The organism is Clostridium intestinale DSM 6191 (assembly GCF_900130055.1).
GTDB classification, from domain to species: Bacteria; Bacillota; Clostridia; order Clostridiales; family Clostridiaceae; genus Clostridium_T; species Clostridium_T intestinale.
The window spans coordinates 115,343-346,028 of sequence record NZ_FQXU01000004.1 but is presented as its reverse complement, the minus strand read 5'-3'; the positions used below and the strand labels follow the sequence as shown (position 1 = coordinate 346,028).

The following is a 230,686-nucleotide window of genomic DNA, read 5'->3' as shown; positions in this document are numbered from 1 at the left end:
ATGCTATAGGACAAGTGATTGATACACAGACATATAGAGTTTCAAAAGAAAATAAATTCGAACTTTTGAGATTGTAACCCTTATTGCTGTAGAAGCTTGGTTCTCAAAGCTTCATTAGAGTCATTTAATATAAATGATTAGACTGACGCTGAGAACAACGTCTACCGAATAGAAGTGTAGAAGCATTCCTCAGCTTCATTAGATTCATTTTTAGCCCCATCAAACTCTTTTAAGATTTTGATGGGGCTAATTCTTTATAAAAATGACAGTGGTTGTCAGGGTTTTGTTGATATACTAATAATAAGAAAACAAAAGGAGTGAGTTAATCATAAATATTGAAGGTTTACTTAATGTAAGGACAAGGGAAGAACTAAGAATTTGGTTGCAAGATAATAGTTCAATTGAAACAAGTTGTTGGGTAGTGATTAGTATTGTGCCTAAAGCAGATACATTATTATATCTGGACGTGGTTGAAGAGGCTTTATGTTTTGGATGGATTGATGGAATTAAAAAGAAAAATTCAGAAAATAAGCTTGTTCAACGATTATCTCCTAGAAGTAAAAAAAGTTCATGGACAGAATTAAATAAAGAACGTGTAAGGCGTCTTGAGAAACTTGGACTTATGACTGATGAAGGAAGAAAGGTCTTACCTGATATGAGTAGTAATTCTTTTATTATTGATAAGTTTATAGAGAAAAAGTTGAAAGAAGATGAGTTAGTATATGAAAATTTTATGAATTTCCCTGAGCTTTATAGAAGAGTACGAATAGATACAATACAACAGGTGAAAAACCAACAGGAATTATTTATGAAGAGATTGGATAAGTTTATAGAAAATACTAAACAAGATAAGATGTATGGTTCATGGAATGATAATGGACGCCTTATTGACTAAAAGAGGCAAGTGAAAAACGAATCACAGGAATAAACCCTAACATAGCTCGACCAGTTTTATATAATGAATGTAGTAATATGGAAATACTTACTGTAAAATAGAAATAAGTGTAAGTAATTAATAAAAGTATTTTGGTTCACTTAGGAGGGAGTTATTTTGTTCTTTATTTTCTTTGAAAAAATATATACTAATCCATTTGTAGAAAAAGCATTTTATTTAGTGTGTGGAGAAAAACTTATTACTGATGGATACTGTGATATGAATCGTTATATATCTGGCAAGATTAGCAAAGATTCAATGCTGCAAATATTAAAGAATATAGATTCTCCATTTACTGAACTATATAGGAGTAAATTCGTTGAAGCAAAGGATATTGAGAAAGCTCTTGATGAATTTATTAATTCCAAAGCTATGAAGAATTATGGAAATGTTGACTTTATGAAATTTGAGGAAGCACAGGCTTTAATTAATTGGATTTACAAGTCAATAAACACAATGGAAGAGCGTTTAGTAGCTACTAAGGAAATGATGAAGTCATTGAAAGAAAAGTACAAGCTATCAAGTGAAGTAAATATTTCTCAAGGAATAGTATATCTAAATTCAACAGTTGATTTAAACTTTTTGTCTTCCATTGAAGAGTTTTTTAAATATATTAGAGAAATGTCACTACCAGGGAAAACATTATTTTATAGGGGACATGCAGAAGCTAATTATATACTAATTCCTTCATTAATGCGTAGGCATAACTGGAGGATTAACGAAAGAAAAATGTACAACGAATTAATAATTAAGTGTCCAAGTAGTTTTGAAAAAATGAAATCTCATCTTGAATATCTTGTGGAAATGCAACATTATGGATTGCCTACGAGGCTATTAGATATAACAACTAATCCCTTGGTTGCCTTGTATTTTGCTTGTGAAAACTATCAAGATTCATTTGGAGAGATTGTAGTTTTTTCTGTTGATGATAATTCTATAAAATATCCTCAAAGCGATACTGTTTCTATATTGGCAAGTTTACCTATGTTTGACTATGAAAAACAACAAGAGATGTATGAGTGTGCAAGTGATAAAAATATGTCTCAAGAGCAGTTTAATATAAAAGTACATCGTTTACTACAGGAAGTGAAATCTGAAAAGCCTGCATTTAGAGATGAGATTGAAAAAAATGATTTACTTAGCAGTGTAGTGGTATTGCCACTTAAAAACAATAATAGAGTACTTAAGCAGGATGGAGCATTTATATTATGTGGTTTATCTAAAAATTATAAAGATTTAGATTTAAATGAGTTACGATATAAAGATTCTAATAAAAAAAGACAAGTATTTATAATTAAAGAGAAGAAAAGTTTTATAGATATGTTGAATGCTTTTTCCATAAACAAATCAACTCTTTTTCCTGAAATTGATGATGTTGCTGATTTTATTAAAGGAAGATACTAATATGCGGAAGACAATTTGTCTTCCGCAAAATAATTGATTATTTAAGTTTAATATACCTTAATTACCACTAATTGAAATCCCATTTTTAAGATTGAATTTCAATTTATTAATAATACTGTTTTTCTTATTAACAACTTTTGAGTAGTTAAGATTGCTATGCAAGGAATATTGCTTTAAGGTATGTTTTTTAAGAAAAACATAGTCTACAAGCTTCTTTTCAGTGTGACTAAGCTCACTAATTGCTTTTTTTAAGTTATCAATATCAATTTTTTTGATAACTTCATCTTCTATAAATTCCTTATCATTTGAAACTACATGTTCAAGATTATCAGTAAGAATTAATGTAGCCGCTCCATCAGTTTCATTTCTTTTATTAGCCAATCTTATCAATAAACCCACTGAGTTTTTTATTGAGATAGTAGCATAGGCAACGAACCTGTGTTTATCAGGATTATATCGACTTAAGCAATTAAATAAACTGTTATAACATTCATTAACGATGTCTTCAAATTCAAAACCATGAATATAAGATCTTTTTGCAAGATTCAATATAAATGGTTTAAAATTTTCTGCTAATTCTTCCTTTGCTCTCATATCTCCTTTTATCGATAGTAACGCTAATCTTTCCACTTCATCAAAATTCAAATTTATCACCTCTTACTCATTTTTTAATAGGAGGTTGATAGGGTGAGTAATGAATTAAAATAGTCATTGATATTAGTCATAATTGCAGTTATGACAGGGTTGGAATTGAAAGGATTCTCAAGTATTTTACCTATAGGAAAATTATACCATGAATCAGTACTGAGAGGAATAGATGTTCTTTTTATAATGTAATTTATATAATGATTTGGTAGATAGTTGGAAATGATTATTGTAAAATTAATCTTAGGATAAGTATTTAAATAAAAATTTACTTAGGGGTAATATTATGGATGAATTAATCTCTGAATTAAATTCTCGTAGCGTTAATTTGATAAAAACAGTTGATATAACTATGCTTTCACTAAAGGAAAATAGGGGTTATAGTTTTGCTATCTTAATAGGAATAGCTTTAAGTCCAAGTTATATAATGCGTCTATCAAAAGAAAATATACCAGATCACTCTGAGTTTGGTGAGACGGAACGACTTGTTGGTGAGATAGCAGAATGGACAGCAGATTTTATTATTAAGAAAGGATATAAAGCTTTTGCACAATCCGATAGAAATTTAATACATGAATTTTATGATAAGACTACTAAAACTACTCAACTTCCTCATAAAAAAATTGCTGTATTATCTGGATTAGGATGGATAGGAAAAAGTAATTTATTTATTACTCAAGAATATGGAAGTGCTGTATGTTTGAGTACCATTTTAACAAATGCGCCATTATCTATTGAAAGTAGACCAGTAATAATGCCTAAGTGTGGGGAGTGTACTGTATGTAAGGATATATGCCCTACAGGTGCTATCTATGGAACTACATGGAGACCTGGTATAGATAGAGATGATATAGTAGATGTGTATCGCTGCGATGGATGCCTAAAGTGTATGGTGAATTGCCCTTGGACTCAAAAATATATGAATATCAACTAGATATTTCATTAAATTTATTAGTTATAAGGAATAAAAGTATATCTTAATACAAATATTAATTTAGTGGAATAATTAAATTGGAGTTGATACAAATGATGGAAAAAGCTATGTTTACACAAACTGAATTATTAAATATATGTAGGGCTCAAGAGTATATCAATAATATGAAGAGAAATGGCTATAATGTTGAGATTAGTGAGCTTGTAGATAAGGAAATAAGTAATAATATTGATAGGTTAAGCACTAGAGATAGAGAAGTTCTATTTAGTGAGATAGACAAGATAGTTAATGAAATTAAAGATTATAGCTTTGTTAATCCAGAAGCATATAAAGATTATGTTCAGGATATAACTTCTGTTAAAAATGATATACAAGCGAGCTATATTAATGATATGCAGGAATTAGTAAAGCAGCATTTAAGTGATTATATAGGTTCATAATTATATAAAACAATATAATATAAAAATAGGATGTACTTAGTTATAGTTTTAAACTATAAGGTAACTTAGTACATCCTTTATTGTTTTTAGTTTAATATTCTTCTTGCGCCAATGAATGTCCATATTGGAGATATCTTAACTACGCTACCAGTTCTAGGTGCGTGAATAATTTGTCCATCGCTTACATAGATACCAACATGTCCAGAGTTAGTAAATACTAGATCACCTGCCTGTAAATCAGCTCTAGCTACAGATGTTCCTTCTTTGATTTGAGTATAGGTTGTCCTAGATAAATTTATGCCTAATTGACCGTATACATATTTTGTGAATCCAGAACAATCAAAAGATGAAGGACCAGTAGCGCCATAAACATAAGGTTTTCCTAAGTGTTTTTTTGCTTCATTAACTATATCTTGTCCACTAACAGTAGCTGCATTTGCTTTAACTATAGCGATTGAGGTAGATGATACTATGAATATTAGAAACAGCATTAAAAACTTTTTAATAAATTTCATATTAATTCCCCCTCTTATAATATATTTATAAAGCATTATACTAACGTTTTCAATGAAGAATATATACAAGATAAGGAATAATCTTCTTATATATAAAGAATTAACCTAAGATATTAGGGGGAGGAGAGATAGGCAATAAAGTTTAAATAAATTTTTTATATTGTAAGGATTAATGCATTGATATAAGAATGTATTATGGTATAGAATTAGATTATTGTGTTAATTTTAGAGGAGATGATATATTGAACTTTATTGAAAGAAATTTGACAAGTAACTCGTTTAAAAAAGCATTGGCATTAGTTTTATTAATAGCTGCACTATTTTTGTTAAAAGATTTTATGTCATTGATACTTCTTACTCTAATCGAGGTGATACTGATACTGGATCTTTCAAAAACCTTGTATAAAAAAGCTAGGTTTAAAAGGATATTTACCAAAAGAATAGTTGATATAATATCATATTTTTTAGTAGTATTAGGTCTAATTGGTTTTTTAGTAGTTTTTATTCCTAATATAGCTAATCAAGTAAACTTGTTAATAAATGGAATTAAAAATTATGATTTTAGTGAGTTTATCTCAAAGTTTGATAAGTATAATTTGGATATAAAAGAAGACACTTTGATGAAGGGATTATCCAGTATTAATGTACTTACTATGAAAGCTGTGGGATACATTAAAAATACAGGCTTTAATATAGGTCTTTCAATATTATTATCATTTATGTACATATTAGAACAACATAAACTTAAAGCATTTTTCCAAAGATTTGAGACTGGAAAAGGAAATTTTCTTTATACATATTATAAATCTTTAGCTAAAATTTTTATGAAATCATTTGTTGTTGTTATAGAAATGCAGCTAGTAATTTCTTTAATAAATGCCATAATATCAAGCATAATATTAACTTTACTTGGTTTTGAAAATGTCTTTATACTTGGGCCAATGATGTTTATATTAGGACTTATGCCTGTAGTAGGAGTAATAGTTTCTTTTATTCCTTTAAGTATATGTGCATTACAGATTGGAGGAATATCTAAGCTGATATCTGTTGTGGTAATGATTATAGTGCTGCATGCTTTTGAGAGTTATGTTTTAAATCCAAAGATAATGTCTTCGGCTATACATTTACCTATATTCATAACATTCACTGTTCTTATACTATCAGAGCACTTTTTAGGGGCATGGGGTATGATAATAGGAATACCACTCTTTGTATTTATTTTAGAACTTGTAAATGGGGAAAGAGAAGAAATAGCATAAATGATATAAACTACTTAAAGTTGTATAATTATACTTCTTTAAGTAGTTTGTTTTTTTATAAAAATTAGTGTAGCATCTTTTCAATTATTTAACTTTAATTTAAAGTTTAAATGTATTGTATAAAACTATAAAAATATATATAATTATGTCATAATATACATAATTTTCTGAAAAGACTTATGGGGGTGCTAAGAATGAAAATATCAAAAGAAAGTGTAATAAGTGTTATTAAAAATACAGACAAGCTACCAACAATTAAAGCAGAAATATCCGATTTAATAATAATGATAAACAAAGAAGAGGACATAAATATTACTGAACTTTCATTGAAAATAAATGAATGCGGAAATTTAAGAGAAGCTTTGCTTACTAATATTAATTCTGGATATTTTAAGCTTCAAAGAAAAATTGAATCAATTAAAGATGCAGTTGTTTATTTAGGGATGAGAGCAGTAGAAAAATTAATAGTAGCCTATTTAATAAAATCTCTTTTACCTACTAATTTAGGTAATTCTAAAGAGTTAAATAGTGAAATGTATTGGAAACATTGTTTGGGTACATCAATAGCTGCAAATTTAATAGCTGAAAAGCTTGGAATTGAAGATAAATATAGATATTTTGCCTATGGGCTAATTCATGATATTGGATACACTGCATTAGATGTGTGTTTTCCTGAGATAGTTGATGAGGTATATGAGATTCAGAAAAAAGGAGTAAGTCAGGTTGTTGCTGAAAGAATGATAATGGGAGGATGTACTCACAGCGATATAGGGGAAGTGCTCTGTGAGAAATGGAATCTTCATGAGGATATAAAAACAGTAGTTAAACATCATCACACTCCTTTGGCAGCTGAGAATTATAAATTAGAAGTAATGATATTGAGTGTTGCTGACGCTATAAGCACACTATATTATGAGAAATTGGTAAAAGTAAGTACTAACTTTTCATTAAGCCATAAAATAATTGATGAATTAGGATTAGATATGGAGTTTATAGAAGAGATTAGCAAGGTACTCCCTAATAAGGTTGAAATGGTTAATAAACAATTAAACTTTGCAATTCTAAGTCTTTAGATTATTGATAATAATTATCAATAAGATGATTTTAAACATAAATACATAAAGTAATGGTTTAAATCAGTTTTAAACTCATTATATTAGGATATTTGAGATGTGATATTTTAAATCAGTAGTGATAAAATTAATATATAGAAAAGAGATAGTACATATTTAATAACTGGTTTAAAGAGAGGGATTAAGAATGAAAAAGATAGTATTATTAAGACATGGAGAAAGTGTTTGGAATAGAGAAAATAGATTTACTGGATGGTCTGATGTTGACTTATCAGATAAAGGTGTACAAGAAGCAATAAAAGCTGGACAAGTGCTTAAAGAAGAAGGATATACATTTGATGTAGCTTTTTCTTCAGTATTAAAAAGATCAATAAAGACTTTGTGGTATGCATTAGATGAGTTAGATCTTTTATGGATTCCAGTTCAAAGATCATGGAGATTAAATGAAAGACATTATGGGGCCTTACAAGGACTTAATAAAGCAGAAACAGCTAAAAAGTATGGAGATGAGCAGGTTCATAAGTGGAGAAGAGATTCAGCTGTCTATCCACCAGCTTTAGATAAAAATGACGAAAGATATGCTGGACTAGACAATAAGTACAAGGATCTTAAAGAAGATGAAATACCATTAACAGAAAACTTAAATGATACAATAGATAGAGTAATACCATATTGGAATGACGTTATAGCACCAACTATTAGGTTGAATAAAAAGGTTATAATAGCAGCTCATGGAAATAGTTTAAGGGCTTTAGTTAAATATCTAGATAACTTATCTAATGAAGAAGTTACTAACTTAAACATTCCAACAGGAACTCCGCTAGTTTATGAACTAGATGATGATTTAAAACCAATTAGACATTATTACCTAGGAAATACTGAAGAGATAGAAAAGTCAAAACTAGAAGTTGAGAATCAAGGCAAAGCACAATAATATATTAAGCCAGTAGAAGTAAATTATTATTTCTACTGGCTTTTTCCATTTATTATGAAAACAAATTTTGACTACGGTACATATATTAATAAAGAACGATACTTGCCCATGAAGTTACAAAGGAGGAAATATTAATGAGAATTGCCGTAAGAAGAGGATATCAAAGAACTGGAGAAGATTTAGGTGCCATAGGGCTTTTAAGAGAGGTTGATATTGCAGAAGATTATCATATAGAACTAATGAAGCAGTTAAGAGCTTTAGGGCATGAGGTTTTAGATGTAACTCCGCCAGAAGCTCATAGAAGTTTAACTGATAGTATTGATTATGGTGTAGATAAAGCTAACGCTTGGGGGGCAGATTTATATATATCTTGCCAAACTAATAACTACTATCATAGATTTAATGGAGCATTAGGATCAGAGGTTCTTTATTATAAGTGGAGCAATAAAGGAAAAATATATGCAGAAAATATTGAGAAGCATTTGGTTAAAATTGGATTCAGGTCAAGAGGGGCTAAAGGTGATGCTAAATATTTAATAGAATTAGCTAAAACAGAAATGCCTGCAATTATTATCAAAGCATTTTTTGTAGAAGCCTCAGAAGATGTAGCGCTTTGGAGAAGTGTTGGTGCTAAAGGTGTAGCAGAAGCCATTGCAAGAGGGTTAAAATAAATATAATACAGGTAGCAGATTTTGCTACCTGTATTTTTTATTGCATAGGAAAGTGCATTCTTCCTATGCAATAAAAAATGCAAGGGGTGCAGGGGCGGTTGTGCTCCCCGCCGCTTAAGGAGGGTGCTCAGACACGCAGTGTCGTCGGAGGGAACCATAGGGTTCCCTAGCGAAGTGGCGTAGCCGCTTTTTTAGTACATAGAATCTAAATATGTTTTGAAGGTCTTTGTTTGTCCATATTTTTCCTTAAATACTTTTATGGACTCAGGTTTTATGTTATCTTCGTATGCATTAACCAAAAAATCTGCCTCAACCAATATTTGTAAGTCAATGCCATCTATATTGTTATAACTATGATGATTTCCTATTAAATAACTAATCCTCTTAAGAATATCATCATCTAAATTTAAATCCTTAAGTAACTCTTGAGCAACAGGAGGCCCTTCTATTTCTTGATAGTTTCCAGCAGAACTATTATATTTTCTTTCGCTTTCTTTAATGCCTATATCATGCAAAATTGAAGATATATCAAGTATTAACTGAGTTTTATCATCTAATCCTTCCATCTCCCCAATAGTTTTACTAAAAGTATAAACTTTTAACGCATGATTTATCCTTCTAACATCTTTCTCAAAGTAAGCTATCATCTTTTGAACAACAATACTAGTTATATTTTTCATTCATATTACCTCACTTTCAAATTATTACTATTTTATCACTAACATATATCGGGTTCAAGCTATAAAGATAGTATTATACACACTTTTCAGTACTTCCGAAGGAAAGGATATATAAGAAAATTTATGCATTATTATAAGATTACAGGAGGAATTTTTAAATTTTGAAAAATTTATATTGTTTGAGTCATATTCATTTGATAGAATATATGTAGGTAATTAATAACCCGGCGGGACTAAAAAGTTCCCGTGTGAAGAATAGCCCTTTCGAGTAACCTTTAATTATAGGCTATAAATTCGTTTGTTAGGGAGGAGTAAAAAAATGATGTATTCAAAAGAAGTTGAAGAAATGTGTGTAGTTGCCAAAGGCCCAAATCATGGCGCAGCACCAATTCCTGTAGAAGGAAGATGGGTACAAGCTAAAGAAGTAACAGATATATCGGCATTAACTCACGGAGTAGGCTGGTGTGCACCACAACAAGGAGCTTGTAAATTAACATTAAACGTTAAGGATGGAATTATTCAAGAAGCTTTAGTTGAAACAATAGGATGTTCAGGTATGACTCACTCAGCTGCAATGGCATCTGAAATATTACCTGGAAAAACTATATTAGAAGCATTAAACACAGACTTAGTTTGTGATGCTATTAATACAGCTATGAGAGAACTATTCCTTCAAATCGTATACGGAAGATCACAAAGCGCTTTCTCAGAAGGTGGACTTCCTATAGGAGCAGGTCTTGAAGATTTAGGAAAAGGATTAAGAAGCCAAGTTGGTACAATGTATGGTACTTTAGCAAAAGGACCAAGATACTTAGAAATGGCTGAAGGATACGTAACTAACGTTGCTTTAGATGCAGATGATCAAATCATAGGATACAAGTTTGTTAACTTAGGAAAAATGATGGAATCTATCGCTAAAGGAGCAGATGCTCAAGAAGCTTTAGAAAAAGCAACAGGTCAATATGGTAGATTCGATGAAGCTGCTAAAGTAATAGACCCAAGACATGCATAATAAAGTGGTTGAAGGAGGATTTTAAAATGGCATTATTTGAAAGTTATGAAAGAAGAATAGGACAAATAACTCCAGTTCTTGAAAAGTACGGTATTGCATCTTTAGAAGAAGCAAGAAAGATTTGTCAAGATCTTGGATTTGACCCATATACAATAGCAAAAGAAACTCAACCAATAGCATTTGAAAATGCTGGCTGGGCATATGTTTTAGGAGCAGCAATCGCTGTTAAAAAAGGAACTAAAAAAGCTGCTGATGCTTCTACTTGTATAGGAGAAGGTCTTCAAGCATTCTGTATCCCTGGTTCAGTTGCAGATGATAGAAAAGTTGGTTTAGGACATGGTAACTTAGGAGCTATGCTTTTAAGTGAAGAAACTAAATGTTTCGCTTTCCTAGCTGGACATGAATCATTCGCAGCAGCAGAAGGTGCTATAAAAATAGCTGAAAAAGCTAACAAAGTTAGAAAAGAGCCATTAAGAGTTATATTAAACGGTCTTGGAAAAGATGCAGCTCAAATAATCTCAAGAATTAATGGATTTACTTATGTTCAAACTAAGTTTGACTATTACACTGGAGAATTAGCAATAGTTAACGAAATTGCTTACTCAAACGGACCAAGAGCTAAAGTTAGATGCTTTGGTGCAGATGATGTAAGAGAAGGTGTTGCTATAATGCACAATGAGGGAGTTGACGTATCTATAACTGGTAACTCAACTAACCCAACAAGATTCCAACATCCAGTTGCAGGAACATATAAGAAAGAAATGATAGATTTAGGAAAGAAATACTTCTCAGTTGCATCAGGTGGTGGTACTGGAAGAACTCTTCACCCAGATAACATGGCAGCTGGTCCAGCTTCTTATGGTATGACTGATACTATGGGAAGAATGCACTCAGATGCTCAATTTGCAGGATCTTCATCAGTTCCAGCTCACGTTGAAATGATGGGTCTTATAGGAATGGGTAACAACCCAATGGTAGGAGCTACTGTTGCAGTTGCTGTTGCTATAGAAGAAGCTTTAAATAAATAATTTAAGCTTACTTTAATCGTAAATAAATCTAGAAATTGGCCCTGTGCTTAGGAATTGACCTAGGTATGGGGCTTTTTTAATACGATACAGGAATTGGGGAAAGGTGTAAAATTATAATTAAGTAAATTTTTGAAAAGATAAATAAAGGTGAATGTAAAAACATAGATTAGAAAAAGAATATACTACAATTGATGTACAATGCAATTTCGATGACTGAGAGAAACAAAATGGAACAATAATATTTTGGGTGATTTTAATTTGAAAAGTATTTAAGGGGGATTGACATGATAAAGAAAGTTGAAACTGATGTGGAAATTATGAAATGCCAAGAAATAATTAGAAATTCATTTATAACTGTAGCAGATGACTTTGGATTAACAATAAAAAACGCATCTACAAACCCTGCATTTATAACATATGAAAATTTACTGAAATCAATAGAAAAGGGAATGGAATTATATATAAAATATGAAAATAATGAAGCTGTTGGATGTGTAGGGATTCAGAGGTCAAGCAGTAGTAAAGATATCTATTATATTGAGAGGTTAGCTGTATTACCTGAAAAAAGACATCGTGGTGTAGGGAAAAGTTTATTGGATTTTGCCCTTTATAAAGTAAATAAAAGAGAGGGAAAGGAGATATCAATAGGAATAATAGATGAAAACAAAGTTTTAAAAGAATGGTATATAGAATATGGTTTTATCGAAAAAGAAACAAAAATATATGAACACTTACCTTTTACGGTATGTTTGATGATAAAGAAGGTATAGAGTGTTAACTTTTAACGACCTCCTTTTGATGCTTTTATTATATGTTCCATAGTTGTAAGCTTTTCTGAAGCCATGGTCTAACTAGGGGGGCTAAAACGATAAAAAGCCCCAACTTAATGGGGCTAGTTTTCTGTTTAAAGGAAGCTTTAAATGACAGTTGAAAAAAGTTTCAAATCCTTAATCATTTGTTATTGAGTGTTAATATATTATATGTAGAAATTTGTATAAATGATACTAATTATAATCAAATTGTAAAAAAGAAGACAGAAAATATCTTTCTGCCTTCAATGGGGAAATTGGTGTTTCTTATAAAAAAATTTCAACTTAAGTATATTAAATAATCATAGCTTAATCAATAATTAGGACACTAAAATAGTTTTTAAGAACATTGAAATTTAAAATATTATGTTTTGCTATTAAAACTATTAAAATTTCTTAAGTAATAAAATAAAAAGCTCCAAATTAATGGAGCTAATTTACCAATGAAAGGAGTTAACTTCTATGACTGAATTAAAACTATAATAGTTAATATATTATATGTATGCAATTAGCCATATTGTTACAAAAAAGTACATCTAGAAAGTCAAAAATATTCGTTAGTTATAGTTAATTTTATTAAAGTACAATAAATCAAAGTATATTCCGTCAATAAGGTTTGCATCTTTTTGTATTTTTTCTAATTCATATCCATTTTTTCTCAGTATCTTACTAGATGCAATGTTAGCATCAGTTACTCTGGCATTAAGTTTATTAAGCTTAAGAGATTTAAAAGCAAAATCTGTAATTAAAGAAACAGTTTCATTCCCATAACCTCTGCCCCAGTGGTTTCTACTAAGAACATATCCTAGTTCTGCACTTTTTGTTGCTTTATTAAAATCAAATAACATAGCTGTCCCTATAATCTCTTTAGTTGTATTTAAAACAATAGAGGCATACAAATAGTCGCCAGATAATTCTTCTTTCATCATTTCTTTAATATGTTCTCTGGTGTCATCTAAGTTCTTCATTAAATTCCAACCTATAAATTTTTTAACTTCCTTATCTGATAAAAAGTTATGGATATCTTGAATATCATCTAAACTTATTGGTTTAAATGATATGTTAAGACCTTTTAGTGTATGAAATAAAATTGAATTCATTGTTGGGCCTCCTTTAGCATAATATGATAATTAATATCATAATTATAACAGGTTTTTATAAGAAGTAATTTGCAGCATAATAATATTTATATAATTTATGTGAAAAATATGTTGCAAATTTCACAAAAAAGGTCTATTATAGGAAAAGTGAGGAAAAGATTGACTTGTTAATTATAAGGTCCCATGCTTTGCAAAGGTGCTTGGTGTGAGGACTTTTTTTATTAAGAAAAATGAGGAATGATGATAATGGAGTCACAAGGATTTAAAATTATTAAGTTAGCTACATATAACAAAAGACTAAATGATGAAGATAAATACGGAAGAATTATGACAGAAAAAGGTGAACTTGCAATTTTACCTGCAGATGATATAAATTTTTTAGCTTACTGTGATTTTATAAAAGGTAAAGAGCCGAGAGGCAATCATTATCACAAAGAAAAGATTGAGTATCTATATGTCTGTAAAGGAAGACTAAAGGTTTATATAAAGAAAGCAGAAGATTCAGAAGCAGAAGTGCATACTTTTGAAATACAGGGGGGAGATATAGTCTGTATTGAAACTGGATATACTCATGCTGTTGAGACTATAGAAGAGGGATATGGAATAGAATTCTCAAAAACAAAACAAGAAATAATAAAACAAGATTCATTTTATGAAAAAATTACAGAGATTTAGAAACATTTAATAGGAATTAAATATAATAATAAAAAGAGCCTTGTATTTAGGATTAGCCTAGGTACTTGGCTTTTTGTTTTGTAATTTATTGAAAAGCTCTGATTTAGTGATAATATTAATGTATAGAAATATTTAGAAAAAACTTGTTATTGATAGGGGGAGAAAAATGAAGGTAATATTGAAGCAACCACAATTATATAGGTTTTTAAGTTATTGTAATGAAAGTGATCTAGATAAAGAGGTATTGGACTGCGGAGCAGGAGGAGACTTACCACCACTTTCATTATTTTTGCAACATGGTTATAAAACTTATGGATTAGAAATAAGCGATGATCAATTACATAAGTCTAATGAGTTTTCTAAGCAACATGGAATTAATTTAAATATCTCAAAAGGAGATATGAGAAGCCTGCCTTTTGAGGATGAATCCTTAAGCTTTATCTATTCTTATAATTCTATTTTTCATATGACAAAAAAGGATATAGAAACATCCATAAATGAAATTAAGAGAGTTCTAAAGCCTGGTGGGTTATGTTGTTTAAATTTTCTCTCTATAAATGATGAATGGTATGGAGATGGGAAAGAACTTGGGAAAAATGAATTTCTTCAGATAGAAAGAGGAGAAGAGGTTATTCATACCTATTATGAAGTTAATGAAGGTGAAAGCCATTTTAAAGACATGACAATCCTTTATAAAGAAGATAGAGTTATTGAAAGGTTATATGAAGGAGAAATGATAAAACAAGCTTATATAGATTATATAGTAAAGAAAGAAGTGATTGAATGAGTACTGTTATAAACCTTTTTCCAGGTGGAAAGAGAAAAGCATTAACTCTTAGCTACGATGATGGGGTAATTCAAGATAAAAAACTTGTAAGTATTTTCAATAAATATTACTTGAAGGCAACTTTTAATCTTAATTCTGCTATACAAAGTGAGGATAATTATTGGACCCAAAATGGAAAGACTATAAGTAGAATAAATATTGATGAAATTGAGAGGCTGTACAAAGGCCATGAGATTGCTGTTCATAGTTTAACTCATCCTCATTTAGAAGAACTTCCAAAAGAAATGATCTTAAATGAAGTATTTGAAGATAGAAAAAACTTAGAAAAAATAACTCAGTATCCTGTAAGGGGTATGGCATATCCATTTGGCACTTACAATAAAAAAGTCCTCGATGTAATAGATAGCTGTGGAATTGAATATTCAAGAACTGTAAAGCAACATGAAAAATTTACTTTGCCAGATACTTTTCTAGAATGGCATCCAACTTGTCATCATACAAATCCTAGATTTTTAGAAATTACCAAAAACTTTTTGGAGTCAGAAGATAAGTCTATGGAATTATTATATGTATGGGGACATAGTTATGAGTTTGACTTAAATGAGAATTGGAATTTAATTGAGGAATTCAGTAAACTAGTTAGTAATAATAACTCTATATGGTATGCTACTAATATTGAAATCATAGATTATTTAAAAGCTTTAGATGCTTTGAAGTATTCAGCAGATTGCTCAATAGTGTATAATCCTACAGCTATATCAGTTTGGATAGGTGCTTATGGGATAGATATTGAGATTAAGCCAGGAGAAAAACTGTCTATATTACCAAATAAGCAATAGTTAAATAATAAATAAAAAAACTATAAAAAACCTGTTGACTTTAACGCAACGTCAAGGTGTATAGTTAAATTGTCAGGAGGGAGCTTATGGAGTACACAGTGAATAAATTAGCTAAACTAGCAGGTGTTAGCACCAGAACATTAAGATATTATGATGAATTAGGAATTCTTAAGCCGGCAAGAATTAATTCTTCAGGATATCGTATATATGGTGAAGCTGAAGTAGATATGTTGCAACAAATATTGTTTTTTAGAGAATTGGATGTAAGTTTAGATAATATAAAGTTAATCATTACATCTAAAGACTTTGATAAAACCAAGGCACTGAAAGAACATCATGAGAAACTCCTAGAAAAAAGAAAACAGTTAGAAACACTTATCAAAAATGTTGAAAAAACTATTGATAAGGATGAAAGGAGAATCATTATGTCAGATAAAGAAAAATTTGAAGGCTTTAAGCAAAAGCTAGTTGATGATAACGAAAAGAAATATGGTAAGGAAATAAGAGAAAAATACGGTGAGGATGCAATTAATGAATCTAATAAGAGATTCAAAAATATGTCTAAAGAGCAGTATACAGAGTTTGAAGAATTAGGTCAGACTATATTAGATAAGCTTGAAGAGGCTTTTGAAACTGGAGATCCAGCGGGAGAGGCAGCTCAAGAGGTAGCTAAACTACATCGTAAATGGATTACCTTTGCATGGAATAGATATTCAAAAGAAGCTCATGCAGGTGTAGCTCAAATGTATGTAGATGATGAGCGTTTTACAGCTTATTATGATAAAAATAAACCAGGTCTTGCAAAATTCTTAAGAGATGCAGTCGTAATTTATACAGATGCATTAGAAGAATAAAATAGAGCCATTGCAGAGATGCAATGGCTTTAAAGCATTTAAAGAGAAACTATTTTTGTGATTTCACTAGGATGATCTATAACATATTTTGGTGAATAACTTTCAAGCTCTTCACGTGTTCTAAATCCCCAAGTAACCCCAATAGTATCCATGCCTGCTTTTATTCCAGTTTCCATATCAGTACTGGTATCACCTATGTATAAGCATTCTTTAGGGGATATACCTAAAGATTCAGCTGTAATAATGGCACCAATTGGATCGGGTTTTCTTCTAACCCCTTCTTTTTCACCAGATACCATATCAAAGTAATCCTCACCAAAAACCCCATATATATTATCGAGAGTTCTTTCATGTGGTTTGTTTGATAGTACAGCTATCTTTACCCCTTTTTCTTTTAAGGCATGAAGCATGTCCTTGATTCCATCATAGGGTTTAACCTCATGCATACAATGAATTTCAAAATACTCTGTATAAGTTTTAAGAGCATCTTCATAGTTAATTAACTCTTTATCTCCAGAATAGATAAGTGCTCTTTCAATCAACTTTTTATAACCATCTCCAACAAAAATCTTATATTTTTCCTCAGAGATTGGAGCAAGTCCGTATTTAGATAAAGTTAAATTAGAAGTATAGGAGATTGCCTTTATAGAATCAACTAAAGTACCATCTAAATCAAAAATACAACATTTATACATATCAAACCTCCTGCTAGCAAAAAAATTAAAGTGATTATCATAAGTTTAGTATAGCATATAAAGAGAATGCAGTAGAAGTCATATAAAAGATTATAAAAATAATGGGAATATAAAGTTTTAAAATGTAACAAATTTCGCTTTTATTGTATATATTAGTATTATAAGTAGCTAGCAATTCTATAAAATGTATAGAATCTAGAATAAAGTAATGATTAGGTTCGCTGCCGGTATTGCCGGACGGATAATAGGTCTCGCAATCGTAAAAGCTTTTTTAAAGATCTAGGGAAAGTTCGAAAGAACTTTCCTTTTTACCATCTGTAAAATAGAGGGAATGTCAATAAAGTTAAATAATACAACAGTTTTAAAGCATAATAAATAATGAAAAGAAAATAAAAGACAAGGAGGGGGAAATGGAAAATATATTTAGACAAAAGAAAAAGAATAGAATTGTAGTTAAGGGATTGATTTATGGAATAATTATTTTAGCTGTAGCATTTTTTATTTATAATTATACTAACCTTAAAGAAAGGATCATAACTAATTTTTCTAAAGAATTGTACACCGATGGTATTAGTGAAAGTATAGAATCGGCATATCAAGATATGGGTATATTATCAGACAGTATGGCTGTAATGAACATGCTAAAGTCTGGAAACTTTAAAAGTTTGGAAAAAAAGGTTGCATATCTTACCTTTGATGACGGCCCATCAATAACTGTAACTCCTAAAATTTTAGACATACTTAAGGAAAATAAAGTTAATGGTACTTTTTTTATAGTTGGAAATGAGTTGAACAAATCAGATAAGTCAAAAGAGATATTAAAAAGGATAGTAATAGAAGGGAATGCAATAGGGGCTCATACATATTCTCATAACTATAAAAAATTATATCCTGGTGGTAAAATTGATATCAATACATTTATAGGTGAAATAGAAAAAACTAATAATCTAATAACAGGGGAATTAGGAGAAAAATATAGAACCAGAGTAATTCGTTTTCCAGGAGGAAGCTACTCATGGAAGGGAATGGGTGAAGCAGAAAAAATTCTAGCTCAAAAAGGTTATTCCTACATAGATTGGAATTGTATCGTGGGAGATGCAGAAGGAAAACCAAAAAATAAAGACGGACTCATAGATGTTTTTAATGAAACAAAAACAAAGGTTGCTAGAAATGGTAATCTAGTTGTTTTAATGCATGATACATATGGAAAAGAAGCTACAGCAGAGGCACTACCAGAAATCATAAATAAGTTAAAAAGAGAAGGATATGAATTTCATACATTAATTTGAAAGTATATAAGAAGGCAGTAAAATCTAGAGTGATTTTGCTGCTTTTTTAATAATGAAGATTAAAATGGAGATTTCATTAAAATAAATAAAACCTTTTTGAAAAATTACTTGTCTAATAGTTGTAGCTACGATATAAAGGTAGAAGGAGTTTTGAGTTTAAGGAGCATAATAATGAATTTAGATGATAGAGTTAAACGAGCAATTAAGGGAGATGAAGAGTCCTTTGAGTATTTAATAAATACTTTTAAAGAGAATCTTTATAGGACAGCCTATAGTTACGTGAAAAATGAAGAGGATGCATTAGATGTTCTTCAAGAAACTATTTATAAAGCGTATATATCTATAGAAAAATTGAAGGAGCCCAAATATTTTAAAACTTGGATAACAAGAATTTTGATAAATAATGCTTTGGATCTAATAAAAAAAGAGAAAAGAATTATTGAGATAGAAAAGATAGTAAAAAAAGATGCAAATTATCATGAAAATCAAAAATTAGAAGAACGATTAGACATTATAAACTATGTAGACAAGCTTGAAGATAAATATAAGAATGTAATAATACTAAAGTATTTTCAAGACTTAACTATATTAGAAATATCAGAAGTCCTTGAATATCCAGTAGGAACTGTAAAGACACATCTTAATGCCGCACTTAAGAAATTAAGAGTGTTTATGAGTAAGGAGGGTGCTTAAAATGGATGATTTAAATAATATAAAAGAAATGATTAAGATACCAGAAGGAATAGATTTAGCAGTAAAAAAAGGATTTGAAAGAGGAAAAAAAGAGAAAAAAAGAAGAAAACATAAGAAGATATATAAGAGGATAGGAGCAATAGCTGCAACTTTAGCATTAGTAGTTATAGTTGGAATCAATAACCCCGAGATTGTTCAAGCTATACCAGGGGTAGGGTCAATATTTAAACTTATAGATTATGATAGAATGGGAAGAAATCTATCGGCATATGAAAAATTTGCAACATCAATTAATAAGTCCGTTGGAAAAAATGGGATAAAGGTTACAATAGATGAAATTGCCATTGATGATAATAGTATGGTTATAACTTCAACAATTGAAGGAGACGGCCTTGAGGAAGACAAAGGAAATATGGGAGGAATTGAGTTAAATGGAGAGATGGTAAAAAGTTATGGTGCTAAAGATAAGAAGATTTCTGACAATAAGCTAGTAAGTATAGTAACGGCCAATATATCTGATTTAACTTTAGATAATAGTATTGATGTTTACTTCAATATGATTTGGATTGGAGATGTAATGGGGCCCTGGGAATTCAAATTTAATGTAAGTAAAATGAACAATGTTTTTAATTCTAAAGTTATAAACCTAGATAAAAACATAAAAATACCAAATAGTACATTGACTCTTGATAAAATGGTCATAAGTCCATTAGGCAACACAATAAATTATTCTGGAAAATATGATAGTATAAATGAAGGAAAGAAAAATGGGATTTTTAGTTTTATTGTTAAGGATGAGAATGGGAAAATACTAGATGCAAATGAAACAGGTGGAAGTTCTAATAATCAAAAATATGAAGGAAAGATAGAGATATTCGATGATTTATCAACTGTTAAATCCTTAATTGTTGTTCCATCGTTTAAGAGATGGGGAGAAAAGAGGCAAGATGTTAAGGGATTTTCATATCCAATACTACAAACTACAACAAATAATAAAAGTGATGATTGTGAAGTTATAAGTAAAAGCAGACCTGTAACAAAAGAGGAGAAGAGAAAAGGATATTCACTAGATGAGGTAATTAGTGTATATAATATTGATAAAAATAGAGCGTTTGTATCTATGGATAGTCTGATAAATCATACAATAAATGTTAGTGATAATAACTCAGTTACAATAAAAAATATTGAAGCTACAAATGAATATACTAAATTGACTTTTAAGTTAGAGGGAAATGGAGCCTATAGATACAGAAACATTAATGAGGTAATAATTTTAGATGAAGATTATAAGGATACTAGAAGAGCAGAAGATGGAGATAGAGCTGTTATGGAGAATCAAGCAGAAAAGATTGTTTCAATAAAGCTACCAGCTGTTGATAAAAATAAAAAATATAAGATTGCAATACCTATGATTACAGAACCTGAAATTGATGATAGATATAAAATAGAGATTGATTTAAATAAATAGAAAGAAAGACCGTATACTCAAAACAGTACACGGTCTTCTTCTTATATAAATAGTAATAAACTTACTGCCATAACTACCATACCAGCTACTAAGCCGTATATTGATAGATGATGTTCACCGTATTTTTGTGCTGAAGGAAGTAGTTCATCTAAAGATATAAATACCATTATTCCAGCAACTCCAGCGAAAATTATTCCAAATACAAAGTCATTTATAAATGGCATTAATACTAAATATCCAATCAATGCGCCTATAGGTTCAGAAAGTCCAGATAGGAAAGAGTAAAAGAAAGCTTTTTTTCTGTCCCCTGTTGCATAATATACTGGAACAGATACAGCTATTCCTTCTGGAATATTATGAATTGCTATGGCTACAGCTATTGGTATAGCTATAGATGGCTGCTGAAGAGCGGATATAAAAGTAGCAAGTCCTTCCGGAAAATTGTGAATACCTACAGCTAGAGCTGTGAATATTCCCATCCTTAGTAATTTTGGGTCTGAGGTTTTGTTGTTTATATCCTCAACTGAATGAACTTCGTGAGGATTCTCTCCACTTGGGATAAGTTTGTCAATAAGTGCTATTATAAACATTCCTCCGAAAAATGCACCAACAGTAGCCCAAGAACCAGACTTTAATCCTAGTTCAGCTACAAGAGCATCTTTGGCCTTAAAAAATATTTCAATCATAGAAACATAAATCATAACTCCAGCTGAAAAACCAAGACTTATAGATAAAAATTTCGTGTTTGTTTTTTTAGTAAAGAAAGCTAATGCACTACCTATACCAGTACATAAACCAGCAAAAAGTGTTAGTCCAAAAGCAAATAAAACGTTATTCATGTATTTCCCCCTTTATAGTGTATATAATTATTATAAATCCATCAAAGGATAATTATTATTATTTAAGAATATAACTATAGTATAGTATATGTTTATGATATGGTAAAGACTTATATTAAAAATTGCAAGGGATAATGAAAGACATGAAGCGATACCTATATTTTAATTTCTATTAATCCTCTTCGTAAAACCTTAGGGTTTTAATTCCAAATGTCGAAAACACTGCTCCAAAAAGTAGTAAAATTAAAATGTTTATATAAACTTCTTTGAAGGAAGAACCATTACTTAGTTTATCGTAAGATTCCATAAGCCATTTGTTTGGTATGAAGTTTGATATTGTCTGAAGGGCAGGAGACATGCTACTTACGGGAATAAATGTACCTCCTACTGCACAAAAACATCCTGCCAATACAAAATTGATAATACTTAAAGCTTGTGTTGTTTTTATTAAACTTGTTAGAGCGATATTTATACCAAGGGAGGCGATAAAAAAAGCTATTAAATTAATAAAAAACACAGGAGATGTGATTCTGTAATCCATATGAAGTACATATTTAGACAAAACTAAAAATAAAAAAATTTGTATAGAGCTTAGTAAAATGCTTGCTAAAATATGACCGAAAATTATATTATGAGATTTTACTCTAGCGCTGAAAATTCTCATAAAGGTTTTAGAATTAATATCATCTATGAGAATGTTTGTACAAGCTCCTGAAAACATAAATAAGGACATAAGTAGGAAACCAACTGAAGCAGAAAGTTTATAATTATCTTTACTATTTTCTTTAACAGTTGAATTTGTATCTATATTTTTAAATTCCATAGGGTCATCTAAAGCTTTAAAGTATGAATCTAGCAATAAATTAAGCTCATTTACATTTCCATTTTGTCTTTTACACAGTATCTTAGTCTTTTCATAGGGATAAGACATTATTATACCTATTTCTATACTTTTATTATTGATGAATTTCTCTATATCTTCTTCATTAAGTATTTCGACTTTATATCTATTAGTGTCCTCTAATAAATTTATGATAGATGAAGTGTAGTCGCTATCAGTTATAGCTATTTTTATTAAAGTATCTTTGTTAAACATAAATGAAGAGAGAACTCCTCCTAGTAGAGGAACTATTAGGATTAAGGATAGCGCTACTGGGTCTTTAAATAATCTTTTCATTATATTTAAGCATATTCTAATACTATTCATATGTTTTCTCCCTTTTGTATAATAGAATTCCAAGAACGTTAAATAACGTACCTAGTAACATAAGGACGATTAAATTTTGAACTATGGAACTAAGGGGGTTTTCTTGCATTAAACTATAATAACTTTCATAAATCCACTTGTTTAAGGTGAATTTTGAAGTTGCATCAAAGTCTCCGCTTAGTGAAAAGCTATCACTAAAAAGAGCCAAGAAAAATAAAATAAAAGCACAGGTGCTAACTCCAGCAGTTGAATTTTTAAATAATCCAGACATGAAAAAGCCAAAAGATGCTGAAATATATACTGCAAAGATTGTTACTATAAAAATTTCAATTAAGCTGTGTCCATAGTTAATTTTAAATAAGATAGAAGAAAAAAGCATATAAAAAACTGCTACAATAAAGGTTATTAAAAATTGGCCAATAATGTTTCCTAAAATAACGGTGCTCTTTTTTACAGGGCAGGAATACATCCTCATAAAGGTTTTGTTTTTTCTGTCAGAGATATTAAGCCCAACCATAATAATAGCAGTTATGAGAAGAAAGTACGCTAAGGTAGAGGAACATATGAGTTGGATCATATTAGCATTCTTATTTACACCTACAATCATTACCACTGTATATTTTTGAGATATAGAGTCAGTTATGCTACTAGAAGCACTATTTATATTTGAACTTACCAAAAAAGTTTCAAGTAAAGAGCCTGCGAGTATGAGGATTATAAGAAAAGGGTTTGTAAAAATTCGTTTTAAGTAATTGATTGATATATTAAAAACCTTCATGTTATCCTCCTAATCCCTTAAGTTTCTTCCAGTAAGAGAAAGAAATACACTTTCCAAATCAGGTTCTTTTAGTGTTATGCTTTTTACTCTTACATCACTTCTTGATAGAATGAAAAGAGCATCTTGAAGTATACTTTGTCCTCTTGTTGATATTACTTTTATAGTATTTTCATTAATGGAGACATTTTTAACTCCAGGTAAATTTTTAAGTTCTTTAATAGGATTATATCTTATATCAGTTGCTTCTATGTTTAAAATTTCATCTGTTTTTGAAAGTTTTTTTATTTCATTTTTCTCGCCACAAGCTATGAGTTTTCCATGATCCATTATTCCAATCTTGTTACATAAAGCATCAACCTCATCCATATAATGACTAGTGTAGATTATAGTTGAACCTTGTCTATTTAATTCTTTTACTGCTTCTAATATATGATTTCTTGATTGAGGATCTATGCCTACAGTAGCTTCATCCATTATTACTATTTTAGGTTGATGTATAATGGCACAGGCTATGTTAAGCCTTCTTTTCATACCACCTGAAAATGTTTTTGGTTTATCTTTAGCTTTATCTAAAAGACCAACAAATTCAAGAGATTTTTTAGCTTTTAGGTTTAAATCCGCTCCTTTTAAATCATAAAGGCTTCCGAAGAATTTTACATTATCCTGTGCTGATAAGGATTCATAAATTGCTATATCTTGAGGAACAAGACCCATAAGTTGTTTTGCTTCTAAAGAGTTTTTACTAATATCCAATCCATTTATTAAAACATTTCCCCCATTAGCTTTAATAAGACCCATTAAAATATTTATTGTAGTGCTCTTGCCAGCTCCATTTGGACCGAGAAGTCCAAAGATTTCGCCTTCGTTTATATCTAGAGTTAAACTATCCACAGCAAGTTTATTTTTATAACGTTTAATTAAAGAGTGTATTTCTATTAGTGACACATTCTCTCCCCCTTATTTTTAAAATCTTTATAATAATAGTTTAAAAAATATAGCCACCTATTTCCACAACATAAAGTCATGAAAATGGGTGACTTAGGTCATTTTTAACTAAAGTTTTTTAAATAAAAAATTGCTATTTGAGTTCTATCCCTTAATTTAAGTTTGCTTAGGATATCTGTTATCTTATTTTTAACAGTTCCTTCAGTCAAAAATATCTTTTTTGCTATCTCTCTATTGCTTAAACCATCTGATATTAGTTTTATTATTTCTATTTCATTTTCAGATAAGTTCAAGTTATAAATAAGTTTTTTCTTGTCAGCTTTAAGCATAGATGAAAGTTTTGTAGCTACTTCTGGATGTACTAGAAGATTTCCTTCATGAACTATTCTTATTGCTTTTATTATTTCATCAGCTTTGATGTTTTTAAGTAGATAACCTTTAGCACCATTTTTTAGAGCTTCAAAAATATATTCGTCATCGTTAAAAGTTGTAAGTATGATGATTTTTATATCAGGTCTTACTTTAAGGATTTTTTTAGTTGATAGTACACCGTCACACACAGGCATTCTTATATCCATTAAAACAACATGAATATTATTATTTTGGAGAACTTTTTCGTAGGCCTCGTCTCCATTTTGGCATACAAACAAAACATTTATATCAGCCTCATAATTGAGAATCATTTTGAGGCTGTTGGTTATTAGCTCTTCATCATCAGCAATAAGTACATTTATAGACATAGTACAGTTACCTTCCTTTAACTTTTAATTGGAATTATAGTAGTAATTTCAAAACCTTTTTCAGTAGAAATGAAAAGTTCTCCATCTATGATTTTAACACGTTCTTCCATTCCCTTAATTCCCATACCTCTAACAAGAGTTTTACAGCTAATTCCATCATCTATTACTGTAAGTATAACCTGTTTTTCTTCGTACTTTAAAGTGATCCATATTTTTTTAGATTTACCGTGTCTAGCAGAATTAGTTATAGCTTCTTTAGCATTTTTATAAAGGGCAACCTCCATACTTGGATAGAGCTTTACAGGAGTTCCTTTAATATCAAAACTTATATCAATATTAGATGAATATATAAAGTCATCAATCATCTGTTTTATAGAAAGTACTCTATTTGAATATTCCCCAGGATTAATATTTTTTAAAGTATCACTTAGCATATCTACAGTGGAACTTAAAGTAGCTCTAGAGGATTCTATTATATCTAAGCCTTTTTCTAAATCTTTTTTAGAAACTCTCATTCCAGCTTCGAGCTGAAAAAGCACGCCAGTTAGTTTATGACCAAGATTATCGTGAATTTCACTTGTTATTCTAGCTCTCTCTTGAAGCGTTGATAAGGATTCAATCTTGGAGGAATAGTCTTCTAAAATCTTCTTAGTATTTTCAAGTTCATAACTATATCTTCTATTTTCATCAAATAGAATTTCTGTTTCCTTAAAATCCTTATTAAGATTCTTTTTGTTTATAGAAAAAATAGATAATGAAAGAATGATAAAAAGATTAAGTATAAAAATATCAGGACCTTTTTCTTTGATATAAAATAGTATAAAGGCAGAGGCAATAATAGATAAAATATAACCTTCACTTTTTAATAATGATAGTGAGTCTAATATTGTTATATAAAGCAAAAAATAAGTCATATAAGGATATTTAGAAGATAATAAAAACACTAGAGCTAAATCTGAAATAATTGAGACTAACAAGAGATTATTTCTATTTTTGGGTGTTAAAAATAGTAACCTGATTCTAGAATTAAGTATAAATATGAAGAACATCATTATAAAATAAGGAGCATTTTGAATTTCATAAGATAATGCAGTGCCTATAGCTGTCAATGTATAAATTGATAATCTTGTAATGTTTTCAGCTTTCATAAACTTACCTCAATCTTATCATTTGTTTAAATATACCATATATCCCAAAATAAAAACAATATTAAGAAAATTTTAAGATGCAAGGTTGATTTTAGGGCATATAATCAATTTATAATAACTTAAATAAGGTTATATAAGGGGAGAATAAAAATGAGTAGGGAATTCAGTTTATCGGATTATGTTAGTAATGGGATAGAGAATATAGTTAAGGGAATAGTTAAAGCTTCTCTTAAAAATCCAAAGGAAACTGCTTTTGTAGTTAAATATGCTTTAGCAAGTAAAGAAGCTAAAAAGAGAAGGGAAGCTTTTATAGAAAAAGGAGAGAATGTTCCAGCTTTCTTAATTTCAAGTATATCAAGTAACTGTAATTTATTTTGTAAGGGTTGTTATGCGAGAGAAAATAAATCTTGTGGTGAAGGCTTAGAAAATAAACAAATGAGTACAGAAAGATGGGCAGAATTATTTAAAGAAGCAAAAGAGATGGGAGTTTCATTTATATTACTTGCTGGTGGGGAGCCTTTAATGAGAAGAGAAGTTATAGAAAAGGCAGCTGAGATTAAGGAAATAATTTTCCCTGTGTTTACAAATGGAACTTTGTTTAGAGAAGATAATTTAAAGTTGTTTGATAAAAATAGAAATCTTGTACCTATCATAAGTATTGAAGGGGATAGGGAGCAGACAGATAATAGAAGAGGGTTTGGAACTTACAATACTATAATGAAAGCAATGGATACCTTAAAAGATGCTGGTCTTTTGTATGGAGCATCCGTTACAGTAACTACAGAGAATGTAAATACAGTAACTAGCAAGGAATTCTTTCAAAAATTATATGACAAAGGTTGTAGAGCTGTAGTTTTTGTTGAGTATGTTCCTGTAATAGAGGAAACCAAGTATCTTGCTCCAACTGATTTAGAACGTAAAACATTAGAAATTAAACAGCAGGAACTAAGAGAAAGTTATGAGGATACAGTATTTATATCCTTCCCAGGAGATGAGAAATATTCAGGTGGATGTTTAGCTGCAGGAAGAGGTTTCTTTCATATAAATGTTAATGGCTCAGCAGAACCATGTCCATTTTCACCTTATTCAGATATAAACCTTAAGGAACATTCATTGAGGGCAGCATTAAAATCACCCTTGTTTAGAAAGCTTAATGAAACAGGAATGCTTATGGGAGAACATGATGGAGGATGTCTATTATTTCAGAAAGAAAGCGAAGTTAAAGAGATGCTTGGTTAATGTATTTGTTTTTTTAGGAGGAAACATTAAATTTTTCATATATTGGTGGTTTAAGATAGTTAAAATATAAGAAAATATAAAAGGCCCATGAAGAGGCCCATCATAAAAATATAGGCCCAAGTTACATGAACTTGGGTCTATAATATTTAGATATAATTATCTTTCAGGATTAAACACCTTAACATCTGAAAAGTCTGCTTTATTGAATTTATATACGCATAGTGAGAAGAAGATAAGGCCCATGATGATTATGATTAATATTCCTGTGAAGGGCCCAACTATGAAACCATGAATATCAAAAGAAACTCCTTCTTTTACAAGTTCAGCTGTTGATAGATCATTCATTTTTAAAGCTATATATCTGAATATAGATGTTGTGTAGGTTAATGGATTTATGTATACAAAAGGTCTAAGGATTTTTGGCATAATGGTTGTTGGTATATAAGCGCCTGACAAAAAGGTTAATGGTAAAGTAAATGCAGTAATCATAACTTGGAAAGTAGTTGATTTCTTAGCAACAGTTGCTAAGAATAGGCCCATGGAACTGAAGGTTATACCTACTAGGGTCATCACAGCTATCATTTGAATAAATTGAGGTGCATCAAGTGTGAGGCCCATGAATAATGCAATTATGATAATCAAAAGACCTTGAATAACAGCTATGATAGTTGATGATAGTACTTGTCCTATGGAAATTTTCCATCTTTCTATAGGTGAGACTATGATTTCCTTCATGAACCCCATTGATATATCTTCTAATATATTAGTAGAGTTACTTAAAGAAGATTGAAAAACTGACATTATTATTATGCCTGATATCAAATAGTTGATAGGCTGACTGATATCAGCTGTTGTTGGTTTCATAACAAATGAGAAAACAAAAAGCATAAATAAAGGCATAACTATTGAGAATATAAGTTGAGTTTTGTTCCTTGTAAAGTTTATTAGATTTCTTTTTAAAATAGCAGTCATTCCACGCATTATGCTCTTATCTCCTTTCCTGTTATAGCTAAAAATACATCGTTAAGTGTACCTTTAGTAGTTTCTAAATCTGTGATTATATCTTTAAAGTTAGATGTTAGTTCTAATATTTTCTTTAAGTTGTTTGAGTATAGGGTAAACATGGTTTCTTCCTGTTTATACTTTATATGGTTCATTTTTAGATATTCAACAAAATCATATACCTTTGATACACCTATTTTAGTTACAAGTCCTGTATGTTCTTTTTTTAGATTGTTAGGTGTATCAAAAGCAACTATTTTACCATGATCCATGATAGCTACCTTGTCACATATCTCAGCTTCATCCATGTAGTGAGTTGTTAGGAAGATGGTGATGTTTTTTTGTTTTTGAAGCTTGTATATGTATTCCCAGATGTTTGCTCTTGTTTGAGGGTCAAGACCTGTAGTAGGTTCATCTAGAAATAAAACTTTAGGATAGTGAACTAGTCCTCTTGCTATTTCTACTCTTCTTTTCATACCTCCAGAAAGGCTATTTATAGGAGCTTTTCTCCAAGCTTTAAGATCTACTAAGTTTAATACAAAGTTTATTCTGTTTTGAATGTCTTCCTTTGGTACATTGTAAAATTCACAATGAAATTTTAAGTTCTCTTCTACAGTTAGTTTATTATCTAAAGTTGAATCTTGAAATACTATTCCAATATCACGTCTAACCTTTCCTTTTTCCTTAGATACCTCATTTCCATTTATGGTTAAGGTACCATCAGTTTTATCTATGATGGTACATAGTGTATTAATGGTTGTACTTTTTCCAGCACCGTTTGGTCCTAAGAATGCAAATATACTTCCTTCTTCAACCTCAAAAGATATATTGTCTACAGCTTTAAATTCTCCAAATTGTTTTGTGAAATTTTTTACTTCAATAATATTTGCCATTTGATTTTCCTCCTAGAATTTTTCTTACAGGTTTATATTAATAGAAAGGTTTAAACTTCATTTAAAAGAGATATAAAAAATTTATAAACAAATATAAATAATTTTTAAATAGAAATTCACTTTATACTTTCTTTATAAATACGTTAAAATATGTTTAAGAGTTAGATGTAAAATAAGGTTAATACTATTAAATCTAGGAGCATATATAATGAAGAAAAAATTGAAAAACTTGAAAAAATCTCTTGAGATAAAGGTCAATAGGCATATACAGTATCATGCTGAAGAGGATATTAGACAAGTAAAAACTAATTTAGACTCTTTTGAGTTGTTTAGAGAATATCAAAAAGATGTTGAGGAACTTACTAAAAAAGATTATCTAACTAAAAGGGAACGGCATGAGGAGAAGCATAGACTAGAGAAGAATTTTAAGAAGAGCCTTGAAAGGATACATAGAAACAATAGGGGATTTCAGTGGTATTATTCTAAAGTTAAGTACACCAGATTTTTATTTTTAATAATTAACTTAGTTATATGTTATTTGCTATTTAGATATATAGGATTTAGTGCTATAGGAGTCATCTATATGTCATTAATGTTACTTGGAGGAATTGGTCAGATATTATTTTTAGCTAGTATAGAGAAAAGAATTTTAGTTCCACTTCAACATTTAAATGAGGGGGTTGTGGAGATAGCTAAAGGAAATTATAGGGTTAATGTTGATTGTGAGGAAAATAGTGAAGTTGATATGGTTATAAAATCCTTTAATGAAATGGCAAAGAGGCTTAAAGAAGGTGAAGAATTAAAAAAAGAGTATGAGGAAAACAGAAAACTTCTTATAGCCAATATTTCACATGATTTAAAAACTCCAATAACCTCTATTCAAGGATATATTGAAACTATGGCCTATACTGAAGATTTACCTAAAGAAACCATAAAGAAATATAATCAGATAATATATAATAATGCTGGTTATATGAATAAGCTTATAGATGACTTATTTTTGTTTTCAAAGCTTGATATGCAGAAGTTAGAGTTTAATTTTGAATTAATAAATATAGAAAACTTCATGGGGGATTTAATGGAAGAATTTCAGTTTGAACTGGAAGATAAGAATATAAACTTTAATTATGAAAGTAAAATAAGAGAAGAGTTAATAGTTAAAATAGATAGAAAAAGAATACATCAGGTTTTTAGAAATATTATAGGAAATGCAGTGAAATATGCGCCTACAGATGGAGTTAACGATAATTCCAATAAAGAAACTAAGATAGATGTTGAGCTATATGTTAATAATGGTTTTATAAATATTGATATAAAGGATAATGGAGAGGGAATCCCAGAGGAAAAACTTCCTTATATATTTGATAGATTTTATAGAATAGATTATGCTAGAACTAAAGACTTAATGAGCACTGGTTTAGGTTTAGCTATATCTAAGGAATTGGTTGATGCTCATGGAGGAAGTATAAAGGCTGAAAGTAAAATAAATGAAGGAACTTGTTTTACTATAACACTTCCTATAGAAGAATAGACAAAAGGAGAAGAGGGTATGAAAGAGATTTTAATTATTGAAGATGATATAAATATAGCTGAGATGGAAAGAGATTATCTTCAGCTTAATGGTTATAAATCAGAGATTATTACTGATGGAGCAAAGGGACTTAAACTAGCTTTAGAAGGTAGATATGACTTAATAATAGTGGATTTAATGCTTCCCAATGTAGATGGATATGAAATAATAAAAGAGGTTAGAAAAAAGTATGAGATTCCTATAATAGTTGTATCTGCAAGAAGTGAGGATATAGATAAAATAAGAGGGCTTGACTTTGGTGCTGATGATTATTTAACGAAACCTTTTAGCCCAGCTGAACTTACAGCTAGAGTGAAATCTCACATAAACAGATATGAAAGACTTAAGGGAAATGATAAAAGTTCTTCTGAAATAATTAGTCATGGAGGACTAGAGATAAATACTTCATCTCATAGAGTTTTGGTTTATGGAAAAGAAATTCAGATGACTTCAAAGGAATATTCAGTTTTATTACTTTTAGCTTCAAATCCTAATATTGTTTTTACCAAGGAGCATATCTTTGATAAAATCTGGGGAGATGAGTTTTATGGCGATACTGCAACTATACCAGTACATATTCAAAGAATAAGAAAAAAGATTGAAAAAGACCCTTCTAATCCAGAATTTATTGAGACCCTATGGGGAACAGGATATAGATTTAAGTTATAGAAGAGAGAAGAATGTTGTGAGTAATCACAACGTTCTTTTTTATTTTTCAAAAATTATCCATAAAAAGTTAAAAAATATTTGATAAAGTAGCTATCCTTATATATAATATAAGAACTACAGTTCACTTCTAAATTTTAAATGATTGGAGCGAATAATTAATATGAATAGAAACTGGAAAAAAGACATAGTACTTTTTTTATCTAGCCAAACAATATCGCTTTTTGGTTCATCATTAGTTCAATATGCTATCATGTGGTATGTTACCATGAATACTCAATCTGGAGTAATGATGACTGTATACATTATATGTGGATTTTTGCCTACATTTTTTCTATCTCCTTTCGCAGGAGTATGGGCAGATAGATATGATCGTAAAAAACTGATTATAGTAGCAGATTCCGCTATTGCACTTGCAACACTTATTTTAGCTATAGTATTTATGTCAGGATATAGAGAGATGTGGCTTCTTTTTGTTGTAGCAGCTATTAGAGCATTAGGAGCTGGGGTTCAAACACCTGCAGTTGGTGCATTTTTACCTCAAATAGTACCAGAAGATAAATTAACAAAAGCAAACGCAGCAAATGGAAGTATACAATCAATAATTATGCTTGTATCTCCAATGATAAGTGGAGCTCTTTTAACTAAAACTTCAATAGTAACTATTTTCTTTATTGATATAGTTACAGCTTTTATAGGAATATCTATCTTAGTTATATTCTTAAGAGTTGAGGCTCATAAAAAAGCATTAGAAAATTCTAATTTAAGCTATTTTGAAGACATGCAAAAGGGGATTAATTATATAAGGGGTCATCATTATGTAAGAAATTTCTTTATATTTTGTGCAGCTTTTTTCTTTCTATTTACACCAGCTGCCTTTTTAACGCCACTTCAAGTTACTAGGGCTTTTGGAAATGATGTATGGAGATTAACAGCCATAGAAATAACCTTCTCAACAGGTATGATTTTAGGTGGCATTATTATGGCTTCATGGGGTGGATTTAAAAACAGGGTATACTCTATGGCGTTTTCAAGCTTTATTTCAGCATTCTGTATTATAGCTCTTGGAATAGTTCCAAACTTTTATATATATTTAACCTTTATGGGGTTCATTGGAATAGCTATGCCAATCTTCAATACACCTTCTACAGTTTTACTACAAGAGAAAGTTGAACCAGATTATTTAGGAAGAGTTTTTGGAGTTTTTGGAATGATATCTAGTTCTATGATGCCTTTAGGGATGCTTGTCTTTGGGCCTATAGCAGATATGATTAGGATAGAATATTTACTTATAGGAACAGGTTCCTTGTTATTTGTATTAAGCTTTTTCCTTATAAAAAATAAGTCTTTAGTTAGCAATGGGGTTTAATTTGTTCAAACTGCACTAAAATCTTGTTTAGAGGATTTATAGAATAACTTAGAGTGATATGCTATTATTGTGTAAACAAAGGTGTCTTTATTTTATTAATAAAGGCACTTTTTTATATTATGGATGAAGTTTGGGAGGTCTTATGATGAATTTTAATTATAATTTACCTGTAAATTTACTGTTTGGAAGAGGAAGAAGCTCAGAGATTGGAATAGAGGTAGGCAAGTATGGAAAGAAAGCGCTTATTGTTACAGGAAGAAGTAGTACTAAGAAAAGTGGATTACTTGATAAAGCTATATCTTTATTAAAGGAAGAAAAAGTAGAATATGAGATTTTTGATAAGGTGGAACAAAATCCTTTAACTACAACAGTATATGAAGGTGTAGATATAATAAAGGAAACTTGTTGTGATGTTATTTTAGCTCTTGGTGGTGGAAGTATTATGGATGCAGCTAAGAGTATAGCTTTTTCCGCGAAAAATCCTGGGGATATATCTGAATATATATTTGGAATAAAGCAAGGAACAGAAGCTTTGCCTACAGTTTTAGTACCAACTACATGTGGTACAGGCAGTGAGGGAAATAGTTTTTCAGTACTTACAAATCCAGAAACCAAGGATAAAAAATCACTTAGAACTAATGCAATTATTGCAAAAGCTTCAATTATAGATCCAGAACTTATGATGACTATGCCGAAAGCAATACTTGCATCAGTAGGATTTGATGCTCTTTGCCATAACATGGAGGCTTATGTTTCTAAGATTGGTCAACCACTAACCAGTATGCAAGCCTTTTATGGAATGAAGCTGCTTTCCGAAAATTTAGTGAAGGCGTATAATGATCCTAGTGATTTAGAGGCATTAGAAAAGGTTACCTTGGCAAGTACTTTAGGTGGCATGGTAATTGGTATAGCAGGAGTTACAGCACCTCATGGACTTGAACACCCAGTAAGTGGCCTTTATGATGTTGTACATGGAAAAGGACTTGCGGCTTTAACGCCTGTAATAGCCCAAAAGTCATGGGAAAGTGATGTAGAGAAGTATGGTGATATAGCAAAGTTATTAGGGGGAAGCCATGCCAGTGAATGTTCTAAGCTTATAAATAAGCTTTTAGAAGATCTTAATCTTAAGGTTACCTTAGGTGAGCTTGGAGTTAAAAAGGAAGATGTTGCGTGGATGGCGGATAATTGCATGAAGGTTTCAAAACCAAGTATACTAAATCACCCTAAGGAATTTACTCTAGAAGAAATTAAAGATATTTATTATAGTGCACTGTAAACAAATTTTTTAAATATATTGTTCATACTGCACTAAAATATTGTCAGTAAAGTAAATAGACTTAGAGATTATAAATGTGATAATATACTTTTATCCGATAGATAAGATATTTAATTAAAGAAATATAAATAAATTTTAAATGCAAAGGTGCACTGAAATTAATTGGTCAGTGTGCCTTTTTTATTTTTCTATGGAAGGAGAGATAAGTATGTATAAAATTTTGGGACTATCTAAAAAGTTTGGTGAGTTAGAAGTTTTGAAAGATATAAGTTTGGATATACAAGAAGGGGAAGTGGTATGCATAATAGGACCATCTGGATCAGGTAAAAGCACACTACTAAGATGTCTTAATCTACTTGAGATACCTACTAGCGGAAAGTTATATTATGATGGAAACAATGTGCTTGATAGTGGCATAGACAGCAGAGACCTTAGAGAAGAGGTTGGGATGGTGTTTCAGAGATTTAATCTATTTCCTTTATACACAGTTTTAGAAAATGTTATGCTTGCGCCAGTTCTTACAAAAAGAAAAAATAAGAAAGAAGCAAGAGCCTATGCCCTTGAACTTTTAGATAGAGTAGGTTTAAAGGATAAAGCAGAATCATATCCCAAGACTTTATCAGGAGGACAGCAACAGAGAGTTGCAATAGCTAGAGCACTTGCCATGGAGCCTAAAATGCTTTTATTTGATGAACCAACTTCTGCTTTAGATCCAGAACTTGTTGGGGATGTATTGGATGTTATGAAAAGATTAGCTAAAGATGGAATGACAATGGTAGTTGTAACTCATGAAATGGGTTTTGCAAGAGATGTATCAGATAGGGTTATTTTTATGGAAAAAGGATATATAGTTGAGGAAGGAAAACCAAAAGACATGTTTACAGAACCAAAACACAAAAGAACCAAAGAGTTTTTATCAAGAGTATTAAGTGATTTTGCTTTAGAAGCTTAGGCTTTAAAAATAAACATAAAAAGGGGAATGTATATGAAAAGGGGATATAAAAAATTATTAGTTATTCTTGCGTTAATAAGTTCAGTTTCAGTAATGACAGGATGTGGTGGAAAGTCCACGGAAGCAAGTGGTGGAAAAAAGGACACTCTAGCAACAATAAAAGAAAAAGGGGTTCTTACAGTAGCATCTTCAAATGATGCACCATTTGCTTTTATAGATGCAAAGACAAATGAATTTAGCGGTATTGATGCTGAAATAATTAAAGAAATTGCAAAAAGACTTGGAATTAATAAAGTAGAAATGAAACAGATACCATTTGAAAATCTTTTAGTTGAGTTAAATAATAACTCTGTTGATATGGTAACTGACGGCATGTATGTTAAAGAAGAACGTAAGAAATTAGCCTTGTTTACAAACATATGGTACAAAGAAGGTGAAGCTGTAGTTATACCTAAAGATTCTAAGGTTAGCAGTAAAGCAGATTTGAAAAACTTAGTTTTGGGTGGACAAAAGGGAACTGCTTTCCTAGAAACAGCTCAAAAATGGCAACAAGCAGGTCAAGTAAAAGAAGTTAAGGTATTTGGCAGTCAATCTGAACTTATGTTAGCTGTTAACACTGGAAAAATTGATGCATGTATAACAGATGGTATGGTTGCAGGATACACATTATCACAAGATAGCAGTCTTAGTTTAAAAATCTTATCTCCATATGAACCAGAAGCTTCAGGAATGGTAGCAGCTGCTGTTAGAAAAGATGATACAAGTTTAGCAGATGCAGTTAATGAAAAACTTGATGAAATGAAAAAAGATGGAACAGTACTTAAATTACTTGAGAAGTATGGAATGAACAAAGATTATTTTGTTTCAATAGAAGATGGTAAGAGTAAATAGTAAAAAAGAATCCTTATGGATTCTTTTTTAGAAAGAGGAGGTAACTTATATGGATATTTTAGCTAACTTAGATTTTTATACTGCATTTAAGTATTTAGTGCCTTCATTAATTGATGGTTTATGGATTGTTTTGCAGGCGACTATATTTGGTTTTTTACTGGCAATGATATTAGGTTTATTTATTGCAATTGGGCGTATAAGTAAGTTTAAGATATTAAGAGGAATTTTAACTGTGGTTTTGGAGTTTATAAGAGGAACACCGCTTTTAGTACAACTAGTATATATGTATTATGTTGTACCTTTATTGATATCGATGATTGTACAGCTTTGGAATCCTGGGTATCAGTTTAGGATAAGCTCATTAACAGCAGGAATTTTGGGACTTGGAATAAACTATGGCTGTTATATATCAGAAGTAATAAGATCTTCAATACTTGCTATAGAGATTGGACAAACTGAGGCAGCTTTAGCACTTGGGCTTACTAACACACAACTATTAGTTAGAATAATAATTCCTCAAGCCCTTAGAAATGTGGTTCCTGTATTCGGTAATTATTTGGTTATGATGTTAAAGGATACATCACTTTTAGCTTATGTTGCAGTTAGTGAACTACTTCTGCGAACTCAAAGTTATGCGTCACAATCCTTCTTAACTATTGAGTCTTATACTCTTTTAGCAATAGCATACCTTATATTAAGTTTACCTCTTTCTCAATTAGTTAAACTATTAGAAAAAAAGATGCAAAAATTCAACTAAATTTATTAAAGAAATTACATAAAAGGGTATTTTTATATAAAGATATATGATAAAAATAATATAAGTAAATGGTGATTTCTTAAAATAAATTATGAAATAGGGTGGATGTTGTGTCAATTTCTGTGAGAGATATACTTAAATTAGATTCATTAAAAACTCTTCAGCTTGTTGGAGGGGAGACTGGACTTGAGAAATGTGTAGAATGGATATATGTAGCGGAATGTTTTGAAAACCCATTAGAAGGAATTAAGTGGCTTCAAGGGGGAGAGATTATCTTTATAACTGGGGTTGGTATTAAGGATAATACTGAGATGTTATTAGAATTTATAAAAGGTATTGATGAAAGAAATGGAGCAGGACTTGTAGTAAATGTTGGCCCTTATATAAAAACTGTGCCAAGTGAAGCTATTGAACTTGCAAATAAACTAGGAATGCCTTTATTTGAACTTCCTTGGGAGGTAAAGCTAGTTGAGGTTTCAAGAGAAATAAGTAACGCAATAGTTCTATCTCGTATAGAAGAAAATTCTCTTACTCACTTTTTAAGCAATATACTTTTTGGGGATGGAGAATTAGAAGGGGATGCTATACAAAAGGCTGCCTATTTTGGGTACAATTTATCAGGGGAATGTTGTATATGCGTCATAGATATAGATGGATTTGAAAAGTATTTGAAGTTAAAAGATTTAGATGATGAAGTTAGTATATCTAAACTTAAAGTAACTTTTAGAAAATTAGTACAAGATGTATTAGAGAAACACGCACTAAAGGTTCCAATAATAGATAAGGATGATTCTGTTATCTTTTTTGCAAAGTCAGAAGAAAACTTTATGAAAAGAGTTGAGAAAGCTTTAATAGAAATTCAGCAGTTAATTCACAAACGTATTGATGGAATTACTGTAAGTGTAGGTATTGGGAATCCATATAAGGATTTAAAAATGATGAAGCAGTCATTAAATGAAGCCGAGATAGCTATTGATAGCTTAAAATGTGAAGGACTTAATAATACTATAATAAAATATAAAGATGCAGGAGTTTATTCTCTTTTATTTAATATTAAAAACAAACATGTTTTAGAAAATTACTTTAGAGATACTTTAGGAGCAATCAGCAGTAAGGATAACAAAGACAAAGATTTAATTGAGATATTAGATACTTATTTAAATGAAAACTGTAATATAACAGTTACTGCAGAGAAGTTATTTTTGCATAGAAATACTCTTAAGTATAAGATTAAAAAAATAGAAGAATTATTAAATTGTGATTTGCACAACTTTAATGATTGTATGAAAGTGAGAATAGCACTAAACATACAGAAAATGCTTTAGTCAATATAGACAAAAAGCTTATGGAACTTGGACATAGAAATGTTAAAGTGAAAGTATTAGTATATAAATATAAGTTAAATTGAACCATTAGGGACAAGGGAGTCTTCATGTTAGCTAACATGGGCTCTCATTTTTTTTGATTATCATTGTTAGGAGGACTTATTTATGATAGAGGAATTAAACGTAAAATTAGTAACCGAGATACCAGGACCTAAATCAAAGGAGATCTTGGAGGAGAGAAAAAAGTATGTAGCTGATGGGGTATCTGTATCCACGGATATAGCTATTGAAGAAGCAAAAGGAGCCTTAATTAAAGATGTTGATGGAAATGTATTTTTAGATTTTGCAGCAGCTATTGGGGTTCAAAATGTTGGACATTGTGATGAAGAAGTAGTTGATGCTTTAAAAGAGCAAATAGAGAAATATATACACCCAGGCTACAATGTAGTGACTTATGAATCTTATGGAGCTTTGGCAAAGAAGTTAACCGAAATAACAGTTGGTGATTATGAGAAGAAGGTTATGTTTGCAAATAGTGGAGCAGAAGCAGTAGAAAATGCAATAAAACTTGCTAGAACCTACACCAAGAAAACTGGAATATTATCAGCTACAGGTTCTTTCCATGGGCGTACCAATATGACTATGTCTATAACAAGTAAATACAAGCCATACAAAAATGGATTTGGTCCATTTGCACCAGAAACTTATAAGTTTGAGTTTCCTTATGCTTATAGAGCACCGTTTGGAGTTTCAGAAGAAGCTTATGTTGATGGATGTATAGATAGCTTAAAAAGTATGCTGAAAACAACACTTTCTCCAGATATGATAGCTTGCCTTATAGTTGAACCACTACAAGGGGAAGGTGGTTTCGTAGTTCCACAAGCAAGGTATATGAAGGAACTTCAAAAAATCTGTAATGAAAATAATATAGTTTTTATAGTAGATGAAATTCAAGCTGGTTTTGGAAGAACAGGAAAAATGTTTGCCTATGAGCATTATGGAATAGAACCAGATTTAATTACTTTATCTAAATCAATTGCAGCAGGAATTCCTTTAAGTGCAGTAGTAGGAAAGAAGGATATAATGGATTCTGCATGTGTTGGCGGTATAGGAGGAACTTATTCTGGAAGTCCTCTTGGATGTATAGCTGCTCTTAAAGTTATAGAAAAAATAGAAAAAGAAAACTTATGTGAAAAGTCACAAAAACTTGGAGAATATATGCACAAAAGACTAAGTGACATGAGAGAGAAGTACGATATAATTGGTGATGTTAGAGGCCTAGGTTCCATGATGGCAATAGAAATTGTAAAAGATAGAGAAACTAAAGAGCCAGCCTCAGCTTTAGTAAAAGAAATAATCGGAAAGTGTTATAAAAAAGGAGTTATATTTTTAAATGCAGGGATTTTAGGAAATGTAATTCGATTTTTACCGCCATTAGTTATGACAGATGAACAGGTTAAATATGGGATGGATGTTTTAGAAGAGTCAATTTATGAATGTCTATAGTTTCATTGACCTCATTTTATGTTGATAATTAAGAGAGTTAATAGTGAAGGAATTTCAATAATCACTATTAACTCTTTTATGTTAACTATCTAGCCATTTTATAGATTTCTATCATGTCTTCAGTATTTAAGGCTTTAACACCGCCAACAGTTCTAGTGTTTTGGAAACTGCATTTATAAGCAAGTTCTTTAATTTGCTCATCATTAAGTTCAACACCAAGTTCTTTTATAGAAATAGGCATGTCTATTGATTTATAGTAAGCTTCCATAGCCTCAATACCAACTAAAGCAGTTTTTTCTTGGTCAGAAAAATCATTAGGAACTCCAAGAACATTTACAGCAAATTGTGCAAAACGAGCTATATTATATTTATAAACATATCTTGCCCAGCTTCCCCAAACAGCAGCTAGTCCAGCGCCATGAGCTACGTCAAACATTCCACCAAGTTCATGTTCTAATTGATGGCAAGCCCAATCACCTATAGAGCCGCAGCCTGTTAATCCATTATGAGAAAGGCTTCCAGCCCACATAACTTCAGCACGTGCTTCATAGTTAGTTGGATCTTTAATAAGCATTTTAGAATTATTAATTACTGTTCTCATAAGAGCTTCACTTATACCATCAGTAAGTTCCATAGTTCCACCTTGAGTAAAGTAACGCTCCATGGTATGCATAAGAATATCTGTAGAACCACTAGCAGTTTGATATGGTGGAAGAGTATATGTTAACTCAGGATTCATTATTGCAAATTTTGGGCGACAGTAGTCTGAGTTGCAGCCTCTCTTAAGCCATCCTTCTTCATTAGTTATTACAGAAGAATTACTCATTTCACTACCTGCAGCAGACAAAGTAAGTATAGTTCCTATAGGTAGGCAGCCTGTTGGAATAGATTTTTTCATATAGAAATCCCATACATCACAATCATTTGCCATACCATAACCGATTGCTTTAGCAGAGTCTATAACACTTCCTCCGCCAATAGCTAGAATAAAATCAACATTTTCTTTTTTACATAAATCTATACCTTCATAAACTTTAGAAAGTCTAGGATTTGGAACTACTCCTCCAAGACTTACGTAATCGATTCCTGATTGGGTTAAAGAATCAAAAACTCTATCTAATAAACCAGATTTCTTGGCACTATTTCCTCCAAAGTGAACTAATACCTTTTTACAGTTTAGGGCGTTAATTAGTTCTCCTACTTTATCTTCGCCTTTTTTACCAAAAACAACTTGGGTAGGTGTGTAAAAATTAAAATCTTGCATATTCAACAACTCCTTTTAATATCTAATAAGTATAATACTATTTTAACATATAAAGTAAAGTTTGATTAAGATGGTTCATGAAAATAAACAACGTGGTAAATAAAAAGTTACAATTTCCAGTAAATGTTGTTTTTAAAATGTGAACGTAGTAAGATATTGTTATCAAACTTTAATAATATAGCATAAATGTATATGTGATATACTAATTGCGAATTAGGAGTGATTTTGTGAATAAGGAATTGCAGATAAATAAAGAAGATGTAATAAAAAATATAAGATATCTGAACTTATTAGCAGAACAATACCCAACAATAAACTCAGCAAGCACCGAAATAATTAACTTAAAGGCTATTTTAAACTTACCTAAAGGAACAGAACATTTTATTACAGATGTTCATGGAGAAAATGAGGCACTAAAGCATATATTAAAAAACGCTTCAGGGGTAATAAAGAGAAAATTAGATGATATTTTTGGAGAAACCTTAAGGGAAAGTGATAAAAGAAGCTTGGCAACTTTAATATACTATCCTGAGCAGAAACTAGATATTATATTAGAGCAAGAAGAAAATGTTGATGATTGGTACAGAATAACTCTATATAGATTAATTGAACTATGTAGAACAGTATCTTTAAAGTATACCCGTTCTAAAGTTAGAAAAGCACTTCCTAAAGAGTTTTCATATATAATAGAAGAGCTTTTACATGAACATCAAAATAAAGAAGATAAAGATGCTTATTATAAAGAAATCATAAAAACTATAATAGATATAGATAAGGCTAGGGATTTTATCATAGCACTTTCTAATCTAATACAAAGGCTTGTTATAGACAGGCTACATATAATAGGAGATATTTTTGATAGAGGACCAGGAGCTGATATCATATTAGATACCTTAGAGAAATATCATTCTGTTGATATTCAATGGGGAAACCATGATATTTTATGGATGGGGGCAGCTTCAGGCTCTAGGGCATGTGTTGCAAATGTACTTAGAGTATCAGCGAAATATGCGAATCTAGGTACTTTAGAAGATGGTTATGGAATTAACCTACTGCCACTTGCTACCTTTGCAATTGAGTATTACAAAGATGATCCATGCGAAAGATTTATACCAACCTTTGAATGCAGCAGGGAATATAGTAATAAAGAAGCAGTACTTATCTCAAAGATGCATAAAGCTATAAGTGTAATCCAGTTTAAACTAGAAGGAGAAATAATAGAAAGAAGAAAAGAATTTAAGATGGAAGATAGGCTTATTCTTAATAATATTAATTTTTCTAATGGTAAACTTGAACTTGAAGGGGAAGAATATGAGCTTATAGATAGCTTTTTTCCAACTATAGATAAGGACAACCCTTATAAACTTACTCTTGAAGAAGAGGAACTTATAAATAAACTTACACATTCTTTTATAAATAGTGAAAAACTAAATAGACATATAAGATTTTTGTTTGCAAAAGGGAGCATGTATTTAAAATTCAACTGTAATCTATTGTATCATGGATGTATACCTTTAGATGAAGAAGGAGATTTTAAGTCTGTTGAAATAGATGGTGGAGTATATAAGGGAAAAGATCTATTAGATAAGTTTGATACCTTAGCTAGAGAAGGGTATTTTAATAAAGATGATAACGAAAGAAAATCCTATGGAATGGATATAATGTGGTACCTTTGGATTGGACAAAATTCTCCTTTGTTTGGGAAAAATAAAATGACAACCTTTGAAAGATATTTTCTTAAGGATAAAAAAACTCATAAAGAAGAAAAAAACTATTATTATAAATATAGAGATGAAGAATTTCTATGTGATAATATTGCAGCTGAGTTTGGTATTAAAGGAGAAAATTATCACATTATAAATGGACATGTACCAGTTGAAGGAATAAAAGGGGAAAGTCCCATTAAGGCAAATGGAAAACTTCTTGTCATTGATGGAGGTTTTTCTAAAAGTTATCAAGAAAAGACAGGAATAGCAGGATACACATTGATATATAACTCCTTTGGACTTTTATTAGTTTCTCATGAACCTTTTGAATCTACTGAAAAAGCTATCAAAGAAGAAACGGATATATTATCCTCTAGAGTTATTTTAGAAACTGCTAAACTAAGGCAAAGAGTAAGAGATACAGATATAGGAGTCGAACTTAATGAACAGATAAGTGATTTAAACATGCTTTTATATGCATATAAAAATGGACTTATAAAAGAGAAAAGTAAATAAATAATTGGGCCCATCACAGAATTTATTAAATAAGTTAGTGTGATGGGCCTAATAACTTAAAAAAAGGCCTATCAAAATTATGATATCAAATCTTTTACCTTAAGTGCTGTTTCTAAGGAAATTATAGCTTCATCTATATTTAGCTTACTTGGTACATCTTTTTCTATACATTCAAGGACATGTTTGATTGCACATTCATAACAATCAACTTCAGAAAGTTCTATTTCTTGCTGACATTCATCAGTGAATAGCTTTAAAGATTTTTCTGTTCTATTAGAATATCCGTTTTCTAGATATTCTAAAGTTCCATTTTCAAATACAGCTTCATAAGAGGTTGTAAAAGGATGATATTCTGGCATCATGGAAGAACATTGAATTTCAACAAATGAGTTTTCATAGTTCATGATAGTTTCTACATGGGCCTTATCTTTATCTTTTTGGGTTGAGGTTGATATTATATCATCTGATGGGCCTAATAACCAAGTAACAAAATCAAATTCATGTAACATCAATTTTGTTGTAATTTCATCTAAACCTAAAGAACCCCATAAGGGAGGTGTTTTTCTCTTAAGATGAAGAGCTTTTAAATTTCCATACTTATTTTCTTTTACAAACTTATAAAGAGTGTCATAAGGCCCATCAAATTTTATAAACATGTCTACAAAGATATTCTTGTTATACTTTTTAGAAGCTTGTTCCATCAAAATAGCATCTTCAAGAGTTAATGCGACAGGTGTCTCGCAAAATACATGTTTTCCATTTTTTAAAGCTTCTATAGCATATTCTTTGTGTAATGAACTTGGAAGACATATATCTATTAATGAGATATCAGGGTCATCAAGAATATCATGTATATCTGTTGTTGTCTCGATATTTATATCATTTTTTATATTTCTAAGTTTTACCTCATCTCTTCCCCATATTATAATTGAATCTATATTTTTTAGTTTACTGTAAATTTGAGCGTGATAAGCTCCAAAACCTGTTCCTAGAATACCTATTTTCATAAATAGTTCCCCTTTCAATTTTTGATAGGATAAGTATAACAAGATATTGTTGACAACTTATTGTCATAAATCTATAATTTACCTTAAAATATGAGGTGATGTTCATGAGATTACATAGAATGATTTCAATACTGCTTTTGGTGGAATCAAAAGGAAAGATAAAAGCTAAAGAACTTGCAGATAAGTTAGAAACATCAGTTAGAACCATATATAGAGATATTGATGCTCTATGTGAAGCTGGAATCCCATTAACAACTGATACTGGGCCTAATGGAGGAATTCATTTTGTGGAAGGTTATACTGTTGGCATAAAAAACTTTGAGGGCTCTGAACTTATTAACCTATATCTAAATGGAATGGGAATAAAACCAGATAAAAAAAGTGATATGGCTATGAAGGTTAATAATGCGCTTTTAAAAATGAAAAAAGGTCTATCAGCTGAAATCAATAAAGACATAAACAACATATCTAAAAGATTTTATGTTGATGATACTCCATGGTGGGGAATTTTTAACAAGATAAACGCCCTTGATGTCCTCATGGAAGCTATATGGAAGCTTAAGAAAATTAACATTAGCTATGAAAATAAAAAAGGAGGTTCATCAAAGAGAGATATAAGACCTTATGGAATAGTTGTGAAGCAGATGGATTGGTACACCATAGGTTATTGTGAAAAGAGTAATGAGATAAGAACTTTTAAATGTGATAGGATACTTGAATGTAGTCTTTTGGAAGAAGATTTTGTTTTGCCAGGAAACTTTTCTTTAGAAGAGTATTGGAATAAAAGTAATAAAGAGTTTGTAAAAAGCCGCTCTGAAGTTGAAAAATATCCAGTTGTTATTAAGATAAAAAAAATCAATGATGATGTTTTAAAGAACTTTGAAGTTTATAAAGTTGAAGAAGAGGAAGAGTATATAAAAGCTACCATAAATCTTTATAAATATGATTATGCCAAGGACTATATATTAGGACTTATAGGTTATGGAGAAGTGATTTCACCTTTAGAACTAAGGGCTTATGCGAAAGAAGAATTAGAAAAACTTATCCAAAACTATAGATAGAGAAAATTTTGTAAATTAAAGTTAAAAATATTATTAGGTTTATGTTGTATTTTTTAATTTGGTTATAACAATAGAACAAATAATGTACTATGGTTGAGCTATAAGGATATAATTAAGATTTTATAAGCATTTTTAGACAAAAATACATTAGATAAAGGATTTTTTGATTTAAAATAGGAATGTTATAATATAATTAGTTTAATTTTGTAAGTTATAATAGCAATTCAGGGGGATAATATGGATATATTTTTAATTATAGGTGTTATTACAGGACTTTTAGCAATAGTTGTAGGAATGATTGTAAAAGGAGCCGATGTTGCAGTATTATTAAATCCAGCGGCAGCAATAATAATTCTTGTTGGTACATTTGCAGCGGTAATGAACTCTTTTCCTAAAAAGGATTTTCTTAAAATACCTAAAATATTTGGAGCCTTATTTAGTGATAAACAAGGAGAAGATCCAATAGAAATAGTTAGTCAAATAGTTACCATGGCTCAGGCTACTAGAAAAAATGGATTATTATCATTAGAACAAGAAATAGAAAAGATGGACAATAAGTTTTTGAAAAAAGGATTAGGAATGGTAGTTGATGGTATAGACCCTGACTACATAAAAGAAGTTTTGGAAATTGAAATTGATTCTTTAGAAGAAAGACATCGTGTAGGTGCTTCTGTTTTTACAACTGCGGGAGGTTCTGCACCAACACTTGGAGTTTTGGGAGCAGTTATTGGACTTATAGGTGCTCTTGCAAACTTAAATGATACAGAGAAGCTTGCGCATATGATTGCAGCAGCTTTCGTTGCAACACTTTATGGTATTTTCTTTGGATATGTAATTTTCCACCCATTTGCAACTAGACTTAAAAGAAAATCAGCTGATGAAGTTAAGAAAATGTACATAATACTTGAAGGAATTTTATCTATTCAATCAGGGGACAACCCTAAGAGCATTGAAACAAAGCTTTCTGGTATGCTTGAACCTAAGGATAGAGAGAGATACGAAAATCAAAGTAAAGGAGAATAGGGATGGCTAAGAAAAAACATCATGAAGAAGACCACGTGGATGAAACATGGCTTATTCCTTATTCAGACATGCTAACACTTTTACTTGCTTTATTTATAGTTATGTTTGCTATGAGCAAGATAGATCAAGATAAATTAAAGAGTGTAAGCCAAGGATTTAATTCAGTTCTTGGTGGTGGAAATGGAGTAATGGAAGGTAGCGGAGATAAGGTTTCTGTAGAAGAGGTGGTTACTAATGAAACCAAGGAAGAAAACCAAATGAATGATGTTAAGGCAATGATAGAAAAAGAAATATCCTCAAGTGGATATGGAGATAAGGTTAAGGTTGACCTCAATAGTGAGGGATTAAATATAATAATACAAGATGCTGTATTGTTTAATTCAGGAGATGCTGGAATACTTAAAGATGTGGAACCCTTGCTTAATCAAGTTGCAAAGTCTCTTAAGACACTTAATAATGAAATTGAGATTGTGGGTCATACTGATAATGTTCCTATAAAAAATAGTAAATATGATTCCAATTTAGACTTAAGTTCTTCACGTGCTATAAACGTACTTAATTATATGGTAGGTGTAGGTGGTTTAGATCCATCACATATGTCTACAAGAGCTTATGGCGAATATAAGCCTAAGTATGATAATTCAACTGAAGATGGAAGAACTAAAAATAGAAGAGTAGAGATTTTTGTAGTTCGTAATTATCCTGTAGATAATGATAAAGGTACAACTACTAAAAATTAATAAGAAATATTTAAATCCCTCAGAGAAGAACTCAGAGGGATTTTTTTATTATTTGATTATATTAGTTTTTATATGATGTTTATTAGCTTTTTCTTCAAGAGGTTTAGTTGGATATCCTACTGCTAAAGCACAAACAGGAAGAAAACCTTCAGGTAAAGCTAGTTCTTTTAAAAGTTCTTCATTGGTGTTTACAGCCATTACAGCTCCCATTAAGTATACGCTTCCCAGTCCTAAATCTGTACCAGCTAAACTCATGTTTTCAACTATACATGATCCATTTGCAAGTCCTATGCTTGGTGCTTTTTCATTAACTGTTGAGGATACAATAATTAATGTTGGAGCGCCATATAGTGGGTTAGCCTTTGGATTACCATAAAATGTAGCTGCAGCTTCAGTAACCTTAGCTAATAAATCTGGTTTTTGAACAACTGTTAAGTTAAGAGAGTCATAAGCTCCCATCCCAACTGGTGCAGCATATCCAGCAGTAAGTATAGTTTGTAATTCGTCCTCACTGATTTGTTCTGGTTTATAACTTCTAGTGGATTGACGAAGGGCAATTGCTTCAATAGTTTTCATAAATAAAATCTCCAATCAATATAATATATTTGCTCAAGTAAAAACTTGATATAGATTATTATAATCATGTGGATTTCTATAAACAAGTACTAGTATTTCTAATGGTAAGTATCCTAAAAGATACTATATAGATTTTAAGCTTAATGTGATATTATAAATGTATAATAAAATGAAGAGGAGATAAGAGAATGTTTAGACCGATTTAATGTACCAAAGAATTACAATTATTTTTTAAGCCTTTTTAATAGAAGGTCTTTTTGTCGTGTAATTTTGGAGGTGCATTAAAATTGAATAAAAGATTAAACATTTATCTTATGTACGGGATTATATTTCTACAAGGATTTGTTTTCTATGGACCTGTGGCTGTGCTTTACAGGGAAAATAGGAATTTGTCCTTGTCTAATATATTTTTAATAGAATCCATATCATGGATTTTAGTTATTATTTTTGAGATTCCTTGGGGTTGGTTTGGAGATAGGTTTGGTTATAAAAAGACCTTAATCATATCAAATCTAGTCTATCTTTTAAGTAAAGTAGTTTTTTATAATGCCTATTCTTTTGAAATGTTTTTATTTGAAAGAGTACTTTTGGCTTTAGCCTTGTCTGGTGTTTCTGGATGTGATTCCGCACTTATTTATTCTTCCATAAAGGAAGAAGAGGGGGAAAAAGTATTTGGAAGATATAACGCTTCATCAACAGCAGGGTATTTAATTGCTTCACTTTTATCACCATTTCTTATAAGGAAATCTATTGATAGTACAGCTTTTTGGACCATGATACCTTATGGATTAGCATTTCTTTTAACTTTATTTATAAAAGATGTTGAAGTTAAACATGAAACTAAGCCAAAATTTAAAGAAAGTTTATTAAAAGCTTTAAAAAAGAAAAACATCATAATGTTAGTGGTTTCTGCCGCCTTAATAGGGGAAGTAGTTCAAGCTGTAAGTGTATTTTTAAATCAATCTCAGTACTTAAAAAGTGGAATTGATATTAAATACTTTGGGTTAATCGGAGTGATAGTTCAGCTTGTGAGATTGAGTTCTGCTAGAGGGTATAAGCTAAGCAAAAGATTCGGAAAAAATCAAAGCATTAAACTTTTATATATGCTTATAACAGCTGGTTGCGTGGTGCTTCTTTTTACATCTAACGGAATATTAACTGTTGGATCTATAATTTTAATATGCGGGAGTTATGCCATCCTATCACCACTAATATTGGATATTGAAAATAAAAATATAGATAATATTGATAGAGCCACCTTGTTATCCATATTTTCCATGTTTGGAGATTTAGTAGGAGCAGGTGGAAATGTATTTCTTGGAAAAGCAGCAGATATATCTATAGAGGCAGCCCTTGGGGTTTGCATTTTTATGTGTTTCTGTGGATATATATTGTTTATATTTAACCTTAAAAAATTGAATTAATACTTTTAAAATAAAGAAAGCTAAGTTTTTAGCTTTCTTTATTTAATGTACATTAAGATATTCCCAGCAAATCTACTTTTTCAATTTTCCATTTATTATCTATAAATTTTAGATATATTTTATATTGATATGCAGCAATTGGACCAGTCCACTTGTAACCTTCAATAATCATGCCATCTGTGTAGGGTTGTGCGCAGGTTATCATTAATAGATCTGCACTTATTTTATTAATCTCACCACGTTTATCCGCTAATCCAATTTCTTGTAATTTGAATAGAGAGGCACTTAAAACTGGTTTATTAAATTTTTTAAAGTACTCAATGGCTTGCTGTCTTTGTTCATAAGTAGTATCAGTAAAATATACAGATTCTAAGTCAAGTATAATATAGTCTCTACGTTTTTCATTATCGCCTGTATACATTGCCTCATAAGCTAAAACATATGCATTTATAATATCATCAGAGCCTGTTTGTCTTGGCGAGTTTGCAGGAACAGGGGTTACTGATAAATTTAAGACAATAAGTAGGGGAATAAAGAATTTCAATTGCATTACCTCACTTTATTTCAATATATATTTATAATTAGCTTGAGCAATTAAAATATACTTTAAATATTTAAAATAGGGTATATTTCAAAAAAAGAAAAGAATTACTATGATTATGTGGTAAATTAGTAGTATAGAAGAAAGTAAAGTGTTTAAGGAGAATTTATATGTATAAAATGATAGTTAGTGATTTAGATGAAACTTTACTAAATGACAACCATGAAATTTGTGAAAGAAATAAAGAAGCTATAAAAAAGGCTACTGAAATGGGTGTAAAGTTTGTACCAGCTACAGGAAGAGGATACTGGGCTATCCAAAATGTATTAAGAGACTTAGATTTACTTCAAAAGAAAGATGAGTATGTTATTTCTTTTAATGGGTGTGCTTTAATTGAAAATTTTAGTAATGAAACTTTATTTTTTAATGGGCTTTCCTTTGAAAAAGCTGATGAATTATTTAAATATGGACTTGATAAAGATGTATGTATTCACATATATACCCCAGATACCGTTTATTTATATAACCTAAATGAAGATGAAAAAAATAGATTCATAAATCAAAATAACGAATTTGTTGAATTAAAGGAAGCCTCAATTGACTTCTTAAAGGATACTCCTATTGCTAAGATAATATATCAAAGTTTAGATATTCCATATCTTATGAGTATTGGCGAAGGGATGAAAGCTATAACAGATGGAGTTATAAGTGTAAGTTATTCTTCAAATAGATATTTAGAATTGAATAAGTATGGGGTTAATAAGGGGGATGCTCTTATTCATTTGGCAGAAATGGTAGGAGTTAAAATAGAAGAAACTATAGCTGTTGGAGATAACTACAATGACATGTCTATGCTTAAGGTTGCAGGGTTAAGTGTTGCAGCTGGAAATGCAGTAGATGGAGTGAAAGAAGCTTGTGATTATGTATGTGAAAATGATAATAACCAAGGGGTGTTAGCTGAGGTTATAGAGAAGTTTATACTTAAGTAAGTTGATAGTTTATGTGAAAACTCAGTATATCTGAGTTTTTTACATCATTGTATATAATATGAAAAGTATATATAATAAAATTAAAAGTAATAGTTTTTTTGAGTTAAGGGGGTATTTGGATGAATGAATTATTAGAATTAAAAAGAAAGATTTTACTTTTAGAAAGTAAAAAGGATAAATTAAAATATTATGAAGAAGATTATATAAAACTTAAAGAAAAAGAGGGATTTCAAAAAGAGGCTTGGATTAAAGAGCAGAGAGATGTTGAAAAATTGGAAAAAGGATCTTCAGTTAGTTTTTTCCTAAAACTATTTGGAAAGTTAGAGGAGAAAATTGAAAAGGAAGAACTTGAAGCTTTAGATGCAAAACATAAATATGAGAGTACTCAATATGAGCTTAATAATGTAAAAGTTAGTATTTTTAACTTAAAAGATGAAATAAAAGATTATGATAAATTAGTAAAGGAATATGAAGCTTTATGGAAGCAAAAAGAAAGAGAACTTTTAAATTCTTCTTCCTTTAAAAAACAAGAATACGTAAACAGTACAGAAAAACTAGCGTCGCTTAAAGTTTTAGATAAAGAATTAAAGGAAGCTATAAATGCAGGGGAGTCTCTTACAGAAGTACTTGAAGAAGCAAAAAAAGAATTTGAATCAGCTAAAGGCTGGGGAACTATGGATATGCTTGGGGGAGGATTTATGACCTCAATGATAAAACGTGGACATATAGAAAACGCAAATAGAGTTTTAAATGAGGTACAATATCTAGTAAAATCCTTCAAAAAAGAATTAAATGATGTAAATGTATCTTTAGATATGAAATATGTATCTGGAGATTTTAGTGATATGACTGATATCTTTTTTGATAATTTCTTTTCAGATATCATGGTACAAGATAAAATAAACAATGCACTTAACAATGTTAATAGGACCTTAAGAGTGGTTGAAAGAAATACAAAAGAATTAAAAAAGTCTATTGAAGTAAATAATACAGAAATGGATTTGTTAAATGATAGAATTAAAAGTATAGTGGAAGATTTTAAAGGTGATATTTAAACCGTACATTTAAGTTTGGGGTGTATAAAAGTGAAATATGTACATGTTATAAGAAGCATCATATATATTCTTTTGTTATTTGCTGTTGTCCAATTAGTTATAACTAAAAACTTTATGCCATGTAGTCTGACTAATAATAGTTCAATAAAAATAATCTTGTTTTTAGTTTCATTATTCTATTTACTTAGTGGACTTATTCTAATTAAAATAGATAGAAGCTATGAAAAAAAATTTGGATATATCTATGTTTTTTTATCTACGTGTATCATAGTGTCCATTGCTCTACTAAATGATGTTTCTATACTATTATTATTAGCAATTATATTGGTGGCATTAATAGAAGCCGTAATGAATAGAATCTACAAAGTTTAATAGTAGGTTATCTCTAGATGATTTTCATATCATTTTATGAGATAACCTACTTTTATGTTAGCAAAGCAGGAAATCAAATCAATAAAATATCTGTTATCATAATATTAGTAAAAAAAGCTTGCAAGTGACTTTTGCTTAAAGGAGGCCCATATGAACTATTTAGATATTCTTCAAGATAGCATTGATTATATTGAAGATAATTTGAAGTCTGAGATATCAGCAGAGGAATTATCTAAAAAATCAGGATTTTCAATATTTCATTACTATCACTTATTTCAAAAGGGGATAGGTATACCTGTAAATAAGTATATCTTAAAAAGAAAACTTCATAGTGCAATATATGAAATAAGTTTGGGAGAGAAGATTATAGATGTTGCATTAAGTTATGGATTTGATACTTATGCAGGATTTTTTAAAGCTTTTAAACGTGAGTATCGATGTTCTCCTAAGGAATATATGAAAAAATATAAGATTAACAAACCTTATAGAATCAATTTAAAGCAGGAGGAACATGTTATGATAACAGAAAAACAAATAAAAAAGATTTTATTAAACTGGGATTTAAGAGAAAATGCAGACATTAAAAATTTATATGGATTTAATGGCAATAAACTTGAAAATGTTTGGGGTGTAGATGATAAGTTTATATTAAAAGCAAGCATAAATCTAGCAGGATTAAAACAACATATCTTGATATCAAAGGACTTACATGAAGCTGGGTTTGATGGGCCTATACCAATAGAAACAACAAACAACAAGGAGTATGTGGAATATCAAAACATATATTTCATGTTATCAAGAAAAATTGAAGGAAAATCTTTAACAAGCAAAGAAGTTTATGAGGATTTAAATAAAGCAAGATATCTAGGTGAAATAATAGGACAACTTCATTTGATATTAGAGAGGTATGACAAGGATTTAATATGTAATGAACCTGATATCAAAAATATAACATCAGGGGCCCATGAAGATATCAAAAATCTCATGAACATACATATAGATTTCTATAAGAAATATGATGAGGAGTTTGGAAAACTATACCCTTATTTAAATAAGCACATCATTCATAGAGATCCTAATCCAAGTAATATAATTATGAGAGATGATAAACTAGTAAGTTTCATAGACTTTGAATTATCAGAGAGAAACTTAAGAATTTTTGACCCATGTTATGCAGCAACCTCAATATTATCAGAAACTTTCTCCGAAAAAACAGCAAAAGAATTAGAAGTTTGGTTTATCATATTCAAAGAAATAATAGAAGGATATGATAGTGTGTGTAACTTAACCAAGGAAGAGAAACAAGCAACTCCTTATGTTATTTACTCAATCCAAATTGTCTGTATTGCTTACTTTAGTAAATTCAATAAATATAAAAACTTGGCTGATATTAATATAAAGATGCTAAAGTTTTTGTATGAGAATGAGGATAAACTAATTATAAAATAGTTTATAAATTATACATTAAAGGTAAAAAGGTATAAAGTTAAACTAAGTAAAGAAGTTAGGAGCTCAAGAATATGGAAACTACTATATATTATTTTACTGGAACAGGTAATGGGTTAAAAATAGCTAAAGATATAAAAGAAGAACTTCCTAAAGCTAAGCTTATAAGGATATGTAAGAACAACATGAAGATTAGAGAAGATATAAGTTCTGATATTATTGGTTTTATATTTCCAGTATATTATAGGGGTCTTCCTCATATGGTCAGAGATTTTATTGAAAATCTAATAGTAAATGATAGTGCATATATTTTTGGGGTAGCAAGCTATGGAAGTTATGAGGCTATATCTTTTCATCAAATAGATGAGATGTTAAAAAATAAAGGAACTAAACTTTCAGCAAGTTTTGGAATAGATATGCCAGGAAATATGTGGTTTATGTATTATCCACATCCTAAAAGTGATTTTATAGAGAGAATTGAGAATCAAAAAGATAAAACTATTAAGATAGTAGAAAAAATTAAAAATTTTGTTTAGCCTGCATACATTGGTGTCCAAAGGAAGCGATAGAATTTAAAAAAGATTCTATTAATAAAGAAAGATATCATAATACTTATATAAAGATAAAAGAAGTTATGAGTTGAAAAAAGGTTTAAAGATAGAAAGCGTACATTATTATCCATGTAGCTTTCTATTTTTTTGCAAATAATTAAAATAACTATATTTTTTGCAGAAATAATGATGAAATGCATTGCATAAATTCATAAATTGCGACATTATTGTGGAAACGATATGTTATATATGTGACAATAAAACCATGATAATATAGAAACATAAAGAGAAGCGCTTTTTTTCTATATAGAGGGAGGGAAAAAACATGGATAACTTAACTGCTAGAAATAAAGATCTTATAAAGATAATGTTAAACGAAGAGGAATATAAACCAATGAGTTATTATTCTAGTATTCTAAATGTTTCTCCAAGAACTTTATATAGTGATATTAATGCAATTAATTGCTATATAAATGAATTCAAAATGGAAGTTGATAGAAGACCTGGTCAAGGAATTAAGTTAATAGGGGATTTAAGTGAAAAGATTGAATTAATACATTCCCTTAATTCAGGAAATGAGAAAGAACAAAGTTTTTCTACTAAAGAAAGACAATTAGAAATTGTAAAACTTCTTTTGCTAGAAGAGAAAACGATATCTTATCAAAAGTTATCTGATTATTTTTTAGTAAGTAAAACTTCCATAGCAAAAGATATGGAGTTAATAAGCTCATATGTAAGTGAAGAGACTGTTATTATACAGTCCAATAAAAAAGGGACAAAAATAATAGGAAGTGAAGTCCAAAAGCAATATTCATTAAAAAAATATACAAATATATTAATGGAAGAAAACAATTGTTTTGGAGAAGAGGACTTTTTCAAGTCTGCACCAGCAGTATTAAAAAAAGTTTATCCAACTAAAATTGTAGACATTTCATTTAAATTAGGGAATGAAATTGAAACAAAGCTTAACATATCTTTATCAGACTATTATCTTAAGTCCTTAATTATAACACTTATAATTTTGATATTTAGAATCTCTAAAAGAAATCACATATATTCAGAAAGAAATTTTGTTTTTGAAGAAATAAAAACCTTGGAAACTTATATAGTTGCAAAAAACATACTAGAAGTCATAGCTAAAGAACTAAATATCAGCTTTTCAGAAACAGATATAGATTATTTAAATAGACAGCTTATGGCTCATGGATTAAAACCTAAATTAAAAAACGAAACTGAAACTAAACGGTATAAAAAAATTGTTAAAGACATGGTTAAAGAAATGAGTGAAGTAATGCATGTGGATTTAACTAGGGATGAGAAACTATTAGATGGAGTCATGTTTCATCTAATTCCTATGGAGTACAGATTAAAGATGGGGATAAGGATTCAAAATCCATTACTAAGTGAGATAAAGAGCCAGTATTCAGTTACTTTTAGTGCTACATGGTACGTGATGGCCAAGGTTGAAAGTGAATTAAATATAACTCTTACAGAAGATGAAGTAGCTTTTATCATGGTACATTTTCAAGCGGCGATAGATAGGAATACAAGAGTGAAAAAGATACTCATAGTATGTCCAACAGGAATAGGTTCATCAGAACTTATTGCAAACAAGATAAAAAGATTTCTACCAGCTCAGGATATAGTTGAAGTAGTACCCATGAGAAAAATATATGAAAATGATATTGAAAATGTAGATCTCATAATTTCATCTGTTCATTTGGATATAACTAAGAAACCTATTATATATGTTTCACCCCTAGTAACAAACATTGATTTGAAAAATATATCTAATTTTTATGCAGATATTTTCTACAAAGAGAATGATTTAGGTGAAAAGATAGAGCAATATAATTTCAAATACATTCCTCAGATATTGGATAAGGAAATGATTTTTGTTGATAAAGACTACAACTCAAAGGAAGAATGTTTATTTGCGATGATAAAGGCGATGGAAGAGAAGGACATAGTATATGAAGGTTTTAAGGAATCTATTTTAGAAAGAGAGAGGCTTGGAACGACTTCATTAGAATCAGGGGCAGCCATTCCTCATGCATCTCCTGAAACAGTGAAAGAAAGCAGAATAGCTATTATGACGCTAAGAAAGTTTATTCGCTGGGATAATAAGTATGTAAATACAATCATCTTAATTTGTATAGCTAATAAAGACATGCACAAGGTTAAGAGCATATTATCAGAGATATACCAAATTGTAGAAACTAAAGACACCATTAGTCATTTATTAGTAGGAAAAAAAGAAAAAGAAATAATCGAACTTTTAGGAGGTGCTGCAAGTGATTAATAAAGATTTAATAATATTAGACTCATATTTAGAAACAAAAGAAGAGATAATACAATTTTTAAGTGAAAAGGCCTATAACTTAGAATACACTAACAGCTTAGATAGTTTTATTGAAGCAGTAAGAAAGAGAGAAGAGGAATTTTCTACGGCTGTTGGATATGGAGTTAGTATCCCTCATGGAAAATCTGAGGCTGTTAATGAAGCGTTTATTGCTTTTCTTAGATTAAAGAATCCTATATTGTGGGATGATGAGGGGCATGGACCAGTTAAACTTGTATTTTTACTTGGGGTTCCAGAAAGTAAAAAAGAAACCCTTCATTTAAAGATATTAGCTCAAATTAGCAGAAAGCTTATGGATGAAGAATTTAGAAATAATCTTGTGGAAGAGAATGAAAAGAAGGTTTATGAATTATTAATGCAAATTGAAGAAAATATAAAATAACTTTAAGGGAGGATTTAAAATGAAAATAGTAGGAGTTACAGCATGCCCAACAGGAGTTGCACATACTTATATGGCGCAAGAGGCATTAGAAAAGGAATGTAGAAGAAGAGGATATGAAGTTAAGGTAGAAACTCAAGGAAGTATAGGAATAGAAAATGAATTATCTCAGGAAGAAGTTGACGCAGCCGATGTTGTAATACTAGCGGTAGCTGTATTTATAGAAGGTGAAGAAAGATTTGAAGATAAATTAATCTTAAATGCAGATGTTAACGATTCTATTTCTTATCCAGGTAAGGTTATAGATGAAGCAGAAAAACTATTCAGAAATAATCAATAATAAAGGAGTAAGAGAAAATGAAATTTAAAGCAGTTTTAAAAGAAATTCAGAAATCTTTTTTAAGTGGTGTATCCTTCATGATGCCAGCTGTTGTAGCAGGCGGAATCATGCTTGCAATATCATTAGCTACTGGTGATAAGACGGAAACAGGGGTTGTTGTAACAAATCAACTGATGAAACAAATAAATGTTTTAGGTAAAGGCGCTTTTGCTATGATGATTCCTATTTTAGGAGGGTATATATCTTATACAATTGCAGGTAAACCTGGACTCGCTCCTGGTATGATACTTGGATATATAGCTAATAATCCAGTAAACGTAAACGGGGTTGATGTAAAATCAGGATTCTTAGGTGCTATGCTTCTTGGAGTTGGTGCTGGATATTTAGTTAAATGGATGAAAGGTTGGAAGGTAAGTAAAACTGTTAAGACTATTTTACCAATTTTAATTATACCGACAATATCCATCTTTGTACTTGGACTAATATATATTTATGTAATAGCAGGTCCTTTATCTATATTTATGAATGGACTTACAAGCATTATGAGTAGCTTAAATGGAAGCAGTGCTATATTACTAGCTATATTTATTGGGTTGTTTGGTGAAGTTGATATGGGTGGTCCTATAACAAAATCTGTATCCATGTTTACTTTAGCATTAATGAATGAAGGAATATATGAACCAAATGGAATGTTTAGAATAGCAGTTGCAGTACCACCTTTAGGAATATTTTTAGCAACTCGTTTCTTTAAACATAAGTTTAATCAAGGAGATAAGGACACTGCTGTAGCAGCTGGTATCATGGGATTAATCGGAATTACTGAAGGAGCTATACCTTTTGCTGTAGCTGATATGAAACGTGTACTTCCATCAACAATGATAGGGACAGCGGTTGGATGTGTAGTAGGCGCTATAGGAAAGGTAAAATGTTATGTGCCACATGGTGGGTTTGTTGTTTTACCTGTAGTAGAAAATAAGCTTTGGTTTGTAGCTGCAATCATTATAGGATCTTGTGTTACTGCAGTATTACTTGGAATACTAAAACCTACTATAGAAGAGCCAGCAAAATAAAATAAGAATTTGGGAAGGTGAAGATATGAAAGCAAGTATAGTTAAATTTATAGAAGAAAATAAAATAATAGCTATTTGCAGAGGAATTTATGCACAAGACTTAGTTAATTTAGTTTCTGCATTAAGTGAAGGTGGAGTAAAATTAGTTGAAGTTACCTTCGACCAAGGAGATAAAGACTGCATTAATAAAACCTCTGAGGCTATTAAGTTATTAACTTCAACTTTTAAGGGACAGGTTAAAATTGGGGCTGGAACAGTAGTTACTCTTGAACAAGTTTTTGCAGCAAAAAATGCAGGTGCTGAATATATATTATCACCTAATGTGAATAAAGAAGTTGTACAAGCTGCCAATCAATTAGGAATGGTTACTATACCAGGAGCTATGACACCAACTGAAATATTAGAAGCCCATTTTGCAGGAGCAGATTTCGTTAAGTTATTCCCTGCAGGAACATTAGGATTAACTTATGCTAAAGACTTACTTGGACCTATTAACAATGTTAAGTTTATTGCAACTGCAGGTGTAACTCCAGATAATCTAGGAGAGTTTTTAAAATTAGGTTTTGCAGGAGCAGGAATAAGTAGTTACCTTACAAATAAGAAGTTAGTAAATGAAAATAAATTTGACATATTAAAGGAACACGCTAAGGAATTAGTAGCTATTTCAAAAGAAGTATAAAAGGAAGGTGAAGATATTATGAAATTTTTCTTAGATACAGCAAATGTAGATGAAATTAAAAGAATTAATGAATTAGGATTAGTGGATGGAGTTACAACAAATCCTACCATAATATCAAAAGAAGGTAGAGATTTTGAAGAGGTTATTAAAGAAATTTGTAGTATCGTAGATGGACCAGTTAGTGCGGAGGTAATATCCTTAGAAGCAGAAGGTATGGTAAAGGAAGCTAGAGTTTTAGCTAAATGGGCATCTAATGTAGTAGTAAAGGTTCCTATGACAGAAGAAGGTTTAAAAGCAGTAAATATATTATCTAAAGAAGGAATCAAAACAAATGTCACATTAGTATTTACAGTAGCTCAAGGATTAATGGCAGCAAAAGCTGGAGCAACTTTTGTAAGTCCTTTTTTAGGCAGATTAGAAGATATAGGCACAGATAGTTTGGCATTAATAAAAAAATTAAGAAAAGTATTAGACTTTTATGGATACAAATCAGAAATAATAGCTGCAAGTGTAAGAGGATTAAAACATGTAGAGGATGTTGCTGAAGTTGGAGCACATATAGCAACTATTCCAGGTAGTTTGTTCCCTAAATTGTGGTCTCATCCACTAACTAATAGTGGAATAGAGCAGTTTTTAAGTGATTGGGAAAGCTTCAAGAATAAAAAATAAAGTATCTATCAAAACAGAAGATCTATAAACATTAGTAAGAAAAATATGCCAAAATATTTATTTTCCATAACTTAAAGTATATAATTAAGTTAAGTACAGGAATACTAATGTTGAGTTTCAAAATGAAGAAGGAGGAATGAAAGTGTTCGATAATGTAGATCAATTAGCAGTAAATACAATACGTACTTTAAGTATGGATGCTATTCAAAAAGCAAATTCAGGTCATCCAGGATTACCAATGGGAGCAGCTCCTATGGCATATGCTCTTTGGAGCAAACATCTAAAGGTGAGTCCAAAATCTTCAAAGTGGGTAGATAGAGATCGCTTTATTTTATCAGCAGGACATGGATCAGCTATGCTTTATAGCTTGTTACATTTAGCTGGATTTGATGTAACTATAGAGGACTTAAAAGAATTTAGACAATGGGGAAGTAAAACACCAGGACATCCAGAGGTGCATCACACTCATGGAGTTGAAGCTACTACAGGACCACTTGGTCAAGGAATAGCTATGGCTGTAGGTTTTGCTATGGCAGAAGCTCATTTATCAGCAGTTTATAATAAACCTGAATATGAGGTGATAAATCATTACACATATGCTATTTGTGGTGATGGAGACTTGATGGAAGGTGTATCACAAGAAGCAACTAGTATGGCTGGACATATGAAGCTTGGAAAACTTATTTTGCTTTATGATTCAAATGATATATCACTTGATGGGCCTACATCAAAGGCATTTACAGAAAATGTTGGAAAACGCTTTGAGGCACAAGGCTGGCAATATATACTTGTTAAAGATGGAAATGATTTAGCTGCAATATCTAAAGCTATAGAAGAAGCTAAGTTAGAAAAAGATAAACCTACTATAATAGAAGTGAAAACTGTAATAGGTTTTGGGGCACCTAATCAAGGTACATCAAAAGTTCATGGTGCACCACTTGGAGCAGAAGGGGTACTTCATGCTAAGAAGAGCTATGAATGGGCCCATCAAGATTTTGAGGTTCCAGAGGAAGTAGCTAAGAGGTTTAAAGAAACTATTGTGGCTTCAGGAGAAAACGAAGTAGAGAAGTGGAAAAATCTATTTGATGGATATAAAAAAGCTCATCCAGAACTTGCAGCTCAGTTTGAAGAGGCATTTTCAGAAGAACTTCCTAAAGGATGGGATAAAGATTTACCAGTATTCGAAGAAGGTTCAAGTGCAGCTTCTCGTGTAACTAGTAATGAAACTATTCAAGCACTCGCAAAGAATATTCCTAACTTCTGGGGTGGTTCAGCAGATTTATCATCTTCTAATAATACTATGATAGCTGGACAAAAAGATTTTGAACCAGGTCAATATGAGGGCCGTAATATATGGTTTGGAGTTAGAGAATTTGCTATGGCAGCAGTTATGAATGGAATTGCGTTACATGGTGGAACAAGAGTTTATGGTGGTACATTCTTTGTATTTGTAGACTATATAAAAGCAGCTATTAGACTAGCAGCGCTACAAAATCTTCCTGTAACTTATGTCTTAACTCATGACTCAATTGCAGTTGGAGAAGATGGACCTACTCATGAACCTATAGAACAATTATCAAGCTTACGTGGATTACCAAATTTAAATATAATTCGTCCAGCAGATGGTAATGAAGTAGTTGAGGCTTGGAAACTTGCAATAACTTCAAAAGATCATCCAACATTATTGGTACTTACTCGTCAAAACTTACCAGTAATTCATGGAACAAAGGAATTGGCTCCTGAAAACCTTAAAAAGGGTGCATATGTACTATCACCTCAAAAAGGAGCAAAACCTGAAGGTATATTAATAGCAACTGGATCAGAAGTTAACCTAGCTATAAATGCACAAAAGGCTTTATTAGAACAAGGTAAAGATGTTTCTGTAGTATCTATGCCTAGTATGGATTTATTTGAAAAGCAAGATAAAGCCTATAAAGAATCTGTACTGCCTAATGATGTTCGCAAACGTCTAGCTATAGAGATGGGAGCAAGCTTTGGTTGGGAAAGATATGTAGGACTTGATGGAGCAACACTTGCTATTGACCATTTTGGAGCAAGTGCACCAGGACCAAAGGTAATAGAAGAGTTTGGATTCACTGTAGAAAATGTAGTTAAAAAGTATTTAGAATTATAATTTTTAGAAGGATGTTGTGTAAAGCAACATCCTTTTATTTTTTTGCCTAAATTTATGAAAAAACTCTTGCTCATGACGTAACGTCGTATATTATAATTAATCTAAGGGGTGGTAGAAAATGGAGAATATCAAAATGATGACTGTTGGAGAACTTGCAAAGGAAGCTAATGTTTCTGTGAGAACTCTTCAGTATTACGATAAAATAGATATTTTAAAGCCTTCAAGCTTTAGTGAAGGGGGGAGAAGGTTATACAACAGTAAGGATATGGCTGTACTTCATCAGATAATTACCTTAAAATCTTTAGGGTTTTCCTTAAATGATATAAAGGATAGAATAATGCCTGTTAATAAGCCAAGTGATGCTACTAAAATACTAAATACTCAAGCAGAAATAATTAGGGAAAAGATAGCTAAGCTTCAAAAATTAGAAGAGTCTATAAACATGTTAAGTGATGAAATAAAAGAAACCAATAATATTGATTGGTCTAAATATGCTAAGATGATGAATTTAGTAAATGAAAATAATGAATTTTATTGGGTGGTTAAACATTTAGATGAAAATACGCTAAATACTTTGGCTGAGGGTTATGAAAATAATAAAGCTGATACTTCTATAGATTGGTGGAGATCAGGTTGTGAAAAGGCTATTGAACTTGAGAGTAAAGGGATGTCTCCAGAAAGTTTTGAAGGACAGGAATTTGCAAAGGAGTGGTGGGGGAACATAATTAAGTTTACCAGTGGTGATAGTCAGGTGTTTGGAAAGCTCATGGATTTTCGTGAAGATGTAGATAACTGGCCAGAAGATTTTAAGTTGCTTTATAAAAAAGCAGATAATTATATTAATAAAGCCTTAGGAACTTATATTATAAAAAACAATGTAAAAATTCCAAAAGGAATAGGAGGGGAGTAAGATGTGTGTAGCCTTAAAGGTTAACAATTTAAAGAAAAGCTATGGAAATTTTGAAGTTTTGAAGGGGATTGATTTTGAAGTAAATAAGGGGGAGATATTTGGTATACTTGGACCTAATGGAGCAGGAAAAACAACAACCTTAGAATGTATTGAAGGAATAAAGTCTTTTGATAGTGGGGTTATTGAGGTTTTTGGTAAGGACATAAGGAAAGATAGTTCTGGTGAAAATCTAATAGGAGTTCAGCTACAATCCACTTCACTACAAGAAGATATAACTGTACTAGAAGCTATGAAGTTTTTTTGTAAGTGGAGGAAGTTAGAAACTAGAGTTGATCTTTTAGATAAGTTCGGGCTTAAAGAACAATATAAAAAACGTTATAGAAACTTATCTACTGGTCAAAAAAGAAGACTTCATTTGGCTTTGGCGATAGCTAATAATCCAAAACTTTTAATATTAGATGAACCTACAGCAGGACTAGATGTTGAAGGAAGAGTAGCTCTTCATGAAGAGATAAGAAAGCTTAAGGATGAAGGGGTAACTATAATATTAGCAAGTCATGATATGGCTGAGGTTGAAGCCTTATGTGATAGGCTTGTGATAATAGTTAAAGGTGAAGTTAGAGCCTTGGGTAATTCTAGAGATATAGTAACAGAAGGAAAAAAAGAAAAGAAGATAGTGGTTAGAAGCATAAATAATTCACTTCTAAAGTATACTGGATTCAAAAATTCTAGTATTGTAGATAAAACAAAAGATAGCGTAACTTTATTATCAGAAAATTTAACTGAAGCAATTTCGGAAGTTGTAGATATTGTTAAAGAAGAAAAAGATTTTCTAGTAGATTTAAAGGTTGAAAGTTTATCTTTAGAAGAACGGTTTATAGAGCTCGTAAATACAAAGAAAGAGGTGGTTTAATATGAGTGAAATATTATATAGTGTTTGGCTACAGTGTAAGTTAGATATTAGAAATAAAAACGTTCTGATTGTATATTATATTTTACCCCTAATATTCTTTTTAGTTATGGGGTCAGTGTTTACTACAATAGATCCAAATGCTAAAACGAGAATAATACAATCTATGAGTATAGTAGCAATTTCAATGGCGGCTTATCTTGGGACACCAGTACCAATAGTAGAAATATTCTCATCAGATATCAAGAAAACTTATAAGGTAGGAAACATTCCTTTATGGGTAATATTATTAACCTCTTTTCTATCGGCATTAGTTCATATACTAATAGTTTCAGCAATAATCTTTATAATTTCCCCTATAATTTTTAAAGCAGATATGCCAAGTAATATATTGATGTATTTTTTGTTTTTGATTTTAGTTATCTCAGTTAGTTCTATAATAGGAATTTTAATAGGGCTAATATCAAAAAGTAATACTGTTATGACCATGTTTTCGCAATTTATATTTCTTCCATCAATGATTTTAAGTGGAACTATGTTTCCAAGAGAAATGCTTCCAAGTGTTATAGGAAAGGTTTCAAATATACTTCCTGCAACTCATGGAATGAATATTTTAACTTCGCTAGGTGATGTGAATCTTAAATTAATATCCCCACTATTTTTAATAGGAGTTGTATCATTAGGAGCTTTAGCTATTGTTTATAGGAAAATACAGATAGATTAAGCCTTTAGAAATAATGCCGTCATGTCGATTTTTGGCTGAGACCTTTTGGAGAACTATCCCAAACCCATACAACATTGTTGGAATAAAAAGTTGCTCTGATATTCTGTAGTACACCACGAAGTGGTTACATTAAGATCCTTTTATCATCTATCTGTAGTATATAACTAAGTGGTTGCAACAAAGTCTCCAGCTAGATTAAAATGTTTTAAAAGATAATTATAAGAAAAAGAAAATTAATGATTTAAAATATACTTAAAAGGTAATAATTCAAAGGATTAATTTTTTAGGAGATGAATCCTTTGAACTATGATAACATTGCAAATTTAATTATAGAAAATAAACCTAGGGAAATAGCTGAAAAAGATTTATTTTTAAAAGAGTATGCTAAGAGTGTAGGAGAACTGTTTAAACCCAATAATCATAAATCATGTCCAATATGTAAAAGTGCAGATAATGTGATTAAATATGGAAAAAGTAATAGGGGAATACAAAGATATAGATGCAAAAAGTGTAGAAAAGTTTTTTCTGACATAACAGGATCACCTTTAAGTTACAGCAAAAAACCTATTGATTTATGGATTAAATATATGTTTTTTATAGAGGAAAGGGCAACTCTTAGACAGATAGCTAAATCCTTAAAAATAGATTTAAAAACAGCTTTTCATTGGAGGCATAAAATATTAAGTGTTGCCGGAACTAAGATAATGAATAAAAAACTCCTTAATATAGAAGTGGATGAGGTTAAAATCAAGGAAAGTTTTAAGGGAAATCATACTTTTAATAAGAACTTTCTATTTAGAAGGATAGATAAAGAAGAATATATGCTAAATGGACAAAGGCTTAAAAGAAAAAATATTATAATCTTAAATTGTAAAGATAAATATGATAATAAATTCATAAAGCCATCTAGCAAATCAACTATTAATAGAGAGATATTAAATAAAATTTTAAAACCAATAATTAATGAGACAAGCGATTATATATCATCTCCAAGGAATTGGGCCTATTTTTATTTTGCAAAAGACAATAATATTAAAGCTAAAATAGATGGATCAATGGGTTTTAATTTAAAATATTTTAAAAAGATTGTTATTTTAAATAAAGATGGTAAGCATAATTTGAAAATTAGGAAAAGAGGGAGAGAGTTCAAACAGTTTCTGAAGGACTTTCATAACGTAGCGAGCAAATATTTAAGTTTTTATATAAATTGGTTTGTTCTAGTTTTAGAGGAATCTAATAAGTGTTTTGTATTATTCAAAAATTTTATCACAGGTAAGAAGCAACTGAAGGTATCGGATTTTAGCAATGTAAATTATAAGGGTGAAATTTTAAGGAATGAAAATATCCATAAAGAGAGTGCTTGTGGGATTTAATATAAGTCCTAATACCACCAACTTTTATTTCCAACAATGTTGTAAGAAGTTTAGGTAAGTGTATAAGATAAAGCAGACATAAAGCGACAAATTTAGAAAGAGAAGCAATAGTTATAGAAACTTTATTTCTAATTAGAAAAGACTGCGCAATAAGATTTTTAATCTTTATTGAAGCAGTCTTTTTGAACGAAAAAAACCATTGACTATAGATAGAGCCAGTGGTAAAATTGTTACTTGAAACAATGAAAGTACATATAATTTAATAATAACATATTTAAAACAAAAAGTCAATAATAAAATATAAAATTTTAGGAGAGGATTTTTATGGAAGAAAATAAACTTATGAAAATTTCTGATTCTGTAGTAACTAAACAGACTTTTATGGAGATTAAAGCCTTTAATGAAGAAACCCTAGAATATGGATTAAAACTTTCTGATGAGGACATAAAAACCATATTAAGAACAAGAAGCGAATCTTTAAGGAATAATGGTAGAGTTGAGTTTGGTGGAGCAATAATTAAAAATATCATAGAAGTATTTTGTGATTCACCATACATTTCTCAATATAACTATTTAGAGACTTTAGATGAACTTATAGAAATTTTTTATTATTACAAAAACGAAACTTTAGATTTTGTAGGTGATGATGAATTAATAGAAATCATGAAAAGTTATTTTGACAATGAGTGTCAAGGTTCGCTAGAACAGCTAAGAGATAAGTATTTAGATTCCATAGCCCACAATATTAAATATGGAGTAAAAGATTACTTGAAGATTGATGATAAAGAGGAGGACCAAGAGGAAGATGAACAACAAGATTATTAATAAAGAAGATCTACTTGAAAATCAATTAAATGATGAGCATTATCTTCAATCTCTGCTACAAGTTTTGCACTTAAACAGATTTTTAACCATAGAAGAGGTAGAGAATATCCAACTCCAGATTTTAAATATTTTAACTGAAACCCTAGGTTATTACACTAGAAACGAAAGTTCATCAGTAAGAGTTGAGGTTGCAGATAAAATCATGTTATCTATTTATTACACAATAGGCCTATCACTAAAAAAAGAGGCCCATGTTAATGCTAAGCTAAGAGCCATGAAACAAGTTGAAATTAAGAAACTATTTAAAGATGGAGAAGAGATAATCAAAGAAAAAGTAAAAGAATGTGAAAATCTATTAAAACAGGTACATGAAACAAGGCTTGAAACTATAAATTATGCCTATGTAGATACTTTGGAGTATGGAATTCCCTTGTTTTTTAAGGAGTATGATGTTAGGTTTGGGGCCCATGAAACTCAAGGATCTATAGATTACCCTCTTGGATATGATGAAATGAAACTTGTTGGAGTTGAATATATAGAAGATTACTTAAAAAAAATTGATATGGAAAATAAGTTTTGTTCTTATTTTAAACAAGAAGATATAGAAGCTTTACTAAAAGGGTTTAATGTTCAATCACATCATCTGCTTATTAATATCTTCACCCTTGTACTCACGAATTCACTCGGGTGTTCATTAGCTGGAAAAGAAATAACAAAATTAGATATCAGCGAAGGTGATAGAATATATCTAAAGGATAAATTAGAAATATCTGATGATTTTAATAAAAGTATTTATGATGGAACAGAAAAGATAATCAAGAGTTTATCTATTAAAAATCAAAACATGATTGAATATATAAAAATAGTTGTAGAAAAGCTCATACCATATATAAAAATCAGTCTAGAGAATGATAGGTTAGAAATGATATTTCTTAGTTTAGATAAATCATCTGAAGACATTATTGAATATGAAGATGGGGAAAGCCTAGATAACAGTATATTCAAAGAAATAACAGAAGAAATCAGAGATTGTGAAGATGTGAAAGAAAAAATAGAGATAATTAGGGAAGAATTTCATAGCCTAAAGGATTTAGTTGATGTATTAGGTGCTGATTGTATTTTTGAAGACGAGTTTATAGAGCTCTTCAAGGTATTAGATGATTTTGAAATAGCTTTACTTTTAAAAGAAATATCTAATGAGTATGATGAATATGATTATAGTACAGAAAGTGAAAAAGAGTGGCATGAAAAGCTACATCAATATCTAGATATTATTGATTCAAAAAGAAAAGAAGAAATAATGAAGTTATCTAAAGGGGTTAATGTCTAATAAGGTGGATTCATTTCTAGAGTTTTTTCATATAATACATGGAACTTTTAAATAGGGAGCTGATATGTATGAAGAAATATGAAAGCCTTGAGGCTGCAGTGAAGGCTAGTGAAAATGATGAATTAGAAGATACATTTTTAGTTGATGTCAATCTCAGTGAAGAAACAACACATAAAATATTAGAAATAATAAAGGTTCATAAAGATCCGGATATTGGTATGAGCAGTGTATTAAATGAGGCTATATGTAGCTACTATGATAATGAAATCAATAAGGAGAAAACTAAGAAAAATAAAAAAGATAAGGAAGTTAAGAAAGTCAAAAAAATAGATCCTATAAATATTGATAATGATGATGAAGTAAACTTAAATGCAAATTTTGAAGATATGAGACTGTCTTTAATTAAGGAATATCTTTATGATACAGGAAATGAACTATATGATGAGACATCAAAACTTTCAAAAGAAGAGTTATTAAAAAATCTTGATATGATTGATGATGAACTAAGACCTAAGAATATAGGCCTTTTGATGTTTTCTGATAGACCAGAAAAATTCATTCCAGGTTGTCAACTTGAATTAGTTCATTTTCTTGGAACAACTTGTGATGACTTCATAGAAAAGACTTTTCATGGGCCTATATATGAGCAAATAAAAGCTGTTTTGAGGTATATAGAGAATAACCTAATAAAATCAAAAAATATAGATGGAGAGATATTTTTTAACTATCCATTAAAAGCAATAAAAGAAGCCATAATAAATGCTTTTTATCATAGAAATTACGCACAAAACACCCCTATAGAAGTGAGAATAGATAAGGAAAAGATTGTAGTTGTAAGTTATCCTGGTCCAGATAAGTTTATAGAAAAGGAAGATATAGATAAAGGAGAAGTCACAGCTAGGATTTATAGAAATAGAAGAATAGGTGAGTATTTAGAAAGTTTGGGACTTGCAAATGGAAATGCTGTTGGATTAGCCAAAATGATAAAAGTCATGAAAGATAATAATTCACCAGAGCCTGTATTTGAAACTGATGATAGTAGAGCTTATTTTATAGTTAAGTTATATGAAAACACTTGTTATTTTGATGGTGAATATGAAGACTTATACGTTGATGAAAAACAACAAAAAGATATTTTCATAAGCAAAGTTGAAGATCAGATATTAGAACTTTTATCTGATGGGCCTTTATCAAAAAAAGAAATATCAGAATATCTAGGATATGAAAATGTACCAGGAAATATAAAAAGATCATTATGTAAGTTGTTAGAAAAGAAGCTTATAACTTATACTATACCTGAGAATGTAAGAAGCAAAGGGCAGAAGTATAGGATTTTATAGCTGAATATTAATAATTAATTATTGAAAGTTAAAAGTGAAGGTTAAACTCAATAAATCTGAGCTACCTTCACTTTAAGTACTACAGTAAATTTCCTAAGTTTTCCACCAATTCTTCAATAGCGGATACATATTTAGTAACTATTCTATCTGCGATTTCATCAGCCATGTTTTCGTTATAAATATGAGAAGTTAAATTCCTATCTTCCAATAAGTTAATCCAAACTTTATCATCAGAAATCAAGTTGTTTACGAAAGCCTTTTTAAATATAGTACGAGGAAATGAGTTTTCTAATGTTACACCTAAGTATTTCATGAATTCTTTTAGGGTTTTATGAGTAAGTTCATAGGTGAATTCAAATCTTTGTATTAAACTATCTCTTATAATATCATTTTTTCCATCATAGATATCACTTACTTCTTTTAACCTAGAATAGGCCTTTTTTAAATTTATAAATTTAAAATCAACACTTCTCATATATAATAATCCCTTCTTTGTTAACTTGCTCAATAAAAAATTCATCCTTTACTGTACGCATATTTGAAAAATCAAATTCTAATAGAGTTCTAGTATTGTTCTCCATATCTTCAATGAAATCTGAAAAGTTAGAATTCGCATATATTGCCAAATCAATATCGCTTTTAGGTGAATTATCTCCTCTTGCTCTAGAGCCAAATAAAACTACTTTTTCAATTTCGGCATGTCTTTTACATATATCAATTATTTCTTCTAAAAGTTCTTTGTTTAAGTTTATTTGTTTAAGCAGATATACCACCTCCAAGTGTTTATTTTAAACCTCTATTAGTTAATTATAACCTAATTTTTATATAGTTAAAACCAAAATGCATATAAAGAATTTAAAAGATAAAAGATTTAATAGAGCTAAGAAATACTTCTACAGTAAAAATATACTAAATTTATATTGACACTACGACAATTGTCGTATATAATTTATTTAGGTTAATAATGGAAGAAGGGATGATTATAAAATGAAGAAACTGCCTAGAACAGAGCTTCAGATAATGAAGTTTATTTGGAGCAAAAAAGATCAGGTATCTACAAAAGATGTAGCTATACATATGGAAGAAGCTTTAGAATGGAAGCTTAGTACCACATCAAAAACTCTATCAAGACTTGTGGAAAAAGAATTTCTTATAACTGAGAAAATAGGAAAACAAGTCTATTACAGCCCAATAGTAGAGGAGAATGATTATTTAAAATTTGAAACTAAAGATTTCTTTAGTTATCTACATGGAAAGTCTTTAAAAAGTATTATATCAACTTTAGAAGAGAGTGATGAAATTACTAATGAAGATTTAGATGAACTTGAAAAATGGATAAAGAATAGGTAATTGATATGAGAGAGGTTTTTTTAGAAGTTTTAAGAACAAGCTTGTTAGTAAGTATATTAATTGCTGGAATAATAGTTACAAAAGATAAGTTTTTATCTAAATATAGCCATAAATTCAATTACCTTTTGTCTCTTATAGTTATTACAAGGATGCTTTTACTAATAAACATTAAGCTTAAAGTTAATATAGCTGATTTTACCAAAAAAAGTTACACTGCTTATCATGAAGTTATATATAATCTTACTGAAGCTCCTGTAAAAAATATAAATACAATTGATTACACTTATATTGGAATGTGGGTTTGGATTATAGGATTAGTAGCGGTTTTATTATACTATACTTATTTTCAAGGAAAATTTTATTCTAAAATTAAAAACAATATGGCAAGTGTAACAGACAAGAGAATTGAGGGAATTTTAAATGAGGAAAGAAAAGCTTTAAGTATAACTAAAGATATAAAGGTTGAAGTAGTAAATGGACTTTCATCGCCAGCTTTAATAGGACTATTTAGGGCTACCATAATATTACCTAAGCAAGACTTTTCAAATAAAGAATTAAGCTTAATATTTAGACATGAGCTAATTCATTTTAAAAGAAAAGATAATATTACAAAACTTCTTATGATATTAGGAACAGCAATTTATTGGTTCAATCCATTAATATATTTGTTTAGAAAATTCTTTAACGAACAATGTGAGTTATCCTGTGATGAGAAAGTTATTCATGACTCTAAAACAGAAGATATTAAAGAATATTCAATGCTTTTAGTGAAATCTGCTAGATATAAAAATACGTTAAAGCTTTCTATAATGTCATCACAGTTAACTAATAAAAAAGTAAATATAACAAAAAGGAGGGTAGAGAATATGTTAAATTTAAGATCTAAGAAAAAGGGAATAGTGGCAGGAGTAGTAACGCTAACTGTTATTGGAGGAACCTTATTTACATTAAATACAAATAAAGTATTAGCGGTTACTAATGATGAAACTTCTAATAGTCAGATAACAAATATAGAAAATCAAGAAGAGCTAGTAGAATCATATGTAAATATCAATGGAGAACGTCCTTTAATACATTATGTAACGTATGCCTCAGAAGAGTCTATTAAAGGATTCATAAAAGGACTTGAAAAAAATATTAAAGCTTATGATGGAAAATCAGAGTATATATTACAAGATAAAGTTACAATATCACATAAGGATGGTGTTGAAGTAAAGACTGTTACTCCAAGAGGAGCTATATTAAAAATGGAAGTAGAAACAGGAAAAATACTTTGGTATACAGCAGAGAATGAGGTAGTTAATAAAGTCCACAAGGGGGAACTTGATTTAAATGATGTAGAAAAATATATGGAAAATAGAAATAAATAAAATTTATATAAGAAATATATTTTACTGTTGTTCCAATTAGGATAGCTGTAAAATATATTTTTTTGTTATCAGATCTGAGTTGACAATTTAAGTGGAGATTGTGAAGCAAAAGAAATATAAGTTTTACTTCAAGATGATTTATGTAAGTTCACAGAATAAATAAACTATATGCATAAAAGGCAATTAATATTAAAATCTTAACCCAAAAAGTGCCCTGAAGCCGCATAAACACTATATATAGTTATATAGATATATAGCAAAATATATAGCTATATATATTCCACAGAAACTTTATATCAAAAATTTGATAGGATCAAAATCCGAAGGGAGACCTACTTTCATGAGTCTATCAATAAAAAATAAAGGAATTATTTCATTGAGCGATAAAGTTTAAGTACACTATTATTATTTAATAAATAGTGGTATAGTATTCCAATATAAAAAAGGGTTTAATAAAATATTATATCTACGGAAGTATGCTATAGTAACTATGCGGAAGCTTTTAGCAGCTTTTTAGTTTTAAGAACAGTTGTCGGAATTTTTGTTATTATTCTTATTTTCTAGTCTTATACAGAGATGATACGATGATTATGTGAAAATGTAAAATAGTATAAAACTTTATTGATTAATAGGATTGCTATATATAGTATTTCCGTAAAAAATTCTATAATAGTGATAATAGATTTAATAAAAGTTATGTTTTAACCTAAAGGTAGTAATGAATATTAAGTTTTGAAGCTGTTAGTATACAGCTCTTTTTTTCATATAAAAAATAATAATACTAATTAAAGTAGCTAATCAACATAAAAAAAGTAGTTTACACATAAATCTGATATTATCAAAATAAGCTTCATTCACAATTACATAGCAATAATCTGGCGCAGTGCAGGTAGCATTAAATACACTTGTAAGGGGAGTTGGAGGATCTACCCATCAATGATTCTTAATGATGTATTTCTTAATCCATTGAAAAATTTGATTAATTAATAAGATGGAAGGTGATATAAGTGAATAAGATTAAAAATAATGATTATTTAAACCAAGGATTATTGGTAGCGGCAGTTGCAAGTTTTTTAGGAAAAACATCATTTGTTTTTAAAGGAAGTATATATGTAATATTTAGTATTTATTTTTTGATTAAGTTGATAAAAGTAGTGAAAAATAAATCTTCAAGACTGGAATTTATATCAGTTTTATCAATATTAATATGTTCAATTTACTCTCTAGGTGGAACTATTAAAAAAGAATTTTACGACGGATATGTGGCTATTTATGATAGTAGTTGGGCTCATATTGGAAGTGGATTTTTTGCCATAATAATGGTTATATCACTTACACTTTATTCATATTCAACTGTAGAAGAAAATAATAGAGTCGCTTGGCTGAGTGTTATGAAATCATTATTAATAATTATTTTTATCCTTTCAGTTTTGCTAGGAGTACTATATATTATATTTCTATAGTTCGCATGAATTATAGAAATATAAATCTTGTTCATAATTTGTTAATAATATCGTGTATATTGTGTAATTTTAGAAATACTTTGCACTATAGTAGTTATAGGATAAGGATCATACTTAATAAAGTAAATTTAGTGCCTTATTTAGATTCAAACTTTAAATTTAAAGAAGATAGATTCATAGCTTATGTACATAATGTAAAGTAATAATTAGATATTAAAATATATAAAAAAATAAAGGAGAAATTATGAAAAATAAAAATGCTTTGGCAGTTGTTATAATATCAATAGCATTATTTGCTATTAGGACAATAGGAATAGAAGGTGTCCCATTACCAGTTATTGCTGGAATAATGGTATTATGCATGATAATAAGTTTTATAATTGTTAAAAACTATAAAGGAAGTAAAAAGGAGATGCCGTATCTATATGGGCTGATAATTATGACAACCTTATTATTAGGAAGTATTATTATATTTGTTCAAATAGATAATCAATATCCAGAAGTTGCAAGTACACATAAACCGTTATTCCTATCAATAATTATAATATTTTTTGTAGGTTTAAATTTTGTTGCACTTGCTTATGCTTCATACAAAAGTAATTTTAAACCTAAAAAATAGGGGGATTTGAATTAATGAGGTATTTTACTGATGAATTATGGGATGAGATTAATAGTGGAATTAAGGAAAGAAGAGAATTAGCTGAAAAGCAATGGAGAAAAAACATAGAAGAATATTCGGAATCATTTGAAAAAATAAAGCATAGATTTAGCAAAAAATTTCTTGATATATATAGTAAAGAAGATAATTTTCATGATTATAAATTAAAAAAAATCGAAATATTACAGGGAAAGTATGGCTATGTTGACCCTGTTAAAGTTTCATTGATTATATATAATGAATTAATGGAATGGCAAATTCAAGAGGTTAGCAAATAAGAGGCTTTTAAAACTTTATTTAAGACATTATATGTAACTTTGGTTAGGGTTTAGGAAGCCACAATTGAGATGATAAATATGATAAAATTATTGTTTTTTGGAAATTAATATTATTGAAGATATAAACAAGTTTGATATAAATAAATAGTATAGTTGGTTAGGGTATTTTGAACAAAATATTTGGGGTGTAATGGTAAATGAGCTGTGGGTAGAATCGATTTGCTTGTCAAAATTCCTAAGTATAAATCTAATTTATTTGCAATATTTAAAAATAGAGGTGGAGAATGAAATTTGATCTAAATGACACTGTAATGGTTTTGAAAAATTATTTAAATGAAGGTATATTAAAAGGAGAACTAGGAGCTATTGTGGAAGTTTATACTAAGCCACATGAGGCTTATGAAGTAGAATTTGTGGACGAGGATGGTAAAGTAAAAGCAATATTAGTTTTAGGAAAAGATGATATGTGTAAGTATGCAGAATAAATAAACTGTATGCATAAAAGGCAACATATTGTTTTCGAGTAGAACTTAATATCAAAATTTCAACCCCAAAAGTGCCCTGAAGCCCCATAAAAACTATATATAGTTATATAGAAAGATATATAGCTATATATATTCCGTAGATAATTTTAGAGTACTATTATAGAAGGAAAAAGTAACTAATTAGCGTATAATACTCAAAAGGGATGATAAAATGCAAAAAAATAGTATAGGATATAGTATCATAACATTGCTTGTATTATTTATTACACAAATTGTTATAAGAAGCATAGGAATAGAAAATATTTCTGTTCAAGCAATAGTATTAATTTTTGCAATAGCATGTTCTCTTGTAATATTCGGAACATATAAGGATGGAAAAAAGGGATTTGGTATAAGATATAATGCAATTGTCACAATATTAGTAGTAGTAGCGGGGGTAACAATGTCTGTAACTATGATAATATTTAGAGGATATCCAATTTTAATAGACAAGTACGGTTTGATTCTTTTAATAGTATCATTAGCAAGCTACTTTGCGCTTATACTTTTTATTATTATTTATAGAATAGTTTATGAAGTAAAACGAAAATAGATATTATTACTATTACTATTAAGTTTTCTAATGCTATAAAAGGGGATATGAAATGAAAAATAAAAAATCACTCATGTTGATATTATCAATTATTGGTGGACTCTTTGGATATTTTTGTTTAAATAATATTCGAACTGAATTTAGAGTTTTATTTTTAGTTGCAGTATTTATAGGAACAATAGTATATATTATAGAAGGCAAAAAAAATAATTATAATAAGGTTTCATTAAAAATAAGTATACTAGCGTTAATGCTATGTGTAACTCTTTTTATGAATGATCTTATTATACATAAGTATCCTCAATTCCTATATTTGCAAGGAAATGTTATTGCTTTAATTGTTGTCATAATTAGTCTTATGATAATTATTAGTGCAATTCATTATATAAAAGTATCTAGTCGAAGAAATGGTGTTTTAATGATTGCACTGTTATCGTTTATGATATTATGTGTAATAGTTATAATTATAGCTGCAATACTAAAGGGTAAATAAATATTATAATTTTGAGGAAACAAATAACAGTAATAAATGATATATATATAATAACAACAAATCCTGATTTAGTAGTAGAAAGTTTAATAGTTGGAACGTCAGTGTTTATAAAAAGTTTGGATGGGAATAGGTGATTAAATGATATTTAAAAATAAAAAAAGATTCATCCCAAGTATAATATTAATAGGTTTAATATTTTTATATCTACCGTATAAAATGCAAAGGTTAGAATATATAATGTTTGGGGCAATTTCATTTATTGTTTGTTTAATCTTCTATTTATTTGTTATTTTTGAGTATTTTAAAGTAGAAGAACATAAAATTATATATGTTAATCCACTAAGGAGAAAAAGAAAAGAAATACCGTGGGATGAAGTAATAAGAATATACGTATTAAATCCTAAGGGTGTTTTTAAAGCTGCTAGGATAGGATATGGAACTTTTGGAGGAAAAGAGATAACTATTAATGCTGGGTTAAAAGACTATAAAAAATTAATTAAAATGGTGTTAGATAAAGTAGATGGAAATGAGAAAGTTTCAATAGATGTAAGAATTGATGATTTTATAAAATAAATTATATTTTAGTAGTTGTTGCAGACACAAATGATGGAACTAAGAAGGGATAAAATGAAGAATAATAAATATATAGCTCATCCAATGCTATTAGCAGGAATCAGTTTTCTTGCTAGTAATTACTTCACTAAAAATTTACAAGTAGCTGTAGTTATTGGAATAATAGTAGCACTAATAATGGAGGTTATTAAATTAATTAATAAAAATGCTTCTAAAAATTTGGTGTATGTAAATATTTTATGCCTAATGTCTAGTATTGCTATTCTAATGTACCTCTTAAGTTACAATTGTATACTAAGTTTACTAAAGTACAGGGTTATGTTAATTTCTATAGCTGCTATAGGACTTATTAGCGTATTTATAATTTCAATATTAGATAAATATAAAGATTCTAATAACGAAGAAAAGAAAAAAGTTATAGGTATGACAGTAATGTTATTAGTGATAATAGTGATTTTCATATATTTAGCAATTAAATAGATAGAATATATAAAAACATTATACAAGTAGAGTAATTAACAAGTATAAGAGAAGTTGTTTACAAAAAAATGCTCCAACTACGATAATCATCATAGTTGGAGCAAAAATTACTTCTAACATGTAATCTCTTTAATTATAAAAACTATCCTAATAAACCCTATCCCCATTAAAAATAGAGTTCTTAACCACAACATAATCAACATTTCTTATAGCATCTAGTTTATTTCCACCTGCATAAGATATAGAAGATTGAAGATCTTGTTGCATTTCTACTAGGGTATCTTTTAATGAACCTTTATATTCAACAAACATCTTTTTACCTTCAACATTTTTCTTTTCACCTTTTTGGAATTCAGAAGCTGAACCAAAGTACTCTTTATATAACTTTCCGTCTCTCTCCATAGTTACTCCAGGTGATTCTTCATGACCTGCAAATAATGAGCCTATCATAACCATAGATGCTCCAAATCTAATTGATTTAGCTATATCACCATGAGTACGAATACCGCCATCAGCTATAATTGGCTTGCTTGCAGCTTTTGAACACCAACGAAGTGCAGCTAATTGCCACCCACCAGTACCAAAACCTGTTTTTATTTTAGTTATACATACTTTACCCGGACCTATTCCAACCTTAGTTGCATCAGCTCCAGCATTTTCAAGTTCTCTCACTGCTTCTGGAGTTCCTACATTTCCTGCAATAACAAAGCTTTTAGGTAAAAGAGCTTTGATGTGTTTGATCATATCTATTACTGCATTTGAATGACCATGAGCTATATCAATTGTTATAAATTCGGGACAAAGTTTTTCATCTGCTAATTTCTCAATAAATTTATACTCCTCACTTTTAACTCCAACACTTATAGACGCAATTAAATTACGACCTTGCATTTCCTTAATAAAATCAACTCTTTTTTCAGGATTAAAACGATGCATAATATAGAAATAGCCATTTTCAGCTAGATAAGTAGCTATCTTTTCATCTATAATAGTTTGCATATTTGCTGGAACTACAGGAAGTTTAAAGGTATGTCCACCAAGAGTTACAGTGGTGTCACATTCTGAACGACTGTTAACTATACATTTATTTGGTATCAGCTGTATATCTTCATAATCAAAAACATTTTCCATAAACAACACCTCAAAAAGTAAAAATTTAGACTTCTCACATAATTGTTAGTATGTGAAGAAATTTGTCTATCTATGTACTAAATATAGATTAGATATTAAGCATATGTCAAGTTTATGTTAATGTGAGAAATTTAGTAGTAAAAACCTTAATCAAGCTATATAATTGATATGATGGGAAATAAAGGAGAAATGAGAATATGGTAACTTACAAAAATCTTTATGAAAACGATAATATTGAAATTGTAGAGTCTAAGGGAGACATAAAAGTTCTTGAATATAGAAAGGACTTAAGTGTAAATTTTCAAACTGCTATTAACTCTTATTATGCATCACAAATGAATATAAGAAGGAGACAAGTTCTTATTGAACTTAAAGGTAATGCTTATGTTATAAGTGCAGGGGCAATGCAATGGACAGCTGGAAATGTTACTATGGGTGCTGATGTAAAAGGACTTGGTGATTTGTTTGGAAAAGCTTTATCTTCTAAAGTTACAAAAGAATCAGCAATTAAGCCTAAGTATCAAGGAAATGGATTATTGATGTTAGAGCCAACTTATAAACATATTCTTTTAGAAAATGTAGAAGACTGGGGAGGCATGGTTTTAGATGATGGATTATTTTTAGCTTGTGAATCTACTGTTCAACAAAAAGTAGTAGCTAGAACTAATATATCATCAGCTTTATTAGCAAAGGAAGGTCTGTTTAATTTATGTCTTAAAGGAAAAGGCGTTGCAGTTTTAGAAAGTCCTGTTCCAAGAGATGAGCTAGTAGAGCTTATAGTTGAGAAAGATGAAGTTAAAATTGATGGTAACTATGCAGTAGCTTGGTCAGATACCTTAGAGCTTAGAGTTGAAAAATCAGGTAAGAGTTTAATAGGTTCAGCTGTTTCTGGTGAAGGTTTAGTTAATGTATATAGAGGCTCAGGAAGAATACTTCTTGCTCCAGTTGCGTATTAATTTATATATAGATATTAAAGAAAAGATGGAATACTATATAACGAATAATATAAGTGCTAGGAGGTAAAAGAATGTTAATACTAACAATAGAAAATGTTCCAGGAAAAGAGATAGAAGAGATAAAGGGATATGTAAAAGGAAGTACAGTAAGATGTAAAAACATAGGTAAAGATATCGGGGCTGGCTTTAAAAATTTAGTTGGTGGAGAAATGAAAGGTTACACTGAAATGTTGGATGAAGCTAGGCAAATAGCTGTTGGTAGAATGGTTGATGAAGCTGAAGCTATGGGAGCTAATGCTATTATAGGAATGAGATTAGCATCTTCTTCAATTGTACAAGGTGCCGCTGAGATGGTGGCTTATGGAACAGCTGTAGTCATAAAATAGGGGTGAATATATGGATATTGCCTTTTTTATAGGAGCTTTGTTTATCTTATTATGGGCTGGAGTTATACTTGGATCTATAGGAATGCTCATTTGGGCTATAGTATCTAGAATTCAGGAAAAGAAGATAGAAAAAGAAAAAAATGATAAGTATAAAGATTACTAAAATATAATTCAATAAAAGGTTATTATAGCTTGTATTTCTCAAATGAGATCTACAGGCTATTTTTTTTATCTATTGACAATACGCTATTAAAAGGATAATATATGACTATATAAAAATATTTAGTCATATATTATAAGGAGGCAATTTATTATGCCAAAAGGATTTACTGGAGATGAAAAGAAGATTATTAATGAAAAGCTAATAGAAGAGTGCAAAATGAATTGGCAAAAGTATGGATATAAGAAAACTAGTGTAGATATTCTTTGTCAAAACATTGGTATTTCAAAGGGATCATTTTATAGTTTTTTTGATAGTAAAGAAGCATTATTTTATGAGGTGTTAAAAAATACATTAGAAAAACTCTATGCTACTGTAGAAGAAAAAATTTCTCAAAAGAAAAATAAATATGGAGTTGCTGATGCATTAAAGGAAATATATCTTGAATATAGTCAAAGTAGTTTCATGTATGATGTAAATAATCCTGATTTTTTAAGTTTTTATAATAAACTTAATGCTGAGCAGAGAAGTGAGATGGCAGATAGAAGCCATATTGGCGCTAAATTTATGATTAACAAACCATTTCTTTCTTTAAAAGTTGAAGAAGATTTAGCTATTTCTCTTTTGTTTGCAATGTTATCTACAGTCTCTCAAAAGGATAATATGTTGTGTGATGGCAAAATAGTATTTGCGTTTATGATTGATAATTTAATTGATGATATCTTTGAATAGGAGGTTGTGTTTTGAAAAAATTTGATGTAAAGGAACATACTAAAAAATACTATGAAATTTCTAAAAAAGCTGGTAATGGAACTTTTCCAAACAAGAAAATAGCTAAAGCAGGATCTGTTGTAGGTCTTGGAATAGGCGGTGTTTTAATAGGGGTTGGAATTATAGGAGTAGCCACAGGAACTGTTTATGGATTAGGTGCTTGCATAGCAGGGATAACTACAGGTGCATCTAATATATATAATCTAAAGCGTATTAAAAGAAATAGTAAAATTTAGAGAATATAGATTTAAATTAAATAATTAATAAAATAATATAACCTCTCATCTTTGAATTATTAAGATGAGAGGTTTCTTAATATATAATAAAGTAATGTAAACACATAAAATGCTTAAAGGGGATTAGGGTAATAATGAAAATTATGAATACATTAAGATACAACTTACACTTTAATTGTGCAAATGTTAATCTGTTCAGTATTAACATGAGAATCTATAATAAAATCAATGAAAGAAATCGATTTCTAAAGGAGGGGTATGAGAGTGAGAATATATCATATAATGAAGGACTTTCAAGAAAGTATAGAATTTCTGTCAGTTGATTATTTCACTAAAAAGTATAAGGTTTCAAAAAGAACCATCCAAAATGATATTGCTTATCTCATACATATTTCATCAAAGAAGGGTTTTAAATTTCAGCAAAAAAGAGGTATAGGATATTTATTAGAGATATTAGATGAAAATAAGCTTGATGATTTTATGAAATCAATAGATTATGATGAAGCCTTAGAAGTTAAAGATAGAATCAATAGTATATTAGCATATTTGTCCATGGAAATTGGATTTACAACTATGGACAAAATAGCTGAAGTGTTTGAGGTAAGTAAATCCTTAGTTAAGAAGGATATTAAAGAAGTAGAGAAATTGGCTGAGGATTATGCTCTTAAGCTTGTAAAAAAGTCACACTATGGAATTTATATAGATGGAAGTATAAAGCAAAAGAAAAATATAATTATAAAATTTATTTTTGATGAAAATAAGCTGGTTATAGATGAGCTTGGAAAAATTATAGAGGATGAGACCTATAGAAAGATTGAAAATAAACTAATAACTGAACTAAAGAATAGTAATTTAAATATTAATTACAATGAATTAAGGCATATAACAGCTTGGCTTATGATTACCATATATATAAACATAAAATTAAAAACCTCAATTATAACCTTAAAAGAAGATGATGATGTTTATTTTAAAATATGCAGTTCATTTATAAATAAGATATCAGAGATTTATAAAGTTGGATTTAAACATGAAGAAGCTTTAGAGTTTATGGAGTTAATTAAAAGCAATGTAAGAATTAGAGAATTTGAAAAGCCTGTGTCCACTAATAATTTAGAAAAGGATATTGATGATTTTTTAGAAAAGATTGATAAAGAATATCATAAGGATTTTAAAAGTGATGAAAATTTTAAACAGATGTTATTAACCCATGTGTCTTTATTGATTCAGAGGCTTAATAGGAAGAAGTCCTACAAAAATTCTCTTATAGATGAAATTTGTATTAAGTATCCAATGACTTTTAATATCGCAATTAAGTTCTGTGAAATGCTGTCAGAGAATTATCATGTAGAAACTACTAGAGATGAGATGGGATTTTTAGCGACCTACTTTGCTTTCCATATGGAGAAAGAAACTAATTCTAAGATGAATAGGTTTAGCAGAATTGCAGTGGTTTGCTCTAGTGGAGGAGGAAGTGCTTATATAATTAAGCTCAAGCTTGAAACTTTGTTTGATAATGCAGAAATAAAAGCTTTTTCTTTCTTAGATATAGAAGAGATAGAGAAGTTTATGCCAGACCTTATATTTACAATAAAGGACTTAGATTTAGAACTTAATTTTAAAGCACCTGTTATTTATATAAAAGAACTTTTAGATGATATGGACATACTGAGGATTAAGCAGGTACTTAGCTTTGATCAATATGACAGGTTTTCTTTAGAAGAAAATAAGGACTTATATTACACCTCTCTTTATAAAAAAGATTATTTTGAAGTAATAGAAGGGTTTATAGAGTATAGAAAAATTCTAGAAGATATGTCCCAAAAAATTGAAAACAGCGGTTATGGGGGAGAAAACTATAGCCAATATGTTATGCAGAGAGAAGACTATTTAAGCACTATTTATCTAAACGGAGTAGCACTTCCTCATCCAATTCAAATGTGTGCCAAGAAAAACTTAATATCTGTTGCAATATTAAAAGAGCCTTGTATATATGAAGGAAAAGAAGTCCGAATTATATTTATGATATCTTTAACGAAAGATGGATATGAGCTTCTAAAGGATGTTACTAAGAAGTTATATGAAATTATGAATAAAGATGAATTAGTAGATGAGTTATGTACTGCAAAATCTTATGAGCAGTTTATGGCTGTTCTAAATACATGGAGATAGGAGAGGAGAAATGACAGTAGATTTATTAAAGGAACTCAGCAATAGGGATTCAATTGCATCAAATGAGAAGGAAGTAAGAGGTATTTTAATAAGGGAGCTTAAAGCTTATAGTGATGAAATAAGCTTTGATGGTTTAGGAAGTGTAATTTTTCGTAAAAAAGGAAATGGACCAAAGGTAATGTTTTGTGCTCATATGGATGAAGTAGGCTTTATGGTAAGAAGCATTTCAGATATTGGAATGATTTATGTAATCCCTATTGGGGGAGTAAAAGATGAGGCAAAGAGATTGCAAAAGGTCAGAATTACTACTGCTGATGGAAATAAGATTATTGGAATATTAAATTCAAGTATAGATGATAAAACAGGAAAAGTTAAGGAGTCCTACATAGACATAGGATGTTACAGTAAAGAAGAGGTTGAAAATTTAGGTGTAGATATAGGGGATATGGTTTGTTTTCACTCGAGTTGTGAGAATTTAAATTCTGAGGAACTTATTATGGGAAAAGCCATGGATGACAGAGCAGGTTGTTATGTTTTAGCAGAGGTTCTTAAGGCTATAGAAAATACACACCATGATTGTGATGTTTATATTGTTGGAACAAGTAGTGAAGAAGTAGGAATGAGAGGTGGAAAAACAGCTACTGAAAAGATTAAACCTAATATTGTTTTTGCAATTGATGTAGCTAATGCTCCAGATTTAGTAAGAGATCATAGAAATAACAGAAAAATAGGACATGGACCTATGCTTGTTCATTATGATAAGGCAATGATTCCTAATAAAAACTTATTAGGGTTAGTGAAAAGGTTATGTAAGGAAAATAACATAGAATATCAAAGTGATATGTTCAGCGGTGGAGGAACAGATGCTGGTAATGCACATCTTCAAGAGGAAGGAATACCATCTATGGTTATAGGAATTCCGCTAAGATTATGTCATGGACCTTATTCAATTGTTCATACAAAAGATATTAAAAATACCATAAGTTTAGTAGTTAAAATAATAGAAAATATAGATGAAGAAGTTTATAAAAATATATCTGAACATATAGGAGGAATATAAAATGAATGAGTTAGAACAACAAATTGTAGAAATAATAAGTACCGCAGGTGAAAGTAAATCTAAGGCTTTTGAAGCATTGAAAAAAGTAAAAACTAAAGAGTTTGCAGCTGCTAGAAAGCTTCTTCAAGAATCTAGAGAAATTGATATAGAAGCGCATAAAATTCAATCTAAGCTAATTACAGCAGAAATGAGAGGAGGAGAAGATAAGCCTGAAATAGGTCTTTTAATGGTTCATGCTCAGGATCATTATATGACAGCTCAATTAGCAAGGGATTTGATTGAAACATTAATAGAAGTTTTTGATAACGGGGAGGAATAATTATGAAAATTGTATTATGCTGTGCTGGTGGATTTTCAACCACAATGTTAATGGACAACATGAAAAAAACTGTAAAAAACAGTGCTAAATTAAAAGAAGAGGATTTCAGCTTTATAGCAATTCCAGTTGATTTGCTGCAAAGTGAAATTGAAGACTGTGATGTACTTCTAGTAGGACCTCAAATTGCTCATAAAATTGACTATATTAAACCTATTATTGAACCTAAAAACATTCCATATGTAGTAATAGATAAAGACACCTATGGAAAAATGGATGGAGCTACTACTTTAAAGTTAGCATTAATTGCTTATAAGAAAAATCAATTAAAATAGAGGAGAGCGAAAACTATGTTTGATAAATTTGAGAAGTTTATGAATAGATACCTGACACCTATTGCAAATAAAATGGATAAACAGCAACATCTAAATGCAATAAAGAAATCAATGGTAGCCATGACACCAATATTAATAATAGGAAGTCTATTTGCAGTTATTCCGGCACTTCCTAATATGCTGCCACAGGGGAATTTTATTTCAAATTTTATTACTTCAAATGCTGACATAATTGACTTGCCAGTAACTTTATCTCTTGGACTTATGGGGCTATATGTGTGTTTAGCTATAGCCTATGCATTAGGGGAACATTACAAATTATATATTCCAGGATGTATTACTTTGGCTGGGTTTGGATTTTTATTTTTAGTAATATCGTTTACAAATGATGGAGGGATGGTAACTAAATATTTAGGTGCAAAAGGACTATTTATTTCTATGGTATCAGCTATGCTGGCAGTGGAATTATATAGATGGTGTACTGTTAAGAAATTTACTATAAAGATGCCAGAAGGAGTACCTGATTTCGTATCTAGATCCTTCGAGATGATTCCAACTACAATTATAGTAGTAGGTGTATTTATAACAATTCGTCAGCTTTCTATAACTATTTTTGGAACTTTACCACCAGAAGTACTTACAAAATTTTTATCACCTTTAATTGGTTCTATGGACAATCCATTAGTATTCTTATTTGTAACATTTTTATCTTGTTTATTATTTTTCTTCGGAATTCATCCTTCAGTATTAAGTCCAATTACAGGAACAATTGGAGTACAGTTTTTAGCAGAAAACATCACAGCTATGCAATCTGGACAACCATTACCACACTTCTATACAGGAGGAATGGTATCGGCTTTTGCAAACTTTACAGGAACAGGTATAACTTTTGGATTAGTATTTTGGTGCCTTTTATCAAAATCTAAAGCTTATAAACGTGTAGGACAAGTTTCCTTAATCCCAGCACTATTCGGAATTAATGAGCCAATATTATTTGGAGCTCCTATTGTATTAAATCCAACCTTCTTTATACCTTATGTAGTGGGTGGAGCAATATTAGGTTCTTTCCCTGGATTTTTGATGTACTTTGGTCTATTAGACAAACCATTCTTTAATCCTCCTTATGTTGGAGTATTTTTAGAAGGATTTTTAGTAAATGGAGACTGGAGAACAATCATAGTTAATGCTATACAGATGATAGGTTCTGTTTTAGTCTGGTATCCATTCTTTAAGATGTTTGAAAAGAGAGTAACTGAAGAAAATAATAAAAAGGTTATTTCTGATGAAGATGAAGCTTTATTAAAGGATTTAGATTTAGATTTTTAATATTATAAGCAAAACTAAGACAAGGATTTTACTTGTCTTAGTTTTGTATATGAAAGTGGGTAGAATTATGGCAAAAAGAGTAGAAAAGGTACAAGCTTTACTTAAAAATTTAAATGTGGATGGAGTTTTAATTAAGAGTAAGACAGTAAAAAAGTATTTAGATACTTTAACAGGAAGTGGCTGCAAGCTATTAATTACAAGAGAGAAAGGGTACTTAATTTTAGATGGAAGATATATAACAGAAGCTAAGGAAAAAGAAAAAGACTTAGAAATTGTTTTAAGTGATAGCGGAGGTTATTTAAAATCCGTTAAGGAAATATTGGATAAGCATAATTACAATAGCCTTGCTGTAGAAGGAAATAGCATGCTTATAGATGAATATATAAAAATTAAAGAGACTATAGATAAGGTGCATATATTAAAGGATGAACTAAATATGCTTCGAATAATTAAGGAGAAAGAAGAAATAGCTGTAATAAAAGAGGCCTGCAAGTTAACTGATGAAATATTTTATAAGGTAATAGATAAGATAAAGATTGGAATGAATGAACATGAGATTTCAGCCTTGATACAGTATTATGGAATTTCAATGGGAGCTTCTAGAATGTCCTTTGAAACAATTGTAGCAACTGGAAAACGTAGTGCAATGCCTCATGGAAGACCTACAGAAAGAAAGATTAAGGCCCATGAGCCTATACTTTTAGACTTTGGAATTGAATATAAAAACTATCAATCAGATATGACTAGAACTGTATTTATAGGTGAACCTAGTGATAGGATGAGAGAAGTATATGAAGTAGTACTAAAGGCTCAAACTTCAGGAGTTAAGGAAATCAAAGCAGGGGTTAAAGCAAAAGATGTAGATAAGATAGTTCGTGATATTATTAAGAATCATGGTTATGGAGAATATTTTAATCATGGATTGGGACATGGTATAGGAATAGGAGATGGAGAAGAATATCCTATTTTAAATGAGAAAAGTGATACTGTTTTAGAAGAGGGAATGATTATGTCCTGTGAACCTGGTATATATATTCCAGATTTAGGTGGAGTGAGAATTGAGGATGATGTTTTGATAGAAAATGGTATTGGAGTACCACTTAATCATGCCTCAAAGGAATTGATTGTGTTAAAGGAGAAATAAACTATGAAATATAATTTTGATGAAGTTATAAATAGAAAGGGAACCTATTGTACACAGTGGGATTATATTGAGGATCGCTTTAGTAAAAAAGATCTGCTTCCATTTTCAATTTCTGATACAGATTTTAAAATACCCTGTCCCATCACAGATAAGCTGAAAGAAGTAATGAACCATGAAATCTACGGCTATACTAGATGGAATCATCATGATTTTAAAGGAGCTATAGCTGACTATTATGAGAGAAGATTTAATTGTTTTATAGATGAGGATTGGATTTTATACAGCCCCTCAGTTATGTATTCTGTATCTGTGTTAATCAGGCTTTTAAGTAATCCTAAGGATAAGATATTAGCTTTCAATCCAATGTATGACGCCTTTTTCTCCGTAATAGAAGAAAATGATAGACAACTAGTAAGTGAGACTTTAAAAGAAGAACAGGGAGTTTTCAAAATAGATTTTGAAAGCTTTGATAAAAAAATAAAAGAATGTAAAATAATGCTTTTATGTTCACCTCATAATCCTACAGGCCGTGTTTGGACTAATGAGGAAATAGAACACATAATAAAAAGCTGTAAAAGGTATGGAGTTAAGATTATTTCTGATGAGATTCATATGGATATTATCTTAGGAAAAAACAAACATATTCCTATTTTAAAATATATAAAAGAATATACACAGCTGTATTTAGTATCTAGTGCCAGCAAAACCTTAAATACTCCGGGGTTAATAGGATCTTACAGTATAATTCCAAGTGAAGAAATAAGAGAGAAATTTTTACTTCAAACCCGTAAAAAAGACTTCTTAAATTCAGTAAGTATTTTTGGAATGTATGCTACTATGGTTGGATATAGAGAATGTGATGATTATATAGATCAGCTTGTTGAGTATATTAAAGAAAATACTGTAATAGTAGAAGAGTTTATAAAAAAAGAATTACCTCAGTTAAAATATAAACCAGCAGAAGGAACCTATTTAGCTTGGATTGATGTGAGAGAGCTGCCTTTTACTAAAGAGGAGATTCAATGCGCTTTAGTTGATGAAGGTAAAGTTGGGATTATGCCTGGGGAAACCTATGGAGATAATGGAGCAAAATATTTAAGATTAAATTGTGGATGTCCTAAAGAAAAACTGATAGAGGGATTGTGGAGACTAAAAAAAGGAATAGAGTATCTTTATAGGTAAAACATCTTTACATTAGTATGTTACCCATGTATAATTGATTTGTATTTTGTAAATAATTAAAGAAAATGCAATGATAAAGAAGAGTAGATGATATTTTAAATCTTAGAGAGCTTGGGGAAGGTGAAAGACCAGCATTTAAAACCATTGAAGGAAGCTTTGGAGCAGTGAATAGAAAGCCTTTTGGCGTAGTATATTTATGGGGTTATTCCCTTAAAGATAAATTAAGTGGATTAAGAAATTAATCAATTTAGGTGGTAACGCGGAATTAGTCTTTCGTCCTAAGTAGTTTTAGGACGGGAGGCTTTTATTTTTTTACACCTATGCCCTGTAGAAGCGTTCCTCAGCTTCATTAGAGTCATTATTAAGCCTATTAAGATGACGTTAAGAACAACATCTATAGCATTAATGTATGTAATTATATTTATATTCAAAGGAGAGATACGAATGAGTTTTGAAAAATTAGCAGAGATAATATTCCCAGAGGTTAAGAATTCAAGAGAATATTATACTAATAAATACCCAAACAGAAGTTTAAAAGAAGGTGCAAAGGTTACAAGATATGCACCAAGTCCAACAGGATTTCAACATATAGGTGGAGTATATGCGGCATTAATTAATGAAAGATTAGCAAGCCAAACAGGAGGAATTTTCTATTTAAGAATAGAAGATACTGACCAAAAAAGAGAAGTTCAAGGTGCTATAGAAGACACTATAAAAACTATGCACAATTTCGGAATGGATTTTAGTGAAGGAATGACTGGACAAGAAACATATAAAGGAGAATATGGTCCATATAGACAAAGTCAAAGAGCTGATATATACAATACTTTTGCAAAGGACTTACTTATAAAAGGATTAGCTTATCCATGTTTTGCAACTCCAGAAGAATTAGCTGAACTTAGAGAAAAACAAGTAGCAAACAAAATAACTCCAGGATATTATGGAGAATATGCTAAGTTTAGAGACATAACTGAAGAAGAAGCTCTAAAGAGAATTGAAAATGGAGAACAATATATCATAAGATTAAAGTCACCAGGAAACCCAGAAAAAAGAGTTGAGTTCCATGATTTAATAAAGGGAGATATATCTTTCCCAGAAAACAATCAAGATATAGTTCTTATAAAAGGGGATGGACTTCCAACTTATCACTTTGCTCATGCTATAGATGATTATCTAATGAAAACTACAGATGTAATAAGAGGAGAAGAGTGGTTATCATCACTTCCTATACATGTTCAACTATTTGAAGTTTTAGGTTTTGAAGCTCCAAGATATGCTCATATTCCAACAATAATGAAGCAAGATGGCGGATCTAAGAGAAAGCTTTCAAAGAGAAAGGATGCTGAAGCTGCTGTATCTTATTATAAAGAAGTAGGGTATCCTACAGTAACAGTAATTGAATATCTATTAAATATAGTTAATTCAACTTTTGAAGAATGGAGAGCTGAAAATCCTACAACAGATTATCATGAGTTTGAAATTCACTTAGAAAAAATGGGTAAAAGCGGAGCATTATTTGATTTAGTTAAGTTAAATGATGTTGCTAAAGATCGTATAGCTTTAATGAAGGCTTCAGATGTTTATGATAACTACATAGCTTGGGCTAAAGAATTTGATGAAGAAATGTATAAATTAGTTACAGAAAATGAAAAGATGTCAAAAGAAATATTCAACATAGATAAAGAAGGTCCAAAACCAAGAAAAGACTTTGCTAAATGGGATGAAGTTAAAGAAAAGATTTTCTACTTCTTTGATGAATTATTCTACAAAGAAACTTTGGAACAAGTAGAACTTCCAAAAGGACTTACAATTGAAGCGGCTAAGGCAATAATTGAAGTTTATAAAAATGAATTTAACTTCAATGCTGGAAGTCAAGAAGTTTGGTTTGAAGATTTAAAAGTAATAGGAGCAAACCTTGGTTACTGCGCTAACAGAAAAGAATTTAAAGCAAATCCAGATCAATACAAAGGTATGATTTCTGATGTTGCTGGAGCAGTTAGAATAGCTTTAGCTCATAGAACTAACACACCAGATCTTTACACAATAATGCAGATATTAGGTGAAGAAAAAGTTAGAGAAAGATTTGAAAAGTTTTTAAGTTTATAAAAGAATTAAGAAGTCATCACAGATTTAATTCGTGGAGACTTCTTTTTTGTTGACGAGGTAGAATTCTACTTATATACTGAAATTAGAATTAAACCTAATTGGAAAGGAGAGAAATAAATGCATAAAGATAGAGGAAAACCTAGTGCAGACTTTTATATTAGAGGCATAGCTCATAGATTACGTTATTTAAATGATCAAAAATTAGCTGAATATGAAATAACTAATCAGCAGGCTAGACTTTTAGGTGCAATAAGAAGAAGTGTTTATGAAGGTGTAAATATTAGCCGAAAGTTTTTGCAAGAGAGGATGGAACTTAGTGGACCTTCAGTAACAAGTTTATTAAATGGGCTTGAGAAAAATGGTTTTATTATTCGTTATACTGATAGTGAAGATGGTCGTGCCATGAAAATTCAAGTAACTGACAAGGGAGATAGAATTATGGAAGGCTTAGATAAAGTTTTTAAAGATTCTGAAAAGCAGATAATGGAAGGTATGAGTGAAGAAGAGAGGACACTTTTTATAAATCTTTTAGAAAAATCATATAATAATATGCAATAAAAAATTTGCGTAAGTAAAGAATAAGTCAAGACTACCTAGCTAATGAAATAGCTGCTTTTGAATTCAAAAGCAGCTATTTTTAAGTTAATTATCAGAACATGCCCATGCATCAATTTCAACTTTTATAGATGGATTAGCTAAAGAAGCTACATATAATAAGGTCATACAGGGTTTATGACCTTGTAGTACTTTTGAAACAGCTTCAACCCGTTTGGAATTATCAATATTCCCAACTAAATAAAAAACTATTTTTACTAAATCAGTAACTTTCATATTGGATGCTTCCAAATTCTTCACAATATTATCCATAGCTATTCCTATTTGCTCTATTGGATCTTCTGGAATAGGTCCATCTTTATATTTTCCAATCTGTCCAGACATAACTAACCAACGAGCCTGTCCTGAAACCTCAACTTGATGTGTATAATCAGCAACTGGTTCATGAATGTTTCTCGGATTTCTGAATTCTTTCATAGTATAACTCCTTATATATTTGTATTTATTTCTGTATATAAATTATAGCATATTATGTAGATAATAAAGAATTTAATCGTTAAAGACTATAGTTTATATTTAATAAAATCAGCTTTATCTATTATATTATCAATATCTCTAAGTGTACTTTGAATTTCATTGCCATTATTTAAAACGGTAACTTCCTGAATATCAGATGTGTCATCAATTACTAAAAGGTAACCTTTATCTAAAGAGACATCTTCACAAATACTTTTGTTGTCTGTAAGAATGATATTTATTTTAGAGATATCTACACTTATCTTTTTATCTTCCGAATGAATATACTTACTATCATTAAAACTTCCGAAAATAATTCTTTTGTTATTATAAATTAAAGTGTTTACAGTAAAACATTGACTAATTGGCTTTCTGCCACTAGTCCAACTTAAAATTTTATTGTTTTCATTGAGTAAAAAAAGATTAGTTGATTGCTCTCCATCTTTTCCAGGTTTTTGAGCTAAAATAAGTTTCTCATTATCAATTTCTTTTATAAGTAAAATATCCACTTTTTCATTTGAAGAGTTTTTGCTAAAAAATGTCTCAATAGATTTTTGTATAGTTGAAACTTTACTATTACAACTTATTAAAAGAGAAATTAAGATTAAAGAAAAAGTACTTAAAATAAATTTTTTCACATCTATAAACCTCCTAAAACTCTATTATTCAAAATCAATACTTTTTTCAAATACATATATAAACTTCTCACCACTTTCAATTGACTCTTTTAAGTGACCGTTATCAAAGCCTATCAATTCTAAAACTAAGATTTTATGTTCTCCACGTTTATTTATTTCATACTTATATACTGCATCGCCAACATGCATTTTATTTCCTAGCACTTTCATCTCAGATATGCCATTTTTACCATCACTTTGAAAGCTCTCCATAGTCCTATTTGAAATTTTTATATAATCTTTTGAGTTAAGTTGATTTTTTATATTAGAATCAGTATTTATATCATTTCCATTATACAAATACCATAGACCATTTAGTTTAGTAGGTGAAATCAAAACCATTATGATAAGTATTAAGAGAGAAACTAATCCCAGAATAGTAAATTTTTTAACTTTAGTAATAATATCAGCTCCTTTCAAGTAACTATTTTAGTAGTTTTTCGTATTCTTCAGTATCATTAAAACGTGAATTGAATTTTACTGGAAGATCACCTAAGTTCTTCATTAAAATTGGATTTCCATCATTAACTTTTTTCATAGTAATTTCAAAAGAATTATTTTTATCTAAGTTTATTTAAATATTTTGATTATCTCCAACTAAGTTATATTTTTTGCCTTCTATAATATCAAAAGTGCCTTTTTTATAATAAATTAGAGCTCCTTTATTAATATTCTTATAAAATAATTGTAGCATATATTTCCAGTTGATTTGCTGTCAAATTTAAAATTATTGAGGGATTCGAAGTATGGACATATACAACTTTTTAGTGTTATAATCTTTTAAAGACTATGAAGAGAAGAGTAGATAAATAGATGAATTTACAGAGAGCTCTAGAAGATGAGAATGAGCAAGGAGTTTTTATTGAAGAAGGTCTCAGAGTTGCACACCGAGTCTGGCTTCAGAGGTAGGCTGTGACGGTATAACCCGTTATAAGTTATAGAGTATATTTAATTATGTACTTGAAAAGGTCTATATGGCGACATATGGATAAACTGAGGTGGTACCACGAATATATAACTTTCGTCCTCAAGATTAAATTCTTGGAGGTGAAGGTTTTTTTATTTGTTTAAAAGTTTATTAGATTATAAATAAATATTTAAAGGTGGTATAACTAAAATGTATAAAGAATTTGAAAGTATAGAAAACTTAGAAAAAATAATGCCAGATTCAAATGAATTTGTAGCTGAAAGAGTTAAAAAGTTAAATAAACTTTATGAGTTAGGAGTTAATCCGTATCCTTATAGCTACAAAGATACAACTCATACTAAGGATATTTTGGATAACTTTGAAAATATAAAAGAAGAACAAGAATTCACATTAGCAGGAAGAGCTATGCTGATAAGAAGGATGGGCAATGCTACATTTGGGAATATCATAGATGAAAAAGGAAATATACAGATATTCTTAAGTAAAAAAGTCTTAGGTGCTGAAAGTTATGAAATCTTAAAATTAATTGATGTAGGTGATATTATTGGAGCTACTGGAACTGTATTTAAGACTCAAACAGGTGAAATCACTATAAGAGTAAAACAGTTTGAATTATTATCAAAATCCATTAGAACACTTCCAGAAAAATATCATGGTATACAAGATGCTGACTTAAGACAAAGACACCGTTCATTGGATATGATAATGAATGAGGACGTTAAAGAAAGATTTATTAAACGTTCAAAAGCAATAACAGCTATGAGGGAATATTTAAATAATATAAACTTTATTGAGGTGGATACTCCTATCTTAGATACTAAATATGGTGGAGGAGAAGCTAAACCATTTGAAACCTTTGTTAATGCATTGGATTGTAATGTATATATGAATATTTCCCCAGAATTATATTTAAAAAGGCTGATAGTTGGGGGAATTGAAAGAGTTTATACCTTTGCAAGAGCTTTTAGAAATGAGGGAATTGATAGAACCCATTATCCGGAATTCAGTTTATTTGAATGTTACATGTCTTATGCTGACTATAATGACATGATGAGGCTCATGGAGAATATATATGATTATGTATTTAACAAAGTTAATGGAACAACAAAAATTCAGTATGGAGATGTAGAAATTGATTTTAAAGCTCCCTGGAAAAGAGAGAAAATGTGTGACCTTGTAAAAAAGGATACAGGAATTGATGTTGATATACTTACAAAGGAAGAAATTATTAAAAGTATTAAAAACAATTCGCTCTTAATAGAAAGTCAAAACGAGGGATTAGTTATAGATGAATGTTCAAAGGGTGAATTAATAGTTAATCTATTTGAAGCTTATTCTGAAAAGAATCTAATTCAACCAACCTTTGTTATAGACTTTCCAGAAGAATCTTCTCCACTGTGTAAGATTCATAGAAATAACTCTGATTTAATTGAAAGGTTCGAGCCTTATGCTTATGGAGTTGAACTTGGAAATGCTTATTCTGAGCTTAATGACCCATTAAAACAAAGAATACTTTTGCATGAACAAGCATCAAAACTAAGAGCGGATCTTGAAACAGCTAGTCCAATGGATGAAGAATTTGCAGTTGCTATAGATACTGGTATGCCACCAACTGGAGGTTTAGGAATAGGAATTGATAGAATGATAATGTTTCTTACCAGTTCTCATACAATAAAAGATGTTATAGCATTTCCTTTAATTAAAAGATAATAATATATAAGAAAAGGGCCCATATCACTGATGAAAATGTTGATATGGGCCTATTTGTTGATATACGCTATTTGAAATGTATTTTAGTTACAAAAAATAATAATGTAAGATGAATCTAATGAAGCTGAGTGAAGCAAACTATGTAATAAATACGTTTAATTAGAAGGAGAACTTATGAAAAACATAAATAAAGTACCACTTAACAAAACAGGCTTTTCAAACAGCTATGATGAAGGTTCAAAACACAAAAATCTTAAAGACTTAGAAGGTAACGCTAAGGACGCACATTATTCTGGTAGACGCGTTTCTCAGCGTCAGTCTAATCCTTTTCCTGAAGAATAGATACTTTATAGTGATTTTGACGTAGCTCTTGAAGATACAGTCAAAAGTAGTAAAATGATTAGAGAGAAGTAGTTAAAATTCTTCTCTCAAAATAACTTTTAGGAGAAGTAAAATGCAGAAAATAAATTTATCAGAGTATAAGGGGAAGATATTTAAACATTTTAAAGGGGATTTATATTTAGTTTTGGATATAGCTGAGCATTCAGAAACTAGAGAAAAGCTAGTTATTTATAGGGCTTTATATGGAGATTGTGGAGTTTATGCAAGGCCTGTTGATATGTTTTTAAGTGAAGTAGATAAGAAAAAGTATCCTAATGTAGAGCAAGAGTATAGATTTGAACCAACAACTATTAAAAGTGTTAAGTAAAATTATTAATATTATTGTAAGATTATTCTAAGTAAAAATTAACTTGTTTATATTATAATCAAAAAAGAGAAGTTTATTAAAAGGAGAATAAAAATTATGAAGATGAAATCATTTATAAATAAGCTTATTATATCATCCATGGCTTTAGGTGCCTTTGTTACTGGATTTACAGGAGTTACTGCTCATGCAGATTCTTTTAAGTCTGTAACTTTAGGAGCTGATTTAACACAAGCTCAGAAGGATGACATGCTAAAGTATTTTGGTGTTAAGAAAAATGAAGTTAACCTATTGGAAGTTACATCAAAAGAGGAGCATACATATCTAGGAAAGGTTGCAACTCAGGCTCAGCTTGGTAATAGAGCAATATCTTGTTCTTATGTTGAACCTACAAGTAAGGGTGGTATAAAGGTAAGTACAAACAATCTTACTTGGGTTAATGATGGAATGATAAAAAATGCTTTAATTACAGCAGGAATTGAAAATGCTAATGTTGTAGCAGCAGCGCCTTTTGAAGTATCTGGAACAGCAGCATTAACTGGGATATTAAAAGGATTTGAAAACAGTACTTCAGGACAAAAAATAGATGAAAATAAAAAAGAAGCAGCAAATGAAGAATTAGTAACTACAGGTGATGTAGCTGAAAAAATAGGTCAAGATGATGCTTCAAATTTAATGAATGATATAAAGAAAAAAGTAATAAAGGAAAAGCCTAAGACAGAAGAAGAGGTCAACAAAATTGTTGATAATGCTGTTAAAGATTATAAAGATAAATTATCTAGTGAAGATATAGCTAGCATAAAGACACTAATGAGTAAAATAAATAATCTAGATCTTGATTATAACAGCATAAAAGATCAATTAAATGATGTAACAAATCAATTAAAGGATAAGTTAACTAGCGAAGAAGCAAAAGGATTATTTGCAAAGATAGGACAGTTCTTTTCAGATGTATTTAATGCAATAAAAAACTTATTTTCAAAATAGAAACCCCCTTGACAACTGAATTTTGATTTAATATACTTTGAGTAAATCAAAAGCTATGAAGAGAAGAGTAGTTATTATGGAAGCTTACAGAGAATTCCTGGTGGTGAGAAGGAATGGTGAAAGTTTTAATGAAACAAGTCTTGGAGCCTCATACGGATTCTATATTTAAGTAGATGATGCTATGACGTTTGTTCACGTTACAGAACTAGAGTATAATTGTACTTGATAAGATTAATATGGTGACATGTTAATGAATTAGGGTGGTAACGCGATATATAATTCGCCCCTACACATTGTTTGTGTAGGGGCGATTTTTTTCATTAAATACAGATTTTTAAGGAGTGAATATTATGGAAAAAAGAAAATTAGAAAGACCTGTCTTTCCCCAAAGAGCAGTTATAACTTCTGGAATGCCATATGGTAATAAAGATTTACACTTTGGTCATGTAGGCGGTGTATTTGTGCATGCAGATACTTTCTCAAGGTTTTTGAAGGATAGAATAGGTGAGGAAAATGTAATATTTGTATCAGGAACAGATTGTTATGGTTCTCCAATACTTGCAAGTTACAAAAAACTTGTAGATGAAGGTTCTTATAATAAGACATTAGAAGAGTATGTTCTTGAGAATCATGAAAAACAAAAAGAGGTATTAGATAAATATGAAATAAATCCAAGTTTGTATGCTGGTTCTTCACTCGGAAGAGCAGGAGAAATACACAAGGAATTATCAAAAGAAATATTTAATAATTTATATGATAATGGATATCTAATTAAATTATCATCACCACAATTTTATGATCCTGATTTTAAAGCCTTATTAAATGGAAGGCAAGTAATAGGTAAATGTCCTATAGAAGGATGCAGTTCTGAAAAAGGTTATGCAGATGAATGTGATTTAGGACATCAATATATGCCTAATGAGTTAATTGACCCTAAGAGCATATTATCAGGTAAAACACCTGAACTTGTAGATGTAGCTAATTGGTATTTTGAATTAGATAAATACATGAACCTATTAAGTGATGGTGTAGAGCATTTAAGAAAAACATCAAACTGGAGAAAATATGTCTTAAATACTATTGAGGAATTTTTAAAGCCACCAATCATATATGTAAAACGTAAGCAACTTGAAGAAATAACAGATTTAGATGAAAAACTTCCAGCTCATACAGTTGAAGATGATTCTAAGAAAGCTTCCATCTCTTTCATATTTAAAAACTTAGAAGATAGAGATAAAGCAAGAGAAGTGTTTGATAAGATGGGTATTAGATTTAGAACAGGAAAAACTTTAGTTCCATTTAGATTATCAGGAAATGTTGAATGGGGTATAGAGGTGCCAGATAAGGAAGAACTTAAAAATCTTACTTTTTGGGTATGGCCAGAATCTTTATGGGCCCCAATATCATTTACTAAGGCCTATCTAGAATCAATAGGAAAAGACAAAGATGAGTGGAAGAATTTCTGGAATTCAAAAGAATCAAAGGTGTATCAATTCATGGGAGAAGATAATATCTATTTTTATGGTGTTGCTGAAATGGGCCTTTTCATGGCACTTACAGGAATAAACTATGATAACAAGGTAGACTTCGAAAACATCAACATTCCACACTTGATTGCAAATAATCATCTATTGTTTATGGATAAGAAAGCTAGCAGCAGTGGTAAAGTTAAGCCACCTATGGCAAGAGATTTATTAAATTTCTACACTCCAGAACAATTAAGAATGCATTTTCTAAGTTTAGGTCTATCAAGAAAAAGTGCCAGCTTTACTCCTCAAGTATTTATGAGTGAAGAAGAGAAACAAGGAGCAGATCCAGTATTAAAAGATGGAAATCTTCTTACTAATGTATTTAACAGACTTGTTAGATCATGTTTCTACACTTCTCAAAAGTACTATGATTCAGAAATACCAGTAGGAGAAATAAGTGAAGAAATCTTAGAAGAAGCTAAAGAGTCCATCATAAACTATGAAAACAACATGTACAATCATGAATTTCACAGTGTGATTTATGTTCTTGATAGTTATATAAGAAAAATGAATAAGTACTGGGTAAGTAACATGAAAAAAGCAGAAAGCGAAAATGATGATGTATTAAGAAAACAAGTTCTCATAGACAGCTTTCATGCTGTAAGAACAATCATAACCTTACTTCATCCTATAGCTCCAACTGGATGTGAAAAAGCAAGAGATTATCTAAATGTTGATAAAAAGCTTTGGAATTGGGATTTTATATTTGAACCTATATATAGCTTTATTGATAAAGAGCATAGGTTAAAATATTTGATGCCTAGAGTTGATTTCTTTGAAAAACATGAAAGTCAATTAAGTGAAAATCCTGCAAAGTGATAATCAATTTTCTTATCATGATGGGCCTAAGAGGTACATGAAAAAGGCCCATCATGACATTAATATACCTCTCTATATTATCTTTATTTACATATATAATAATTTTCCGGTTTCTTGTAAATGTGTAAAGACTTTAATTAATGCGTCGATATAAAATATGTATAAATTATTAATAAACAAACTTAGGGGGACTAATTTAATGAATGATTCTTATGTTTTTAAAATGAACAAGAAATGGAGGCGTGGCAGATTTCTAGGGGTAGCAATTTTTTCTCTGATTTTATTTCTGTTAATTGGTTATGGAGTATACGAATATAATGATAAGAAAGATAACCCATTTATAATAAATACATTATCTGATTATTATAACGCTAAATCTAATGATTACTATGTAAAAATAGAGTCTAGTGAAATATATGATATGAATGTTGCTATGTTTAACTCCAAAGATCAAAGTACATTTGATAATGTTACAGACTATTTTTTAGGAGTTAACATTGAAGATAAAATTCTTCCGGTATCTGTAAAAAAAGAAGATATTGAAAAAGTTGTTAATGGAGAAGTTTCTCATTATGTGGTGAGTGGGAATATACGTACTTTTGACCCTAATACATTTAGAACACTAAAAAATGTTTTAATAGAAGATGGGTTAACTTATGATGAATTTAATTCAATAGTATTACCTAATTATCTTGAACAGTCCTATCCTGTAGAATCTCTTTATATGTTTATAGGACTTGCTGTTATATTTATTTTTATATTTTCAATATTGTATGGAAAAATATTTATAATCAACAGAAGGGCTCAAAAAAGTCTTTTGAATTACTTTAATGGTAATTTGGATAATGCTTACTCAAGTATTGATATGGACATTAATAGTTCTCAAACATTTAAGCTTAACCCTTTTACTTTAACCCAAAACTACATTATAGTAGATAGCAAACATGTTGTTTTAACGCTTCCATTAAAGGAGTTAATGTGGGTGTATGTACATAGAGTTACATATAGATTTTTCTTTTTTGTAAAAATCAATATGGTTACTAGTTTGGAACTAGTTTTTTCAGATAATAGAAAATATAGGATTGCAGTACCTGGGTTTGCTTCAAAAGGTGTTGAAAGAGCTAATGATATTATTGATGCTATATCTCACAGAACACCTGTTTTTGTTGGCTACTCAGATGAACTTCGTGCTTTATTTAAGAAGAAACCAGAAGAATTTAAATATCAATGGGAGTTACTGAAGCAACAATCTTACAATACAGAAGTAACTGAATTTTAATATATCCTGTTAAACCTTATCTATCAGTTAGTGTAGTAAAAGTTTTAAAAAATTAATAATCTATTGAAATCCTAATATCTTAGAGAAGCTAGATGTTAGGATTTTCTTGTCATGATGGGCCTAAGAGGTACATTAAAAGGCCCATCATAAAAAAGAAATACAATTAGATTAAAAGTATATACAATAGTTTTAAAATTTGAAACCACAAAGTATTGTAGGGGGTGTATAATTAAATAGAATTTTAATTTATAAGGAGGATATATGTTTAATACAAAAGTAGACTTATTAAATGGAAAAATACTTAAGTCGTTAATTATATTTACAATTCCACTGTTTATATCAAGTATATTTCAACAACTATATAATATGGCAGATATAATGATTGTAGGAAATTTTTTAGGGGATACATCCTTAGCTGCAATAGGATCTAGCACAGCTATATATGAGATGTTAATCGGGTTTGCGTTAGGTATAGGCAATGGACTTAGTATAGTAACAGCCCGTAGTTATGGTGCAAAAGATGAAGAGTTAGTAAAAAAATCAGTAGCTTCTTCCATTGTTATAGGAGGAGTAATTACTATATTTATTATGATTATAGTTAAATTATTTTTATTTCCTCTATTACAACTATTGCATACTCCAGAAAACATTATAAATGAAGCTTATTCTTATGTTTATACTGTTACAATTTTTGTTGGGGTTACCTTTGTTTATAATCTGTGTGCAGGTTTTTTAAGAGCTATTGGAAACAGTTTCATGCCCTTGGTATTTCTTATAATATCATCAGTATTAAATGTCATATTAGATATTCTTTTTATTACTAAATTTAGCATGGGAATAAGGGGAGCAGCAGTTGCAACAGTTATAGCTCAAGGAATATCAGCACTTTTATGTATTGTCTATATATTTTATAAATGTAAAATACTTATTCCAAAGAAAGAGCATTTTAAATTCGATAAGGAGTTATATATGGATCTAGCTGGACAAGGTTTATCCATGGGAATTATGCTTCTTATAGTGTCAACTGGGACAGTTATTCTTCAAACTGCAATTAATGGATTTGGATATCTTATTATTGCAGGTCATGTTGCTGCACGTAAACTTAGTAGTTTTCTTACCTTACCTATTGGTATATTATCAATGAGTATTTCAACATTTGTCTCACAAAATAAAGGGGCAAATAAAGTGAAGAGAATAAGGCAAGCTGTCAGGTATGTAAATATAATATCTATAGCTTGGGGAGCCATAGCCTTTGTAATTTCATTATTTTTATCACCAGTACTTATGAGAGCAATATCAGGATCTAGCGAATACACGGTGATTCACAATGGGTCATTATACTTAATGATAAATGCACCTTTTTATGCAATTTTAGGTATACTTCTAAATTTAAGAAATGCTCTTCAAGGTATTGGTCAAAAGATTGTTCCTCTAATCTCTAGTATAATTGAATTTTTTGGGAAGATAGTGTTTGTATATTTCCTTATAGGAAAAATGGGTTACTTTGGTGTTATAATATGCGAACCAGTAATCTGGTGTTTAATGGCTGGACAACTAGTATACTCATTTTATAAAAACCCCTATATTAAAGACGGTGGTAATAAGATTCAGCACGAAATAGCAAGTTAACATCTATAACTAGAACTTATTATAATGATGGGCCTAACATGTATATGAAAAAGGTCCATCATGAAGTATTTTAATATGTATGATATTACATTTATGATGAAACATGAAAATATGAAGATAAAATTATTTAGGAAATTTATGGTACAATAGAATTAATTATATAAAGTGAGTATGAAAAATTAAAATATCTAAAAGATAGGGGATACGGATATGTACAATGAGTTTCCAGTAATCGAAACAGAGCGACTAAGACTAAGACTTATTACAGAAAAAGATTTAAAAGAGATGTTTTCTATATATTCATCAGAAGATGTTATGAAGTATTATGGAATATATCCAATTAATGATATTTCAACAGTTGAAGTTATGATTGAAAAGTTCAAAGAGTCTTTTGAAGTAGATATGGGCATAAGATGGGGAATAGAATTAAAAAGTACAAGCAAGTTAATTGGAACATGTGGCTATCATAATTGGAATAAAAGGCACTTTAGAGCTGAAATAGGGTATGAACTAAATAGTGAGTTTTGGGGAATGGGATATGCTAAAGAAGCTATTTCATCAATAATAAAATATGGCTTTGCTGAAATGAACCTTGAAAGAATAGAGGCACTTGTTTATCCAGAAAATGAAACATCTGAAAACATGCTTAAGAAACTAGGTTTTCTGCATGAAGGTTATCTTAGGAAGTATGTTTACTTTAGAGACAAGCATCAAGACTTAAACATGTTTTCATTAATAAAGGACTAAGTTAATTACTTATTTTTATAAAGATTAATTCCTTTAAATAAGAATAGAGATGATATTAAAAATATAAATAGAGTTTTAAAAGTTTCAAAAATATCAAAGGTATTGTTTTGTAGCGATGTGATAAAAGAAATCATAGAAAAGAGAATTCCAAGAATCCCTAATACTAATAAACCTAATTTAGATTTACCTAAATTCTTAACTAAAAGAGTTTGTTTCCCAGAAGTCAAATACTCTGGAGTATTAACTTTTTTATTAAACTCCTCAATGTCATTGATGGTTTTTGAAAAATCATTATTAGATTCTTTCATAGACAAAACCTCCCAATATTAGATAGTAATATTATACCATAAAAAGGATTAGATTGAAGATGATAATCGCTTCTATCAATTAGTCATATTGCTATAGAAAATGTGCAAGTATTTCATTAGAATTCGTTTAGACGTATTGATGTAAGATCTATCCTAACCTTTATTATTTTTTTATGATTAAATAATGTGATTTTTGCTGATAATTATACATAATTAAATCTTTTATATGAGATGATTGAAACACATAAATATGATATAATAAATATAAGAAGATATAGTATTTTCAATGGTTACATTTGAGTTTTTTTTAGTAAATGATAGCCATATAAAAGGATGTGAAAGTAAACTATGAACAATAAATACAGTAATTACGATGATGACTTTATAATGTCTCCAAAAGTTGATTTTGTATTTAAGCTTATTTTCGGTGATGAAAAGAATAAATCTGTTTTGGCAGCATTTTTGAGTGCAGTATTGAATTTACCAAAAGAAGAATTTATGGAAATAGAGTTATTAAACACTGAATTATTAAGAGAATTTAAAGAAGACAAAAAAGGTGTTTTAGATATAAGAGTTAAGACTAGAAATAACGAGCAGATAGATATAGAAATTCAAATACTGCCTACTGAATTTATGGCAGAAAGAACATTATTCTACTGGTCAAAAATGTATAATAGTCAAGTAATGCCTGGAGATACATATGATAAATTAAAGAAGTGCATAACTATAAATATTGTGGACTTTGAGAGAATACCTCTTAATAAAATACATACAAGATTTCATATAGTTGAAGATGATACTTTGTATAAATTAACTGATGTATTAGAAATTCACTTCTTAGAACTTCCAAAGCTTGAAAGATTAGATAGTCTGAAGGATGTAGATGACCCAAGCTTAGATTAGCTTGAATTTATTGATGCAAAATCAAAGGAGGGAATGGAAATGTTAGCTGAAAGAAATGAAAATATAAAAACTGCTTATGAAATATTACAAAGAGTAAGTAAAAGCAAAGAAGCTAGGATGGCATATGAGGCAAGGCAAGCTGAAATTATGGATCAGTTAACAAGAGAGAAAAGTGCAAGAGAAGAAGGAATAAGAGAAGGAATAAGAGAAGGAATAGAAAAAGGGAAAATAGATATTGCAAGAAATCTAATAGGATTATTAGATGATGAAACAATAGCTAATAAAACTGGATTATCAATTGATATAGTAAAAAGTTTGAAAAATTAAAGAAATTTTAAGTAATACATGGAAGTCTGATATCTAAATTAATTTTAGATATCAGACTTCTTTTAGTTATAAGAAAATAAAAGGTACATCAGGAGGCCCATCAAATTATTAGCATGTTTTAATAATGGAACAAATATGATCTATGAAACTTAAGTTATCAATTTGGAAATTACATGGTATAATGGATATAATTACACAAATGGAGAGTACGATATGGATAATACAATTATTAAGGCTATAAAAGAATGGGTACTGCCTATAGGAACTGCAATAGTATTAACATTATTAATAAACAAGTTTCTTATATTTAAAGTTAAAGTTCCAAGTGGCTCTATGATTCCAACAATAAACAAAAATGATCAGCTTTTTGTAACAAAGATATACAACTATGACAAGATAAAAAGAGGAGATATATTAGTATTTAATTCAAAGGAACTTAATGAAAATTTAATAAAAAGAGTAATTGGATTACCTGGAGATAGTATTTCTATAGCTGAAGGGACAGTAATTGTTAATGGAGAAGTAATAGAAGAGGATTATGTTAAAAACAATAGTTTGAATTATGAAGGAACTTTTAAAGTACCAGAAGATGAATATTTCTTTTTAGGTGATAACAGAAGTGACTCAAAAGATTCAAGATTATGGCAAGAACCATATATTAATAAAGAAGACATATTTGGAAAAGCTTTAATTAAAATCTATCCATTTAAAGATGCACACTTTATTACTGTAGAAGCTACGAAGGCGGCTTCACTATATCAAAAGGATTAGATTGAAGCTGAAAATCGCTTCTACCAAATAGAGGTGTACCTATTCATAGTGTGAATCTTGGAGGGGTATTTTTATTTAGTTTTGTAATATTTAAAGAAGATATTACAATATACTTTAAAAGATTTAAAAAAGATAAATTATGATATAAGTAAAGCTTAAAAATAAGTGCTTTTACAAAATGGTAAAGATATCTCAAATTTAAATAAACTAATATTAGGGGTGATGGTGTGACTAAACGTCAAAAAGATTTCGCAATTCGGTTAGCTGCTTATTTAATATTTTTAGCAACGACCTTTCTTCCATACGATAAGTATAGATTTAAGGGAATTGGATATGTAATATTATTTACTGCAATTGCTAAAGATGAAATAAAGGATATTCTCAATAAGGGAAACAAAAAGGATATTACAATTTTAGTCATGGCTTTTCTGTTTTTTAGTGCGGTAATGATTTTACCAGGTGAGATGATGTTCATGCAGTTCTTTGGTATATTTTTGTTTATAGCTGCAATATATAAAGAAAACATTAAAGACTCAATACAAGGATTCAGAAAAAAGAACAACGAGATTTAAAAAGAGGGTGAAGTTTTTAATGAATTTAATGAGTTTTCTACCATACTTCTACAAGATTAAGGGGTGAGAGAATGATTAAAAATAAAAGAGATGTTATAATCCAAGTTATTGCCACTGTAATTCTTATTGTTGCAGCATACTTACCAGATGATAGATATATTTTAAAGGGAGCTGGGCTTATAGTGTTTCTTACTGTGTCACTAAAGGATGAAATTAAAGATAGATTAACTAGAGGAAATAGAAAAGATATCACAATATTAGCGATTGCTTTTATGATTTTTTGTGTGGTGATGGTGTTACCTATAAGGGCGTTTCCTCTAAGGTTTATAGGAATCTTTTTATTTTTTATTGCAATGTATAAAGACAATATGAGAGAGTATTTACAAAGATTTAGGAGAAAGAAATCTTAATGAATTAATGCAGTCACTGAGTGACATGCTACGGTGTTGAGGTTAAAAGGAATTTAATGGAGCTGCACTACTTCTCTGTAGAGACTTCTTTTTAAGTCTCATTAGATTCCTTGGAACGCTCATACAGGATAGAGGTGTGTAATATCGTATTACTTATAGGTGGAGTAGTTGGATTATTTATAGGAATTTTTATTTTAATGTACTGGAGTACAGTTAACTACAAATGGTTATGTGATGAATGTGGACAAGAATTTGAAATAACCTTAAAGCAAAATGTTTTTGGTGTTAATGCTGGAGTGAATTATAAAAGTCTATATTGCCCTAAGTGCCAAAAGAAGACCATGTGCAAAGGGATCAAAAAATAAGAGGACATACTATTTTAATAAGTATATCCTCTTTGTTATTAGCTTAATTTAAATGATGATTTTAATGATACTATTCTGTTGAATGCTAATTTCTCATCAGTTGAGTATCTTGTATCTACATTAAAGAATCCGTTTCTAACCATTTGGAATTTATCTTGAGGTTTAGCAGTTTTAAATGCTGTTGGTTCTATGAAACCTTGTAAAATTTCCATTGAGTTAGGGTTTATTTGTTCTAAGAAATGTTTTCCTTCATTTTCAGGTGCATCATCTAAGATTAATGGTTCATATAGTCTAAATTCAGCAGGGACGCAAGTTTTAACATCTACCCAGTGAATAGTTCCTTTAACTTTTCTGCCAGTGAAACCAGAGCCACTCTTAGTTTCTGGATCATAGGTACAATGAACTTCTACAACTTCACCATTTTCATCTTTTATGATATCAGTGCATTTTACAAAGTAAGCACCTTTTAATCTAACTTCATTCCCAGGGAAAAGTCTGAAGTATTTCTTTGGAGGTACTTCCATGAAATCTTCTTTTTCAATATATAGTTCTTTTGAGAAAGGAACTAATCTCTTACCTTGAGTCTCATCTTTAGCGTTATTTTCAAGTTCAATCATTTCTGATTCATTTTCTGGATAGTTTGTTATTACTAGTTTTAATGGATTTATAACTCCCATAGTTAATGGAGCTTTAAGCATTAAATCTTCTCTTATGAAGTAGTCTAACATTTGAGAATCAACAATGGAATTTGCTTTAGAAACTCCAATAGCTGTGCAGAAGTTCTTTAAAGCTTCTGGTGTACATCCTCTTCTTCTTAAACCAGAAATAGTAGGCATTCTAGGGTCATCCCATCCATCAACTACTTTTTCATCAACTAGTTGTTTAAGTTTTCTTTTACTCATAACTGTGTTTGTGATGTTTAATCTTGCAAATTCTATTTGTCTTGGAGTACAGTCCATTTCACATTCTCTTACAACCCAGTCATAAAGAGGTCTATGATCTTCAAATTCTAAGGTACATATAGAGTGAGTTATTCCTTCTATAGCATCTTCAAGTGGATGAGCAAAGTCATACATTGGGTATAAACACCACTTATCACCTGTGTTATGGTGAGTTGAGTGAGATATTCTATAGATTATTGGATCTCTCATGTTTATATTAGGAGAAGTCATATCTATTTTAGCTCTTAGAACCTTTTCTCCATCTTTGAATTCACCTTTTTTCATTCTCTCAAATAAATCTAAGTTTTCTTCAACCGATCTAGTTCTATAGGGACTATCAACACCTGGTTTTGTTAATGTTCCTCTATATTCTTTAGCTTGTTCTGGAGTTAAATCACAAACATAAGCTAAGCCCTTCTTTATTAATAAAACAGCTCTAGTATACATTTCATCAAAATAGTTAGAAGCAAAGAAAAGTTCATCCCAGTTTCCACCTAGCCATTTAACATCTTCTTTAATTGATTCAACATATTCAGTATCTTCTTTTACAGGATTAGTATCATCAAATCTTAAGTGAGTTTTTCCTCTGAATTCTTTTGCTAAACCAAAGTTTAAAAGTATAGATTTAGCATGACCTATATGTAGGTAGCCATTAGGTTCTGGTGGGAAACGAGTGATTATTTCTTTATGTTTACCATTTTCCAGATCCTCAATAACTATATTTCTTATAAAGTTAGACGGATTAATTTCATTTGCCATAAGTTTAACATCTCCTATAAGTATATTTAAATTAAGAAAACTGGTTTCTTAACTAAGTTTTATTTCCAATACTCTAATAATTTTAATCTAATATAAAGGAAAAATAAAGCTAAAGTGCTAGAAAATATTTAAAATTGCATAGAAAACATCTTAATTTCTACACTGAGATATGTATATTCTTTAGAAAAATGAAGAGAATTCTTCTTTTAGGAAAGAGATAATTATAGACAAAATAAATAAAAGTTTATAAATATATAGACAAAATTAAAAATAAAACATAAAATATAAATAAGATTACAATGAGAGAAGGTTAAAATAATATGAAAGAAGAAAATATAGAATTACTTTGGGATGCAAGTATTGATGAAGTTAAAAAAGGATTTATTGAAGATGAAGACGGGTATAACTGCATCATATGCAATGAAAAATTCATAAAGGGAAGAATATATGAAATAGATGGAGCTCTGTATGATGGTAAAAAATCAGCTGAACTCCATCTAGAAAGTGCTCATGGTTCAAGTTTAGATTATTTGCTAGGAATGAACAGCGCCTTCACAGGTATATCAGAGGTTCAAAGAGAACTACTAACATTAATAGCTTCTGGCCTTACAGATAAAGAGATATCAGTAAAACTTGGAGTTGCTCAATCAACTATAAGAAATCATCGTTATAAATTAAGAGAAAAAGAAAAACAAGCAAGATTGTTTTTAGCCATCATGGAACGTATAACAGAAAACACTAACAAGAAGGTAAACAAACTAGATAAAGAAACTCTACATGATGCTCATAGAACAGCAACTACTGTAGATGATAGATATAACATCACAGATAAGGAAAGAGAAAGTGTTATCAAAGCTTATTTTGATGAAAATGGGGGTATCAAAACTTATCCAGCAAGAGAGAAAAAGAAGATAATCGTACTTTCTGAGATAACTAAAAATTTCACTAAAGGTAAGAAATATACTGAAAAAGAAATAAACAGAGTTTTAAAAAGAATATATGAAGATAATGCAACCTTAAGAAGAGCAATGGTTGAGTATGGATTTATAGAACGGTCAAAGGATTGTAGTTCTTACTGGGTTAAGGAGTAGAGTGTGGAATTTATATGTTATTTGATGTTGATGGTTTTTATGTAGATTTAGTTGAATATAAAGATTTAGATGAAATTGTTGATGTTTATAATTCTAATAAGAACTTTTTGATGGTACATCTAGATGCTTATAAAGTGGACCATGAATGGTTGATAAATGATATCAAAGACATGAAAGAGGCAGGATTTTATTCATGTAAGATAATAGAAGGCCCATCACAAAAAATAGTAGGTATCATGGATTTTAAGTTAGGGGAAGAAACCTATTTATCACTACTTATGATACATGATTCATTAAAAAGCAAAGGTTTAGGAAATCTAATTTTTAAAGCTTTTGAAGAATATGTGATATCTCAAAAAAGTAAATTTATAAAAATAGATGTAGTAACTAATTATGATAAATCAGTTTTTGATTTTTGGATTAATAATGGATTTATTAGAGGAGAAAGCATTAAACTAAGTTGGGGTGAAGTTAGTTTGGATGGGATTTCTATGAAAAAAAGTCTGAATTAGCTAAAAAATGGTCAACAGTTTTAAACTGTTGACCACTTTTGATTTTTAACAAAATCATCATAAATAGAGTTGGCATCATCTACAACATCAGATTTAAAGTTCATGGTTTTTAATAACTTTATTGCATTTCTTGTTGTTGATGGGCCTTTTTTTAGTTTGTAATCAAATATGATATCATCATCTGTAACAGTTTCTCTAAAATGATAGTTATCATATCCATTTTCAATCATCTGAGTTAGTTCAATATCATGAGTTGCAACCAAAATGCGTGCATTTGTTGTTTTAGCATATTTTAATATAGATGCAGAAGCTGATATTCTCTCGATAGTGTTGGTTCCTTTAAGTATTTCATCAATAAATGCTAAGATAGGTATAGCACCATTTAAGGAGTCTAACAATCTTTTTAGGCTTTTGATTTCTGCTATAAAATAACTATCTCCTTCAAGAATGTTATCTCTTATTGCCATTGATGTCACAACTTTAGAAAATCTGCATTTATACTTAGAACAGAGTGCTGTATTTAAGCTTTGTGCCATGATAGAGTTTAGTGCAACAGCTTTAATAAAGGTTGACTTTCCTGATGCATTAGACCCTGTAAAGATGATGTTTTTATCTATATGTATTGAATTCTTAATAGGGTCATCAAGAAGTGGGTGATAAATATCTTCTAATTCCATGGTGTTATCTTCTGCAAATTCTGGATTCACATATTCATCAACGCTTTTTCTGTAATATACAATACTTAAGGCAAAATCTAATTGGGCCACTAAATCATAAATTAAATAAAGGTATTCTTTATTTTCTTTTAATATTTTAGATATATTTTGATAGGCAATGATATCAACCATGAAAAACATCTTAATATATTGAAGAAAAATATCAGAATCAGAAAATATTATATTCTTTGAATTATCTAATGTAGAGCTATATCTTTTTATCTTTTTAAGTTTTTTAAAATTTTTTAAGGAAGTTTCTAACTTTTCTCTAAATCCATCAAAATCTTTATCCTTTACTTTAGATAATTTCTGACATAGTTTAATGTTATTTAATAAATAAATCATGACATCAAAGTTTTCTTCTAAATAAAGTTTAGCACTTTGATACAATAATATATTAGTACATACAAAAAACACAGTTAATAATACACCTATGCTGGGAACTATAAATGAAGTTAAGATTGATAGTATAAGTCCTATTGCAAGCAAAGGATACTTGTAATAACCTGATATAGTACTGAAGGTAGGCTTATAAATGAAGTGAATGAGTTTAGTATCATTTAATTTACCTACATTCATAAGATTAAATTTAATAGAATTTCTTAAGTCTTTATTTTGATTAAAGGCCTTAATAAGTTCTTCTGTGGTATTCCAGTAATCATTATCGTAAGAAACTTCTCTATATTTATAGTAGAGATAGGATTCTCCTAAAGTTGTACTTGTATAATTTGTTCTTTTAAAAACACTATCCATATCTAGATCGTTCCATGTTAATTCATCAATTGAATCACAAGATTTCTCATTTTCTTTACGAGATTTATAATATGCCTTAACAAAACTCATATCGAAATTTTCATGAAATTTTTTAGGTTTTTCTCCAAACTCACTATTTATCTTGGCCATCATCTCAACTTTTCTTTTGTGATTACTATAAACTGCATATAATATTATTACAATTAATACTACTATAAGTATAGTCAGTTTCATGCTTCTACCCCCAATTGGATTTTAATAATAGTTTTATTTAATATTTTATCATAACTTAACTTTAATTGCATATTTTACCTTTATGTTAATAGAAGAAGATATAAATTTGTTAATAAAAAATATTTAATAGTAACCACATAAGCACAGGTAACTAAGGATATATTTCCTACATAATCTAACAATATAGTAACGATTATGGGAGGAAGAGATGATTAACTTAACATTAACCCCAATTCATTATATTTATTTAGCTTTTATTATCATAATAATATTAGCTATGATTAAGAAAAAAGATATATCCTTAATATGCATACTGGGTATTTTTATACTTGGTATAGTTGGAACTAGTTCTTTGTATCAATCTGTTATGGGCATATTTAATAGTTTTGTTTATGCAACAAAAGAACTTATGCCCACAATTTTTATAATATCTATAATAACAGCCATGAGCGGGACTTTAATGGATTCTGGAATAAATGATGAAATGGTATCACCTTTTAGAAAGGTTATCAAAAACTACTGGGTTGCTTATTGGGCAATAGGAATTTTTATGATGATCCTATCTTGGTTTTTCTGGCCTTCTCCAGCAGTAGCTCTTATAGGAGCTTTGTTTTTACCTATAGCTAAGAAGGCGGGGCTTCCTGCTATGGGGGTAGCTATTGCCATGAATTTATTTGGACATGGTATAGCCTTATCTAGTGACTACATTATTCAAGCAGCACCTAAACTTACCGCAGATGCAGCTGGTATACCAGTAGCTGATGTTTTATATTCAAGTATTCCACTTACAATAACTATGGGTGTAGTAACTACTGTAGCTGCCTTCTATTTTCTAAGAAAGGATTTAAAAGCTGGTAATTTATCTGATGAATATGCATTAGATAGTGAAGAGGAAAAACCTAATATGCTTATTGAATCAAAAACAATTAGAAGAATTTTAGCTTTAGGAATAGTAGTACTTTTTGGGATAGATATAGTTATAATGTATATTTATAAATTGCAAGGTGGAGATGCTACAGCCTTAATAGGTGGAACTGCTGTATTTATATTAAGTATAGTTTCAATCTTAAGCTATAAGAAAGAGTCCTTGGATAAAATCACTGACAATTTTGTTAAGGGACTTCAGTTTGGGTTTAAGATATTTGGGGTCGTAATACCAATAGCAGCTTTCTTTTATCTTGGAGATGTAGCAATTACAGAAATATTTGGGCATATACTACCTGAAAATTCTAACGGAATAGTTAATGATTTAGGTGCAGCTCTTGCAAATACTGTTCCAATAAATTCTGTTATTTCATCTGGTACGGTTACAGTTGTAGGTGCAATAACTGGCTTAGATGGATCAGGTTTTTCAGGAATATCCTTAGTTGGTTCAATTTCTAAGATATTCTCTACAGCTTTAGGTGGTGGAGTAGCAACTTTAACAGCTTTAGGCCAAATAGCAGGAATATGGGTAGGTGGAGGAACTATAGTTCCTTGGGCTTTAATACCTGTAGCTGCTATATGCAAAGTTGATGCTTTTGAACTTGCAAAGAAAAATCTTAAACCTGTAGTAATAGGATTAATAGCAACTACCATTGTAGCTATGCTGATTATATAAAAATGAATATAAGATAGATATTTGAAGAAAGCTTTGAATATCTATCTTTCTTTTATAGTGTGATTATTGCAACTAACATCAAGTATTTAAGAATATAAAATGATATAATAAAGGTTAAAGGAGGTGGATTGTATGTCTACAAAAACCATAGAAACTATGATTGATTGGGTCGAAGATAATATTATGGATAATCCAAGTTTAATAGATTTATCTAATCATGTTGGATATTCTTCTTTTTATTGTTCAAGTAAGTTTCACGAAAATATAGGGATTACTTTTAAACAATATATCTCAAAACGTAGATTAAGTCTTGCTGCTACTGAAGTAAGAGAGGAGAAAACTAAACTATTAGATATAGCAATAAAATATGGATACTCATCTCAAGAAGCCTTTACAAGAGCTTTTGTAGATGCTTTTGGAGTAACTCCATCAAAATATAGAAAGCAATCTATCCCACTTAATTTATATATGAAACCAGATTTTTTTAAATCTTAAAATACGGATGTTTAATAATAGCTAAAAGATAATGTTGGAGGATGTACCATGAATAACAAATTAGGACGAAATGATTTATGTTGGTGTGGAAGTGAAAAAAAGTATAAAAAGTGCCATGAGGCCTTTGATGATAAGATTGAAGCTTACAGAAATGAAGGTCACATAGTACCAGATAGAGAAATAATCAAAAATCAAAAACAGATAGATGGAATACGTGAAAGTGGAAAGATTAATATAGCTGTGTTAGATGCGGTAGCAGATTTTATAAAAGAAGGGGTAAGTACTGAGGAAATTAATCAGCTTATATATGATAAGACAAAAGAACTTGGAGGAATACCAGCACAACTTGGATATGAAGGTTTTCCTAAGAGTGTATGTACCTCTATCAACAATCAAGTGTGCCATGGAATACCATCAAAAGATGTACTACTTAAAAATGGAGATATTATTAATGTAGATGCTTCAACTATATATAACGGATATTTTTCAGATTCCTCAAGGATGTTTTGTATTGGAGATGTAAATGAAGAAGCTGAAAAATTAGTTCGAGTGGTTAGAGAATGTGTAAATAAAGGACTAGAACAAATAAAACCATGGAACTTTCTTGGAGACATGGGAGAGGCTGTACATGAACATGCTCTTAAAAATGGATACACTGTAGTAAAAGAAATAGGAGGACATGGAGTTGGACTAGAGTTCCATGAAGATCCTTGGGTTAGTCATGTTTCTAAAGCAAAAACAGAAATGCTTTTAGTTCCAGGCATGATTTTTACTATAGAACCTATGGTTAATGAAGGCAGTGATAAGGTATTTATGGATGAGGAAAATGGATGGACCTTCTATACTGAAGACGGAAGTTTATCTGCTCAATGTGAAGTGATGGTACTTGTAACTGAAGATGGATATGAAATTTTAGCATATTAACGCTGAAATATATAAAAAAATTTAATTTCAATATTGAACAATCTTTGTTATAGTAGTATAATAAATTCATCATATGTATAAAACTATGGCAGTTTTATTGATGAGTGTAATAATAAGTATATGAATAAAATATGAATTATATAATTTTAGCAATGGAGCTAAAGAAAATTATTGTTTTTCTTTGGCTTTTTATTTTTGTGAATATGTAAATAATGTAAAAAATGTATTTAAAGAGAAAAGTTTTATCCTTGTAAGTAAACTTTTAAGGAACAAATCAAGTAATGTGCAATACGAAAGGGGATTTTTTTAAATGAGTAAAGTAACTGAAATTTTTGCATCAAATGTATTTAATGATTGTGTAATGAAGGAACGTCTTCCAAAAGCAACTTATAAAGCTTTAAAAAAGACAATAGAAATGGGAACCGCTCTTGCACCAGATGTAGCAGATGTTGTTGCAGCTGCAATGAGAGATTGGGCTGTTGAGAAGGGGGCTACTCACTTCACTCACTGGTTCCAACCAATGACTGGAATTACTGCTGAAAAACACGATGCTTTTATAAGTCCAACCTCTGATGGAAAGATTATATTAGAATTTTCAGGTAAAGAATTAATAAAAGGAGAACCAGATGCATCTTCATTCCCATCAGGTGGATTAAGAGCTACTTTTGAAGCAAGAGGATATACTGCATGGGATTGTACTTCACCAGCATTTATTAAAGATGATTCTTTATGTATACCAACTGCATTCTGTTCTTACCATGGAGAAGCATTAGATAAGAAAACTCCATTACTACGTTCAATGGAGGCTTTAAATAAACAAGCTCTACGTGTTTTAAAGGCATTAGGAAATACTACAACTACAAAAGTTACTACTACAGTAGGACCAGAACAAGAATATTTCTTAATAGATAAAGCTATGTATGATGCTCGTAAAGACCTTATATTAACTGGAAGAACTTTATTTGGAGCAAAACCTTCAAAAGGACAAGAACTTGAAGATCATTATTTTGGATCATTAAAACAAAGAATATCTGATTACATGAAAGAGTTAGATGAAGAACTTTGGAAGCTTGGAATTTTAGCTAAAACTAAGCATAACGAAGTTGCGCCAGCTCAACATGAATTAGCGCCTATATTTAGTACTACAAATATATCAACAGACCACAACCAACTTACAATGGAATTAATGAAAAAAGTTGCAGGAAAACATGGATTAGTTTGTCTATTACATGAAAAACCATTTGCAGGAGTAAATGGATCAGGTAAACACAACAACTGGTCAATGGGAACTGATGATGGAGTTAACTTACTTGAACCAGGTAATTCTCCACACGAAAACCTACAATTCCTTTTATTCTTAACATCTGTAATAAAAGCTGTTGATGAATATTCAGATCTATTAAGATTATCAGCTGCTAACGCTGGAAATGATCATAGACTAGGTGCGAACGAAGCTCCACCAGCTATAATCTCTATATTCTTAGGAGATCAATTAACTGATATTTTAGAACAAATTGAAAATGGACCAGCTACAAGCTCAAAATTAGCTAGTGATTTAACAATAGGGGTAACTACATTACCACCACTTCCAAAAGATGCAACAGATAGAAACAGAACTTCTCCATTTGCATTTACAGGAAATAAATTTGAGTTCAGAATGACTCCATCTTCAGCTTCAATTTCAGGACCTAACTTTGTATTAAATACAATAGTTGCTGAAGCTTTATCAGAAGTTGCTGATAGACTTGAAAAATCTACAGATGTAGAAGAAGAAGTTAAAGTTCTTTTAACTGAACTTGTTAAAACTCATAAGAAAGTTGTATTCAATGGAAATGGATATTCTGATGAATGGGTTGAAGAAGCTGCAAAAAGAGGACTTCCAAACATTAAATCTACTGTAGAATCTACTAAAGCTTTACTTTCTGAAAAGAACCAAGCTGTATTAGAAAAACATGGAGTTTTAACTAAAGTAGAATCAGAATCTCGTTATGAAATAACTTTAGAAGGTTATAACAAAACTATAAATATAGAAGCTTTAACTACACTTGAAATAGCTAAACGTCAAATATTACCTTCAGTAATTAAGTATGCAACAAGCCTTGCATCTTCAATTAACACAATAACTGCTGTTGGTATAGGAGCTGATGTTTCAGTTCAAACTGAGTTATTAAAAGAAGTTTCAAGCTTAACAGCTTCATTAAACAAAAACATTGCACTTCTTGAAGAAGTAGTTGCAAAAGCAGACAACTTTGATGGTGATATCTATGATTTAGGTATGATCTACAGATATGAAGTATTTGAACAAATGAATACTTTAAGAGAAGTTGCAGATACTCTTGAAACTATAGTTGACAAAGAGTTCTGGCCATTACCAACTTACTCAGACATGTTATTCAACGTTTAATAAGATATATTAAAAGGAGCACTTCGCTTATGAAGTGCTCCTTTTTGTATGGTAAAAACTAAAGTTATTTATTAATTTACTTCTCAGCAACTAACAAAAATGTGTCATTCGTAGGATGAGTAAACCTTTGTAGTTTGAAATTAGAAGCTTCTAATAGATCCGTAATTTCCCTTTGAGAATACTCATGAAAGTCTCCTTTATCAGAAAACCTTAAAAAGAAGTTTGTAATCTGCCTAAGCGGAGTAGGAAACCAAGGGTCAGCGAGTATAAGACGACCACCTTTTTTTAAAACCCTATACATTTCATCTAAAACTTTTTTAGGACGTGGATAATGATGAAAGGAGAAAGTACATAAGATAGTGTCGAAATAATTATCTTCCCAAAGTAAAAACTCTGCATCACCTACAATCAGTTCAGCTTTGTCTTTAAGCCTCTTTTTAGCAACATCAATCATAGCTTTTGAAAGGTCAACTCCATGAAGTTTGTTATTTTCATTCATCTTTGATAACATTACTCCATTTCCGCAGCCAACATCTAAGATTAATTCATTATTTTTTTTATTAAGCTCGTCCAATATGTAGGGATAAATTCTAGAGCAAAACTTTCCATCAGAACTTTTTTCATAAACCTCTGCTTCTGAATCAAAATTCCTCAAGGATTTCTCTTTAATTATTTCTGCATTCATATTAATAACCTCCCAATTACTTAACTATATAATACAACTTCCAGTAAAATCCATCAAGGATAAAAAGAGATATATTGGAAATTATTTGTTGACAAAGTTAAACAAACCCTTTAAAATGCTTCCACATTAAAGAATTAATGATTTAATTAACTAAATAGTTAATTAAAAACAGGGGGTTATTAAATGACAGGAAAAGTACTTAAAGCAACATTTAAAAGAAATTTTATAGTAATGATAAGAGCATACCCTAAAGATTTCTTTATAGGAAATGTTTTAACTGGCTTCTATACTGTAATAGGAGCACTTCTTATTTATAAAATGCTTTTTAATGGAGTTGTGGGAGATGAATTTCTTAAGTTTACTGGAACAGGGGATTACATGAGCTACGTTATTTTAGGATCTTTAACTTATTTGTATGTGGTTAGGACATGTTTAAATGTAAGCAGAAGTCTTATTACAGAATTAAGGGAGGGTACCTTAGAAAGTCTTATGATTACACCTTTTAAGAGAGGAGAGTATTTTATAGGGAATATGCTTCAGCAGACAGTAACAACTACTTTTGAAGTTATAGTTTCCTTGATTATTGCTATTCCCTTTGGTCTAGACTTATCTAATATAAACCTAATATCATTTGCAATAAGTGCCCTTCTTGCCTTATATGGTTTCTTTGGATTATCCATGGTACTTGCTTCAATAATGTTATATACAAGAGATACTTATATTTCTCAAAACACTTTATTTGTTGCCATGTTACTCCTATGTGGAATAACATTTCCTAATGAATATTTACCAAGGGTTTTAAGATGGATAGGAGAACTAATACCAGTAACTGAAACCTCAAACTTAATAAGAGGATCAGCTTTACTTGGAAAAGGTGTATCAGAACTAAGTAGTACCATGATCTATGTTTTTTTACTTGGTACATTTTATATACTTGTAGGATTTTTAAGTCTTAGAAAAATAGAATATATAGCATTAGAAAAAATTCAAGGATAGGTGATGAATATGATAGAAGCAAACAACTTAAAAAAGGTTTATGAAACTAAAACAAGTAAAGGAATATTTAAAAATGAGAAGGTTAAGTTAGAGGCGGTAAAAGATGTTTCTATAAAAATAAAAGAAGGAGAAATCATTGGACTTTTAGGTATAAATGGCGCAGGAAAAACGACAACTATAAAGATGTTAACTACCTTACTTTCACCAACTTCAGGAGAGTATTTTCTTGATGGGATAGATGCTGTAAAAAATCCAAGAGCAATAAAATATAAAATTAATATGATTGCTGGTGGTGAGAGAATGATATACTGGAGACTTACGGCTCATGAAAATCTATGGTATTATGGACAGCTTTATGGAATTGCTAATAATATATTAGAAAAGAGAATTGAAGAATTACTTAAATTAGTAGGCCTTTATGAAAATAAGGATAAGAAGGTTGAAGAGTTTTCAAAAGGTATGAAGCAAAGACTTCAGATAGCAAGAGGACTAATAAATGATCCAAGCTATATATTTATGGATGAACCTACTTTAGGACTTGATGCAGTGGTATCAAAGGAATTAAGAACTCATGTTAAGTCATTAGCTAAGGAAAAAGGTAAAGGAATATTATTAACCTCTCATTACATGGAGGAGGTTGAAGAACTTGCTGATTATATTTATGTTTTAGATAAAGGGATGATAATAAGACAAGGTACATCAAAAGAACTATCAAAACAAGTGTTTAAAAAAGTTGAATATAGATTGACTCTTCATAACAGAATAGAGGCCCTTCAAAGATATATGTTAATTAGTCTTTTAGGACATGATAATACAGTTGAGATTTATGAAGAGGATAACTCCTATCATATTATAAGTTCTAAGAATTTAAGTTTAAACATATCACAAATATGTTCAGATAAAGGAGCTATCATAAAGGAATTTTTTGAGATTGTACCAAGACTTGAAGATACTATAATTAAGCTTTCTGAGAAAGGAGCTTAAATTATGAGAAGTTTTATAAAAGTAGTTATAGCTGAAATGAAGAAACAACACTTAAATTATTTTCATAGTAAGTTTATATATATTTCCTTGTTTATATGGCCTATTTTAAACTTCATAACCTCATATTACAGTTTTAAGCCATTTAAAATAAATAATAGCAATTTAAGTTATCTTAATGAAGATAATGTGTTAGTATTTATAGTATTGGGATATATGACCATGAGCCTGTTTAGAAGCTTAGTTCAAACTGCTTGGAATTTTTCTTTTGAAAGAATAAGTGGGACACTAGAGCTAATCTACCTTTCACCAGCCAGTAGGCAAGGGGTAATACTAGGGAATGCCTTATCTTCTCTTTTTGAAAGCATAGTTTTTATGGTGATTTTCACTCTAGGAGTTTTGATATTCAAAAGAGAGGTTTTAAATGTAAACTACTTAAGTTTGATGATTGTTTTTATAATTACTTTATTGATGGCAGTAATGTGGGGAATGTTTTTAAATTCTTTGTTTTTATTTTCAAGGGATTCAGGTTTTCTATTTACAGTACTTGAGGAGCCTATGGAGATATTTTCAGGAGTTAAGGTACCAACCTCAGTTTTCCCTATGTGGGCAAAGGGGATAAGCCTTATATTTCCTTTAACTTATGCTATTGAAGGAGTAAGAAATGTTATTTTAATAGGAAGCTCTATACAAGAAATAAAAAGCTTCATAGTTATAGGAGTTGGGATAATAATTATCTTATACCTTTCATGTTTGAAGATAATAAAAGTAGTTGAACATCACAGCAGAAAAACAGGAAATTTTACTTATTTTTAGAGGTAATATGAAAATAGATGTTATTTATGAACAAGATGTACTATGTGAATTTGTGTATTCACCGCTTTTTGAGATGTTTTGTGCTCTTCATGTACTATCAAATCCAGAACATCATATTCATAGGAAGAAGTGGGCAGAAAAAGTTAATAAACAGATGAACCCAGATATGAAACAAGACATAAAGATTTATGCTGATATCACTGATGAGTATTGTATAATCATGGATGTATGTCATTATTTTGAAGAATGTTCAGATTTAAATATATTAAGTTCCATAGATGTACTATCAAAGATATCAATACATGAGATAAACAAGATATTTAAAGAATATGATAAAAAAATCACTAAAAATCAGTACCAAGAACTTTTAAGGTTATTAAGAGACTTCTATACTTATATATTTGAAGGTGAATTAAAATATATAGAGCCTTTTATAACTAGAATGTTAAAGCAAAAGGTGAAGTTTGCAAAAGAAAAGGGTGTTTTCAATTTAATTCAAGATATTCATGAAAGAATAAAGGTTCATGAAGATAAGATAGTTTTTTATAAAAATAAGCAATATGAGGTTTATAAAAGAGATCTTAAGAGAGTTTCAATTAATGTATCAACTTTTGTTGGGCCTCATCTTCTTATAGGAATAATAGATGATTTTCTTAATTTAACATGTTTAGTTGAAACAGAAAACACTGAAAAAGAAAGTCCTAAAGATTTAGAAAGAACATTAAAGGCTTTAGGGGATTCTACAAGATTAAAGATATTAAAAGCAATAAGTAAAAAAGGTAAAAGCACACAAGAGTTGAGCAGCCTATTAGATATATCAGAAGCAGCTGTATCTAAGGCATTAAAACTTCTTCAAGAAGGACAGCTTGTAACAAAAGAGAGAAAAGGTAATTATATGATTTATTCAGTCAATAATGATACTATTGATTTTATAAGTTATAGGATTTACGAGTATATTTATTAGAATTATGATTTTAACTCCTAGCTATATTTTTAAGGTAGCTGGGGGTTGTTTTTTTTATAATTAGATTGGATATGTCTAATTAATTGGTACAATTTAGTTCTTGACTTTGGAATGGTTTTAAACTTTTGTTTTAAAACAAAAGGTGGTAAAGTAACACTATAAGGTAGACTTACTTTTGAGATAAAGTATACTTTTGAAAAACAATAGAGAAATATATTTTGCTACTGGAAACGTTTTATGATTTTGCTATTTGAATATACAACTAAAGTAAATATAAAGGTTGGTGTTAATCTTGTATAAAAGAACTTGCGAAATTATTAAGATAATATACGAAAGACCAAATGAATTAGATATAAAAGCATTATCGCAGATTTTAAATATCAGCGTAAAAACTATACAGGCAGATATTCAGGAAGTTAATGAGTTTTTAGAAGGAAAAGGAATTGCTTATTTAAAGATGACAGATAACAAGTTCTACGTAGACAAAATAAGTAAATCTATATATCAAACACTTTCTACACTTAGCTTTTATGATTATAAACTATCAAAAGATGAACGTTTGGTAGTTGAGTCTTTATTACTTATATTTACCCATGAACATGTAACCCTACTAAATATTGCGGATTTCATGTACGTATCTAGATCAACGGTTATTGGAGATTTAAAATATCTAAATAAGTTTTTAAATAAGTATAATCTTTCAGTAAATTCTCAAACAAATACAGGGATTTGTATTAATGGTTCTGAAGAAAATATAAGAGATTTATTTGTAAATATTCTATTTAGATATGGTGATTTATACGAGCTCTTTTCCCATCAAGAGCAGGCAAAAAATATGAAGATTGGCGATATACGTGCAATAGATAAAGATACAAACATAATACTACAAAACCTTATATCAGAAGCAGAAAAATATTCGGAGATGCAGTTAACAGAGTATTCCTTTAATATGCTTTGGAATTACCTATGTGTAGCAATTTTTAGAATGAGGTTAGGTAAGTATTTAGATAGTCATAAATTAGAAAAACAAGAAACCAACAATAAATTAATAGAAAGACTATATATACTTGTTTGCCAGCATTTTGACCTTGAGTTAAATAAAAATGAACTAAGATATTTAGAAAATTTCTCAAAAGGCTTTGGATACCTTAAGAAAAGTGATTCCATAGATGGAAGCAAAGAAATAGTAAAAATACAAACCATAACTAGATTGTTTATTATGAATTTATCAAAAGCCTTAGATCTTCCTTTATATAAGGATTATGAGCTTTTTCAAAGTTTATCAAATCATCTAGAAAGAATATTTATAGACGGCTTTACAAGCTTTAACGAAAATTACGAAATAAATTTTATTATAGAAAAGTATGCCCCTATAAAAGAAGTGGTTATAGAAAATATAGATATACTAGAGCAGTATGCCAAAAGGTCTATTTGTGAGGAGGAAATTGCATATATAGTCATATATATTTGTGCCTCAATTGAAAAAATGAAAACCCAAAAGACTGTATGTAATGTAATACTAATCTGCAACAGTGGAATTGGGACAAGCCAGCTTTTAAAATCCAAACTTTTAGAAAGATTTAATCTAAATATAATAAATGTATTACCAAAACATAGACTAAAAGATTCATTAAGAAATGATATAGACTTTGTTATTTCAACAGTAGATTTAGATAGTGTTTCTGTTCCTTATATTAGGATATCTCCTCAATTAACTGATAGTGATTTTTTGAGAATGAGAGAAATGATAGATAATTGCGGTTCCATTAATTCCACAAAACTATGCAAAAATGATTGCACAGATATTATGAAAAAGATAGAGCCTATAATAAAAAATGATGAAATATTGGAGGTAATTAGAGAAAGTTTAAATAGTTATTTTGAAAGAAAAAATAGAGTGGTTTTAGGTCTTTCAGATTTATTAACAGAGGAATTTATTGAATTAGATGTAGAGGCTGATAATTGGAAAGAGGCTGTAAAGAAAGCTTCAACCAATCTATTAAATAGAGGATATATAACAGATAGCTATGTTGAATCTATCATAAGAAATACAGAACAAAATGGACCATATTATGTGATTTCTGAAGGCTTTGCTATCCCACACTCAGAAATTGACGATGGAGGAATAAAGCTTGGATTTAATTTAATTAGATTAAAAAATCCAGTGGTTTTTAATGCAGGAATTTATGACCCAATAAAATATGTATGCATCATAAATGCTGTAGATAAAGAAAAACATCTAAATGCTTTATTTAATCTAATAAATTTATTACAGATTTCAGAATTTAAAGAAGCGATAAACAATGCAAAAAGTAGTATTGATATGGCACAAATAATTGAATTATTTGAAAGAAGAATACAATAGGAAGCGGAGGTATATAAAGATGTATTTTGATAAGGAGATTACATTTTTTAAGGAATCAGTAAAAAACAAAGAAGAAGGGATAAAAAAAATAGCAGATGAATTTTTGGAAAACAAATTAGTAAAGGATACTTTCTTTCAAGCAGTTATAGATAGGGAAAAAGTTTATCCTACGGGACTTAGTATTAATGATATAGGTATAGCTATCCCACATACGGATAGCATTCATATAATAAGGCCACAGATTGGGTTTATGTCATTAAAGGAACCAGTAATCTTTAAAGATATGGTTGATGAAAAAAATGAGATAAAAGTTAGTGCAATCTTTATGCTTGGACTTTTAAAGTCAGAGCAACAGATAGATATCCTTCAAAAACTTGTTGATTTATTTCAAGATCAAGAGATGCTTAAAAAAGTTATAGCTTGCACAAATATTGATGAGTTTAAGAGCATAATGAAAAAAGCTAATATAGATTAGAACTAATTTTTAAGGAGATGATGTTATATTAGTTTATTAAAAAAAATTATAAAAATATATATACGAAAGGAAAGTGTTGAAAAATGAAAAGAATATTATTAGCATGTGGAGCAGGGGTTTGTACTTCTACTGCTGCAAGAGTAAAGGTTGAAAAAATACTTGATGCAAACGGATACAAAGGTCAATACAAAGTTGAGCAATGCAAAATAGCAGAGGTTGCAGCTAAATCAGGAAGTTTTGATTTTGTTATATCAACAACAATGAAACCAGAAGGGGTTAAATGTCCTTTTATAAATGGTATATGCTTTTTGACAGGAGTAGGTGTTGACAAGACAACTAAAGAAATTTTAGATCTTATGAAATAATTAAAGATTAGGAGAGGTGTGTATTATGTCACAAATATTAGGTTTTTTTAGTGCTATACAAGGTTTAGGCGCTACCGTAATGATGCCAATTATTATCTTTGTTTTTGGATTAGTTTTAGGGACAGAAAAAGGAAAAGCCTTAAGAGCTGGGTTAACAGTTGGGGTAGGTTTTATAGGGTTAAATTTAGTAATAGGTGCCTTAGGAACTAACTTGGGACCAGCAGTAGAACAGATGATAACACGTTTTGGATTATCTTTATCGGTTATTGATGTTGGTTGGCCAGCAGCAGCGGCAATTGCATTTGCATCAACTGTTGGTATGGTTATAATTCCAGTATGTCTACTTGTGAATATTGTTATGATAATAACTAATACAACTCAAACTGTAGATGTTGATATATGGGATTACTGGCACTTCGCATTTACAGGAGCTTTAGTTGCAATAGTAACTGGTAGCCAGACTATGGGACTAATTGCTGCAATTTTAAATATGGTAATTATAATGGTAATTGGAGATTATACAGCACCAGGAGTTGAAAAAACATTAGGATTACCTGGGGTATCTCTTCCTCATGGATTTACAGGGGCATATGCTCCAATAGCAATAGTAATAAATAAGATAATTGATATGATTCCAGGGGTAAGAAAAATAGATATTAATATGGAAAAAGTACAACAAAGATTTGGAGTATTTGGTGAACCTATTATAATAGGAACAGCTTTAGGTCTAGTAATAGGAGCTGTTGCGGGTTATGGATACGGCGATGTATTAAGACTTGGTATATCAATGGGAGCAGTATTAGTTCTTATACCTAAAATGGCATCCTTACTTATGGAAGGATTACTACCAATATCAGATGCAGCATCTGAATTTATAAGTAAGAAATTTTCTAATAGAGGCAAAATGTATATAGGGCTTGATTCAGCAGTAGGAGTAGGACATCCTCTAACACTTTCAGTATCCCTTATACTTGTGCCACTAACAGTATTTATGGCAGTTATTTTACCTGGTAATAAGGTCTTACCATTTGCAGATTTAGCAGTTATACCATGGATGTTTGTTCTTATAACTCCAGTAGTTAATGGGAATGGATTTAGGGCTTTAGTTAATGGAATAGTTGTACTTGCAGCTGGATTATTAATTTCAACTAATTTGTCTCCACTAATAACTACAGCAGCTGTTAATGCAAATTATACATTACCTTCAGGTGCAGCCCAAATATCAAGTATCTGTGATGGAGCTAATCCATTAACCTGGGCAATTGTAAGATTAAATGATTTTGGATGGATTGGTATGGGAATAGTTGCAGTTATAGCATTAGGATTAGCTCTAATAAATAGAAACAGAATACTTAAAGAAGCAAGAGAATTAAAACAAGCTTAATAAATTATATAGGAGGAAGCATGAGAAGAGAGTATGTATTTGATAGAAAAACATTTTTAGTTAGAGTTATATATGCAGGTATTTTAGCGGCAATTGCATTGCTATTTGGCATCTATAGATTGAGTGTAGGGTCAACAATGAATTATTTATGGGTATTTGTATGTTTTTTATGTATGTATACTATTATAACAAATTTTATAGCTGTGGCTTATCCGGAAAAAATAGTAATAGATAATAATCAAATAACTTTTTCAGCTTTCAATAAATCTTGTGCTTACCTCAAAAGCGATATAAAGAGTTTTAAGATCAAAGAACAGAAGTTAGCTGGAAAGATGTATATAAGGGTTAATAATCCATCACTATTTAAGGGAAGATACTGGATAGATCTAAAAGCCTATAACGATTATAAAGAGTTAGAAGAAAAACTATTAAAAGTTGAAGCAGTTATACATCCTAATTCTCTAAAACAGAAAATAAAAGTAAATAATGCAAGGTATGCAGAAAGGAAGATGAAGAATGTACGATAAGGAAAAAAAGGAAGTTATTAATGCTGGCATTAAACTTGATAGATATGGATTAATTGCACTTTCTGGAGGGAATGTAAGCTTAAAGGTAGATAAAGATAGAGTGCTAGTTACACCTTCTGGAATGATATACGAAGAGTTAGAAATAGATGATATAATTCTTATGGAGCTATCTGGAAAGATTATAGAAGGAACTAGAAAGGCATCAGTTGATACTAAGGCACTTTTATATATCTATAATAATATGCCAGAGATTAATGCAGTAATTCACACTCATCAACCCTATGCAACGGCATTAGGATTAGTTCAAGAAGAGTTTAAGTGCAATTTAACTACACTTGCAAATGCTACAAAGGGTTCAGTTAATGTATGTCCTTTTTCATCAGCAGCAAGTGAACAAATGGGAATAGAAGCAGTTGAAAATCTAAATGGAAAACTTGCAGTTATTCTAAAAAATCATGGAGTAATAACAGTAGGGAATTCATTAAAGCAAGCTTTGTATTCTTGTGTATATTTAGAAGAAGCTGCAAAAACCTATTGCATAGCTAAATCAATGAGTGGTAACGTAGCCATGATGACTGCAGAACAGATTGAACAAGCAGTTAAAATATTTGATTATTATGGACAAGGCAAAGAAAATGTTCCAGATGAATTAGTTATGAGATAATATATAATAAAAAATAACCCCCTCAGTACAATAATAAGCTGAGGGGGTTAAGTATATATTTTAGAAAAAGCTATATCTTAAATTTTTCTACAATTATACTGAGTTTTTGGGCCATTTCAGATTGAATTTGAGCACTTTTAGATATATCCTCCATTCCTACAAATGCTTCATTTATTCCATGTTTAATACTTTCTGCATTGTCACTAGATTTTAAAGCGCTATCTGCCATAGTTACAATAGAAGAGCTTATCTCTTCCATTGTAGTATTTACTTCCTCACTCATAGAGGAAATTCCTTCTGACATGTCAAAAACAAATCCTGCATCTTCATAGTATTTGTTTCCTGTATCAGTAAGATTACTTAGCTGAGGTCTTACATCATTATGAATAAAATTTAAAATATCGTTACTGTTTTCTTTGATATCAAAAAAAGCTTCATTAATTTCTTTTATTGTATCTTGTATTTCTAATACTGATTCTGATGCTTGTTCAGCTAATTTTCTTATTTCTTCAGCCACAACAGAGAAACCTTTGCCTTGTTCACCTGCCCGTGCAGCTTCAATAGCAGCATTAAGTGCAAGGAGATTAGTTTGATTAGCAATGCTTGATATGGTATCAGTCATTACTTTTATGTTTTTTACAACCTCCACCTTTTTAAGTGCATTTAATATTTTCTCTTCTTTTTCTTCATAAAGTTGTTCAGTTTTATCAACAGAAATAATACTTTTATCTTTAATTTCTATAGCTCTTACTTTTATAGACTCAGATTTTTTCTTTCCTTCAACCGCTTTATTTGATAATACTTGAATATTTGAGTCCACTTCTTGAATAGATGCAGAAATTTCTTCTGTAGCAGCGCTAGAATCATGGATACCAGCTACAATTTCCTCTGTTGAAGTATTTATCACTTGCATTTTTGCAGTAAGTTCTTCAGCTATAGAGTATAATTCCTCACTTTCAGAAATAAGATTCTGTATGGAACTCAATACCTCACTTATGAGAGTAGCTACATTAATTTGAGCACTATTAAGAGCTTTTGAAACCGCTCCTAACTCATCTTTGCTATCCACACTAATAGTTGTGGAGAAATCAGAATTTTCTAGCCTTGAGGCAAATTGTTTGATTTTTATTATTGGGGACACAATACTTTTTGTAATTATAGTGGCAAGAAATGTACCAATTAAAAAGCAAACTGCGCCAAAGATAAAGAAGATCCATAATGCCTCTTCTGTTTTTTTTACATTATTATCTTTAGTTTTTTCAGCTTTATTTATATTATATTCGGATAATTCGTTTAAGTCATTTTGAAATTCATTTGCTATGGGTTCAATCTCTTCAAAGCTTTTTGTAGCTTCATCTTGTTTTCCTTGTAATGCTAAGTCTATGACTGCCTGCCTTTTATCCCTATATATACTTAAGGTTTTTTCCATATTAGCTAACATTTCTTTTTCTGTTTCATCAAGATTGGTGGATTTGTAAGCATCAAAATTTTCATTAGCTACTTTTATTCTGTATTCTATATCTTTAAGCTTTTCTTGTTGTTTTCCCTTGTTTTCTGAATTAAGTACTAAATAATAAATGTCTCCTTCTATGGCTCTAGATTGATTTCTATTATCTAACAGATATTTTATAGAAAGTAAATTGTTATTATAAAGATCTATCAAAGAATCATTGGCTCTAGAAATATTTATAGATCCAATAATAGAATTGATTGCAATGAAGAATAATAATAGAAAAGACAAGAAGAATATTTTTGTTTTTACATTAAAGTTTTTTAGCATATATATTTCCTCCCAAGTGAATTGAACATTATATTATTTAATAATAATAATTCAATAGTAAATATTCAACGATTCTAGGAGCTTGTCCTGGAAATTTCTCTGACAAATAAGAAAAATACAGTATAATGCAGGAAATTGGTAAAATATTACAATTTTTTATTTGTTAGATTTGATATAATCATGTGGAAATATATCAAAAATAGTTTTTTATAAGGAGTTATAAGCAATGACTGAAAAAAGCTTTGGACTATGTTTAAATGAATTGTTAAAAATATTTAATATAAAGGGAAGTACTTTGGCTAGAGGAATAAATGTTGATTCTTCGTTAATATATAAATGGATAAGGGACAAGAGAGTTCCATCTTATAATTCTTCGTATATAAATTTAATAACAAAGTTTCTTTGTAGTAATATATATAGTTCTGCTCAAAGAAACTCCATTAATAATCTACTTAGAGAATGGTCTATAAAAGAACTTTATGATGAGAGTTTAGATTTGGATGATATAATATCTAAAAATCTTTATGAATCTCAAGGATATTCTATTGAAAAGTTTACTGAAAAAAGAAAAGTAAAAGAAACTATACATGATTATAATATAGGGCGTAATTCAGATGTAAAAAATGAAAGTTTAAATGCTGGTTATGAGTACCCTCAAGCTCCTAATCATAAAGAAAATATTAATATAATATATGGGCATAAAAATATTTTATATTTTGCATTAAACATGTTAGAGGATGCTATAAATATAACATCAATAAAGGATAAGAATATATTTGTAACTCTTAATAATAATTTGGATTTCCTTATGAAAAAAGATAGTTTTACGTTAAGGTGGAAATCAGCTTTAATAAAAGCTCTAAATTTGGGGTGGAATGTTACATACTTAATTAATTTAAATAATAATGTTGATAAAGTAATAGCTTTTATCAAAGATATGAGATTAATAATGAATTCTCCTAGATTCAAAATATACTACTTTAGAAGTGAAGAAAAATCTTTTAATTTAATTAATGAGTTATTTATAATAAAAGATTTTGGGACTTTAGTTTGTTTTTTATCGTCCAAAGTTAATAAATTAGAGCATGCATTTGTATTTAGTTCTTCAGTTAGTACAAATATTTTAACAACCCATTTTTCAAGTTTTTTTGCTGCTTGCAAACCACTATTTTCATATTTCCCTACACAGAAGCTTATTAAATTTCAAGAGAAGTTTGCTGAAGTTGAAAGTATGTTAGGGAGTAGATATTGTTTTAAGGGTGATATAAGCACATTATCAATGCCTACTGGCTTGTATGAAAAATTTCTAAAATTATCAAATAAAACAAAAGAAGAAATTGATAATAGGGTTTATCTTCATAATATTAGGGTTAATTCATTTAAGGAACAAATTAAATACTATAAGTTTAAAGATATATGGTTTAAGGAATCAATAGAAATTTTAGTTTCTAAAAAGAAATATGCCTTTGATCAATACCATATATTAGAGGATGTAATACCTACAGATGAAGATATTATTTGTCACTTAGAAAATGTTATTCATATGCTTGAAAGTAACAAAAATTTTGAAATTGCACTTATAGAACAGAGTAAAGTTGATTCAGTTTCAAAATTATATTGGATGGTTAAAGAAAACAGCGGCATATTAATAGAAACCTTAAAGTCAGATTCTAAAGAGTTATTTAAATTCTATGACTATGATAGAGAAATTAACCTTTTTATTTCAGAGAAAAGTGTAATAAAAGCTTTTGAAAATTATTTTATATCTATTTGGAACCAAATTGATAATGAAAATAAAGATAAAGAAAAAGTTATAAATTGGCTGAGGGAACAAATATCTAACTTAAAACCTAAATAGTTACTTTGTTATTTTATGAATAATTAAAGCTATAATTTGAGTTGAAATTCCAAAGATACAAACACCAACCCAGCCTAAGTTTGAATATGCTGAGGAACCTAAAAATGAACCTAAAGACCCTCCAAGGAAAAAGCTTACCATATAAACTGTGTTGATTCTGTTACGTTTTTCTTCATTCATTGAGTGAACTCTTGCTTGGTTTGATATATTGGAGGATTGAACACCTAAATCAAGTAGTATAACCCCAATTATTAAACCAATCATCTTAAATCCAAGGATAAGAAATAATATATAAGATAAAGATACAATGATGATACAGATTCCTATAACATAACGAGAGCCTTTTTTGTCAGCTAACTTACCTACTAAAGGAGCAGCTAATGCACCAACAATTCCTACTAGTCCGAGTAATCCAGCTGCTTGAGAGCCCATGTTATAATGTGGACTTTCAAGTAAGAAGGTAAGGGCTGTCCAAAATGCACTAAAGGCTGCAAACATCAAAGCTCCATTTAAAGAGGCTTCTCTTAAGATGGGTTCATTTTTTATTAATTTAGGTAATGATTTTAATAAATCAAAATACCTTACTTCAGAAATTGGATTTGTAATGGGGATAACTTTTCTTAAAACCAGTGTTAAAATTATCATCATAATAGCTGCAACAATATAAACTACTCTCCATCCAAAATGGCTTCCTATAAGACCACTAATAGTACGCGATACTAAAATCCCTATTAATAAGCCACTCATTACAGTACCAATTATTTTCCCCCTTTCATTAGGGTTTGATAGTTGTGCTGCTAGCGGAATTATAAGCTGAGGGATTATTGAGGTGAAACCTACAGCAAAAGAAGAAATAATAAGCATATAGATGTTTTGAGAAAAAGCCATAGTAAATAGTGAAATAACTGAAAATAAAAGCATAATGGTTATTAGATTTTTTCTCTCTTTAATATCTCCTAGGGGTAAAATAAATATCATTCCAACTGCATAACCTATTTGAGTAAGCATGGCTGCTGAACCAACACTTACCTCGTGAACATTAAAACTTTTAGCAATGTCACCAAGCAATGGTTGTATATAATAAAGATTTGCAACAGTAAGTCCACAAGTTATTGCCATGATTAAAATTAGTAATTTAGTTAATACATTAGTATTTTTAGTATTATCATTATTTATTGCTTCCATTTAAAACAGCTCCTTTTAGCGAATAAAATTTGTAAATATCTTTTCTTCCATTTTGGGTTTTGGTAATGATTTTTCTCCACTTTCTAGTAACTTCATAAGCCAAGCCATATTTTTACCAAGAACTCTCATTATCTGAATACCTTCTTCATCAAGAAGTACATCTCCAGGTTTTGTTCCATTTATAACATTCCAATAATTAGATGTAGGCATAAACATTTCTGAATGATTTATATAGTTATTTAGTTGATTGAAAGTAGGGATTCCTCCTGAACGTCTTACTGCAACAACTGATGTTCCGACCTTATATCTTAATAGGTTATCATTAGCTTCAGCTACTCTAAAGGCTCTATCTAAAAATGACTTCATTGTGCCAGCTATAGCAGAGTAGTGTACAGGGGAACCTATTATTATTCCATCAGCCTCTTTCATTTTTTCAATCCATTCATTAACTGGATCTGTAGCTATTATACATTTACCATTTTTGTTTTGAGAGCATTTTCTGCAAGCTATACATCCCCTTATAGATTTACTACCAACATGAATTATCTCTGTTTCTATGTCTTTTTTTTCTAGCTCCTCAAGAACTATTTTTATTCCGTGATAAGTGTTACCTTCCTTGTTTGGACTTCCATTAAATGCTATAACTTTCATTTTAAAATTCCTCCTTAATTAATATACTGAACGTTTAGTTTATAAATATATAATATACTAAACGTTTAGTATTGTAAAGAGTAGATTTTTAATTTCTTTTAATTTATAATATAAATATAGTTTTTAAGTTTATTTATGTAATACATAAGGAGGATATAACTTATGGAGAAGAAATTAGGACGTCCCCGTAGTGAGAAAACAAAATCGGATATTCTTACTGCTGCATATGATTTACTACTTGAAAAAGGTTTTGATACAGTTACTGTTGAAAAGATAGCTGAAAAAGCTGGAGTTTCTAAAGCTACTATTTATAAATGGTGGCCAAATAAAGCTGGAGTTATTATGGAGGCTTATTTAGAGGCTACTTCAGTAAAGTTACCAGTTCCAAATACTGGCTCAGCTTTAATAGATATGCAAATGCAAGTAAGTAACTTTGTTAACTTTATTAAAAGTAGAGAAGGAAATGTTTTAATTGAAATAATAGGAGAAGGGCAATTTGACTCAAGTTTAGCTGATATATATAGAAGTGCCTACTTTAAACCAAGAAGAGATATTTCCAAGGAAATTTTGAATCGTGGAATCATAAGAGGGGAGATAAGATACGATATAGATGTAGAGGTAACAGTTGATTTAATATGGGGCCCTATATTTTATAGATTACTTATTACAGGAGATATGATTGACGATTATTTTATTGAGGCTTTAATAAATCATACCTTTATGGGAATTAAAGCATAATATTTTCTATTAAGTATTTTTTGCGAAAATTAGTTACTGATAATTTAGACCCAAGAAGGTAGTTTCTTGGGTCTTATAATATGAATAATTATTTATATATAGTTTGAACTAAGTAGAAACTGTCTGTTTGATAATAAGAATTTCCAATATTAAAAGGCTTACCATTTGATAGGCAGGCTGAAATCTCCATATGAATTAATGCACTGTTTTCTTGTATATTTAAATAGGTTGCTAGTTTTTGATTAGCATTAACAGCCGTAATTTTTTGATCCACATATTCATAGGTAATTCCTAAAGAAGATAGATATTCATAAATGGATGTTTTAGAAACTTCTTCAGGTATTTCCTTTACTATATTTGCATCAAAATATTCTAATTCATAACAGATTGCTATGTTATTAGCATAACGTATTCTTTCAACTTTCCATATAGGAGAATCCACTGGAACTTGAAGAGCTTCAGAAATATCCTCATCTGCTTGAAGTTTTTCTAATGATAGAAGTTCAGTAGAGGGCTTAAGACCTCTTTTTTTAGCTTCCGAACTAAAACCTACACCGCTTTTAAATCCAAAATATTTTGGAAGAGGATTTACAAAGGTTCCTATTCCTTTTTTCTTATTAAGCACTTTGCTATTAACAAGCTCCTCTAAACCTTTTCTTACAGTTACTCTTGAAACATTAAGTTTATCAGAAAGTTCATTTTCAGATTCAATCATTTGATGAGGTCTATATAATCCATTTTTAATATTTGAAAGAACATAGTCTATGACTAATTCATATTTAGTTTGAGTAGTATTTTCCATCTTTAATATGTCCATCCTTATATATCAATATTAGTTACTTTTGATTTAAATTATATTAAAAAAAATTATTATTAGCAACTAATTAAGTTTTTACCAGCCATATTTTTCAGATCCCCATTCTTTAATGATAAGTTCTTGCCTTTTTAAAACAATTTTTCCATGAGCTATATCTTCATCTACAATTAAACCAGGATATAAAGCACAGTTAGAACCTATTTTACAGCCAGGTAAAAATATATTGTTAATTCCTGTTCTAGTAAAGTCTCCAATAAAAACAGCATTAGTATTTTTACCAGAATAGGTTTTGCCATCAATTTTTTGAACTTGGCTTGAATCGTTAAATCTTAAAATACCCGATACACAAGCTGCTGCTATATCAACGTATTTTCCGATAACTCCAAATATTTCACTATAATGTACAGCTGATACCCCGTCCATGGTTAATCCTTTAATTTCAGCATTATGACCTATTTTATTATCTTTTCCTATAACAGAATTGGAGCCTATTTTAGCATAATCTTTTATATATGTGTTATCCCCAATATAATTATTACCTTCTAAAATAACTCCATTATCAATAAAAACATTATCACCTATGATACAATTACCATTTATAACAACATTTTTACCAATGATACTGTTTTTTCCTAGCTTTACAAAACCATTTAATACAGCTGACGGATCAATATCCATATTGTTTTGAGCTTGGGCAGACATTTCAGTGCAAAGTTTATTAATATAATATTCATTGGCATTTAGTAAGTCCCAAGGGAACTTTAAGCTAAAGACATCAAAGCCAGTTTCAATTGAGTAAATATTATCAGTTTCTAAAACATTATTTAATCCATTTTCAAAAAAATACTCTTGAGGAGGCATTGCCCCAGAAATGTTTTTCTCAAAACCTATATCAACTTGAAGTGCGGATTTTAGGTTATCATAACTTAAGGAAAAGACTCCAGCAATCTTATGAGTAACATAGTGCTCACGGGGATGTCCCAAGAAAACTTTAGCTTTACCATTTTCAACATTTGCACAAATATGATCTATAGAGGGTTCATTATTTTTTACAACTAGAGCTTTATTAGTATAATTTGATGATAGGAATTTTTCTACATCGGAGTCTGTTACTACGCTATTACCATAATAAATTAGAAAATCTTCTTTAAAATCTTCACTAACTTGTTTAATAGCAGATTTTAAATCATTATGTGATATAGCTACAAAATTAATGTTAGCATAATGTCTTAAGGTGAACTGTACTTGATCTTTTCTGTAATCAACAATTACATAAATATCTTTTTCTAAAAACGAGTTATTAAGTAGCTGTTTAACTATTCTTTCTATATTAGAGGTATCAACAATTGGCAAACAAGCTGGTTGCCAGTTTAAATCATAAGGAAACATTTTTGATTCTTTATAGTGACATAATAAAATAGCTTTCATTAAAACCCTCCTTATTAATTTTATTTCCAGTAGCCATAGTATTTACTAAATAAGTTATCGTTATATTCATCAGCTCCATCTAAGTTTGAGCTTTTAAATACAGGTACATCAACGCCTCTTTCTACTAATTTTGCTACTGTTGCGACTATAATACTTTGTGCTATTCCTATACCAGTAAAATCAGAAGTTGGACCAAGATCAGCATCTAAACCTTCTATACGATAAGCTGCATCACCTTTTGGAGCACAATTATCAATTACAACATCAGAAACTTCAAACATTAACTTACCAGATGAATGTCTAGAAGTAACATTTTTAGAATGTGATAAGGAGGTCATAGAAATAACTTTTGTTCCCCTCTTTTTAGCTTCTATGCACATTTCAACAGGAACATTATTTCTTCCAGAGTTTGATATCACCATCAAAGTATCTTTTTCATCAACCTTGTATAAATCTAAGATGTTTTTTGAATATCCATCTAAACGTTCTAGATAAGTACTTTTATTAGGCATCTGATGAAGCATAAGCTCTGGTGTTAATATTGCTTTAACAAAAGCTAGTCCACCAGCACGAATATATATTTCTTCAGCAACCATATGAGAGTGACCTGATCCAAAAACATAAAAACGTCCACCTTTTTCACATGAGTCAGCTACTAATTCAGCGGCCTTTTCAATAGAATCAACTTCATTTTCTATTACCTTATTCCAAGTTTCATTTAAATATTTAAGATAATCAAGGGTAATTTTTTTACTGTTCATAATTAACGCTCCTTTTATTTTTTAATTGTCCTTACACATATAATTATATTATATATTTACAACTTGTCAATACAGGTAGGAAATATAAGTTGCGAGTGAAATTAATATGTAGACAGAAATCTAGGAAAAAATATAATATAAAAGTAAAGGGCAAAAGGATTATAATAATATAAGGAAAACTATTTTAAGAGAAATAGTATTAAAAGAAGGATGATATTTGAATGAAAAATATTTTAGTAATAGAGGATAATAAAGACGTAAATAATATGCTTTCAGAAGAGTTAATGGATTCTGGGTATAAGGTTAAATCAATGTATACTGGAATAGAAGGTCTTAAAGAAGTTAAAGAAAGTAACTATGATTTAATTTTGCTGGATATTATGCTTCCATATAAAAGTGGAGATGAAATTCTTAAAGAGATTAGAACATTTTCTGATGTACCAGTTATAATCATTTCTGCAAAGGATATGGTAGGAACTAAGATTGATCTTTTGAAAATAGGGGCAGATGATTATATAACTAAACCTTTTGATTTAGGAGAGGTTGTTGCAAGGGTTGAATCTAATTTAAGAAGAACGAGTAGACAGATACAAGGTAGCAAGAAATTTACCTATAAGGATTTAACTCTAGATGATAATAGAAAACAAGTTATGGTTAATGATGTTGAGATTGAACTTACTGCCAAGGAGTATATGCTTCTAGAAATGCTAATAAAAAACTCAGGTAAGGTTTTTAGTAAATCTAACCTTTATGAATCAATATGGAAGGAAGAATATCTTGGAGATGATAATACAGTAAAAATTCATATAAGTAACCTACGTAATAAATTAAAAAAGATAAACCCTAATGAAAATTACATAGAAACTGTATGGGGACTGGGATATAGATTATATAAGAATTGATTATCTGTTTTTAAACACTTTTATTCAAAGTCTTAACCTTTTCTAAACCTTTGAAATTTATACTAAAACTAGAGAGGACGGGTGAGTGATGAATAAATATATTTTAAAAACAAATAACCTGAAGAAAAGTTATAATGGTATAAATGCATTAAATGATGTATCTATAATTTTAGAAGCTGGTAAGATATACGGACTAATTGGACAAAATGGTGCTGGAAAATCTACTTTTATGAAACTTGTGACAGGACTAAGTTTTCCAACCAGTGGAAGTATAGAACTATTTGGACATGTTGGAGAGAAAGAACTTCAACTAGAACGTAAAAGAATAGGTGCTATGATAGAGTATCCTAGTCTGGTTTCCAATATGACTGCAAAGGATAATTTAAGATTTCATAGAATTATGAAGGGGATACCTAACAAAGAGATTGAGGATGAATTATTAGAACTTGTAGGACTTTCTGATACAGGAAAAAAGAAAGCTAAAAATTTTTCATTAGGAATGAAGCAAAGGCTTGGAATAGCAATAGCGTTAATAGGAAATCCTGAACTTCTTATTTTAGATGAACCTATAAATGGACTTGACCCATTAGGAGTAGTTGAGATTCGTAACCTATTAAAAAAGCTGTGTGAAGAGAAGCAAGTTACAATTTTAATATCAAGTCATAATCTTCCTGAACTTTATCAAACGGCTACTGATTATATAATAATCCATAAAGGGGAAATAAAAGAGACTCTTACCCTTGAAAAACTTGAAGAAAACTGCAAACATCATATTCTCATTAACTGTGATAGCCCAGAAAAGTTAGCTAGTATATTAGAAACAGAATTAAAGACTAATAATTTTAAAGTTATGCCAAATAGAGAAGTTAAACTTTATGATTATTTAGATAAAGAGGATTTAGTTGCAAAGGTGATATTTGAAAATGGAATAATTACAACTAATTTCTCCACTCAGGGAGACACACTTGAGAATTACTTTATTTCTGTAATAGGAGGGAATGTGAATGTTTAATTTAATTCAAGCCGATTTATTTAAATTACGTAAAACAATGGCTATCAAGGTATTATTTTTAATTGCAACCCTAAGTTCTTTAATAATGGCATTGATAGCTTATTCAATAGCAAAGGGAAGCTTTGATGGAATGAATGGAATTGGTTTTATGTTTTCTGATATCAATGTAATTAGCATCTTGGGTGGAGTTATGGCTGGTATTTTTATAAGTGGAGACTTTGAAAATAAAATAATCCATGGTTCAATTTCAAGTGGAAATAATAGAGGGGCGGTTATAATAAGTAAAGCAGTTACATTTTTCTGCTCAATTATAGTTATTCTTATACCATATGTTGTTGTGACTATAGTAGCACTTAATATAGGTAATAAGTTCAATATGGGAAATGTGGCTTTGGGATTTTTAAATGTCATGACTATTGATTATGGAACAGTTTTTTCTGCTACAGAGGTATTAAAACTATTAGGAGTAATTATTACATTAATTATAGTATATGTAGCTCAACTAAGTATTTGTGTACCTATAGCACTTACAACTAAAAAACCAGTTTTAGTTGTAGGAATTTATTATGGAGTAACTATTCTTGTTGCACAGCTCTCAGCACTTGGTGAAAGTAATTCAGTTCTTAAAAATATACTATCCGTTATGCCTTATGGTGGAAACTATACTCTAATTAATTTAAATACAGGAACAGAAGATATAGTAAAGGCTGTGATTGTAAGTTTAGTATTTATTGTTTTAATGCTTGGAGTAACCTATAGTTTATTTAGAAAAGCGGAAATTAAGTAGAAAGAAAGGTTGTGGAAGATTTGGTAATTGTTTTTGGAGTTATAATTATATTTTTGATAAGTTATATAGTGTATCTCCAACATCAATTGCGAAGTATTAGCAATCAATTAAATAAAAGAAGGTTAGAAAAGACAAGGCAACCAATTTCTATAGAACTTATAAATTCTGAACTTAATAAACTTGTAGCTAATATTAATAAATGTTTAAAAGATGAGGAAACTCTTAGACTCAATGATACAAAAAAGGAAAATCAATTTAAAGAAATAATAGCAAATATCTCTCATGATTTAAGAACTCCGCTTACTGCAATAAAGGGATATCAGCAGCTTCTACTAAAAGGAGAACTATCAGAGGAACAAACTAGAAAGTTAGAGATAGCTCAAAAACATGCTGATGAGCTTGGGATATTAATAGAAAACTTTTTTGAATACTCCTATGTTTTAAACATAGAAGCGAAACCTAAGCTTGAAAGTATTAATATTACAAACTTAGTTGAACAATGTATTGTGGAATCAATTGAGGTTCTTGAAGATAAAAATCTTGTAGTACACTTTAATCCACAACAGGCTATATTTGTTTTAGGGGATAAAAAGATGCTTACTAGGGTTATCCAAAACTTGATACGTAATTGTTCCATTCATTCAGCTGGAGATATAGAAGTAAAAGTTATAGAAAATGAACAAGGAATCATTTCTTTCAAAAATCCTATGAAACATAGTTCAAAAATAGATGTAGAAAGATTATTTGAACGTTTCTATACTGGTGATAAAGCAAGAGGAAAAACTACTGGTCTAGGACTGTCTATTGTTAAAGTATTAGTTGAGCAGATGAATGGAAAGGTTCGGGGGATAATAAAAGAAAATTATCTAGAGATTCAGGTTCAAATTCCTTTGAATAAAAAATAACTACTTAGATTCACACTAAGTAGTTATTTTTTTAATTTTATGTACCCTCTTTTTAAGGCCATTTCTTCTAATATTATAGTTAAAGCACCTATAGATAAAATTGTAACTATAAGAGAAATAATTGAAACCATTTTATTAGATATTATTGTATTTACTAGCGATATTAAGAGAAATATAATTGCAGCCATGCTACCCAAATTAAATTGTACTTTATAGAAGGAATTATTTACTACAAGTAAAGGTCTTTTACTTAATGGACGAATTAAAGTTTTTTTCTTATAACACATAAAGGCATGTGCAAATGTGATAATGGCTAAAAAGCCGTAAATTAAAGCAATATTCATAGCTAATCCTTTCTTAGAAATAAGTCTCAATATATAATAACACACCAGCCATTAAGAGTAAAATTCTTTAATTAAATTTTAGAAGTACATGCCCTTTATAGAGAAGGAAATTTTTATAAAATATTGAATTATATTAATATATAGATAAAGTTTTTTACTTAATCATAAATAAAGAATAAGAAAGATATAATTTGTTAGAACGAGAAATTAACTTAAAATGAGAGGAGATATGTTATGACTATTTCTTTCAATGATTTTCTTAGTCAAATGTTAGATAATCCAGCATTGTTAATTACTACGATTTTAACTTTAGGAGTAGTTCTAGTAAATGGATGGACAGATGCACCTAATGCTATTGCAACCTGTGTTTCTACTAGAGCAATAAGTCCTCGTTCAGCTATTTTAATGGCAGCTGTGTTTAATTTTTTTGGAGTATTTATAATGACAATTATAAATGCAAATGTTGCGCAGACTATATATAATATGGTGGATTTTGGTGGTGATTCTAAGTATGCACTTATAGCTTTATGTGCGGCTTTATTTGCTATTGTTGTGTGGGCAACGGCTGCATGGTATTTTGGAATTCCAACAAGTGAAAGTCACGCTTTAATAGCAGGAATATCTGGAGCTGCAATAGCACTTCAAGGTGGATTTAATGGTATTAATGGGGCTGAGTGGATAAAGGTTATATATGGATTAATATTATCTACAGTGTTAGGTTTTGGAATGGGCTGGTTTACAGTAAAGTCCGTAGAATTTATATGTAGAGGTTTTGATAGGAGAAAAACTAATAGATTTTTCCAAGGAGCTCAGGTTTGTGGAGGAGCTGCAATGGCCTTTATGCATGGGGCTCAAGATGGACAAAAGTTCATGGGGGTATTTATGCTTGGAATATTTTTAGCAAATGGACAAAGTTCTGTTTCAAATTTTGTTATTCCTATATGGCTTATGGTACTTTGTTCTGTAGTTATGGCGTTAGGAACTTCTATAGGTGGATATAAAATCATAAAGGCTGTGGGAATGGACATGGTAAAATTAGAAAAATATCAAGGCTTTTCAGCAGATTTATCAGCAGCAGGATGCCTTTTGTTATCATCATTAACAGGAATTCCTGTAAGTACTACTCACACTAAAACTACTTCTATAATGGGAGTTGGGGCGGCTAAAAGAATTAGATCAGTTAACTGGGGAAAGGTTAATGAAATGGTTTTAACATGGGTACTTACTTTTCCAGGTTGTGGTCTTATAGGACTTATAATGGCTAAATTTTTTATTTGGATATTTTAATATAGATTTTAACTAACTGAGAGGAGACCGGTTAAAAAATGAGAAACAAAAAAGGTAATGACTATTTTGAATTATTAATCGAGCTATCAAATTTTTCTTGTACTGCAGTTTCTTTACTTCATGATACTTTATCAAACTTTGATGTAAATAAATTAGATGAAAAGATAGTAGAAATGCATGAAATCGAACATAGTGCAGATATCAAAAAACATGAGATGATGAACAAACTTATAAAAGAATTCATTACACCTATTGAAAGAGATGATATTATAGAACTTTCTCATCATATCGATAATTTAACTGATGATATTGAAGATATATTAGTAAAGATATACACTTTTAATATAAGTACCATGAGACAAGAAGCGCTAGACTTTTGTGATTTGATTTTAAAAGGATGTGATAAGGTTAAGGCCTTGATGGAAGAATTTCAACACTTTAAAAAATCCCAGAAGATACATATTTTAATAGAAGATATAAATTCATTAGAGGAAGAGGGAGATAGGCTCTACACTACAACCATAAGAAATCTTTATATAAATCTTAAAGATCCTATAGAGTTAATGAGCTGGAAAGATACCTTTAGATATTTTGAAAAGTGCTGTGATGCTTGTGAAAGTGTAGCGACTGTAGTAGAAAGAGTAATAATGAAAAATTCATAATAATTAAAAGGGCTACTTATAAAAATTCAGTAGTCCTTTTGTTAACTTTACTTAAACTTTAAAATCATTTATAAATATTATATAATATGGTAAAATTGAAAGATGAAGTTAATACCTATTTTTTGCTTTTAGGAAGGAAGGTAGTATATGTTACAACAGTCGTTTGAAGAAGAAGCAGAATATATTAAAGACTCCAAAAAGAGATGCAAGCTATTAGGAATGGATCCTAATAAAGTTCAAATACCTAAAGTTGTAATGACAAAAGATGAGTTAGCTAGAAAGAAAGAAGAATATAAAGAAGTTTTAGAGGTTGCAAGTTTTTTTAGCAATAAAATAATTGATTCACTTAAGGGAACACCTATACTGGTTGTTATATCTGATGATAAAGGTTTTCTGCTTGATACCTTAGGAGACAAAACTATAGAAAATACTGCGAGAGATCTTTGGATTAAGCCAGGTGTTCAGTTTACAGAGGATGCTATGGGGACAAATACTGTTAGTTTATGTATTGAAGAAAAAGCTCCTGTTCAGCTTATAGGAACTAATCATTATCATAAACATTTATATAAAAGTGCCTGTTATTCTGTACCTTTTTACAATTCAGATGATGGAAAGTTAATTGGAACCATAAGTGTTATGACAGCTGTAATACTTCATAATCCACTTTTTCTAGTAACTTTATCAACTGTAGTAGATTCTATAGAACGTGAATTATTACTTAGAAAACAAAATCGGGAGATAAGCAGACAACAAAAATTACTTTATGAATCAGAAAAGGCTCAAAGAGAAATCTTGGAGCAGGATTTAATTAGGAAGGATGAGTTTATAACATTAATAACTCATGAATTTAAAACCCCAATCAATGTAATTTATTCAGCAATTCAGTTAATTGAAAAAATACATATTAAAAATGTTTCTGAGCCGGTTAAAAAACTTTTAGGAAGTATGAAAAGAAATACTTTTAGGCAAATAAGGCTCGTAAATAACATATTAGATATTACAAAATTGAGTTCAGAAGAAATGAAGCTGAATTTGAGAAAAATGGATATTGTATGGATTACAAGATTTATAACTCAATGGGTACTAGATTATGCAGAGCAAAAGGACATAGATCTAGATTTTGAGAGTAATGTAGAGAGTAGAGATTTAATTATAGATAACGAGATATATGAACGTATACTTTTAAATCTCATATCAAATGCTATAAAGTTTACACCAGAGGGCGGCACAATTATGGTTAGCATTAATGAAAATAAAGAAGCTCAAACAGTTGATATATCTGTAAAGGACAGTGGAATAGGGATAGCTAAAGATAAGTATGAATTAATATTTAAACCCTTTGGACAAGCTGAGAACAATCTTTCAAGGCAGGCAGAGGGAAGTGGAATGGGTTTAGCTTTAGTAAAAAAATTAGTTGAGATGTTGGGTGGAAACATAAAGCTTGAAAGTGAATTAGAGAAAGGTAGCACATTTACTGTTACTCTTCCGATTGGAAATGACTTTAAAGATAAAAAAAGTGGAAATCAGGTAGATGGGGATAAACTTATGAATGCTATTAATGTTGAGTTTTCAGATATTTATTTCTAAAATTACATATATGTTTTATAAACAGCCCCTGTAAAAAGACAGGGGCTGTTTACTTTTAGTTTATCTTTTCTAGGTGATAACCTTTTTGTTCTAACTGCTTTAATATACTATCGTCTCCTTGAAGATAGTTTGTAGATAAGACTATAAAGTAATTTTTATTTTCTTTAATATAGCCATCTATTTTAGATGAGTACTCTGATTTAAGTTTTGAATATAAAGATTGGTCATAGTTTTTTACTAAGGTGTTAAGTTTAGTAAAGTTTTCTTTTTCTGACTCTGGAACTATATACTGCTCATCATAAGACTTCTCTATAGCCTCTAAATCACTTTTTTTCCAAGATTCTAAACGATCTAAGCTCTTTTTAGTAGAATCCTCATTATAGTATTTAAGTAGTTTAAGTGATGCATCGCCTACTTCATCTGGAGGATTTGCTAAATCATCATAAAGATTATAAACATCTCCAATTGAAACGACAGGTTTATCAGTTTTTCTAGCACTATATAAGAAATAGATATCAGGAATATAAGCTTGGTCAACCTTAGCTTGAGCTAAATATACAGAAATACAGTTTTGTGCTAAATATGAAGCTTTGTATTGTTTAACCTTATCATAATCTGCTTTAAAGTAAGCGACTTTTTCTTTATAAATATCAATTGCATCAGAAGAAACATGATTTTCAACATTATCTCCTTTTTCATAGAGAAGTTGACTATTGATTTTAGGCCCATCAATTTTATCAAGTTCTACTTCAAGTGCTAAAGCTTCAGAAGATTTAAAAGCTTCTTCAACCTTAGGTGATAATGGGTATAGGTTTTTATCACCAACATCTAAAGAACCATACAAGTAAAGGGTAGTACTACCAGATGATATTTTCCACATGGGCCCAACTATATTTGATGACGGTGCACTTTCATCAAGTTTTAAATCTATTGATGGACTTATTCCATTGGAACTTGTTGCTGTTGATGGGCCTTTTGATGATACAAGTCCTATGATTAATGCAACAACCAACAAACCAACCATTAATCTAATTTCTTTTTTCTTATTTAAGGTGTAGAGTGGAGCTTTTTTTCTAACTATAAAATAAGAAAGTGGTACAACAACTAAGGTTACCATGAGAAAAACTAAAAAAGAGTTAGAGGAAATCTTAGGTAAAAGTCCATAAACAAGGAATTGAAGAAGTTCATGAAGACAATATATCCAAAGGCTCATGTCTCTTAATAACTTAGCTTTTCTATCAGATAGTACTTTCTTAGACCTTAAAGATAACAAAAATATACAAGAAACTAAAAACATAAGAGAAATGTACATGTTGTTATCTCTTGATATGTTGTTTGATATAAGTACATAGGCCTCAGAAGCAAATATCACAGCAAAAACTAATGTTAATACTTTAAGATGTTTGAGTTTGTTTTTCATATCATATTTGCTTATTAAAACTCCTAGAGTTAAAAAAGGTAATCCAAAACAAAGACCATTTCTTGTATTAACAAAAACAGATGAATACATTTCTACTAGCTTTTCTAAAGGAGTTCCTACCACTAATCCATAATATGAATCACCTATAAGACCTAGTGCATATAAAACTAAACTTACTATTACTAAAGGTTTAATCCAGTTTTTCTTTAAAAATAAGTACAAAACACTTATTGAAAATATCAATGCAGGGAAAAACCAAAGACTTGGAGACACTCCATTAAATAAAAGATTTTTAACTAAGTCCCAAATGTTTGAGTTTCTGCTTTTTATAAAGGTAAATAAAATCACGGTATAAACAACTGTAGAAATTAAATAATACTTTAATATTCTTATAATGTAAGCTTTTAAATATCCTTCATTATTAAACCTCTCATAAAAGAAGTAACCAGAAGCTATGAAGAAAAAAGGCACAGCTATTCTTGCGATTCCTAAACTTAAAACCTTTCCTGGAACATCTCCAAAGGAATATAAGGCTGAGGTGTGAATTGATATAACCAAAATTGCACAAACAAACCTCATTACATCTACTTGATAATATCTTTCTTTAACATTTTCCATAAAATTAACTCCCCCTTCTATTATATATACTGTTACAAATAGAAAAATCTATCAATTTTAAACCTCTAAATAATACAAATTCTAAATTGAAATGTCATTTTAAGGTTAGGTTAAGGTTATTCATGTTTCTAGGAAAGCTTTAGAAATTATCATTGAGGTATGAAATGAGAAAGGTGGATGTTTATGAAAGATATTATTTTAGAAGTTAAACATTTAAGAAAAGGGTACAAGGAAACAGAAGTATTAAAAGATATCAGTTTTGAAATGAAAAAAGGAAGTATAATGGGCCTTCTTGGAAGAAATGGAGCAGGTAAAACAACATTACTTAAATGCATCTTGGGCCTAAATGCTCTATATGAGGGTGAGATAGTATTTATGAACCATCAAATTAACCATGAAGATGAGGGGGTAAAAAAGAAAATAGGCTCTTTAGTTGATGTAAGCTTTTTTGGAGACTTAACTGCCTATGATAATTTAAAACTTTCTATGATGATAACCAAGGATTACTCCATGAAAAATATCAAAAATAAGATAGAAGAACTTTTAGCTCTTGTTGATTTATCTAAAGATAAAAACAAGAAGGTTAAGAACTTTTCCTTTGGAATGAAGCAAAGACTTGCCTTAGCTCAGGCTTTTATAGCTGAACCAGAACTTTTGATTTTAGATGAACCTTTTGTTGGATTAGATCCTGCTGGAATATGTGACATGAAGGATTTTCTGAAAAACATCATAAAAGAAAAGAAAACATCAATTATCTTTTCAAGTCATCAGTTAGATGAGGTTGAAGATTTAGCAGAGGATATCATAGTTTTAAAAGATGGATATATAAACTATGATGACAGCTATGAAAATATCAAAAACAATAATATATCATTATTAGATTTAATAAGGTAGGTGGAAGTTATGAGAATATTTGAAGTATATAAAATGGAAATGTATAAGATGTTTAAGAGAAAAAACAGTTTGATTTTAGTTATTCCTTCTTTGTTAGCTCTTCTTATAATACTTGGCTATAAAAGTGGGGCAGTTAAGATAACAAGTGAAGAAGCTTTAGTAACTGCATATTCATGTTTAGACTTCTTTGGAGTGATTTGGAGTTTCTTATCTGGCCTTGGTATTATAGGAATCCTTATTATCTTGTTATCATCATTTCAGTTTTCAGGAGAGGTTCATGAAGGACAGATTAAGATGATGGCTTTAAGAGTTGGAAAAAGAGAAAAAATCATTTTTGGAAAACTACTTTCAATGATTACTATGATAGTTATATCAATAGGTTTGCTTTTCATAGTTTCAACAGCTGGTTATTATATGTTTATATCAAGTTCTGACTTAGGCACAGGAACTTTTCTTGGGACAATGTCAGAAAAAGCTTTGATATTTTCTCTTTTAAGCACAGTTATAACATCTATATTTTTAGTTACTATAACCTATGTAATAGGAGTGAATATGAACATGTTTATGACTTTTATCATTACCTTAGTAGTGATGTATGTAGGTAAATATCTTTCTGGATTAGAAAATTTAAAGTTCATGAAATACACTTCATTTTTCAGTGAAAGGCTTGATTTCTTGTTTAATGACTTTACTAATACCTTATTTATTAAAGGATTTTTAGGTTCATTTTTGCTGATAGCTTGTGTAGTCTTTTTAGGAATAATGAGATTTAAAAAAGTTGATATAAGATGATTTAATAGCTGTACAATGATATCATATTAATAGGTTAGATTTGACAAGAGGTGATAAATTTGATGTACAGTGTATTACTTGCAGATGATGAAAAAGAGATAATGGACTTTTTAAGTTTATATCTAGAAAAGGATGGCTTTAAGGTGTATACATCTAAAGATGGACATGAAGCATGGGATACTATTGAAAAAGAAAAGATAGATTTAGCAATTATAGATATAATGATGCCTCGCATAAATGGATATGAGTTAATAAAGAAAATAAGAAATAAAAGCAATATGCCTATAATGATTTTATCAGCTAAAGGAGAAAGTTCAGACAAAGTGTTGGGCCTTGGAATAGGTGCAGATGATTATATAACTAAGCCCTTTGATCCTTTAGAAGTAGTGGCTAGGGTGCAGGCTAATATAAGAAGATATTATAATTTAGGTTCTGGCGAAACCTATAAAACTTTAAATGTCAGAGATTTAACTCTTGATACCTCACAGTGTATTCTTTTTAAAAAAGATAAGCTCATTGAATTAACTTCTATAGAGTTTAAAATACTAAAACTATTTATGGAAAACCCAGGTAGAGTTTTCACTAAAAAGCAGATATATGAAGCTGCCTGGGAGGATTACTACATTGTAGATGATAACAACATCATGGTTTATATAAGCAAAATAAGAGAAAAACTAGGAGAAAGAGAGGGAGAAGCATATATTAAAACTATAAGAGGTTTAGGGTATAAGATGCTTCCTTAAGTATGAAAAAGAAAACAATAAGTCAGTTTGTAATTAAAAAATACTTTATATTCTCCTTTTGGCTCTTATTAGGAGTTTTGATTTTATATGCACTTATAAGTCTACTTAGTAAAAACTCTATAGATAATCTTTTAGATGGAATTAGTGCAGAAAAGTTAGTGAAAGTAGATTATGAAAATATTGATACTAGTTCATTAGAAAACCTAGATGGATGGATAGAAATATTAGATGATAATAATGATGTGATATACAGAAAAGGAAGGGTGCAAGAAGAGGTTCATCACTACACACAAGGAGAGTTATTAAAATTATCATCCATAAATAGGGTAACAGAAAATCAGCCCTATAAAATAGCTGGGGTAATAGAGATAAGTTTTAAAAAAGATAAAGAGGAATATTATGCTTCAGCTTCAGCATTTGAAAATGATGGAAAAGATTATACTTGCCTTGTTAAAATTCCAGTTGAGAAACTAAGAATAAAGTATACAATCATGAACCCAGGAGGGGAATCAAAATATGATATACTAAAATTAACTTTGATTTTTCTCTTTGGAGTAGCTGTTGTGTTTTTGATGGGCCTTATTAGTTACAGTAAAAGTATACAAAAACATGTAGCAAAACCTAACAAGGACCTAGTTGATGGGTTAGAGAAAATAACATCAGGAGATTATTCAAGTAGATTAACCCTTAATGGTGAATATGAGTATAAAGAAATTGAAGAAGCCTTTAATTTCATGGTTTATGAATTAGAAAAAGTTAAAAAAGAAAGAGAAAACCTTGAAAAAGAAAGACAACAACTATTTAGCAGCATAGCTCATGATTTAAGAACTCCTATAACAACAATAAAAGGTTACACTAGGGCCCTTCTTGATAATTTGATAGACAGCCATGAAAAACAAGAAGAATATCTAAATACCATTTTTAGAAAAGCTGATAATATGAGTGAACTTATAGATCTACTTATGATTTATACTAAGATGTCCAATGAAGAATATAAATTAAACTTAGAAAAAGTAGACTTTAAAGAGTTTATATTAGAAATAGCTGCTGAGTACTTTAATGATTTTGAGAAATGCAATATGAACTTTGATATAATAACAGATAAAAATGATATAACATGTGTAATTGATAAGCTTGAAATGAGAAGAGTAGTAGTAAACTTATTAGTAAATGTTATAAAGCATAACAAGGAAGGTACATCAGTTAAGTTAGTTATAAAACAAGAAAATAAGAAAACTATTTTTGAGGTACATGATAATGGTGGGCCCATCAAACATGAAATAATTGATAAGATATTTGATCCCTTTGTATCTGGTGATGAATCAAGAACAAGTAAAAATGGAAATGGGCTTGGACTTAGTATATGTAAGAAGATAGTAGAGAAACATGGAGGGTCCATCAAGTTAATTATGATAGATGATAATTGGAAGTGTTTTAGGGTTGAGATTTAAATAATATACGAAGTTTAACCAGTAGGAAGCTTTTCTTCTTCATGTTTAAAATCTATAACCTTAGTTCCTAGTGGGCTAGTTTCTATTGTTACTGTTTCTATTCCATATGGGGGATTATGAGGCCCAACAAAAGTAATAACTTGAGCAGTGATTATAAATGTGAATATTTCAGGGTCTGGTTGGGTTATTGATAATTTAGCCTTAGATAATTCAAATTGAGGTCCATTTCCTCCATAATATTTATTTATAGAATCAGTGATATAAGGATATATTAGTGAGCGGATAGTATTATTACTTAAATCAGAATCATCTTTAATACTTGATAAATCATTTAAAACTTCAGATTTTGCTTTTGAATATGGAACTTGAATAAATATAAATAAAGAAATTACAAAACAAATGAGATTTCTAGATATTTTCATTATAAAATCACCTCCATAATCATTAATATTGCATAGTTCAAATAAATTATTCAGAAATTATTTGTGAACTAGGAAAGGATGAACTTATTATATGAAAGAATTAAATATTGAAAAAGGAAGGGTAAAACTAAATCTAAAAGCCATAGAAATAGGAGAAGATTTATGTGTAATCATATCAGGTGGTGATAGACCTCACATAGGTTGTGTAACCTTAAGTGTACCAAGAAAAAGTTTTGAAGATGAAAATGTAATAAGTTCAACAACTTCAGTACTTAATATGACAGGCCATAAGGATGATGAAGCAGCAAGATATGTGGCCCATGAACTTTGTTCAAAGCTTAACAAAAATGTAGTTATAACCTGTGGAATTCATATTGATAACATTACAAAAGAAGAGATACATGTTACTATAGATTTATTAAAAGAACTAACAAAACAATTGATAAAAATGATTCAGTAAGGATGAAAACAATGGATAATAGAAAAAAAAGATTAGTAGTAGGAATGAGTGGAGCTAGTGGTGCAATACTTGGTATAGAACTTTTAAAGATTTTAAAAGAAAATCCAGAATGGGAAAGCCATCTTGTTATATCAAGAGGAGCAGAAGAAACCATATTACAAGAAACTACATATAAGGTTGGAGAAGTAGGGGCACTTGCAGACAAGGTATATTCAATAAAAGATATTGGAGCAAGCATAGCAAGCGGAACTTTTAAAACAGAAGGAATGATAATACTTCCATGCAGCATGAAAACTCTTGCTGGAGTTGCATCAGGATATTCAGATAATCTACTTCTTAGAGCGGCAGACGTAACAATAAAAGAAAAAAGAAAACTTATATTAGCAGCTAGAGAAACCCCACTTAGCACAATACACCTAAGAAATATGCTGACCTTATCAGAATTAGGAGCCTACATAATTCCACCAATGGTTACTTATTATAATAAACCAGAAAGTATAAAAGATATGAATCATCATATAATAGCTAAGATTTTAGATAAATTTGATATTGAGGTTGATGGGTTTAAGAGATGGGGGGAAGAATAGTGGTAGAAAGAGAAATGTATGAAAAAGCAGTTAACTTATTAAACAAAAGTAATACACTTGCATTATCAATGGTAGACGAAGATGGTTATCCTAAAATTTACCCAATGGAGAAGGTAGTTTCAGTAAACTTAGATAAGGTTATTTTTATTACTAAGAAAGATTCCAATAAAGCAAAACTACTAAATATAAGTAATAAATGCTGTATAGAAGTTCATACAGAAGATGATATGGTTTTACTTAAGGGAAATATGGAGATTCATGAAAGTGAGTATATAAAGAAAAAAAGTCTACCTAATGATTATATAAAAAGATTGGAACGTAGTGGAAGTGAAAGGTATTGTGTGTTAATTTTTAAAACTTTTCAGGTTGATTTATATATAGACGGGGATAGGTGTACTTCTATTATAGAATAGACACAAAACGTTAGTAATGGGAAAATTTAAAGATAGTTTGGTTTTATATAGATTAAGGGAGCTTCATTTAGAAGTTCCCTTATAATATTATGAGGTAAATTATGGTATAATAAGAAATAACCTACTAAGGGTTAATGAACAATTAATAGGAAGAAATTATAGAGGAAAATAGTAATTTAGGGGATGGAGAAAAAATGGATTTTAGAAATACATTTGACCGAATACCAGAAACATTTGATAAATATAGACCACGATATTGTGATGAACTATTCTCAGAAATTATAGCTGTTGCTAATTTGAACTTAAGAAAAGATGTACTTGAAATTGGCCCAGGGACAGGACAAGCAACAGAGCCTATTTTAAAAACTGGCTGTAGTTATAAGGCTATTGAACTCGGGGAGAACTTCACAGAATTTATGAAAAGCAGATATGGGACTTATAGTAATTTTGATATTGTAAATGCTGATTTTGAAACATACGACTTTGGAAAGCAAACATTTGATTTAATATATTCAGCAGCTACAATTCAATGGATACCTGAAGAAATAGCATTCTCAAAAGTCTACAATATTCTAAAACCTGGTGGCATTCTTGCAATGTTTATGACCCGTTCGGATGAGAAAAGTGAAAATGAAGAGCTATACAATAGAATAGATGAGGTTTATAAAGAACATTTTTCTGTTAAGCAGAAATATAATCGTAAAATGCAATATAGCAATGTTGTGAATTATGGATTTGTTAATTATAAATATAAAGAATGGAATAAGGTAAGGACACTTAATGCTGATGAATATATTTCATATATTAGTACACATTGCGAACATATAACTTTACAAGAGCCATATAAGTCTAAATTTTATGCGGCAGTAAGAAAGGCAATTATGGATTTTGGCAATAAAATTATTATTAAAGATACTATTCCATTATATCTTGCTCAAAAACCGCTATAAAATCTAATTTAAGAATTAAGTAATTATAAATAGTGATTTGTGGAGGGGGATTATGACAAAAGTTAAAGTCATTGTCTTTGATTTATTTGAGACATTGCTTCATGACATTAAATTTGATTTTAATTCGGGTTTATCTTATCTACATGAAAATATCTTATCAAAGGATACTGATAAAGTTGGATTGCTAGATTATGCAGCTACATATTGGAAAGAACTTTATGATAAAAGAAACGAGGATAATTCAGAAGTAGCATTTGAAGATGAACTTTTAGATTTTAAAAACAAATATGGTTTTAAGGTTAATTATCCATTAGAAGAAATTTTATTTAATTGTGCACTTGAAATAAATACTACTGAATTGTTTAATGACACAATTTATACTTTAGAGCAACTTAAGTTATTAGGAATTCCAGTTTATTTATTGAGTAACTCCATATTTAAAAAGAATGTGATGAGAAAATTCATTAATCAGTATGATTTAGAAAAATATTTTGTTAATATACATTTTAGTGCTGACTATAAGATAAGGAAACCGCATAAAGATTTATTTAAAATTGTATTTGATGATATTAAAAAGTATGAGACTAAAATAGAAATGAAACAAGTTTATTTCATTGGAGATAACTTTGAAGCCGATGTTCTAGGGGCTGAAAATTTTGGATTTACGCCAATTTTTATAAACCGTAAACATGATAATGATATTAATAACAAAAATTTTATTGAGATTAAGTCGCTAAATTAATTGTTAGAAGTAATTTGATAAATTATAATTTGTACAAATAAAGTAACATAAATTTATCTTCAACCTATGACTCCAATATTATCAGAAAGGTTTGCAAGTTTAGTCTCTGATGAAAACGTAACTTTAGATGTTAATAGAACTATATTAAAAGAGGGGAGTGTTGATATATCAGGTGAGATAATATTTAAAGCAAAAGGGCTTAGCAAAGAGGCGATAGTTGATTTACAGCCATTTATTGAAAAGGTTAAAATTACTGAAGAAAGAATAATAAAATAGTATGAATATAGGAGTTTAAATGGGGGTGCCAAATGATATTAATAGAGATTGGTTTGCTATTTGCATTATTGGGGGGCGTGTTTTTTAAATTATTTCCACCCAAAAACATCAATAGTATTTATGGTTGGCGTTCAAGGTTATCGATGCGAAATAAGGACACATGGGCAGAAGCCCAAAAGTATGGAAGCAATGCATTTATAGTAGGAGGAATAATTTTAGCATTAATTGGAGTTATTATTCAGTTTACTTTGCCTAAATTAGTTGAATCAATAAAAATAATACTTGTAATTTTAGGAACATCAGCAATTATACTTGCTGGAGAGGTACATTTAAGAAAGATCTTTAACAAAGATGGAAGTAAAAAATTATAGCTTGGTAAAACGTATTTCATTATTAATTACAATGTTTTTGCTTTTTGAATTAATATAGCTAAGGATAATCTTTCTCATAAAAAGCATTATAGGTGGATAACCCTACCTATAATGCTTTTTTGAAATTTAAAGTATAGGAAATCACTTGGCTTAATGTTTTGAAAATTATGGTATAATAAAATGGGTATTACTACAATTGGAGGTATCAATAATGAAAATAGTTTTTATGGGAACTCCTGATTTTGCAGTTCCTTCATTGAAGAAGATGATAGAGAAATATAATGTAAGTGCGATTGTAACACAACCTGATAAACCAAGTGGAAGAGGAAAAAAGGTAGCAATTTCACCAGTCAAAGAGGTGGGGCTATCGAATGGAATTCCAATTTTTCAACCCGATAAAATAAAAACAGACGCTGTAGTTATTGATAAATTAAGAGAAATAAAACCTGATTTTATTATTGTTGTAGCATATGGGCAAATCATAACTCAGCAGATAATTGATATACCAAGACTCGGATGTATTAATCTACATGCATCTCTTCTCCCAAAGTATAGGGGATCATCACCAATAAATTGGAGTTTGATAAAAGGGGAAATAAGAACTGGAAATACAACTATACTAATGGATACGGGTATAGATACTGGTGACATGCTTATGAGAAGTGAGTTTGACATATCTGAATCTATGACAGCAGGAGAATTGTACGAATTATTAAAAATAGACGGTGCTGAACTGTTAGGGGAAACAATAGATGGAATCATCACAGGTAAAATTTGTGGGATAAAACAACAGCGTGATGGAGGCTCTTATGTACAGATGTTAAACAAGCAAATGGCAAAGATTAATTGGAATGACAGCAGTATTAACATACATAATTTAATAAGAGGGTTGAGTTCTTGGCCACATAAAAATATAAACTCATGGCCAACTGCCTATACTTATTATAAAGATATTCCATTTAAAATCTTTAAATCTAAATCAGTAGAGGCAAGTATTACTAAACCACCTGGTTATATCATGGATGCAAATAATGAAGGTATTACAGTCGCCACCGATAACGGTATTCTAATTATAGAAATATTACAGCTTCCAGGAGGAAAACCTCTTGAGGTAAAAGAATTTTTAAAAGGAAATAAAATAGAAAAAGGCATTGTATTATCATAATTAATTAATTATGACTATTGATTCGTAATTTTCTCATATTAAGAATTATAGGTGGATAACCCCACCTATAATTTTTTTGCTATATTTAATCCTACATTAAAACTTTCACCAAGAATATAAACTTCATATACACAATTTATATGAAAACACAATTAGATATATAATCATTATATATAAATCACTCCTGAAATAATTCAATAAACCTTTCTGCAAGTGGAGATAAGGAGGAGTTTTTTAGCCAAGTAACTGCAATTCTTGTATGCATTTTATCGTGAAGTATATCTTTAACTATAAGTTCGGAACAATCCATAGTTAAAAGAGCTGATCTTGGAACTATTCCTATACCAAACCCTTCTTTAGCCCAATTTAGTGTAGTTCTTGCATCATCATTTTTGCAGCAGATAAAGGGTTTTATTTCAAACTCTTTAAAAACATCATAAATAAGTTCTTCAAATCTTCTGTAGATTATTAGAGGCTTGTCTTTAAGTTCTTCAATAGTTATAACATTTTGAGCTTCTCCACATATGAATTTCTCCTTCATAACAGCAACCATAGGCTCCAATGAAGCATAACGGCACTCTAGCATGTTATGTTTAAAGGGAGTTCGTATTATTCCAAGCTCAATAATACGTTTTTCTAGCATTTCTATAACAGAAAAAGTATTTCCCTCATATATTTCAAAGCGGACATCTGGATAATGTTCAGTAAATTCAAGCATATTAAAATTAGGGATTATACCTCCTGATGAAGATATAGCGCCTATAGATAACACACCAGATAGTCCTTTTCCACAGTTCTCAACCTCACGTTTAGTTATGGCAGCAATATCAAGTAATTGTTCTGCACGTTTGTAGAGGAGTCTACCAGCGTCAGTTAATTCTATGTTTCTAGGGCCACGTTTTACTAAAGTTACGCCTAGTTCTTGTTCTAAAAGATTTAACTGATAACTTAGGGGAGGCTGAGCTATATGTAGTTTTTTTGCAGCTGCTGTAATCTGCCTTTCTTCAGCAATAGTTAAAAAATATTTTAGTTGTTTTAAATCCATATAATCACCCTAAGTTAAGTATAACATATTATTTTTATATGGATCATAGCTAAAATAAGTATTTTTTATATATATGAAAAAACTGTATACTATATTTTAGTAGATAAAAATTAAGTTTGATTATCCTTAAAAATTAGAATAGAACACTAGCTTTTTTGTAAAAATCTATTTATACATGTTTAATATTATTAGGAGTGGTGAGATGAGGAAATTATTAATTCATTTAAAAGATTATAAAAAAGAATCTATATTAGCGCCTTTATTTAAGATGTTAGAAGCTGCTTTTGAATTATTTATTCCAATAGTTATGAAATCAATCATAGATGTTGGTATTAAAAATGGAGATAAGATGTATATCTTTAAGATGTGCACCATTATGATAGCTCTTGGAATAATAGGATTAGTTTGTTCAATTACAGCACAATATTATTCAGCCAAAGCCGCAGTTGGTTTTTCAACAATTTTAAGACAAAGATTGTTTGATCATATTCAAGCTTTAGGTTTTTCAGAGATGGATAAGTTAGGTACATCAACAATGATTACTAGAATGACAAGTGATATAAACCAGATTCAAGCTGGGGTAAATATGGTACTAAGGTTGTTTATGCGTTCGCCATTTATAGTTATAGGTGCAATGATAATGGCCTTTACAATTGATGTTCAATCAGCACTAATATTTCTTATATCAATTCCTGTTCTTTCAATAATTGTTTTTGGAGTGATGTTTGTAAGTATACCTCTTTATAAAAAGGTTCAGATAGCTCTTGATACTGTATTAAAAAATACAAGAGAAAATCTTATTGGAGCTCGTGTAATACGTGCTTTTCATAAAGAAGAGGAAGAAATAGAAACTTTTAAGAAAAATAATGAGATTTTAAAGAAGTTACAGCTTTTTGTAGGTAGAATTCTTGCCTTCATGAATCCAGTAACCTACATCATTGTAAATGCAGCTATTGTAGGGATTTTATATACAGGAGCAATAAGAGTTAACAGTGGGGCATTAACAACAGGAGCAGTAATAGCACTTGTAAGTTATATGTCTCAAATATTGATTGAGCTTATTAAATTAGCAAATTTAATCATTTCAGTAACTAAAGCCTTTGCATGTGGAAACCGCGTACAGTCAATTTTTGAAATTCATCCTAAGATTAATAAGGAAGATAACAAGGTAATTAATGTAGAAGAAAAAAATACTGATGGTACATTTATTGAATTTAGAAATGTTGCATTAAAATATCATAATGAAGGTGAAAATGCCTTATCTGAAGTCAATCTTAAAGTTGAAAAGGGAGAAACCATTGGAATTATAGGTGGAACTGGTTCAGGAAAATCTTCTTTTGTAAGCTTACTTCCAAGATTTTATGATGCTACTGAAGGGGAACTTCTTATAGATGGAGTAAATGTCAAAGACTATAATATAGAAGACTTAAGAAGAAAAATAGGAATAGTAATGCAAAGAGCTATACTATTTAAAGGGAGTATAAAAGATAATCTTTATTGGGGGAAGAAGAATGCCTCTAGCGAAGGTATAGAAGAAGCTTTAGAAATTTCGCAATCAAAAGAGTTTGTATTGAAAAAAGATAATGGGGTAGATAGCTTTATTGAACAAGGTGGAAAAAATTTATCTGGTGGACAAAAGCAAAGACTTACAATAGCTAGAGCATTAGTTAGAAAACCAGAGATTTTAATATTAGATGATAGTGCATCTGCTTTAGATTTTGCAACAGATGCGAAGTTAAGAGCTGCTATAAGAAAAATGAAAAGTAAGCCAACAGTGTTTATTGTATCTCAAAGAACTTCTGCCATTGAACATGCAAATAAGATAGTTGTGTTAGATGAAGGAAAAGTAGTAGGCATTGGAACACATCAAGAATTACTAGAAACTTGCCAAGTATATCAAGAAATATATTATTCACAGTATTCTAAAGCAGAAAATGGAAGAGGGTGAAAAAATGAGTAAGGTTAAACAACTAAAACATCAAAAAGAAACAATGGCGAAGGTATTAATCTATGTTAAGAAATATTGGACATATATAACTTTATCAATAATACTTGCAGCAGTATCAGTAGCCTCAACACTTTATATATTAACCTTAATTGGTGATGGGATTGATTGTATAATAGGCGTAAATCAAGTTGATACTTACGGACTTATAAAAGTACTTAAGAGTATAGGCTTATATACTGCAATAACGGCTTTATCACAATGGGGTATGAATATATGTAACAATAAAGTTGTTTATAATGTTATAAATGATATAAGAAAAGATGCCTTTGAAAAGATTGAGAGATTACCTTTAAAATATATTGACAGCAAGTCTTATGGAGAAATTGTAAGTAGAGTTATAGCTGATGTTGATCAATTTGCTGATGGGCTTTTGATGGGCTTCACTCAGCTTTTTACAGGGGTAATTACTATTTTAGGAACTCTTTTCTTCATGTTTAGAGAAAATGTATCAATAGCCTTTATAGTTGTATGTTTAACTCCAGTCTCTATATACGTTGCTAGTTATATTGCTAAAAAGACCTATAGCATGTTTAAGCTTCAATCAGAAATAAGAGGAGAACAGACTGCTTTTGTTGATGAAATGATAGGAAATCAAAAGGTAGTTCAAGCTTTTAGTTATGAAGAAGAAGCTGCGAAAAACTTTGGAGAAATAAACGCTAGATTAGAAAAGGCATCTTTACATGCTATATTTTATTCATCAATAACCAACCCAGCTACAAGATTTGTAAATGGATTAGTATATACTGGAGTTGGAATATTTGGAGCGATTTCTGTTATAAATGGAAACTTGACAGTTGGAGTTTTAACTAGCTTCTTAAATTATGCAAATCAATATACAAAACCTTTTAATGAGATATCAGGAGTTGTAACTGAACTTCAAAATGCATTAGCTTGTGCTAAACGTGTATTTGAACTTATAGAAGAAAAAGCAGAAGTTCCTGATGCACCTAATGCAAAAGAACTAGGAGAAGTAAAGGGTGATGTTGTTTTAAATGATGTTGATTTTTCATATACACAAGATAAAAAATTCATTGAGGATTTAAACATCAAAGTAAAATCAGGACAAAGAATTGCAATAGTAGGCCCAACAGGATGTGGAAAAACAACTATAATAAATTTGCTAATGCGCTTTTATGAAATAGATAAAGGAAGTATAATGGTAGATGGGTATGATATTCGTGAAATAAGTAGAAAGAGTTTAAGATCTAATTATGGAATGGTTCTTCAAGAAACTTGGCTTAAGTCTGGAACAATAAGAGAAAACTTAACGATGGGAAAACCAGATGCAACTGAGGAAGAAATAATAAATGCTGCAAAACTTGCTCATGTTCATGGTGTTATCAAAAGAATGCCTCATGGATATGATACTGTAATATCAGATGATGGCGAAAGTTTATCTCAAGGAGAAAAGCAACTACTGTGTATAGCAAGAGTAATGCTTTGTCTTCCACCAATACTGATTTTAGATGAAGCTACATCTTCAATAGATACAAGAACAGAAGTCAAGATTCAAAAAGCCTTTGCAACAATGATGAAAGATAGAACTAGTTTCGTAATAGCTCATAGATTGTCTACTATAAAAGATGCGGATATAATACTTGTTATGAAGGATGGAAAACTAATTGAACAAGGAAGTCATGAAAAACTACTTGAAGAAAAAGGCTTTTACTACAACCTTTATAACAGCCAGTTTGTTAAACAGGCGTAAAATATATTATTATACGGAGGAGTTTCATGGAATTTTTAAAAGCACTGATATTAGGGATAATACAGGGGATTACAGAATGGCTGCCTATTAGCAGTACTGGACACATGATTTTAGTAGATGAAATATTAAAATTAAATGTAAGTTCAAACTTTATGGAGTTATTTTTAATAATAATTCAGTTTGGATCAATATTAGCGGTTATAGTTATTTATTTTAAAGATCTAGTTCCTTTTGAAGTAAAGGGTGGCTTTAGATTAGATAAAGAAAAAATAAATATGTGGGTTAAAATTGTAATAGCATCAATACCAGCAGGAATAGTTGGTGTATTATGGTCAGATGAATTAAATTCTCTTTTCTTTAACAGCAAAGTTGTAGCAATAATGCTTATATTAGTGGGAGTTGCATTTTTAGTAATAGAGAAGTGGAACAAAAATAAAAGTCCTAAAGTTAATTCAATTGCAGATATCACATATAAATCTGCTTTTATAATAGGAGTTTTTCAACTAGTAGCAGCAGTTTTCCCAGGAACCTCAAGATCAGGTTCGACTATAATAGGAGCACTTTTACTTGGAATTGCAAGACCAGTTGCAGCACAATTTACTTTCTTTTTAGCAGTTCCAATAATGGCTGGAGCAAGCCTTTTAAAACTAATCAAGTTTGAAGGAAGTTTTACTAGCACAGAACTTGGAATACTAATAGTAGGAATGGTAAGTGCATTTGTAGTTTCTATAGTATGTATTAAATTCTTAATGAGTTACATTAGAAAACATAACTTCAATGTATTTGGATGGTATAGAATTGTCTTAGGAATATTAGTTTTATTCTTATTAAGATAAGAGTTGTTAAATAAATAAACATAAAGAAGGTAGTCGCTAATGACTACCTTCTTTATGTTTGCATACTTAAACATCCATAAAAGAAATTTTTAAAGGATATTATAGAGTGGGACTTATTTACTTTAGTTAGTGGTATTGCTTTATGAAAACCATCATTTACATTAACAATAAGTTCTTGATTATCAGAATTGCTTTCATAAATGTTAAAATACTGAATGAGATAGGCTGTTTCATCAGGTAAATTATCAATAAAGTTGGTTGTGGATTTAAGTTCTCTTAAATCTAATAGGGAATATTGATCATTTAACAAGGCAACTTTTTGAATATAACCGACCCAATTTCCAAGCATGTCCCGACTAATAATATCTTCTAAAATTATATAATCTCTAGATTTATAGGAGAATATTCGAGCATCTTTTTCATTAACAATGCAATATTCACGGTTGCTTCTTCTAAAGGACATCTGATTTTCTAACAATGAACATCCTGATATGCTTAAAGATATACTAAATAATAAAAATATAGAAAAAAATCTTTTCATTTAAATTCTCCTATTCACAAAATAGTTAACAACTATCATGCTAACATTCAAATTTAAAGAAACCATAAGGAAAATACAATAGTATAGCAAAATTTTAGTATGTAAATTAAGTAGATTATTTTTGTTTAAATGTATCTATCAACCTTAGAGAACGCTGTGCTTCAGATTTTATTATATGATTTTCATTGCTAGCTATAATTTGGTTTAATACATCAATACTAGCCTTTGTTCTAAAAGAAGAGAGACAACATACACACTTCCAAACTATCAAGTTATTATCTGAATACTTGTCTAAAGTATTAGTGATTGATTTGAAAAAATTATCATTAACATGGTCAGGGTTATAGAATAATAAAAAGCCAATAGCATCAATAACTTCTGAAATTTTAACTTCATCATTACTATCTAACACATCAAATAGTACAGGCAAAATTCTAAAGTTCATTTTTCCTAAACTTCGTGCAATAATATCTCTTGGTAAGGGGTAACTCTTTTTTTGAGAAACCTTTTCTGATAAACATAGATGCTGATTTTTACCTATACAACCTAAATAAGAAACCATCTGTTTTGCAGTTTTAATATCTCCTTTTTCAAGAGCATTACAAATTTCAATTTTCGTATAAAGAGACTTTTCAATACAAAGTCTATCTAATAACATTTTAATAAAATCTAAATCCTCGGTATGAAATCTACTCGATAACAAGCTTATAGCAACTGATCTTTCAACAGATACTTGCGAGTTTATTAGTAGAAATAGTTCACTATTAGTTAAGTGTTGAAAGTTAAAAATATCTTCTTTGAAAATAAAACCTCTCTTACGTAAATCTTCATTACTGCTTTTCATAATCAATCTCCCTCGAATAACGTCAATAACTATTAATAAATTAAATACATTATATACCAAATAGTTTATAAAACAAAATTTAAGAAGTTTAAGTATTGAAAGAATAGATCAAAACTACATAAAATTGGAAGGAGATGATATAATAGACATATATGTATCAGAAATGATTTAAGGGGATGTAATAAATGAAAGAGTTTATTTTAAAAGATAAAAAAACACGTATGAGGTATCATGATTTCCCAGGAAAAGAAATGCCTATACTATTTATACATGGACTAGGATGCGCAGGTTCCTTTGACTATCCGGAAGTTGCAGCTCAAGAGGAATTAGCAGGACATAGAAAAATAATTGTTGATTTACTTGGATCAGGATTTAGCGACAAACCAGATGGTTTTGAATATAGTGTAAAAGCCCATGCAGAATACCTAAGTGATTTTGTTGAGTTTTTAGGTTTAAAAAAGCTTATTATATTTGCTCATAGTCTTGGAGGTGCTGTTGGAATCACATTAGCTAACTTGTGTAAAGACAAGGTACATAGATTAATTTTATCTGAAGCGAATTTAGATAAAGGTGGCGGATTTACAAGTAAAGCTATAGCTGAGTATGAGATGAATAATTTTATTAAGGAAGGATTTCAAGAAATTATAACTAGAAGTAAAAAACATTCAAGTGAAATATGGACAGGAAGTTTTTCGGTATGTTCACCTAAAGCTATGTACTTAATATCTAAATCTGCTATCGAGGGAGATATCCCTTCATGGAGAGAGTTGTTATACTCATTAAATTGCCCAAGAACTTTTATATTTGGTGAAGAGTCTTTGCCAGATCCAGATATGCAGGTTTTAGCTGAAGAAGGAATACATATAGAAGTTGTTAAAAATGCTGGACATTCAATGGCTTGGGAGAATCCTAAAGGTTTGGCTGAAGCTATAAAAAATGGAATTGATAGGAGAGAATAAGATGGATAATTATTTTAATGAAGCCATCTCTGTTATGAAGGAGCTATATGGAAAAGATGTAGCTATGTCTCTTGCTACAGTTAATGGAGATAAGGCAAATGTCAGGGTTATAAATGCTTATTATAAAGATAAAGTTTTTTATATTACAAGCTATGGGTTAAGCAACAAAATGAAAGAGATATCTAAAAATAAAAATGTTGCTTTAAACCATAATTTGTTTGTAGCTCATGGTACAGGAGAAAATATAGGAAATCCATTAGATAAAGTAAATGAGAAACTAAGAGAAGAACTAAAAAATGTCTTTTTTGTTTTCTATGATAAACATGTGAATGAGAAGGATAAAAACACATGCATATTAAAGGTTAATTTAAGTGATGCTCTTGTCTTTGCTAATTATTATAAATACTTCATTGATTTTGAAAATGAGACATCAACAAGAGAAAAGTGTGTAGTTGATATAATATTTTGATGGATAGGAGATTGCTATGAAATATGATGTAAGAAGATTAGAGTCTTGTGAACTAGAGGATGCTTTTAAACTGGCTTTAAGGACCTTTATGGAATTTGAAGCACCTGATTATGGATTGGAAGGTGTAAATGCATTTAAAAAAGATGTAATTGAAAATGAAGAATTTAAAAACGCTTGTAGAAACGGTGATAATCGCATGTGGGGAGCCTTTGATAAGGATAAACTTATTGGAATTTTTATTATGAGAGGAGTTTCGCATATATCTATGGTTTTTACGGATAAAGAGTACCACCGTAAGGGTATAGCAGCTAGTATATTTAAACAGCTAGTTAAAGATGTAAAAAAGCAAAATCCAGAAGTTATAGAGCTAACTCTTAATTCATCACCATATGGAAAGCCATTCTATTATAATATGGGATTTATAGCTACAGATGATGAAAAAACAATAAATGGAATTCGCTTTACTCCTATGGTGTTTGATTTATCAAAATAGATGTTAAATATAATGGGAAGTCAAAAATAAAGATTATAAAAGTTTATTTGAGAAATGAGGAAATCAAATGAAGACACTTATACTAAATGGATCACCAAGAAAAAATGGTGATACCATGACTTGGTTAAAGGAATTTATAAATGAACTAGATGGTGAATATAAAATTGTAAATGCTTATAAGTGTAATATAAAGCCTTGTATAGATTGTAGGTATTGTTGGGAAAACGAAGGTTGTTGCCAAAAGGATGAGATGCAAGAAGTGTATAAATATATTCAAGAATGCGATAACATTTTAATAGCATCACCTATTTATTTTTCAGAACTTACAGGTCAATTATTAGCAATCATGAGTAGACTTCAAACTTATTGGTGTGCAAGATTTTTTAGAAAAGTAACTCCAATAACTAAAAAGAAAAGAGGGGGAGTATTATTAGTTGGTGGAGGAGATGGTTCAATGGAAAAGGCATCAGATACAGCAGTATGTATACTAAGCAAAATGAATGCAGAACTAATTGGAGCCGCATATTCTCACAATACAGAAAATATTTCTCCTATTTATGATAATGATGCCATGAGGAGTATGGAAAATATATTAGTACAATTTAATGAAGGAGAAGATTATAGAAAATGAAAGATGTTGGAGTAATATTTGAAATCCCAAATGAGTACGGAAATTATTTATCGGAGATATTAGAACAGTTACCAGTAAATTTGTATGAGTGGGTAATAGACAATGATGAAATACACCTAGTAGATAACGATGGGTTTCTATTTAATGAAAATGGTGTGATATCCGGAGAAAAATTATATGAAACATCTAAAAATAATACTTACTATATGGTGTTTGTAACCTTAAAAGGATTTTTAAAAGATGGACATATTAAATATATATCAAATTATGAAGAGTTTTTAGAAGGTGATTGTCAAATCATACTTGGAGTATATGATTGTTCTCAGGTTGTGTTTTGGTGTAAAGATTCAAATTTAATATCTAATATGTATGTTTATGCTCAGTCAAAAGGATATGAAAATATTGGATATATAAATGAAAAAGAGGTGAATGAAGGGAAATATCGTATTGAGTAATATAATCAAAAAACTTTTGATAAATATAAATACGAAGATAATAGATGAGGTGTTAAAATGATTGGACAAATTATACGAGTGGTTTCTTATATAATATTAATAATTATTAATATTAGGTTATTTAGAGAAAAGAAAAAAATACATAACGTTATATTCGCCATATTTTTCATGCTTGAAGGCGTAAGAATAGTTTTTCTGAACCAATATTTATCTGAAAACATGCAAACAGGTGCAGAAGCCTGTCAACTAACATTGTTGATGGTTGCTTCATTTCTGTTTTTAAGAGATAGAAAGTTAGAAGATAAAGTTAAAGAGTGATTAATAAAGGGGAGTAGTTATGAGAAGAGTATGGAATAACAAAATATTTCAAGCTATAGTATTTGTGCTAATAGCATCAACTATTGGGATAATTTATAGTAAAATTAGTTCACTACAATTTGTATTTGAAAATGCAGGTATAATCGAGAGTTCAGTAGCTGAAAGTTTAATTAGTGATGCAAAACTTATAAAGGTTCTAGTCTTGATAATTGGTGGAATAGCAATAGGGTTATATTATAATTTCACTTATTCACTAAATAGGAACAAACTATAAATTTAACTTGGAGAGTATTTATGAAAAGAAATATTGGATTAATAAAAATTTGGGCAGTATTCATAGGTTTTATAGCACTATTTTTAATTAACTTTGGAATAAAAACAAATATTGGATATACATCAATGATGTGGTTAATATTAGATTTTTGTGTGCTTATACTATCTATAATAATTTTAATTAAAAATAAACTCCCTAGGAAAAATCAAGTATTAATTTCATTAGTATTTGGATTTTTAATGTTTGTAGCTTATCAAGGAATATCATTTTCATCCATTAAAGGGTTTTTGATTACTTTTTTAACATCTTTAGCTATGTTCAGTATATTTAATTTATATGAAAAAAACTCTTTAAAACTGTTAAAGGCCAATGATATAAAATCTATATTGATAACTATTGGGATTGGAATTATAGTCGGTGTTGTATTGGGAGGTATTAATCTTTTTATTAGTGGTAAAACCCTTAATTTCAATGTTAAGATCTCTTATTTCTTAGTTGCATTAAGTCCTGGGGTATATGAAGAAATTGCTTTAAGGGCATTTATATATTCATTATGCCTCTATATACTTAAAGGTGAAATCAACACAAGGTTTCAAAGATTCACTTGTTATTTTATGATGACAATTCCTCATGTGATGATTCATACACCCGACCAGTTTGTTAATCAAGGTGTAATTTCAGGAATCATGGCAATGATTATCTTAACAATTTTGTTTGGCTTACCATTTGCTTTTTTACAAAGAAAAAGAGATATAAGTTCAGCAATGATTGGACATGGACTAGTTGATGTCATAAGATTTTGCTTTTTAGGATTACCTTATTAGAATGAATTTATAAACGATTATTTAGCTAGAAATATTTTGACTAAGGAGGAAAAGAAAGTGGGAAATTTAGAAGAAAAAGATTTAGAACTTATTAAAAGAGCCTCAGAGGCAATAAAAAAGAATTATGATAATATAAAGTTTAATCATACAGTAGGTGCAGCTGTTAGATGTAAAAATGGGAATATATACACAGGAGTAAATATCTATTCAATGCATGGGGCCTGTGCAGAGCTAGTAGCTATAGGAGCAGCTATAACTAATGGAGAAAGAGAATTTGAATCTATAGTTGCCCTTAGAGGAGAAAATGGTGATGAGATTTTACCTCCATGTGGTAATTGCAGACAAGTTCTTATAGATTATATGCCAAGTTGCAAAGTCATTGTTAATGATAAAAGTGAACTTAGAAAAGTAGCTGTAACTGAGTTGGTACCATTTGCTTATAATGTGCCTGAATAACATATAATGATAACTAAGTTGAAAACTCAAGGGGGAGATATGTAATTGGGTGAAGTGGATAAACGTAATAAGCTTGATGAAGAGCCTTTTTCATATAAAGTTTCAAAAGATAACAAAGTTTTTATATATTGGGGTGGGAAACTAGTTACAATATTAAAAGAGAAAGAAAGCAGCAAGTTTTTGGTACGAATAGAAAATACTGATGTAAAGTCAGGACAATTGATTATGGCAAAAGCAACAGGAAATTTTAAACATGGAAATGAAAAAAAGTAATGTCTATATTAATGTTAATAGGTAAACTAAAGAGAAATATGTTTAGGAGGCGAAATATGTGAAGTTATTTTTAACATCAAAAGCCTTTGGAAATTCTGTTATAAAAAATAAAATGTTGGGCCAATTAAAGAAGGATGTAAGAATAACGAGAATACTTTTAATACCAACAGCTTTAAGTGGAACCTATCCTCCAGATAAATATATGAATGAATTGCTTGTTTCTGGATTTTGTAAAGACAATATCATTATTTTTGATGAAGCAAACAGCAATGACTACTGTAATTTAGACATTGATATTATTTATGTATGTGGGGGTAACACCTTTACATTAGTAAAATTGATAAATGAATGTGGGTTTGCTTCAGAAATAGTAAAATATTTAAGTAGAGGTGTTATGTATATTGGAAGAAGTGCAGGAACGCATCTAGTAACAAAAAATGTTGAACATGTTTTGCCTTTTGATGAAAATCAAATTGGATTAGAGAACTTTGATGCATTGGGTTTATTTAATGGTATTATATTTTGTCATTATGATCAGGGTAGAGAGAACTATTATTCTCAAGCAATAAAAGAAGAAAAATATAATGTTTATAAAATTACCAATGAAGAAATGATTATTTATGATAATGGACAAATATCGATATTATAAATTTTTATAGGAGCAATGTAATCAAAATTTAGTCTTTAAATAACTAAAATTGATTCAAAAAATGGTTGTTAATAAATAAGTTTTAAATGGAGTAAGTACCTATGAGTAAAAAATTATCAGAAATGAGTCTTGAAGAACTATGGCAGCTATTCCCCATATTTTTAGTAGAACATCAAAACTCTTGGGCGGAGTTTTATGAGGAAGAATTAACTTTTCTTCAAAGTATAATACCCAATAATCTAGTTGAAAAGATTAATCATATTGGAAGTACAGCTATAAAAACCATATGGGCGAAACCAATTATTGATATTATTGTGGAGGTATCACAAGATTGCAATATAAGAGATCTAAAAGAAATACTTATTAATGATGGTTATCTATGTATGTCTGAGGAAGAAAAAAGAATTTCCTTAAATAAAGGTTATACAGATAAGGGATTTCAAGAAAAAGTGTACCATATACATCTAAGATATTTAGGAGATAATGATGAATTGTATTTTAGAGATTATCTTAATGAAAATCCTGATATAGCAAAGAAATATGAGAAATTGAAGCTTGAGTTATGGAAAAAGTTTGAGCATAACCGTGATGGTTATACAAATAGTAAAACAGAATTTATTAAGCTTTATACAAATAAGGCTAAAGAAAAATACAAAAATAGATATTGATAATTAAACTAATGTGAACAAAAAAGGAGGAAGTAAAAATGTTTGGTGGGAAGTCGAATGCAGATGATAGATTTCAGGTAATTTATAAAGAAAATGGTCTTTCAGCATGCAAAATAATAGTAGATAAAGAAACAGGTGTCCAGTATTTATTTACTCATGAGGGATATGCTGGTGGTTTAACTGTATTAGTGGACAAAGAGGGAAATCCACTTATTTAAAGAAGGATATTAATAAGATTTTACAAAATTTATATTATAGGAGAGGTATTATGTTAGAAAAAGTAAATTTGAAATCAGCAGTAAATTCGGTTGATAAGTTGTATGTATATGACAAGATTGGTCAATTAAATGGACATGTTCTTAGTGTTGTCAATGTAGAGAATCGCACATTGGATTTTCATGTTCATGAAGGTTCAGATGAATTATTTTATGTGATTGAAGGTAGTTTTTATTTAGAAACCGATCAAGGATCAATTGAAGTAAATGAAGGAGAATTTATTATTGTTCCTAAAGGAATTAGACATAGACCTGTAGTTAAGAGTTTATCAAGATTCTTGATGATTGAGTTAGAAGGTACACTTAATAAAGAAAATAGTGGAGATTTATATGAAGATTAACTCACTTTGAAAATGATATTGAGGTAGATTTTATTAGGTTCATAAAAGGTACATCAGATTTATAAAGAAATATAATAGGCCCATCAAAATAAAGAAGTTCATGAAGTATAAGTATAGGACTATGAGTAAATAAGAGAGGCCCATGATAAAAAAAAGAGGTTCATGAAAACTAAAAAAAGAACAAGATACGTAAAGTGAAAGGAAGTTTGGGGATGTCAATAGAGATTAAGTTGGGCTATGATAATAGTAAAGAAATTGCGAAGTTATTTTTAGAATATACAGAAATGGTTATATTTAATGATCCAAGTTTTGAAAAATACTTACAAGTTCAAAATTTTGATTATGAACTTAAAAATCTATCTAGCAAATATGGACTACCAGAAGGAAGGTTATATATAGCCATATTTGAGAATGAAGTAGCTGGATGTATTGCTTTAAAAAAGATAGATAATGAAAAATGTGAGATGAAGAGATTATATGTTAAACCCAAATTTCGTGGCAAAAAGATTGCAAATAAGTTAGTAGAGAAGATTATTGAAGATTCTAAAGAGGTCGGATATAAGGTTATGCTTTTAGATACTTTTCCTTTTTTAGAAGGTGCAATAAAGTTATATAAGAAATTTGGATTTTATGAGATAGAATCATATAATAACAGTCCGATGGATGAATGCATTTATATGAGATTAGATTTGTGATTTTATATATATAAGAGATTATTTTTGTTAATGCAAGGGGGAGCCTAAATTGAGACCTGCTTTAGTAATAATAGATATGCAACAATGGTTTTTTAGAAGCGAAGAAAGAAGAGCACAATTACCAGAACTTATTTCATCAATAAATGAACTTATAGAGATGGCTAAAGAAAAAGAAATACCAATATATCAGGTTGTAACTATACATAAAAGTGATAGGTCTACTTGGAATATTGTTATGAAAAAACATAATATTGAGGTATTACTTGAAGGTAGTAAAGAAGCAGAATTATTACCTGATATCAAATTTGATAGTTCACAAGAAATTATTATAAAGACAAGGCAAAGTACATTTATAAGAACTAACTTTGAAGAAAAATTAAAAGAGCAAAGTGTAGATACTCTGATTTTATGTGGAGTTTTTACTCATGGGTGCGTTGGTAGAACAGCAATTGATGCATATGAGAGAGATTTTAATGTCATATTATCAAAGGATGCATCTTTTAGTCATGTAAAAAATCAAGAAGAAGTTATATTTGAAGTCATTGAACAGGAACAAGAACAATTAATAGCAACCAATAAAGAAATCAAGAAATTAATTGCAAGCATAAATTAATAATTAAATTTTAGACTTGTTATATAATAAATAGTTACTGTAAGACTTACAAATTAAATATAAAGTAACAATATAACGTATCATTCAAAATGATATACTCCCTTTTAGATACACAGATTAAAAAATAAAAGTCTGTTATTTAAAAGGGGGTATTTTTATCATTTTACATTCCAGATTAATTTAATGATTAAGTAAATAGGCCCATCAAATGTTTATAAAAAAGTGCTGTTTTTTACCTGTGCAACCGAAGCGCAACTGAAAATATCGTAATAGTTGATGGTGGCAACCACAGAATATCGATAAAATAAATCCAAGAAAGGAGTGGTTAGTATGAAACTTGATTTTTTAGGAGGAGCTATTTTTGGTGGCATACTTCTTATTGGGCTGGCAGTATTAATAACTTTTATCAGTGTAGGTATATTTATTATAAGAGCATTAATTAAATATATCAAAGCAGGAGATGTTAGAAAAGAAAAGTCAAGCATCAAAAAATCTCTTGGTCAAGTTTTAAAACAGCATCGAGAGGAATGTAATATGACCCAAGAATTTGTTGCAGAGGCAATCGGTGTAAGCAGACAAGCGGTATCTAAATGGGAGAATGGAACATCTGATCCAAGTACATCTAATTTAATTACACTTGCAAAATTATTCAAAATCTCTGCGGAAGAACTATTACACGAGGTGCAATAAACAGGATGTTGAAAAATTAATATTAAACATGAAAGGAAATATAGTTATGAAAAAAAGAACAAAACGCTCTAAGATAAGGTCTATAATATTGGGACTACTAGGAGTAATTGTTTTAGTAGCAGTTATATTTATGCGTTTCGGTGGCTTTAGTACAGGAAAAAATATAAATCCAGAAGAATTTGCAAAATATGCACAATCAGTTGATAATATCAAAATACCAGAAAATTCAAAAATAATAGCTTTAGGAGAGGCTACACACGGGAATGTAGAATTTCAACAGCTTAAGCTTGATGTATTCAGAAAAATGGTAGAAGATTATGGCGTAAGAGCATTTGCGATTGAGGGAGACTATGGTGGTAGTGAGAAAGTAAATAGCTATATACATGGAGGTGAAGGTACAGCTCAAGAAGCAGTATCAGCTATTGGTTTTGCCATATATCGCACGGAGGAGATGGCTGAACTTATTTCTTATATGAGACAATATAATGACAACGCTGCAAATGGTGAGGATTTGCGCTTTTACGGTTTTGATATGCAAAGATATGCATATAGCTTTCAATTTTTAATGGAAGCTTGCAAGGAATTTAGTGTAGACACAAAAAACATGGAAAAACTTATGGAGGGTGAAGAATGGAGTAGTGAGTATGACTACCCTGCACGAATGGAAATAATAACTCAGGTTAAAACTGAGCTTGAGGGCAAAAAAAACTCTGCAGAGGCAGTACACTTTGCAGATATGTTATTACAATACTGTGAGTTCCAATTGGAATCCAACACAGATGCTGGAACATTAAGAGATGAATTTATGGCTGACAATGTTAGGTGGATATTACAACAAGAGCAACAAATTGGATTCCAGCGTATCTTTATTTCAGGTCATAACGGTCATGTGGCTAAATGGGGTAGCTTTAATTCAATGGGCAAGCTGCTCTCAAATGAAACAGACAATGGTTACTATGTAATAGGTACAGATTTTTATAGAACTCGTTGTAATATGCCAACACGTTCTCCTAAAAAGCGTACAAATCAAGTGTTTTATTCTCATAATCCATTGGCTAAAACAGCAAAGATGGCCGGTCTTGATGTTTGTTGGTTGGACTTTTCACATGTTCCTGAAAATTCCGAACTATCCCAGTTAATTTCACAATACACCTATATGGGTACTCTTGGAGAAAGCTATTCTTGGTTTATGCGTCTTCTTCCTCCAAGTTACAGAATGTTTCAACCTCCTGCTGAACTTTATGATAGTATGATATTTGTAGCAGATGCAAAACCAACTAAAATAATCACAGAAAAATGAGTCACAGTTGATTTTATAATAAGAAATGTTATAAGTTTTAGAAAACAATAAAATTTAATGGTTAAACAGATTAGGGGGAACATTATGCCTAAAAATGATAATATGCTAGCAATTTTATGGATGCTTAATTCAGGTACAAAAATAACTGCAAAACAAATATCTGAAAGGTTAGAAATAAACATACGATCAGTTTATCGTTATATTGATGCACTATGTGTTAGTGGAGTGCCAATAATATCGGAACCTGGTCATAACGGCGGATATAGTTTGCTTAATGATTTTATCCAAGCACCTCTGTTTTTTGATATTGAAGAGAAAAAATCACTTTTGCATGCTGCTGTTTTTGCAATGGAATCAGGATATCCTTTTACGGAATCACTAAATAATGCAACATCAAAGTTAAAGATGTTTTCAAATCAAAAGCAAGAAAAAGTTCTAAGTCGTCATTTAGTTGGGTTTGAAGTAGTGAGCCGTATTTGTGATCCAGCTGTAAAACCTATATTAATGGAACTAGAGCAAGCTGTTGCAAATGAATGCTCCATGGAAATTGAATATCGTACAGGATATGAAGGGCATCCTAAAAATAGGGTTATTGACCCCTATGGGCTACTTTACTGGAACAATAAATGGTACGTTGTTGCATTTTGTCATCTTAGAAATGAAATTCGTAACTTTAGAGTAGATAGAATAATGAATATTTTAAACACTAAAAATACATTTAAGCGACCTGAAGCTTTTTCTGCACGTGAGTTTTTTACAGAAAGCTTATTATCGGATATAGAAAGTAAAGCAGGACTTTGTACTTTAGTGATTGAGGGCAAGACAGAAGCATTAAATGACCTAAGTGAACATTGGTTTTTAGGATATCATCTAATAAAACAAACTGAATGCAGTTTGATTTTTCTGATGGATGAATACTCAATCCATAACTATGTTCCTCATATTATACTTCCATATGGTAAAGCAATAAAGGTGATTGAACCAAATAGTTTTAAAGCTGCTATGGCATCAATTCTTAAAGATTTGCTTGAATATTATCTCAACTGACTAAGTTTGTCAGTAGAGATAATATATAATTGATTAAGATGGAGCTTCATCCTCTGATAAATAGAACTAAGAAAACGAAAGTGGAGGAATAGAAAATGAAAAACAAAGTATATCTTTATGTATTTGATACAATGGCAGACTGGGAAGTAGGTTATTTAAATGCTGAAATTAATTCGGGAAGATACTACAAAAAGGGAGTAAGGCCTCTAAAAATAGTAACTGTAGGAATTAACAAAAACCCTATTACTACAATGGGCGGTTTAGAAATATTGCCAGAAATTGAACTAAAGAATTGTAATATTGAAGAGACAGTTGCTTTGATTTTACCTGGTGGTAATACATGGACGGAAGCAATTCATGCTCCCATTATAAAAATGGCTGAAGAATGTTTAGAGAAAGGTATTGTTGTAGGAGCGATTTGTGGTGCAACAATTGGACTTGCTATGAAAGGAATATTGAATAAGCGAGCTCATACAAGCAATGACCTGGGATATCTTAAAATGGTCTGTCCAAGCTATTTAGGAGAAGAATATTATAAGCAGGAATGTGCAGTAACTGATGGAAGTTTGATTACTGCCTCTGGAATAGCTCCTCTTGAATTTACTTTTCATATATTGAAAATTCTAGAGGTATTTTCACCACAAACCTTAAATCCTTGGTACAATCTTTATAAAACTCAAGATTCAAAATATTTCTTTGAGTTGATGAGCTCTATTCAATAGTTGAAAAATGAGTAATTAGGTGTAAAAAAGTACAACTTATCTTGAAATTAAGTTTTAAGTAGTTAATTATAATAGCTGAATATGGTATAATTACCATTAACTAAATTACAATTAATAAAATATAATCATTTGATGTGTTTTTTATTTGAAATGGGGATGAGAAGTTAAATGAATAGAAAAAGTATAGCTTATACAGGTATTAGTTTATGTTCAGCATTTATTTTAGTTACATTCATGTTGGTTGTAACAAGTTCAAAAATTTGGTTAACTGCTTTTGAAGTTATTACAATGATCTCTGGGGTATTTATGGTACTATTAATATTATTTTTACCATCAAGTGAAAATGAAGTAACAAAACCATACAGAATAGTATCGGTAGTTTTTGTAACTGGAAATATGATACTTACAAATGTTACTCATTTTGTAAACCTTGCAGTAACTGAGAAGCTGATAAAATCAGGAATAAATATACCTGATTATTTTCAAATTGGTAAGTGGCCTTCAATAGAAATGGCTATCGATTATTTAGCATGGGGAATGTTTATGGGGCTAGCATTTTTGGCATCATTTATGTTTATACCCAAGGAGAAAGGTTATAAAAATCTGAAGTATACATTACTTATATGTGGAATTTTATGTGTATCAGGATTTCTTGGAGCAATGATTAATGAGAACTTGTGGTATTTAGCCCCAATGGGATACGGAGTTGGAACCATAGTTATTTGTATTGAGTTACTTGTGATTGAAAAAATAAGTAAAGATAGTATTATGACTATAAAATCAAGTTAATTTAATTAGTCATTTTCTTTTAGTTGACCAACTATAAAAATGAATAATAACCTTAAACACCATATTATTCAGAGATGAATTTTGAGGTGTTTTTTAGTTTATACTGCAAAAATATTGTAATGAAAAATTGCTGTTCTGAAAGTTGGATAAATATGATATAATTGTAAATTATCATGAAGATTAGGTTTACAATAGGGGTGATTAAGGTGAATATAAAGAGAGCGGACTTAGAAGAGCTTGAAGTAGTGAAGCATATAGTGCATACCACAATAAAAGAAATATATCCACATTATTATCCAAGAGGAGTAGTAAAATTTTTTCTGAATCATCATTCTGAGAATAATATTCAAAAAGCCATTGAAACAGAAATTGTTCTATTACTTAATGTTGATGGAACAATCGTAGGTACTGGAAGTGTTCATAAGAATGAAATAAATAGAGTATTTGTATTACCTAAGTTCCAAGGGTTAGGTTATGGCACTAAACTTTTAGAAGATATAATAGAAAAAGATTATTCTAAGATTATTTTAGATTCTTCATTACCTGCTTATAATCTATATCATAAACATGGATATTTGCCAGTTAAATATGAAAAGATTATAACATCAAATAAAGATGTACTTTGTTTTCATACTATGGAAAAACTATCAAAAGGCCCATGATACAACATGACAAATAAGAGGTTCATGAAAATTAAGAAAAAGTATAGCTTATGAAGGTATTAGTTTATGTTCATTATTTATTTTAGTTACATTTATGTTACTATTAATATTATTTTTACCATCAAGTGAAAATGGATTAGCAAAACCATACAGAATAGTATCGATAGTTTTTGTAACTGGAAATACTATACTTACAAATGTTACTTATTTTGTAAATATAGCTATTTGTATTGAGTTACTTGTAATTGAAAAAATATGAAGTAAGTGGTTATTTGAAAATTGAAAAGTATGGCAAGATTTTATTTATAAGAATACATTTGCTTTAAGTTACAGAAGTTTATTATTTAATAAAGGAAAGGATGAGACTTAAATGTAAAGTTATAATAATGCTGTATTTATTATTAAAATGAGTTTACTGTATTTTTCTTTCGTAATACAAAATTAATAGGTGTAATCTATGGAAAGGTAAAGTAATGGTGATTAGATGAACTCGAAGCTTATAGAAATACTATTTTATTTAGGTAAGTTTGAGGATTTTGAATATGCTTACAGGTATATAGAGGATTATTCAGAAGAATTAGATACATATACAATGGACGAGCTGGATGAAATATCTACAGAAGTTCAGGAAAGGACTTCTGTGGTTATTAAATATATAATATTTAAAGATATTAATGAAATAGAGTTAAGAAACAGAATACTAAAAGAAAAAGAAAACATTTATGTAGATAAGTATATAGTATGCTTTTTGGTGTTAAATAAAAATATATGGGATATTTTCTTATATCCTAGTGAGTTGCTTTTATCTTCAATTAGTAAAGATAGTTTTGAGGCTATTTTGAGTATATTTAAAGGTACTCTTAAAGATTATAATATTAATAATAAGTTACTAGAGATAGGAGAGGATTTAGAGGAATTATTATATAGAAATGCAGAAAAGCTTATTAATCTTAAAAAAGCTAATAAAACAATTTTGCAAAAGATTATCAATATAATAAAGAGGAAAGAATACATAATTGAAGATACTGAAAAACCATATAGTAAGCTGGTTAAAAATGTAGATATAAATGATTTTTTAAACAATGGTAAAAATAATAATAAACATTAAATAGTAAGCTTAAATTTAAAGATTCCCAAAATCCCTTGACTATCCCCTTAGGTGTTAGGTTAAAGTTAAACCAGAGGTGATGAGAATGTTAATAAAAGAAGTATCAAAAGAAACTGGATTAACGAAAAAAGCTATAGAATATTACTCTGAACATGGACTAGTAGATCCAAAAGTTTTAGAAAATGGATATAGAGATTTTTTAGGGGAAGATGTTGAGAAGCTTAGAAAAATTTCTCTATACAGAAAATTAGGATTAAATATATCTGATATAAAAGCTATTTTAAACAATCCAAGTTTTTTAACTGATATCGTTCATAGAAGATCATTAGAATTAGATAGACAACAAGAGAAACAAGAGGTGTTAAAAAAATTAAGTGATGGAAGTAAGCTTGAAGATGTCGAGAGAGAAATAAACCTTATCACAGCAAAAGCAACTATTTTAGAGAAGCTTTTAGATATGTTTCCAAGTTATTATGGAAGATTTTTTAGCATGAACTTTTCTTATTATCTTAATTGTACAATAGAAACAGAAGAGCAAAAGGGAGCTTTTGAGGAAATAATAGAGTTTTTAGATAACAGTCCTAGTTTAGTGTTTCCTAAGGAGCTACAGGAGTATTTAGATGAGTATGCAAGCTATCTTAGTTCAAAAGATATAACAAAAATTATAAAAGCAAAAGAAGAAAATATAATAAACTATGAAGAGTTTATGGAAAATAATAAGGAGATATTAAACCAATATATTGAGTATAAAAAGACAGATGAATTTAAAAATTCACCAGCAAATAAACTGGCAGAGCTTACTAAAGAATTTTGTAAGACAAGTGGTTATTATGATAAGTTTATCCCTGCAATGAGAAGATTAAGTTCAGAATACAACAAATATCAAGAAAGATTATCTGAAGTTAATGAAAAGTTTATTAAGGACTATCCAGAAATAAAAAATTGGTAGTAGAAGGTGCATGAGTTCCGAGATGTTGGAGTTGGAACTTAGGCACTTTTTTATTTACAAGAAAGTTGTTTATATTATACTTAGCTCAATATAAAAATAAATTCAATATTAATGAATTGACAATAGTGTACGATATACAGTATAATAAATTTGAGGTGATTACATGGATTCAATAGATGAACTTATGGCTTCACTACTTGTTGAACTTAGAAGAGGGACATTAGTGCTTTCAGTACTTAGTCAGCTTGATAGTCCAGAGTATGGTTATTCTCTTGTTCAGAAACTTGAGGAAAAAAATTCTCCAATAGATTCAGGAACATTATATCCACTACTTAGAAGACTAGAAAAACAAAAACTTTTAACTAGTGAATGGGATACAACAGAAAGTCGTCCAAGAAAGTTTTATGTTTTAAGTAATGAAGGAAAAGAAGTATATAAGCGTTTAAAAAATGAATGGAAACTTATTTCTAGTCAATTAGATATATTGCTGAAAGGGGGGGATTAAAATGAATTTGATTGATCGTTATGTTTATGCTGTAACTGAAAATTTGAAGGAAGATATAAAAGAAGATGTAAGCAGGGAACTTCGCACAAATATAGAGGATATGCTACCAGATGAGCCAACAGAAAATAATGTGAGAGAAGTTCTTGAAAAGTTAGGAAATCCTAAGAAGCTTGCAAGTGAATATGGTGATAGTAAGAGATATTTGATAGGACCAGAACTTTATGATAATTATATCTATGTTCTTAAACTTGTTACGGGAATTGTTACTGTAGTAGTTGTATGTTCTGCACTTTTAGGATTAATATTTTCACTATCATCTGATGAAGGAGTGTTAGAACGTGTTGTTGGAATTTTTACAAGTGTAATTTCAGCAGGTATAGGAGGAGCAATTCAAGGAGCAGCATGGGTTACAATTGTATTTGTTATTTTAGAGAGAACAGGAACAATAAATGTAAACTATGGAAAAGGAACTGGGCTTAAGAATAAATGGTCAGTAAATGATTTGCCAGAGATTCCTGTAGGGGGTAAAGGAAAAATTTCACGTGGAGAAACTGTATTTTCAATGATATTCACAGTTATATTTACTGCTTTAATATACACAAATGCTCATCTTATAGGTATTTATACTACTTCAGAAGGTGGATTTACTCTTTCTGAATCATTGTTTAATGATGAGCGTTTAAAGTTCTATATGCCTATGTTTTTAATAGTTGCATTATTTCAGTTTGGTGTTTATGTTTGGAAATTTGTTGCTGGAAGATGGAATACCCCACTTGCAATAGTAAATACAATATTTAATGTTGCCTCTTGTATATTGATGTATGTAATGGTAAAGGATTCAACATTAATTAATGAAGGCTTCGTGAATAAATTAATGAGTTCTGTTGAAGTTGCAAGTTCTAATATCACGATAGCATGGGAAAAAGGCATAAATATTTTTATAGCAATCTTTATTTTGATTGCTTTATGGGACAGTATAAGTGGATTTTTAAAATCTAAGAATTTATTAAAATAAATAAGAAAACAGCAGTTTCATTTAATTATGGAGCTGCTGTTTTTATAATTTCATAAATAGAAGGGTTTATAGAACCAATCACAAGATCAGCAAGTTCTTCTGGAGTTTCTTTAAAACCATTTTCCATCCAATGAGTTTTTACCTGAACAAGTCCACCAAATAGGAAATATTTTACGTATTCAACTTCAGCATCAGATTTTCCATGTAAGTTCATGATGGATTTATCAAAATAATCGCTCATGAAAGGATAATAAAAGTCCATAATATTGTAGTTTAGTTTACACTTAGTAACTAGCAGCAAAAAATCCTTGGTTTTATGCCAATAATCAAAATAAGTTATGAAGATATTTCGTATATTTTTTTCAGCCATTTTATCTATTTCATCAAAACAGTCTTTATATAATTTACTTACATATTCATATAGTACATTTTCTTTTGATTCAAAGTTTCTATAAAAAGTTTGACGTGTTAAGTCAGCTTTGTTTATTATTTCAGTAATTGTGATTTTATCAAAATTTTTTTCCTTCATTAAAGCTAATAGGGATTCAGTAATCCAAGCTTTAGATTTTAGAGCAGTTATGTTTGTTGTTTCCTTCTTCATAAACTGTTACATTCCTCTCATTTTGTATAACTTAAGTTTAAGATATTGACCAGAGAATGATAGTAGTATATTATATTCTCAAATAAGTTACAAGTGTAACATTTTTGATGTTTATTATGGGTTGTATGAAGGGAGAATATTATGAGTATAAATGAATTAAGTGCTAAAGATGTTGAGGTTATTTTGGAAGAACAAAAGAGATATTTCCATAGTCAAGCTACAAAAGATTTGGATTTTAGAATAAATCAGTTAAGACTATTAAAAAAGGCAATAAAAGAATATGAGAAGCAAATACTAGAGGCTTTAAATATAGATCTTGGAAAACATAAAAATGAAGGGTACATGACTGAGGTTGGTTTTGTTTATCACAGTATAGATTTAACCATAAAAAATATCAAAAAATGGGCTAAACCAGAAAGAAGAAAAACCCCTTTTTATTTAATGCCAGGAAGAAGTTATATATTAAGTGAGCCTTATGGTTCAGTATTAATAATAGGACCTTATAATTATCCATTTCAACTGCTTGTTGAACCTTTAATAGGTGCATTATCAGCTGGTAATACAGCAGTTTTAAAACCATCTGAAATGACTCCAAATGTTTCAAGAGTAGTAAAGGAACTTATTAAAACTACTTTTGACAAAAAGTATGTAGAATGTGTAGAAGGTGGAATAGAGACAAACACTTCGCTTATAAATGGGAAGTTTGACTATATATTCTTTACTGGAAGTGTTCCTGTAGGAAAAATTGTTATGGAGGCAGCGGCTAAAAATCTTACTCCAGTGACCTTAGAGCTTGGAGGAAAAAGTCCAGTTATTGTAGACGAAAGTGCTAATATAAAAGAAGCAGCAAGAAGAATCATATGGGGAAAAACAACTAATGCTGGGCAGACTTGTATAGCACCTGATTATGTTTTAGTTCACGAAACAGTAAAAAATAAGCTTATTGAAGAAATGAAAACTGCTATTAGAAGTTTTTATGGAGATGACATAGAGAATAATGATTCCTTTGGGAAAATTATAAATGAGAGACACTTTAATCGTATAAAAAACATGATTGATAAGGATAAAGCAGGTATTGTATTTGGTGGAAATTATAATGAAACAGCAAGATATATTGAACCTACTTTAATAGAAATATCCTCCTTAGATGCAGCAAGTATGCAGGAAGAAATATTTGGACCAGTGCTTCCTATTATGACTTATGGAGACTTAAATGATGCAATAAAGCAAATATTAAATGCCCCTAAACCTTTAGCCCTATATCTTTTCACAACTAATAAAGCGGTTGAAAATAAAGTTTTAAGTGAGATAAGTTCTGGAAATGCCTGCATTAATGATACAATTATGCATACAGCTAATCCTTATCTTCCTTTTGGTGGTGTTGGTAATGCTGGAATAGGCGCATATCATGGAAAAGATAGTTTCATTACATTTTCACATAGAAAAGGTGTACTAAAGAAACCATCAGGATTTGGGACATCTCTTATGTATCCATCATATACTGAAAAACAGTTGAACCTAGTTAAGAAGATTTTTAAATAGTGGATAAAGATGGTACAATAGCTATATCGATTTTAAATATCAGAATAGGGGGTATAACAGTGAAACATTTAGGAACGGTAGAATTAGAAACAGAAAGATTGATATTAAGAAGGATTAAGAGTTCAGATGCAAAGCCTATGTTTGATAACTGGGCAAGTGATGATGAAGTTACAAAGTACTTAACTTGGCCAACTCATAGTTCAGTTGATATATCTAAAGATGTAATATCAGAATGGATTCAGAATTATTCAGATAATAAGTTTTATCAGTGGGGAATTGCTTTGAAAGATAATGTTGATGAACCTATAGGAAGTATCAGTGTTGTTCATATGGATGATGATATTGACATGGTACATATTGGGTACTGCATAGGTAGAAAGTGGTGGCATCAAGGTGTAACATCAGAAGCTTTTAAAGAGGTTATTAGATTTCTCATTGAAGAAGTTGGAGCTAAACGTATTGAATCACGTCATGATTCTAATAATCCAAACTCAGGAAAAGTGATGCTTAAATGTGGCTTACAATATGAAGGTACATTAAGAAATTCTGATATAAACAATCAAGGTATATGTAATTCCGTTATGTATGGACTTTTGGCTGAAGATTATTATAAGGAAAAAAGCAACTAGGGGGAAGTACTATCTATCTAGTAAAACTTTATGTATGGAAAAAGAAAAGTTGCACAAAATAAAACAGGAGGTGTTTTATTATGCAAATAACTTTAAGCCAAAAAGAAAGACTGTTACTAGAAGATCTAAAGAGCCATGAGGAAATCTGTATCCTGAAATATTCAAACTATGCGAATCAAGCACAGGATACTCAATTAAAGCAGCTTTGTAAAAATAATGAGCAAATTGAGAGAACTCACTTAGATACCATTAATCAACTTTTAAATGGTACTGTTCCTCAAATGAATCAACAGCAAAATCAAAATTCTACTCAAACTCCAGAAGTAGCAAAGCAAACTCAAAGCAATATATCTGATAAAGATATATGTTCAGATTTATTAATGGCTGAAAAATATGTATCAGGGACCTATGATACAGCAATATTTGAATTTAAGGATACAGAGGTTCGTGATGTACTAAACCATATACAAAAAGAAGAACAAAAACACGGTGAATCTATATTTAAGTATATGGAAAGCAAAGGTATGTACAACGTTCAATAAAATTAGATATCATTAAAAGCACAAGAAAGTTTGGATTAAAAGTCTAAACTTTCTTGTGCTTTTATATAAAGAAGAATTATACTCCTTAATTAAAGAAATGGTATAATATACATATTGTTGAATAATGAAGAGACTATCTTATTGGGGGATTGATAATGAAACATCTAGGAACAGTACAATTAGTAACAGAAAGATTGATATTAAGAAGATTTAATATATCAGATACACAAGCTATATTTGATAACTGGGCGAAGGATGATGAAGTAACAAAGTATCTGATGTGGTCTGCACATACTTCAATTGAAGTTACTAAAAGTCTTCAAGAAAGACGAATGGAACATTACATAAATGACAAGTTCTATCAGTGGGCAATCATATTAAAAGAAAATGGAGATGCGCCAATAGGAATCATCAGCATGGTTGATATGGAAGAGGAATTTGATATGATGCAAATTGGCTATACTATAGGGAGAAAATGGTGGAATCAAGGAATAACGTCAGAAGCATTTAAAGAAGTTATCAGATTTCTTATTGAAGAAGTTGGAGTTAAGCGAATTGAATCACGTCATGATCCAAGAAATCCAAATTCGGGAAAAGTAATGCTTAAATGTGGATTGCAATACGAAGGTACCTTGCGTAAAGCTGATAGAAATAACCAAGGAATTTGTGACACTTCTGTGTATGGGCTTTTAGCTGAGGATTATTATAAGGGGTTAATGAAGATTGTAAAGAAAGACCCAAACCACAGTGATTCGATATTATTAATGGAGGAATTATCTGAAACTTTGGCAAAAATAACAGGAGATAGTGGTGAAAAATCCTTTGATCCTAAAGATGTTTGTGTACCACATTCATTATTTGTTGTTGCATATGACCGTGAAGAAAAGGTAGTAGGTTGTGGTGCATTTAGACCAATCAATGAAGATGTGGCTGAAGTTAAAAGGATGTTTTCAAAAGAAAAATCGAAAGGTGTTGGAGGAAAAATTTTATCTTATTTAGAAAAAGAAGCCTATAACATGGGTTATTCAAAGCTTTGGCTTGAAACTAGAATAATAAATGAAAGAGCTGTAGAATTTTATAAAAAAAGAGGGTACCATCAAATATCTAATTATGGAAAGTATGTAGAAAATGAAAAAGCAATTTGCTTTGAGAAGATAATAAAAATCTAGAGCAGCTATTTAGTTAGGGGTAAGAAGTAGAACTTATATGAAGAATTCTACTTCTTATCCTTTTTATTAAACTTTATTAATATTCATTATGTTTTTTACACTTAACAAACGTGATGTATATAAAAATAGAATAAAAAAGATTATATAATCAACAAGTATTATTAAATTAATTTTAACTATTTCAGCTAACAAACCGGCAATAACCATACCAGCAGGCATTAATGCTGAGGATAAAGTTCTCTGAAAGGCAAAGGCTTTTGATCTCATATTATCAGGTACGGTAACTTGTATACTAGATTGAGTTAATGAATTATTTACTGCAAGACAAAATCCATTTATAAAAAACAATACAGAAATCAAATAGAAATTAGTAGTCAGAGAATAAAAAATCATTGTAAGAGATATGATTACTCCGCTTAAAATAAAAAACTTGAATCTTTTTTCTATTTTTATATCAATTGCAGATAAAAGTGAAAATCCTAAAAACATTCCAGCACCATTAATAGCCATAGAAACTCCATATAAACCTAAACCTAGATTGATGTTTTCTTTAAATAATGGCAAAGTTAAAGTCATGGACATAGATGCAACAAAGTTACAAAAGCAAGTTAAAATATATATGTACCTTAATCCTTTTGATTTACTGATAAAAAGCAAACCATCTTTTAAATCTTGAAAAAAGTTAACCTTTTTTGATTTGATTTCTATTTTAGGTACCATCATAAACATCTCAGAAACTGCTGATATTAAAAAACTAAATCCATTTAACAAAAAGGATATAGGAGCTCCAACAATTTGTACCAAGAAACCACCAAAAGCATTTCCCATCATGCCATCGCTTGTACTAATTAATGAAACTACTGAATTAGCTTTTAAAAGTTTAGATTTCGGAACAATATCAGGCAAAATAGAATTGATAGTGGGATTAAAAAAACATCCACAAATCCCTACAATAATGCCAGTTGAAACTACCATCCAAAGTTGTAAAAGGTCTAACTTAGCCAATATACCTGTAAAAAGTAAAGTCATGGCACAAATCATGTCACAAGAAATTAAGATGATTTTTCTATTATGCCTATCAATAAAGGTTCCAGCAAAAGGTGATATCACTATCCTAGGTACAACTGAAATCGCCATAAATAATCCCATAATGGCAGTTGAACCTGTTTTGCTAAGAATCCAAACTCTAAGAGCTATGTCATAGATATTATCTCCAAAAATTGAAAACAACTGTCCTTGTAATAATAATATAAAGTTTTTATTCCATAAAGGTTCCTTGTTTATAGTTTTCATTGTTATTTCCCCCTAGTACTTTGTAATTAAGTTCGTGCATTAAAGAGCTTCATAAAAAAATAGCAGTCTCCATTTTTTTATGAAGCTGCTATTGTTTATTTCTTTCTTTTTCATATATGTAGATATCAAGAGCTCTTATTCCTCTATGAGCAAGTTTTATAAATAAGATAAATGAGTAAATTCCCAGAGCAAATATGGGTATGTAGAATAAAAGTAATACAAGTCCACGAGCCATAAAGCCACCTCCTATAAGTTTCATAAAATAATTATAACATATAACTTGGTACATATGTTAATGTTTATGTAATAATATGATTTAAATGGTATAATATTCATATAAGCAAGTGTAGGAGATGGTTATATGGTACAGTGTCCATATTGTAAAAGAGACATGAAAAAGGGTTTTGTAGAAGGCGATGGAAGAAACGATTTAATATGGGTGGAGGAATCTGAGAAAAGGAATTTTCTTGATAATATGCTTGGGAAAAAGTGTGTAATGTTAGCAAAAAGGGAAATATGGGTAAGGAGTAGCGTTGATGCTTACTACTGTGAAGATTGTAAGAAAGTAATAATTGATGTGCCTGATAATGAAGAAGAGTAGTAATTTAATAGTTTCAATAAAAAAGGTGAAGGCTTATGGATAACTTTTATAAAGAGTTAGTAGAACTTTTTGAAGAGAATTCTGATATAGTATGGGGCATTTCAAATATTGATTTCAGTGAATATAAAAAGTTTTATAAATGCTCATTAGTTATGGCAATACCACATAAAGAAATCATAGAAATAAGCAATTATAAGGAAGAAAAGTTTGAAAAGTTGATAGACGAAGCTAGAAACAGAATTAATGTAATTTTAGAAGATATCAAGGAAATATTAGGAAAATATAAAATTAAATACTATGTACCACCAGTTGCTCAATCAAGTGAAGAAACACTTATTGCACAATTTTCATTTAAGTTTGCGGCTGTTAATGTTGGCCTTGGATGGATTGGGAAAAATGGAGTTTTGATAACAGAAAAATATGGTCCAAGAGTAAGACTTTCCTCAATACTTATAGATTATGATCTTCCTGTTGGTACGCCTATAACTAAAAGCAAATGTCCAGAGGGCTGTAATTTATGTGTAGATATTTGTCCGTATAATGCTTTAATTGGACATACTTGGAACATAAATTCTAAACGTAATGAATTGGTTAATTATAAGTTGTGCAATGAAAAAAGAAGCCTTTATATAAAAACACATAATAGAAAAAATTCCTGCGGATTATGTATGGTTGTATGTCCTGTTGGGACAAAATAAGAATGGAGTAAATATTATGAGAATAGAAACAAATCAAATAAAAATAAGAGATTTTGAAAGGAAGGATGCAGATAATCTTTATAGGATCGTTAGAGAAAAAGATATTCTTAGATTTATGCCTGATTGGGCAGAAAATGGAGCTTCCCCTAAAGAGTATTTTGAATATATTGATTGGCATCAAACTCAAAAGGATTCAACAGATATTTATGAAAATAAAAGATATGTAATAGCATTACATGATACTGACGAAATGATCGGAATGGTAGGCATGGGGCTCGAAGATACATTAAATGAGATTGAGATAGCTTATTTTATGAGTGAAAAACATAAAAATAAAGGATATACAAAAGAAGCTGTAGAAGCTTTAGTAGAATGGTGCTTCAAGGTATCAGATGTCAACTACCTTATTCTGACTATTGATTGTGCCAATATCCCTTCATGTAATCTTGCAGAGAAATGTGGTTTTGAATTATTTGAGAAAAGAACACCCATAGGACATAGGCAACCGAATATGGAAAGTGATAGCTATTTTTATTATAGAAAATACAGAACTTTGTAGGCAGGTGAAAATAGTGCTTTTTAACTATACATTAGGAATCAAAGAGGAATATGAAAAGACAAAAACAAATTATAGGAAAGCTGTAAGAGCAGTTATTTTAAAAGATGATAATATTCTCTTGGTACATACAAACAAAGGTGATTTTAAATTTCCTGGTGGAGGAATGAACAAAGAAGAAAGTCAAGAGCAAACATTAATAAGAGAAGTTAAGGAAGAAACTGGATATATAGTAGGAGATGTAAAAGAAAAAATTGGAGTTTTTATAGAAAGAAGTTTAGATAGATATAGAAAAGACTTTGTTTTTGAGATGATTTCTACTTATTATTTATGTGAATTAACTGATGGCATAGCTGATCAAGAATTAGATGACTATGAAATTGAGTTAGGATTTAAACCTATTTGGATAAATCTTAATGAGGCAATTCATGTAAATGAGGAAATAATTAAAAATGATAGTTTAGATATAAATAAATGGATATATAGAGAAACCAAGGCTTTAAAGGCTGTTAGTGAAAACTATGATAGTTTGATTAAAGGTAAATAAGTTAGATGAAGATGGGGGATTATATGTTTATTGGAGGCTGGTCTATTTTATTTGGAATATTTATTTTTTCGTTTTTATATTCAATTTATAAGATTGTCAATAAAGAAAAAGGTAGTATTCTTTGGATTATAATAACATCAGTGGTTGCTATGTTTTTATTTAATATTGTTTATGTTATTAATGGACTATAGGGAAATGATTAATTTAGAATTGTTGAAGATCGTATCTAAATATTAAAGAATTTGCTTAAAAAACAAAAAGTAATATATCCAAATATCATTAGTATTATTAATATAGATATATATAATCTCTTTTTAACTGGTTTTAATCTTAAGTGATATATAAAACCAAAAAAAAGAGCAATTAAAGCAAAGTATAGGCCAAATAATAAATATTTATATAGAGTAAATACACCAGTCATATTTTTATGTAGAGAAAAGTTTTGATAATAGAGAGAATATTGATTTTTTCCAAAAATAAAAAATATGGTGAATATGATTAACGGGATAATTACTAAAGTAAATGCTTTTATTAATTTATCATTCATAAAGATACTCCTATAATTTTTAATACTTGTTTTTCTATAAGAATTTTAAGTGCAAGCCCTAGATATTCTAAGTTTGTGATATATATAGTATATCAATAGAAATATAGACAATTCAAGCAAGGGGTTTAACTACTTTTGATTATTTTGAGTTATTAATAAAATTTAGATTTATTTACGTAAGGAGAAAACCATGGATAAAACAAAGTTATTTTCAGAGTTTCCACTTATTAAAACAAGTGAAATAACTCTTAGAAAGATAGAAAAAACTGATTTAGAAGAGCTTTATTTAATATATAGTAATGAGAATTTATTTAAATATAGACCAGGCTCTGCAAAAAAGAATAAAGCTACAGTTGAAAATATGATTACACATTTTGAAAGAGATTTTGGTAAAAAGAAAACCATATTTCTTGGAATTTGTAGTAATGAAAATACGGAAAGAATCATTGGAGTTGGAGAAATATTTGATTTTGATGATAAGGTAAATATGGCTACCATTGGATATACTTTAAATGAGGAATATTGGGGACATGGATTTGCAACTAAGGCAGTGGAGGCAATGAAGGATTATTTAATAAATGTAATTGGAATTAATAGAGTACAAGCTTTTGTTATGCCTGAGAATATTAAATCTAAAAATGTATTAGAAAGAAGTGGCTTTACAAAAGAGGGAACTATAAGACAAGGAACAGTTTGGACAGGTCAAGGAGTAGTTGATTTAGATTTATATTCATTTTTAAAATCTGATTTTTAAAATAGATTTTTATTTAATGGAGGGATAGATATGGGATGCTTAATTTGTGAGAGAATTGAAATGATAAAAGAAAATAGGAATCCGTATTTTGTTATGGAGCTAGAAACTGGTTATGTGGTTATAGGAGACCATCAACATTTTAAAGGGTATACATTATTTTTATGTAAACAACATGTTAGTGAATTACATGAATTGCCTAAAGATTTTAGAGTTAAGTATCTCGAAGAAATGAGCATTGTTGCAGAAGCGGCATATAATGCATTTAAACCTGAAAAGATGAATTATGAATTACTTGGAAATGGAGATTCTCATGTTCATTGGCATCTATTTCCTAGAGTTGCAGGAGATACACCTAAAAAGGGACCTGTATGGTGGCTGCCAAGGGAAGAGATGTATGATGATTCAAAGCGTATAAAGGGCGATGAACTTAGGAACATGGTAGAAAAGTTAGAGAAGGAACTTAAGAATTTACTATCAAAATAAAGCTTGCTTTAATATAATGGTATTCTCAATAATTTAAGGGAGAAAGTACATGGAAAACTTTGAATGGGAGATATTAAAATCTGAACATATTGTTAAGGATAGATGGATTTCTCTACGTGCAGATACCTGTAGAATGCCAAGCGGAAAGATAGTGGAACCCTATTATGTGTTTGAATATCCGGCTTGGGTAAATGTTGTTGCAATAACTAAAGAAAAAGAAGTTGTACTAGTTAAGCAATATAGACATGGAGCTCAAAAAACTCTCTTAGAGTTGCCATCAGGAGGGGTTGAGGTAACAGATAAGGCACCAGTTGATGCAATAAAAAGAGAATTAATGGAGGAAACAGGATATACAGCTAAGGAGTTTGTTCATACTTGTACTATTTCTGCTAATCCCGCAAACCATACTAATCTTACTTATTGCTTTCTAGCTTTAGATGCAGAATTAACCTCAGATACTCATTTAGATGATACAGAACAAATAGAGGTTGTTTTAAAACCTTTAGATGATGTAATCTATGACCTTAAGGAGAATAAATTTTTACAAGCTTTGAATGTTACAGCTTTATTTCATGCATTGATGCATATTAATATGATAAAATTTTAATATAGGTACGTAACACCGTATTATTTAAAAAATTTTACGGTGTTTTATATTATAAATGTAGATTGGGGAGAACTTGATATGAACAATTTTGTGAAAACACATGGATTAGGAAATGAATACATAGTTTTAGATGAAGAAAATATAAGTTTTAAGTTAACTGAAGAAGCAATACAAAGAATATGCAACGTGAATTTTGGAATAGGATCAGATGGAATTTTACTTAAAGTGAAATCAGTTAAAGCAGATTTTGGTTTAAAGATTTTTAATCCTGATGGTTCAGAAGCAGAAAAAAGCGGAAATGGTCTAAGAATATTTTGCAAATATGTTTATGATTATGGATTTACTAGTAATAAGGACTTCACAGTTGAGACAAAAGGTGGCATAGTTAGGGCTAATATAGTTGGAGAAACTTCAAATAAAAAGGCTAAGAGGATATCAGTTGATATGGGTAAGGCAAATTTTAATTCTAAAGAAATTCCTACAAGTTTTATTATGGAAGAAGTAGTAGGAGAAAAGTTAGAAGTTGATGATAAGGAATATGAAGTAAACTGTGTATCTATGGGAAATCCTCATTGTGTAATCATTAAAGATAATTTAGATATAGATGAGATAAAAACCTATGGTAAGCTTATACAAAATCATGAGATGTTTCCTAATAGAACTAATGTCCAGTTTGCAAAAGTTTTATCAAGAAATGAAGCTGAAATTCTTATATGGGAAAGAGGAGCAGGTTTTACATTAGCATCAGGAAGTTCTTCCTGTGCAGTAGCTAGTGTTTTAAAAAAGAAAAATCTAGTTGATAATGAAATAAAGATAAAAATGTTGGGGGGAGCGCTTATTATTGAAATAGATGATGAGTGGAATGTAAGAATGACAGGGGAAGTTAGACAAATAGCAGAAGGTGTTTTAAGTGATGAACTTATTGAGGATTTTAGTTGATTTATTTGAGGAGCACTCTATTATTCAGAAATGGATTATAGGGTGTTTTTCTATATTGACTGTAATTATATTTTAAAAAGACTAAAGTAATAACATGAATTAAATGGTATAATATCCATATTATATATGAAAAATTAGAAGTGTAAATCATTATTTTGTGAAGGGGTGATGAAATGGATTTAAGATTAAAGTTTAATGAAGATCCATTAAACTATGATAAGTATAGACCAACCTATAGTGAAGGATTATTTGAAGATATTATTGATTATGGGGAATTAAATAACTCTAAAAGTGCACTTGAAATAGGGATAGGAACGGGACAAGCTACATTGCCAATTTTAGAGGCAGGCTGTAGTGTTACGGCTATTGAACTTGGAGAGGATTTAGCTAGATACGTTAAAGAAAAATTTTCTTCTTTTAGGAATTTTAAAGTTCAAAATATAGGTTTTGAAGACTTTATTAGTGAGAAAGATCAATATGATCTTGTATACTCTGCAACAGCATTTCATTGGATACCAGAGGACGTAGGATTTAAGAAAGTTTATGATTTATTAAAACCTGGTGGAACAATAGCTTTGTTTTGGAATCACCCATTTGTAAATCGTGATGATGATAAAATACATAGAGAAATCAGAAAAGTGTATAGAAAGTTTAAACCATCAGATAAGGAGCCAACTGAATTTAATGAAGACGCCTGCAAAAAATATACACAAATATTAGAGAAGTACGGATTTACAGATATAAAAAGTAAGATTTACAGAAAAACAAGAAAATTAAAAGCTAGTGAATACATATCTCTTCTAGAAACTTATTCAGATCATAGACAGTGCGCTGAGGATTTAAAAAACAATTTATATAATGGAATAACAGAGGCTATAAATAAGTTTGGGGGAGAAATTAATATTTATGACACTATGGACTTGTACTTGGGGAAAAAGCCTTTAAGTGATTATGAAATTAAAAAACATAAACTTGTTTGTTTTGATTTAGATGATACATTGATTAGAGAAATACATTCTGTAATGTTACCCTGTATTTTAAATGGCATGGAAAAAGAGCATTCTTCAATACAGGAGAAAGAAGAAACTGGCAAAATTGATTATATAGAGGCAGATTATCTTAGAGCAAAATTACTTTTTGGATTAGAGGAAAGTAAAATTAAACATTCATTTCTAGAGGTTGTAAAGCCTCTAAAAAATATTAGAAATGTAATTGAATTATTACATAGCCAAGGTATTAAGTGCATTGTAATTACTGTAGGACCAAAACAAGTAGCTAAAGTTGCCTGTGATATTTGGGGATTTGATGGCTATTATGGAAGCGCGTATGAAGTCATAGATGGAAGATTCACTGGAGAGATTATAAATTATATTAAATCAGAAAATAAGGTTGAGTATTTAAAGGGTTTTTGCATGAAAAATAATATAAATCCTGAAGAATGTATTGCAGTTGGTGATGGAACAACAGATATTCCCCTGTTTAATTTCTGTAGTAAATCTATTGCAATTAATGCATCTAAGAAGGTTAAAGAACATGCAAGTTATGCAGTTGATACTGATGATTTGGTGGATATTATGAAATATATAGTAATGTTGGATGAGAAAAATATGATAGAAGAATTTGTTCCTAAAGAATTTATAGTTCCTAAAGCTCTGGAAACAGAGAGTTTTAGGCTAAGAATGTTAACGGTAGGGGATTTAGAGAAAGATTATGAAGCAGTAATGTTCAGTAGAAAGCACATTAGAGAGCTTTATTCAGAAATAGATGATGATACCTGGCCAGAAGAGAATATGAAAATTGAAGAAAATTTAGAGGATTTATATAGACATGAAAAAGAGTTTGAAAATAGAGAAACATTTGTATATACGGTAATGACTTTAGATGAAAAATTATGCTTAGGTTGTGTTTATATAAATCCAAGCGATAAACAATGTTTTGATGCAGAAGTATATCTGTGGGCCAGAGAAATTGAGATAGAGAGAGCTCTTTATAAAACAGTTGAGAAATGGATTAAAGAGAACTGGCCTTTTAGTAATGTTGCTTATCCAATTTTTCAGATAAAAGCTAGTGAGTGGAAGAAATTAAAGTAGATTAAGTAGATGAATTAAAGGGGGCAATTATATTAAAAGAAACAAATGAGCATATAGGGAAAATTGCTTATTTATTAATAGATAATAATAACCATTTTGGAGAAATTGAATACTGTTTAGGGAAAAAATTTCAAAACAAAGGCCTTGTAACAGAAATTACAAAGGCTGTTATTCAATTTTGAGGGATGAGTTTGTATCAAGGACACATGGTGAGGGATAGATATGAGAAACTTTACGGTTAAGAAATCAGAATTTAAGGAATGGGATTCAGTGTTTAAAAATTCTTCTTCAATTAGTATTGAAACATTAAAGACTGGAACAATTATTTGTAAGGTATCAGGATTGATTAATTTAAAGAATGAAGGTGCTAAACAAATAAAAGGTGGGTATGCTAAAATACCAGTACTAGCTCATATACTTAGGCATGAAAAATATGGGGATTATTTGATAGACACAGGATTTGACAGCACTTTTTCAACAAAAGCTGAAGGTAATTTTAAAGGTATTCTTAGTAAATTTTATTTTAAAAAAAGGCATTTTCAAGAAAAAGATTCAGAGGGGGTTGAAAAACAACTTGAGAAAAGATCTATAAATTTAAAGGGCGTTTTTTTAACCCACATTCATGAACATGCAGCAGGAGTACCATCATTGCCAAAAGAAATACCATATATATATGGATATGGAGAAAAAGAGGTAGGGATTTTTCTGTTAGTATACTCTGACTTTTTTGCAAACAAGATAGATATACAAAAAATAGATATTCTACATGGACAAGATATGCCTATATTGGGAAAATGCATAGATATTTTTGGAGATGGTTCTCTTTGGGCAATTTCTACTCCAGGACATACGGAAGGACACATTTCTTATCTAATTAATGGTCAAGAGTCAAAAGTTCTGATTATGGGTGATATTTGTAGCACCAAAAAAGGATTCGAAATTGGAGTTGAAACTGGAAAATATTCATCAAATATTAAGGAAGGGCGAAAAAGTTTCCTAAAATTAAAAGAGTTTGTAGATCATTATCCATACATAGAGGTTGTGTTTGGACATGAGACTGATGAATTTAAAGTGGAATACAGATAATTTAAAGGGGGCTAGGCAGTTGAGTAATGATTTTATTAGTTGCTTTTTAAATTCAAGATATATATTGATGTAGAAGTGAAATTTGATATTCCAATAATGATCTCAACACCAAGTAGAAGAGCTAATAGAGATAGAGTATTAGCTTCATGTTATGATGAAAATATCATATTAGATAATGTTAGGTTTTTAAAAGAGATAAAGAGTAAATATCCATCACAAAAAATATTCATAGGAGGATTAATGGGTTGTGTTGGAGATGCTTATAAAGGGGAAACTATCTTTGATGAAAGGTCATCAGAAGAGTTCCATTTATGGCAGACTAATCTATTTTAGGCTTACAAGCTAATGCTTCAGATTTTGAATTAGAGGAGTTAGATAGTTCTAAAGAACTGAAATCAACATCTCCTGAGGAATTAGCATCAAAAATGAGGTTATTGTATAATGAGGGATTTAAAATTTTTGGAGGATGTTGTGATAATATAATACGAAGAAAGGGGCTGATTTAATATGTTAATTATCGAACACTTAGTAGACCATGAAGAATGTTTAGATACTGTAATAGATTGGCTTTGGAAAGAATTTGGCAATGAAGATAATTATGCTTTTTGGGAAAGTATAGTAAAAAATAGTTTGAAAAAGAATCTACTACCGTTAACTTTTATTGCTCTCATGGATAATAAGCCGGTTGGAACTGTAGGATTATGGAGAAGCGATTTATTAAGCAGACAAGACCTTTGTCCATGGCTGTCTGCATTATTTGTTAAAGAGGAATATAGAAGTAAAAATATTGGACAAGAGTTACAGCTATTTTTGATTGATTATTGCAGAAAAAAGGGTTATGAAGAAATTTTTCTTTATACCGATAGTAACAATTATTATGAAAAAACTGGATGGCAGTATCTTGATGATGGTATTGAATACTCAGGTGGAAGTATAAAAATATACAATAAAAAATTAAGATAGCAATAAATAATCTTCTTACTACATGAATAAGAGTTAAAGAATAATAACTTAAAATTATATAAAAAAGAGAAATCTTAAATCTATAGGAGTTAATATGAATTGTAATAAAATTTATCCTAGAAGAAATGACAAGCAAACAATATACTTGAAGCCAACCATTACAAATTCCAACATTATGGTTGGAGAGTATACAATTTATAATGATTTTGTAAATGATCCAAGGGACTTTGAGATAAATAATGTATTATACCATTATCCTGTAAATAAGGACAGCTTAATCATAGGAAAATATTGCTCAATTGCCTGTGGTGCTAAATTCATTTTTACAGCTGGAAACCATAAGATGTCCTCATTATCAAACTATCCGTTCCCCTTATTTACTGAAGACTGGGGAATTAATGATGTTAATGTAACAGAAGCTTGGGACAACAAAGGAGACATAGTAATAGGAAATGATGTGTGGATAGGATATGAAGCTGTGATTATGCAAGGAGTTCATATAGGTGATGGTGCAGTAGTTGGTACAAGAGCTGTTATAACCAAGGATGTTCCACCATATACAATAGTAGGTGGGGTGCCATCAAAAGAAATCAAGAAGCGTTTTTCAGAAGATGTGATAGATAAGTTAATGGAATTACAATGGTGGAATTGGGATGATGAAGTTGTTCAAGGGAATTTAGAAAATATTATTAGTGGGAATATAGACAAGTTGAATTAATTGCAGGAGTGTTTTGATATGGCAAATGATATAGATTTTAACAAGATAGATAGTCAGAAAGAGAACACATTAAATTTAGTAAAAGAAACTGATAATTTTATTGTTTATTATATGGAATTTGATGAGAGGTGTATAGATAAAGTATTAGATGATCTTGAAAAAAATTATCATAGAATAACAAGTAATTTAAATCAAAAGCTTGATGATAAGTTAGTTATTGAAGTTTATTCGGATTTGAAGCTGCTCCATCTTGCTTTAGGGCTTTCTGATGCACCTAATTGGATAAGAGGGGGGCTTAGTGAGGATAAAATTATAATAGCATCACCTATGAATCCTCCACCAGGTTCAGATTTTGATAATGTATTAAAAACAGCAGTTCATGAGTTTGTACATATCATAGTTAACAAGATAAATAAAGATATACCAAGATGGCTAAATGAAGGTATTGCATGTTTTGAGGCTAAAGACAATAATGATGATTGGATTAAGGAAACTGTACAGAAGGGATTAACAAATAATAAAGTTCCAACATTTAAAGATTTAGATACCGGAGATGATTTTTCAACGTTTTTTGATCGTGATGGATATCAATATTCATATACAATAATAGAATCAATAGTTGAGGAGTTTGGATATGATAAGTTGCGTAATTTAATAAAATACCCAAATGAATTTAAATATATTTTTATGATAAATGAAAAACAACTACAAGATAAATGGATAGATTTCATCAAAAAGAATTATTTAAAGGTAGATTCATGAGGTGCATCAAGAGGCCCATCGGGGGATGATTATAAGTAGGTGATTTATATATTGGAAAGGAGGAGAACTTATGAAAAATTTTATTAAGGTTATTATACTTATACTTGGAGTATCTTTTATTATAACAGGATGCAATATAAATGAAATCAAAGATGAACCTAAATTTATTTTAAAACTTAATGTGTCTAATCTTACAGAAGAAGAGTATAAATTAGTAGGAACTAAAGAATTAGAGAATCCTAAAAAGGAGGATTTTAAAAATATTGAGTTTGCATTAGATGTAGAGCATTCAAATAAAATATCAAATAGGAATATTTCAGTACCAAGCATCAAAGAAGTTATACAAAAACAATATAAAGATAGGTATTGGTTTGGAAAAGGTTATAGTGAAGACAATAAAGGGACAAATTTCGCTTCTTATGGAGAAAAAATTGTGATTTATTCAAACGGACTTAAGGAAGATGATATTAAAGAAATATTTAAATCAGCAGAAGTAAAAATTTCTTGGGTAACACATAGTGAGGAGAGTAAGGAGAGGATATTTAATCTAGATGATATTATTGAGTTTGAACAATTGTAATGAATAGGTATATCAAGAGGTTCATCAAAACATGAGTTATATAAAAGAGGTGTAATATATGAAAACTTTAAATAAAGGAATTCTGTATGACAAGATGATTCAAGAGAAATCAGATGATGAACTTGGATTATTTGATAAGTATGAAGAAACTTTTGTAAAGATAAGAGAGAAGATTTTAAGCTATAAAGTGAAAACTATAGTTGATTTTGGTTGTGGGACAGGTAATCTATGTGGCCCATTAAGTGAAAAGTTAACTATTATTGGCATAGATAAAAATGTTGAAATGATTGAAGTTGGTAAAGGAAAATATCCTAACATGAAATTTGTTGAAAGCAGTATTTTTGATGCACCTATCATAAAGCAAAAGGCTGATATCGCAGTATCTTCATATGTGTTACATGGACTTAATGAAAAAGAACAACAACAAGTTCTTTCTAATATGTTATCAATTAGTGATAATAGTAGAGTTATCTTGATAGATTTCATGTTTGAAAATATGCACCTTAAAAAAGAGCATAAAGAAAGCTTTCTCAGAAATGATAGAGATGATTTGTGGGAGTTTATAGAAAGTAAGAAATTTTTTATAGTTGAGGATTTAAGAAAGTACATAGAGCAGATGGGCCTAATGATTTCTTTTGAACATGTAGGAAATTTTACATGGATTGCGGAGATTAATTTATGATAGCTGAAAGGAGAAAAAGATGAAAGATATAATCTTTTTAGAAAAATTACCTTCTGCAAAAGACTATAATAAGTTAAGAAAAGAAATTGGATGGAGAACTTATGATGATGAAATTGTAAGCAAGGGGATTAAAAATTCAAATTACTGTTTATGTGTTGAGTGCGAGGATGAACTTATAGGATTTGGAAGAGTAATAGGAGATGGCGCGACTGCTATCTATATACAAGATGTCATGGTATTGCCTAAATATCAAAAAGAAGGTATTGGAAAGCAAATAATGGAAAAAATAATCAAATACATTAATATAAATTATTCTGATAAGATATTTGTAGGACTTATCGCAGAAAAAGGTCTTGAGAAATTTTATGGGGAATTTGGATTCTCTCATAATGAAATGAACCATTTTTATCGTTACTAGATTATGCACTGAACTAAAAAATGATTAAGAGGTTTTATAATGAGAAAATATAAAAATATATTTACATGTGTTATATTGATTATAACAATTGGGTTTGTAACATATAATATTGATTCAAAGAGGATATCAAGAGATAAAAAGCCTATATTTGTTGTACCAACACTAGTAGCAAAAGATGGAGGAAGTACCGTATATAGAGGTCTAGGATATAAGGTTATTAGATGGAATACGATCAGTATAAGACAAGTTGATGGTAATGAAGTTCAAGGATTCATGACTGGATATGAAATTAGTACCATGTTTAACTCTCAAGATATTAATGATGGGCCTAAGAAAGATTTGAAATTTGTAATCAATGAATAGAAGTTATAGTTTTTTACGATTGTTTTGAAATGAAAGTATATGAAGAGGATCACCATGAATTAAGATAGTAGTAACCTAAATGGGTGCTGCTATTTTTTGCTTTGTAGGTTAAATTAATAATATAATAAAATTTTTATAAATCGAGTGTAATATTTTATGGCTTAATGTGACTTATTATATGAAAGGGGGATTTCAGTGAATAGTATAGAAAATTTGTATTTGGAATATAAACAAGATGTATTTAACTATTTATTAAGTCTCACTCACGATCCTGCACTTTCAGAGGATTTACTTTCAGAAACATTTGTTAAAGCCATATATTCGATTGGGGGATTTAAGGGGAATTCATCAATTAAAACTTGGTTATTTGGTATTGCGCGGAATTTGTGGTTACAAAATTTAAGAAAATATAGAGTAACTGTGGAGTATAGTGATCTTTTGGAGGTATATGTTACGGATAATATTTTTGAGAATTTTTATACAAAGCAGATATATGAAAGAGTAGATGAGCTATTGAAAACTAAGGATATACAAGTGCAAAAGATTATAAAAATGCGTGTTGAAGGTATTAGCTATTCTGAGATATCGGATAGAATAGGTATTTCAGAAAATTCAGCAAGAGTAATAGACTTTAGAACTAAAAAATGGCTTAAGGATATGTTAAAAAAGGAGGGTTTAACTTGAAGATTTCTTGTGATATTGTAGCTGATTTAGTACCTCTTGTGATGGATGGAGTTGCAAGTGAAGATACTGTTGATTTAGTTACAGAACACCTAAAAAGTTGTGAAAAATGTAGACGTGAATATGAAAACAATATTGTATTACATAAAATAGAACCTAATGATAAAAAAGTGGTATCATCAATTAAGAAAAAGTTGTTTTTTATATCATCAGCCTTGTTATTAGTAGGAGGAGTTATTGGACTTTCATTAAATAAAAATTCATCATCTAATCTTATTCCTATTATAATTAGCGTGATTACCATCCTTTTGGTAGGAACATTGATATTTAAATTTAATCTAAAAGGAGATGATAATATGAAGAAATTTTTTGTTGGAAGAGCTATTGGGACTGCTATAGTTTTTGGAATAATAGGAATTTATTTGTTAGTTAAATATTTAATACAGCTTTTTTAGTGTTATAATTATCTTTATTAAGGGGGGATTACAATGATTACTATAGAAAGAATTACTAGAAATGATGTTGAGGAGCTTTCAAAATTATATGAGGAACTTTTAGAGAAAAAAAGCAATCTAGAAGGTTTTTATAAGACTTTTGAGAAGATTAATTCAGATGAAAGCTATATTTTAGTTGGAGCTAGGGATGAAAATAATAAAATAGTTGGTACAGTCATGGGAATAATTTGTTATGAGTTAAATAGTGATTGCAGGCCCTTCATGGTTATAGAAAATATTGTTGTAAGTAGTGAATGCAAGGGACAAGGTGTTGGAAGAAAGTTAATGACTTTTATTGAAGATGAAGCAAGAAAAAGAAATTGTAGTTTAACCACACTTGTATCTGGAGGTAAAAGAAAAGAAGCTCATAAATTCTATGAGACAATGGGTTATGGAAAAGAACTAGTTAAAGGATTTAGAAAGTATTTGTAAGTAAAAGATTTCCTATTAAATTTTCAACTTGTTGAAATAAAAACGAAAATTTAATATAATATGTTTAATATATAGCATGTAGGAGGATATGTCATGGATAAAGAGGAACAGGTTCTAATGGGTCTAAGGAATTTAGTTAACAAGATGGCTTGGATTAACAAACCTAAGATGGAAAAACGTCTTGAGGGTTATAAATCTTCGGAAGTTCATTGTATTGAATACCTTGGGAAAAACACTGATTCTAATGTAACAAGACTTGCAGAATCTTTCTATATGACTACAGGTGCTATAAGTAAATTAACCAAAAAACTAATAAAAAAAGGGGTTATCGAAAGTTATAAGAAACCTGATAATAAAAAAGAAATCTATTTTAGATTAACTAAAGAGGGTCAAAAGATTTTTAATGTCCATGAAAAATTACATAAAGAATTTCAAGAGAGAGATAAAAGTGTATTTGATAAGATGTCTAAGGAACAATACGATAGTATGATTAGTTTTATGGATAGTTATAGCAGCCATTTAGATGAAGAAATGAAAAAGATAGATGAGAATAGCGAATCAGAAAAATTTGAATAATGAAAATATGCAGCCAAACTTTATTTAGGGTAGGCTGTTTTTTTATTAAGGGAATTTTGTTGACAAGGAAATAAAAAGTTGATAATATAAAATTGTTTCCTAGGAAGTAAAATAATTTTTAAAGGAGAACTAAATGTTTAAGCTTAAATCACAAAATAAACAGTACATAGAACAAAGTGTAGATAAAAATGCTTTAATATTTGGACTTATATCTGTGTTTCTTTGCGGAATAGGTTTTGGTATCATATCACCTGTTGTTCCATTTTTGGTACAACCTTATGTAGCTAATCCTGAAAATCAAGCTATAGTTGTTACGCTGTTAACCTCAGTTTATGCAGCTTGTGTATTTTTTGCTGCTCCTGGACTTGGGGCTTTGAGTGATAAATATGGACGTCGTCCAGTGCTTTTATTATGCCTTTTTGGTTCCTCAATAGGATACTTAGTTTTTGGACTTGGGGGAGCTTTATGGATATTATTTGTTGGACGAATAATAGATGGTATAACTGGAGGAACAATAAGTACTATATTTGCATACTTTGCAGATATAATTCCTCCAAAGGAGAGAACTAAATACTTTGGATGGGTGAGTGCCGTTGTAGGTGTAGGAGGTGTTATTGGACCAACTTTAGGAGGGTTACTTGCCAAGTTTGATTACGCTGTACCAATGTATTTTGGAGCAATAATAACTTTATTAAATGTTATTTATGGATACTTTTTTATGCCTGAAAGTCTTGATAAGAGTAATAGACTTAAAGATATTAGCTTTGTAAGATTAAATCCAGTTACCCAACTTACAAGTATACTTTCTATGAAAAGTTTAAAAAGACTTCTTATCTCAGCATTTTTACTTTGGATACCAAATGGATCTTTGCAGGCAGTTTTTTCACAGTTTACAATGGATACCTTTAGCTGGAAGCCAGCAGTAATAGGACTTATGTTTTCAATTATGGGTCTCCAAGATATAATTTCACAAGGCTTTATAATGCCAAAGCTTTTGAGGAAACTTGATGATAAACAGATAGCTATTCTTGGAATGGTTTCAGAGATTGTAGGTTATGGTCTTATTGCAATGTCAGCTCTACTATCATTTTATCCACTTCTTATTGTTGGAATGTTTATCTTTGCTTTTGGAGATTCAATCTTTGGACCATCATTTAATGGGATGTTATCTAAGTCAGTAGATTCTAGTGAGCAAGGAAGGATTCAAGGAGGTAGCCAATCTATTCAAGCGTTGGCTAGAATGATTGGGCCAATAATTGGAGGTCAACTTTATGTAGCGGTTGGTCATGCCTCACCAGCCTTTATGGGTATGGTTCTTATAGCCATAGCAATACCAGTTTTATATAAGAGAACAGCTGTAAAAATTATAGAGTAGATAAATTTAAACTTATAGAAAGGGGTTTCAAAACTTTGGTACAAGTTCTGAAACCCTATTTTCGCATATACTGAATAGCTCATGTATAAAACTATTTAAAAGTTCCTATTATTACCGCCTTTTTCTTCTATGTAAAGATCTAAAGCTTTAATTCCTCTGTGAGCAAGTTTTACAAATAAAATAAAACCATAAATCCATAGTCCCAGCAATCCTAAAACTAAAACAATATTAAATAAACTCCAAATAATCATCTTAGACATATGTTATCCCCCTTTTTTGTAGTTATTATATATTATATGATGGATAGGAAAATTATTCAAATATTTTGCAAAGTTTAGTTTAGCTTATCTAATATTCCTTTAATATACTTTGTAGCCTTACCTAATTCTTCATCTAAAATCATGTGTCCACTATATTTGAAATCAATAATTTCTAATTGATTTACATTTTCTTTGTATTTTAGGATATCATCATCAGTTAGATTTGATGGAATATTAGAAGCTAAATCTACACCTCTAAATAACCATACAGGGCAATTCATAGCATTTAAATCATGGTAGAATTCTTTGTAGGTTGATTCATTTTCTATGCATTTTAGCGTATGGGTAGTGATAAAATTATCTAACTTAATTCCGTTGTAGACCATGTTACTCCAGAACTTAGCGGCACCTTTCTCTAACTTAGAATGAATAGCAGGGTAATCAATTATAATAATACCTTTAGCCAGCTCTATATTTGATGATAAAAAGCCAAACATATAGGATACGCCTTTGGAAAATCCTAAAAATACAGGTTTATTAATAGGTTCGTTTTGAAGTACACATTTTATATCAGATACATGATGGTTCCAATCAAAACCCGATTTTGGTGTACTGCTACCACCTCGACCACGATAGCTAAGAGCAATACAATGTATCCCTGTAAGTCTTGATATTAAGGGGACAGCTCTAATAGCCGGTTCCCATATTCCCATAGATATAACCAAAGTAGGTTTATTATTAACTTGATTACTCACATAATATTCAATTTTATTTCCATCATTAAGTACAAATTTTTTCACCAAATTTTCTTTCATAATTAATCCTTTCATCGTAAAACCATAGTATAAAAATAATTTTGTATAAACATAGATATAAACTAATAGGAAAATTGTGTATAATAAAAACAAGCGCCTTAGTGCTGTAGTACTATCGACACAGGAGATAGTACATTAGAGTCATTTCTAAATTATTGTTGTAGAAGTCTTAAGGACTTCATTAAGTCTAATATTATAGGCTGATGATATTATTAACAAGTACGCACTTTTAAGTAATGTAGTTACCAAATGTATACTTAGAAATCATATAGGAGTAAAAAATGATATTTAAAGGAATCGAATACAATTGTTCTATGGAATTGACGCTTGATATTATAGGAGGAAAGTGGAAGCCTATTATTATTTGGCATCTTGGGAAAGAAACCATGAGATTTAATGAGCTTAAGCGAAAGTTACCAAACATCACTCATAAGATGTTATCTCAACAGCTTAAAGCCCTAGAGGAAAATAATTTAATAGTTAGAAAAGTTTATGCCGAAGTGCCGCCTAAGGTAGAATATTCTTTAACTGATCAAGGGAAAAGTTTATTGCCTCTATTGATTACTTTATGTGAATGGGCAACTGATCATGTTGCTTCAATACAGGTTGAGGAAAGTGAGCGTTAGCATGAAAATATATATAATAGGTTCCGTAGCCAGTGGAAAGACAACCCTAGCAAAGAAGCTTTCAAAAAAGCTAGATATTTCATGGTACGAGCTAGATAGTATTGTACATATGAAAACAGATGATGGAGAAGTTAGAAGAACTCCAGAGCAAATAGATGAGGGGTTTAATAGGATTTTAGCTACTGAAAAGTGGATAATTGAAGGAGTAGCTAGAAGATATTTTGATAAAGGTTTTAAGGAAGCGGACAAGATCATATTAGTTGATACACCTCCATTAAAAAGAAAATACAGAATTTTAAAAAGATGGGTCCATCAAAATATGAAACTAGAAGAATGTCAGTACAAGCCAACCATCAAAATGCTATTTTCCATGTACGGTTGGAGTAATGATTTTGATAAATCTAAAGAAAAATTGATGGACAGACTTCATGGACATGAAGATAAGCTTATGATAGTACGTGATGGAAATGTTGATATTTGATGGAACAACCAAAATGAAACAAGTAAATATAAGTCCAATTTACATTTACAGAAAGGAGTTGAAAACCTTGATAGTCAACAAAGAAATAGAAGTAAAACATGAAAAAGGACTTCATGCAAGAGTCTTAGCCATGGTAGTTTACAAAGTCAGTGAACTTCAAAAGAAATACAAGGTAGAGATTTTTATAAAATATAAAGAGAAAAAGAAGGTATCAGCAGCAAGCCTTATGCCGCTAGTTTTACTTAAGGTAAAGCAAAATGAAAAGATAATTGTAGAGGCCCAAGGTGAGGCCCCACAAGAGGCCCTAGAGGAAATATGTAGTTTTTTAGAAAGTGATTTTGATTTAGAGGACAAGAGTACAATAAATCAGGTAGACACCATTATAAATAACAACACAATGACCTTAGAGCAAGTGTTTAGCAACATTCCTAATGGAATTATTGCAACAGATGAGAACGATATAATAACTATATTTAATGAAGAAGCAGAAAGAATACTTGGCTTATCTTCAGGAGAAGTAATTGGCAAAGATGTAGACAAGGTTATATATCAAAGTAAGCTTAAGGAAATAAATAAATCTGGAAAATCAGAGCTTATGGTAAGGGAAGTTATAAATGACAGGATACTTCTCATAAATAGAACGCCCATAATGATAGACAAGATATCAAAAGGTGCATTAGCTGTCTTTAGTGATATATCAAATTTAGAAAAAGTAAAAAATGAATTAAAAACCGTTAAGGAACTTAAAGAAAGATTGCAGCTTATATTAGAAACTGTACAAGATGGAATATGTGTTATGAGTTCAGAGGGGGTCATCACCTATGTGAATAGGGCCTATCTAAGAATTTTAAGCGAGAAAGAAGAAAACATACTTAATAAAAACATCAGAGATATCTCTCCAGATGGAGTAAGAAGAAGGGTTTTAGAGACAGGAAAAAGTGTAGTAGGTGCATTAAGTTATAAGGAAAATGATGTTACTATTGTATGTAATGTTAACCCAATAATAGTTGATGGTGAGATAACAGGTGTTGTTTCTGTAATCAAAAACATCACAGAAGTTAAGAAGTTATCAGAAAAGTTAAAGAAGGCATCTGCAAAGGCTGAGTATTTAGAGGAAGAGCTATTTAGAACTAAGAAACCAGATTTGGCTTTTTCAAAATACATAGGTTACAGTGGAAAGGTACTAGATGCATTAGCTACAGCTTCAAAGGCTGCAAAAACTAATACCACAGTTTTGATAAGGGGTGAAAGTGGAACTGGTAAAGAACTTATTGCAGAAGGAATTCATTATGGAAGTAAAAATGCTAAAGGGCCTTTTGTAAGAGTTAACTGCGCTGCAATTCCTCAGAATCTTTTAGAAAGTGAACTTTTTGGACATGAAAAAGGGTCCTTCACTGGTGCCATCAAAAGAAAGCTTGGAAAGTTTGAACTAGCCCAAAATGGAACCATATTTTTAGATGAAATTGGAGAAATGGATAAGAGCATGCAGGCAAAGATTCTAAGAGTAATTCAAGAAAAAGAGTTCCAAAGAGTTGGTGGAGAAGAAACCATCAAGGTTAATGTAAGAATAATAGGTGCAACCCATAGAAACTTAGAAGAAATGGTAAGGACAATGGAATTTAGAGAAGACTTATATTATAGACTTAATGTTATACCTATCTTTTTACCTCCACTTAGAGAAAGAAGACAAGACATAGCACCATTACTTGAGCATTTTATTAATAAGATAAGTAAGAACATAGGCAAAAATATAAGTTTAGTCAAAAATGATGCCATGGAGGCCCTTCTTAATTATTCTTGGCCAGGAAATGTAAGAGAGTTAGAGAACTTAGTTGAAAGATTAGTTGCTTTAAATGAAAATCAGGTGATAGACCTTGATGATTTACCTTCTTACATGAGACAAGAGAGGCCCATGAAACATGAAAAGGCCCATGTAACATCAATAATTGAAGATGATATACTTCCTTTAAAAGAATATGAAAAAATCATAATTGAAAAAGCTCTAAAAAGGTATGGAAGTTACAATGCAGCAGGAAAAGTATTAGGATTAACTCACAAAACAGTAGCTGCTAAAGCAAGACAATATGGAATAGAAAAAAAGATAAGTTGGGAATAAGTATCAGGGTAAAAAGGAACAAGTTGATATTTATTCCCAACCATAACTTAAACTTTCTTGTAAACATTTACTGAATAATGAGGATTTATAGTTTTGGTTAATATTGGCTTGAGTTTTGCTATATATATTATTGAGGCAATTAATTTATATATTTAAGGGAGGAAGAGGTTTATGAAAAAGATAATAAATAATCCAGAATTAGTAGTTGAGGATATGCTCTCAGGAATGGTAGCTGCTCATCCAGATTATGTGAGAAAGCTAGAGAATGCAACAGTGCTAGTAAGAGCAAATTCACCAGTTCAAGGAAAGGTAGCTTTAGTTAGTGGTGGAGGAAGTGGACATGAACCATCTCATGGTGGATATGTTGGAAAAGGAATGCTTGATGGAGCAGTTGCAGGAGCAGTATTTACATCACCAACTCCAGACCAAGTATATGAAGCTATAAAAGCTGTTGATTCAGGAAATGGTGTACTTTTAGTTATCAAAAACTACACTGGAGATGTAATGAATTTTGAAATGGCAAAAGATATGGCTGAGATGGAAGGAATACAAGTAAGTACTGTAGTTGTAAATGATGATGTTGCAGTAGAAAATAGTACTTACACAGCAGGAAGAAGAGGAATTGCAGGTACAGTATTTATACACAAATTAGCAGGAGCAAAGGCTGAAACTGGAGCAAGCTTAGAAGAAGTTACAAGAGTTGCTGAAAAGGTAATTGATAATGTAAGAAGTATGGGTATGTCTATATCATCTTGTATAGTTCCAGCAGCAGGAAAACCAAACTTCACTTTAGCTGAAAATGAAATGGAAATAGGTATGGGTATTCATGGAGAACCAGGTACTCATAGAGAAGAAATAAAAACATCAGATGAAATCACAGAACATCTAGTTAATAAGATTCTAGATGATATGCACCTAGAAGATGGTACAGAAGTTGCAGTAATGGTAAATGGATTATGCTCAACTCCTCTTATGGAACTTTATATAGTAAATAAGAAGGTTAATGAAATGCTAACTGAAAAAGGAATCAAGATTCATAAAACATTTGTAGGTGAATTTATGACATCTCTTGAAATGGCAGGCTTCTCTGTAACCTTATTAAAACTTGATGATGAGTTAAAAGAATTATTAGATGCACCTGCTGATACTCCAGCTTTAAGGGTACTTTAATTACAATACAATCTATGGGGGAGATAACATGAGTATAAACGGCAAAAAAGTTATAGAAATATTAACACAAATAGCAGAAAAAATAGATGAGAATAAAGGGTATCTTTCAGAACTAGATGCAACCATAGGGGATGGAGATCATGGTATAAACATGAGCAAGGGCTTCAAGGCTGTAACTGAAAAGTTAAAGGAGGATGATGGCGTAGATATTTCAGGAATTCTAAAGAAAACAGGTATGGCTTTAGTATCTACTGTTGGAGGTGCATCAGGCCCTTTATATGGAACAGCCTTTATGAAATCATCCATGAGTGTAAATGGAAAAACAGAAATAGATATCGAAGATTTTTCAAACATGCTTAAAGATGCTCTTGACGGAATAAAGATGAGAGGTAAGGCTAAGGCAGGAGAAAAGACAATGATAGATGCTCTAGAACCAGCATTAGAAGCTATAAATAAAGGAATAGAGCAAGGATTAGAATCTAAAGAAATATTAAAACTTGCTAAAGAAGCTGCCTATAATGGGGTAGAATATACTAAAACTATAATAGCTACAAAAGGAAGAGCAAGCTATTTAGGAGAAAGAAGTATAGGACATCAAGATGCAGGAGCAACTTCATCTGCAATAATACTAGAAACAATATATGAAGCTATTGAATAATAAGGAGAGTAGTCATGGTAGGAATAGTAATAACTTCACACAGTAAAAACATAGCAGAAGGCGTAAAAGAACTAGCTCAGCAAATGGCACCAGAAGTTCCTATAGCTGCATCAGGAGGAACCTCTGATGGAAGAATAGGCACAGATGTTACGAAAATAATGAATGCAATAGAAAGTGTTTACTCAGAAGATGGAGTAGTTCTCATATTTGATTTGGGAAGTGCCTTTATGAATGCAGAAATGGCAATCGAGATGATGGATGAAGATAAAGCAAAGAAGATCAAAATAGTAGATTGCCCAATAGTTGAAGGAGCTGTAACCTCAGCTGTAGAAAGCAGTATAGGAAAGTCAATAGAAGAAATAGAAGAAGCATTAAAACCTATGAACCTAGGGAAAATGCCATAAAATAAGCCGCAAATAGTTTAAGACTGTTTGCGGCTTGTTGCTATTAATTTATTAGTCATCATCTTTTATTAATAATTTCTTTATGTTTTTTAAGATTTATTTAGAAGCCTCTTAAGAATTTGCTGATAAAATTATCTACAGACAGTAAAATATTTAGGAGGAAAAATAATGGAAATTAGTAATAGAAAAGCTGGTATAAAGTTAACCAAGATATTGTTTATAATTTATATGATTGCGTTATTTTGGATTATAGTATTTAAATTTAATATACACTTACCTTCTTTGAGAAATATGAGAAGTATAAATTTAATTCCTTTCAGTGAACCTTTAATCTTAAATGGTAGACTTGCCTTTGGTGAAATGATTATGAATGTAGTAATTTTTATACCACTTGGCGTATACGCAGGAATCCTATTTAAAAGATGGAGTATTTGGAGAAGAATTATCTTGTTTTTCTTAATTAGCTTAGTATGTGAAGTATCTCAATATATTTTGAATATAGGAGCTTCTGACATTACTGATATAATTAATAATACTCTAGGCGGAATAATTGGATTAATTATATATAAAATCATTGAAAAACTATTAAAAAATGGTGTTAAGGTTGAAAAATTTATAAATATAAGTGCATCAATAGGAACTGTTCTAATGATTTTATTTTTATCATTACTAAAGATAAACAACATATGGCTATTTAGGCATTAGTGCATTACATACTGTTAGTGAACTATTTGTTTTATATATTTGGAATTGATGTTATTTTTAGGTATAATTATATAAGAAAATAAAAATATAAATTGGTTTGGAGAATAATTGAGTGAGATATAGTATTGTAAGAGTTAGTTCTGAAAATTATTCGTTATTTGACGATATGATTTATTGGAGAATAAACGGTAGTGAAAGAGTGCCATCTAAAAAGAGTATTCCAGAAGACATCATAAATGAATTGAATAACCACAATTTATTTATATATGCCGTTGAAGTTGAGGGACGATATGTTGGTTGGATATCATTAGTTTATATGCCAAAGGTAGGTAAGTTTAATGGTCATGGACATGTATATGTTGATGAATTATGGATTGAGCCATCATACCGTAAAAATGGATTAGCTGAAAAACTAATGAAACAGGCAGAAATACTGATGAAAGAAAAGTGCTCAACAGGCATTAGATTATATGTAGACATTGATAATCTAGGCGCAAAAAACTTATATGAGAAATGCAATTTTAAGATTTCATGCACAGCATACTTAATGGAGAAATAGTCTGTTGAGAAAAGTAAGGAGGGCTTGAAGTGAATATACATGGTTTACTGGTGGTTGCCACAGGGATTATTTTTATAATTTATTCCGTGATATATAAAAATAAGATAAGTGTTAATATGAGTGATAAGCTTGTATTAATAGATAGAGAAAAGTTCTTGAATCTACAGCTATATTTTTCGATATTTAATTCAGTATGCATGATTGTTTTTGGAATCTTAATAATCAAATATAACTTACATAGTACATATGTATTAATATATGGCTTCATATTTATATTTATAAATTATATGTTAATACCAATAAGTATAAAGAAAGAATATATAAAGCATAAATAAGAATATCCTGTTAGTTAAACATAATCTTATAGTACTTAAAAGGAGAATAAATATGAATACAGAACAAAGACATAAAAAGATTATAGAAATAGTTAAAGATAAATTAACCTGTTCAGCGCATAACTTAGATCACGTATTTAGGGTTTATAACCTTTGTTTACTTATAGCTAAACATGAGGAAAATGTTGATTTAGAAGTACTGATTCCAGCTGCATTGTTACATGATATTGCTAGAGTTGAGGAAAGTAATGATAAAACAGGAACAGTAGATCATGCAGTTTTAGGTAGTGAACAAGCAGAGGAAATATTAAAACAATTAAGCTATGATGAAGAAAGGATTCAAAAGATAAAACATTGTATTAAGACTCATAGATTTAGAACAGGTAATGTACCTGAAACTATAGAGGCAAAGATATTATTTGATTCAGATAAATTAGATGCAATAGGAGCTACTGGAATTGCTAGAAGCTTTATGTTATCAGGACAGTTTGGACAAAGGTTAGCATTTGATAGTTCACTTGATGATTATTTAAAAGAAAATACAGCTGAAAATGGAAGAGTGAAGGACATGTCTAAACATTCTCCATTAATTGAATATGAAGTAAAGCTTAAAAAGATTCCAAACAAACTATATACAGATAAAGCTATAGAAATAGGAAAAGAAAGAATTAAAATTATGGAAGCTTATTTTGATAATCTGAAATTAGAATTAAAGGGACTTAAGTAGTATGATGGAATTTAAACTTGAATTTAAGGAAATAACTTTAGATGATATTGATGATTTAGCTAAAATGTATGTAGAAACATTTAATTCACCTCCTTGGAATGATAATTGGACATTAGAAACCTCGGCTAAAAGACTTAAACAGTTTATTAACTGTGAAGATTCTTATGGAATTACAGCATATCAAGAAGATAAACTATGTGGAATGATATTAGGAAGTCAGGAGCAATTTTATGATGGCATAATGTTTAATATTAAAGAGTTTTGTGTTAAAAATGATATACGTAATAATGGAATTGGAACCTTAATATTAAAAGAGTTTGAAAAATTATTAAAAATAAAAGGAGTTAAGGAGATTGTTCTTTTTACTTCGAGAGAAGATGGTACAGAAGGATTTTATAGTAAAAGAGGATTGAAGTCCTATAATAGTATGGTTATGATGGGTAAGGAGTTATAGATTATAGGAGGAAATATGATTAAATACTTAATGAAAAATCAACTATTACATATAGGAGTGATTGAAGTAATTAATAGAAATTCAGCAGAAATATTATATTCTGAAGATGATGGAGTGTTATTAAAAGAAAAGATAAGCGGAGCATATATGCTTTCAGTTGAGAGTTTCGAAAAAGGAAAAAGTTTAATTGATGAGTTAAATGAAGGTAATCTATTTTTAGTTCATCAAGAATTTATGACAGATTATATTATTAAAAAGTTTAACTTAGCTCATAAACTTGAATGTTTTCAAGCTTCCTACATGAGTAAAAATAAACTTAAAGTGAAATCTGAACTTGAAATAAGACCTCTAAATATAAATCAAAAAGAAGTCATTTTAGAGAATTATAATAAACTATCTGAAGAAGAAATAGATATTTTATTAAATACTGAAAGTTTATTTGGAGGTTACAAAGAAGATAAGCTTGTAGGATTTATAGGTAATCATCTAGAAGGAAGTATAGGCCTTTTAGAGATTTTTCCACCTTATAGAAGGCTTGGCTATGGGGAAACGCTTGAATGCTTCATGGTAAATCATATGCTTGAACAAGGCAGGGTACCTTTTGGACATATAGAGATAGAGAATGATAAATCCATAGCACTACAAAAGAAGCTTGGATTTACTTTATCAGAAGATAAGCTGTATTGGTTATTTTAATATAATATTTTTGACTATAACTTTTATTAAAAAAGGGGCTGTAGTTAGCTTTGTTGGAAGCTACTACCGTCCTTTATTAAATTAAAGATATTTTACTGATAGATTATTTAATTCTGAGATTAGTTTGTCATTTTTTAACTTTGAGGCTATTGGTAAAAAGGTATCTAAAGTTTCCTTTGCTTTTTCTAGCCAGCGGGGTTTATCAATAAACTCAATAGTTCTCATATTATGAAGCCTGTCTGCAAGTTTGACCATTATCACATCTTCATCTTCAATACTATTGTTGAAGTTTGCAATCTTCTGAGCAATATCCGCAATCCTTTCAGAAAACTCTAGTTTTATTTGTTCAAAAGAAAAGGAAGTAATATCGTGGAGTAGCCCAGAGATAATAGCATCATCACTTCCATTCATTTCTGATAATAAGATCGCGACATTCAAAGGGTGAGTCACATAATCATCACCAGAATATCTTTTTTCATCTTTATGAGCAATACAAGCAAAATAATAGGCTTTCTTTAAGAGTTTTAAATTATATTTTACCTTATTGTTATTCAAACTCTTTATTAATAAATCATAGAGTTCTTCCTTAGTAGAATGAAGTTCAGTGGTCTGCATAAATAATTGATTCATACAATAATTGCCTCCTTTTGAATAATTAATTTGAAAACTAAAAGCTCTTAAAAGAGAAGGTGAGAAGCCAAATCTTTTTTTGAATGCTTTAGCGAATCCATTGTGAGAATTATAGCCATAGTCTAATGAAACTTGAAGTATTTTGCAGCCATTTATTATTTCTTCTGAGGCTTTGATAAGCCTACGTTCAGTTACATATTCCATAACAGATAAACCGACATGGGCTTTAAAAAGTCTTGAGAAGTAATATAAAGAATATCCAGCATTTTTTGCTATATTCTTAGAAGATAGGGATTCAGTTAGATTTTCTTCAATGTATTTTAGACTATTAACTATATGATTGTTGGGTTTCATATAAGCACCGCCTCCATTAATATAAGAAATAGAGTTTTAGTGAAGTTCTTCAGACTTCTACAGTAATAATGTGTATAGTATACATTATTTAATTGGAAATTTCTGTTCCAATCTTGCTTAAATTGAAAAAAGTTAATAATACTGCAATACCATGGGAAATACTGTATAATTATATGAAATAGTTAAATTTCAGGGGGCGATTTTAATGAGATTACTTGGTACTATAATTTTTATATGTGGAGGCATATTTCTCACTATTATTAGTTTAAAGACCTACAAAAATGAAAAGACGAATAAGATTCGATTATTGTTAAATTTATCAGAAGGCATAATATTAACTATACTTGGATTAGTTTCATTAGTAGATAATATAAATATTGAACTAATAGGAATTTTAGGATGTGTTATATTGTTAGTTGATAGGATCATAGATTTTATGCTCAATAAGAAGGGAGCCAAAGTATAGGTTTTAATTTTTTTGAGAAGCACCTATCCTATTATTTTTGCAGGAATGACAGGGTTGTCTTATAGAGTAGTTGCTGAAATAAAAATAAGAAATATATAACATTCTATAGTGGAAAATACTGTATAATATTAGCATAACTTAATTAAGTTTTTAGGAGGATATTTTAATGAGAATAACATGGAGTTTAGTATATTTATTTGTTGGAATGTTTTTTGTATTTGGTAGTTTAATCACATACAAAAAAGATAAGAGAGGTAAAATATATAAGCATGGTAGTTTTGGCTTGGGTAAGATTGGGAAGTATAAATTGTTGCTATCTTTAGCAGAAGGAGTAGTTCTCATAATATTAGGATTAATATCACTTATAAAACATATAGATTTTCAAGTGGGTGTGTTAGTAATAGGTGTAGTTCTATTAGTTGACAATATACTAGTTCCTAAGTTAGAGAAAAAGATAAGTGAAGAATAAATGTAAGTTATATAAAGGAGAGATAAAGTGAAGAATAGATATAAACCAGCTTATATTTTGGTAATTATAATTATCTCAATTTCATGTATTTATAACTTCTATCAACATAAAAGAATAGAGAACTACAAAAAAGAATTGACTAATATAGTAAGAAAAAATATACAGAAGTTTGCTGGTATTTCAAATAATATAGGTGATGAGGACATCTATGCAGAAAAGTATGCAAGTATAGCTACAGCACAGGAAGCTTATATTGCTTTAAATAATAAGGGAATTCCTTCAGAAGAATGGGGTAATAGTCTTTCGTATTTATTTATTAATATAAAAAGAACTATGACTAATGATAAAGATAAGTTTAAAGAAGTATTTAAAGGAGCAGAGGCATCTAGATTAATGTTTAAAATATCAGATGACTTTGAAGACAAAGAATCTATTAGTAAGCTTCAAGAGTTATTAAATGAATAGATTATATTATATGTAAATGTTAAATTTATGTAGTATAATATAATTGAATAATAATATCATAAGGAGGTAGAGTTATGGTCAAAGAAAGTATTGAAAATCAATTAGAAAAAGCTGTTAAAATATTGAAGTTAGAAATAAACCCCTTTATTATCTACCTTCTAGGTTCAGCAAGCAGAAATGAATTAAGAGAAGATAGTGACATAGATATAGCATTTCTAAGTGAGAAATCCATTAGTGCTTATGAAGTGTTCATGTTAGCACAACGGTTATATGATGTTTTTAAGAGAGATGTAGATTTGATTGATTTAAAGGAATCATCCACAGTATTTAAGGCACAGGTTGTAGGAACTGGGAAAGTAATATTTTGTAGCGACGATTTAAAAAGACAGTATTTTGAGATGAGAGCTTTTAAAGAATATGCATTACTTAATGAAGAGAGAGCAGAGATACTTAAGAATATAAAAGAAAGAGGTAATGTTTATGGCTAAAGATGTACTTTTCAATAAAATACAAACGATAGAGAGATGTATTAGTAGAATAAGCGAAGTGTACGACGATAATCCGGATAATTTGAAGGATTATACTAAACAAGACTCTATTATACTAAATATTCAGAGAGCCTGTGAAATAGTATCTGAAAAAAAATTAGGAATACCTCAAAATAGTAGGGATGCATTTGAGGTTTTATATGCTAATAATCTAATTAATGAGAGTTTGATGTCAGATTTAAAGTCTATGGTTGGTTTTAGAAATATAGCTGTACATGATTATCAAAGTATAAATTTGAGTATTGTAGAAATGATAATAAAAAATCACTTAGACGACTTTAAAAAGTTTACCTATGAAGTTAATAAATTAGTTTAATAATTTCTAAGATTTGAACACTATTACTAAAGTAATGGTGTTTTTTAATTTCAGCTATCTTAAAAGACACACAATCTAGGTGCCTTTTAAGATAGATATACTTCACCATTACCAACGATGACAAGCCTATATTCCGGGGTTAAAGGAGCTAAATTATATTTATCTGATCTTGGAGGTAGCTGAAAAGCCTGAATTCCAACTTGATTTTCATTAAAAACTATAACGTAGATATTTTCATTTGAAATGTTTTGGATAAAATACTTATTCTCAGGAGCTGGATTAAAGTCAGATAACTTATAAACCCCTTCCTTAAATGTATTAGGAGAGGCGTTAGATACAATAAAGTTTAAATTCACAAATATAAATAAAGTTATTAAAAATGAATAGATAAATTTTTTCATATGAGTGCACTCCTTTCAAGCTTAGTGTGATTAAATGGATAATTAAATATACCTTTTAAAGCATTAAATAATTTAAAAGGAAGTTTTATGGATAATTACTGTTTTATTGCTTAAAATTAACAGGTAAATTGTGTATAATATTTATAGGATAAAAAATATGCAAAAATAAGGAGATGATATATAGTGATAAATATATTATTAAGTGGCTACAATTTTGGGGAAGAATGGGGAAAAGATACGATTAAAAAGTACATAAGCTCAGAATATAAAATTGTAGTTATTCCTTTTGCATTTAGTGAAGCGTGGATAAATAATTCTAACGAATGGGACAAGGCTTATAGTAGAGAATATGGTAAGTATTATAGAGAGCTAATTAAACCATTTGGAGAGCTTGGAGTAAGTGAAGATAATATTACATGGATTAATTTTTTTAAAGATAAAAAAGAGGATATGAAAAAAGCTATAGAGGAGAGTGATGTTGTATTTTTTACTGGAGGGCTGCCTGATAGAGCTGTTGAGCGTGTATTAGATAAGGGAATACTTAATTCTAAAGCTAAAATAGTAATGGGTGCAAGTGCAGGCGCTTTAATGCAGTTAAAGGATTATCATATATCACCTGATGAAGATTATTCAGAATTTAGTTATCAATCTGGATTAGGTTTAATAAAGAGTAATTTTTATATTGAGGTGCATTATGAAGATACAGAAGTTCAATATAGTTGCATCAAGAAGGTTTTAAAAGAAAAGACTGATACGGTTTATGCTATTAAAGAACAAGGTGGAATTATTTTAGATGATGACAAGCTTATATTACTGGGAAACGTAACTACCTATCAAAACAATTAGGAGGTTAATTATGATTAAAGCAAAAAAAGTTATTATCACTTTTATTATTTCATTTATAGTTTCTTATTTGATAGTAGGATATGCTGCAAATAGTATGTTTGTAGGTATAAAGTGGGTGGAAAATATCACTATTTGGGGGAAGCTTAAAGAATATTATGTGAGAACTGCTTCTTTTAATATAGTGCCTACATTAATATTGTCTATAATAGCTACTTGTATTATTAATTATCCCTACAATAAAACTAACGAGAATATAGTTTAAAATTGATTTTGAATAATCTTTAGGGAATAAGAGGAGTTAACTATGGAATTAGATATTTTTACTAAGTTAGATGGGATTTCAGTAACTAAAGAAAATAAAACTGATGTAGACTATTTTATTTTTGATGAATTTGAGATTCACTTAAATAAAATTCCTCCAAATACAAAGCAAGAATACCATAAACATAAGATCATAGAGGAAGTATTAGTTGTAACTAAGGGGGAACTTATAGTTAAATGGAAAGAAAATGAATCAATAGAGGAGAGAACTGTACTTAAAGATAATATAGTAAGGGTAAAAAAATCTATTCATACTATTGAAAATCATACCGATGAATGGGCTGAGTTTATTGTATTTAGAATGGTACCATCAGGTGAAGATAAGAGAGAGGTAATAAAGAAAGATAAAGTAATTATAGATATTTAGATTAAGGAGAATAATATTGGGAAATCCTTGGGAAAAAATAGATTTAGAAGTTTACGAAAAGCACATGTCTCATGACAATGTGTATCAACTGCAAAAATTAAATGAAATTATGAAAGAGCAGTTTCAAGATAATAAACATGAATATATTGGAGTTCTTGGAGTAGCAGGGGGAAATGGACTTAATAATATAGATATTTCTAAAGTTAAAAAAGTTTTTGCCATAGATGTTAATAAAGAATATCTTAATGTCTGTAGAGAAAGATATGATTATATGGGAGAGATACTGGAAACTATTTGTAGAGATATAAATGATAAAGAATTTTGTTTTCCAAAAACAGATTTGCTTGTGTGTAATCTTATTATTGAATATATTGGGGAAGAACAGTTTGTAGCTATAGTTGATAGAAATAAAGAAAATATAAAATTGATATCTTGTGTCATTCAAGAAAATGAGAAAAATTCTTTTGTAAGCGACTCAGAATATTCTTCACATTTTACACCCATAACATCAATAAATCATGACATAAATGATAATAAACTTAAAAATTTGTTTACTAAGAGAGGCTTTAATTGCATTAAGACTAAAAACTACAATCTTCCCAATAATAAAAGTTTCATTAGATTGGATTTTAAGAAAGTATAGTGTTATACATTATTTAAATAGAATACTTAGATATTAAACACCTCCCCTGTAAGATGTATTAAATAATACACAGTATACATGAGAGGTGTTTTTTATGAAAATTAATAATAAGAGGTAAGGTATTAAAAGGGTATTAAAGATGTTATAATTAAAAGGATTATAAGTAGATTTATAGTAATAATTCCATTTCGTGAGAGAGGTAGGAAAAGCAGTATGAAGAAAATGTCTATAAGATTTAAGCTTATGATATTAACATTAATACCTTTAATACCCTTCACCATTCTTCAAACTATAGGGATAAAAAATAACTTCAATAGAAGCATAGAGCAGAAATTTGAAGAAAGTGAAGAGTTAGGCAGATCTATATATAAATCATTTGTTAATTATATAGAAGAATTATGGTTTCAGGAATTGATTATAAGTAAGCATATAGTTGAATATGAAGATAAAATAGATGATATTCAAGCATATTTAGATAAAGTATTAGATACTGATGAAACTACTATGGAAAGATTATCTTTTATAAATACTAATGGGGTTATAGTTGCTAGTACTACTAAAGAGCTTGTCGGAAAATCAGTAGTTAATCAAGATCACTATGAAAGAATAAAAGCTGGAGAAGATAAAGTTTTAACTAATCTTGTTAAAGAGTATAATGGTGGATCAGTTGTATTTCCTGTATCTAGAGCAGTTAAAAAGGATGGACAACTTATGGGGGTAATAGCAGGTGTTATAGATGTTAATAAATTTGTATCAAAAATGCCTGATTTTAAAAAAAATGAGGGCGATATTTTTTCATTGATTGATGGAAATGGCTATAGAGTGTATTATAGTGCAAATTTAAATATGTCTTTTGAGGAAAGATTAAGTCCAAAAGATGCTCCTACATGGGAAGCACTAAAGGGGGAGGAAGTAAGAACTTATAAGCGGAAATCTTCTTTTGATGGTGATTATAGGATGGGAATAGATTATCCTATTAAAGAATTTGGGTGGGATATTATGATAAATTCAAAACGTAGTGTGGTTTTGAAAGACGCCTATATACAAGTTATAGAATCTATAATTACTCTTATAATTATAATAATAACAGCACTAATAGCTTCTTATATATTTGGCAAAAAAATTGTTGATCCTTTAATGTTGTTAAAGAGAAAAACAGATGAATTAAAAAATGGTGATTACAGTGTTAGAACTAATATTAAGGGTGAAGATGAGATTTCATCTATGGCTGAAGCTTTTGATCACATGGCACAAAGCATACAAGAGTATGACAATATGAAAGGTCAGTTCTTTGCTAATCTGTCCCATGAACTTAAAACACCTATAAATGTTATATATTCAAGTACTCAACTAATAGATAGTATCAAGAACTCAAAGGATTTAAATAAGTTTAAAGAAAAAACTATAAAATATATGATAGGGATAAAGCAAAATAGTTTTAGGCTTATGAAGCTAGTAGATAATATGATTGATGCAACAAGATTTGAAAATGGATATATAAAAATGTCTTGTAGGAGTACAAATATAATAGGCGTAATAGAAGATATAAGTTTATCTGTTGTTAGATATGCAGAACAAAAAGGAATAAAGATTATTTTTGATACTGATATAGAGGAAAAAGAAACTTTCTGTGACCCATATATGATAGAGAGAATAATATTAAATATCATATCTAATGCTCTTAAGTTTACTGATGAAGGTGGGTACATATATATAAATGTTGAGGACCATGAAAACAAGATAATAGTATCTATAAGGGATACAGGGATAGGCATACCAAAAGATAAGCTAGAAGTGATATTTGATAGATTTAGACAAGTAGATACATCTTTAAATAGAAATCATGAGGGTAGCGGATTAGGGTTATCAATAGTAAAATCATTAGTTGAAGCCCATGGCGGAAATATAAATGTAAAAAGTCAGTTAGATGTTGGTACAGAATTTATAATAGAATTACCAATAGTTAATGCTCCAAAAGATTATACTAAAAATAAACAAGAGGTTTTAAATAGTGAAAGCAATACAATTCATAAGATAGAAATTGAGTTTTCAGATATTTATTCAATACAATTTGATGATTTTAAAGATGATAATTGATGGTACATCAAATGAAAAAGATTAGGTCACATAATAATGATGGGCCTAATCTTTTTTTTGTTACTCAGTTTTATGAACAGGTAATAAAAGTGCTGGGAATAATGCAATAATTGCGAAACCTACAGACCATAAAAATGCTACGTGATAGGCATCTAATAAACCTTGAATACTTGTTGCATTATTCACTAAAATTTGATGTTGAACAATTGTTGCAAGAACAGCTGAACCAAAGGCTCCTCCTATGGTTTGAAGTATTCTTGTAGCAATACTAGCATCAGGTATTTTGCTTCTATCTAGCCCTTCATAAGCTGAAGCTAATATAGGTATTGTTACTCCTCCTAAACCAGCACCGCGTATAAGCAAGGCAAGGAATAAAGTAAAACTTTTTGTATCTTGATTAGCAAAAGCAAAAGGCACAGTCCCTAATATAGTTACAACTAAGCTAACAAGTACTATTACCCTAGAGCCTATTTTATCAGTTAATTTACCAACTTGACTTCTGGTTAATAGCATACCTACCCCTTGAGGGATAAGAGCTACTCCAGTTAAAAAAACACTTTGACCTCGAACTTGCTGATAATATAAAGGTAAAAGCAGCATTGCTCCATTTACAGCTATTCCTGATAAAAATAACAAAAAGGAGGATGCAGAAAAGTTAACTATCTTAAATAGACGAATATCTATTACAGCTTTTTCTTTATTTAGTGAATACACTGTAAATATAACAAGGAGAATTAAGCCAATCATAGAGGGAATGATAACTTCTTTATTATTAAAGCCTCCATTAGAACTTACCTTTGATATTCCGTAAATAAGTACAGCAAAACCAGAAGATAATAGAGAGATACCTATAACATCTAGCTTTTGTTTTAATTCTTTGCTTTTATCTTTAGGTAATCCAAACCATGATAGAAAAAGTGCGATAGCGGTTATAGGGATATTAACATAGAAAATCCATCTCCAGTTTAAACTATCTACAATTATTCCTCCAAGCATAGGACCAAGTATAGGACCAAGAACTGCTGGAATACCAACTAGAGACATCAAACTTCCAAGGCTTTTCCCACCAGAAGCTTGTACAAGAAGTGTTTGAAGAGTAGGTATTAATAGACCAGCTCCAGCTCCTTGAATGATTCTAAAAGCTATAAGGCTTTCTATGTTCCAAGAAACAGCTGATAAAACTGAACCAACTAGAAATAAAAAAAGTGAAAACATATAAACATACTTTCCGCTAAATCTTTGTATAGCCCAACCTGATATAGGAACAACAACTGCCATAGCAAGTACATATCCAGTTGTTACCCACTGAATAACTGATACAGTACTGTTTAAATCAACAGCAATTGTTTTAATTGCTATATTTACCATGGTGGAGTCAAGTAGTGGAGCTAAAGAGCCAAATATCATTATTAGTGAGATTTTAACTAATAAAGGATCAAGTTTTTCTTTTTCCAGAGATAAAATTTTTTCTGCATTATTTTCCATGATTAAACTTCCTTTCATAAAATAAGATACGATTAGTTTCTTATTTTATGTTATAATAAATTTATAAGTAATGCAATATAAAAAAGTTTTTGAGGTAATTTAGGCATGGATAAAAATGATATAGATAAAAAAACATTAACAAGGCGGCGTGGAGATGAGCTTGTTGATGCAATACTTAAGGCTTGTTGGGATGAACTTTCAGAGATGGGATACACAAGCTTAACCATAGAAGGTGTTGCAGCAAGAGCAAAAACTAATAAGGCCGTAATATATAGACGATGGGAAAATAAAAGTAGGCTTGTCATTGAAACATTAAAAAAATATATCCCTAGATCTGAAAAAGTAACTCCTAATACAGGAAATCTAAGAGAGGATGTATTTCTACTATTAAAAAGAATTGCAGTGCCACTACAGATGATAGGGGGAGAAACTATTCATGGTCTTATGGTAGAGTATTTCAGTAAACATATAATAAATTCATTTCCTCAGATTATGAGCGGAATTGAAGGTAGATTTGAAAATTATATGAGAGATATTTTAAAAAATGCTGAATTAAGAGGAGAGGTTGACTTAGAAAAAATAACTTCGAGGATTATTTCCTTGCCTTTAGATTTAGTAAGGTATGAAATTCTTACTACACATAAACCAATAACAGAGAATGTACTGAATGAAATTGTGGATGATATTTTTATGCCATTAATTAAATAAGTGGCTTTTTATTAGTTTGTAAACAATTTCTGTACCATATTAAAGTATACTGGTCTTAAATTGTTGACATAAATTATTAAAATATAGGGGGAGAATTAGTATGTTAGAAGAATTAAAGAAAGAAGTTGTAAAAATAGCTAAGGAAGCAGATCAATCAGGGTTATGTAAGCACAAGTCAGGAAATTTTAGTATAAGGGATAAAGAAACAGGATATGTTGTAGTTACACCAGCTTCTGTAGATAGAGCAGAATTAACTTATCATGATATTTGTGTAGTAGATTTAGATGCAAACGTTATAGAAGCAGTAACTGATTTGAAGCCTACAAGTGAACTTTTAATGCATTTAGAAATTTATAAAACAAGAGAAGATGTAGGGGCTGTTGTACATACACACTCACGTATTGCGACCTCATTTGCTGTAGTAAATAAACCAATACCTGCAATAATATATGAATGCGCAACTTTAGGACTTAAAGATGCCATGATTCCTGTTGCACCTTATGGAAGACCAGGTACAAGAGAACTATCAAACAGTGTTATAGAACCTATAAAAAGATCTGATTGCATTCTTTTAGAGGCCCATGGAGCGGTAGCTGTAGATAGTGAACCTAAAAATGCATTATTAAAAGCTCATTATATAGAAGAGTTAGCTGAGGTATATTATAGAGCTTTGGTTATAGGTGGTGGAAAAGAACCTAGAGCTTTTGCCCCTGAAGAACTTGAGAGATGGGAATATCCATCTGAAATAAAACTTAAATAATTAAAAGATCAGTATCAACCATAAGAGTTGGTACTGATCTTTTTTCATGTTCTTTTTCATGATTTATAAGAAGGCCCATCAAAATCTGTTAACAAAAAATATACAAAAATAATCAAAAAACTCTAATAAAATATGAATAATTGGGAAAAATACCAAAGTCGCGTTAATTATGGATAGGAGGTGCATTATGATAGGTGTATCTAAACTGCTATGTGGGACAGAAAGTTTTGGAGATAAACTTAGATATACTCATGGTGCTAATGAAGCTAAACATGGAGTTAATTTAGATAGAGGGCCAGTAGTTGTTTGGAACTGTACTAGAACCTGTAATTTGAAGTGTAAGCACTGTTATGCAGACTCAGATAACAAGAAATATGAAGGTGAACTTACTACTTATGAAGGGAAAAAATTAATAGAGGATTTACACCATTTTAATGTACCTGTAATACTATTTTCAGGAGGTGAACCCCTTATTAGAGAAGATATTTTGGACTTAGTTGATTATGCTAGGAGGTACAATATAAGAAGTACCATATCAACTAATGGAACACTTATTGATAAGGAAATGGCAAGAAAACTTAAAGAAAGAAAAGTTGGGTATGTTGGAATTAGCTTAGATGGAATAGGAAAAAGACATGATGATTTTAGGGGAAGTAGAGGGGCCTTTGATAGTGCTCTTCAAGGTATAAGAAACTGTCAGGAGGCCCATCAAAAAGTTGGATTAAGATTTACTATTAACAGTAATAATTATGATGAACTTGAGGAAATTTTTTACCTAGTTAAAGAAGAGAAAATTAAGAGAGTATGTTTTTATCATTTGGTGTATTCAGGCAGAGGTAGTGAAATGATGAAAGAAGATATATCTCATGAAGAAACAAGAAGAGCTATGAATATAATAATTAATAATGCAATGAAACTAGGAAGTGAAGTTGAGATTTTAACGGTAGATAATCATGCTGATACCGTATATCTATATCTTGAGGCAGAGAAAAAATACCCTCATCTATCTAAAAATATATTAAACTTAATGAAAATGAATGGGGGAAATCGCTCAGGGATAGCGATAGCTAATATAGATTATAAAGGGGATGTACATAGTGATCAATTCACTACGCAGTATACATTTGGAAATGTTAAAGAAAGAGATTTTAAGGATATATGGACAGATATATCAAATCCAATTTTAGCAGGATTAAAAGATAGAAAGAGGCTTCTTAAGGGAAGGTGCAGCAAATGTAACTGGCTTAATGTGTGTAATGGCAATTTTAGATCAAGAGCAGAGGCTGTGACAGGAGATTTTTGGGCATCTGATCCTGCGTGTTATTTGACTGATGAAGAAATAGGGGTAGGGGAGAAACTTGGATTAGTTTAGGAGGATATCAATGATTATATCATGGAACACAACTAATAAGTGTAATATGCATTGCAAACATTGCTACAGAAACTCTGGAATTAAAGCTGAGAGAGAATTAAACACCTTAGAAGGAAAAAAACTTATAGATGAAGTTAAAAAAGCTGGCTTTAAAATAATGATTTTTTCAGGTGGGGAACCTTTAATACGTGAAGATATTTATGAACTTATTGAGTATGCTTCAAATAGTGGACTTAGGCCTGTTATTGGAAGTAATGGAACACTTATAACTGAAGAAATCGCAAAAAAATTAAAAGATTCAGGTGCCATGGGAATAGGAATAAGTTTAGACAGTCTTAATTCCAAAAAACATGATGAGTTTAGAGGATTTAAAAGTGCTTGGGTGGAAGCTGTTAAAGGTATGAAAAACTGCAAAGCCGTAGGATTACCTTTTCAAATACATTCAACTGTGATGAAGTGGAATAAGGATGAGATACTTAATATAACTAATTTTGGTATGGGACTTGGGGCGGTTGCTCATCATATCTTTTTTTTAGTTCCTACAGGAAGAGGAGAAAACATAGAAGATCAATCGTTAACCCCATTTCAACATGAAAAACTTCTTAAAGATATTATGATAAAGCAAAAACAAGTAGACATAGAATTAAAACCAACCTGTGCACCACAATTCATGAGGATTGCAAATGAACTTAATATGAGACCAAGGTTTAGAAGAGGATGTTTAGCAGGGGTTAGTTATTGCATTGTAAGTCCAGTTGGTGATGTGCAGCCTTGTGCATATCTGGATAAACCTATAGGAAATGTGAGAGATGTTCCTTTCAGTGAATTATGGAGAGACAGTCCTGTATTTAAGGAACTTAGGACTTTAGAATATGAAGGAAAATGTGGAGAATGTGAATATAAAAAGAGCTGTGGAGGGTGTCGTGCTCGTGCAGCCTTTTATAATGATGGAGATTATATGTCATCAGATGAGGTCTGTCTATACTCAGCTAATGAAGAAGTTGAGGTTATTAATGGATAAGATATGTGTTGATTTACTTAATTTAATTCAAAATGAATTTCCATTAGAATCAAGACCTTATTTAAAGATATCAGAGAAACTAGGAGTAAGTGAAATTAAGGTTATAGAACTTCTAAAAGATCTTAAAAAAGATGGTTATATAAGGCGTTTAGGAGGAATAGTTAATTCTAAAAAGGTAGGTTATTATAGCACTTTATGTGCAGTTAAAGTTCCAAAGGAAAAAATTAAAGAAGTTTCAAAAATTATAAATAGCTATGATGGAGTTACCCACAATTATATTAGAGAGCACAGCTTTAACATGTGGTTTACTTTAACAGCGTCATCTAGAGAAAATGTTAAAAGAATACTTGAGGAAATTAAGAGTAATACAGGAATAGAAGAGATAATGGAATTACCTTCTATAAATTTATTTAAGATAAATGTGAGTTTTAATCTTAAGGAGAAAAGCTATGTTTAGTTATTTAGATAAAGCTATAATTAGAAAACTTCAAGAAGATTTACCCCTAGTTCCTAATCCATATGAAGAGATAGCCTGTGAACTTGGAATTACAGAAGAAGAACTCTTAGATAGGATAAAAGAACTTAAGGATAGAGGAGTTATAAGAAGATTTGGTGCTTCTCTAAATCACAGAAATGTTGGAATAAAAGGGAATGGAATGGTAGTATGGGTCGTTCCAGAAAAAGAGATTAAGAGAGTGAGTAAGATTATGGTTTCATTTTCAGAAGTTACTCACTGTTATGAAAGACCAACCTATCCTAATTGGCCTTATAATGTATTTACTATGATTCATGGAGAAGATAAAAAAACTTGCGAGAAAATAGTTGAAAGAATTTCAGAAGCATCTGGGATTAAAACTTACAGCATATTATATAGCACTGAAGAACTTAAAAAAAGTAGCATGAAATATTTTGCAGAAGAACATATATAACAAAACCTACTCTAAAGTTTAATACTAAGTAAAGGATTATTGAATTGATACCGTATGTAATGTAAACTATTTATATAGGAAAAAGGAGGTAGCAAAATGGTAAGATTTGCGGTAATAGGTACTAATAAGATAACAGATGGATTTTTGAATGCAGCTATGTTATGTGAAGATTTTAAGTTAGCAGCTGTTTATTCAAGAAGTAAAGAGAAAGCGTTAGAGTTTGGAAGTAAATATGGAGTTACCTTAGTTTATGATGATTTAGATGAACTTGCAGCAAGCAATGAAATAGATGCAGTGTATGTAGCTAGTCCTAATAGTCTACATGCTAGTCAATCAATAAAAATGTTAAATGGTAAAAAACATGTTTTATGTGAAAAAACCATAGCATCTAATATTAAGGAGTTAGAAGCTATGTTAAAAGCTGCAGATGATAATGGAGTTATTTTATTAGAAGCAATGCGTCCAGTTTTTGATCCTGGATTTAAGGCAATACAAGATAATCTTCATAAGATAGGAAAAGTAAGAAGACTTACATTCCAGTACTGCCAATACTCTTCAAGATATGATAATTTTAAAAATGGTGTTATAGAAAATGCTTTTAATCCTAAATTTTCAAACGGAGCACTTATGGATATAGGTGTTTACTGTATCCACCCAATGGTAAAACTTTTTGGAATGCCTAAAAAGATAGTAGCAAGTGCTGTAAAATTAGAAAATGGAATTGATGGAGCAGGAACTATTTTAGTTGAATATGATGGTATGCAAGGTGAGTTATTATATTCAAAAATAACTAATTCAAAGCTACCTAGTCAAATTCAAGGGGAAAAAGGCTGTATGATAATAAAAGAAATACCAGATACAAGAGAACTTTCAATCATCTACAATAACGGAGAAACAGAAGAGATTGAAATAAGTAAACATCCTAACAACATGTATTATGAAGTTGAAGAAATAGTAAGATTAATAAATTCAAAGGAAAATGCACATAAACATAATAAGTATTCAGTTATTGAAGTAAAAATAATGGACGAGGTTAGAAGTCAATTAGATATTAAGTTCCCAGCTGACCTTTAAAAATACTATAGAAGCTGGAGTTATGGATAAGCTATAACTCCAGCTTTATTATTATAGATTAAACCTAATTCTTCACAAGTGATAAAGACTGTTTTGGGCAAGTTTTTACACATCTTTTGCATCTAACGCAAACCTCATTGTCAATTACCCATGTACCTTCATTTGGAGTTACTTTTATAGCATTAGCTGGGCAAATTTTTTCGCATTTTCCACAATATACGCAGGAGCTTGTATCATTTTTTATATTTCCTTTTGATTTTAAAATAGAATGCATGAACTTAAACACAATGTATTTCTCCCTTCAAGTTAAGAAAATATTTAGGTATCAACATGGTTTCCTGAGAAACTAAAATAATATTAACACAACATGGTTTCCTTGTAAACAATAAGTTTCACCTTGTTGATATAAAAAACTTAAAATGATATAATTACATTGTTTCTTAGGAAAGTATATATTTAGGAGAAGAATTATGGATAATAATAAAGTTCAAGATATAACAAAAAAGATGAGTATGTTGATAAATAGATTAAGGAGCTTTGATGATGAACATGAAAAAGCTTTAGAAGAGATGTTAGATAAATATGAAATAGCAGAACTATTAAATAAAAATTTAACTTTGTCAGAAGTTCATGTTATTGATTGTATAGGAAAAAATAAATTTTCTAATACAACATTTATATCAAAAGAATTGAATATGACTAAGGGGGCTATATCTAAAATAACAACTAAACTCCTTGACAAGGATTTAATAAAGTCAGATAAACTTGAAAGCAATAAAAAAGAAGTTTATTACATACTAACAAAGTTAGGTAGAGAAATATTTTTTATACATGAAAAAATTCATAAGGCTCAGAATGAAAAATTTGAAGATATGATTTCAAAATATAGCACAGAAGAATTAGTTGCTATAAATAAGTTTTTAGATGACTTAACTAATAATATCTAGGAAAAGAGGTTAATATGATGGAAAATACTACAGATTTGAGACCTAAAATAATTACACTTTGTGGATCTACAAAATTTAAGAAACAATTTGAAGAAGTAATGGCAAAACTAACATTAGATGGATGTATAGTTTTAACAGTAGGTTTTTTTGAACAAAGTGATAATATAGAAATAACTGAAGAGCAGATTAAACTATTTGAAAAACTTCATTATCATAAGATAGATATGTCAGATGGAATATATGTTGTAAATGCAAATGGATATATTGGAGAAAGTACCAAAAAAGAAATTCAATATGCTTTACAAAAAGGTAAAGAGGTAAAGTATTTTTATGAAAAATTATTATAAAATTGGAGAGGTAGTAAAAAAGTTAAATATAAATAGGGAAACTATAAGATATTATGAGAATATAGGATTATTAACAGAAAACAAAAGGGATAAAAATGGCTATAGACTTTATTCAGAAGATGAGGTTGAGAAAGTTGAATTTATTCTAATGGTTAAAAGTTATGGTTTTTCTTTAAAAGAAATAAAAGTGATTTTCGATGAGGTATATGAAGATATATTAGGTGGACATGTTGAAGGTATAAAGATAATAGTTGAAGAAAAAATCAAGGAATTACAGGTTAAAATAGATGCTTTAAGTGAAACAAAAAAGCTTTTAGAAAAAGTTAATGATAATGTACTATCAGAAAACAGAGAATGCTATAGAAAAGAAAATAAATAACAATAATTATTGTTTAATAACGCATATTATGGTATAATAAAACAAAAATAGACAATACAAACTATTTAGAAGCTAGGCAGAAAGGAGAGATTATAATGAAATTTTTAAGATGGTTAGGTGGAATTGTAGTTTTCTTTTGGTTATTAGGTCTTCTATTTAGAATAGGAGGAGGGCTTATACATATATTATTGGTAGTTGCGGCTATTGTATTTTTGTATGATAAGTTTTTAGGTAGCAGAAGAGAATAACTAGTATATCAAAAGCTTTCTTGAGGTATTTCAAGAAAGCTTTTATTTTGCGCTTGACTCTGTAGTATGGTACAAGGTGTATACTTTCTGTAAAAGAAAAGGGGGCATTTATGATGATCATTAATGAAGATACTATACTTTACTTTTCAGGTACAGGAAACAGTTATCAAGTAGCAAAAGATATTCAAAATAGCTTATCTACTCTTAATTTATGTAAGATAGCTTCTATGAGAAATGATGAAAAGATAGAGGTTAAATCAAAAATTCTTGGAATAATATTTCCTGTTTATTATGCACGGTTGCCTTTAATAGTTGAGAAGGTAATGAAAAGCTTAAACTTAAGTGAGGATACCTATGTTTTTAGTATAGTAACTCATGGAGGTGCACCTGCTAAGGTATTATTTAAACTCAAAGATTTATTAGAAAAAAATCATGGACATCTAAATTCAGGGTTTTTAGTTAAAATGCCTGCAAATAATATTCTAAAATATGATACTAAAGACATGCACACTTATAATGATGTTTTTAATCAAGAAAAGAAAAAGATAGAAATGATATCAAAAATAATTAAGGAAAGAAAAAATCACTCATGTGAGGTGACAAGTTTAGTTCTTGATAGATTAGTTGATAAGATTTTTATTAAACAAACTAATAAAATAGTTGAAGGCTTTCATGAAAGTGATAGAAACTTTTGGGTAACTGATGAATGTAATGGTTGCAAGCTTTGTGAAAAAGTTTGTCCAGTAGAGAATATAGAATTTAATGGAGAAAAACCAACATGGAAACACAAGTGTGAACAATGTACAGCATGTATTCAATATTGTCCTAAAGAAGCTATTCAATGGGATAAGAAAACCATGAAAAGAAAAAGATATAAAAATCCTAATGTTAAGATATTTTAACTAGGCCCATCAAGAGGTGCATCAGGGATATGAAGATAAAAATTAGGTATAAGAAAAGGTGCATGAAGAATATATTTACAAAACGTGGTATAATTTAATCATAGTTATGGTAAGAGATAGAGAAATAGTAAATTAAAAGAAATATGGAGTATAAAATGGAGATTAAAGTAAATAAATTTGAAGAGAAATATTTAGAAGAGTGTGTTGATTTATTTATAGATACATTTTCAAAAGAACCTTGGAATGACGAATATGATTCAAAAGAGCAGGTAAAGAAATTTTTCATAAATCATATGCAAAACAATTATTTTTTAGGTTATATAGGTTTAGTAAATAGTAAAATTGTAGCATTAAGTATAGGTATGAAAAAGCCTTGGATATGTGGCATGGAGTATTATATAGATGAGTTTTGTATAAGTTATGATTATCAAGGGGAAGGTATCGGAAGTTTATTCCTAAATCATATAGAAAAATTATTATTGGATGAGAATGTTCAAGGCATGATACTTAATACAGAAAAAGACTATCCATCTTATAAGTTTTATGAGAAAAACGGTTTTCGACCTTTAGGAAATCTTATTGTTTTAGGAAAGTAGATTTAAAATATTGAAATAAAGTGTAAGGTACTGTATTTTAATTAATAATTTGAATAAGAGATATGAACTATGCAAATTAACTTCAAAGGGGAAAGATATGAATCAGATATTTATGTTTTTTGGTGTACAATGGCTTTTTTATGTACAAGGTCTATGGACAATTATGGATAACTTTATAATCAGTATGTTAATAATCATCTTAAATATATTAATACTGTATTTTTTAAAGGTAAAATATATAAAAAGATATTCATTGGCATTAATAATAATGTTACCTTGGGTTCAAGTAATTTCTATTTTTATAAATAATGAGATATCAAGGATTTCAAAAGGAATAACATTAAATTCTGAAACCTTATTCTGGAACTACTTGTTTATTATAGTACAACTTATAATCCTATTGATTAGCATAGTTGTATCAGCACGAAATTATAGAGAAAAAAGAAATGACTTTAAAGAAATAAAATTTTTAATGTTAAGTTATTCTATAAACATAGTAATAATAACATCATTAATATACCT

General features: G+C 29.8%; 271 protein-coding genes and 3 other annotated features (2 of these 274 cut by a window edge). Of the genes, 223 read left to right on the top strand and 48 right to left on the bottom strand.

The window, feature by feature from the left end; all coding sequences use genetic code 11:
• From BUA92_RS05500 to BUA92_RS05490, 3 genes are all read left to right on the top strand, one after another.
• Nucleotides 1-77 carry the 3' portion of a DUF1659 domain-containing protein gene (locus BUA92_RS05500; protein ID WP_073017549.1) on the top strand. The gene continues 145 nt to the left of window position 1, outside the view, so 77 of the gene's 222 nt are visible here — the last part of the coding sequence; its start codon lies beyond the left edge, outside the window; the stop codon is at nt 75-77.
• Nucleotides 78-433: 356 nt separating this feature from the next.
• Entirely contained in the window at nt 434-895 is a 462-nt protein-coding gene (locus BUA92_RS05495; protein ID WP_341411507.1) for a YdeI/OmpD-associated family protein, read from the top strand.
• A gap of 156 nt (nt 896-1,051) precedes the next feature.
• Nucleotides 1,052-2,338, top strand: coding sequence for an FRG domain-containing protein (locus BUA92_RS05490; protein ID WP_073017545.1), 1,287 nt, complete (start codon nt 1,052-1,054; stop codon nt 2,336-2,338).
• 57 nt (nt 2,339-2,395) lie between these two features.
• Here the strand turns inward: BUA92_RS05490 and BUA92_RS05485 are convergent, their stop codons facing one another.
• Nucleotides 2,396-2,983, bottom strand: a complete 588-nt coding sequence (locus BUA92_RS05485; protein WP_073017543.1) for a sigma-70 family RNA polymerase sigma factor — start codon at nt 2,981-2,983, stop codon at nt 2,396-2,398.
• A gap of 286 nt (nt 2,984-3,269) precedes the next feature.
• Here BUA92_RS05485 and BUA92_RS05480 point away from each other — a divergent pair, with 286 nt between their 5' ends.
• Together BUA92_RS05480 and BUA92_RS05475 are read left to right on the top strand one after the other, a co-directional pair.
• A complete protein-coding gene (locus tag BUA92_RS05480) occupies nt 3,270-3,917 on the top strand; it encodes an epoxyqueuosine reductase (protein WP_073017541.1) in 648 nt (215 codons plus the stop codon).
• A gap of 92 nt (nt 3,918-4,009) precedes the next feature.
• Entirely contained in the window at nt 4,010-4,357 is a 348-nt protein-coding gene (locus BUA92_RS05475) for a hypothetical protein (protein ID WP_073017539.1), read from the top strand.
• Between the two features lie 86 nt (nt 4,358-4,443).
• On the opposite strand, the gene BUA92_RS05470 is transcribed toward BUA92_RS05475, so the two are convergent.
• Nucleotides 4,444-4,872 (bottom strand): C40 family peptidase, encoded by a 429-nt coding sequence (locus tag BUA92_RS05470; protein ID WP_073017537.1) that lies wholly within the window; start codon nt 4,870-4,872, stop codon nt 4,444-4,446.
• A 242-nt stretch (nt 4,873-5,114) separates the two neighbouring features.
• On the opposite strand from BUA92_RS05470, the gene BUA92_RS05465 reads away from it, so the two are divergent.
• The 4 genes from BUA92_RS05465 to BUA92_RS05450 all read left to right on the top strand — a co-directional run bounded on the left by BUA92_RS05465 (nt 5,115) and on the right by BUA92_RS05450 (nt 8,809).
• Nucleotides 5,115-6,131, top strand: coding sequence for an AI-2E family transporter (locus BUA92_RS05465; protein ID WP_073017536.1), 1,017 nt, complete (start codon nt 5,115-5,117; stop codon nt 6,129-6,131).
• 194 nt (nt 6,132-6,325) lie between these two features.
• Complete coding sequence (locus BUA92_RS05460; RefSeq protein WP_073017534.1) at nt 6,326-7,204, top strand: HDOD domain-containing protein; 879 nt, start codon at nt 6,326-6,328, stop codon at nt 7,202-7,204.
• Between the two features lie 187 nt (nt 7,205-7,391).
• Nucleotides 7,392-8,138, top strand: coding sequence for a 2,3-diphosphoglycerate-dependent phosphoglycerate mutase (gpmA, locus tag BUA92_RS05455; protein WP_073017532.1), 747 nt, complete (start codon nt 7,392-7,394; stop codon nt 8,136-8,138).
• A 134-nt stretch (nt 8,139-8,272) separates the two neighbouring features.
• On the top strand, nt 8,273-8,809 hold the full coding sequence (locus BUA92_RS05450; protein ID WP_073017530.1) for an N-acetylmuramoyl-L-alanine amidase: 537 nt from the start codon (nt 8,273-8,275) through the stop codon (nt 8,807-8,809).
• A gap of 191 nt (nt 8,810-9,000) precedes the next feature.
• Here BUA92_RS05450 and BUA92_RS05445 read toward each other — a convergent pair whose 3' ends face one another.
• Complete coding sequence (locus BUA92_RS05445) at nt 9,001-9,489, bottom strand: HD domain-containing protein (protein ID WP_073017528.1); 489 nt, start codon at nt 9,487-9,489, stop codon at nt 9,001-9,003.
• 319 nt (nt 9,490-9,808) lie between these two features.
• Here BUA92_RS05445 and BUA92_RS05440 point away from each other — a divergent pair, with 319 nt between their 5' ends.
• From BUA92_RS05440 to BUA92_RS05430, 3 genes are all read left to right on the top strand, one after another.
• A complete protein-coding gene (locus BUA92_RS05440) occupies nt 9,809-10,501 on the top strand; it encodes an iron-sulfur cluster assembly scaffold protein (RefSeq protein WP_021802716.1) in 693 nt (230 codons plus the stop codon).
• Between the two features lie 26 nt (nt 10,502-10,527).
• Nucleotides 10,528-11,529: a GGGtGRT protein gene (locus BUA92_RS05435; protein WP_073017525.1), complete on the top strand. Its 1,002-nt coding sequence runs from the start codon at nt 10,528-10,530 to the stop codon at nt 11,527-11,529.
• A gap of 284 nt (nt 11,530-11,813) precedes the next feature.
• The gene (locus BUA92_RS05430; protein ID WP_073017523.1) at nt 11,814-12,299 is read left to right on the top strand and encodes a GNAT family N-acetyltransferase; all 486 of its coding nucleotides are present in this window, start codon (nt 11,814-11,816) and stop codon (nt 12,297-12,299) included.
• A 596-nt stretch (nt 12,300-12,895) separates the two neighbouring features.
• Here BUA92_RS05430 and BUA92_RS05425 read toward each other — a convergent pair.
• Nucleotides 12,896-13,438: a GNAT family N-acetyltransferase gene (locus BUA92_RS05425; RefSeq protein WP_073017521.1), complete on the bottom strand. Its 543-nt coding sequence runs from the start codon at nt 13,436-13,438 to the stop codon at nt 12,896-12,898.
• 246 nt (nt 13,439-13,684) lie between these two features.
• Here BUA92_RS05425 and BUA92_RS05420 point away from each other — a divergent pair, with 246 nt between their 5' ends.
• From BUA92_RS05420 to BUA92_RS05405, 4 genes are all read left to right on the top strand, one after another.
• A complete protein-coding gene (locus BUA92_RS05420; protein WP_175550860.1) occupies nt 13,685-14,113 on the top strand; it encodes a polysaccharide biosynthesis C-terminal domain-containing protein in 429 nt (142 codons plus the stop codon).
• Nucleotides 14,114-14,279: 166 nt separating this feature from the next.
• Nucleotides 14,280-14,900: a class I SAM-dependent methyltransferase gene (locus BUA92_RS05415; protein WP_073017517.1), complete on the top strand. Its 621-nt coding sequence runs from the start codon at nt 14,280-14,282 to the stop codon at nt 14,898-14,900.
• Nucleotides 14,897-15,739 (top strand): polysaccharide deacetylase family protein, encoded by an 843-nt coding sequence (locus BUA92_RS05410; RefSeq protein WP_073017515.1) that lies wholly within the window; start codon nt 14,897-14,899, stop codon nt 15,737-15,739. The genes BUA92_RS05415 and BUA92_RS05410 overlap by 4 nt, the downstream gene beginning before the upstream one ends.
• A gap of 86 nt (nt 15,740-15,825) precedes the next feature.
• Nucleotides 15,826-16,593 carry a MerR family transcriptional regulator gene (locus BUA92_RS05405; protein ID WP_073017513.1) on the top strand — a complete coding sequence of 256 codons (768 nt, stop codon included), beginning with the start codon at nt 15,826-15,828 and terminating at the stop codon, nt 16,591-16,593.
• A gap of 38 nt (nt 16,594-16,631) precedes the next feature.
• On the opposite strand, the gene BUA92_RS05400 is transcribed toward BUA92_RS05405, so the two are convergent.
• A complete protein-coding gene (locus BUA92_RS05400; RefSeq protein ID WP_073017511.1) occupies nt 16,632-17,288 on the bottom strand; it encodes an HAD family hydrolase in 657 nt (218 codons plus the stop codon).
• A 410-nt stretch (nt 17,289-17,698) separates the two neighbouring features.
• Between BUA92_RS05400 and BUA92_RS05395 the strand changes: the two genes are divergently transcribed.
• The 3 genes from BUA92_RS05395 to BUA92_RS05385 all read left to right on the top strand — a co-directional run bounded on the left by BUA92_RS05395 (nt 17,699) and on the right by BUA92_RS05385 (nt 20,738).
• Nucleotides 17,699-18,577: a polysaccharide deacetylase family protein gene (locus tag BUA92_RS05395; protein ID WP_073017509.1), complete on the top strand. Its 879-nt coding sequence runs from the start codon at nt 17,699-17,701 to the stop codon at nt 18,575-18,577.
• Nucleotides 18,578-18,748: 171 nt separating this feature from the next.
• Nucleotides 18,749-19,270: a sigma-70 family RNA polymerase sigma factor gene (locus BUA92_RS05390; protein ID WP_073017507.1), complete on the top strand. Its 522-nt coding sequence runs from the start codon at nt 18,749-18,751 to the stop codon at nt 19,268-19,270.
• Between the two features lies 1 nt (nt 19,271).
• Entirely contained in the window at nt 19,272-20,738 is a 1,467-nt protein-coding gene (locus tag BUA92_RS05385) for a DUF4179 domain-containing protein (RefSeq protein ID WP_073017505.1), read from the top strand.
• 41 nt (nt 20,739-20,779) lie between these two features.
• On the opposite strand, the gene zupT is transcribed toward BUA92_RS05385, so the two are convergent.
• The 6 genes from zupT to BUA92_RS05355 form a co-directional block, all read right to left on the bottom strand.
• Entirely contained in the window at nt 20,780-21,577 is a 798-nt protein-coding gene (zupT, locus tag BUA92_RS05380; protein WP_073017503.1) for a zinc transporter ZupT, read from the bottom strand.
• Between the two features lie 172 nt (nt 21,578-21,749).
• Nucleotides 21,750-22,784, bottom strand: coding sequence for an ABC transporter permease (locus tag BUA92_RS05375; RefSeq protein ID WP_073017501.1), 1,035 nt, complete (start codon nt 22,782-22,784; stop codon nt 21,750-21,752).
• Nucleotides 22,777-23,562, bottom strand: a complete 786-nt coding sequence (locus BUA92_RS05370) for an ABC transporter permease (protein WP_073017498.1) — start codon at nt 23,560-23,562, stop codon at nt 22,777-22,779. Before BUA92_RS05370 ends, BUA92_RS05375 begins: the two co-directional genes overlap by 8 nt.
• Nucleotides 23,563-23,571: 9 nt before the next feature.
• Nucleotides 23,572-24,507 carry an ABC transporter ATP-binding protein gene (locus tag BUA92_RS05365; RefSeq protein WP_073017496.1) on the bottom strand — a complete coding sequence of 312 codons (936 nt, stop codon included), beginning with the start codon at nt 24,505-24,507 and terminating at the stop codon, nt 23,572-23,574.
• Nucleotides 24,508-24,611: 104 nt separating this feature from the next.
• Nucleotides 24,612-25,247 (bottom strand): response regulator transcription factor, encoded by a 636-nt coding sequence (locus BUA92_RS05360; RefSeq protein WP_073017494.1) that lies wholly within the window; start codon nt 25,245-25,247, stop codon nt 24,612-24,614.
• A gap of 17 nt (nt 25,248-25,264) precedes the next feature.
• Complete coding sequence (locus BUA92_RS05355) at nt 25,265-26,395, bottom strand: sensor histidine kinase (protein ID WP_073017492.1); 1,131 nt, start codon at nt 26,393-26,395, stop codon at nt 25,265-25,267.
• 150 nt (nt 26,396-26,545) lie between these two features.
• Between BUA92_RS05355 and BUA92_RS05350 the strand changes: the two genes are divergently transcribed.
• Complete coding sequence (locus tag BUA92_RS05350; protein ID WP_073017490.1) at nt 26,546-27,634, top strand: radical SAM protein; 1,089 nt, start codon at nt 26,546-26,548, stop codon at nt 27,632-27,634.
• 156 nt (nt 27,635-27,790) lie between these two features.
• Here BUA92_RS05350 and BUA92_RS05345 read toward each other — a convergent pair whose 3' ends face one another.
• A complete protein-coding gene (locus tag BUA92_RS05345) occupies nt 27,791-28,615 on the bottom strand; it encodes an ABC transporter permease (protein WP_073017488.1) in 825 nt (274 codons plus the stop codon).
• Complete coding sequence (locus BUA92_RS05340) at nt 28,615-29,529, bottom strand: ABC transporter ATP-binding protein (protein ID WP_073017486.1); 915 nt, start codon at nt 29,527-29,529, stop codon at nt 28,615-28,617. Before BUA92_RS05340 ends, BUA92_RS05345 begins: the two co-directional genes overlap by 1 nt.
• A 208-nt stretch (nt 29,530-29,737) precedes the next feature.
• On the opposite strand from BUA92_RS05340, the gene BUA92_RS05335 reads away from it, so the two are divergent.
• The 9 genes from BUA92_RS05335 to gabT all read left to right on the top strand — a co-directional run bounded on the left by BUA92_RS05335 (nt 29,738) and on the right by gabT (nt 39,841).
• Entirely contained in the window at nt 29,738-31,060 is a 1,323-nt protein-coding gene (locus tag BUA92_RS05335) for a sensor histidine kinase (protein WP_083553416.1), read from the top strand.
• Between the two features lie 18 nt (nt 31,061-31,078).
• Nucleotides 31,079-31,768, top strand: coding sequence for a response regulator transcription factor (locus tag BUA92_RS05330; RefSeq protein ID WP_073017484.1), 690 nt, complete (start codon nt 31,079-31,081; stop codon nt 31,766-31,768).
• 160 nt (nt 31,769-31,928) lie between these two features.
• Nucleotides 31,929-33,134 (top strand): MFS transporter, encoded by a 1,206-nt coding sequence (locus BUA92_RS05325; RefSeq protein ID WP_083553415.1) that lies wholly within the window; start codon nt 31,929-31,931, stop codon nt 33,132-33,134.
• Nucleotides 33,135-33,279: 145 nt separating this feature from the next.
• A complete protein-coding gene (locus BUA92_RS05320; protein ID WP_073017480.1) occupies nt 33,280-34,410 on the top strand; it encodes an iron-containing alcohol dehydrogenase in 1,131 nt (376 codons plus the stop codon).
• Nucleotides 34,411-34,618: 208 nt separating this feature from the next.
• Nucleotides 34,619-35,362: an amino acid ABC transporter ATP-binding protein gene (locus BUA92_RS05315; protein WP_073017478.1), complete on the top strand. Its 744-nt coding sequence runs from the start codon at nt 34,619-34,621 to the stop codon at nt 35,360-35,362.
• A 33-nt stretch (nt 35,363-35,395) separates the two neighbouring features.
• Nucleotides 35,396-36,253, top strand: coding sequence for a substrate-binding periplasmic protein (locus BUA92_RS05310; RefSeq protein ID WP_073017476.1), 858 nt, complete (start codon nt 35,396-35,398; stop codon nt 36,251-36,253).
• 49 nt (nt 36,254-36,302) lie between these two features.
• Nucleotides 36,303-37,010: an amino acid ABC transporter permease gene (locus BUA92_RS05305; protein ID WP_073017474.1), complete on the top strand. Its 708-nt coding sequence runs from the start codon at nt 36,303-36,305 to the stop codon at nt 37,008-37,010.
• A gap of 110 nt (nt 37,011-37,120) precedes the next feature.
• Complete coding sequence (locus BUA92_RS05300) at nt 37,121-38,335, top strand: PucR family transcriptional regulator (protein WP_073017472.1); 1,215 nt, start codon at nt 37,121-37,123, stop codon at nt 38,333-38,335.
• A gap of 165 nt (nt 38,336-38,500) precedes the next feature.
• Entirely contained in the window at nt 38,501-39,841 is a 1,341-nt protein-coding gene (gabT, locus tag BUA92_RS05295; RefSeq protein ID WP_073017470.1) for a 4-aminobutyrate--2-oxoglutarate transaminase, read from the top strand.
• Between the two features lie 85 nt (nt 39,842-39,926).
• Here the strand turns inward: gabT and BUA92_RS05290 are convergent, their stop codons facing one another.
• Nucleotides 39,927-41,105: an iron-containing alcohol dehydrogenase gene (locus tag BUA92_RS05290; RefSeq protein WP_073017467.1), complete on the bottom strand. Its 1,179-nt coding sequence runs from the start codon at nt 41,103-41,105 to the stop codon at nt 39,927-39,929.
• A gap of 227 nt (nt 41,106-41,332) precedes the next feature.
• Here BUA92_RS05290 and BUA92_RS05285 point away from each other — a divergent pair, with 227 nt between their 5' ends.
• Nucleotides 41,333-43,327 (top strand): fructose-1,6-bisphosphatase, encoded by a 1,995-nt coding sequence (locus tag BUA92_RS05285; protein WP_073017465.1) that lies wholly within the window; start codon nt 41,333-41,335, stop codon nt 43,325-43,327.
• A gap of 77 nt (nt 43,328-43,404) precedes the next feature.
• Here the strand turns inward: BUA92_RS05285 and BUA92_RS05280 are convergent, their stop codons facing one another.
• Complete coding sequence (locus BUA92_RS05280; RefSeq protein ID WP_073017463.1) at nt 43,405-44,334, bottom strand: Gfo/Idh/MocA family protein; 930 nt, start codon at nt 44,332-44,334, stop codon at nt 43,405-43,407.
• A 104-nt stretch (nt 44,335-44,438) separates the two neighbouring features.
• Here BUA92_RS05280 and BUA92_RS05275 point away from each other — a divergent pair, with 104 nt between their 5' ends.
• The 3 genes from BUA92_RS05275 to BUA92_RS05265 all read left to right on the top strand — a co-directional run bounded on the left by BUA92_RS05275 (nt 44,439) and on the right by BUA92_RS05265 (nt 47,158).
• Complete coding sequence (locus BUA92_RS05275) at nt 44,439-45,395, top strand: helix-turn-helix transcriptional regulator (protein WP_073017461.1); 957 nt, start codon at nt 44,439-44,441, stop codon at nt 45,393-45,395.
• 237 nt (nt 45,396-45,632) lie between these two features.
• Entirely contained in the window at nt 45,633-46,418 is a 786-nt protein-coding gene (gene motA, locus BUA92_RS05270) for a flagellar motor stator protein MotA (protein ID WP_073017459.1), read from the top strand.
• A 2-nt stretch (nt 46,419-46,420) separates the two neighbouring features.
• Entirely contained in the window at nt 46,421-47,158 is a 738-nt protein-coding gene (locus BUA92_RS05265) for a flagellar motor protein MotB (RefSeq protein WP_073017457.1), read from the top strand.
• 48 nt (nt 47,159-47,206) lie between these two features.
• On the opposite strand, the gene BUA92_RS05260 is transcribed toward BUA92_RS05265, so the two are convergent.
• The gene (locus BUA92_RS05260) at nt 47,207-47,734 is read right to left on the bottom strand and encodes a nitroreductase family protein (RefSeq protein ID WP_073017455.1); all 528 of its coding nucleotides are present in this window, start codon (nt 47,732-47,734) and stop codon (nt 47,207-47,209) included.
• Nucleotides 47,735-48,048: 314 nt separating this feature from the next.
• On the opposite strand from BUA92_RS05260, the gene BUA92_RS05255 reads away from it, so the two are divergent.
• On the top strand, nt 48,049-49,158 hold the full coding sequence (locus tag BUA92_RS05255; RefSeq protein ID WP_139259305.1) for an MFS transporter: 1,110 nt from the start codon (nt 48,049-48,051) through the stop codon (nt 49,156-49,158).
• Nucleotides 49,159-49,210: 52 nt separating this feature from the next.
• Here the strand turns inward: BUA92_RS05255 and BUA92_RS05250 are convergent, their stop codons facing one another.
• Nucleotides 49,211-49,708 (bottom strand): hypothetical protein, encoded by a 498-nt coding sequence (locus BUA92_RS05250; RefSeq protein WP_139259304.1) that lies wholly within the window; start codon nt 49,706-49,708, stop codon nt 49,211-49,213.
• A gap of 161 nt (nt 49,709-49,869) precedes the next feature.
• Here BUA92_RS05250 and BUA92_RS05245 point away from each other — a divergent pair, with 161 nt between their 5' ends.
• The 19 genes from BUA92_RS05245 (at nt 49,870) to BUA92_RS05160 (ending at nt 69,157) form a co-directional block, all read left to right on the top strand.
• The gene (locus BUA92_RS05245) at nt 49,870-50,688 is read left to right on the top strand and encodes a Cof-type HAD-IIB family hydrolase (RefSeq protein WP_073017449.1); all 819 of its coding nucleotides are present in this window, start codon (nt 49,870-49,872) and stop codon (nt 50,686-50,688) included.
• A 119-nt stretch (nt 50,689-50,807) separates the two neighbouring features.
• Nucleotides 50,808-51,743, top strand: coding sequence for a hypothetical protein (locus BUA92_RS05240; protein WP_073017448.1), 936 nt, complete (start codon nt 50,808-50,810; stop codon nt 51,741-51,743).
• Between the two features lie 30 nt (nt 51,744-51,773).
• Nucleotides 51,774-52,115 (top strand): hypothetical protein, encoded by a 342-nt coding sequence (locus BUA92_RS22955; protein ID WP_139259303.1) that lies wholly within the window; start codon nt 51,774-51,776, stop codon nt 52,113-52,115.
• 150 nt (nt 52,116-52,265) lie between these two features.
• Complete coding sequence (locus tag BUA92_RS05235) at nt 52,266-53,564, top strand: helix-turn-helix domain-containing protein (protein ID WP_073017447.1); 1,299 nt, start codon at nt 52,266-52,268, stop codon at nt 53,562-53,564.
• A gap of 71 nt (nt 53,565-53,635) precedes the next feature.
• The gene (locus BUA92_RS05230) at nt 53,636-54,097 is read left to right on the top strand and encodes an EFR1 family ferrodoxin (RefSeq protein WP_073017446.1); all 462 of its coding nucleotides are present in this window, start codon (nt 53,636-53,638) and stop codon (nt 54,095-54,097) included.
• 340 nt (nt 54,098-54,437) lie between these two features.
• On the top strand, nt 54,438-56,414 hold the full coding sequence (locus BUA92_RS05225) for a BglG family transcription antiterminator (RefSeq protein WP_073017445.1): 1,977 nt from the start codon (nt 54,438-54,440) through the stop codon (nt 56,412-56,414).
• Nucleotides 56,407-56,856, top strand: a complete 450-nt coding sequence (locus tag BUA92_RS05220) for a PTS sugar transporter subunit IIA (protein ID WP_073017444.1) — start codon at nt 56,407-56,409, stop codon at nt 56,854-56,856. The genes BUA92_RS05225 and BUA92_RS05220 overlap by 8 nt, the downstream gene beginning before the upstream one ends.
• 19 nt (nt 56,857-56,875) lie before the next feature.
• Nucleotides 56,876-57,193 (top strand): PTS fructose transporter subunit IIB, encoded by a 318-nt coding sequence (locus BUA92_RS05215; RefSeq protein WP_073017443.1) that lies wholly within the window; start codon nt 56,876-56,878, stop codon nt 57,191-57,193.
• Between the two features lie 17 nt (nt 57,194-57,210).
• Nucleotides 57,211-58,263, top strand: coding sequence for a PTS fructose transporter subunit IIC (locus BUA92_RS05210; RefSeq protein WP_073017442.1), 1,053 nt, complete (start codon nt 57,211-57,213; stop codon nt 58,261-58,263).
• Between the two features lie 25 nt (nt 58,264-58,288).
• On the top strand, nt 58,289-58,942 hold the full coding sequence (locus BUA92_RS05205) for a bifunctional 4-hydroxy-2-oxoglutarate aldolase/2-dehydro-3-deoxy-phosphogluconate aldolase (protein WP_073017441.1): 654 nt from the start codon (nt 58,289-58,291) through the stop codon (nt 58,940-58,942).
• 18 nt (nt 58,943-58,960) lie between these two features.
• Entirely contained in the window at nt 58,961-59,611 is a 651-nt protein-coding gene (fsa, locus tag BUA92_RS05200; RefSeq protein WP_073017440.1) for a fructose-6-phosphate aldolase, read from the top strand.
• 142 nt (nt 59,612-59,753) lie between these two features.
• A complete protein-coding gene (gene tkt / locus BUA92_RS05195) occupies nt 59,754-61,745 on the top strand; it encodes a transketolase (RefSeq protein ID WP_073017439.1) in 1,992 nt (663 codons plus the stop codon).
• Nucleotides 61,746-61,863: 118 nt separating this feature from the next.
• Nucleotides 61,864-62,655: a MerR family transcriptional regulator gene (locus BUA92_RS05190; RefSeq protein ID WP_073017437.1), complete on the top strand. Its 792-nt coding sequence runs from the start codon at nt 61,864-61,866 to the stop codon at nt 62,653-62,655.
• 1 nt (nt 62,656) lies between these two features.
• On the top strand, nt 62,657-63,568 hold the full coding sequence (locus BUA92_RS05185; protein ID WP_073017435.1) for an ABC transporter ATP-binding protein: 912 nt from the start codon (nt 62,657-62,659) through the stop codon (nt 63,566-63,568).
• 1 nt (nt 63,569) lies between these two features.
• Complete coding sequence (locus BUA92_RS05180; RefSeq protein ID WP_073017433.1) at nt 63,570-64,289, top strand: ABC transporter permease; 720 nt, start codon at nt 63,570-63,572, stop codon at nt 64,287-64,289.
• Between the two features lie 299 nt (nt 64,290-64,588).
• Nucleotides 64,589-65,662: an IS1/IS1595 family N-terminal zinc-binding domain-containing protein gene (locus BUA92_RS05175; RefSeq protein WP_073017431.1), complete on the top strand. Its 1,074-nt coding sequence runs from the start codon at nt 64,589-64,591 to the stop codon at nt 65,660-65,662.
• Nucleotides 65,663-65,986: 324 nt separating this feature from the next.
• Nucleotides 65,987-66,487, top strand: a complete 501-nt coding sequence (locus BUA92_RS05170; RefSeq protein WP_073017429.1) for a DUF6323 family protein — start codon at nt 65,987-65,989, stop codon at nt 66,485-66,487.
• The gene (locus BUA92_RS05165; RefSeq protein WP_073017427.1) at nt 66,468-67,817 is read left to right on the top strand and encodes a DUF6179 domain-containing protein; all 1,350 of its coding nucleotides are present in this window, start codon (nt 66,468-66,470) and stop codon (nt 67,815-67,817) included. Before BUA92_RS05170 ends, BUA92_RS05165 begins: the two co-directional genes overlap by 20 nt.
• Before the next feature lie 68 nt (nt 67,818-67,885).
• Nucleotides 67,886-69,157: an ATP-binding protein gene (locus tag BUA92_RS05160; protein WP_073017425.1), complete on the top strand. Its 1,272-nt coding sequence runs from the start codon at nt 67,886-67,888 to the stop codon at nt 69,155-69,157.
• Between the two features lie 79 nt (nt 69,158-69,236).
• Here BUA92_RS05160 and BUA92_RS05155 read toward each other — a convergent pair whose 3' ends face one another.
• Together BUA92_RS05155 and BUA92_RS05150 are read right to left on the bottom strand one after the other, a co-directional pair.
• Nucleotides 69,237-69,632: a nucleotidyltransferase substrate binding protein gene (locus tag BUA92_RS05155; protein WP_073017422.1), complete on the bottom strand. Its 396-nt coding sequence runs from the start codon at nt 69,630-69,632 to the stop codon at nt 69,237-69,239.
• Nucleotides 69,619-69,930, bottom strand: coding sequence for a nucleotidyltransferase domain-containing protein (locus BUA92_RS05150; protein ID WP_242950062.1), 312 nt, complete (start codon nt 69,928-69,930; stop codon nt 69,619-69,621). The genes BUA92_RS05155 and BUA92_RS05150 overlap by 14 nt, the downstream gene beginning before the upstream one ends.
• Before the next feature lie 214 nt (nt 69,931-70,144).
• Here BUA92_RS05150 and BUA92_RS05145 point away from each other — a divergent pair, with 214 nt between their 5' ends.
• The 11 genes from BUA92_RS05145 to BUA92_RS05100 all read left to right on the top strand — a co-directional run bounded on the left by BUA92_RS05145 (nt 70,145) and on the right by BUA92_RS05100 (nt 76,899).
• The gene (locus BUA92_RS05145; protein WP_021802651.1) at nt 70,145-70,507 is read left to right on the top strand and encodes a BlaI/MecI/CopY family transcriptional regulator; all 363 of its coding nucleotides are present in this window, start codon (nt 70,145-70,147) and stop codon (nt 70,505-70,507) included.
• 5 nt (nt 70,508-70,512) lie between these two features.
• A complete protein-coding gene (locus tag BUA92_RS05140; RefSeq protein ID WP_073017420.1) occupies nt 70,513-71,877 on the top strand; it encodes a M56 family metallopeptidase in 1,365 nt (454 codons plus the stop codon).
• A 1,007-nt stretch (nt 71,878-72,884) separates the two neighbouring features.
• Complete coding sequence (locus BUA92_RS05135; RefSeq protein ID WP_073017417.1) at nt 72,885-73,340, top strand: hypothetical protein; 456 nt, start codon at nt 72,885-72,887, stop codon at nt 73,338-73,340.
• Between the two features lie 244 nt (nt 73,341-73,584).
• Nucleotides 73,585-73,959 carry a hypothetical protein gene (locus BUA92_RS05130; protein WP_073017415.1) on the top strand — a complete coding sequence of 125 codons (375 nt, stop codon included), beginning with the start codon at nt 73,585-73,587 and terminating at the stop codon, nt 73,957-73,959.
• 14 nt (nt 73,960-73,973) lie between these two features.
• Nucleotides 73,974-74,276: a hypothetical protein gene (locus BUA92_RS05125; protein ID WP_073017413.1), complete on the top strand. Its 303-nt coding sequence runs from the start codon at nt 73,974-73,976 to the stop codon at nt 74,274-74,276.
• Nucleotides 74,277-74,560: 284 nt separating this feature from the next.
• The gene (locus BUA92_RS05120) at nt 74,561-74,761 is read left to right on the top strand and encodes a DUF4926 domain-containing protein (protein WP_073017411.1); all 201 of its coding nucleotides are present in this window, start codon (nt 74,561-74,563) and stop codon (nt 74,759-74,761) included.
• 211 nt (nt 74,762-74,972) lie between these two features.
• Nucleotides 74,973-75,353 (top strand): hypothetical protein, encoded by a 381-nt coding sequence (locus BUA92_RS05115; RefSeq protein ID WP_073017408.1) that lies wholly within the window; start codon nt 74,973-74,975, stop codon nt 75,351-75,353.
• A 52-nt stretch (nt 75,354-75,405) separates the two neighbouring features.
• A complete protein-coding gene (locus BUA92_RS05110; protein WP_073017406.1) occupies nt 75,406-75,846 on the top strand; it encodes a hypothetical protein in 441 nt (146 codons plus the stop codon).
• Between the two features lie 11 nt (nt 75,847-75,857).
• Nucleotides 75,858-75,980 carry a hypothetical protein gene (locus BUA92_RS23710; RefSeq protein WP_278335122.1) on the top strand — a complete coding sequence of 41 codons (123 nt, stop codon included), beginning with the start codon at nt 75,858-75,860 and terminating at the stop codon, nt 75,978-75,980.
• Nucleotides 75,981-76,062: 82 nt separating this feature from the next.
• The gene (locus BUA92_RS05105; RefSeq protein WP_175550859.1) at nt 76,063-76,419 is read left to right on the top strand and encodes a hypothetical protein; all 357 of its coding nucleotides are present in this window, start codon (nt 76,063-76,065) and stop codon (nt 76,417-76,419) included.
• Between the two features lie 54 nt (nt 76,420-76,473).
• Entirely contained in the window at nt 76,474-76,899 is a 426-nt protein-coding gene (locus tag BUA92_RS05100; RefSeq protein WP_073017402.1) for a hypothetical protein, read from the top strand.
• Between the two features lie 147 nt (nt 76,900-77,046).
• On the opposite strand, the gene guaC is transcribed toward BUA92_RS05100, so the two are convergent.
• Complete coding sequence (gene guaC, locus BUA92_RS05095; protein ID WP_073017400.1) at nt 77,047-78,030, bottom strand: GMP reductase; 984 nt, start codon at nt 78,028-78,030, stop codon at nt 77,047-77,049.
• 197 nt (nt 78,031-78,227) lie between these two features.
• Between guaC and BUA92_RS05090 the strand changes: the two genes are divergently transcribed.
• From BUA92_RS05090 to BUA92_RS05030, 14 genes are all read left to right on the top strand, one after another.
• Complete coding sequence (locus BUA92_RS05090; protein WP_073017397.1) at nt 78,228-78,986, top strand: AIM24 family protein; 759 nt, start codon at nt 78,228-78,230, stop codon at nt 78,984-78,986.
• A 71-nt stretch (nt 78,987-79,057) separates the two neighbouring features.
• Nucleotides 79,058-79,372: a heavy metal-binding domain-containing protein gene (locus BUA92_RS05085; protein WP_073017396.1), complete on the top strand. Its 315-nt coding sequence runs from the start codon at nt 79,058-79,060 to the stop codon at nt 79,370-79,372.
• Nucleotides 79,373-79,382: 10 nt separating this feature from the next.
• On the top strand, nt 79,383-79,535 hold the full coding sequence (locus tag BUA92_RS23200) for a hypothetical protein (protein WP_175550858.1): 153 nt from the start codon (nt 79,383-79,385) through the stop codon (nt 79,533-79,535).
• Nucleotides 79,536-79,685: 150 nt separating this feature from the next.
• On the top strand, nt 79,686-80,264 hold the full coding sequence (locus tag BUA92_RS05080; protein ID WP_073017393.1) for a TetR/AcrR family transcriptional regulator: 579 nt from the start codon (nt 79,686-79,688) through the stop codon (nt 80,262-80,264).
• A gap of 11 nt (nt 80,265-80,275) precedes the next feature.
• Complete coding sequence (locus BUA92_RS05075; protein WP_073017391.1) at nt 80,276-80,539, top strand: hypothetical protein; 264 nt, start codon at nt 80,276-80,278, stop codon at nt 80,537-80,539.
• A gap of 264 nt (nt 80,540-80,803) precedes the next feature.
• Nucleotides 80,804-82,711, top strand: coding sequence for a BglG family transcription antiterminator (locus tag BUA92_RS05070; RefSeq protein WP_073017389.1), 1,908 nt, complete (start codon nt 80,804-80,806; stop codon nt 82,709-82,711).
• 10 nt (nt 82,712-82,721) lie between these two features.
• Nucleotides 82,722-83,771, top strand: a complete 1,050-nt coding sequence (ypdE, locus tag BUA92_RS05065; RefSeq protein ID WP_073017387.1) for an aminopeptidase — start codon at nt 82,722-82,724, stop codon at nt 83,769-83,771.
• Between the two features lies 1 nt (nt 83,772).
• Nucleotides 83,773-84,090: a PTS lactose/cellobiose transporter subunit IIA gene (locus BUA92_RS05060; protein ID WP_073017384.1), complete on the top strand. Its 318-nt coding sequence runs from the start codon at nt 83,773-83,775 to the stop codon at nt 84,088-84,090.
• Between the two features lie 2 nt (nt 84,091-84,092).
• Nucleotides 84,093-84,422 carry a PTS sugar transporter subunit IIB gene (locus tag BUA92_RS05055; protein WP_021802642.1) on the top strand — a complete coding sequence of 110 codons (330 nt, stop codon included), beginning with the start codon at nt 84,093-84,095 and terminating at the stop codon, nt 84,420-84,422.
• Nucleotides 84,423-84,437: 15 nt separating this feature from the next.
• Nucleotides 84,438-85,748 (top strand): PTS sugar transporter subunit IIC, encoded by a 1,311-nt coding sequence (locus tag BUA92_RS05050; protein ID WP_073017382.1) that lies wholly within the window; start codon nt 84,438-84,440, stop codon nt 85,746-85,748.
• Between the two features lie 67 nt (nt 85,749-85,815).
• The gene (locus BUA92_RS05045; RefSeq protein WP_073017381.1) at nt 85,816-86,892 is read left to right on the top strand and encodes a M24 family metallopeptidase; all 1,077 of its coding nucleotides are present in this window, start codon (nt 85,816-85,818) and stop codon (nt 86,890-86,892) included.
• A 3-nt stretch (nt 86,893-86,895) separates the two neighbouring features.
• Nucleotides 86,896-88,074: a MalY/PatB family protein gene (locus tag BUA92_RS05040; protein WP_073017380.1), complete on the top strand. Its 1,179-nt coding sequence runs from the start codon at nt 86,896-86,898 to the stop codon at nt 88,072-88,074.
• A gap of 61 nt (nt 88,075-88,135) precedes the next feature.
• Nucleotides 88,136-88,358 (top strand) — a binding site (T-box leader).
• 160 nt (nt 88,359-88,518) lie between these two features.
• Entirely contained in the window at nt 88,519-90,180 is a 1,662-nt protein-coding gene (gene gltX / locus BUA92_RS05035) for a glutamate--tRNA ligase (protein WP_073017379.1), read from the top strand.
• Between the two features lie 117 nt (nt 90,181-90,297).
• Nucleotides 90,298-90,738 (top strand): MarR family winged helix-turn-helix transcriptional regulator, encoded by a 441-nt coding sequence (locus BUA92_RS05030; protein ID WP_073017378.1) that lies wholly within the window; start codon nt 90,298-90,300, stop codon nt 90,736-90,738.
• A gap of 84 nt (nt 90,739-90,822) precedes the next feature.
• On the opposite strand, the gene BUA92_RS05025 is transcribed toward BUA92_RS05030, so the two are convergent.
• From BUA92_RS05025 to BUA92_RS05015, 3 genes are all read right to left on the bottom strand, one after another.
• Nucleotides 90,823-91,212 (bottom strand): RidA family protein, encoded by a 390-nt coding sequence (locus tag BUA92_RS05025; protein ID WP_073017377.1) that lies wholly within the window; start codon nt 91,210-91,212, stop codon nt 90,823-90,825.
• 86 nt (nt 91,213-91,298) lie between these two features.
• A complete protein-coding gene (locus BUA92_RS05020; protein WP_073017376.1) occupies nt 91,299-91,889 on the bottom strand; it encodes a hypothetical protein in 591 nt (196 codons plus the stop codon).
• 24 nt (nt 91,890-91,913) lie between these two features.
• The gene (locus tag BUA92_RS05015) at nt 91,914-92,270 is read right to left on the bottom strand and encodes a hypothetical protein (RefSeq protein WP_139259302.1); all 357 of its coding nucleotides are present in this window, start codon (nt 92,268-92,270) and stop codon (nt 91,914-91,916) included.
• A gap of 438 nt (nt 92,271-92,708) precedes the next feature.
• Nucleotides 92,709-92,960: a binding site (T-box leader), on the top strand.
• An 85-nt stretch (nt 92,961-93,045) separates the two neighbouring features.
• Here BUA92_RS05015 and lysS point away from each other — a divergent pair.
• The 8 genes from lysS (at nt 93,046) to BUA92_RS04980 (ending at nt 102,262) form a co-directional block, all read left to right on the top strand.
• Nucleotides 93,046-94,566: a lysine--tRNA ligase gene (lysS, locus tag BUA92_RS05010; RefSeq protein WP_073017374.1), complete on the top strand. Its 1,521-nt coding sequence runs from the start codon at nt 93,046-93,048 to the stop codon at nt 94,564-94,566.
• Nucleotides 94,567-94,740: 174 nt separating this feature from the next.
• A complete protein-coding gene (locus tag BUA92_RS23195) occupies nt 94,741-94,908 on the top strand; it encodes a hypothetical protein (RefSeq protein WP_175550857.1) in 168 nt (55 codons plus the stop codon).
• Nucleotides 94,909-95,020: 112 nt separating this feature from the next.
• Nucleotides 95,021-95,275: a DUF1653 domain-containing protein gene (locus BUA92_RS05005; protein ID WP_073017372.1), complete on the top strand. Its 255-nt coding sequence runs from the start codon at nt 95,021-95,023 to the stop codon at nt 95,273-95,275.
• 96 nt (nt 95,276-95,371) lie between these two features.
• On the top strand, nt 95,372-96,259 hold the full coding sequence (locus BUA92_RS05000; RefSeq protein ID WP_073017369.1) for a DUF1002 domain-containing protein: 888 nt from the start codon (nt 95,372-95,374) through the stop codon (nt 96,257-96,259).
• A gap of 46 nt (nt 96,260-96,305) precedes the next feature.
• Nucleotides 96,306-96,550: a binding site (T-box leader), on the top strand.
• Nucleotides 96,551-96,609: 59 nt separating this feature from the next.
• On the top strand, nt 96,610-98,607 hold the full coding sequence (locus BUA92_RS04995; protein ID WP_073017367.1) for a methionine--tRNA ligase: 1,998 nt from the start codon (nt 96,610-96,612) through the stop codon (nt 98,605-98,607).
• Nucleotides 98,608-98,806: 199 nt separating this feature from the next.
• Nucleotides 98,807-99,886, top strand: coding sequence for a hypothetical protein (locus BUA92_RS04990; protein ID WP_073017364.1), 1,080 nt, complete (start codon nt 98,807-98,809; stop codon nt 99,884-99,886).
• A gap of 261 nt (nt 99,887-100,147) precedes the next feature.
• Entirely contained in the window at nt 100,148-101,515 is a 1,368-nt protein-coding gene (locus BUA92_RS04985) for an MATE family efflux transporter (RefSeq protein ID WP_073017362.1), read from the top strand.
• Between the two features lie 210 nt (nt 101,516-101,725).
• Nucleotides 101,726-102,262 carry a GNAT family N-acetyltransferase gene (locus tag BUA92_RS04980; protein WP_073017360.1) on the top strand — a complete coding sequence of 179 codons (537 nt, stop codon included), beginning with the start codon at nt 101,726-101,728 and terminating at the stop codon, nt 102,260-102,262.
• Nucleotides 102,263-102,267: 5 nt separating this feature from the next.
• Here the strand turns inward: BUA92_RS04980 and BUA92_RS04975 are convergent, their stop codons facing one another.
• Entirely contained in the window at nt 102,268-102,570 is a 303-nt protein-coding gene (locus BUA92_RS04975) for a hypothetical protein (RefSeq protein ID WP_073017358.1), read from the bottom strand.
• A gap of 348 nt (nt 102,571-102,918) precedes the next feature.
• Here BUA92_RS04975 and BUA92_RS23830 point away from each other — a divergent pair, with 348 nt between their 5' ends.
• The 6 genes from BUA92_RS23830 to BUA92_RS04950 all read left to right on the top strand — a co-directional run bounded on the left by BUA92_RS23830 (nt 102,919) and on the right by BUA92_RS04950 (nt 105,918).
• Complete coding sequence (locus BUA92_RS23830) at nt 102,919-103,473, top strand: Rpn family recombination-promoting nuclease/putative transposase (protein ID WP_341411415.1); 555 nt, start codon at nt 102,919-102,921, stop codon at nt 103,471-103,473.
• Between the two features lie 39 nt (nt 103,474-103,512).
• Nucleotides 103,513-103,800, top strand: coding sequence for an RpnC/YadD family protein (locus BUA92_RS23825; protein WP_341411413.1), 288 nt, complete (start codon nt 103,513-103,515; stop codon nt 103,798-103,800).
• A 213-nt stretch (nt 103,801-104,013) separates the two neighbouring features.
• Complete coding sequence (gene lepB / locus BUA92_RS04965) at nt 104,014-104,571, top strand: signal peptidase I (protein WP_073017355.1); 558 nt, start codon at nt 104,014-104,016, stop codon at nt 104,569-104,571.
• Between the two features lie 227 nt (nt 104,572-104,798).
• The gene (locus BUA92_RS04960) at nt 104,799-105,143 is read left to right on the top strand and encodes a hypothetical protein (protein WP_073017353.1); all 345 of its coding nucleotides are present in this window, start codon (nt 104,799-104,801) and stop codon (nt 105,141-105,143) included.
• Nucleotides 105,144-105,214: 71 nt separating this feature from the next.
• Entirely contained in the window at nt 105,215-105,553 is a 339-nt protein-coding gene (locus tag BUA92_RS04955) for a hypothetical protein (RefSeq protein ID WP_073017351.1), read from the top strand.
• Between the two features lie 197 nt (nt 105,554-105,750).
• Nucleotides 105,751-105,918 (top strand): hypothetical protein, encoded by a 168-nt coding sequence (locus BUA92_RS04950; protein WP_207650335.1) that lies wholly within the window; start codon nt 105,751-105,753, stop codon nt 105,916-105,918.
• 38 nt (nt 105,919-105,956) lie between these two features.
• Here BUA92_RS04950 and BUA92_RS04945 read toward each other — a convergent pair whose 3' ends face one another.
• Nucleotides 105,957-107,618, bottom strand: coding sequence for a glutamine--tRNA ligase/YqeY domain fusion protein (locus BUA92_RS04945; RefSeq protein ID WP_073017347.1), 1,662 nt, complete (start codon nt 107,616-107,618; stop codon nt 105,957-105,959).
• 320 nt (nt 107,619-107,938) lie between these two features.
• Between BUA92_RS04945 and BUA92_RS04940 the strand changes: the two genes are divergently transcribed.
• Nucleotides 107,939-108,709: a DUF2087 domain-containing protein gene (locus tag BUA92_RS04940; protein WP_073017345.1), complete on the top strand. Its 771-nt coding sequence runs from the start codon at nt 107,939-107,941 to the stop codon at nt 108,707-108,709.
• 14 nt (nt 108,710-108,723) lie between these two features.
• The gene (locus BUA92_RS04935; protein ID WP_073017343.1) at nt 108,724-109,221 is read left to right on the top strand and encodes a hypothetical protein; all 498 of its coding nucleotides are present in this window, start codon (nt 108,724-108,726) and stop codon (nt 109,219-109,221) included.
• A gap of 20 nt (nt 109,222-109,241) precedes the next feature.
• Here BUA92_RS04935 and BUA92_RS04930 read toward each other — a convergent pair whose 3' ends face one another.
• The gene (locus tag BUA92_RS04930) at nt 109,242-110,924 is read right to left on the bottom strand and encodes a MutS-related protein (RefSeq protein WP_073017341.1); all 1,683 of its coding nucleotides are present in this window, start codon (nt 110,922-110,924) and stop codon (nt 109,242-109,244) included.
• A gap of 208 nt (nt 110,925-111,132) precedes the next feature.
• Between BUA92_RS04930 and BUA92_RS04925 the strand changes: the two genes are divergently transcribed.
• The 4 genes from BUA92_RS04925 (at nt 111,133) to BUA92_RS04910 (ending at nt 116,347) form a co-directional block, all read left to right on the top strand.
• Nucleotides 111,133-112,524: a hypothetical protein gene (locus BUA92_RS04925; protein WP_175550856.1), complete on the top strand. Its 1,392-nt coding sequence runs from the start codon at nt 111,133-111,135 to the stop codon at nt 112,522-112,524.
• A gap of 132 nt (nt 112,525-112,656) precedes the next feature.
• Nucleotides 112,657-113,019 (top strand): helix-turn-helix domain-containing protein, encoded by a 363-nt coding sequence (locus BUA92_RS04920; protein WP_073017339.1) that lies wholly within the window; start codon nt 112,657-112,659, stop codon nt 113,017-113,019.
• A 48-nt stretch (nt 113,020-113,067) separates the two neighbouring features.
• Nucleotides 113,068-113,943 carry a methionyl aminopeptidase gene (locus BUA92_RS04915; protein ID WP_073017337.1) on the top strand — a complete coding sequence of 292 codons (876 nt, stop codon included), beginning with the start codon at nt 113,068-113,070 and terminating at the stop codon, nt 113,941-113,943.
• 310 nt (nt 113,944-114,253) lie between these two features.
• Complete coding sequence (locus BUA92_RS04910; RefSeq protein ID WP_073017335.1) at nt 114,254-116,347, top strand: glutamine synthetase III family protein; 2,094 nt, start codon at nt 114,254-114,256, stop codon at nt 116,345-116,347.
• A 76-nt stretch (nt 116,348-116,423) separates the two neighbouring features.
• Here BUA92_RS04910 and BUA92_RS04905 read toward each other — a convergent pair whose 3' ends face one another.
• Nucleotides 116,424-117,032, bottom strand: a complete 609-nt coding sequence (locus tag BUA92_RS04905) for a class I SAM-dependent methyltransferase (RefSeq protein ID WP_073017332.1) — start codon at nt 117,030-117,032, stop codon at nt 116,424-116,426.
• Between the two features lie 183 nt (nt 117,033-117,215).
• Here BUA92_RS04905 and BUA92_RS04900 point away from each other — a divergent pair, with 183 nt between their 5' ends.
• From BUA92_RS04900 to BUA92_RS04855, 10 genes are all read left to right on the top strand, one after another.
• Nucleotides 117,216-118,028 carry an ABC transporter permease gene (locus BUA92_RS04900; RefSeq protein ID WP_073017330.1) on the top strand — a complete coding sequence of 271 codons (813 nt, stop codon included), beginning with the start codon at nt 117,216-117,218 and terminating at the stop codon, nt 118,026-118,028.
• Nucleotides 118,029-118,037: 9 nt separating this feature from the next.
• Nucleotides 118,038-119,012 carry an ABC transporter ATP-binding protein gene (locus BUA92_RS04895; RefSeq protein WP_073017327.1) on the top strand — a complete coding sequence of 325 codons (975 nt, stop codon included), beginning with the start codon at nt 118,038-118,040 and terminating at the stop codon, nt 119,010-119,012.
• Between the two features lie 3 nt (nt 119,013-119,015).
• A complete protein-coding gene (locus BUA92_RS04890; RefSeq protein WP_073017325.1) occupies nt 119,016-119,825 on the top strand; it encodes an ABC transporter permease in 810 nt (269 codons plus the stop codon).
• Between the two features lie 7 nt (nt 119,826-119,832).
• Complete coding sequence (locus tag BUA92_RS04885) at nt 119,833-120,789, top strand: ArsR/SmtB family transcription factor (protein ID WP_073017322.1); 957 nt, start codon at nt 119,833-119,835, stop codon at nt 120,787-120,789.
• 292 nt (nt 120,790-121,081) lie between these two features.
• Nucleotides 121,082-123,154 (top strand): BglG family transcription antiterminator, encoded by a 2,073-nt coding sequence (locus BUA92_RS04880; RefSeq protein WP_073017320.1) that lies wholly within the window; start codon nt 121,082-121,084, stop codon nt 123,152-123,154.
• Between the two features lie 19 nt (nt 123,155-123,173).
• Entirely contained in the window at nt 123,174-123,629 is a 456-nt protein-coding gene (locus tag BUA92_RS04875; protein WP_073017318.1) for a PTS sugar transporter subunit IIA, read from the top strand.
• 83 nt (nt 123,630-123,712) lie between these two features.
• A complete protein-coding gene (locus BUA92_RS04870) occupies nt 123,713-123,994 on the top strand; it encodes a PTS sugar transporter subunit IIB (RefSeq protein ID WP_073017316.1) in 282 nt (93 codons plus the stop codon).
• Nucleotides 123,995-124,019: 25 nt separating this feature from the next.
• Nucleotides 124,020-125,378 (top strand): PTS galactitol transporter subunit IIC, encoded by a 1,359-nt coding sequence (locus BUA92_RS04865; protein ID WP_073017314.1) that lies wholly within the window; start codon nt 124,020-124,022, stop codon nt 125,376-125,378.
• 20 nt (nt 125,379-125,398) lie between these two features.
• Complete coding sequence (locus BUA92_RS04860) at nt 125,399-125,905, top strand: hypothetical protein (RefSeq protein ID WP_021802593.1); 507 nt, start codon at nt 125,399-125,401, stop codon at nt 125,903-125,905.
• Nucleotides 125,895-126,569, top strand: coding sequence for a class II aldolase/adducin family protein (locus BUA92_RS04855; RefSeq protein ID WP_073017312.1), 675 nt, complete (start codon nt 125,895-125,897; stop codon nt 126,567-126,569). The genes BUA92_RS04860 and BUA92_RS04855 overlap by 11 nt, the downstream gene beginning before the upstream one ends.
• Before the next feature lie 70 nt (nt 126,570-126,639).
• Here BUA92_RS04855 and BUA92_RS04850 read toward each other — a convergent pair whose 3' ends face one another.
• Nucleotides 126,640-128,349, bottom strand: a complete 1,710-nt coding sequence (locus tag BUA92_RS04850) for a methyl-accepting chemotaxis protein (protein WP_073017309.1) — start codon at nt 128,347-128,349, stop codon at nt 126,640-126,642.
• A 226-nt stretch (nt 128,350-128,575) separates the two neighbouring features.
• Here BUA92_RS04850 and BUA92_RS04845 point away from each other — a divergent pair, with 226 nt between their 5' ends.
• Nucleotides 128,576-130,207 (top strand): hypothetical protein, encoded by a 1,632-nt coding sequence (locus tag BUA92_RS04845; protein ID WP_073017306.1) that lies wholly within the window; start codon nt 128,576-128,578, stop codon nt 130,205-130,207.
• Here BUA92_RS04845 and BUA92_RS04840 read toward each other — a convergent pair whose 3' ends face one another.
• Both BUA92_RS04840 and BUA92_RS04835 read right to left on the bottom strand, forming a co-directional pair.
• Nucleotides 130,208-131,392, bottom strand: a complete 1,185-nt coding sequence (locus BUA92_RS04840; RefSeq protein ID WP_073017304.1) for an MFS transporter — start codon at nt 131,390-131,392, stop codon at nt 130,208-130,210.
• Nucleotides 131,393-131,407: 15 nt separating this feature from the next.
• A complete protein-coding gene (locus BUA92_RS04835) occupies nt 131,408-132,043 on the bottom strand; it encodes a flavodoxin family protein (RefSeq protein ID WP_073017301.1) in 636 nt (211 codons plus the stop codon).
• Nucleotides 132,044-132,205: 162 nt separating this feature from the next.
• On the opposite strand from BUA92_RS04835, the gene BUA92_RS04830 reads away from it, so the two are divergent.
• A complete protein-coding gene (locus BUA92_RS04830) occupies nt 132,206-132,781 on the top strand; it encodes a TetR/AcrR family transcriptional regulator (protein ID WP_073017299.1) in 576 nt (191 codons plus the stop codon).
• Nucleotides 132,782-132,869: 88 nt separating this feature from the next.
• On the opposite strand, the gene BUA92_RS04825 is transcribed toward BUA92_RS04830, so the two are convergent.
• The 3 genes from BUA92_RS04825 to BUA92_RS04815 form a co-directional block, all read right to left on the bottom strand.
• Nucleotides 132,870-133,598 (bottom strand): GntR family transcriptional regulator, encoded by a 729-nt coding sequence (locus BUA92_RS04825; RefSeq protein ID WP_207650334.1) that lies wholly within the window; start codon nt 133,596-133,598, stop codon nt 132,870-132,872.
• Between the two features lie 75 nt (nt 133,599-133,673).
• Complete coding sequence (locus tag BUA92_RS04820; protein WP_073017294.1) at nt 133,674-135,026, bottom strand: nucleotidyltransferase family protein; 1,353 nt, start codon at nt 135,024-135,026, stop codon at nt 133,674-133,676.
• Nucleotides 135,027-135,046: 20 nt separating this feature from the next.
• Nucleotides 135,047-135,787 carry an SIS domain-containing protein gene (locus BUA92_RS04815; protein ID WP_073017292.1) on the bottom strand — a complete coding sequence of 247 codons (741 nt, stop codon included), beginning with the start codon at nt 135,785-135,787 and terminating at the stop codon, nt 135,047-135,049.
• A gap of 221 nt (nt 135,788-136,008) precedes the next feature.
• On the opposite strand from BUA92_RS04815, the gene BUA92_RS04810 reads away from it, so the two are divergent.
• The 4 genes from BUA92_RS04810 (at nt 136,009) to BUA92_RS04795 (ending at nt 139,393) form a co-directional block, all read left to right on the top strand.
• The gene (locus BUA92_RS04810) at nt 136,009-136,689 is read left to right on the top strand and encodes a response regulator transcription factor (RefSeq protein ID WP_073017290.1); all 681 of its coding nucleotides are present in this window, start codon (nt 136,009-136,011) and stop codon (nt 136,687-136,689) included.
• Between the two features lie 88 nt (nt 136,690-136,777).
• The gene (locus BUA92_RS04805) at nt 136,778-137,701 is read left to right on the top strand and encodes an ABC transporter ATP-binding protein (RefSeq protein WP_073017288.1); all 924 of its coding nucleotides are present in this window, start codon (nt 136,778-136,780) and stop codon (nt 137,699-137,701) included.
• Entirely contained in the window at nt 137,694-138,488 is a 795-nt protein-coding gene (locus tag BUA92_RS04800) for an ABC transporter permease (protein WP_073017286.1), read from the top strand. Before BUA92_RS04805 ends, BUA92_RS04800 begins: the two co-directional genes overlap by 8 nt.
• A gap of 53 nt (nt 138,489-138,541) precedes the next feature.
• Nucleotides 138,542-139,393: a sensor histidine kinase gene (locus BUA92_RS04795; protein ID WP_242950060.1), complete on the top strand. Its 852-nt coding sequence runs from the start codon at nt 138,542-138,544 to the stop codon at nt 139,391-139,393.
• 23 nt (nt 139,394-139,416) lie between these two features.
• On the opposite strand, the gene BUA92_RS04790 is transcribed toward BUA92_RS04795, so the two are convergent.
• A complete protein-coding gene (locus BUA92_RS04790; protein WP_139259301.1) occupies nt 139,417-139,737 on the bottom strand; it encodes a hypothetical protein in 321 nt (106 codons plus the stop codon).
• A gap of 234 nt (nt 139,738-139,971) precedes the next feature.
• Between BUA92_RS04790 and BUA92_RS04785 the strand changes: the two genes are divergently transcribed.
• The 3 genes from BUA92_RS04785 (at nt 139,972) to BUA92_RS04775 (ending at nt 143,273) form a co-directional block, all read left to right on the top strand.
• Nucleotides 139,972-141,024, top strand: a complete 1,053-nt coding sequence (locus BUA92_RS04785) for an inorganic phosphate transporter (protein WP_073017280.1) — start codon at nt 139,972-139,974, stop codon at nt 141,022-141,024.
• A gap of 38 nt (nt 141,025-141,062) precedes the next feature.
• A complete protein-coding gene (locus BUA92_RS04780; protein WP_073017278.1) occupies nt 141,063-141,686 on the top strand; it encodes a DUF47 domain-containing protein in 624 nt (207 codons plus the stop codon).
• Between the two features lie 147 nt (nt 141,687-141,833).
• Nucleotides 141,834-143,273, top strand: coding sequence for an ATP-binding protein (locus tag BUA92_RS04775; RefSeq protein WP_073017276.1), 1,440 nt, complete (start codon nt 141,834-141,836; stop codon nt 143,271-143,273).
• Nucleotides 143,274-143,328: 55 nt separating this feature from the next.
• Here BUA92_RS04775 and BUA92_RS04770 read toward each other — a convergent pair whose 3' ends face one another.
• On the bottom strand, nt 143,329-145,311 hold the full coding sequence (locus BUA92_RS04770) for an acyltransferase family protein (RefSeq protein ID WP_073017274.1): 1,983 nt from the start codon (nt 145,309-145,311) through the stop codon (nt 143,329-143,331).
• Between the two features lie 183 nt (nt 145,312-145,494).
• On the opposite strand from BUA92_RS04770, the gene BUA92_RS04765 reads away from it, so the two are divergent.
• The 4 genes from BUA92_RS04765 (at nt 145,495) to BUA92_RS04750 (ending at nt 149,191) form a co-directional block, all read left to right on the top strand.
• The gene (locus BUA92_RS04765) at nt 145,495-146,205 is read left to right on the top strand and encodes an ABC transporter ATP-binding protein (protein WP_073017271.1); all 711 of its coding nucleotides are present in this window, start codon (nt 145,495-145,497) and stop codon (nt 146,203-146,205) included.
• 9 nt (nt 146,206-146,214) lie between these two features.
• Nucleotides 146,215-146,997 carry a hypothetical protein gene (locus BUA92_RS04760; protein WP_073017269.1) on the top strand — a complete coding sequence of 261 codons (783 nt, stop codon included), beginning with the start codon at nt 146,215-146,217 and terminating at the stop codon, nt 146,995-146,997.
• Nucleotides 146,998-147,059: 62 nt separating this feature from the next.
• Nucleotides 147,060-147,740 (top strand): response regulator transcription factor, encoded by a 681-nt coding sequence (locus BUA92_RS04755; protein ID WP_073017266.1) that lies wholly within the window; start codon nt 147,060-147,062, stop codon nt 147,738-147,740.
• 2 nt (nt 147,741-147,742) lie between these two features.
• The gene (locus tag BUA92_RS04750; RefSeq protein WP_073017265.1) at nt 147,743-149,191 is read left to right on the top strand and encodes a HAMP domain-containing sensor histidine kinase; all 1,449 of its coding nucleotides are present in this window, start codon (nt 147,743-147,745) and stop codon (nt 149,189-149,191) included.
• Between the two features lie 14 nt (nt 149,192-149,205).
• On the opposite strand, the gene BUA92_RS04745 is transcribed toward BUA92_RS04750, so the two are convergent.
• On the bottom strand, nt 149,206-149,613 hold the full coding sequence (locus BUA92_RS04745) for a DUF3888 domain-containing protein (RefSeq protein WP_073017264.1): 408 nt from the start codon (nt 149,611-149,613) through the stop codon (nt 149,206-149,208).
• A 91-nt stretch (nt 149,614-149,704) separates the two neighbouring features.
• Here BUA92_RS04745 and lpdD point away from each other — a divergent pair, with 91 nt between their 5' ends.
• The 8 genes from lpdD to fmt all read left to right on the top strand — a co-directional run bounded on the left by lpdD (nt 149,705) and on the right by fmt (nt 154,577).
• The gene (lpdD, locus tag BUA92_RS04740; RefSeq protein WP_073017263.1) at nt 149,705-150,073 is read left to right on the top strand and encodes a prenylated flavin chaperone LpdD; all 369 of its coding nucleotides are present in this window, start codon (nt 149,705-149,707) and stop codon (nt 150,071-150,073) included.
• Nucleotides 150,074-150,084: 11 nt separating this feature from the next.
• Nucleotides 150,085-150,660 carry a UbiX family flavin prenyltransferase gene (locus BUA92_RS04735; protein ID WP_083553408.1) on the top strand — a complete coding sequence of 192 codons (576 nt, stop codon included), beginning with the start codon at nt 150,085-150,087 and terminating at the stop codon, nt 150,658-150,660.
• Nucleotides 150,660-151,073, top strand: a complete 414-nt coding sequence (locus BUA92_RS04730; RefSeq protein ID WP_073017261.1) for a pyridoxamine 5'-phosphate oxidase family protein — start codon at nt 150,660-150,662, stop codon at nt 151,071-151,073. Before BUA92_RS04735 ends, BUA92_RS04730 begins: the two co-directional genes overlap by 1 nt.
• A gap of 194 nt (nt 151,074-151,267) precedes the next feature.
• Entirely contained in the window at nt 151,268-152,023 is a 756-nt protein-coding gene (locus BUA92_RS04725; protein WP_073017260.1) for a class I SAM-dependent methyltransferase, read from the top strand.
• A gap of 52 nt (nt 152,024-152,075) precedes the next feature.
• The gene (locus tag BUA92_RS04720) at nt 152,076-152,765 is read left to right on the top strand and encodes an HAD family hydrolase (RefSeq protein ID WP_073017259.1); all 690 of its coding nucleotides are present in this window, start codon (nt 152,076-152,078) and stop codon (nt 152,763-152,765) included.
• Nucleotides 152,766-152,831: 66 nt separating this feature from the next.
• Nucleotides 152,832-153,041, top strand: a complete 210-nt coding sequence (locus BUA92_RS04715; RefSeq protein WP_073017258.1) for a hypothetical protein — start codon at nt 152,832-152,834, stop codon at nt 153,039-153,041.
• Nucleotides 153,042-153,073: 32 nt separating this feature from the next.
• Entirely contained in the window at nt 153,074-153,412 is a 339-nt protein-coding gene (locus tag BUA92_RS04710; RefSeq protein ID WP_083553406.1) for an SdpI family protein, read from the top strand.
• Nucleotides 153,413-153,623: 211 nt separating this feature from the next.
• On the top strand, nt 153,624-154,577 hold the full coding sequence (fmt, locus tag BUA92_RS04705) for a methionyl-tRNA formyltransferase (RefSeq protein ID WP_073017256.1): 954 nt from the start codon (nt 153,624-153,626) through the stop codon (nt 154,575-154,577).
• A 178-nt stretch (nt 154,578-154,755) separates the two neighbouring features.
• Here the strand turns inward: fmt and BUA92_RS04700 are convergent, their stop codons facing one another.
• The gene (locus BUA92_RS04700) at nt 154,756-155,622 is read right to left on the bottom strand and encodes a LysR family transcriptional regulator (protein ID WP_073017253.1); all 867 of its coding nucleotides are present in this window, start codon (nt 155,620-155,622) and stop codon (nt 154,756-154,758) included.
• 202 nt (nt 155,623-155,824) lie between these two features.
• On the opposite strand from BUA92_RS04700, the gene BUA92_RS04695 reads away from it, so the two are divergent.
• The 3 genes from BUA92_RS04695 to BUA92_RS04685 are packed head-to-tail and all read left to right on the top strand — an operon-like array spanning nt 155,825 to nt 160,174.
• Nucleotides 155,825-157,570 (top strand): ABC transporter ATP-binding protein, encoded by a 1,746-nt coding sequence (locus BUA92_RS04695; protein ID WP_073017251.1) that lies wholly within the window; start codon nt 155,825-155,827, stop codon nt 157,568-157,570.
• 4 nt (nt 157,571-157,574) lie between these two features.
• Nucleotides 157,575-159,338 (top strand): ABC transporter ATP-binding protein, encoded by a 1,764-nt coding sequence (locus BUA92_RS04690; RefSeq protein ID WP_073017249.1) that lies wholly within the window; start codon nt 157,575-157,577, stop codon nt 159,336-159,338.
• 26 nt (nt 159,339-159,364) lie between these two features.
• Complete coding sequence (locus BUA92_RS04685; RefSeq protein WP_073017247.1) at nt 159,365-160,174, top strand: undecaprenyl-diphosphate phosphatase; 810 nt, start codon at nt 159,365-159,367, stop codon at nt 160,172-160,174.
• Nucleotides 160,175-160,226: 52 nt separating this feature from the next.
• Here BUA92_RS04685 and BUA92_RS04680 read toward each other — a convergent pair whose 3' ends face one another.
• Together BUA92_RS04680 and BUA92_RS04675 are read right to left on the bottom strand one after the other, a co-directional pair.
• Complete coding sequence (locus BUA92_RS04680) at nt 160,227-160,715, bottom strand: NisI/SpaI family lantibiotic immunity lipoprotein (RefSeq protein ID WP_073017245.1); 489 nt, start codon at nt 160,713-160,715, stop codon at nt 160,227-160,229.
• A gap of 115 nt (nt 160,716-160,830) precedes the next feature.
• Nucleotides 160,831-161,559 (bottom strand): hypothetical protein, encoded by a 729-nt coding sequence (locus tag BUA92_RS04675; RefSeq protein WP_073017243.1) that lies wholly within the window; start codon nt 161,557-161,559, stop codon nt 160,831-160,833.
• Nucleotides 161,560-161,744: 185 nt separating this feature from the next.
• Between BUA92_RS04675 and BUA92_RS04670 the strand changes: the two genes are divergently transcribed.
• The 27 genes from BUA92_RS04670 to BUA92_RS04545 all read left to right on the top strand — a co-directional run bounded on the left by BUA92_RS04670 (nt 161,745) and on the right by BUA92_RS04545 (nt 178,739).
• Nucleotides 161,745-162,518: an alpha/beta fold hydrolase gene (locus tag BUA92_RS04670; protein WP_073017241.1), complete on the top strand. Its 774-nt coding sequence runs from the start codon at nt 161,745-161,747 to the stop codon at nt 162,516-162,518.
• Nucleotide 162,519: 1 nt separating this feature from the next.
• Entirely contained in the window at nt 162,520-162,987 is a 468-nt protein-coding gene (locus tag BUA92_RS04665) for a pyridoxamine 5'-phosphate oxidase family protein (RefSeq protein WP_073017238.1), read from the top strand.
• 16 nt (nt 162,988-163,003) lie between these two features.
• Complete coding sequence (locus BUA92_RS04660) at nt 163,004-163,480, top strand: GNAT family N-acetyltransferase (RefSeq protein WP_073017236.1); 477 nt, start codon at nt 163,004-163,006, stop codon at nt 163,478-163,480.
• Between the two features lie 67 nt (nt 163,481-163,547).
• Entirely contained in the window at nt 163,548-164,111 is a 564-nt protein-coding gene (locus BUA92_RS04655; RefSeq protein WP_073017234.1) for a flavodoxin family protein, read from the top strand.
• Nucleotides 164,108-164,566 (top strand): DUF2691 family protein, encoded by a 459-nt coding sequence (locus BUA92_RS04650; protein WP_073017232.1) that lies wholly within the window; start codon nt 164,108-164,110, stop codon nt 164,564-164,566. The genes BUA92_RS04655 and BUA92_RS04650 overlap by 4 nt, the downstream gene beginning before the upstream one ends.
• Nucleotides 164,567-164,623: 57 nt before the next feature.
• Entirely contained in the window at nt 164,624-164,884 is a 261-nt protein-coding gene (locus BUA92_RS04645; RefSeq protein WP_073017229.1) for a hypothetical protein, read from the top strand.
• A gap of 19 nt (nt 164,885-164,903) precedes the next feature.
• Nucleotides 164,904-165,158: a hypothetical protein gene (locus BUA92_RS04640; protein ID WP_073017227.1), complete on the top strand. Its 255-nt coding sequence runs from the start codon at nt 164,904-164,906 to the stop codon at nt 165,156-165,158.
• A gap of 20 nt (nt 165,159-165,178) precedes the next feature.
• Nucleotides 165,179-165,982: a CPBP family glutamic-type intramembrane protease gene (locus BUA92_RS04635; protein WP_073017225.1), complete on the top strand. Its 804-nt coding sequence runs from the start codon at nt 165,179-165,181 to the stop codon at nt 165,980-165,982.
• A 57-nt stretch (nt 165,983-166,039) separates the two neighbouring features.
• Nucleotides 166,040-166,438 carry a cytidine/deoxycytidylate deaminase family protein gene (locus tag BUA92_RS04630; RefSeq protein ID WP_073017222.1) on the top strand — a complete coding sequence of 133 codons (399 nt, stop codon included), beginning with the start codon at nt 166,040-166,042 and terminating at the stop codon, nt 166,436-166,438.
• A 54-nt stretch (nt 166,439-166,492) separates the two neighbouring features.
• Entirely contained in the window at nt 166,493-166,711 is a 219-nt protein-coding gene (locus BUA92_RS04625; RefSeq protein ID WP_278335126.1) for a hypothetical protein, read from the top strand.
• A 58-nt stretch (nt 166,712-166,769) separates the two neighbouring features.
• The gene (locus tag BUA92_RS04620) at nt 166,770-167,360 is read left to right on the top strand and encodes a Type 1 glutamine amidotransferase-like domain-containing protein (RefSeq protein WP_073017218.1); all 591 of its coding nucleotides are present in this window, start codon (nt 166,770-166,772) and stop codon (nt 167,358-167,360) included.
• Nucleotides 167,361-167,461: 101 nt separating this feature from the next.
• Nucleotides 167,462-168,028 carry a GrpB family protein gene (locus BUA92_RS04615; RefSeq protein ID WP_073017216.1) on the top strand — a complete coding sequence of 189 codons (567 nt, stop codon included), beginning with the start codon at nt 167,462-167,464 and terminating at the stop codon, nt 168,026-168,028.
• 38 nt (nt 168,029-168,066) lie between these two features.
• On the top strand, nt 168,067-168,246 hold the full coding sequence (locus BUA92_RS04610; protein ID WP_073017214.1) for a DUF6440 family protein: 180 nt from the start codon (nt 168,067-168,069) through the stop codon (nt 168,244-168,246).
• 50 nt (nt 168,247-168,296) lie between these two features.
• The gene (locus BUA92_RS04605) at nt 168,297-168,644 is read left to right on the top strand and encodes a cupin domain-containing protein (protein ID WP_073017212.1); all 348 of its coding nucleotides are present in this window, start codon (nt 168,297-168,299) and stop codon (nt 168,642-168,644) included.
• Between the two features lie 212 nt (nt 168,645-168,856).
• Nucleotides 168,857-169,339, top strand: coding sequence for a GNAT family N-acetyltransferase (locus BUA92_RS04600; RefSeq protein WP_073017210.1), 483 nt, complete (start codon nt 168,857-168,859; stop codon nt 169,337-169,339).
• A 49-nt stretch (nt 169,340-169,388) separates the two neighbouring features.
• Nucleotides 169,389-169,952 carry a cysteine hydrolase family protein gene (locus BUA92_RS04595; protein WP_073017208.1) on the top strand — a complete coding sequence of 188 codons (564 nt, stop codon included), beginning with the start codon at nt 169,389-169,391 and terminating at the stop codon, nt 169,950-169,952.
• A gap of 330 nt (nt 169,953-170,282) precedes the next feature.
• Nucleotides 170,283-170,642, top strand: coding sequence for a helix-turn-helix domain-containing protein (locus BUA92_RS04590; protein WP_073017206.1), 360 nt, complete (start codon nt 170,283-170,285; stop codon nt 170,640-170,642).
• 28 nt (nt 170,643-170,670) lie between these two features.
• Nucleotides 170,671-171,942 (top strand): erythromycin esterase family protein, encoded by a 1,272-nt coding sequence (locus BUA92_RS04585; protein ID WP_242950058.1) that lies wholly within the window; start codon nt 170,671-170,673, stop codon nt 171,940-171,942.
• 84 nt (nt 171,943-172,026) lie between these two features.
• Nucleotides 172,027-172,989, top strand: coding sequence for a helix-turn-helix transcriptional regulator (locus BUA92_RS04580; RefSeq protein ID WP_073017204.1), 963 nt, complete (start codon nt 172,027-172,029; stop codon nt 172,987-172,989).
• Between the two features lie 95 nt (nt 172,990-173,084).
• Complete coding sequence (locus tag BUA92_RS04575; RefSeq protein ID WP_073017201.1) at nt 173,085-173,711, top strand: type 1 glutamine amidotransferase family protein; 627 nt, start codon at nt 173,085-173,087, stop codon at nt 173,709-173,711.
• Nucleotides 173,712-173,879: 168 nt separating this feature from the next.
• On the top strand, nt 173,880-174,500 hold the full coding sequence (locus tag BUA92_RS04570; RefSeq protein ID WP_073017199.1) for a hypothetical protein: 621 nt from the start codon (nt 173,880-173,882) through the stop codon (nt 174,498-174,500).
• A 206-nt stretch (nt 174,501-174,706) separates the two neighbouring features.
• Nucleotides 174,707-175,162 carry a GNAT family N-acetyltransferase gene (locus tag BUA92_RS04565; RefSeq protein WP_139259300.1) on the top strand — a complete coding sequence of 152 codons (456 nt, stop codon included), beginning with the start codon at nt 174,707-174,709 and terminating at the stop codon, nt 175,160-175,162.
• Nucleotides 175,163-175,256: 94 nt separating this feature from the next.
• Nucleotides 175,257-175,421 carry a hypothetical protein gene (locus BUA92_RS23190; protein WP_175550855.1) on the top strand — a complete coding sequence of 55 codons (165 nt, stop codon included), beginning with the start codon at nt 175,257-175,259 and terminating at the stop codon, nt 175,419-175,421.
• A 225-nt stretch (nt 175,422-175,646) separates the two neighbouring features.
• Nucleotides 175,647-176,270 carry a hypothetical protein gene (locus tag BUA92_RS04560; RefSeq protein WP_073017195.1) on the top strand — a complete coding sequence of 208 codons (624 nt, stop codon included), beginning with the start codon at nt 175,647-175,649 and terminating at the stop codon, nt 176,268-176,270.
• Nucleotides 176,271-176,355: 85 nt separating this feature from the next.
• On the top strand, nt 176,356-177,219 hold the full coding sequence (locus BUA92_RS04555; protein WP_073017192.1) for a MerR family transcriptional regulator: 864 nt from the start codon (nt 176,356-176,358) through the stop codon (nt 177,217-177,219).
• A gap of 163 nt (nt 177,220-177,382) precedes the next feature.
• Entirely contained in the window at nt 177,383-177,724 is a 342-nt protein-coding gene (locus BUA92_RS04550; protein ID WP_073017190.1) for a PadR family transcriptional regulator, read from the top strand.
• A gap of 1 nt (nt 177,725) precedes the next feature.
• Nucleotides 177,726-178,739 (top strand): HAAS signaling domain-containing protein, encoded by a 1,014-nt coding sequence (locus BUA92_RS04545; protein ID WP_073017188.1) that lies wholly within the window; start codon nt 177,726-177,728, stop codon nt 178,737-178,739.
• A 25-nt stretch (nt 178,740-178,764) separates the two neighbouring features.
• Here BUA92_RS04545 and BUA92_RS04540 read toward each other — a convergent pair whose 3' ends face one another.
• On the bottom strand, nt 178,765-179,340 hold the full coding sequence (locus tag BUA92_RS04540) for a TetR/AcrR family transcriptional regulator (RefSeq protein WP_073017185.1): 576 nt from the start codon (nt 179,338-179,340) through the stop codon (nt 178,765-178,767).
• Between the two features lie 141 nt (nt 179,341-179,481).
• Between BUA92_RS04540 and BUA92_RS04535 the strand changes: the two genes are divergently transcribed.
• From BUA92_RS04535 to BUA92_RS23820, 4 genes are all read left to right on the top strand, one after another.
• Nucleotides 179,482-180,882: an aldehyde dehydrogenase gene (locus BUA92_RS04535; RefSeq protein ID WP_073017183.1), complete on the top strand. Its 1,401-nt coding sequence runs from the start codon at nt 179,482-179,484 to the stop codon at nt 180,880-180,882.
• 59 nt (nt 180,883-180,941) lie between these two features.
• Nucleotides 180,942-181,511, top strand: a complete 570-nt coding sequence (locus tag BUA92_RS04530) for a GNAT family N-acetyltransferase (protein WP_073017181.1) — start codon at nt 180,942-180,944, stop codon at nt 181,509-181,511.
• Nucleotides 181,512-181,591: 80 nt separating this feature from the next.
• On the top strand, nt 181,592-182,053 hold the full coding sequence (locus tag BUA92_RS04525) for a spore coat protein (RefSeq protein ID WP_073017179.1): 462 nt from the start codon (nt 181,592-181,594) through the stop codon (nt 182,051-182,053).
• A 155-nt stretch (nt 182,054-182,208) separates the two neighbouring features.
• Nucleotides 182,209-183,222: a GNAT family N-acetyltransferase gene (locus BUA92_RS23820; protein ID WP_073017176.1), complete on the top strand. Its 1,014-nt coding sequence runs from the start codon at nt 182,209-182,211 to the stop codon at nt 183,220-183,222.
• 66 nt (nt 183,223-183,288) lie between these two features.
• On the opposite strand, the gene BUA92_RS04515 is transcribed toward BUA92_RS23820, so the two are convergent.
• Together BUA92_RS04515 and BUA92_RS23185 are read right to left on the bottom strand one after the other, a co-directional pair.
• Nucleotides 183,289-184,515, bottom strand: coding sequence for an MFS transporter (locus BUA92_RS04515; RefSeq protein ID WP_073017174.1), 1,227 nt, complete (start codon nt 184,513-184,515; stop codon nt 183,289-183,291).
• Between the two features lie 88 nt (nt 184,516-184,603).
• Complete coding sequence (locus tag BUA92_RS23185) at nt 184,604-184,750, bottom strand: hypothetical protein (protein ID WP_175550848.1); 147 nt, start codon at nt 184,748-184,750, stop codon at nt 184,604-184,606.
• A 126-nt stretch (nt 184,751-184,876) separates the two neighbouring features.
• On the opposite strand from BUA92_RS23185, the gene BUA92_RS04510 reads away from it, so the two are divergent.
• The 25 genes from BUA92_RS04510 to BUA92_RS04390 all read left to right on the top strand — a co-directional run bounded on the left by BUA92_RS04510 (nt 184,877) and on the right by BUA92_RS04390 (nt 201,467).
• Complete coding sequence (locus BUA92_RS04510; RefSeq protein ID WP_073017172.1) at nt 184,877-185,116, top strand: PF20097 family protein; 240 nt, start codon at nt 184,877-184,879, stop codon at nt 185,114-185,116.
• A gap of 35 nt (nt 185,117-185,151) precedes the next feature.
• Nucleotides 185,152-185,814, top strand: a complete 663-nt coding sequence (locus BUA92_RS04505; RefSeq protein WP_073017169.1) for a 4Fe-4S double cluster binding domain-containing protein — start codon at nt 185,152-185,154, stop codon at nt 185,812-185,814.
• A 16-nt stretch (nt 185,815-185,830) separates the two neighbouring features.
• On the top strand, nt 185,831-186,373 hold the full coding sequence (locus BUA92_RS04500) for a GNAT family N-acetyltransferase (RefSeq protein WP_073017167.1): 543 nt from the start codon (nt 185,831-185,833) through the stop codon (nt 186,371-186,373).
• The gene (locus tag BUA92_RS04495; RefSeq protein WP_242950057.1) at nt 186,333-186,917 is read left to right on the top strand and encodes an NUDIX hydrolase; all 585 of its coding nucleotides are present in this window, start codon (nt 186,333-186,335) and stop codon (nt 186,915-186,917) included. The genes BUA92_RS04500 and BUA92_RS04495 overlap by 41 nt, the downstream gene beginning before the upstream one ends.
• A gap of 23 nt (nt 186,918-186,940) precedes the next feature.
• Nucleotides 186,941-187,108 carry a hypothetical protein gene (locus tag BUA92_RS23180; RefSeq protein ID WP_175550854.1) on the top strand — a complete coding sequence of 56 codons (168 nt, stop codon included), beginning with the start codon at nt 186,941-186,943 and terminating at the stop codon, nt 187,106-187,108.
• A gap of 546 nt (nt 187,109-187,654) precedes the next feature.
• Complete coding sequence (locus tag BUA92_RS04485) at nt 187,655-188,218, top strand: GNAT family N-acetyltransferase (RefSeq protein ID WP_073017161.1); 564 nt, start codon at nt 187,655-187,657, stop codon at nt 188,216-188,218.
• Between the two features lie 30 nt (nt 188,219-188,248).
• Nucleotides 188,249-188,701, top strand: coding sequence for an HIT family protein (locus BUA92_RS04480; RefSeq protein WP_073017158.1), 453 nt, complete (start codon nt 188,249-188,251; stop codon nt 188,699-188,701).
• Nucleotides 188,702-188,750: 49 nt separating this feature from the next.
• Nucleotides 188,751-189,308, top strand: a complete 558-nt coding sequence (locus BUA92_RS04475; protein ID WP_073017156.1) for an NUDIX hydrolase — start codon at nt 188,751-188,753, stop codon at nt 189,306-189,308.
• 78 nt (nt 189,309-189,386) lie between these two features.
• Nucleotides 189,387-190,247 (top strand): diaminopimelate epimerase, encoded by an 861-nt coding sequence (dapF, locus tag BUA92_RS04470; RefSeq protein WP_073017153.1) that lies wholly within the window; start codon nt 189,387-189,389, stop codon nt 190,245-190,247.
• A gap of 173 nt (nt 190,248-190,420) precedes the next feature.
• Nucleotides 190,421-192,337, top strand: a complete 1,917-nt coding sequence (locus BUA92_RS23555; RefSeq protein ID WP_073017151.1) for an HAD-IB family phosphatase — start codon at nt 190,421-190,423, stop codon at nt 192,335-192,337.
• Nucleotides 192,338-192,363: 26 nt separating this feature from the next.
• Nucleotides 192,364-192,519 (top strand): GNAT family N-acetyltransferase, encoded by a 156-nt coding sequence (locus tag BUA92_RS04460; RefSeq protein ID WP_083553435.1) that lies wholly within the window; start codon nt 192,364-192,366, stop codon nt 192,517-192,519.
• A 40-nt stretch (nt 192,520-192,559) separates the two neighbouring features.
• The gene (locus BUA92_RS04455) at nt 192,560-193,423 is read left to right on the top strand and encodes an MBL fold metallo-hydrolase (RefSeq protein WP_073017149.1); all 864 of its coding nucleotides are present in this window, start codon (nt 192,560-192,562) and stop codon (nt 193,421-193,423) included.
• 39 nt (nt 193,424-193,462) lie between these two features.
• Nucleotides 193,463-193,756: a homocysteine S-methyltransferase family protein gene (locus BUA92_RS04450; RefSeq protein ID WP_073017147.1), complete on the top strand. Its 294-nt coding sequence runs from the start codon at nt 193,463-193,465 to the stop codon at nt 193,754-193,756.
• Nucleotides 193,757-193,930: 174 nt separating this feature from the next.
• A complete protein-coding gene (locus tag BUA92_RS04445) occupies nt 193,931-194,386 on the top strand; it encodes a GNAT family N-acetyltransferase (protein ID WP_073017144.1) in 456 nt (151 codons plus the stop codon).
• Between the two features lie 94 nt (nt 194,387-194,480).
• On the top strand, nt 194,481-195,104 hold the full coding sequence (locus BUA92_RS04440) for a CatB-related O-acetyltransferase (protein WP_073017142.1): 624 nt from the start codon (nt 194,481-194,483) through the stop codon (nt 195,102-195,104).
• 18 nt (nt 195,105-195,122) lie between these two features.
• Nucleotides 195,123-195,866 carry a peptidase MA family metallohydrolase gene (locus tag BUA92_RS04435; protein WP_073017140.1) on the top strand — a complete coding sequence of 248 codons (744 nt, stop codon included), beginning with the start codon at nt 195,123-195,125 and terminating at the stop codon, nt 195,864-195,866.
• A gap of 70 nt (nt 195,867-195,936) precedes the next feature.
• Nucleotides 195,937-196,446 (top strand): hypothetical protein, encoded by a 510-nt coding sequence (locus BUA92_RS04430; RefSeq protein ID WP_073017138.1) that lies wholly within the window; start codon nt 195,937-195,939, stop codon nt 196,444-196,446.
• A 58-nt stretch (nt 196,447-196,504) separates the two neighbouring features.
• Entirely contained in the window at nt 196,505-197,128 is a 624-nt protein-coding gene (locus BUA92_RS04425) for a class I SAM-dependent methyltransferase (protein ID WP_073017136.1), read from the top strand.
• Nucleotides 197,129-197,147: 19 nt separating this feature from the next.
• Complete coding sequence (locus BUA92_RS04420; protein ID WP_073017133.1) at nt 197,148-197,546, top strand: GNAT family N-acetyltransferase; 399 nt, start codon at nt 197,148-197,150, stop codon at nt 197,544-197,546.
• Nucleotides 197,547-197,585: 39 nt separating this feature from the next.
• The gene (locus BUA92_RS04415) at nt 197,586-197,909 is read left to right on the top strand and encodes a hypothetical protein (protein ID WP_073017131.1); all 324 of its coding nucleotides are present in this window, start codon (nt 197,586-197,588) and stop codon (nt 197,907-197,909) included.
• A 195-nt stretch (nt 197,910-198,104) separates the two neighbouring features.
• Nucleotides 198,105-198,593, top strand: a complete 489-nt coding sequence (locus BUA92_RS04410; protein WP_083553403.1) for an RNA polymerase sigma factor — start codon at nt 198,105-198,107, stop codon at nt 198,591-198,593.
• Nucleotides 198,590-199,045 (top strand): zf-HC2 domain-containing protein, encoded by a 456-nt coding sequence (locus tag BUA92_RS04405; RefSeq protein WP_073017126.1) that lies wholly within the window; start codon nt 198,590-198,592, stop codon nt 199,043-199,045. The genes BUA92_RS04410 and BUA92_RS04405 overlap by 4 nt, the downstream gene beginning before the upstream one ends.
• A 33-nt stretch (nt 199,046-199,078) precedes the next feature.
• The gene (locus BUA92_RS04400; protein ID WP_073017124.1) at nt 199,079-199,516 is read left to right on the top strand and encodes a GNAT family N-acetyltransferase; all 438 of its coding nucleotides are present in this window, start codon (nt 199,079-199,081) and stop codon (nt 199,514-199,516) included.
• A 93-nt stretch (nt 199,517-199,609) separates the two neighbouring features.
• Nucleotides 199,610-200,092 carry a MarR family transcriptional regulator gene (locus BUA92_RS04395; RefSeq protein WP_073017123.1) on the top strand — a complete coding sequence of 161 codons (483 nt, stop codon included), beginning with the start codon at nt 199,610-199,612 and terminating at the stop codon, nt 200,090-200,092.
• 133 nt (nt 200,093-200,225) lie between these two features.
• Entirely contained in the window at nt 200,226-201,467 is a 1,242-nt protein-coding gene (locus BUA92_RS04390; RefSeq protein ID WP_073017122.1) for an MFS transporter, read from the top strand.
• Nucleotides 201,468-201,562: 95 nt separating this feature from the next.
• On the opposite strand, the gene BUA92_RS23170 is transcribed toward BUA92_RS04390, so the two are convergent.
• A complete protein-coding gene (locus BUA92_RS23170; RefSeq protein WP_175550847.1) occupies nt 201,563-201,727 on the bottom strand; it encodes a hypothetical protein in 165 nt (54 codons plus the stop codon).
• A 74-nt stretch (nt 201,728-201,801) separates the two neighbouring features.
• Nucleotides 201,802-202,527 carry an alpha/beta fold hydrolase gene (locus tag BUA92_RS04385; protein WP_175550852.1) on the bottom strand — a complete coding sequence of 242 codons (726 nt, stop codon included), beginning with the start codon at nt 202,525-202,527 and terminating at the stop codon, nt 201,802-201,804.
• Between the two features lie 296 nt (nt 202,528-202,823).
• On the opposite strand from BUA92_RS04385, the gene BUA92_RS04380 reads away from it, so the two are divergent.
• The 11 genes from BUA92_RS04380 to BUA92_RS04325 all read left to right on the top strand — a co-directional run bounded on the left by BUA92_RS04380 (nt 202,824) and on the right by BUA92_RS04325 (nt 211,473).
• A complete protein-coding gene (locus BUA92_RS04380; RefSeq protein ID WP_073017120.1) occupies nt 202,824-203,168 on the top strand; it encodes a winged helix-turn-helix transcriptional regulator in 345 nt (114 codons plus the stop codon).
• Between the two features lies 1 nt (nt 203,169).
• The gene (locus BUA92_RS04375; RefSeq protein ID WP_073017119.1) at nt 203,170-203,649 is read left to right on the top strand and encodes an AAA family ATPase; all 480 of its coding nucleotides are present in this window, start codon (nt 203,170-203,172) and stop codon (nt 203,647-203,649) included.
• Nucleotides 203,650-203,716: 67 nt separating this feature from the next.
• The gene (locus BUA92_RS04370) at nt 203,717-205,765 is read left to right on the top strand and encodes an HPr family phosphocarrier protein (protein ID WP_073018001.1); all 2,049 of its coding nucleotides are present in this window, start codon (nt 203,717-203,719) and stop codon (nt 205,763-205,765) included.
• Nucleotides 205,766-205,936: 171 nt separating this feature from the next.
• Entirely contained in the window at nt 205,937-206,935 is a 999-nt protein-coding gene (gene dhaK / locus BUA92_RS04365) for a dihydroxyacetone kinase subunit DhaK (protein ID WP_073017118.1), read from the top strand.
• A gap of 28 nt (nt 206,936-206,963) precedes the next feature.
• A complete protein-coding gene (gene dhaL, locus BUA92_RS04360) occupies nt 206,964-207,593 on the top strand; it encodes a dihydroxyacetone kinase subunit DhaL (RefSeq protein ID WP_073017117.1) in 630 nt (209 codons plus the stop codon).
• 14 nt (nt 207,594-207,607) lie between these two features.
• Complete coding sequence (gene dhaM / locus BUA92_RS04355; RefSeq protein WP_073017115.1) at nt 207,608-207,997, top strand: dihydroxyacetone kinase phosphoryl donor subunit DhaM; 390 nt, start codon at nt 207,608-207,610, stop codon at nt 207,995-207,997.
• A gap of 168 nt (nt 207,998-208,165) precedes the next feature.
• Nucleotides 208,166-208,702: a VanZ family protein gene (locus tag BUA92_RS04350; protein WP_073017113.1), complete on the top strand. Its 537-nt coding sequence runs from the start codon at nt 208,166-208,168 to the stop codon at nt 208,700-208,702.
• Nucleotides 208,703-208,814: 112 nt separating this feature from the next.
• Nucleotides 208,815-209,261, top strand: a complete 447-nt coding sequence (locus BUA92_RS04345) for a GNAT family N-acetyltransferase (RefSeq protein WP_073017111.1) — start codon at nt 208,815-208,817, stop codon at nt 209,259-209,261.
• Between the two features lie 387 nt (nt 209,262-209,648).
• Nucleotides 209,649-210,323, top strand: coding sequence for an HD domain-containing protein (locus BUA92_RS04335; protein ID WP_073017107.1), 675 nt, complete (start codon nt 209,649-209,651; stop codon nt 210,321-210,323).
• Nucleotide 210,324: 1 nt separating this feature from the next.
• A complete protein-coding gene (locus BUA92_RS04330; RefSeq protein ID WP_242950055.1) occupies nt 210,325-210,777 on the top strand; it encodes a GNAT family N-acetyltransferase in 453 nt (150 codons plus the stop codon).
• A 15-nt stretch (nt 210,778-210,792) separates the two neighbouring features.
• A complete protein-coding gene (locus BUA92_RS04325) occupies nt 210,793-211,473 on the top strand; it encodes a GNAT family N-acetyltransferase (RefSeq protein WP_073017105.1) in 681 nt (226 codons plus the stop codon).
• Nucleotides 211,474-211,554: 81 nt separating this feature from the next.
• On the opposite strand, the gene BUA92_RS04320 is transcribed toward BUA92_RS04325, so the two are convergent.
• On the bottom strand, nt 211,555-212,457 hold the full coding sequence (locus BUA92_RS04320) for a helix-turn-helix domain-containing protein (protein ID WP_073017103.1): 903 nt from the start codon (nt 212,455-212,457) through the stop codon (nt 211,555-211,557).
• Nucleotides 212,458-212,662: 205 nt separating this feature from the next.
• On the opposite strand from BUA92_RS04320, the gene BUA92_RS04315 reads away from it, so the two are divergent.
• From BUA92_RS04315 to hepT, 5 genes are all read left to right on the top strand, one after another.
• A complete protein-coding gene (locus BUA92_RS04315) occupies nt 212,663-212,923 on the top strand; it encodes a hypothetical protein (protein WP_073017101.1) in 261 nt (86 codons plus the stop codon).
• A 166-nt stretch (nt 212,924-213,089) separates the two neighbouring features.
• Complete coding sequence (locus BUA92_RS04310) at nt 213,090-213,392, top strand: hypothetical protein (protein ID WP_073017099.1); 303 nt, start codon at nt 213,090-213,092, stop codon at nt 213,390-213,392.
• 27 nt (nt 213,393-213,419) lie between these two features.
• On the top strand, nt 213,420-213,857 hold the full coding sequence (locus tag BUA92_RS04305; RefSeq protein ID WP_073017097.1) for a hypothetical protein: 438 nt from the start codon (nt 213,420-213,422) through the stop codon (nt 213,855-213,857).
• 74 nt (nt 213,858-213,931) lie between these two features.
• Complete coding sequence (mntA, locus tag BUA92_RS04300; protein WP_073017095.1) at nt 213,932-214,345, top strand: type VII toxin-antitoxin system MntA family adenylyltransferase antitoxin; 414 nt, start codon at nt 213,932-213,934, stop codon at nt 214,343-214,345.
• A complete protein-coding gene (gene hepT, locus BUA92_RS04295; RefSeq protein ID WP_073017093.1) occupies nt 214,338-214,721 on the top strand; it encodes a type VII toxin-antitoxin system HepT family RNase toxin in 384 nt (127 codons plus the stop codon). The genes mntA and hepT overlap by 8 nt, the downstream gene beginning before the upstream one ends.
• 86 nt (nt 214,722-214,807) lie before the next feature.
• On the opposite strand, the gene BUA92_RS04290 is transcribed toward hepT, so the two are convergent.
• Nucleotides 214,808-215,122, bottom strand: a complete 315-nt coding sequence (locus BUA92_RS04290) for a hypothetical protein (protein WP_073017090.1) — start codon at nt 215,120-215,122, stop codon at nt 214,808-214,810.
• A gap of 183 nt (nt 215,123-215,305) precedes the next feature.
• Here BUA92_RS04290 and BUA92_RS04285 point away from each other — a divergent pair, with 183 nt between their 5' ends.
• From BUA92_RS04285 to BUA92_RS04265, 5 genes are all read left to right on the top strand, one after another.
• The gene (locus tag BUA92_RS04285; protein ID WP_083553402.1) at nt 215,306-215,968 is read left to right on the top strand and encodes a Type 1 glutamine amidotransferase-like domain-containing protein; all 663 of its coding nucleotides are present in this window, start codon (nt 215,306-215,308) and stop codon (nt 215,966-215,968) included.
• 10 nt (nt 215,969-215,978) lie between these two features.
• Nucleotides 215,979-216,230: a hypothetical protein gene (locus BUA92_RS04280; protein ID WP_073017088.1), complete on the top strand. Its 252-nt coding sequence runs from the start codon at nt 215,979-215,981 to the stop codon at nt 216,228-216,230.
• 42 nt (nt 216,231-216,272) lie between these two features.
• Nucleotides 216,273-216,656: a cupin domain-containing protein gene (locus BUA92_RS04275; RefSeq protein ID WP_073017086.1), complete on the top strand. Its 384-nt coding sequence runs from the start codon at nt 216,273-216,275 to the stop codon at nt 216,654-216,656.
• Nucleotides 216,657-216,672: 16 nt separating this feature from the next.
• Nucleotides 216,673-217,299, top strand: coding sequence for a class I SAM-dependent methyltransferase (locus tag BUA92_RS04270; RefSeq protein ID WP_083553401.1), 627 nt, complete (start codon nt 216,673-216,675; stop codon nt 217,297-217,299).
• 213 nt (nt 217,300-217,512) lie between these two features.
• Complete coding sequence (locus BUA92_RS04265) at nt 217,513-219,396, top strand: sensor histidine kinase (RefSeq protein ID WP_073017082.1); 1,884 nt, start codon at nt 217,513-217,515, stop codon at nt 219,394-219,396.
• A gap of 60 nt (nt 219,397-219,456) precedes the next feature.
• On the opposite strand, the gene BUA92_RS04260 is transcribed toward BUA92_RS04265, so the two are convergent.
• A complete protein-coding gene (locus tag BUA92_RS04260) occupies nt 219,457-220,881 on the bottom strand; it encodes a DHA2 family efflux MFS transporter permease subunit (protein WP_073017080.1) in 1,425 nt (474 codons plus the stop codon).
• Between the two features lie 105 nt (nt 220,882-220,986).
• On the opposite strand from BUA92_RS04260, the gene BUA92_RS04255 reads away from it, so the two are divergent.
• The 7 genes from BUA92_RS04255 (at nt 220,987) to BUA92_RS04225 (ending at nt 226,745) form a co-directional block, all read left to right on the top strand.
• A complete protein-coding gene (locus BUA92_RS04255) occupies nt 220,987-221,589 on the top strand; it encodes a TetR/AcrR family transcriptional regulator (protein ID WP_073017078.1) in 603 nt (200 codons plus the stop codon).
• 100 nt (nt 221,590-221,689) lie between these two features.
• Nucleotides 221,690-222,349: a class II aldolase/adducin family protein gene (locus BUA92_RS04250; RefSeq protein ID WP_073017075.1), complete on the top strand. Its 660-nt coding sequence runs from the start codon at nt 221,690-221,692 to the stop codon at nt 222,347-222,349.
• Between the two features lie 187 nt (nt 222,350-222,536).
• Nucleotides 222,537-223,721 (top strand): putative heme d1 biosynthesis radical SAM protein NirJ1, encoded by a 1,185-nt coding sequence (gene nirJ1, locus BUA92_RS04245; RefSeq protein ID WP_073017073.1) that lies wholly within the window; start codon nt 222,537-222,539, stop codon nt 223,719-223,721.
• Nucleotides 223,722-223,731: 10 nt separating this feature from the next.
• Nucleotides 223,732-224,742 (top strand): putative heme d1 biosynthesis radical SAM protein NirJ2, encoded by a 1,011-nt coding sequence (nirJ2, locus tag BUA92_RS04240; protein ID WP_073017071.1) that lies wholly within the window; start codon nt 223,732-223,734, stop codon nt 224,740-224,742.
• A complete protein-coding gene (gene ahbA, locus BUA92_RS04235; protein WP_073017069.1) occupies nt 224,735-225,199 on the top strand; it encodes a siroheme decarboxylase subunit alpha in 465 nt (154 codons plus the stop codon). The genes nirJ2 and ahbA overlap by 8 nt, the downstream gene beginning before the upstream one ends.
• Nucleotides 225,192-225,671 (top strand): siroheme decarboxylase subunit beta, encoded by a 480-nt coding sequence (gene ahbB / locus BUA92_RS04230; RefSeq protein ID WP_073017067.1) that lies wholly within the window; start codon nt 225,192-225,194, stop codon nt 225,669-225,671. Before ahbA ends, ahbB begins: the two co-directional genes overlap by 8 nt.
• A 96-nt stretch (nt 225,672-225,767) precedes the next feature.
• Nucleotides 225,768-226,745, top strand: a complete 978-nt coding sequence (locus tag BUA92_RS04225; protein WP_073017065.1) for a Gfo/Idh/MocA family protein — start codon at nt 225,768-225,770, stop codon at nt 226,743-226,745.
• Nucleotides 226,746-226,809: 64 nt separating this feature from the next.
• On the opposite strand, the gene BUA92_RS04220 is transcribed toward BUA92_RS04225, so the two are convergent.
• Complete coding sequence (locus tag BUA92_RS04220; protein ID WP_073017063.1) at nt 226,810-227,031, bottom strand: DUF362 domain-containing protein; 222 nt, start codon at nt 227,029-227,031, stop codon at nt 226,810-226,812.
• Between the two features lie 184 nt (nt 227,032-227,215).
• Here BUA92_RS04220 and BUA92_RS04215 point away from each other — a divergent pair, with 184 nt between their 5' ends.
• The 7 genes from BUA92_RS04215 to BUA92_RS04190 all read left to right on the top strand — a co-directional run.
• The gene (locus BUA92_RS04215; protein ID WP_073017060.1) at nt 227,216-227,692 is read left to right on the top strand and encodes a MarR family transcriptional regulator; all 477 of its coding nucleotides are present in this window, start codon (nt 227,216-227,218) and stop codon (nt 227,690-227,692) included.
• A gap of 17 nt (nt 227,693-227,709) precedes the next feature.
• Entirely contained in the window at nt 227,710-228,039 is a 330-nt protein-coding gene (locus BUA92_RS04210; protein ID WP_139259297.1) for a hypothetical protein, read from the top strand.
• The gene (locus BUA92_RS04205) at nt 228,023-228,418 is read left to right on the top strand and encodes a MerR family transcriptional regulator (protein ID WP_073017055.1); all 396 of its coding nucleotides are present in this window, start codon (nt 228,023-228,025) and stop codon (nt 228,416-228,418) included. Before BUA92_RS04210 ends, BUA92_RS04205 begins: the two co-directional genes overlap by 17 nt.
• 95 nt (nt 228,419-228,513) lie before the next feature.
• Nucleotides 228,514-228,666, top strand: coding sequence for a lmo0937 family membrane protein (locus tag BUA92_RS22950; RefSeq protein ID WP_139259296.1), 153 nt, complete (start codon nt 228,514-228,516; stop codon nt 228,664-228,666).
• 110 nt (nt 228,667-228,776) lie between these two features.
• Nucleotides 228,777-229,568, top strand: a complete 792-nt coding sequence (locus BUA92_RS04200; RefSeq protein WP_242950053.1) for an EFR1 family ferrodoxin — start codon at nt 228,777-228,779, stop codon at nt 229,566-229,568.
• A 155-nt stretch (nt 229,569-229,723) separates the two neighbouring features.
• Nucleotides 229,724-230,164, top strand: coding sequence for a GNAT family N-acetyltransferase (locus BUA92_RS04195; RefSeq protein ID WP_073017051.1), 441 nt, complete (start codon nt 229,724-229,726; stop codon nt 230,162-230,164).
• 97 nt (nt 230,165-230,261) lie between these two features.
• On the top strand, nt 230,262-230,686 hold the 5' portion of the coding sequence (locus BUA92_RS04190; protein WP_073017049.1) for a hypothetical protein. 37 nt of this gene lie beyond the right edge of the window; only the first 425 of its 462 coding nucleotides appear in the window; it begins with the start codon at nt 230,262-230,264; the stop codon falls past the right edge of the window.

Excerpts from the sequence above, each read along its gene's own strand:
- BUA92_RS04685 (WP_073017247.1), top strand. The coding sequence starts at position 159,365 with ATGGAATTTTTAAAAGCACTGATATTAGGGATAATACAGGGGATTACA.
- BUA92_RS05375 (WP_073017501.1), bottom strand. The coding sequence starts at position 22,784 with ATGAATAGTATTAGAATATGCTTAAATATAATGAAAAGATTATTTAAA.
- gltX (WP_073017379.1), top strand. The coding sequence starts at position 88,519 with ATGAGTTTTGAAAAATTAGCAGAGATAATATTCCCAGAGGTTAAGAAT.
- BUA92_RS04700 (WP_073017253.1), bottom strand. The coding sequence starts at position 155,622 with ATGGATTTAAAACAACTAAAATATTTTTTAACTATTGCTGAAGAAAGG.
- BUA92_RS05030 (WP_073017378.1), top strand. The coding sequence starts at position 90,298 with ATGCATAAAGATAGAGGAAAACCTAGTGCAGACTTTTATATTAGAGGC.
- BUA92_RS23195 (WP_175550857.1), top strand. The coding sequence starts at position 94,741 with ATGAAAAACATAAATAAAGTACCACTTAACAAAACAGGCTTTTCAAAC.
- BUA92_RS05080 (WP_073017393.1), top strand. The coding sequence starts at position 79,686 with ATGCCAAAAGGATTTACTGGAGATGAAAAGAAGATTATTAATGAAAAG.
- BUA92_RS05430 (WP_073017523.1), top strand. The coding sequence starts at position 11,814 with ATGATAAAGAAAGTTGAAACTGATGTGGAAATTATGAAATGCCAAGAA.
- BUA92_RS05190 (WP_073017437.1), top strand. The coding sequence starts at position 61,864 with ATGGAGAATATCAAAATGATGACTGTTGGAGAACTTGCAAAGGAAGCT.
- BUA92_RS04325 (WP_073017105.1), top strand. The coding sequence starts at position 210,793 with ATGATTAAATACTTAATGAAAAATCAACTATTACATATAGGAGTGATT.
- BUA92_RS05460 (WP_073017534.1), top strand. The coding sequence starts at position 6,326 with ATGAAAATATCAAAAGAAAGTGTAATAAGTGTTATTAAAAATACAGAC.
- BUA92_RS04580 (WP_073017204.1), top strand. The coding sequence starts at position 172,027 with ATGCCTAAAAATGATAATATGCTAGCAATTTTATGGATGCTTAATTCA.
- BUA92_RS04670 (WP_073017241.1), top strand. The coding sequence starts at position 161,745 with ATGAAAGAGTTTATTTTAAAAGATAAAAAAACACGTATGAGGTATCAT.
- BUA92_RS04845 (WP_073017306.1), top strand. The coding sequence starts at position 128,576 with ATGACTGAAAAAAGCTTTGGACTATGTTTAAATGAATTGTTAAAAATA.
- BUA92_RS04510 (WP_073017172.1), top strand. The coding sequence starts at position 184,877 with ATGGTACAGTGTCCATATTGTAAAAGAGACATGAAAAAGGGTTTTGTA.
- BUA92_RS05360 (WP_073017494.1), bottom strand. The coding sequence starts at position 25,247 with ATGTCTATAAATGTACTTATTGCTGATGATGAAGAGCTAATAACCAAC.
- ahbB (WP_073017067.1), top strand. The coding sequence starts at position 225,192 with ATGTTTAGTTATTTAGATAAAGCTATAATTAGAAAACTTCAAGAAGAT.
- BUA92_RS05325 (WP_083553415.1), top strand. The coding sequence starts at position 31,929 with ATGAATAGAAACTGGAAAAAAGACATAGTACTTTTTTTATCTAGCCAA.
- BUA92_RS05040 (WP_073017380.1), top strand. The coding sequence starts at position 86,896 with ATGAAATATAATTTTGATGAAGTTATAAATAGAAAGGGAACCTATTGT.
- BUA92_RS04260 (WP_073017080.1), bottom strand. The coding sequence starts at position 220,881 with ATGGAAAATAATGCAGAAAAAATTTTATCTCTGGAAAAAGAAAAACTT.
- BUA92_RS05170 (WP_073017429.1), top strand. The coding sequence starts at position 65,987 with ATGGAAGAAAATAAACTTATGAAAATTTCTGATTCTGTAGTAACTAAA.
- BUA92_RS04720 (WP_073017259.1), top strand. The coding sequence starts at position 152,076 with ATGACAAAAGTTAAAGTCATTGTCTTTGATTTATTTGAGACATTGCTT.
- fsa (WP_073017440.1), top strand. The coding sequence starts at position 58,961 with ATGAAATTTTTCTTAGATACAGCAAATGTAGATGAAATTAAAAGAATT.
- BUA92_RS04315 (WP_073017101.1), top strand. The coding sequence starts at position 212,663 with ATGAGATTACTTGGTACTATAATTTTTATATGTGGAGGCATATTTCTC.
- BUA92_RS23185 (WP_175550848.1), bottom strand. The coding sequence starts at position 184,750 with ATGGCTCGTGGACTTGTATTACTTTTATTCTACATACCCATATTTGCT.
- BUA92_RS04455 (WP_073017149.1), top strand. The coding sequence starts at position 192,560 with ATGAGAAACTTTACGGTTAAGAAATCAGAATTTAAGGAATGGGATTCA.
- BUA92_RS04695 (WP_073017251.1), top strand. The coding sequence starts at position 155,825 with ATGAGGAAATTATTAATTCATTTAAAAGATTATAAAAAAGAATCTATA.
- BUA92_RS04850 (WP_073017309.1), bottom strand. The coding sequence starts at position 128,349 with ATGCTAAAAAACTTTAATGTAAAAACAAAAATATTCTTCTTGTCTTTT.
- BUA92_RS05330 (WP_073017484.1), top strand. The coding sequence starts at position 31,079 with ATGAAAGAGATTTTAATTATTGAAGATGATATAAATATAGCTGAGATG.
- BUA92_RS04500 (WP_073017167.1), top strand. The coding sequence starts at position 185,831 with ATGAGAATAGAAACAAATCAAATAAAAATAAGAGATTTTGAAAGGAAG.
- gabT (WP_073017470.1), top strand. The coding sequence starts at position 38,501 with ATGATAGAGGAATTAAACGTAAAATTAGTAACCGAGATACCAGGACCT.
- BUA92_RS04375 (WP_073017119.1), top strand. The coding sequence starts at position 203,170 with ATGAAAATATATATAATAGGTTCCGTAGCCAGTGGAAAGACAACCCTA.
- BUA92_RS04985 (WP_073017362.1), top strand. The coding sequence starts at position 100,148 with ATGTTTAATACAAAAGTAGACTTATTAAATGGAAAAATACTTAAGTCG.
- BUA92_RS05305 (WP_073017474.1), top strand. The coding sequence starts at position 36,303 with ATGGATATTTTAGCTAACTTAGATTTTTATACTGCATTTAAGTATTTA.
- BUA92_RS05410 (WP_073017515.1), top strand. The coding sequence starts at position 14,897 with ATGAGTACTGTTATAAACCTTTTTCCAGGTGGAAAGAGAAAAGCATTA.
- BUA92_RS04830 (WP_073017299.1), top strand. The coding sequence starts at position 132,206 with ATGGAGAAGAAATTAGGACGTCCCCGTAGTGAGAAAACAAAATCGGAT.
- BUA92_RS04805 (WP_073017288.1), top strand. The coding sequence starts at position 136,778 with ATGAATAAATATATTTTAAAAACAAATAACCTGAAGAAAAGTTATAAT.
- BUA92_RS04650 (WP_073017232.1), top strand. The coding sequence starts at position 164,108 with ATGAAAGATGTTGGAGTAATATTTGAAATCCCAAATGAGTACGGAAAT.
- BUA92_RS05110 (WP_073017406.1), top strand. The coding sequence starts at position 75,406 with ATGAAAAATAAAAAATCACTCATGTTGATATTATCAATTATTGGTGGA.
- BUA92_RS04930 (WP_073017341.1), bottom strand. The coding sequence starts at position 110,924 with ATGAAACTGACTATACTTATAGTAGTATTAATTGTAATAATATTATAT.
- BUA92_RS04835 (WP_073017301.1), bottom strand. The coding sequence starts at position 132,043 with ATGAAAGTTATAGCATTTAATGGAAGTCCAAACAAGGAAGGTAACACT.
- BUA92_RS04600 (WP_073017210.1), top strand. The coding sequence starts at position 168,857 with ATGTCAATAGAGATTAAGTTGGGCTATGATAATAGTAAAGAAATTGCG.
- BUA92_RS05255 (WP_139259305.1), top strand. The coding sequence starts at position 48,049 with ATGTACGGGATTATATTTCTACAAGGATTTGTTTTCTATGGACCTGTG.
- BUA92_RS04440 (WP_073017142.1), top strand. The coding sequence starts at position 194,481 with ATGAATTGTAATAAAATTTATCCTAGAAGAAATGACAAGCAAACAATA.
- BUA92_RS04800 (WP_073017286.1), top strand. The coding sequence starts at position 137,694 with ATGTTTAATTTAATTCAAGCCGATTTATTTAAATTACGTAAAACAATG.
- BUA92_RS05370 (WP_073017498.1), bottom strand. The coding sequence starts at position 23,562 with ATGAAGGTTTTTAATATATCAATCAATTACTTAAAACGAATTTTTACA.
- BUA92_RS04445 (WP_073017144.1), top strand. The coding sequence starts at position 193,931 with ATGTTAATTATCGAACACTTAGTAGACCATGAAGAATGTTTAGATACT.
- BUA92_RS04605 (WP_073017212.1), top strand. The coding sequence starts at position 168,297 with ATGTTAGAAAAAGTAAATTTGAAATCAGCAGTAAATTCGGTTGATAAG.
- BUA92_RS23180 (WP_175550854.1), top strand. The coding sequence starts at position 186,941 with ATGTTTATTGGAGGCTGGTCTATTTTATTTGGAATATTTATTTTTTCG.
- BUA92_RS05340 (WP_073017486.1), bottom strand. The coding sequence starts at position 29,529 with ATGGCAAATATTATTGAAGTAAAAAATTTCACAAAACAATTTGGAGAA.
- BUA92_RS04775 (WP_073017276.1), top strand. The coding sequence starts at position 141,834 with ATGTTACAACAGTCGTTTGAAGAAGAAGCAGAATATATTAAAGACTCC.
- BUA92_RS05090 (WP_073017397.1), top strand. The coding sequence starts at position 78,228 with ATGGTAACTTACAAAAATCTTTATGAAAACGATAATATTGAAATTGTA.
- BUA92_RS04690 (WP_073017249.1), top strand. The coding sequence starts at position 157,575 with ATGAGTAAGGTTAAACAACTAAAACATCAAAAAGAAACAATGGCGAAG.
- BUA92_RS05405 (WP_073017513.1), top strand. The coding sequence starts at position 15,826 with ATGGAGTACACAGTGAATAAATTAGCTAAACTAGCAGGTGTTAGCACC.
- BUA92_RS04655 (WP_073017234.1), top strand. The coding sequence starts at position 163,548 with ATGAAGACACTTATACTAAATGGATCACCAAGAAAAAATGGTGATACC.
- BUA92_RS05350 (WP_073017490.1), top strand. The coding sequence starts at position 26,546 with ATGAGTAGGGAATTCAGTTTATCGGATTATGTTAGTAATGGGATAGAG.
- BUA92_RS04890 (WP_073017325.1), top strand. The coding sequence starts at position 119,016 with ATGAGAAGTTTTATAAAAGTAGTTATAGCTGAAATGAAGAAACAACAC.
- BUA92_RS05400 (WP_073017511.1), bottom strand. The coding sequence starts at position 17,288 with ATGTATAAATGTTGTATTTTTGATTTAGATGGTACTTTAGTTGATTCT.
- BUA92_RS05355 (WP_073017492.1), bottom strand. The coding sequence starts at position 26,395 with ATGAAAGCTGAAAACATTACAAGATTATCAATTTATACATTGACAGCT.
- BUA92_RS04415 (WP_073017131.1), top strand. The coding sequence starts at position 197,586 with ATGAGAAAATATAAAAATATATTTACATGTGTTATATTGATTATAACA.
- BUA92_RS05385 (WP_073017505.1), top strand. The coding sequence starts at position 19,272 with ATGGATGATTTAAATAATATAAAAGAAATGATTAAGATACCAGAAGGA.
- BUA92_RS05390 (WP_073017507.1), top strand. The coding sequence starts at position 18,749 with ATGAATTTAGATGATAGAGTTAAACGAGCAATTAAGGGAGATGAAGAG.
- BUA92_RS04675 (WP_073017243.1), bottom strand. The coding sequence starts at position 161,559 with ATGAAAAGCAGTAATGAAGATTTACGTAAGAGAGGTTTTATTTTCAAA.
- BUA92_RS04390 (WP_073017122.1), top strand. The coding sequence starts at position 200,226 with ATGTTTAAGCTTAAATCACAAAATAAACAGTACATAGAACAAAGTGTA.
- dhaK (WP_073017118.1), top strand. The coding sequence starts at position 205,937 with ATGAAAAAGATAATAAATAATCCAGAATTAGTAGTTGAGGATATGCTC.
- BUA92_RS05050 (WP_073017382.1), top strand. The coding sequence starts at position 84,438 with ATGTTTGATAAATTTGAGAAGTTTATGAATAGATACCTGACACCTATT.
- BUA92_RS04425 (WP_073017136.1), top strand. The coding sequence starts at position 196,505 with ATGAAAACTTTAAATAAAGGAATTCTGTATGACAAGATGATTCAAGAG.
- BUA92_RS04900 (WP_073017330.1), top strand. The coding sequence starts at position 117,216 with ATGACAGGAAAAGTACTTAAAGCAACATTTAAAAGAAATTTTATAGTA.
- ypdE (WP_073017387.1), top strand. The coding sequence starts at position 82,722 with ATGACAGTAGATTTATTAAAGGAACTCAGCAATAGGGATTCAATTGCA.
- guaC (WP_073017400.1), bottom strand. The coding sequence starts at position 78,030 with ATGGAAAATGTTTTTGATTATGAAGATATACAGCTGATACCAAATAAA.
- BUA92_RS04330 (WP_242950055.1), top strand. The coding sequence starts at position 210,325 with ATGATGGAATTTAAACTTGAATTTAAGGAAATAACTTTAGATGATATT.
- BUA92_RS04790 (WP_139259301.1), bottom strand. The coding sequence starts at position 139,737 with ATGAATATTGCTTTAATTTACGGCTTTTTAGCCATTATCACATTTGCA.
- BUA92_RS05345 (WP_073017488.1), bottom strand. The coding sequence starts at position 28,615 with ATGCGTGGAATGACTGCTATTTTAAAAAGAAATCTAATAAACTTTACA.
- BUA92_RS04925 (WP_175550856.1), top strand. The coding sequence starts at position 111,133 with ATGATTAACTTAACATTAACCCCAATTCATTATATTTATTTAGCTTTT.
- BUA92_RS05425 (WP_073017521.1), bottom strand. The coding sequence starts at position 13,438 with ATGAATTCAATTTTATTTCATACACTAAAAGGTCTTAACATATCATTT.
- BUA92_RS05025 (WP_073017377.1), bottom strand. The coding sequence starts at position 91,212 with ATGAAAGAATTCAGAAATCCGAGAAACATTCATGAACCAGTTGCTGAT.
- BUA92_RS04275 (WP_073017086.1), top strand. The coding sequence starts at position 216,273 with ATGGAATTAGATATTTTTACTAAGTTAGATGGGATTTCAGTAACTAAA.
- BUA92_RS04955 (WP_073017351.1), top strand. The coding sequence starts at position 105,215 with ATGATTAAAAATAAAAGAGATGTTATAATCCAAGTTATTGCCACTGTA.
- BUA92_RS05100 (WP_073017402.1), top strand. The coding sequence starts at position 76,474 with ATGAAGAATAATAAATATATAGCTCATCCAATGCTATTAGCAGGAATC.
- BUA92_RS04990 (WP_073017364.1), top strand. The coding sequence starts at position 98,807 with ATGAATGATTCTTATGTTTTTAAAATGAACAAGAAATGGAGGCGTGGC.
- BUA92_RS04725 (WP_073017260.1), top strand. The coding sequence starts at position 151,268 with ATGGATTTTAGAAATACATTTGACCGAATACCAGAAACATTTGATAAA.
- BUA92_RS23200 (WP_175550858.1), top strand. The coding sequence starts at position 79,383 with ATGGATATTGCCTTTTTTATAGGAGCTTTGTTTATCTTATTATGGGCT.
- mntA (WP_073017095.1), top strand. The coding sequence starts at position 213,932 with ATGGTCAAAGAAAGTATTGAAAATCAATTAGAAAAAGCTGTTAAAATA.
- lepB (WP_073017355.1), top strand. The coding sequence starts at position 104,014 with ATGGATAATACAATTATTAAGGCTATAAAAGAATGGGTACTGCCTATA.
- BUA92_RS05415 (WP_073017517.1), top strand. The coding sequence starts at position 14,280 with ATGAAGGTAATATTGAAGCAACCACAATTATATAGGTTTTTAAGTTAT.
- BUA92_RS04320 (WP_073017103.1), bottom strand. The coding sequence starts at position 212,457 with ATGAAACCCAACAATCATATAGTTAATAGTCTAAAATACATTGAAGAA.
- BUA92_RS22950 (WP_139259296.1), top strand. The coding sequence starts at position 228,514 with ATGAAATTTTTAAGATGGTTAGGTGGAATTGTAGTTTTCTTTTGGTTA.
- BUA92_RS04915 (WP_073017337.1), top strand. The coding sequence starts at position 113,068 with ATGAATAACAAATTAGGACGAAATGATTTATGTTGGTGTGGAAGTGAA.
- BUA92_RS04610 (WP_073017214.1), top strand. The coding sequence starts at position 168,067 with ATGTTTGGTGGGAAGTCGAATGCAGATGATAGATTTCAGGTAATTTAT.
- BUA92_RS04660 (WP_073017236.1), top strand. The coding sequence starts at position 163,004 with ATGAAATATGATGTAAGAAGATTAGAGTCTTGTGAACTAGAGGATGCT.
- BUA92_RS04680 (WP_073017245.1), bottom strand. The coding sequence starts at position 160,715 with ATGAAAAGATTTTTTTCTATATTTTTATTATTTAGTATATCTTTAAGC.
- BUA92_RS04205 (WP_073017055.1), top strand. The coding sequence starts at position 228,023 with ATGAAAAATTATTATAAAATTGGAGAGGTAGTAAAAAAGTTAAATATA.
- BUA92_RS04585 (WP_242950058.1), top strand. The coding sequence starts at position 170,671 with ATGAAAGGAAATATAGTTATGAAAAAAAGAACAAAACGCTCTAAGATA.
- BUA92_RS05265 (WP_073017457.1), top strand. The coding sequence starts at position 46,421 with ATGGCTAAGAAAAAACATCATGAAGAAGACCACGTGGATGAAACATGG.
- dapF (WP_073017153.1), top strand. The coding sequence starts at position 189,387 with ATGAACAATTTTGTGAAAACACATGGATTAGGAAATGAATACATAGTT.
- nirJ1 (WP_073017073.1), top strand. The coding sequence starts at position 222,537 with ATGATAGGTGTATCTAAACTGCTATGTGGGACAGAAAGTTTTGGAGAT.
- zupT (WP_073017503.1), bottom strand. The coding sequence starts at position 21,577 with ATGAATAACGTTTTATTTGCTTTTGGACTAACACTTTTTGCTGGTTTA.
- BUA92_RS05155 (WP_073017422.1), bottom strand. The coding sequence starts at position 69,632 with ATGAGAAGTGTTGATTTTAAATTTATAAATTTAAAAAAGGCCTATTCT.
- BUA92_RS04560 (WP_073017195.1), top strand. The coding sequence starts at position 175,647 with ATGAACTCGAAGCTTATAGAAATACTATTTTATTTAGGTAAGTTTGAG.
- BUA92_RS04210 (WP_139259297.1), top strand. The coding sequence starts at position 227,710 with ATGGAAAATACTACAGATTTGAGACCTAAAATAATTACACTTTGTGGA.
- BUA92_RS04395 (WP_073017123.1), top strand. The coding sequence starts at position 199,610 with ATGGATAAAGAGGAACAGGTTCTAATGGGTCTAAGGAATTTAGTTAAC.
- BUA92_RS05185 (WP_073017435.1), top strand. The coding sequence starts at position 62,657 with ATGTGTGTAGCCTTAAAGGTTAACAATTTAAAGAAAAGCTATGGAAAT.
- BUA92_RS05180 (WP_073017433.1), top strand. The coding sequence starts at position 63,570 with ATGAGTGAAATATTATATAGTGTTTGGCTACAGTGTAAGTTAGATATT.
- BUA92_RS04975 (WP_073017358.1), bottom strand. The coding sequence starts at position 102,570 with ATGAAAGAATCTAATAATGATTTTTCAAAAACCATCAATGACATTGAG.
- BUA92_RS04870 (WP_073017316.1), top strand. The coding sequence starts at position 123,713 with ATGAAAAGAATATTATTAGCATGTGGAGCAGGGGTTTGTACTTCTACT.
- BUA92_RS23190 (WP_175550855.1), top strand. The coding sequence starts at position 175,257 with ATGTTACTATTAATATTATTTTTACCATCAAGTGAAAATGGATTAGCA.
- lysS (WP_073017374.1), top strand. The coding sequence starts at position 93,046 with ATGTATAAAGAATTTGAAAGTATAGAAAACTTAGAAAAAATAATGCCA.
- BUA92_RS04770 (WP_073017274.1), bottom strand. The coding sequence starts at position 145,311 with ATGGAAAATGTTAAAGAAAGATATTATCAAGTAGATGTAATGAGGTTT.
- BUA92_RS04310 (WP_073017099.1), top strand. The coding sequence starts at position 213,090 with ATGAGAATAACATGGAGTTTAGTATATTTATTTGTTGGAATGTTTTTT.
- BUA92_RS04475 (WP_073017156.1), top strand. The coding sequence starts at position 188,751 with ATGGAAAACTTTGAATGGGAGATATTAAAATCTGAACATATTGTTAAG.
- BUA92_RS05225 (WP_073017445.1), top strand. The coding sequence starts at position 54,438 with ATGGATAACTTAACTGCTAGAAATAAAGATCTTATAAAGATAATGTTA.
- BUA92_RS04195 (WP_073017051.1), top strand. The coding sequence starts at position 229,724 with ATGGAGATTAAAGTAAATAAATTTGAAGAGAAATATTTAGAAGAGTGT.
- BUA92_RS04350 (WP_073017113.1), top strand. The coding sequence starts at position 208,166 with ATGGAAATTAGTAATAGAAAAGCTGGTATAAAGTTAACCAAGATATTG.
- BUA92_RS05450 (WP_073017530.1), top strand. The coding sequence starts at position 8,273 with ATGAGAATTGCCGTAAGAAGAGGATATCAAAGAACTGGAGAAGATTTA.
- BUA92_RS05115 (WP_073017408.1), top strand. The coding sequence starts at position 74,973 with ATGCAAAAAAATAGTATAGGATATAGTATCATAACATTGCTTGTATTA.
- BUA92_RS04380 (WP_073017120.1), top strand. The coding sequence starts at position 202,824 with ATGATATTTAAAGGAATCGAATACAATTGTTCTATGGAATTGACGCTT.
- BUA92_RS05160 (WP_073017425.1), top strand. The coding sequence starts at position 67,886 with ATGAAGAAATATGAAAGCCTTGAGGCTGCAGTGAAGGCTAGTGAAAAT.
- BUA92_RS04820 (WP_073017294.1), bottom strand. The coding sequence starts at position 135,026 with ATGAAAGCTATTTTATTATGTCACTATAAAGAATCAAAAATGTTTCCT.
- BUA92_RS05005 (WP_073017372.1), top strand. The coding sequence starts at position 95,021 with ATGCAGAAAATAAATTTATCAGAGTATAAGGGGAAGATATTTAAACAT.
- BUA92_RS23825 (WP_341411413.1), top strand. The coding sequence starts at position 103,513 with ATGTTAGCTGAAAGAAATGAAAATATAAAAACTGCTTATGAAATATTA.
- BUA92_RS04215 (WP_073017060.1), top strand. The coding sequence starts at position 227,216 with ATGGATAATAATAAAGTTCAAGATATAACAAAAAAGATGAGTATGTTG.
- BUA92_RS05085 (WP_073017396.1), top strand. The coding sequence starts at position 79,058 with ATGTTAATACTAACAATAGAAAATGTTCCAGGAAAAGAGATAGAAGAG.
- BUA92_RS05105 (WP_175550859.1), top strand. The coding sequence starts at position 76,063 with ATGCAAAGGTTAGAATATATAATGTTTGGGGCAATTTCATTTATTGTT.
- dhaL (WP_073017117.1), top strand. The coding sequence starts at position 206,964 with ATGAGTATAAACGGCAAAAAAGTTATAGAAATATTAACACAAATAGCA.
- BUA92_RS04590 (WP_073017206.1), top strand. The coding sequence starts at position 170,283 with ATGAAACTTGATTTTTTAGGAGGAGCTATTTTTGGTGGCATACTTCTT.
- BUA92_RS05000 (WP_073017369.1), top strand. The coding sequence starts at position 95,372 with ATGAAGATGAAATCATTTATAAATAAGCTTATTATATCATCCATGGCT.
- BUA92_RS04760 (WP_073017269.1), top strand. The coding sequence starts at position 146,215 with ATGAGAATATTTGAAGTATATAAAATGGAAATGTATAAGATGTTTAAG.
- lpdD (WP_073017263.1), top strand. The coding sequence starts at position 149,705 with ATGAAAGAATTAAATATTGAAAAAGGAAGGGTAAAACTAAATCTAAAA.
- BUA92_RS05015 (WP_139259302.1), bottom strand. The coding sequence starts at position 92,270 with ATGGTTTTGATTTCACCTACTAAACTAAATGGTCTATGGTATTTGTAT.
- BUA92_RS04755 (WP_073017266.1), top strand. The coding sequence starts at position 147,060 with ATGTACAGTGTATTACTTGCAGATGATGAAAAAGAGATAATGGACTTT.
- BUA92_RS23170 (WP_175550847.1), bottom strand. The coding sequence starts at position 201,727 with ATGTCTAAGATGATTATTTGGAGTTTATTTAATATTGTTTTAGTTTTA.
- BUA92_RS05125 (WP_073017413.1), top strand. The coding sequence starts at position 73,974 with ATGAGGTATTTTACTGATGAATTATGGGATGAGATTAATAGTGGAATT.
- BUA92_RS05275 (WP_073017461.1), top strand. The coding sequence starts at position 44,439 with ATGAGATTACATAGAATGATTTCAATACTGCTTTTGGTGGAATCAAAA.
- BUA92_RS23830 (WP_341411415.1), top strand. The coding sequence starts at position 102,919 with ATGAACAATAAATACAGTAATTACGATGATGACTTTATAATGTCTCCA.
- BUA92_RS05290 (WP_073017467.1), bottom strand. The coding sequence starts at position 41,105 with ATGCAAGATTTTAATTTTTACACACCTACCCAAGTTGTTTTTGGTAAA.
- BUA92_RS05260 (WP_073017455.1), bottom strand. The coding sequence starts at position 47,734 with ATGAAAACTATTGAAGCAATTGCCCTTCGTCAATCCACTAGAAGTTAT.
- BUA92_RS04430 (WP_073017138.1), top strand. The coding sequence starts at position 195,937 with ATGAAAAATTTTATTAAGGTTATTATACTTATACTTGGAGTATCTTTT.
- BUA92_RS05230 (WP_073017446.1), top strand. The coding sequence starts at position 53,636 with ATGGAAACTACTATATATTATTTTACTGGAACAGGTAATGGGTTAAAA.
- BUA92_RS04855 (WP_073017312.1), top strand. The coding sequence starts at position 125,895 with ATGTACGATAAGGAAAAAAAGGAAGTTATTAATGCTGGCATTAAACTT.
- BUA92_RS05475 (WP_073017539.1), top strand. The coding sequence starts at position 4,010 with ATGATGGAAAAAGCTATGTTTACACAAACTGAATTATTAAATATATGT.
- BUA92_RS05210 (WP_073017442.1), top strand. The coding sequence starts at position 57,211 with ATGAAATTTAAAGCAGTTTTAAAAGAAATTCAGAAATCTTTTTTAAGT.
- BUA92_RS04420 (WP_073017133.1), top strand. The coding sequence starts at position 197,148 with ATGAAAGATATAATCTTTTTAGAAAAATTACCTTCTGCAAAAGACTAT.
- BUA92_RS04860 (WP_021802593.1), top strand. The coding sequence starts at position 125,399 with ATGAGAAGAGAGTATGTATTTGATAGAAAAACATTTTTAGTTAGAGTT.
- BUA92_RS04840 (WP_073017304.1), bottom strand. The coding sequence starts at position 131,392 with ATGGAAGCAATAAATAATGATAATACTAAAAATACTAATGTATTAACT.
- BUA92_RS04635 (WP_073017225.1), top strand. The coding sequence starts at position 165,179 with ATGAAAAGAAATATTGGATTAATAAAAATTTGGGCAGTATTCATAGGT.
- BUA92_RS05235 (WP_073017447.1), top strand. The coding sequence starts at position 52,266 with ATGAACTATTTAGATATTCTTCAAGATAGCATTGATTATATTGAAGAT.
- BUA92_RS04780 (WP_073017278.1), top strand. The coding sequence starts at position 141,063 with ATGAGAAACAAAAAAGGTAATGACTATTTTGAATTATTAATCGAGCTA.
- BUA92_RS04710 (WP_083553406.1), top strand. The coding sequence starts at position 153,074 with ATGATATTAATAGAGATTGGTTTGCTATTTGCATTATTGGGGGGCGTG.
- BUA92_RS05130 (WP_073017415.1), top strand. The coding sequence starts at position 73,585 with ATGAAAAATAAAAATGCTTTGGCAGTTGTTATAATATCAATAGCATTA.
- BUA92_RS05445 (WP_073017528.1), bottom strand. The coding sequence starts at position 9,489 with ATGAAAAATATAACTAGTATTGTTGTTCAAAAGATGATAGCTTACTTT.
- BUA92_RS04750 (WP_073017265.1), top strand. The coding sequence starts at position 147,743 with ATGAAAAAGAAAACAATAAGTCAGTTTGTAATTAAAAAATACTTTATA.
- BUA92_RS04615 (WP_073017216.1), top strand. The coding sequence starts at position 167,462 with ATGAGTAAAAAATTATCAGAAATGAGTCTTGAAGAACTATGGCAGCTA.
- gpmA (WP_073017532.1), top strand. The coding sequence starts at position 7,392 with ATGAAAAAGATAGTATTATTAAGACATGGAGAAAGTGTTTGGAATAGA.
- BUA92_RS05055 (WP_021802642.1), top strand. The coding sequence starts at position 84,093 with ATGAAAATTGTATTATGCTGTGCTGGTGGATTTTCAACCACAATGTTA.
- BUA92_RS04400 (WP_073017124.1), top strand. The coding sequence starts at position 199,079 with ATGATTACTATAGAAAGAATTACTAGAAATGATGTTGAGGAGCTTTCA.
- BUA92_RS04995 (WP_073017367.1), top strand. The coding sequence starts at position 96,610 with ATGGAAAAAAGAAAATTAGAAAGACCTGTCTTTCCCCAAAGAGCAGTT.
- BUA92_RS05315 (WP_073017478.1), top strand. The coding sequence starts at position 34,619 with ATGTATAAAATTTTGGGACTATCTAAAAAGTTTGGTGAGTTAGAAGTT.
- BUA92_RS04715 (WP_073017258.1), top strand. The coding sequence starts at position 152,832 with ATGACTCCAATATTATCAGAAAGGTTTGCAAGTTTAGTCTCTGATGAA.
- BUA92_RS04280 (WP_073017088.1), top strand. The coding sequence starts at position 215,979 with ATGATTAAAGCAAAAAAAGTTATTATCACTTTTATTATTTCATTTATA.
- BUA92_RS04815 (WP_073017292.1), bottom strand. The coding sequence starts at position 135,787 with ATGAACAGTAAAAAAATTACCCTTGATTATCTTAAATATTTAAATGAA.
- BUA92_RS04735 (WP_083553408.1), top strand. The coding sequence starts at position 150,085 with ATGGATAATAGAAAAAAAAGATTAGTAGTAGGAATGAGTGGAGCTAGT.
- BUA92_RS04935 (WP_073017343.1), top strand. The coding sequence starts at position 108,724 with ATGTTATTTGATGTTGATGGTTTTTATGTAGATTTAGTTGAATATAAA.
- BUA92_RS04550 (WP_073017190.1), top strand. The coding sequence starts at position 177,383 with ATGGATTCAATAGATGAACTTATGGCTTCACTACTTGTTGAACTTAGA.
- BUA92_RS05470 (WP_073017537.1), bottom strand. The coding sequence starts at position 4,872 with ATGAAATTTATTAAAAAGTTTTTAATGCTGTTTCTAATATTCATAGTA.
- BUA92_RS05240 (WP_073017448.1), top strand. The coding sequence starts at position 50,808 with ATGAATGAATTATTAGAATTAAAAAGAAAGATTTTACTTTTAGAAAGT.
- BUA92_RS04865 (WP_073017314.1), top strand. The coding sequence starts at position 124,020 with ATGTCACAAATATTAGGTTTTTTTAGTGCTATACAAGGTTTAGGCGCT.
- BUA92_RS05395 (WP_073017509.1), top strand. The coding sequence starts at position 17,699 with ATGGAAAATATATTTAGACAAAAGAAAAAGAATAGAATTGTAGTTAAG.
- BUA92_RS05140 (WP_073017420.1), top strand. The coding sequence starts at position 70,513 with ATGAGAGAGGTTTTTTTAGAAGTTTTAAGAACAAGCTTGTTAGTAAGT.
- BUA92_RS04905 (WP_073017332.1), bottom strand. The coding sequence starts at position 117,032 with ATGAATGCAGAAATAATTAAAGAGAAATCCTTGAGGAATTTTGATTCA.
- BUA92_RS04485 (WP_073017161.1), top strand. The coding sequence starts at position 187,655 with ATGGATAAAACAAAGTTATTTTCAGAGTTTCCACTTATTAAAACAAGT.
- BUA92_RS04435 (WP_073017140.1), top strand. The coding sequence starts at position 195,123 with ATGGCAAATGATATAGATTTTAACAAGATAGATAGTCAGAAAGAGAAC.
- BUA92_RS04250 (WP_073017075.1), top strand. The coding sequence starts at position 221,690 with ATGTTAGAAGAATTAAAGAAAGAAGTTGTAAAAATAGCTAAGGAAGCA.
- BUA92_RS05165 (WP_073017427.1), top strand. The coding sequence starts at position 66,468 with ATGAACAACAAGATTATTAATAAAGAAGATCTACTTGAAAATCAATTA.
- BUA92_RS04540 (WP_073017185.1), bottom strand. The coding sequence starts at position 179,340 with ATGAAGAAGGAAACAACAAACATAACTGCTCTAAAATCTAAAGCTTGG.
- BUA92_RS04645 (WP_073017229.1), top strand. The coding sequence starts at position 164,624 with ATGATTGGACAAATTATACGAGTGGTTTCTTATATAATATTAATAATT.
- BUA92_RS04950 (WP_207650335.1), top strand. The coding sequence starts at position 105,751 with ATGTACTGGAGTACAGTTAACTACAAATGGTTATGTGATGAATGTGGA.
- hepT (WP_073017093.1), top strand. The coding sequence starts at position 214,338 with ATGGCTAAAGATGTACTTTTCAATAAAATACAAACGATAGAGAGATGT.
- BUA92_RS05420 (WP_175550860.1), top strand. The coding sequence starts at position 13,685 with ATGGAGTCACAAGGATTTAAAATTATTAAGTTAGCTACATATAACAAA.
- BUA92_RS04535 (WP_073017183.1), top strand. The coding sequence starts at position 179,482 with ATGAGTATAAATGAATTAAGTGCTAAAGATGTTGAGGTTATTTTGGAA.
- BUA92_RS04980 (WP_073017360.1), top strand. The coding sequence starts at position 101,726 with ATGTACAATGAGTTTCCAGTAATCGAAACAGAGCGACTAAGACTAAGA.
- BUA92_RS04555 (WP_073017192.1), top strand. The coding sequence starts at position 176,356 with ATGTTAATAAAAGAAGTATCAAAAGAAACTGGATTAACGAAAAAAGCT.
- BUA92_RS04910 (WP_073017335.1), top strand. The coding sequence starts at position 114,254 with ATGAGTAAAGTAACTGAAATTTTTGCATCAAATGTATTTAATGATTGT.
- BUA92_RS04515 (WP_073017174.1), bottom strand. The coding sequence starts at position 184,515 with ATGAAAACTATAAACAAGGAACCTTTATGGAATAAAAACTTTATATTA.
- BUA92_RS04665 (WP_073017238.1), top strand. The coding sequence starts at position 162,520 with ATGGATAATTATTTTAATGAAGCCATCTCTGTTATGAAGGAGCTATAT.
- motA (WP_073017459.1), top strand. The coding sequence starts at position 45,633 with ATGGATATATTTTTAATTATAGGTGTTATTACAGGACTTTTAGCAATA.
- BUA92_RS04200 (WP_242950053.1), top strand. The coding sequence starts at position 228,777 with ATGATGATCATTAATGAAGATACTATACTTTACTTTTCAGGTACAGGA.
- BUA92_RS04825 (WP_207650334.1), bottom strand. The coding sequence starts at position 133,598 with ATGGACATATTAAAGATGGAAAATACTACTCAAACTAAATATGAATTA.
- BUA92_RS23820 (WP_073017176.1), top strand. The coding sequence starts at position 182,209 with ATGAAACATCTAGGAACAGTACAATTAGTAACAGAAAGATTGATATTA.
- nirJ2 (WP_073017071.1), top strand. The coding sequence starts at position 223,732 with ATGATTATATCATGGAACACAACTAATAAGTGTAATATGCATTGCAAA.
- BUA92_RS05480 (WP_073017541.1), top strand. The coding sequence starts at position 3,270 with ATGGATGAATTAATCTCTGAATTAAATTCTCGTAGCGTTAATTTGATA.
- BUA92_RS04745 (WP_073017264.1), bottom strand. The coding sequence starts at position 149,613 with ATGAAAATATCTAGAAATCTCATTTGTTTTGTAATTTCTTTATTTATA.
- BUA92_RS04480 (WP_073017158.1), top strand. The coding sequence starts at position 188,249 with ATGGGATGCTTAATTTGTGAGAGAATTGAAATGATAAAAGAAAATAGG.
- BUA92_RS04945 (WP_073017347.1), bottom strand. The coding sequence starts at position 107,618 with ATGGCAAATGAAATTAATCCGTCTAACTTTATAAGAAATATAGTTATT.
- BUA92_RS04895 (WP_073017327.1), top strand. The coding sequence starts at position 118,038 with ATGATAGAAGCAAACAACTTAAAAAAGGTTTATGAAACTAAAACAAGT.
- BUA92_RS05250 (WP_139259304.1), bottom strand. The coding sequence starts at position 49,708 with ATGCAATTGAAATTCTTTATTCCCCTACTTATTGTCTTAAATTTATCA.
- BUA92_RS04920 (WP_073017339.1), top strand. The coding sequence starts at position 112,657 with ATGTCTACAAAAACCATAGAAACTATGATTGATTGGGTCGAAGATAAT.
- BUA92_RS04255 (WP_073017078.1), top strand. The coding sequence starts at position 220,987 with ATGGATAAAAATGATATAGATAAAAAAACATTAACAAGGCGGCGTGGA.
- BUA92_RS04570 (WP_073017199.1), top strand. The coding sequence starts at position 173,880 with ATGAATAGAAAAAGTATAGCTTATACAGGTATTAGTTTATGTTCAGCA.
- BUA92_RS04785 (WP_073017280.1), top strand. The coding sequence starts at position 139,972 with ATGACTATTTCTTTCAATGATTTTCTTAGTCAAATGTTAGATAATCCA.
- BUA92_RS05145 (WP_021802651.1), top strand. The coding sequence starts at position 70,145 with ATGAAGAAACTGCCTAGAACAGAGCTTCAGATAATGAAGTTTATTTGG.
- BUA92_RS23555 (WP_073017151.1), top strand. The coding sequence starts at position 190,421 with ATGGATTTAAGATTAAAGTTTAATGAAGATCCATTAAACTATGATAAG.
- BUA92_RS04265 (WP_073017082.1), top strand. The coding sequence starts at position 217,513 with ATGAAGAAAATGTCTATAAGATTTAAGCTTATGATATTAACATTAATA.
- BUA92_RS04765 (WP_073017271.1), top strand. The coding sequence starts at position 145,495 with ATGAAAGATATTATTTTAGAAGTTAAACATTTAAGAAAAGGGTACAAG.
- BUA92_RS04505 (WP_073017169.1), top strand. The coding sequence starts at position 185,152 with ATGGATAACTTTTATAAAGAGTTAGTAGAACTTTTTGAAGAGAATTCT.
- BUA92_RS05205 (WP_073017441.1), top strand. The coding sequence starts at position 58,289 with ATGAAAGCAAGTATAGTTAAATTTATAGAAGAAAATAAAATAATAGCT.
- BUA92_RS05440 (WP_021802716.1), top strand. The coding sequence starts at position 9,809 with ATGATGTATTCAAAAGAAGTTGAAGAAATGTGTGTAGTTGCCAAAGGC.
- BUA92_RS05280 (WP_073017463.1), bottom strand. The coding sequence starts at position 44,334 with ATGAAAATAGGTATTCTAGGAACAGGTTTTGGAGCTTATCACGCTCAA.
- BUA92_RS04335 (WP_073017107.1), top strand. The coding sequence starts at position 209,649 with ATGAATACAGAACAAAGACATAAAAAGATTATAGAAATAGTTAAAGAT.
- BUA92_RS04940 (WP_073017345.1), top strand. The coding sequence starts at position 107,939 with ATGAAAGAAGAAAATATAGAATTACTTTGGGATGCAAGTATTGATGAA.
- BUA92_RS04810 (WP_073017290.1), top strand. The coding sequence starts at position 136,009 with ATGAAAAATATTTTAGTAATAGAGGATAATAAAGACGTAAATAATATG.
- BUA92_RS05435 (WP_073017525.1), top strand. The coding sequence starts at position 10,528 with ATGGCATTATTTGAAAGTTATGAAAGAAGAATAGGACAAATAACTCCA.
- BUA92_RS05045 (WP_073017381.1), top strand. The coding sequence starts at position 85,816 with ATGGCAAAAAGAGTAGAAAAGGTACAAGCTTTACTTAAAAATTTAAAT.
- BUA92_RS05215 (WP_073017443.1), top strand. The coding sequence starts at position 56,876 with ATGAAAATAGTAGGAGTTACAGCATGCCCAACAGGAGTTGCACATACT.
- BUA92_RS05060 (WP_073017384.1), top strand. The coding sequence starts at position 83,773 with ATGAATGAGTTAGAACAACAAATTGTAGAAATAATAAGTACCGCAGGT.
- BUA92_RS04575 (WP_073017201.1), top strand. The coding sequence starts at position 173,085 with ATGAAAAACAAAGTATATCTTTATGTATTTGATACAATGGCAGACTGG.
- BUA92_RS04875 (WP_073017318.1), top strand. The coding sequence starts at position 123,174 with ATGTATTTTGATAAGGAGATTACATTTTTTAAGGAATCAGTAAAAAAC.
- dhaM (WP_073017115.1), top strand. The coding sequence starts at position 207,608 with ATGGTAGGAATAGTAATAACTTCACACAGTAAAAACATAGCAGAAGGC.
- BUA92_RS05245 (WP_073017449.1), top strand. The coding sequence starts at position 49,870 with ATGTATAAAATGATAGTTAGTGATTTAGATGAAACTTTACTAAATGAC.
- BUA92_RS04225 (WP_073017065.1), top strand. The coding sequence starts at position 225,768 with ATGGTAAGATTTGCGGTAATAGGTACTAATAAGATAACAGATGGATTT.
- BUA92_RS04290 (WP_073017090.1), bottom strand. The coding sequence starts at position 215,122 with ATGAAAAAATTTATCTATTCATTTTTAATAACTTTATTTATATTTGTG.
- fmt (WP_073017256.1), top strand. The coding sequence starts at position 153,624 with ATGAAAATAGTTTTTATGGGAACTCCTGATTTTGCAGTTCCTTCATTG.
- BUA92_RS04525 (WP_073017179.1), top strand. The coding sequence starts at position 181,592 with ATGCAAATAACTTTAAGCCAAAAAGAAAGACTGTTACTAGAAGATCTA.
- BUA92_RS04545 (WP_073017188.1), top strand. The coding sequence starts at position 177,726 with ATGAATTTGATTGATCGTTATGTTTATGCTGTAACTGAAAATTTGAAG.
- BUA92_RS05335 (WP_083553416.1), top strand. The coding sequence starts at position 29,738 with ATGAAGAAAAAATTGAAAAACTTGAAAAAATCTCTTGAGATAAAGGTC.
- ahbA (WP_073017069.1), top strand. The coding sequence starts at position 224,735 with ATGGATAAGATATGTGTTGATTTACTTAATTTAATTCAAAATGAATTT.
- BUA92_RS04885 (WP_073017322.1), top strand. The coding sequence starts at position 119,833 with ATGAAAATAGATGTTATTTATGAACAAGATGTACTATGTGAATTTGTG.
- BUA92_RS04640 (WP_073017227.1), top strand. The coding sequence starts at position 164,904 with ATGAGAAGAGTATGGAATAACAAAATATTTCAAGCTATAGTATTTGTG.
- BUA92_RS05320 (WP_073017480.1), top strand. The coding sequence starts at position 33,280 with ATGAATTTTAATTATAATTTACCTGTAAATTTACTGTTTGGAAGAGGA.
- BUA92_RS05120 (WP_073017411.1), top strand. The coding sequence starts at position 74,561 with ATGAAATTTGATCTAAATGACACTGTAATGGTTTTGAAAAATTATTTA.
- BUA92_RS05310 (WP_073017476.1), top strand. The coding sequence starts at position 35,396 with ATGAAAAGGGGATATAAAAAATTATTAGTTATTCTTGCGTTAATAAGT.